The organism is Mesoplasma syrphidae, assembly GCF_002843565.1.
Classification (GTDB): domain Bacteria; phylum Bacillota_I; class Bacilli_A; order Mycoplasmatales; family Mycoplasmataceae; genus Tullyiplasma; species Tullyiplasma syrphidae.
In genome coordinates, this window is the sequence record NZ_CP025257.1 from 288358 (window position 1) to 519043 (window position 230686).

Below are 230686 nucleotides of genomic sequence, written 5' to 3' on the forward strand. Positions count from 1 at the left end.
TTCAGAATTTCAATCAAATACTTCAAAGCTGTTATTAATAAATTTGTCATTTAAAGATACTCAAGTGTTTTTATGAGCTTTCATTGAATATTCTTGACCTGTTTTAGTTATTTGTGAATCTGACGAATTTAGTAGATCTTGCATATATACTGGAACAGCTAAAATATAATCTACATTATTATCAGTATCTGATGAATAACCGTTACCATTATTTGTCAAGACTAGGGGACGGTCGTTGTAAGAACTTTTTGCCAAAGCTGTTTTAGCATCATCTTTAAGAATTAAGTTACCGCTAATACTTGAAACTGATTCACCATCTGGTTTAACAAATCCATTAAACCCTGTTAAGTTAAAGTAAGGATCTAATCCAGCTTTACTATTGTTATTTTTATCCCCAGTTTTTTCCAAAGCTGCTCAAACATCAACAATTGATCTTTCAGTATTTAAAGCTCCATTGTTGTTAATTATTCCTTCCAAAGCTTTTTGAGCGGCCTCTTTGTCGTCTTTTTTATTGTTAACAGAAAAGTTTCAAACCATCATTACTTTTGACTTCATTTTTCTAGCATCTGAATTTCATGTTTGAACAGTTTTTGCTAACTCTGAAGAAGTATCAAAAGTAACCATTTTTCTTGACAAATCTTTTGAAGTCGATGGTGATTTATAAATTCTTCCGTTTATGTATGAAGCAGCTAGTAGGTTATCAAAGTATTTTGGACGAATGCTTGAAGTGAAATAATCTTGGAAACGATATTGCAGAATTTCTGAAGCTGATAGATCTTTTTTGAAAATCTTATTTTCATCTCACTTAACGTCATTCAAATTATCATTTCCACCTATCATTACTGCAAAATTTTTATTATTGCGATCTGACATTAATGCCATTGTTGGAACATTAGTTGCAGTAGCTTGTTTTCCAAACTCGTAAGAGGTTTGTCATCTTTTTCAAGTTCCGGTTCCGTCAGCTTTATCGTTAAATCAAACTGTATAGTTGTTATCGTTTTTATCTTTACCATTTTCAATATCAAGATTAAAAGGATTTAGCTTATATTTTTTTCAAACACTATTGTCAAATGATGCATTGTCGTTACCCTTTGTTAAAGAAGCTGTGTATTCGTTGAATAATTCATTTGAGACAATTCGATTCATAATTTGATCACTTGTTAATTTTGAAGTAGCTTGTAAACCCAATTTTAAGTATAAATCAGTTTGCTGAGAATCAACATACTGTTTACTAATTTCTTCATTAATCATTTTCAATAAAATATCTTTAAAATCTAATGAATCAAAACCTTGGCCTTGAGTTCAACTAAAACCAGAATCGTTTTTTAAACCAGCGATAATTTTGTTATACAATGCAGTTGTGATATCTGGTGTTTCAAAACGCTTAACTTTTGGAGAGCAAGCAACAACTGTTCCAGAAGAAGCCATTATTGTAACAGCTCCCAATATTGAAAGTAATTTTTTCATATTATTCGCCTGCCTTTCTCATAGAATCAACATTTAGTGTTGAATATTGAAATTCAACTTGACGACCCACCTTATTTATTCACATTGCAGCTTTAAGAGTTTTAGATTCAGATTTTTTATATGCATCAAATTTATTTGATGTTAGTAATGCAATTGTTTTTGCATCAGTGTTCAAAATAGTTGCATTGGGTGTAAATTTCAATTGCTCTTTATTAATTTGTGAGTTTTCTAATGCCTTGTAAGCATTTAAAACAGTTTTATTTCATTCTTTCATTCCAGAAGTATAGGCATCAGCTGGCCCTTTATAGTTACTAATTGAAACTTTTGACACAGCTTCTTTAATTTTTAAAGCGGTAGTTGAATCTGGGATATCAAAGTAGCGGCTCAATAAGTCTTCACTCTTTTTGCCATCACCCATAACTTCTGCAAAATAGTCTCACATTCATGAGGCATACCCAGGTAGGGAAGTATCACTGTCAGTTGTTAATGTTTTTGTGACATTATCAAAAATATTAAAATCATAGAATGACCCAACTGCTGTTGATTTGGCATATTCAGTTGCAATTGAACTGTTAACCAAAAACTTTTGATATTTATTTGAAATTGATTGGTTCATATTTGCAATATTTTTAATTCCATATGCTCCATATAGATTATCTTTTAATTCTTGAGAATTTGCTTTTGGTTTTTCAGTTTCGCCATTACCACTTTCATCGTCACTCTCAGAAGACAAATTCTGCTGACCAGTTGTGCTTGTTCCTAATAAAGAACCGTTAACAAGGAATGGTAAAGCTTCTTGTCCTGTGCTGGTTTCAGAAAGAGCAGCTAAATTTTTAAAACTTTCTACTTCTTTTAAATAAGTCGCTTCATTTTCTTTAAAAGTAACTTTTTTTTGATTTTCAACAACGTCTTTATCATTTAATAATTTGTAACCATCAATTCGTGAGAAATGTAATCCTGCACTATCAATAAAAGCAATAATTCCTTGTTCAGAATTTAAAACAACATAGTTTTTATGTTTAATAGGATCTTCGCCATCTTTTGCTTCAACAGGTGCTTCTGCTTCTATATGTTGATTAATTTCTTGTAGCAAGTTATCCAAAAAGCTAATTGCCTTTGTAGCCTCTTTACGACGATTCTGAACTTTTTCACTTTCCCCAGGATTATTTCCAATAATTGCACTTGCAATTGATTTAGCATCTTCAGTTCCAAAAGCATTTTTAATTAAAATTTCAGTAATTTCTTGCTCTGAAAGTTCTTTAGAGTCAATTGTTTTAGTTTCAGGACTTTCACTATTAATAAAATCGTATATAGAATACTTATATTCATTAGTGAAATCTTCAGTACTGCTATCCAATGTTAACAACTTTGTTTTTTTAGCAGCTGTATAGTATTCACTATTTCATTTATTAGCCAAATCTTCAGTTAACGAGCTTTGATCGATAATTCCACGATCATCACTTTTTCCTCGCATGATTGTATCTCAATCTGTCATTCCTGCTTGAGCTAATGTCAAACTTGCACCACTAACTGAATTTGCTTCACCTTCAAGTGGATTTTGTGAGGCTTCAGAAGAAACACTAATATAATTTTGATAAAAATTTACAATTCCAGCTAAACGGTCAATATGTGCTTTAGTTTCATCGCTTGTTCCATCCATCTTATTTGGAATAAAGTTTTTTAATGAAATTGTTTTTGAATCAGCCACTGACCCTTTAAATGGAATTAATATTTCACTTAAAGCTACCGGTTTTTTATTTTGGTAGTAATTATCGACTAAGAACTTTTGTGAATTTTTCATAAAACCAAAAACTCCAGAATCTGTGATTTGTTGTTCAATTCCATTAACTATTTTAGGAACGCTAGTTAGCAATTGAAAGTAATTTTCAGCTTCTTCATTTTTAGTATTTTTAAATTTTTTCTGACCTTCTTCGTATTTAAATTTTTTCAAAGAGCTTAAATTAGCTTTAAAGAATTTTGAATTTCCATTAACAACAAGAGGTCCACTTGCTTCAGATTCATTAAAATTTTCGTCCATATGGTTTAACAAAACTTTAACATTATCAGTTGTTAAAGACTTTGCTTGTTCAGCTGTGATAAATTCAAGTTCTGATAAGTCCAAAGTTGATGTCTTAACTTTATTTTCAAAAGCCGTCTCGTTTTTTATTGCTCCTAAACCTCCAGAAGCATTAACAAGTTGAGATATCAAACTTGCAGCCCCATTATCAGTTTGAATTGCCTCAGTAATTTTTGTAGATAAAGTACTCATTTCAAAAGTTGCAAAAGTCGATGTAAAGTTTGCAAATAATGCTTTAAAGTCAAAGCTTTGTCACTCAACACCATTTTCTCAACTTGATGCAGCATATGAACTATTAAAACCAATAATGCGCTTTAAAGTTGCAAAGGCACTATTATCACTATCAGTAAGAATAAAATTATTTTTAAAAGCCTTTTCTAATGCGTCATTTTTAACATTAGGAAATAAGCCTTTTAAATATTTTCTTAAACCTTTTTCATCGTCTTTATAAGTAACATTTTTTAAAGTTTTATATTTATCATTAGCACGCCCCCAAATTGACACGGAATCATTGCTATTTGGAGTTCCTAAAAGAGTTTTTAGTTTATCTTGAAGCCCCTCATTAATATATAAACTTTTGTTATCATCGGTAAGCAATTTGCCTTCAGCAGCGTCTTGCAAAACCGCAACAGCAAAAAGATTATAAATATTTTTTAAATATTGATTAGAATCGTTAACAAATCCTCCATTATTTTGGTATCATTCTAACAGTTTTTCTGAGTCAATTTTCAAATTTCCATTTTCATCAATAAAAATTGAATTTTCATCTTTTTCCTTTTCTGGACCACAAGCAACAACAAGCACACTGGTTGAGGCAGTGACTGATAATGCTCCTAAAATAGTTAATAGTTTTTTCATATTAAAACACCACTTTACTTTCTACAATATATAAAAAGATTATAAAGTATTTTTAACTAAAAAGTTTAGTTTATTAATAATTGGTTATAATTACTTTATAGGAATATATAACGCTTTTGAGCCACTTATTTTTTAAAGAATGATATTAAATTATCAACAATATAAAATTAATAAAAATAACTAGAAAGGAGAAATGTCTTTTATATGAATAAAATTCGTAAACAATTTCCGATATTAACTCGAGAATCTAAGCTAATCTACTTTGATAATGGAGCTACAACTTTGAAGCCTAAATCAGTGATTGAAGCCGAAGAATATTATCTAAAAACAATTAGTGCAAATCCTCATACAAATGATTATCAAATTGCATATCAAGCTAATGAAATAATTGCTCAAACTCGCCAACAAACTGCAAAATTTATTAATGCTGCTAGCTGTCAAGAAATCGTATTTACAAGTGGAACAACATTTGCAATTAACCAAATTGCTCAGGGAATTAAGAAAATTCTTAAACCCGGTGATGAAATTTTGACCACTAGTCTCGAACACTCAGCTAATCTTTTGCCTTGAATTGTTGTTGCTAAGCAAGTTCAAGCAAAAGTTAAAACTTTAGAATTAAATAGTGACGGAGGAATCAACCTTGAGGCATTGAAGCAAAAGATCACTTTGCAAACAAAAATTGTTACTTTTGCTCATGTTTCAAATACTTTTGGATATGAAAACAATGTTTTAGAAATTTCTAAAGTTATACGTAAAATTAATCCAAATGTCATTATTGTTGTTGATGCAGCCCAATCAGTTGCGCACACTGAAATTGACGTTCAAAAATGAGATATTGATTTTTTAGCATTTTCAGCTCATAAAATGTACGGTCCTTTTGGATTGGGAATCTTATGAGGAAAAATGGCGCTCTTAGATCAACTCGAACCACTGTTATATGGAGGTGGAATGAGTCTAACAATTGATGAAAATTTAGAGGACTATTATCTTGCAACAACACCTGAAAAATTTGAAGGTGGAACACCGAATATTTCAGCAATCTATGCTTTTCAAAAAAGCTTGGACTTTATTGAGAGTATTTCAATAAAAGAAATTAAAAGCTATGAAAAAATGCTAAAGCATTATTTTATTGATCAAGTTAAGCAAGCAAACTTGCAAGCAAAAATTGATTTTTACAATTTGGATAGTCTGTCGCCAATAGTAATTTTAAATGTTAAGGGAATTAATCCTCAAGATATTGCGACTTTTTTAGATTTAAAATATCATATTGCGGCACGTTCAGGCTCACATTGTGCTCGTCGAACTGTTGATTTAATTAATACCAAGGTCTCGTTAAGAATAAGTTTTGCAGTTTACAATACTGTTGAAGAAATTGATGTTCTAATTGAAGCACTTAAACATACTGATGAGTTTTTGGATGTATTATTTTAAACAAAGGAGGAAATATGATTGATATAACAAATGATCAGCTTTTGCGAGACATTATTATGCAACATTTTGTAAATTCTAGAAATAGAGGTTTTGAACAAAAACCTCAAAGTTTTTATCAAGATTTACGCTCTGAAAGTTGTAGCGATGAACTCACTTTAGAAATTTTTAAAACAGATAATGATGGTTTTGAAATTAAATTTGAAGGGAGTGCTTGTGCAATTTCAACTGCTGCAACTGATATTTTAATTTCAATGATTTTTCAAAAATCTGATCTTGAAATTAAGACCCTGTTAGCAACTTATGAAAAAATGATTGAGACTGGTGAAATTACTAATTTAAATTTATTAGGAGAGTTAATAGCTTTTAAAAATATTTTCAAACAAAAAAATCGAAAGACTTGTGCTTTGTTGGGAAGTAAAGGGCTTAAAAGTTTATTTAATTTTTAATAATAAAAAGAATTTCAAAATTAGTGGTTTTTAGGTAATAAAATTTATTATAATAATATTTATGAACTGCCATAACATAAGGAGCTATTTCAAATGACAAATAAACCACAATTAAGAGAGCGCTATTTGAAAGTTCGTTCAATGTTGTCTCAAAAATACTTAGAAGAATGTAATAAAAAGATTACTAGAAAAGTAATATTTTTCATCGAACATTATAAATTAAAGCGTATTGGAATTTTTTTGTCATCTAAAAATGAACCAGAAACTCGTGAAATCATCAAGTGATGTTTTAATAATCAAATTGAGGTTTACGTACCCCGTTGCTTGACTGGAATATTAGAAATGAATTTTCGCTTAATTAAAAATTTTGATACTGATATTGAATATAATCCGGAGTATAAAATTTATGATGGTAGTGCCAATACACCAATTTTAAAAAATTCTAATGACCTGGACGCATTATTTATGCCGTTAGTAACTTATGATAATAAATTGGCTCGAATTGGAAATGGTAAAAGTTTTTATGATATTTGAATTGAAAAAATGAATTATCAAGGTTACAAAATTGGATTAAGTCAGTCAACTCAATTGACAAATACCCCAATTATTACTGAAGAGCATGATTTTAATATGAATTTTGTAATTACTGAAAAAGAAGTTAATGTTGCTATGGTTGAAGAAGCGGAAGAAGAATTTGATTATGATGTGACGCTTTGAAGATTTAATGATGAAACAATTGATAATTAAGGATTAAGAAGTGCACCAAGTAGTGCATTTTTTTTGTTTTGGAATATAATTTATTAATATAAAAGATTTACAGAAAGAAGAAAATAGGGATGATTAAAGTCGATTTACAATACAGTGGGTTAAAAGATCTAAAAACTGAAATTAGTGAAAGCAAAATTATAGAAATTCATAACATGATTCAAAACAAAAGTGGTCGTGGAAATGATTTTCTAGGATGAGTTGAATGACCAGAAACTTTTGACAAAGAAGAATATAATGCAATGAAGCAAGCAGCAAACCAATTACGTTCAAAAATTGACACGTTGGTAGTAATTGGAATCGGGGGATCATATTTGGGAGCTCGTGCAGCTGATGAAATGATTCGTGGATTAAATCACATTGATAAAGTTAAAGTAATTTATGCTGGGCATACAATGAGTTCAACATACGTAGCACAATTAACTAAATATTTAAAAGATAAAAACTTTGGAATTTGTGTTGTTTCTAAATCGGGAACAACAACTGAACCAGGAATTGCTTTTAGAAGGTTAGAAGAACAATTAATTTCTCAAGTGGGGTTGGTAAAAGCAAAGGACTTGATTGTTGCAGTAACTGATGCTAGTCGCGGAGCATTAAAAACTTTAGCAGATCAAAAAGGTTATCAAACGTTTACAATTCCCGACGATATTGGAGGGCGCTTCTCTGTCTTAACACCAGTAGGAATTTTCCCATTGTTAGTAGCCGGAGTTAATACTGATAATATTTTTGCTGGAGCATTGGCAGCTAAAAAAACTTTAAATGCTAATGATTTGTCAAACCCAGCTTATCAATATGCTGCTGCTCGTTATTTAATGAATCAAAAAGGTTATAAAGCTGAAGCACTAGTGACTTATGAGTTACAAATGCAATTACTGAATGAATGATGAAAACAGTTATTTGGTGAATGTGAAGGTAAAGAAGGCAAAGGACTATATCCAACATCAATGGTATTTTCAACTGATTTACATTCATTGGGTCAATGAATTCAAGAAGGTACTCGTAATGTTTTATTTGAGACAGTTATAAAAGTTAAAACTCCTGTTTTAGATGCAAATGTTCCAGTTGATCAAGCCAACTATGATGGATTAAATTATTTAACAAATAAAACTTTCCATGAAATTAATTCAATTGCGATTGAAGGAGTAATTGATGCTCATGTTAATGTTGGTAAAATGCCAAATATCGTTCTGGAATTTGAAAAAATGGATGATGTCCAATTTGGATACTTAGTTTATTTTTTTGAGTTAGCAGTGGCAATGAGTGGATATTTATTAGATATTAATCCATTTGATCAACCTGGAGTTGAAGTTTATAAATATAATATGTTTAAACTATTGGGAAAACCTGGGGTTAAATAGTTTAAGAAAAGAAATGATAAAAAGTGTGAAATTCTTCACGCTTTTTTGTTTTCAAAAACTTTTTTCAAAACTAAAACTTTTTCTTACAAATAATATAGTTTGTTTCTTATTTAAATGTTTTGCTTATTATGAGGATAACAAAAGGGGGCAAGGAATGCGTAAATTTACAATATCAATGCAAGCTGTTTTATTAGGTTCGATTGTTTCAACAAGTGTTGTTAGTTGTATTAAACCAAAATATGCTCATGGACCTGCTGGACAACGAGTGCTATTAGTAACTGATGGAGGAAATTTAAAAGACAAGTCTTTTAATGAAAGTTCTCATAACGCTATTATCAAATATGCCAATGAAATTGACCAATGAAATAATACCAAAGGACTTAGTTATAATGCTGAACCCAACTATGTTGAAGCAACAGATCATAATGCAAGTGCATTTATTTCTGGATATAAAATGGCTTCGTTTAAAGGAGCAGATGCGATGGTTTTAGCAGGATTTATGCATGCTGGAACAATTGAAACTGCCTCTAAGTTGATGAAAGATAAAACAGTAATTTTAGCTGACGGAGTTGCTGATTATTCAAATGGGAAAAATCAAAATGTTATTAGCATTAGTTTTAATTCTGAATTGGCGGGATTTGCAGCTGCTTATGATGCTGCAATTTGGGCTAATCAAAATTTGGATAAAGTAGATCATCATAATAAAGGAGTTATTGCAATCGGAACTTTTGGGGGAATGTCTTCAAAATATTCAGTTGATAACTATTTATGAGGCTTGATGTTAGGAATTGAAGTATTCAATCGCATTCATCAAAGCGATATTGAAGCAAAACTCTATAAAAAAGTTGTCTTAGCAAATAACTATATTAATAATAAGTATGCAGATGTCAAGGACACAAAAGTTATGGGTCCCAATGATTCACGTTGATTTACCCAAAGTTTTGCATTAGGTGGAGCCACACGTTCAGGAATTTTAAATCGGTTAATTGAACACCAAAAAGCTGATGTGATTTTCCCTGTAGCTGGACCTCAAATTTTGGATGTTATGAGTTATAGTAATACCAAATATTTACCATATATCATTGGAGTTGATACAGACCAAGTCAATTCATTTCCTGGTTACAAAAATCGTTTTATTAATAGTGCTGTTAAGCATCTTCCAAATGCTATTAGTGACGAACTAAAACGTAGCCGTTCGTTAAAAACGGCACAAACTAAAACGGGAGCAACTATAAAAGTTAATCAAATTGATATCGATAATTTACAAGACTTTCCAGCTGATGATGGAACAGTTGCCAAGACTCGTGCATCTTGATCAGTTTCTTCTTTTGGAGGTGCCAATTTATCACAAAAAACATATATCAAAATATCTGAAATACCAGATAAGGATGCTAACTATACTCCAATCAAATTATTATCAGAAACAATTAAAGATGAGTTTGCTAGAACAGGAAGTGAGACTTCTCAATATTTAGATGGAAGTACCATTGCTAAAGCTACAGAAGCAATTTTTAAACTTCCAAACTATCAAAAATATATTCATAAAATAACTGAAAACGGCTTTGAATAATAGGAGGGAAAAGCATAATGAAAAAAATTTTGACACTTTTGGGAGCAATCAGTTTAGCCACAACCACTGGACTTGCTGTTGTTGCATGTAATAATCAAAAAGAAAGTTTAAAAGAACGAGAATTAGAAAAAGAAGTTCAAACCCTTAAAGATAAAATTAAAAAACTTGAGTTTGATCTTGAAGCTAATAAAGAACAGTTGGATTCAACTAAGTCTAAACTTAAAGATTTGGTAACAAAGTTGGATGAATTAAAAAATAACCAAAAAGGTGGTTATGGAAAAATTAGCATTGAGGCAAGTGAAGCTAGAAAAAAAGCAATTGCCAATCAGGAATGACAATCTGTGCTTCAACAAGATTATTCGTTAAGTAAAAAATCACAAAAAGCTTTGAATTATTCTCCAACTAAAGATACTTTTAGTATTGCTAAACTAATGAACAATCAAAATGACGTTTCAACTTTAGCACATAAAAATATAATTCAAATAAAAGACCGCTTAGAGTTTACTCCATATGCTGATATTGGGATTGTTGAAGACACGGTCGAATATTTACTTAAAGAAAAAGGACGTCCCGGAGCATATCGACAAATTGCAAAAGACGAATTGCAGAAAAATAATTCTTCAATCATTAATTATAATCATTTAGGGAAAATTGCCACAAACAGTAAAGTGATTACTGAAGCTAGTGAAGTAACATTAGGATTTATGCAAAATGCCTCTGATACTGGTGAGTTAGTACCAATGTGAAATGCAGCTCCAGCAAAAGATAATTTAGGAATTTTAGCAGATCAAGCAAATGAAACTGAATATGCAAAATGGTTTAATGATCGCTACAGAAGTTGAACCAATCAAACTGAAACTGGTAAGTTACAACCAAATAATGTTCGAATTTCATTTGGACCATTTGCTAATGCGTTATGACACAATGCGTGACTTAACAATAAAACTCCAGAGCAATTGGCCAGCGTTTTAGAAAAGATTGCTAAAAAATATAATACTAAAAAATTTGACTTTTATTTTGCTGCACCATACTTATCAAAAAATGGAGATCATGCCTCTTCACAGCGACTATTAGCTGCAGCATTAAAAATTTTAATTGAACGTGACAATAAATTTGATGTTCAACTATCATTGGTTGTTTCAACAAAATGAGGAATTTCAATTAATCCAGGTTTATCTTCATCAAGAGATTTAAAACTTTTAGGGGATGAAGCTTATCCATTGTATAACTTTACAAAATATTTAGGGCTAAATTTTAGACTAAATCTAGTAACTGGTTATTTAACCGAAACTGATTCACTTCAACTTGGTCAAAGATGAGAAGTTGAAATTATGAAAGAAGCAATTCTCGCTTCACGTAAAAATTGAGTTGAAATGCATCAAGCTTTTAATTCAGTTTCAAAAAGTGACTTACCATCCGAAAAAGAAATTTCTCGAAGAATTAAGGTCACACCATGAATTGGCCGAAGAGCTGAAAAAGCAAGCTATAACTTTACTCCTGAAAGTGCAATTGAGTTGCGCGAGTTTGCAGAACAACAAAATTTAGGTGGTATTGGAATGTTTTACATTTCCCGTGATGTTCCAAGCGAATTTCAAAAGAAAGGTAATTCTATTTATAACTTAAGCGATGATAATGCTTTAAATCAAAATATTCGTTCAGGTTCAGGATTTAAACAGTTTACTTATGCAAAGGCCCTAAATGGAACTTTAAAACGTGAGCACTTGGTTCCCGAAGCTCAAACAAAAGCTGAAATTAGGGTAATTGGGGGAATAGATTATCAAGAAGACATTGAAAAAGTTAAAGCTTTAGACAATATTGAAAATGACAGTCATGTAATTGTTAGTGAAGTTGGTGGCGGCATCTCTGATGACAAAAATCCACCCAATTGAGAACCACCAAGTGGCCAAAATACTAGCATGTATAAAACTTGAAAAGATGCTAATCCAAATCGTTCAGAAAAAATAGTTCGCAAAGCTGTTAAAAATAAAAATACCTATTATTCACCATATTTAGATGCTGGTTTATATCAAGGTAATGATATTGTCAAAATTATAGAAGAAGTTCCAGCAATGGATCACTTAACATTAGCGTTTGTTCAGCAGGTTAATCAACATGGAAATAAACTTGAAATGTCAATTGCTGGACAAGCTAAAAATAACGAGGGATATGCATGATGAGAAGAAACACAATTATGAGCAAAAATGCTTAAACCATTAGTTGATAAAAATGCTTTTGAAAATATTAAAGTTGCTTATGGAGGAGCTATAACTGGAGGATTTACTGAAAAAAATCCATGAACTTTAGCTAATAAGCTTCACTCCAATGATTCTGCTAGAGCTCAAGAAGTTTTAACTGAAGCTTTAGTTGGATATCAACAAGAACTTGTTGATATTGTTCAAAAATATAACAATAAAACTGTGCAAATGCCTAAAGCAATTGACTTTGACATTGAAGGGCATGCTCAAAGTTTAGATGCTGATAATCGTTTATTGGCAAAAACGTTAGCCGATATGAAAAAAGCAGATTCTAGTTGAGATTTCTCAATTACGTTACCAGTATTGCCTACAGGATTAACTGTTGTTGGTTACCATGTAATGGATATTTTTATTGAAGAATATCATAAAGCAGGGCTTGCCCAAAAAGACTTACCAATTATTAATTTAATGTTAATGGATTATGGTGATGGATTTTATAGACATGCTAGAGATGTTCGCAAAGTAACTAATTTCCAATTAGCAAAAGAGGCCGTTGAAGCAACTAAAGTTAATCTAGAAAATAGCATTATTAAGCATTTTAAAACAGTTGAATTAAAGAATTTGTATTCTAAATTGGCAGGAACACCAATGATTGGAGTTAATGATACGATTCAAGGAGTATTTACTCTAGAAGATGCCAAAGAAATGTATAATTGAGCTCATGAAATTGAATTAGCATATGTTTCAATTTGATCAATGAATGATGATCGTGGATTTAATTTAGATTCTAAAAAACCAAGTGCCAAAACTTTAACTAGTCATGGTTTGACTTATCTCAAAGAATACGATTTTTCAAAAGCTTTTGCTGGTAATTGAAACAAAATTGGAAAATAACTTACAAAAAATGAGGTAAGCCTCATTTTTTATTATAATCTTGATAAGAGGTGTAGAAATGATTACTAAAGAAACAATAATTTGATTAAGCGAGCAGCAAAAAAAATTAGACAACTATATTGGCCAAAAATGAAATTTACAAAATGATGAAACTATTTTGAAAAAACGAATGGTTGCCTTTTTAGTTGAACTTGGTGAATATGCCAATGAAGAGCGCAGTTTTAAATTTTGATCTCAAAAGCCTGAAGCTGAATTAAATGTTCAACTTGACGAGTATATTGACGGAATTCATTTTTTAATTAGTATTGGAAATCAAATTGGCTATGATTTTAATACTTATCAAAGTACAGATTTTGGAATTGATAATAATATAGATATTTATTTGACTTTAATTAGTATGTTTAGTGAATTTATCAAAACCCGTGATTTTGAAACTTATGAAGATTTATTAAATATTTATTTACAAATTTGTGAAGCCAAAATTTATAGTGAAACAGAGATCATTGAAGCCTATAAATTAAAAAATGCCATTAACTTTAAACGTCAAGACAATAATTATTAATAATTTATTAAATATATTATTTTGAAAAGTAGTTTTAAACTACTTTTTTAATTTTTCGTATTGCCTTAAACTTACTTGAACCTTATATAATTTATTTGTCAACTAAGTTAGAAGTAATTAAGGTTGTCAAAAAACATTCAAATATAAAAAATTTGAATTAAGGAGATCAATGAAAACAAGGATTTTAGGAAATAAATTACAAGTTAATGAAATTGGTTTGGGATGTATGGGACTAAGCATGTCGTTTCCACCATTTCCAACTGAAGATGAGGCAGTTGCTTTTTTAAGAAAGGCATATAAACAAGGTGTAAATTTTTTTGATACAGCTGAAATTTATGGTCCATTTGAAAATGAAAAACTAGTTGGAAAAGCTTTTAAAGATATTCGTTCAGAAGTTATTATTGCTACTAAATTTGGCTTTAAATATGAAGGGAATAAGGCAGTTGGATTAGACAGTTCTCGAGAAAACATTTTACGAGCTCTTGAAGGAAGTTTAAAACGTCTACAAACCAATTATATTGACCTTTTTTATCAACATCGTGTTGATCCACAAGTTCCAATTGAAGAAGTAGCACAAGTAATGAAAGAATTAATAGCGGCTGGTAAAATAAAATATTGAGGACTAAGTGAAGCATCAGCTGCTACAATTCGACGTGCTCATAAAATTTGCCCGGTAACTGTAGTTCAAAGTGAGTACTCAATGTTTTGAAGAGAACCAGAACAAAAAATCTTTCCAACATTAAAAGAATTGCAAATAGGTTTTGTTCCATTTTCACCTCTAGGCAAAGGGTTTCTAACTGGTCATGTCAAACCCGGACAGATATTTGGTGAAGGTGATTTCAGAAATACAATTCCTCGCTTCAATAATCCAGAATATTTAGCAGCGAATATGAAACTTGTAGAATTTGTCAGAGAACTAGCAAACGCCAAGCAAACAACACCTGCAGCAATTGCAATTGGATGAGTTTTGGCTCAAGGAGAATGAATTGTACCAATTCCAGGAACTAAAAAAATTAATCGACTAATTGAAAATATTAGCGCCAGTCAATTAGTTTTTAGTAGTTCAGAAATTGAAATGATTGACCAAAAGTTAAGTGAGATTGAAATTATTGGCTTTCGCTATTCTGAACAAAGCGAAAGCCAAATTGACAAATAAAATTGAGTATTAAATAATTAAAAAACAATTTCACTGCTAAATGTGAAATTTTTTTATATAAAGATATTTGCCTTATTTCTTATTTTTAATAGCTTGCTCATAAAAATCTTTTTTGTAGTTAATAAAAGCTATTTGTTCTTCAAGATCATGTTGTTTTTTTAAAACAACTTTTTCTTGTTTCAAAATCATTGCTTGCCTTGATTCTAAAGTTATCTCTCCCTGATCAACTAATTCAATATATTTTATAATTTCTTTTAAAGGCATATTAGTTTTTTTTAAACAAAGGACTGTTTTAACAAAAATTAGATCGTCTTCAAACATATATCGGTAGTCATTTTCATCTCGCTTAAATTTTGTAATGACTCCTTTTTCATCATAGTAGCGAAGCAAATATTCAGGAATATTAAATTTATTCGCTATTTCTTTTATATAGTATCTTTTAGGCATAAATATTTATTCTCCTTGATTGTCTACCTTTATTATAAAACTTTGTTTTACTACTATATTTTTTATTTAATATTATTAAAAAAAATCTAAGAAAGTTTTTTATAGTCTAAAAGTTGAAAATATAAAGAAATTAGTTGCTTTTTCATTTTAAATTTATCTAACAAGCATTTTTATTGTGGCATTAATTAACTTATCTAATTCATTATCAATTTTTGAGGAAATTGATAATGTCTCAAATAGCTTTTCTAATAATGTCTCGCTTTCAAGGTCATGAATTATTTCGACTTCACTTATTATTTTTTTAAGTCCTTGATCATTTAATCCAACCATTGTTGTTCCTGTTGAAAATAGCTTTTTTTTGTTATAAAAATAATCAGACATAAAAAATGACAAATTTGAAAACTTAAAGTCTGAGTCACTTTTTATTCCTCACATTCCATTTGAAATTATTAAATTTTTATCTGAATTCGAAAATAAAAATTTTCTTTCTCCTAATAATTTGCAAATATATAACGTATTTAATTGTACTTTTAATCTTGCTCTTGAAGGCAATTTGGAATAGTATTCTTGTTTCTTTATTTTGTTGCTGAAATTTCCAATGTCTGCTGTTTGAGAATAAATTCCTTTTTCAATTTTTTCTTCTCTTTGTTGATATATGTTTAGCTTTTTCCCAATTGCTTTTTTTGTTATTAATTTTTGTCCAATTTGTGCAATTAATTTTATTGATGAATTTAAAATTTCTTTATTCTTGGCAATTACAATTTCAATAGGTTCAATAATATCAATTATTTTCTTAACATCATCTTCACAATTTTTAAAAGTATCAATTCTTATACAATTACTGTATTTTAAAAATAAATTTTCAATAGGTTCAATAATATCAATTATTTTTTGCTGTTCTTCTAAGGATGGTAATGAAATGTCTATATGACTAAAATCTGCCCTTTTAAACCTATATACCTTTATACCTGTAGCAAATTTTGCAAAAATATTTTGATTCATTTTTAATCAATAAAAAAGTCATCTATTCAAAACTTTTGTGTTATCTGGAATAATTTTTATTTGCTCTCCGCCTAAGATGCCTTCTTTGTCAGCATTATAAAAAATTACTTTACCCAATTCCTTTACTGTTTCAGAAGTAGAAATTAAGAAAACATCATTTTTAGACATCAGGGAATTAGTTTTTAAAAAAGATTTATCTACAAAAAAAGAAAAATCATTATCTATGATTTCAAGTTTGTATGTTTTTCCGTAATGAAGTGCTAAGTATTCCAAGTTTTTATCGTGAGATAAATCGTTCTTTTTAAAACTGCCGTTTCCACGTTCAGTTTTACAAATCTCATTAAGTTTATAAATAGCCATTAAAAAACCTCCATTTTTTTATTTATAGTAATTTTATCATTTTATTAAAAAGAAAAGATAATAAATTTTGGAGGTATATTATGAAAAAAAATGAGTATTTAAAATTTTTAAAGAAAAATAACTATTCTGCAAACACAATATCTACTTATAAAAGTATTTTAAGTATTTATCAAAACGATTTTGTGAATATAGCGAGAATTAAAAAACATATGTTAAAGTATTTTAGTTCGCCAAATACTGTATGAACACATTACAATGTAATTTGTTCATACATGAAATGAAGCAAGGATAAAAGGTTGGGTAATTTTAAAGAAATGAAACTGCCCAAAATTCCAAAGACATATATGAAAGTTTTTAAAAAAGATTTCTTGATAAAAAAAACAAATATAAATGATGAAGATTCGGAATTGTTAAAACAAAAGAAAATTGTAATCAGATTTTTGTTTGAGACAGGAATAAGAGCTGCAGAACTAAATTCTATATTAGAAATAAATTCTAAAACTATTAAAGTTGTTGGTAAGGGAAATAAAGTAAGAGAAATATTCCATAGAAATGATACAACTAAGCAATTAAAAGAATTTATATATACAACAAAAACATTACGTTTTTGGGTAAAGGAAATATTAGGAGAGAATTTTACTCCACACTCAATTAGAAGATCATATGCTACTCATATGCTACTAGGTGGTGCAAATCCGAAGATGGTAATGATGCAATTAGGGCATGAAAAAATTGAAACAACTTTCAGATATTTAAATTTATCATTAGAAGAAAATTGAAAAATTTACAGTAAGTTTTTATAGACTTACTGTTTTTTAATGGCTATTTATAAACTAGGCGATATATCAATAATACAAAACGGCAGTACACCAAGTACTAAAAATGAAAGTTTATGAAAAAAGGAAATACCCTTTTTAGGTCCTTCAGACATTGAAGCTAATCGCGCTTCACGATATGTAACTAAAAATAAGGCAAAAAGGCCTGGAACCATTTTAATTTCAACAACAGCTACAATTGGGAATATAGGAATACTTGAAGTGGAGTCTTGATTTAATCAACAAATTACATCGATTGAAGCCAACCCTAATTTTGTTAAAGATAAATTTTTATTTTACTATTTTTTAACTCAAAAAAATAAAATAAAAAAAATATCAGATGGGGGATCAGTATTTAGCATAATACATGTAAATACTTTTAGAAATTGAATAATTGATTTATCTTCTTTAGAAGAGCAACAAAAAATAATTGATATTATTGAACCTATTGAAAAAATGAAAAATAAATTTATGACTTTAAATAAAACAGTTTTGGAACTAATAAAAAAAATTGAGTTGTCTGATGAAAAAATAAGAATAATTGATTTTTTTTATGAAGTAAGAGAGAAACCAAAAAATATAAAGCAAATTTCTGCAAAAGTGCTTTCTGAAAATAAAGGTTTAATTTTAAAAGCGGAAAGTCCAAATACATATAAAACAAATACTTTTTATTGCAATGAGGGAACTTTCATTTTTTGTTCAATAAGAACTTATTTACAAAAATGAGGAATTACTCCGTTTGATGCTGATGTTAATGGAACTCTTTTTCAGTTTGAAATCAAAAAAAATTTGACTCCTTTAATAAATTATTTGAAAAATGAAAGTTCATGATCAACATTTAATTTATTATCCAAAGGAACTAAAATGCCTGTTCTTTCCAAAAAAGATTTTTTAAACATTGAAATCAATAAAACTAAATTTGAAATTAAGAAAATTGACTTAATCTTAAAAAATATTAATAAAATAATTATTGATATGGAAAGTTTAATTGAGAAGAGCGTTAGTCTTTTGGTAAAATAAAAAAATAAAAAACACTTAAAATCTATTTAGATTCAAGTGTTTTTTTTATTGCCTCATGAAGTTTTGGTTTTAATTCGTCAAATTCTTTAAGCAAGTCTGATAATTCTAATGATAATTGCATAATATCTTTTTGAGTTTGCTCTTTATCAATCTTTTCCTCTTTAGATTCTACATATCTTCCCGGAACAAATGAAAAGTCATTTTCTACTAAATTTGTAAATTTAATTGTTTTTGCTAATCCTTGTTCGTTAATTTCTTCACCAGCTAAATGTTTATCATACAGGGTTTGAATTATCGAAATATTTTCGTCAGTTAGTTCTCTTAGTTTTTTAGAAATCATATTACCTTCAATATTTGATCCTGAAACCATTAAAATATTTTTATTAACTTTTTTATTATTAAATACTCAAATACAAGCAGGAATTCCAGTCGTATAAAATAATTTATCTGGTAATTCAATAATAGCATCAACTTTGTTTTCTTTAACAAAGTTTTCTCTAATAGCTTTTTCTTCTTTTTGAGATGAAGATAATGAACCATTAGCTAAAACTATAGCCATTTTTCCTTGATTTGAAAGCTTTGAAAGCATATGAGATAACCAAGCATAGTTTGCATTTCCTGAAGGTGGTAAACCTCACTTAAATCTCATATCTTCTTCTAAAGCATCTCTGCCTCAGTTTTTCATATTAAATGGAGGATTTGCCATTACAAAGTCAAATTTTTTATTTTTATGTTGATCATTTGTAAAAGTATCAGCGTTTGTCTGTCCCAAAACACCGTTATCATCGGTATCAAAAAGTGAAAATCCATTTAAGACCAAATTCAATTTTGCCAATTTTCAAGTCACATTATTATACTCTTGCCCATAAACTGTGATATCTTCAATTTTACCTTTATGTTCTTGAATATATCTCTTAGCTTGAACAAGAATCCCACCAGTTCCGCAAGCAGGATCATAAATTGTTCCTTTTAAAGGTTTAATTAAGTTAACCATAAGTTTAACTATTGATGTAGGAGTATAAAATTCTCCTCCTTTTTGTCCTCGATCTTTAAAAAATTTGCCTAAGAAATATTCATAAACTCTTCCAATCATATCTTCATTATCTTCTTCAGATAAATCTTCATCAGAAAATATTTTAATAACATTACCAAGTTTAATTTGATCTAGTCCCTCTCTATTAAAGTTTTTGTTAAAAATTCCTCTTAAAATTTCATTTTGCAATTCTAATTTCATGAATGCTTCATCAAGCTTTTCGCCAATTTTCTCAGTATTTGAAAAGTTCATTAAGTACTCTCACTTAGACTCTTCATGAACAATAAAAGTTTTATAAGAATAATATAATTCATTGGGAGAAAACATCTCAATTTTCATACCCTCGTCTGATATTTTTTGTAATGCAACTTTGTTTCTATCTGATATATATTTAAGTGTTAAAATTCCTAGAATTGTATGCATATATTCTTCTGCTGAAGTATTACCACGTAAAACGTTTGATGCTTCTCATAGTTTACTTTCAATATCTTTAATTTTTTTTGCCATTTTAGTCATCCTTTCTGAATGCGTTTTTGTTCGTTTTTATTGTATTTGTTATTTCTTTTATCAAATTTTCAGATAATGTATATAAACCTTCTGGTGGATATTGATATTTAGTAGTTAGTAGTTTTTTTAATGTTGTTGTTATGTTAGATTGAACCATTGGATTAAACAAGAATTGATCAGTATTATTTTCGCGAATAGCTTCTCAAAGGTCTTGAGCTATAGCTCTCAGTGTTTCAGAGCTTTTGTTATATTGTAAAAACTTGTCATTAGATAGGATATCAAAGAAAACTTGCAATTCAATATTATCAAATTCTAAAGGTTTATCTTTTTCTTCTTTCATTTCTTTTGACAACTTAATCAAAAATTCAATAAATTCTTCAATATCTCTAGAATTTTCCAATTCTAAGATTAGTTCTTTTAATTTTTCAGAAGCCAATTTTGCAAAATATGGCTTAATTTTGGCAATTTCATCAATCTGCATTTGAATGGAATTTGCATATAATTGGGCAGCCACTCTTGGTCTAGACTTAACTAATTTTTCAGCTTCTGATTCTAAAATGTTTGCAACTTTATTAATATCTTTTGTCATAGTTGATTCATCAATTTTGATGCTTGTATCTGCAGTCATAACAGCTTTTCGAATTGCTTCTTTAACGCTCTCAATAGTTCATGTTAATTTTGAATCATTTCCAATTGTAGAACTGGTAATTAATGAATTTATTGTTTCTATGCATTTTGCAATTAATGTTTCTCTTTCAGAAATGTTTGTGTAAGATATTTTGTAAAATCTTTTTGCCTTTCTTGCTAATTTGATAAATTTATTTTTTTCATCAGTATTGAATTTATTAACGTCTAGTAATTTGTCATATGCACCCATAACAAATTGATATTGCTCTTTTAAGTTAAGGTTTGGAAATTTTAAGATATTCTCAATATAATTATTATCAATTATTTCAAAAAGCTCGTTTAACTTTTCTTTTGCTTTCTCTATATCTTCAATTTCAATATCAAGTTTTGTATCAGAACCATTTGCATACTGAATTAAAGCATCAGAAATATATTTTCAAATTCCTATATAATCAACAATTAATCCAGATTCTTTCGTCTTGTTTGTTTTTTTATCTTCAAAAGTTCGGTTAACTCTGGCAATTGCTTGCATTAGATTATGTCACTTAACAATTTTATCCATATACATAACATCAAGATCAGGTACATCAAATCCAGTTAGTCACATGTCTACTACAATTGCTATTTTATATTTTGAGTCAGATTTTCTAAATTCACTTGCAACTTTATTCATGTCACTTTTTGGAACTATTGCGTTTGCCATTTCTTTTGAATCTTTATTAGAATCTGTTGTCATCACTAAAATTGTTTTATCCTTATATTCAGGATATTTTGTAGTTATATTTAAGTAATATTCATATGCAGAGTTTCTACTATTTGCTACAATCATTGCTTTACCATTTAGTATTCTTTTTCTTTTATTTAAATGTTCAATCATTTTGTCCGCTTTAGCTGCAATAATTTTTTTATCCTCAAAAATTATTGACTTATTGACTGCTTTTAATAATGCTTCCATTTTTTGCTCTGATGCTATGTCGTTTGGATCTAAAGTATTTTTATATTCACTTTGAATTTTATCCATTTCTTCTAAATATTTTTTGTCAAGTGTGATATTTGGTTTTCACATTTCATAATAAATTGGAACAGTTGCACCATCTTCAACTGCTTGATTCATAGGATATGTATCAATATAATCTCCGAAAATATTTCTCGTATCTTTTTCGTTACCCATTAAAGGAGTACCGGTAAAACCTGTTATTTTTGCATTTGGGAATGCTTCTCTCATATATCTTGCATAACCAAATTTAATAATAAATTCTTCTTGCTCTCTTGAAAGCTTTCTTTCTCCGTTAATATTATTTTGAGTTCTATGTGCTTCATCAACAAGAATAAAAATATCAGAACGATTAGTCAAAATACCGGTCTGCTCAGCAAATTTCTGAACAGTTGAAAAATAAATACCAAAATGCTTTTTGTCATTTAATTCTTGAATTAAATCATTTCTTGAAGAAATATTTTTAGATTTGTTTCGCAAAAATGTTTCAGCATTTAAAAATCTTTTATATAATTGTTGGTCCAAATCTCTTCTATCAGTAACAAGTAAAATAGTAGAAGTTCCGAATTGCTTTATAATTGCTTTTGTTAAAAATACCATAGTCACAGATTTTCCTGATCCTTGAGTATGCCAAATTATTCCGCCACGATTATCTTTAATATTTTTTAAATGTTCAATAGTTTTATTAACTGCTCTTATTTGATGAGGAGCTGCCAAATATTTAATAGGACTTTGATCATCAGAATAAAATGAGAAATTAAATATTATGTCTATTATATTTTTTTGTGAGAATAACATTTTGATTGGGTTCATTTTATTGCTTATTTCTCATTTGTTTCATCCATAAAAATGTCGAAAACCGGCTGTAGTAGAACCGTACTTGGTTGAAATTCTATTTGATACAAAATTTATTATATTAAAATATCAAAGTTCAGGTTTAAAAAATTTTAATGATTCATTCTGCAAAAATGCCTCATTTAATCCTTCGCTTCCTAATGGTTGTTTTAATTCCAATACAGCTATTGGTAACCCATTTATGAAAAGAACTATATCTGGTATTCTTTTTTTATCGACGCCGTTTGTTATTTCAAATTGTCTAAAATAGCCAAACTTATTTAGATTTGAATCTTCAGAAATTAATTTAATTGTCAAGTTTCTTTCTTCATTTTCATCATATATTTTTATTCCGTCAAATAAAAATTGCATTCCTTTAAAATTCAGTTTTTCAAAAGAGTCAACATTTTTGATAATTTCATAAATGACTTTATCTGCTTTTTGTTCATCTATATTATTTATTCTTTGAATAGAATTTTTTAAAATATCAAAATTAATAACTTCAGAGTAATCTTTTCTTTTAAAATTTTTATATGTAAGTTTTTCTCATCCCAAATTTTGCAATTCTTCTTCTACATTGTCTTCAAAAAGTTTTTCATTAATAATCATTTCATAACCTCTTTTATTTTCATAACTTTTTATTTTTATTATTTTATCATTTACTAACTTGTTAGTTCTTTAAATAATAAAATATTTAAGTAAAATATTTGGTAGTATAATTTAATAAATAAATTTGGAGAAATATGAAAAATATAAAATTGAAACCATTAATGATATCAATCTTTATTTTGCTGACATCATTTTTAGCTACATTTGCTAGTAGTTGTACACCATCATCTTTAAGAGAAGATTTTCCTGCAAATGGAAAAATTATTACTAATGAAAAATTTATAAAAGGTGTTGATGTTTCTTCTTATGCAGAAATTATTGAGCAGAGTACATTAGATAATGGAGAAGTAAAATCTTATAGTAATTTAACAGATGACGAGCAAAAAATTTATTACAATTTTGCTGGTGAAAAAGAAAACTTATTCAAGATACTCGCAGACAATGGCGCTAATTCAATTAGATTAAGAGTTTGAAATGACCCTTATGAAAATGGCCAAACCTATGGTGGAGGACATAACGACATAGATACTAATATTTGGATAGCAAATCAGGCTAAGAAAAATGGAATCAATGATGTCTTATTAAACTTTCATTATTCTGATTTCTGAGCTGATCCAAGTCGACAATGATTACCTAAAAAATGAGTTGACATTACCAATGAAAAAGAATTGGAAAACGGAATTTATCAGTATACTTTAGATAGCTTGATAAAATTTGAAAAAGAAACTGGAATAATACCTTCAAAAGTCCAAATTGGTAATGAAATTACAAACGGAAGTTTTTGAAATTGAAAAAGATCAAATACACAATATAAAAATTATCAGTATACTTCAAGATTATTAAAAAAAGGTCTTGAAGCAGTTGAAGATTTTGCTCTTTCTAAAAAAGCAAAAATTTCTAAATCAATACACATAGATGGAAGCATTACTTTAAAAAGATGAAAACAATTATTGCATATTTATTTAATTGAAGGAGACCTAATTAATTTAGTAGATGGAATAGCTATTACCCATCATCCTGATTGAAATGGTAATAGCAAAACTCTTTATGATGTAATGTCATTAATTAAAAGGGAATATAATTTACCGTCATTTGTTTCAGAAACTGCTGCAGTATCAACATTTGATGAAACAAATTTGGCAGGAGACATTACTACTTCACAACATAATCCAAACTCATATTACAATATCCCTGATGCTGCTACTCAAATGATTTTAATAAATTCTATGATGGAAGCAAGTTCACAAGCATTACCAGATAACGAAACTGGAATTTACTGATGAGAACCAGCTTGAATTTTATCTAATAATTCTGGATGAGCGACTAGAAAAGGAATAATATATTCAGAACCACTTGATGAACAAAAACAAAAAGATTTTAAGACTGGTAATTCATGATGAAATAGTGGAATTTTTACAAATCAAGCAAAGCCATTGCCTGTTTTAAAGGTTATAAAAAATTATGAACGTATTAATCAAAGTAAAGATAATTTGAATTGACATCAAATTACTAATAAAAGCATTTTTAAAAATTTTAATAAAGATCCAGTTTTAGAATTTTCAAAAATAGCAGGTTTCAAAAATAAGCTTGATATTAATGACTGAATTGATGATCATAATTTATTAATATATGATTATTCAACTGAAGCTGATATTTATAAAGCTTTTCTAAAATTAAATCCTAGAATTTTAGAAAAGCATATTACTTATGAAAATATTGTTTGAGATCAAAATAAGGAAGCTGGAAAATTAAAAATTAAAAATGCCAAAACAAATACAGTTTATAAACCTTTCGAATTAAGTATTGATTTTAAAATTTTGGATTATGAAGAAAATACTTATAGAATAACAGAACCAATTGAAATTGGAAGAAATGATACAAATTGACTCTCAAAAATAGTAGAAGCAGTTCCAAATAAAAAAGAGACGATTAAACAAGGAGAGACTGAAATTGATTCATTTATTTATGAGTCAATTAGGCCAGAATTTTACAAAAATGAGTATTATTCGTGAGCTGGAAAAAGTAATAATGCATTAGTTTTTTATGATGATAAAAATGGCGAAAATAGATTTTTAGATACTAAAATTTTAAAGAATAATAATACAAAAATTTTCAAAAATAAAAAAGTTGATTATTCTTATTTAGCGAAAAATTCTCAAGCTTGGCAAAATGTATTATCAATCGGAGAATATGAAATTAGCTTGGTTTTTACAAAGAGAATTGAATTTGAAAATTTTGGATTGGAAAATTGAAAGGAACTTGGTGGGTTTGCAATTAAAGCCAAAGTAAAGGTAATTTAAAAGGTAAACAACTCATTTAGAAACTGAAAAAATTTAGTAATTTTTGATGCTTATTTTTGATAAAATTAAGAAAATACTAGAAAGAAAAAACGTATGGAAAAAATTACATCAGTAGCAAATTCTAAAATTAAAGAGATTTTAAAACTGAAAGACACTAAATATCGTAATCAAAGTCAGCGTTTTATTGTTGAGGGGTTTCATTTAGTTATGGAGGCCCTAAATAAAGGAACAGTTCTTACAATTTTGGGAACTGGACATGGGATTGAAAGCTTAACTAGTAATATTAAAAATGCTGATCAAATTATTGAAATTTCTGATAGCATTGCTCATAAGTTAAGTGATACTGTTAAAACACAAGCAGTTTTCGCTGTTTGTGAAATGCCAAAACCATCGATTGATTTTCAAAATAATATTCTTCTGCTTGATAAAGTACAAGATCCTGGAAATATTGGAACCCTAATTCGTAGTGGGGCTAGCTTTAATTTCAAAACTATTATCACTGCACCTAATTCGGTTAGCTTTTATAATGATAAAGTGCTACGATCAACACAGGGAACATTTTTTGATGTAAATTTGATTAATGATGATTTAATTTCTGTAATTAAACTTTTAAAGACAAACGGGTATACAATTATTGGGACCGAACTTCATAGTAGTTACAAAAAACTGGCAGATTTGGAATGTCAAAAGTATTCTAAAGTTGCTCTATTAATCGGAAATGAAGCACAAGGAATTAGTCAAACACTACTTGACTATATTGATTTAAATGTAGTGATTGAAATGAGAGCCGGAATTGAATCTTTAAATGCTGGGGTTGCTGGGTCTATTATTATGTATCAGCTTTACAATAAAAAATAGGAGAAATTTATGAATACATTTACATTGGTTTTTTTACTAATTATGATAGCATGCATACTTGCGTCACTTGTAACTTTTTTAATATCTCTTTATTTGCGTTTTGTCAAAATTACTGAAACAAGCTTTTCAAAGCAGGTAATTAAACGTAAAAAACATGCTGAACGTCGAATTGGTTGCGAAATTGCTTCAACTATTTTGTTAATTGCAGCAATGTTCATTTTTCTTCCAATTTTTATTTTATTTTTGGATAATGTCAGCTTGGAAAGTTTTATTGGAATCGTGATTACTTGCTTAACATTTGCAATTACTTCAATTATTGCTGTTTTTTTATACTTCACTAAGCTAATTAATCGTGATGAAAAAAAGTATACTTTTGAAGCTTGAAAAAAGCTTGAAATTGATAATCAGTGATATAAAAATTTTTGTGATAATTCCGATGATGAAATTAAAGTAAAGTATTTTAGCAAAAAGATCAAAATGAACAACCGTCGAATACAAGAAATTATTGATTACTTTGAAGAATTTAATAAATAAAAAAATATTTTTAAAAAAATTGAACGCTAGTTTTTTATTTAAAGTCCGAGCTTACAAATTTTGAAGTGTGATTTTTGTCAATATTAAAGCTCGGCGTTTGCAAATATTAATATCATTTTGGAAAAAAACTTGATGCTTCTTAAAAGCATTAAAGTTAACTGAAAAATATGGCATTATTAGAACTATCAAAATTAATATAAATTCCATATTCAAGATACAAAACAACATGTTTATTTGTTTTACCTATAATCAATTAAATATACTTTGCATTAAAATATTTATATTACATATTTATTGTCACGATTTCTTTAAAAAAGAAGCATTCTCATTGAAACAATACAAGCTGCTCTAAAGCCATTTTGCAAATCAATATGAAAAAACATACTGCAAATATGAATAAACTTTAGAAAATAAGTTACCTTTTTTGTGCATTTGCTATGAAAGTTTTTCAATGCATAAATTGTTTCTAACAACTTATAAGTTTTGTGAAAAAATATTTTTTAATGCTTGATAAAAGTTGGAAGTTACAATATAGTTAAGACAATGAACCGCTTTCAATTAAATTTGCGTGCCATATTTAATAGATGAAAGTGATGTTTTTTTGCATAGTAGCAATCTTTTAGAAATTACTTTTGGCTTTAAAAAAACCTTGAACCCTTTTCCGGTTCAAGGTTTTTTTTTTTTTTTTAAACTTTTGTTATTACTTTTGTTATATTTTTATTTTGTGCTTATAAAACAATAAGTAGAAAGGCAAAATAATATGAAAAAATTATTAGTAATATTAGGTGCAATGAGTTTAGCTACAACAGTAAGTATTTCTGCAGTAGCTTGTACTCCTAAAGTAAAAGAAGAGAAAAGAATTATTAGCAAAGATGGTGAGTCAGCGTATGAAATAGCTGTAAAAAAAGGATTTGAAGGAACTGAGGACCAATGACTAGAATCATTAGTTGGTAGAGAAGGCAAAAGTGTATATGATATTGCCAAAGAAAATGGTTTTAAAGGAACACCATCAGATTGATTAAAAACTTTAATTGGTGAAAAAGGTGACAAGGGTGAAAAAGGTGACAAGGGTGATCAAGGAGTAGCTGGAAAAGATGGAACTAATGGTAAAGATGGAGCCAAAGGTGACAAAGGTGAAAAAGGTGACAAAGGTGACAAAGGAGTAGCTGGAAAAGATGGAACTAATGGTAAAGATGGTAAAGACGGAGCCAAAGGTGAAAAAGGTGACAAAGGCGAAAAAGGTGACAAGGGTGACAAAGGAGTTGCTGGAAAAGATGCAAATCTTGAGGATGTTAAAAAACTTTTTGATGAGTTAATAAAAAAACAAGAAGAGGAAGTAAAGTTACTAAAAGAAAAACTTGCAAATTTAGAAAAAGAAAATTCGAAGATTAATAATGAACTTTTAGAGCAACGTAAAGCAAAGTTTAATGCGGCATCAAAAATTTTTAAAGAAAAATTTAATGGCTTAAAATTCCATAGTAAAAAAGATTTTAACGAATTTAGAGACATTATTGATAAACTAATAGAAGAATTTAAAGAAAAATTTATGGGCCTAAACTTTCAAATAAGAGAAGAAAATACAGAATTACCTGGAGAACAAAAACGAATTAGACTTATCTTATGAAAAGATGGGGTATGAGATCAATCGGATTCTATTATTTTAAATTTCGAGCACTAAACACTTTTTAGCAAACTGCATTATAAAAAATAAATGCAAAAAATATGACTAAAAAGTACTTTTTGAAAAATCGAGTAATGACTTTTTTATAAAAAAACATAGCAAGTTTCCAGACAAGAGACAAGCATTAATAGAAACTATTATAGAAAAATTTCTTTAGAGAATTGAGTTGTCATAAATTTTTCATTCGGAAAGCAAAAAATAACCAAAATCATGCTCAGTTTAATATCAAAGCAAAAGATGGTATATAACACTTAAAATATTGAAATGTGATGGTGAGTAGTTAAAATTTCAATAAAAAAAGGAAAAATGTCGCAAGGAGCGACATTTTTCAATATTAATAATTATTTAACATGTAAATCAGTTGCAGGAATTTTTAATTTATCCATATCATTTCGGATACTATTAATTTTTTCTTCGGCATGTTGATAGGCATCACGCCCAGCAAATATGTGAACGGGCAATTGTTCATTTAATTTTGTAATCTTAATAATAAAATCGCAGTATTTGTCTGGATCACCATCTTGATTTTTATCTCACGTTTTCAAGCTATCAAATCATTGATTGCGTTCTCTTTTGTAATCTTCAATCAATTCTGATCCGAATACAAGAGAAGTCGAACTCAAGAAGTTAGTTCTAAAACCGCCTGGCTTAATTGATGAAACAGTAATTCCTAAGGGCTTCAATTCATGAGCTAATGATTCAGTTCATCCATCAGTTGCAAACTTAACAGCCGCATAGGTACTGTTATATGGAACTCCGACATATCCCCAAACTGAACTTGTTGTAAAAATATGTCCTGACTTTTGTGATCGCATTACTGGTAAGACTGCACGAGTAACGTTCATTGTTCCAAATAAATTAACCTCAAAACATTCACGAATTTCAGCATCACTTGATTCTTCAAATGTTCAAAGTTGCCCATAACCAGCATTGTTTAGTAAGATGTCAATTCCTTCAAATTTTTCAACAGCTTTTTCAACAGCATTGTCAATTTCTTTTTGATTTGAAAGATCAACTTTTAAAACCAATAAGTTAGCGTGGTTACCCAATTGACTTATTAGTTTTTCTGGATTACGAGTAGTTGCAGCTACTTGGTATCCTTGTTCTAGTAAGCGTTTGGTAATTCCTAAGCCAAAACCTTGACTAGCTCCTGTAATAAACCATGTTTTATTTTTCATAATTGTACCTCCTTTTAGTACTAAAACTATAATAAAACATTGTAGTTACTATAATGCAAGTGATATTTTCAAAATAATTTAAATAGGCAAGCAAGATACTTGCAAGGCAATAAAACCAAAAATATATTATCACTAAATACTTCAATTGAATTTTACTTTAGAGTGAAAAAAGTAGTAATTATGAGTGTGTTATCAAAAGACACATCAGTTTTACTAATTTGCAAATTTACTGCCTCAGTATTTTCCTAGAAGCACGATTCTTTATACTCAACTGAAATAATTCTATACAGTAGTTATAATAGACTTTACTTAGATCTTATTATAAAATGTATAGCAAATTGACTAGTTATTTTACAAATGATGTTAAATGATTTTTTTAAAAAAAAGGCTTTTTAAAAAAACAAATAATTTGTTTGATATAGTAATGAAGTTGGAGGTTATATGGATAAAGTAGGAATTAAAGAGCTATCAAAACTTTTTAATGTATCTGAACAAACAGTTAGATTTTATGATTCTAAGGGTCTGTTTCCGTTTTTTTATCGCGAATCTAATAATTATCGATTTACATATGAAAAAGATTTGCAATGATTTAGAATGGTTTTTTTGCTAAGAAAATCAGGAATGGAAATTAAAAATATTCAGCGTTACATTAATTTATGTATGGAAGGTGATCAAACTTTGATTGAGAGATTAGAGATTATTCAGAGTCAAAAAATTAGTCTTCAATCTAAAATTGATGATCTTCAAGATGAAATGCGAGTTTTAACTAGCAAAGAGCAACATTATCAAATGGTGATTGAAACTGGAACAGTAGATGATTGAAATCCCGTTAATTTTAAGGAGCTTCTTCAAAAAACTAACTAGCAACAAAAAATACATGCAATGCATACAATTTTATAAAAACGAAATTTTAAAAATGTTGGAGTCATAGTATTTTTTAAGTAATATAAGACGTATTAAGGTTTTTTAAGATTATTTGAATTATACTAAAGTTGCCTACAAGTTAAAAAACTTGTTTGTGCACGAAGGGTAATTTATATATGATTAAATTATTAGTTCTTATTAGCGGAACTGGAGTTATTGCAGCGCCGATAGCACCAATGGTAAGCTTAAATACAATTCAAAAATTAGATAGTACATCAGCAAGTGATACAAGTTTTTCGTTAAACCCACAAGTTCAACTTTTTACTAGAGAAACAATTGCAAAATCTAGCCGTTTTGTTGGAAGCGGAGTTGAGACTTCAACTTCTGTTAAAGATGAACCAACTAGTATTAATCTAAACTGACTCATAGGAAATAAAAGTGTGACTGTAGGAACATATGATGCAATTATTATTATGGATCAAGAAACAATTTCTCAATCTGCTCAAAGTGTTTTATTAACTAGAGTTGATATTGAAAATAACTCTGAAGTAAAGTGAGTCGGATCAATTAAAAATAAAAATGAAGATGGAAAATTAATTTCAGCATTTGACTTAAATTTGAAATTTTACTTTGCTGAAAATGGCAGAGCAATGTTAAGAACTGAGTTAACACACACTGCAGTTGATGCAAAAGATAATTACAATGCATCGACAAAAGAACATGGTATTAATCTTTTCTTTAAAGGAAAAGCAATTAATTTTTTTAAAGAGCAAAATAATAATTCAGTAGATCAAAGCTTTGGAGAGACTATTATTAGAGAGTGAAATATTGATGCTTCAAATAGTCTCGTAGTAGTTGATAAAAGTTTAAAAAGCTCATCAAGAGTTTCAGGACTAAGTGGCACATTGCTAAGTATTCCTAAAAATATTGAAAAAGTTACCCGAGTATCATATGAAGGAAATTTAAAAAGTGCTGTGGTTGCTAATCCAGTCAACTGAAGCATAATTTATAGTTCGTTTAATTTATTTAAAAATGAGACTGCTTCAACTGCTACGCACATGGTTTTTGATAGTGAATTCCGAAGTGCATATAATACACCTGAGTCAGGAGAAGTGTCATCTCTTTTAAAAATGCAACTAATAATTGATTTGGATTATAGTAAAAATTACACAAAATTTACGCCTTTGGCAATTATTGAACTAGATAATAGTAAAACTAATCCTGCAAGTAACTCATGATTAGAGACTACTTATGTTTTTGATAAAGTTAAACTTTGAGTTAATTAAAAATTATTTTTATTTTCTAGTAACAGTCGCTTAATTAAATTTAAGCGACTTTTTTAATTGCCTTCAAGTAACTATAATGTTTTATGATTTTATTGTGTAGTCAAAATTAAGTTTTTGCTATACTTTCATCGCTTTAACTAACTACCAAAATTTCTTATAAAAAAAATAATAAAGGCAGTTGTTAATTTATAATTATAATAAGGATTCATTTCGTATGGGTCTTTTAGGAATAGAGGAATCACTATGTACAAATTCAAGGCAATGATCAACAATAAATTTATTGACACGGCAGCACAATTAGAAATTATTAATCCCGATGGTTTAGAAATTTGTGGTAGCGTTAGCGCATTATCAAAAGAGCAAATTAACCATGCTTTTTTGGCAGCTCGTCAAGCTCAAAAAAAATGAGAAAAAATTAGCTTAGACAAGCGAATTGAATATTTAAATGGCTGAAAAGAATTATTAGTAGCAAACAAAAATGAATTGGCGACAATTATTATGAGTGAGGTTGGGAAAGGCTATAAGGATGCTTTAGTTGAAGTTGAAAGAACAGTTGAATATATGACTGAGACTTTTGCCCAAGCAACAAAGTTAGAACCTTTAAAATTAGATGGTTCCAAATATGGCGCTCCCAATAAACAGGCAACCTTTTCTCGAGTAGCTAAGGGTGTTGGAGTTGCAATTTCGCCATTTAACTACCCCATTAACTTGGCAATTTCAAAAATTGCTCCTGCTTTAGTTATGGGAAATACATTAGTATTTAAACCAGCAACTCAAGGAAGTCTAATTGGGGCTCGTCTTGGTGAACTAGCTGTTGAAGCTGGCATTCCCGAAGGAATTTTTAATGTCGTGACTGGTCGTGGACGTGATATTGGCGATGTTATTGTCACAAATTCTGAAATTGATTTTATTTCATTTACCGGAAGTGTTGGTATTGGAAAACATCTATTAGAAATTGCTTCAAGTAAAGATATTGTTTTAGAACTAGGTGGAAAAGATCCAGCAATCGTTATTGATGCAGATAATTTGGAAAAATATGCTAATGAGATTGTCAGCGGAGCATTTAGCTATTCTGGACAACGTTGTACAGCGATTAAACGAGTACTAACAACTAATGAAATTGCTGACAAGTTAGTGCCATTATTGGTTTCAAAAATTAATACATTGTCTGTCGGAAAACCAATAGATAATGCTGATATCACACCATTAATTGACTTGAAATCGGCGGACTTTGTTTGAGATTTAATTAATGATGCCAAAGCAAAAGGTGCAACCGCATTAACTGGAGATTCACGAATTGCCAACTTAATTACGCCAACTTTAGTTGATAATGTTACTACTGAAATGCGTTTAGCTTGAGAAGAACCTTTTGGTCCAGTTTTACCAATTTTGCGTTTAAATAGTATAGAAGAAATGATTAAAGTTGCTAATGCTTCAAACTTTGGTTTGCAAGCAAGTATTTATGGAACAAATCTTGAACAAGCACTTGAGATTGCTTATCAAATTGAAGCAGGAACTGTTAATATAAATGGAAAATCTCAACGTGGACCAGATCAATTCCCATTTTTGGGAATCAAAGATTCTGGATTTGGAACTCAAGGAATTGGTGAAACCATTTTGTCAGTTACTCGTTATAAAGGAATTGTTATTAACCATTAATTGACAAAAATGTATTTTTTAAAAAAGAATTGATAACCAATAGGTGGTTGCCAATTCTTTTTTTTTTTTTTTTGCATACTAAAAAAAGTTTTTTTAACATATAAGAGAGTTTTAACAAAATGCTCTGAAAGTGAAAGGAAAATATTATTTTATGAAGAAATTAATGACGATGTTAGCAACAATATCACTTGTTGCTACAACAACTACAACTGTAATAAGTTGTAGAACTAAAAGTGATGATGCTATTATTGATTTAAAAAAACAATTAGAAGATCTTAAAAAGCAAAAAGAAGACTTAATTGAGGACCACGATAAAGAACTTAAAGAAAGACAAAAAGACTTAAACAAGTTAAACCAAAAAATTACCTTAAGGGATAAAGAAATTAGTGAATTGAATACTCTAATATTTAATAAGGAAAAACAAATTGTTGATTTTAAAAGAAAAGTTAATGAAATGACAGAAGCAATAGAAGATAAAGAAAAAACATTAAATGAAAAACAGCAAGAATATGAAAATTTGTCACAAAAATATCAGAAAAAAAATGAGGAGCTTAAAAATTTAAATCAGGACTTTGAAACAAAAGAAAAAGAGGTTTCTTTTCATAAGCAAAATATTGAAAAACTTCAAAAACAAATTGAATCTCAAAATATAGCAATACAACAAAAACAAAAAAATATAAATATCTTGATTAGGCAAAATAATTTAAATGAAAGTAGAATAGGAAAACTTTCAAATTTGCTAGAGGAGGCCAAATTAAAAAAACATAATCTGGAAACTGAAATTACTAGTCTCAATGGTAAATTATATAAAAATGCTAATGAAATTGCTAATCTAGAAATACGGGTGCAAAATTTAGAAACTGAAAAACAAAAATTAGCAAAACTATTGGCAGATGCTCAACAAAAAATATCAAATTTTGAAAAGGAATCTCAAAACAAAGTTTGATCAGAGATTGATGATTTGATTTTATCACACAATGCATTAATACAATTTAAGCAAAAAGTTTTGGAATTTGAAACGGAATTGAAAAATAAAAATGTAAGCTTGCAAGAAAAAAACGACCAATTGGAAAACAAACGTATTGAAAATGAAAATTTGCAAAACACAATTACACGTTTAGAGCAAGAAAACCTTAAAATTGAAAAGCAATCTATAGAGATTAAAAATGAATTAAAAAAAGTTAATCAAATTGTTGCTGAAAAAATTGCTGAAATTGCTAACCTAAAAAGTGAAAATGAGCAACTCTCAAAATCAAAATCTGAGATCGAATCTGCTTTAAGAGAATCACGAAATCAAAATTCTCAACTATCAAAGCTGAAGTGTCAATTAGATGAGCAACTAAAACAAATTAACAAAACTTTGCAAGCAAAAAATACAGAAAATGCTATGTTACAAAAAGATAAACAAGCTTTGGAAAAAGAAATCGAAAATCTGAATATTCAATTAGCAAAGGCAATAAATTCCAAAAGAACAATGCAGCAAGAAATTGACACTTTAAGGCAAGAAAAACAGTCATTTGAAAGTCATTATAATTTATTAAAACAAGAATACGAACAAATATCAAAATCTTTTAGATTTAAACAAGTTTTTAAAAAAGAGTTAGAGCCTGCTTTTTGGTCATTGTTAGATACAGAACAATCTGATTTAAAAATTCGACAAAATGCTGATGATTATAATCAAAAGCAGAATAAATATACCGACAAAAACTTTTATGTAATTAATAATAATTATCATTTGAAAAAACAAGATTATTTTTATAATGGTATTAGAGAGTTTTTATTAGAATTTATGACAAATTATGATATAGAAAGAGATCAAAAATACTGAAAAAAATTGACGAAGACTGAGTCAAACATTAAAAAATATGAAAAATTTAGAACAAGCGATAATGTTTACTTAACCGGTTTGGCTAATCCTGATAATTTAAAACTAGTTCAGAATCAAATGCAACTTTGATTAAATGATTTAAAGACAAATTCCAATTATCATCAAAAATATTTTGGCAGAGCAAAATACTGAATAAATTTACTAAATCCAGTCGTAAAAGTTTATCATTTAACTAAAGAGCATAGTAACGTTCGAAATCTAGTCAGTTACAGACTAAAAGATGGAAGAGAATATACCCATTCAAAATCAACAAGGTTTGAAATTTCTCTTCAACCACAAATAAAATCAACCGATTCACCAGAAGATAAACTAATTAAAAAAATAGTATATGGTAACAAAAAATTTTTTGATCTTGCAAGAATTGATTTTACAAATGACTGATATGAAAATGGGATGTACGCTTTTAATGAAGAAGGCCCAACGAGACTCTCATTTGATCCTAAAGATTATAATCGTGGTTTATATGAAGAAGGATACTATAGCAATGGTTACTCAATAAGAATTAGAAAGTTTGAAAAAAAGCTAGATGAGCAAACTAAAAATGATAGATTATCATTATTGGGACAAAAAAGTCAAAAATATGCTAAATGATTTTTTTCTATTAAGTTTAATGAATAATATATGAAGGTTCTAAAACCGCGAAAAGGTTTAAGAACCTTTTTTTTTTTTTTTTTGTATACTCGTGCATATTTTAAGTGTTCCAACTAAAATTATAGATAAGACATAGGAGGTCTGAACATGAAAAAATTATTAACATTATTGGGAGCAGTTGGATTAACTGCAACTGCAAGTAGCGCTGTTGTGGCATGTGGAAACAAAGATAAAAGTGTTGACACAAAAGAATTTGAAGCAGCAGCAAAAATAGAAGCAAATGCTAAATATGCAACAATTAAAGAAGCAGCAGCAGCTATTGAAAAACTTGCTAAGCCCAAAGGTGTTTCTAAGATTACTGTAACAGGTAATGAGGAAACAAAAAAAATTACTATTAAATTTACAGTTGAAAAAGGCTACAAGGCAATCAATGATATGGTTTTAGACTTTAAAGCAGCTGGAGAAGAAAAAACTCCAGTTATTAAAGGAGCTGAAGCAAAATCTGTTGAAGTAGGAAAAGAAGTAACTCTAAATATTACAATTGATAATGCTATTGAAGGAGAAAAATTAACAGTTAAATCTTCAGATGCAACAATTGCTACTGTTGCTGTTAATGATACAAATGTTGTGACAGTTAAAGGACTTAAAGCTGGAAAAGCAACAATTACGCTTTCTTATAAAGGAGCTGCAGATGTTACTTTCGAAGCGACAGTTACTACTGCAGAATAGTAAGAACGATTTAAATTCATTATTTTATAAAAACGAGAAGTACTCTCGTTTTTTTATACGAACAATAAGCTCTTTAAAAATATCAATTTTTGATTTGCAAATTGATAATGGATAATAAAAATCATTTGATACTTAATTGATATGAAGAACATACAATCATTCCTTTTATATAAATAAAATATTCTACTTTTGCCAAATTTTGAAAATCATATTTTGTTAGTCAAAAAAATTTTTGATATTTTTTAAAAAAACTATTCCATTTCCATTTTTGCTATGCTAATATCTAAAAGTCGCCAATTGGCAACACAATGATCTTTGAAAACTAAATAGAACAACAATTGTACAAATCTTGATCAATATCAATTTAATTTGAGTAGACAATATTATATATACAATAAAAAAAGAAACAGTCAGAATCAATTCACATTTTTTCAAATGAGAGTTTGATCCTGGCTCAGGATAAACGCTGGCGGCATGCCTAATACATGCAAGTCGAACGGGGGTGCTTGCACCCCAGTGGCGAACGGGTGAGTAACACGTATCTAATCTACCTTATAGCGGGGGATAGCCTTTGGAAACGAAGGGTAATACCGCATGAGAATTTCATTATCGCATGAGAAGAAATTGAAAGCACCGTTTGGTGCACTATAAGATGAGGATGCGGCGTATTAGCTAGTAGGCGGGGTAAAGGCCCACCTAGGCAATGATACGTAGCCGAACTGAGAGGTTGATCGGCCACATTGGGACTGAGATACGGCCCAGACTCCTACGGGAGGCAGCAGTAGGGAATTTTTCACAATGGACGAAAGTCTGATGAAGCAATGCCGCGTGAGTGATGACGGTCTTCGGATTGTAAAGCTCTGTTGTAAGGGAAGAACACTTAGGAGAGGAAATGCTCTTAAGCTGACGGTACCTTACCAGAAAGCCACGGCTAACTATGTGCCAGCAGCCGCGGTAATACATAGGTGGCAAGCGTTATCCGGATTTATTGGGCGTATAGGGTGCGTAGGCGGATTTGCAAGTTTGAGGTTAAAGCCCGGGGCTCAACCCCGGTTCGCCTTGAAAACTGCAGTTCTAGAATACAAGAGAGGTAAGCGGAATTCCATGTGTAGCGGTGAAATGCGTAGATATATGGAAGAACACCTGTGGCGAAAGCGGCTTACTGGCTTGTTATTGACGCTGAGGCACGAAAGCGTGGGGAGCAAATAGGATTAGATACCCTAGTAGTCCACGCCGTAAACGTTGAGTACTAAGTGTCGGGGGTTATACCTCGGTGCTGCAGCTAACGCATTAAGTACTCCGCCTGAGTAGTATGCTCGCAAGAGTGAAACTCAAAGGAATTGACGGGGACCCGCACAAGTGGTGGAGCATGTGGTTTAATTCGAAGCAACACGAAGAACCTTACCAGGGCTTGACATCCAGTGCAAAGCTACAGAGATGTAGTGGAGGCTAACATTGAGACAGGTGGTGCATGGTTGTCGTCAGTTCGTGCCGTGAGGTGTTGGGTTAAGTCCCGCAACGAACGCAACCCTTGTCGTTAGTTACTAACATTTAGTTGAGGACTTTAACGAGACTGCTAGTGTAAGCTAGAGGAAGGTGGGGATGACGTCAAATCATCATGCCCCTTATGTCCTGGGCTACACACGTGCTACAATGGCAGATACAAAGAGTCGCAATCTCGCGAGGGGGAGCTAATCTCAAAAAGTCTGTCTCAGTTCGGATTGAAGTCTGCAACTCGACTTCATGAAGCCGGAATCACTAGTAATCGCGAATCAGCTATGTCGCGGTGAATACGTTCTCGGGTCTTGTACACACCGCCCGTCACACCACGAGAGTTGGTAATACCAGAAGTAGGTAGCTTAACCGTAAGGAGAGCGCTTCCCAAGGTAGGATTAGCGATTGGGGTGAAGTCGTAACAAGGTATCCGTACGGGAACGTGCGGATGGATCACCTCCTTTCTATGGAGTAAATTTTAAAAAGCAGCGTGAAACTGCTTTGACTGTTTCTGTTCTATTTAGTTTTCAGAGGTTATTAATTTAATCTCTGAAAAGAATTGTTCTTTGAAAACTGAATATTAGATGAAAAAACAATTTTCTTAATTGAATTATATTCAATTATCAAATTTGACATCAGTTATAAAAAAACTAAAATTAATGTTATAAATTGCAAATAGATTTTTTCTAAAAAATAGTAAGAGCATATGGTGAATGCCTTGGAAAATGGAGCCGAAGAAGGACGTGACTACCTGCGAAAAGCATCGGGGAGCTGGAAGTGAGCTTAGATCCGGTGATGTCCGAATGGGGAAACCTAGTACGATTAATCTCGTATTGTCCACAACTGAATACATAGGTTGTGAGATGGGAACCTTGGGAACTGAAACATCTTAGTACCAAGAGGAAAAGAAAATAAATAATGATTCTGTTAGTAGCGGCGAGCGAACGCGGAACAGGCCAAACCAGTCTACGGACTGGGGTTGTAGGACCATAGTTAGAGTTACAAAATTAATGTATAGTAGAAGCGATTGGGAAGTCGCAGCACAGAGGGTGATACTCCCGTATACGAAATGCATTGATCTCGAAATGGATATCCTGAGTACGGCGAAACACGTGAAATTTTGTCGGAATCCGCCGAGACCACTCGGCAAGCCTAAATACTACCATTTTACCGATAGTGAACCAGTACCGTGAGGGAAAGGTGAAAAGTACCCCGAGAGGGGAGTGAAATAGTTCCTGAAACCATATGCTTACAAGAAGATAGAGCCCGTTAATGGGTGATATCGTGCTTTTTGTAGAAAGAGCCGGCGAGTTACTATAACGTGCAAGGTTAACCAGAATATGGGGAGCCGTAGTGAAAGCGAGCCTTAATAGGGCGTTGAGTACGTTGTAGTAGACACGAAACCGGGTGATCTAGCCATGAGCAGGTTGAAGTTAGGGTAAAACCTAATGGAGGACCGAACCTACGTTCGTTGAAAAGACCGAGGATGACTTGTGGCTAGCGGTGAAATTCCAATCGAACCCGGAGATAGCTAGTTCTCCCCGATATATCTTTAAGGATAGCGTCGTAATTAAAACATTGGAGGTAGAGCACTGAATCTATGATGGCTGCACCTAGCGGTACTGAATAGAATTAAACTCCGAATGCCAATGTCCAATTGTACGGCAGTCAGAACATGGGTGATAAGGTCCATGCTCGTGAGGGAAACAGCCCAGATCGTCAGCTAAGGTCCCCAAATGTATACTAAGTGTGTAAGGATGTGAAATTGCACAGACAGCTAGGATGTTGGCTCAGAAGCAGCCATCATTTAAAGAGTGCGTAACAGCTCACTAGTCGAGTGATTTTGCGCCGAAAATGTACCGGGGCTTAAGTATACTACCGAAGCTACGGATTGTACGTAAGTACAGTGGTAGGGGAGCGTTCTAAGGGCGATGAAGTTGGACCGTGAGGACCAGTGGAGCGCTTAGAAGTGATTATGCCGGCATGAGTAACGTTTGAGGGTGAGAATCCCTCATGCTATTTGATCAAGGTTTCCTGGGCAAGGTTCGTCCACCCAGGGTTAGTCAGGACCTAAGGCGAGGCCGATAGGCGTAGTCGATGGACAACAGGTTGATATTCCTGTACCGATTAGTTAGTGATGGAGTGACGGAGAAAGATAGTGTATCCCAGGCGTTGGTTGTCCTGGGCTAAGCGCAAAGGTGGTAGAGTTGGCAAATCCGCTCTATATTCAACATTGAAGCGTGATGGGGAGTGAACGGTTCGCCTAGTAACGAAGTACATGACTCTATGCTTCCAAGAAAAGCTTCTAACTTAATAACTAATCGCCTGTACCTAGAACGAACACACGTGATCAAGGAGAAAATCCTAAGGCAAGCGAGATAACTATAGCTAAGGAACTCTGCAAAATGACTCCGTAACTTCGGAAGAAGGAGTGCTCAACTATGTTGAGCCGCAGTGAAGAGGGAGGGGCAACTGTTTAACAAAAACACAGCTCTCTGCTAAGTCGCAAGACGATGTATAGGGGGTGACACCTGCCCAGTGCCGGAAGGTTAAAAGGAGAAGTCAGCGCAAGCGAAGCTTTGAATTGAAGCCCCGGTGAACGGCGGCCGTAACTATAACGGTCCTAAGGTAGCGAAATTCCTTGTCAGGTAAGTTCTGACCCGCACGAAAGGTGTAATGATCCCTTCGCTGTCTCGGCTATAGACTCGGTGAAATTTTAGTACCGGTGAAGATGCCGGTTACCCGCAACTAGACGGAAAGACCCCGTGGAGCTTTACTATAACTTGATATTGAAATTTGGTGTAACGTGTAGAGGATAGCTGGGAGACATTGAAGCAGTACCGCTAGGGACTGTGGAGTCAACCTTGGAATACCAGCCTCGTTACATTGACTTTCTAACTTGGACCCATTATCTGGGTTGAGGACAGTGTCTGGTGGGTAGTTTGACTGGGGCGGTCGCCTCCTAAAATGTAACGGAGGCGCTCAAAGGTATTCTCAGTATGGTTGGAAATCATACAAAGAGCGCAAAGGTAGAAGAATGCTTAACTGCGAGACTTACAAGTCGAACAGATACGAAAGTAGGACTTAGTGATCCGGCGGTCCCGAGTGGAAGGGCCGTCGCTCAACGGATAAAAGTTACCCCGGGGATAACAGGCTGATCTCCCCCAAGAGTTCACATCGACGGGGAGGTTTGGCACCTCGATGTCGGCTCATCGCATCCTGGAGCTGAAGTCGGTTCCAAGGGTTGGGCTGTTCGCCCATTAAAGCGGTACGCGAGCTGGGTTCAGAACGTCGTGAGACAGTTTGGTCCCTATCTGTTGTGGGCGTAGGAAAATTGAAGAGAGCTGACTCTAGTACGAGAGGACCGAGTTGGACACATCCCTGGTGCTCCAGTTGTCATGCCAATGGCACAGCTGGGTAGCTATATGTGGAAAGGATAATCGCTGAAGGCATCTAAGCGAGAAGCCTCCTTTAAGATGAATTTTCCCATTCGTAAGATGTAAGATCCCATGTAGACCACATGGTTGATAGGATGGATGTGTAAGCGCTGCGAGGCGTTAAGCTAACCATTACTAATAGATCGAGAGAATTTTAGAATAAAATCTATTACTCAACGCACATTTATATAAAAACAATAAATTTTTCAATCTAGTATTCAGTTTTCAAAGAACAATCAAAATTAAGATCTGGTGATAATAGCATAGAGGTCACACCTGTTCCCATACCGAACACAGAAGTTAAGCTCTATTACGGCGACAATATTGCATTCGTGAGAAGATAGCGAGTTGCCAGTTCTAAAAAAGAAACCTTTAATTAGGTTTCTTTTTTTGTCTAATAAGTTTGTGAATCTATAAATGACATTATTTAGAAAAATTATTTCATTAAAGTTTACTTTAATAGTTAAAAAGCATGTTAAATTGTAACTCATTTTTTAAAATAAAAGTATCAAAGGAAACTATTGTATTAACAGGAGATGATTTCAAGCATTATAAAATTTTTAAAACATTTACTTTAATAATAAAGGCTATTTTAATATAGTGTAATAAATTAGTACTTGCTCAAAAGTTAAGTTATACCAATATCTTGACAATACAAACCAAAAAAACTAATTTAATGAAATTAATAATCGCGATACTAGGTGTTGGAGCACTTATAGCACTAACTGGTGTTATCAGCTTCAATTCACTAGATAATGAATAGCAATCAAATAGCAGACAGCTAAAAAACGATAGTAACAAAGAAAAAATGCATTTAGAAGATCGCACTCAATATGAAGATATTTGAATTTCTGGTCAGTATCAAAATTTGGTGTTGTTTTATGATGTAGTTGCAACAAATTCAAATGTAAAACATTTTAGTGTAGAAATAAAAATTACCAAATACCAATTGACCAAAAGTACGCTAAGAGTTTCTTCAAAGGGAAATACTATATTAAGAAATGCACATTATCTTCAAGGAAGACAAACTCATTAGCAAATAACATTGAGGTTAATACTACGGTAAGAAGATACTAAAGCAACCCAACATCTAGCTCAATGGGTCACATATTTTTACAGCATATACTTCTGAGTTACATAATGATAGAATTGGACAACGATGAGCTGGATATAATGGAAGCCTTAGATCATCAATAGAATATTATGAAGATAAGTTTTATCTACTAATGGAATTTATGGCTATATCAGTGGATTTGGAAGCCAAGTTGGAAAATATTCTTATTGTAAATATAGAGCTTATAAAAGTTTACAGCTAAGTCAAAAGATCGTCAAAAAGAATTTTTAACAAGATAGTATTTCAAAAACAGTGCACAGTAGTTAGCTTAATAAAATCATCTACAAAAACATATATTTAAACAAGAAATTTCTTAGATTAGAAGAATTTTGTTGTTTTTTTTTCGTTTTGACTTAAAATAAAGTTATAAGCTTTAAAAGCTGTTCCTATTTTATAGATTTTAAAATTTTTTAAATTAAAGTATGTTGCTACCAAAAAAACGAGGAGAGATATGAAAGTATTACTAGGATTGTTATCTGCATTAACTGTAGGAGAACAAGCAACAACTATGTTGATGTCAACTAATCTAAGTCATAGTACCAAGACCAATGAACAAGATATAATTAAGGATTATGAAATAGTTGATCGTGCGGTTGTATATCTTGGAGCTAAAGTTGAGCAGTCTTTTTTTGACAAAAAAAGCGGTGCTACTTTTTGACGTGGGCTTTTTAGAAAAGAAAAACGTAACCGATTGGCTTACACAAAAATGAAGGCAGATTACTCTGGTTTTGAAACCTACAAAGCAATAGATTCAACTACAAATGAAAATGGTTGAGACGGACCTGGAAACAGAGCAAAAAAAGCTATGGGCATTGACTTAAAAGATCAAACGATTTTTTATGCAGCCAATGATGAAGTTTTTTATTTTAGTGAAAAGGGAATAACAAAATTTGAATGAAATATTCAAAAAAGCAATGAAAATCAGTCAGATGGTTTAGTTGAAGGAATTGCTGGTGGAGTTAATGGTCTTTTGGCAGGATTTGGGGGTCTTTTGACTCCAGCAAAGCCAACTCCAATTGATTCAACTGGAGAAGAAATTATTTTGTTAAAACCAGAACAAGAGACAGTAAAAAATGCTGTTTTTTCTGAGGTTAATAATGCTATTTATTATACAACTGTAAGTAGCATTGAAAATATTTGAAGAATAAATAGGCTTGACTATGAAACTTTGAAATCAACGGTAATTGATTCTGGACCAATGATAGGTGAAAATAATTATCCAGCTTTGGCAACTTCAAATGATTCTGATACAGGATTTGTTTATTCTGTTTTGTCTGGAAATATTTCTTTGATTAATGGGGAAAATATTCAAGTAATTCATCAGTATAGTGATTCTAATCAAGCAATTAAGGTTATTGCTGAAAAAGATGGAATGTGAATTGTCAATGCCAGCAAAAAAAATGGTGTTGTAAATTTAGAAAATACTATTAGCTATTTTGTAGACATTGTTTCTAAAGAAACTAAAAAAGTGGCTGAAACAGGAACGTGAATTGAAGATGTTGTTTGAATTAATGATTTAACAAAATATACAATTTTCAATAATCAAGTAAGGATAAAATCAACAAATAATGCCTCATCAGAATATCTGTATAAGCAAACACCACTTCCATCCACAAATGAATTTAGTGTTAAAACAGTAGAAGGCTATAGTGGAATTTTTGATTATGCAGTGAGTTTTCAAACAGATGAAATGTTTCGACGCAAAGGTGGGATTTTAGGCGGTGGAAAGTGAGACGGAATGTATGTTAACCGTACCATCAGCGATAAATTTCAAGAAGCACTACGATTTACCAATCTTGGAAATCAAGAAGGCCAACTTGAATATTCATTGGGAGAAAAAGACGAAGTTTATGTTTGAGCAGATCCTGAAAAGCATGCAATTAAAATTACGGGCAATTCTTATATTTCCAAAGTTACATTATTAGATGAAGATAGTGAAGAAGAAATTGATGTAGTGTTGGAATACAATGATAATGACAAGTTCTGATCAGTACCGATTGTCAAGCCGGGTTCTGCTAAAGGAACTGATATTTTAATTCAGTTTTATGATGAAGAAAATCCTGAATTTAAAAAAGAAGCTCGCTTAAAATTGAGAGATCGCCAAAATGTCCAAATCGATTTAAGTTTGCCGGAAAACTCAATTGAAAATAACTTGAAAGTCAGTAATGAAACAAAAGAACCTGAAATTTTTGCAGCGATTAGAGAAAAGTTTGGCCTAAATTTGACCAATAATGATATCAATATTTTTTTTGAAAAAGCCACTTACAGCACTCCAGGAAAAATAAAAATTGAAGCAAAACCTGAATCTCATTTAGTAATCAAAAGCCAGGAAATAAAAATTCCAACCTTAGTACTTGACATAGAAACTTTTAGGTTTGAAAATTTAACGTCTTTAACAGACGAAGGCGAAATTCGCAATGCTGTTACTAAGCAATTGAAAGCTGCTACAGATATGAATTTAGATGTCGGCAGCAATTATGATTTAGATTACGAACCCGCAACTCAAACAGAAAACGGATACATTGATATTAAAGCAAAAATGAATTCAACTTTATTTATTAATAGTCAAAGGATAGTTTTATCAGCTAGCGGAGCTATTGATTTGGCAACCTTATTAGTTCATGAGAATATTCAGCTATCAAACGACATAACTAACGAAAAAATTTTGGAAATGATTAACAAGGCCATAAAAAAAGAATTTCCAAACTCAGATGAGATAAGCTTAAGTGATTTGATTATTGAAAAATCTGAAGCAAAAATAGGAGTCAAGGGTTCATTATATATTGCAGCTGATCCTGATACTGCTTTAATCAAAAATTCAGTTACACTAGATATTCCATGACTAAAATTTGACTTAGATAAGCTTTCGGTACAATTTGATAGTAATGAAGCAAACCAAGAAAACTTCTTAAATCAAATTAATGCAATTCAAGGATTAAAAAAAGTTGCTAATAAAGATTTTGATTTTACTATAAATAAAGCGACTATCCAGAGTGAAGGAAAAATTGTGCTGACCGCCAATAAAAATTCAGAATATCTAGTAGGAAAAAAAGTTATTAGTATTCAGAAAATTTATGACTTGTCAACTGCAAATTTGTTTGATGACTTAAAAGTTTTTAAAGAGACTAATGTTGATGACATTGTCGAATATTTAGCTAATAAAAAAGGCTGAGAAAAGGTTTCAGAACTTGATCTTGAAGTTGCAATTTCTAGAGATTCATCTTCAACTGAAGAAGGTATGATGCTAATTAAGGCGTCGTCTAATTCAACAAGAATTCAAAATCAGAAAGAAGTTGCTATTTTGAGAGATCGCCAAGATTTAAATGAGATTATCTTAGAAAAGGATAATTTTATTGGCAATATTACTCCAAATGATGTTGAAAATAAAACTGAAGAACAAGTATTTGAGTTTATCAATAAATTGCTAATTAAAAAATATCCAAATATCAAACTTGATGAAATTTGATTGAAAGGCTATGACGAAAATGAAATTGAAATTGCAGCAAAGCCTGATTCAGAGGTTTACAAAAATTCAGCGACAGTAACATATACCTATAAAAGAGACTTAGAAGTTGAGATTCCCGAAGAAAAAAGAAGTCTGGGAATTAAAGATATCACTCCAACAGTTGCTGCAGTTAGAGAACATTTTGCTGATTTGAATTTTAATTGGGAACAAATAGAAATAGATATGAATACCAAAGAAAAAGAAAAAATTATTATATTAAAGGCTAAAAAAGATGCCAATTTTTATAAGGGAAGTGTGGAAATTAAATACGCCATTCCTGAAGATTTACAAGAAGTTATTAAGGAGAAAAAATTAGGTAAGATTTCTAATTATAAAGAGAGTAATATTAAAGCGAAATTGCAAGAATTAAACCCCAATTTGGATATTGAAGCAGTTAAAATTGAAAATATAAGAAATGAAAATGCTAATTCAAGTTATCAAATTGTTAACAAACACTATATTGCCACTATTGAATCAGCCAACGAAGAAATTTATAAAAATTCGGTTGAGATTACTTTTAATGTTGATGAGGGAGAGGCTGAAGATTTATCAACAGTTATTAAAAACAAAACTATCAGTGTACCTTATGGGAAGACAACAGAGATAGATACAATTAAGAAAGCAATTAAAACACAAAACCCTTATCCAACAATTGACTGAGACCTAATTGAACTTAAATTTAATGACAAAAATCAAGTAATATTACATTCAAAAAATGTCAATTATTATTATGGGGAAGTGGTCATTACAGTTAAAGAATTGGGAAAAAACTTAGCTGAAATTATAACTAAAAGTAAAATTATTGTAGAGCATGGGAAGACTCAAGATAAACAGATTATTAAGCAAATTATTGACAATAAAAATGGTCACATTAATTGAGATGCCGCCGAGATTGAATTTAAAGATGGCAAAGTTTATTTAGTATCAGTAAATCAAGAAGTTTATGTTGGTGAAATTGAAATTATTGTTGGTGAGCTTGGCCCAGAGCTATCAAGCGTGATAAAAAAACAAGAGATCGGAATTTCTTTTGCCAATAGGGGTAATCAAGAATCAATCAAGCAAGCAATTATTGAAGCTAATAAAGAACTTGGAATTAAATGAGCACAAATCAAATTTACTTTTAATTCTGATGGAACAGTGACTTTATCTACGTTGGACCAAGATGTCTATATGGGAGAAATAGTTCTTTCAATTTTTGAAATCAACGAAGAAAAGGAGACTTATACAGTATTGATTATTTCAGTTATTGGGGTAGTAAGTTTTGCAACTTTTATTGCCTTATTATTATTGCTATTAAAAAGAAAAGACAAAAAAGAAGAACAAGATTCTCAAAAATAATTGGTTAAAATGGATGATTGTCAAAGAATAAAAATTGTTAAAATGAAATATATTTTTAATTAGGTAAAAGTACTATTTTTCTTTTATAATAAGTATGTAAAAGAATAGAGGAGAAATATGTACGCTTTTGATTATGAAGATATCCAATTAATTCCCAACAAATGTATTGTCACATCAAGAAGTCAATGTGATACCAGTGTGGAATTGGGAAAATATAAATTTGCTATGCCAGTTGTTCCTGCTAATATGGCGTCAGTTATTAACGAAGAAATTTGTGTGGAGTTGGCAAAGCAAAATTATTTTTATGTTATGCATCGCTTCAATGTTGATGCTGTAAAATTTGTAAAAATGATGCATCAGAAAAATCTGATTGCTTCAATAAGTCTTGGAGTTCAACCAGCTGATTATCAAATAGTTGCTGATTTGGTGGCAATTGAAGAAATACCAGAGTTTATCACAATTGATATTGCTCATGGGCATTCTGAGTCTGTAAAACAATTAATTGAATACATTAGAAAAATGATGGGTGATAGAACCTTTATTATTGCTGGTAATGTTGCAACGCCTCAAGCAGTTCGCGATCTTGAGTACTGAGGAGCTGACGCGACTAAAGTTGGGGTTGGACCTGGTAAAGTATGTATTACAAAATTGAAAACCGGTTTTGGAACTGGTGGATGACAATTAGGAGCAATCAAGTGATGTAGTAAGGCAGCCACTAAGCCTATTATTGCTGATGGTGGATTACGTGTAAATGGCGATATTGCCAAATCAATTCGTTTTGGAGCGACTATTTGTATGATAGGAAGTTTGTTTGCAGCACATGAAGAATCGCCTGGTAAAAATGTTACAGTTGATGGAATAATGTTTAAAGAATATTATGGAAGTGCTAGTGAATATAACAAAGGTGAGAAACGTTATGTTGAAGGTAAAAAAGAGCTAATTAAGGTTCGCGGAAAGTTAACCGAAACTTATAAAGAAATGCATGAAGATTTGCAATCATCAATTTCTTATGCTGGAGGAAGCAAACTAAAGGCAATTAAAAAAGTTGATTATGTGATTTTAAAAACAAGTAACTTTTAAAATTGCTTGTCGCTAATATAGGTATGTATAGGTATGTATTTAAGATTTTTTAAGTAGAATTTTGTAGTATGTAAAACAATTTTAAAATTTGGGGGCTTTAAATAAAAAAAATTTTATTTAAAGTTTTTTATTTTTTGAATAAAATACAAAAAATATTAGTTTTATTAAAGTGCTCGATTTATACTTCCGCTGTTTAGAATTTTGCAAACATTTGTAGAAGTAAATAGTAAGATAGTGCTGATTTAGTCGTTCAAAAAATAAGAAAATTTTAAAACTGATAAGTCAGTAATTGATATTTTGATTAAATATTATTAGAAAATTGTATGTAAAAAAGGTATCTCAAGTTTAAACTAAGTCAAAAATAAAGGCAAATATTGCAAATAGTTGTCAATTCAAAATTCTCAAAAGCCTATTATAAAGAACATTATTAAAAATTAAGTAAAAATATGTTTTTAGATAAATATTAAACTGACATTTAAATTGCGAAAGTTAGCAGTTTTTAAGCATACTACAGGATTAACTAAACCCAAAATTTTTATACTAGATACTTGCTTTAAAGTTTTTTAAATCCACAGAAAATTAAAAAAATAAGACCTTTTTGGTAAAGGGTCTTGTTTTTTTTTTTTTTTTGTAAAATTAACCTCGTAGTTTAATACTATGTAAAAGGAGACCGATTATATGAGAAATAAGAACCTTGACAAAAGTTCTTTGCTATTTCAAAAAAATTCAGTTGTGGCCGTAGATTTTCACAAAAAATTTAAGGATATCGATATTGGACCTTTCTCATTTAATATTGAAAAAGGCAAAGTTACTGCCTTGTTGGGAAGCAGTGGATCTGGTAAAAGCGTGTTTTTGAACTCACTCTTGGGAGCGACATTAAATTATAATGGAGATATTTATATTAATGGAAAAGAAAGAAAATCATCAAGCTCAATTGAAAATAATGCTAATGTTGGGTTTTATTCGCAAATGGATTTTTCATTGTACTCAATTTCAGCTTATGATTTTTTAAAAAATATGTGTAATGTTATGGGACTTGATATGAGAATTGCTGATAGCAAAATTGAATATTGACTAAAGAAATTTGATTTGTGATCTGCAAAAGATAAATCTTTAAATGCTTTTTCATGAGGGATGAAAAATCGTATGAATTTAATTTTGTGTTTCATTAAAGAACCTGAAATTTTAATTTTAGATGAGCCAGGAGCAAATCTTGATTCAAAATGAAGAAACTATGTCTATGAAATTCTTAAAGAGTTTAAGGAAGAGTCAGAATGCACTATTATACTAACAGTTCATAATATTGATGAAGTTTATGATATTATTGAAAACTTTGTTGTTCTTGAAAAAGGAAAATTAGTTTTTTCAGGTACCAAAGAAGAGTTAAATTTGTACAAAAAATTAAAGCTGTCTTTTGAAAATGATATTAGTATTGAAAATGTTGAAAAGCACTTAAACGAGCATAATATTTTAACTTTTGAAACTAATAAAAAAACTAGTAGCATAATTGTTGGTCTAAAGAAAGAACAAACGTTTAATGATGTTCAGGCAGTACTTAACAAGTATAGTACTAAGGCCGAAAATATTATCGCTCAGACAATTAATATTAGTGAGATTCAGAAAGCACTAAAAGACAAAACATTACCGCATATTCCAAAATATCAGCCAATTACTTATGCTGAAAACTTTAAAGATAATGATAAGCAAATATTTATCTATGAAGAGTTTGATGAGATCTTGAACGAGCCTGATAAGACTTATTTTTATTCCTTGGATAAAAAAACAGATTCTAGAGAAACCAAAATACGAAAAACTTCATTTGAATTAGGGGTAGAAATAAATAAAGATATGAATAATGAAATAAGTAAATCGGCAAACGTTGATTGTGACATTTTAAAACGCATCAATGATATTAAAAAGCGACTAAAAATTGTTTAATTAGCAAATAGTAATTTAAGAAAAGGAGAGCAAAAATAATATGAAAAGACTGCTAGCAATTTTAGGTGTCGTGGGGTTAAGCGTGACAACAACTACAACGGTAGTTTCTTGCAATGTCAAAGATAGGTTTACCGAAAAAATTTCCAGCATTGAGAAGAAATTAAAACTGCTTTTGTACTCAAAAACTGAAATAGCCGAGCCATGAGAAAAAGAAAAGTTAGAAAAAGCCATTATTGATCAAAAGATTGATAAAGCTGGAGGAATATCTGTTGATGTTGGTAAACCAATTAGCCCTGGAGCTAATACACAGTTTGAGCAAAAAATAACATTTATTGGAAATGGCAAAAATGAAAACAACTTTACATACTCAGGCAAGATTACAATTGCATACGCGTATGGTGAAAATTTGCCTCCGGGTAAAATTAAGATTACCAAAAATGATGTGGAATCTTCAATTGCAAGTTTGAAAGATTTTTTAGAGGGCACAACTTTTAATAATAAAGAGCTGGTTCAAAAAATTTTTAAGTCCAATAGAAATATGCCGGGCGCACCTACAGAAGGAATAATGTTTGGAGAAGTAATCAATTTAACTATTGAAAATTTTTCACCAGCAAGTAACGGACAAAAAGACTATCAAAAAAATAGAGAAACTGTAAGGTTTAGTTTCGAAGCAAATGTCGGCTTAAAAGATGACGAACAGTATAAATTTGCAAGTGATGTTGACAATGGGTTTAGAAAATTTGAAGGAAAAATGTTAATGCCGATTATCATAAACGAGCAAAAAATAACTGAGCTATCTGCCAAAATAAAACAACAAGCTCAAACATGAATATTTTTAGATATAAATGTTTTTAGAAATGAAATTAAAACTAAAATTGAAAATATTACTTTTGATGATGGCATCTTGTATGACTCACTTTTTGTAAAAAAAATTGAAGGAGATGCTCAAGCAAACAAGTCTTATTGAAATGTCGAGATTGAACTAACTTTAAAGCCAAATGTAAATTTGGGATATGAATTTGGTGGCAATGATATAAGAAAAATAACAATTCCTGTAAGTTTGTTATCACTACGAAATATTGACAATACTACTTTGTCCTGAAAGCTGTTTGAACAAAAGAACGGAAAAATGTTAATTAATCCGCAGTTTATAAATTTTGGAAAAGTAGGTCAAAATTTTCTTGAAGATCAAGGTAATTATTTGATTAAAGAAAAACTAACATCAAAATGAGGAAGAGTTACAGAAAATCCAGTATCTCCAAATGAGGATCCGTGAGAAAACGCCAACAAAGAGAGTACTGGATATAATGCCAAAATGAATTTCGTATCAAAACTATTAAATTCTGGCAATGTGTTAGAAAATCATCTTTTTGTTGAAAAGCATATGAAATATACAACAGCTTTTAATTATGAAAAAGATTTCAATTTGCAAGCCAACGACAAAGCTCTATTTTTTAATGAAAATGATATTAATTTTGAGGCAAATATAAAAGCTAAGTTGGACAAAACAGGTTCACTAAGCGAATTGCAGGAGCAGACAACTATTATTACTAACACAAGTTTGAGTGGTAAAGAATACTATCATATGATTCTGTTATCTAAAAATAAAGATGGAGCATATAAAACATCATCCAAGGTTTTTAGAGTGCGATTAGAAAGCATAAAACTTTAGTACTTTATACCAACTGTAGAAAGGAGGTAGACATCTTGGAACTAATTAATAACAACACGACTAAGGAAATCAAACATAAAAAAAAGCCAAAAAAGCTAATAAAGTATAGCAGAATACCTTTTTTCAAATTGATAAAGTTTAGTTTTAAAAGTATCACAAAGGAGATATTATTTTATGTTCTGAATATTTTAGTTTTAATCTCTTCAATTATCATTGGAATTCTGTTGGCGTATGCCAAGTCCGGAGAATCACAGGTCATTATTTTCAACTTTTATATTTTATTTTTTACTTGCTGTTTAATGTTTGTTTTTATATTAAGGATGATCCAATTCTTTTTCAACAAAAATTTTGAAGATAAAACAACATATATTGTATTAACAAACCAAGTTAATCGAGTGAAGTTCTTTCTAGCACAATATATTCTTGTTCTTCTGATTATAATGGTTAATATTATAGGCAGTTTTTTGACTATTAATTTATTTTACTCAGCTTTTAATTTGTTGAAGTACGATGTTTTTATTTTGAAGATGACAGTCACATATAGTCTGTATACGCTTTTAGCTACATTTCTATTAACCAACTTTGTTATCTTTCTAATTTTTGTTTTCAGTTTGCAAACTACAACAATTATTTGTACGTTATTGTTAGCAGTTTCTTTTGTAGCAAATATTCCAATGTCATTTGTTAAAGCAAATGAAAAAAGTTACAACATTCAATTTGAAAATAATCAATTATTTAAGCTAAATGATATTTATGATGCTTACAATTTAAACAACAATGTCAAAAATGGAAACATAAAATATAAATATTTATCAAAGTATATTTATGATTATTTTTTAAATTCTCAAATGACTCAAGAAAGTTTTAGTAGCAAGCAGACTATTTTGCTCAGAACAGAAATGTGATCAAAATTAGGATTAATAAGAAAAGAGCCAGTAATTGTTAATGAAAGCAATTTGGAATTATTTTCAAAACCATTAAGAGACAAAACAGTTCCAGAAACTTGAAAAAGTGGTGACAAATTTGATATTCAATTAACTTTAAATGAAACATTTATTAGCAATAATGAGCTTGAAACTTTAATTTCAAAAGCGACTTCAGAAAATACCAAGAACATATTAAAAGATTTTAAAAATTTTACAAATGAAATAACCGCTCACTTTAATAATAATGTGCAATTTGAGAAGTATGATTTATTCTATGATTTCTTGTTCATGGAATCTGGAGTTGATAAGAGTTTTTTAAAAAAAATTAATCCTGGCGGTGGTGAAAAAGACAAATATGCATTGAAAGATCAAGACTTAAAAACTCTTTATGAATATGCCCTTATTGGTCGTAACAGTGATGGCTTTAAGTTTTCAAATGCAGATGACTTAGTCAAAAAGCAGCTTGATTTTAAATTAATGTATACAGCAAGAATATTGGAGCAATACTTTATTAAATACTCAAGCAATTATTTAATAATGTCCACAAATTCTATAAAAACATCTTCTGCTGATTGAGACACTTATCAAAATGGACGAAATACAATAGGTATATTATCTTACTTTAATTTATATAGTGGTTTGTGAATGCTATATACTGAAAACTTGGGATTTTATAATCAGGACATTTGATTTTCACCAAATTCAGATTCAAAAATTTACTTAGAAAATCAGAAAAATATGTTTCTTGGTTACAAAGAGTACAAATTGGATTTGAATAATCAGAATCGAATTAAAGAAAATACAACAACAAACTATACTAAATCTTGATACTATACTGCCATACTCATTGGGATAAGCTTACTTGGATTTACTGTCGCTTTAATTAGATTTAAAAAATATGATTTCAAATAAAAGGTTCAGAGGGCAATAAAAATAAAATGAAAAATAGTTGAGAAAATAAAAAGCAAAAACAAAAAGCAAAAGGAAAAACTAAAAAACCTAAAAAGGCTAGTCGTTTTTTCAAAATGTATTAAATATCAACCAACCAAAAGTGAGGAACTATTAATTATGATAACAAAGTTGAAAGAGAATTTTTATATAGAAAAAAATGACAACTTTTTCTGCATTAAAGATTTCAAAAATAACATAGTAAAGATATGTAGTAATTACTTGGATGCAATTATTGAATTAGAAAGTATTTACAACAAATCCATTACAAATAATGACTATAATCTTGAAGAAAAAAAGCAAAATTATTTAAAAGATAATAATACCATTAGTGACAAAAAGTTTGACAAAATAGCAGACCTAATTAATTTAAAAATTAGCAATTTGGAGCACATTTTGAAAACTGAAATAGCACATAGTAATTTAAAAACAAAAAAACCAGGCGATTTGAATACTGAAAATAATAAAATTATAAATTATGTCTCAAGTGAAGATGAAAAATCCTCAAAATACATAGAATCTTTAAGAAAACTTCAAAATAGTTTGAGAGAAAGTAAGTATTTTACTGATAATGAGGATGACAGTTTATTTAAAAAACTATCAGAAGATGATAGTTATACTTTAGAAAATGTAAAAAAGAAAATAGTAGACCAACTTGAATGAGAAATTGATGATGTTAAAAAGCAATGCAAGGAGCTTACTTTAGAAAACTCAATTTGTGACAGCAAAATTAATGACTTACATAATAATTTGGAATCAGTCATTTTAAATTTAAATAAAATTAAAGAAAACTGCTTGGAAAAAGTTTCAAGGGATGAACTTTTTGACAGAGAACAAAAGATTATTGACAGTTTTCAAATAGCTTTAAATAAAGAAATGAAGTCATTTGATTCTGACATTTCAATAATAGAACAGACAATTCAAAGTTTAAAAGAAAGTAACAATCAATTAGTCCAGAAAGATGTTTTTTTTAGCTGTCAAGAAAAACTAAAAGAAGAGATTAATGATCTTGTTGATAGAAACAATCAAGAATCTGTTGAATTATTGAACATGCTAAGAACAGAAATTTTTAAAAATAAAAAAGCAACTGATGAGCTAACTGAAAGTGTCAACAGTTTGATAAGTTACTCAGATTTAGAAAAATTGAAAGACGAAATTTTTAACAAAATCCAAAATCTTGAAGCGACTGCCAAAAGAACAGATTTTAAGTCAGAAATAGAAGATATGAAAAATGTAGTGGCTCAAATAAGCGAAGAAATAAAAAGTAACAACTCAGCAACTACAGATTTTGTTTCACTGGATAAAGTAAACAATATCAAATTGGAAATGTTTAAAGCTTTTCAGGATGAGTTAAAACTTACAAAGTCAAACTATGAAAAAAAACTAATGGAAAATAATAAGAAGTATAAAAAAGACTTTGACTCTTTGAAATTGGAATTTGTTGAATCTTTAGATTTGCTTTTAGCATTAAATGGAAAAGTTAATGACTTAGCTACAGAAGAAAAGTTAAAAGAAATTAAACAAGGAGTAAAAGTCAATCTTGGAAGTCAATAAAAATTATTAGAAAAGTAAGATATGAAGCATTACAGAAAAGGAAAATGAAATGAAAAAATTATTAACAATATTGGGAGCAGTTACTTTAACTGCAACTGCTGGTTTATCAGTTGTTGCTTGTGGAAATAAAGATGACAAAAATGTCAATCCAAATCCTGAGCAAGGAAAAGAAGAAATTAATAAATTAATAAAACAATTTGAAAATGAAGTAATTACAAAGTGAACTTCAGTTGTTTCAGCTCCAATCGCTGATAGCGCAACGCTTTTAGAAAGTGAAGCTAGTAGCAATAACTTAGCTTTCTTTGGAAAAGATAACTTAGAAGATGTTTACAATAAGGCAAAAAGCGAGATTCCTAAAGTACTAGATGAATCCGAAACTCCAACACCAGTTAATTTTTACAAAGTTTTAGATGATAAGCAAAAAGATACTCTAAAAAGAAATATTGAATCATTATTATCACCTGCTTCAAAAGTTAACAATCTAAAAAAATCAATTAGTGCCTCTATTTATCAAATTATCATAGGATCATTGGGGCAAAACTGAATTCAAAATATTGCCTTTGATTATGAAACAGCATTATTAAATTATACCAAAGTTGAAGGAGACAGTTTTCTTTCAAATCTTGAAATTAACTATTCTTCAAAATATTCTTACATGGATGCAGAAGATAGCAAGCAAACTAAAACTATAAAAGGAACTGTATCAATCACAATTTCTGATGACAAAATTATTGTAGAAACAATCAAAAATATTCAAGAAAATTTTGCGGCTAATTTGTTAAAAGCAGGAAATGATTCAGTATGAATTGATAAAAATGATTTAAATATTGATTCTATAGAAACTGTTGGTGGGAAATCTGAAAAATACAAAATCGCTTTGGAAGAGTACTATAAAAAATTAGCTAAAAATATGGTTAAAAATATTGAAAAAGACTATTTTGCAAATAGTGAAAGCAATATCTTGAAAGCCGTAAAAGTTTCTATAAACGATCCTGAAAATGTTGTAAGAAGTAGCTCTAAAAGAAGCGAAATCGGATCTCTTAATATACAAAAAATTAAACTTACAAAATTGATAGGGCCAAAAAAGGGAATAATTGATGCAAATGAAATAAAAAGACAAAAAATGTATTTTGGTGCAGTAAACGAAGATATATCAGTTAAATTGGCTGATGGCGTAATTGCCAAAAATAAGATTTTATTTGAAGATTTGCAAGCTTCATATAAGGAAGCACAAAAAGATTACAAAACCACTTTTGAAGCAGAGTACAAAGAAATTATTAAAAACTCTACTGTTGAAGAATCAGCAAATATTGAAAACTTAATGAGTGCTTCAGTTTCTAATGAACAGGCCGGAATTAAGGGAATTCAGTTTGCTCTAAAAAATGGTTATACGCAAAAACTAAATGATATTAAAGTCAATTTATCTGTAGCTGTTGACAAAACATCAAATACTGAAAATGAAATTGAAACTAACAAAATTTTTGCCGCTTACTATAGTGGCGCTGAGTTGGCCCTAAAAGAGTTTCACAAATTTTATGGTATATCACCAACTGACATTGATGAATTGTCAAATGATGCAAAACTTGAAGAAAAAGGTCTTCTATTTTATATGTCAGGAAAATCAGGGGCTAAGAAAGCAGATGGAACCGACTTTAATATATGGGATTATTGAAAAGGATTGAGCAATGACACAACTTTCCTGAAAAAAAGACCATATAGTGATCAAGTTACTAAAGGATTAAACCTAATTGCTGACAATGATCCTGAAGTAGCAAAAATTAAAAATGAGTATTTTTTAAGTAAGTTGAAGGGAATGGATAGTTTCAATTTTGAATATATTCAAACGGCTCCAACATACTGAAGAAATTTAAAATCTTTTTCAATTGCAAATGTTAATTCTGATATATTGAAAGGATTGCAAACTACAGGTGTTTCTGTTCCAAGCGGAGGTAATTACTATCAAACACTAGAAATGATAATATCAAATGACCTATTTAATGTCACATTGGGTGAAAGCGGTCAAGATGGAGATGTCTTTTTTGATGACGGACACGTAGTTTTTACAATGATTGGAATGAAATAATAGAAATAGCAGTTAAAATTCTAATTAATAAAAAAACCAAAGTAAATTTGGTTTTTTTATTGATTTAGCAAGTTATTAATTACTTTATGAAATTCGTCTCATTCTGCCTTGTTTTTTTGCAACTCAGCAAAACCATCTTTGGTAATTTTATAATATTTTCTTGAAGGTCCATTTTGTGACTCTTCAACGTAATATTCAGCATATTCCTTAATAATCAATTTTTTAAAAATAGCATAAGACGTTGACTCATTTGTTTGAATAACGCCATTTAAAGCTTTGTTTAATTCATATGCGTAATAATTTTTTTTGCTCAAAAAATGTAAGACCAACATTTCTAAAACACCTTTTTTTAATTGTGTATCCATTAAACAACCTCACCTGAGTTATTTGGCTTAAAGTTATAAAAAATTTCATATCTTTCAAAACTTGTTACACCCACAATTGCATTTCATGGCAAATTTGAAGATAAGTAAATTTGATAGTCATTATTATTTGAAGAACTTAAATTAACAACGTCAACTTTTGTATCAAGCGTATATTTTTCTTTAATGTTATAGTGTCTAACTAATTTAATAGACCCATATTCCAAGGTTGAATCAAATTTCTCATTAGTGTTTCGAATCATTGAAGAACTTAATTCATCGTAAATAAGGTGTACAGCAGAAGCATCCTTAATTTCATCAGCAACATTAATTTCAGTTACCTGAGAGTAACGGTAATTATTGTTATAGTTTGAAGCCAAAACGCTATTTTCTGGTGCTAAGTTTATTGCTGCTCCAAAACCTGTAATTATTGCAAAAGTTATTGCAGAAATTAGCATAATTTTGTTAATCATTGATTTTTTGAAAAGCATGGCAAATGGACGCTCATCAGTATAGACAATAAAAATTCCGTTTATTATTACTTTTGTAGACTTTTCAAAAAACTTAGCAATATATCAAAGTGCTATTGTCAGTAAAGGAACTAATCCTAGGATTAGGACAAATAGGCTTATTGCAATTGCAAAGTCATAAGTGACAAAAAAAATTGTTATCATAAATGGAAAACCAATTACTAAAACAAATGCCACAAGATAAAGCGCAGCGCTTATTAATGCCAAAGCGATAGCAAAAATGCTCATAATAAAATTTGGAAATGTAAAAGCTAGCTTTATTCCAACAGATTTTCCCTGCGGTTTTTGAACTTTAACCTTTTCGACCTTAGTTTTTTGAGTTTTGCTTTTTTTCTCATGCTTTGGTTTTGCATTATAATCTATACCAAGTTCTAAGTAGATTTCACGAGCAATGACTTCAGTATTTGAAAGCTGATCCAAAACAATTTGCATGTTTCCTAGCTCATTAAACTCTTCATTAATTTTTTCTTCATATGACTCTATAATATCATTAGCATCATCTTCAGCTAATAGTTTTAGTGCCTTACGCAATTTTTGTAATCATTTCTTTTTTAATTTTATTTCTTTCTTATTCATATTTTATCTCCCTAAGGATAAATATAATATAACTACTATACATTATCAAGTAGATAATTAAATTATTTTTACATTTATGTTTTTAATGCAAAATGGTTTTCAAACCAACAAAAGAATAAGCAACCAATAAAAAAGGAAAAATAATAATTATGAGAGTAGAAAAGAGAAAAATGAAATTAAATTCTATCAGTAAATCCAAAGTTAGAGTTTTTAAATCAAAATGGCTTAAAACTTTTCCATTAGTAATCTTAGCCTTGGCAGATGTTGCTGTATTTGCAATTCCTTCGTATATGGAAAATTTTGTTCCAAATGTTTATAGCTATTTAGGATTGCATGCTTCAGAATATTCACAAGGAAAAGCCCTATATGGGTATCTATCTATACCGTGCTATATTTTGGGTATGTACATTGGGGATAAATTTAAAAGCAAGCATTTGATTGGAGCAGCTTTAGCATTAATTACAATTTTGGCTACATGATATATGATGTTACCCTTCATTAATGCTTGAACGGGCAACAGAATTTTAGTTAAATATCAATTGTATGCGCTTTTCTGTTTTTATAGTTTTGCGAAGAGCGGACTATTTTGAGCTCCGTTATGAAAGTTAGTTAAAAATAATGATACCGCTGATTTAGTAGGAATTGCCAAAGAACAAAAAGTTGGCAAAAATAATGGTATTCAAGGTTCCTTAAATGGACTCTTTGGTTTAATACTAGCAGGGGTTGGAATTTTGCTATTAACTCTAAACGCTAATGAAATTTTACCCAACATTGTAGTCAACAATTATCAGATTAGTTCAGGATTTTTTATCCTTGTTAGTTTGTATTTAGTCTGCCTAGTTTCTGCAACAGTTATGGTTTTTCTATTTATTGAAGAAAAAAAGAGCACCGACAAAAGTTTTTCTTTAAAAGAAATGTTCAAACTTTTAAAGAACTGACAAATTTGAGCTTTGGGAATTTTAGTCCTTGGAGTGTACATGCTACAAATGGGATTAAGCAGCTACATTAACTATTTAGATAATATCTTCTTGGTTGGAGCAGTTGTGGTATCAATTATTGGAATTTTTAGAACCTATGTAATGCGATTTATAATTTCGCCATTTGCAGGTAGAGCAGCTGATAAGAGCCATTCCTACATTTTATGAATGTGTATTGGTTTATTTTTAGGAATTTTGCTAATTTTAATTGCAATCATTTTGCCAGGATTTAAAAATGATTTTCGTCAGTGAGCTTTAGAAGAGCCATATAATTGAAGAGTTATTGCAATAAAAATTGCCGCATGTTTAAACTTAATCATTTTAGGTGCATTAACCTGAGCAGTTGTGACAATTCGCTGATCACCAATTTCAACTGAAATGAAAGTTTCAAATCATCAATACGCAGCAGCTGTCAATATCATTTCAATTATTGCATTCACACCAGATTCATTTTTTCAGCAAGTTAAAGCAAAAATCGAATCCAAGCATTACGAAGTTATTATTAACCCCAATGGAGACTCTATTCATATTGCTAATCAAACGGGAAATCAAATTATTTTAGGTATTGCAGTTGGTATGGGGATTATTGCCCTAATATTTGGAATAGCTCTATATTTGAAATTACATAAAACAAATTATCAAAATCTTAAAGGATATAGCAGAACAAAATAAAATTATGGGCTAATTTTATTTTTATACAATGTCTATTGGAAGCAAATAGGATTTGCCAAAAAAAGTTAAAACAAATTTAAAATTTACTGCGATTTTGAAACTAAATTCAAGTATCTAAAGAAAAGCTATATTATTGGTGGAACATACTTCATAATCGTTATTATCAAATCAGAACTTATAAAATATAAATTAGGTTTTGATGATGTTGAAACAGTGGCTTAAATGTTACTGTTTTATTTTGAGTTTTGAGGTGTAGATAGTTTAAAATATAAAATAGATATATAATGGAGGTTGCTATGAATCAAGAAAAAATGGAGGTTGCTATGAATCAAGAAAAATTCTTTACTAACAAAGATCAACAAAAATTACTTCTAGAAATGCAAAAAGAGATTACTAGTTGTGACGAAGTATATTTAATTTACCCGTTTATTTCTAAAGCAATTTTAAATCGCATTGTTACAAGTTTTGATTACTGTTTAGAGCACCACATTCCAATCAAAATCATATCGACAACCTTTGATGATTTATCTCAGTTTAATAACCTTAAAGAGCTAGTTAAAATAGCTGAAAAATATTCTAACATAGAAATTAAAATTGAAGACAACCTAGAAAAACATAGTGAAAGAATTCATATTAAGGCATCGATTTTTAAACGCAAAAATGGCAACCACAGTGCGATTATTGGGTCATCAAATTTAACCTACAATGGAATGATTGCAGGACGAGAATGAAATGTCAAAATTTTTTCAAAAAACCCCAAAGATTCCAATGATATCGTTAATCAAATGATTTGTGAGTTTGACAGTTTGTGAGAAGAAAATTTTGTGGACTTTAAAAACTTGCAGGAACGTGATTTTTTATTGCAAAGAGTTAAAGAAAATCAAATGTCCAAAATTCAGATAGATAATATAGAAGATAGTAAGTTTCTTTCTATGCGTCGATATTTATTCAAGTTTCAGAAAGAAATTATTAATAAATTATCCTATCGTCGATTTCAAAATAAGAATAAGCATTTAATTGTTATGGCGACCGGAACTGGAAAAACAACAGTAGCTGCTTTTGATTTTAAGCGTCTTCAGGAAAATCAAACAAAAGAACTAAGGCTATTATTTATAGCTCATCAAAAAGAAATTATTGATCAAGCAATTGTTACATATCGTCAAGTTTTAAATGATTTGAACTTTGGAAAAGTCTTGTATGACGGAGCCTTCATTGATGAGAAGCCAAAGCATTTATTTACTACAATTCAATCACTGTCAAATCGACTGGACTTTTTCAACCCCGATGATTTTGACGTAATTGTTTTTGATGAAGCACATCATTTGGCTGCTAATAGTTTTGATAAAGTATTTAACTATTTTAAACCTCAAGAAGTTTTGGGGTTAACTGCCACTCCAGAGCGTGAAGATTTACAAGACATTAGTAAATACTTTGATAATGAATTTGCTTATGAACTTCGTTTGTGAGAAGCAATTAACCAAAAGTTGTTATGTCCATTTGATTATTATTGTATTGATGACACAACAACGAATTTGCAAGGTGTTGATTTGACTTCTGATCGAGCGATTTTTCAAAAAATTAACACTGATTCACGAAATAAACTATTATTTGATGTGATTGAAAAGTATTTGGGAATTTATGCTCGTCCCACTTGCCTAATTTTTTGTGCCACTGTTGAGCATGCTAAAATAATTGCAAATTATTTGAAAGCTAAAAATTTGCGTGCTGAGTATTTAACTTCAGAAAACAATAAAGAGCGTATGCGTATTTTACATGAATTTAAAAACGGTCGAATTAACTATTTATGTGTAGTTAACATTTTTAATGAAGGAATTGATGTTCCTGAAATTAATACAATTATTTTGCTCCGACCAACTAGTTCAAAAACAGTTTACCTACAGCAGTTGGGTCGTGGATTAAGAAAGACAACTTTAAAAAATCGCTTAGAAGTTTATGACTTAATTGCCAATATAGATAGTAAATATGATTTAACTGTAGGAATTAAGAATTTATTTGAACAAGGAATGAAAGTCACTGATTTTACAAATGGAAAGAATTTTTTGCCCTACGATTGTACGATTCGCTTAGAAAAGCAAACCGAGCAACTAATTTTGGAAAGTTTGAAAAAGTGATATCACAATAAAAATCAATTGCAATTAGATGTCATTAAATATTACAAACAACACAAAAATCAAGCCTTATTGCAAATGATTAAAGAATATGAGTTGTCAATTTATGATTTCTACAACAAACTAGATGAATTATTTTTAAAAGTGGCTTGCCAAGGCAAAAGTCGTTTGCTGCATCAAAATGATACAAGACGTAATAAAAATATCATTAAGCAGTTTATCTTTTTGAACAATTATCAGATCATTAATTATTTCTACTTGCGCTTAACAAATAAATTATCTGATAGCGAAATTGATTTGGATTATGATAATTTATTGATGACGTGTTTTTTATATGAGGTTACGAGTCTGGATAAATTTCTTGCAATTTATCCCAACTATTTGGAAATACCTGATTTAGTTACAAATTTTATTAATAGTCATCAAATAATTGTTGAAGAAATTCTAATGATTCTAGAATATAAAATGGAAAATGAAAATTTGATTTTTGAAACTACTAGACATAAGTTGTTAAATATGAAATCAACTTACACAGTTAAGCAAGCCTTAGCTGCAATTGGAAGAACAAACTTTTTGTGATATCGTCAGGAGCTAAAAATCATCACCTTTCAAGCGGGATATTTAACATTTGATTTGTCAAAACAAATTATTTTAGCTGATGAAGATGGCAATGGATATGGAAAAATGACTCGATATGATTCTGGGAGTCAAAAGTTTTATTGATCATTGCCAGAAAAAATGACAGTTGCGCATAAAATTGTACAAGATTTTAAAACGACATCAATTGTAAAATATTTGTTCATTCATAATAAACAAAATTATCATCATTCAAAGTTATTTTTAAAATTATATGACTTTGTTGGAGAAGGAAATTATATTCAAATGCACCAAGAAAATGCATTAACTGTCGAATTTCAGATTATAGACTCTAATTATAAGTAGACTTTAGAGTTTGGGATAATAATTAATCAGAGTTCAATTTTTAAAATAGGTTTTATAAACTCGCAAAAGTGGTTAAAATTATTATAATGGGAAATGGAGGTTCCAAGTATGAAACAAATTATCAAAAGTTATATGAAGACATTTTTTAAAAACTGAGTTTCAACAATTGGAACTTTAATTTTTATTATTATTTTGGCAACAATGATTATTGGATTGTTATCAACACCTTTGCAAATGAATTCTAGGATTAAAGAAATTGAAAAACATACAACACAATATAATTCAAAAATGGTAGCAGCCAATTATAGTGAAAAGTTTGTTTTGGAATATATTTTAAATCCTCAAAATGATTACAAAAAAACTGGCAATACTGATGAAACAGTGATTAACAGTCCTAAAATTGATTTAAGCAATTATCAGGAATATACTTACCCCTTTTTAACAGGTGATAACGGCCAAGCAATTTCGATTCGATCAGGAATCATTTCAAAATTTGGAATTGAAATGATTAATTCTATGGTCAATGACTTGTTGAATATCGATGAATCATCAGATAGTTTTAGTTCTTTTGAGAATGTCAAATTATCAAAAGAAAAGCAAGAACTTATTAAGTTATACATTACAAATTACGCTCAAAATTTTCTTTACAGTTTTGAATCCAAAGAACTAAATCGATGAAGTCCTTTTAAAATTAATTTAAAGTATGACAAAGACGGTAGCAATATTGAAAAAAACTTATTTGAAAATCAAAAATATAAAGATTATTTGAAGTTTTTTTCAAGTGCATTCATAGAATACTCAGTTAGAGAATTTGCAGATATTGGTATAAAAGTTGATGGTAACAATTTTTTTGAAAGCTTAATCAAGATTATTAAAGAAATAAACGCTAATGATCAACAAACAGACGAATATTTAAGAAATCAATTTAATGGTACTTTGTACCAACAAATTGGAACTTATATTTCATCGATTCCTGAACGAAAACATGACTTTACTAAATTGAGAAATGAAATTTATCAAATATTAATTAGCAAAAATAATGAGGCTTCAATAGTTGAAAATTTAAAAAATAAAGTAAAAGAAGTCATTACCAAGGAATATCAAGAATTAATGAATGGGACTGAATTTAAAGATCCCTCAAAGGAAAATGAATTTTTGGAAAATAAAAATATTTCGATTCCATTTGTTACAACTTTAGCAATTAATCCTAGTTTTAAAAATGAATTGAAAAATTATAGTTATTCTTTTGATCAATATGTGGCAGAAAAGGTAATTTTCAATAAAAGAAATCGTTTGGCTCATGATGGTAATAATAACTTTAAATTTATGTTAGAAAAAGAAGATGTTTTTTCAATCGTTAAGAAAAACTCAACTTCAGTTGGCTCATCATTTTCGATCAACATTGGGTCAAATATTTTAAATGGAAAAATTAATCAAGTGTATATTCAAGAGGGTCATCAACCACAAAAATGAAATCCCCAAGATTATCTAACTAAAGTTCCAGAGATTGTTATTTCCGAAACTTATGCCAAAGCTAATAATATTCAAATTGGAGATATTTTAAGTGAAACTCTTAATTTTTCATCTTCTAGTTTGGATAGTTCTGAATATGATAAGGAAAAGGCTTTTTATAATTCTGCTATAAAGTTTCGTGTCGTTGGATTTGGAATTAAGCATGATGATATTACACCAGGAAGAAGCTATAGTTCAGCGGTTCAAGAATTTAAAAATTACACATATGGATATATTGATAGTAATTTTTTAGCAATCTTAAAAAACAACTTGCGATCAAACGTTTCTTATGAAGGCATCAATACTGGAACAAAAATTCGTATCAAAAACTTAACAAAAAGTGATGACACACCCCAGACTTTGTTTAGTAGTGATCCAGCTAACTACAAGACTTTAATTTTTGACACACAAAAAAATCCCAAAATCTTTGAGAAATATAAAGATAGTTGAGAATATAATAGGCTAAATTTGATTAAAATTCAGATTTTAATTTATGAGTTGATGGGAGTAGCAGTTTTAGTATTGGCGTTTATTTTTATTAACTTTTTAATTAAAAAAGAAATGAATGAAACTCGCAAGCAACTAGGAGTTTTTAAATCATTTGGTTACAAGGTCACTGAGCTGTCATGAATTTTTGCACTTAAAACCCTCATAATTATTTTCTCGGGATTACTAATTGGATACTTTTGCTCGATTCCACTGCAAATGTTCTCTGCTTCAACAAGTGTTAAATCAGTGATGTTTATATTTTCGCAAGTATATATTTCGCTACCATTTGCTGCACTAATTTTTGTTGCAATTCCGTTAGTATTTTTATCAATATCTTACGGAATAACAATTTTATATATTAAAGAGCCAGCATTAAAATTGATTAATGAAAAAAGTAAAATATCTCGTTCCGCTTCAAAAACGACTTGAGTTGTTCGTAGATTGAATGCGAATAATGCAATGTTTGGTTACCGCTTACGTAGGGCATTTGTAAGAACATCTTTAAGTAAATTTGTTGTAATTCAAACTTTATTTGCCTTGACATCATTTGTATATGCATTAATGTTTGGTGCTCAAACTATTTTTGCTCAAATGTCTCAAGAAGGCTTCGCCAATTATAATGATAAGTTAGATCATAAGTATACTTATAAAAATGTTTCGGATTTTGCTTTATCACCAATTGATAGAAAATTTTCATTGCCAACTGGAGTCGAACCAAATAAATGGGCAAGTCAATTAAATAATTATCGAGACATTTCAGATTTTAGTTCCTATAATCAATATTTAAATGCTCAAGATGACCAAAGCAATTCGCGTTATGGAATTAGACTATTAGTAGATTCAATTTCTAATAGTGTAACTTCATATGAAAATGAAAAATGAACTGGAATAAATAGTATTATGCCTTTGTATGTTAGTGCATTGTTAATGCGTGATAAAATTAATGATTTTGATATAAGTTTAATTTTTAAAGATGAGCAGTTTTCAAAAAATATTACGGATGTTCGCAAATGATTTTTGTTTAGTTTATTAACTTATAAGGTAGTTGGAATTGAAGAAGATAATGTATCATATTATGAATTAATTAATAAAATTAAAAATAATGATCAGGTTGATACAACCATTGAAGACTTGGAAAAAATACCAAATATTAAAATTGATTTCACAAAGATTAATAAAAAAAGTGATGAATTACTTAAGACTCTTATTGGAATGAAAGCAATTTATGCTTCACAAACTGCCGATCAAAAAAATAGCAATTTGTATAATTCTTTATTTCTATCAGATCTTTCAAAAATTGTTTCAATGATTTATGCGATGCAGTACTCTCAAAATATTTTAATTCAAAGTATTAATGCAAGTGGAAAGGAAAAAGTAACTTTTAAAGAGTTCACTGAGGCCTGAACACAATTGTCTAAAAATAGTGTATTGAAAAACTATGATCCTAAAAATGACAAATATTGAGGACTAATTAATAATCCTTTAATTGATTCTAAGAAACCTGGAACTATTACAGGTTTAAACTCACAGAATTTGAAGCAAATAAGTAACACTTTTGGCAGTCAGTTTAACAGCTCAATAGGAATTGATTTAGAAGGAATTGCTCCAGGTTTGAAATCGCTAATTATGAGTTCAATGATGGGAAGCAAAAGTAATAGTATTGATAAAGAAAAAGTTGTAACTTTTAATCAATTCTTGTTTAATAAAAAAACAGATCTTTTAATAAAAAATATTAGTGTTCTTAATGTTAATCCAGATAAAACCGACAACTTGCAATTAAGTTTAGTCGATTTTAAAGAAAATGCTTATGGAAATATTTATAGTGCCTACAATTTTACAGGAGTTACTCAACAACAAATTGATCAGACAACAGAAATTAATGATGATGGATCATTGAATGTAATTATTCCATATTCAGTAGCTCGAGCTGACAATCTAAAAGTTGGTTCAAAATTCCAAATTAAAACTAAAGATAAAAAGTATGCTCAAATTGATTTAAAAGTTGTAGGTATTAACAGATCTGAAACATTTAATATTGACACCAGTTGGAATTTATTTGTTGACTATCGCACATTTGCAAAAGCATATTTTAGCGATAAATTATATGATTTAATGTTTAATCAGAAAAAGGAACACTTAATTTTTTCAAGTCTATTTTCACAAGAAAAAATGCTGGAAGGAAATATCGACATTTTCAATATTCCTAAATCGCTAAACTCCTTAAAATTTACAGGAAATGCATTAGCCTTAGAATTAAATGAAGACACTTCAATATTTTATTCGTTATCTTTAGGAATTGGTAAACCATTACAAATGCTTTCGCAATATACAAACTTAAAGGCCTCAACTGAAATTTATGCTCTAACTAATCCAAACCCGGTATCTTTAACTAAAGGATATAAGGCCCAACCAATTAACTTACTGCGACAGGGAGTGACAATTCTTGCTTCAAAAGTTTCGCAATTGTTGTATATATTTATTGGATTGCAAACAATTTTGTTGATTATAATTTTGGTGATTATTATGAACATAATTGTTGAAGAAGCAGCAGTTATAATTTTGACATTGAGAGCAACTGGTTATAAGTCAGGGCAAATTAATTGAATCATTATGGGAAGTTATATTATTTGAGCATTTGTTTCATTTGTAATTGCGTTTACGTTATCAACAATTTTATGGCAAGTTATTACATATATAGCCGCTTACAAATGGCAAATATATATTAGTCTTGGATTTGACTGAAGGGCACTGATCGTAACATTTTTAGTTAGTTCAATGATTTTAGCAGTTGGATGATATACATCAAGTCGTCAAGTAAATCGCAAGCCACTAAATCAAATTACAAATATGGATTAAAAAAACACTTAAAGGTGTTTTTTTATTTACTATTATTTTGTATTATATTTTTAGTGTTAAATAGTCAAAGGAGCAAATATGAAAAATAGAGCGCAAGTTTTTTGCTTATTATGAATAGCTGTTATTCCGCTGGGAGTAGTTTTACTAGACTTATTTTTATCAATTGTTGAACAAAACAATGACTCTGTGTCAAATAACTTTGATATTTCCTTAATTAATCAAGTTATTTATTTATCCGTTTGAAATGCGATAATTAGTTCAATATGAGGAATTTGCAATTTAATCAAAATTAGCAAACCACAAGCCTACCAATTTTTAGGATCACGAGAAACATTTACATTAATCACCACTTTAAATATTTTTGTGTTTTTAGTTTATGCAACTAATTTCATAGTTGCCCCTGATACTATTCCAGGCTTTAAAAGTTGATATCAAATTTTGAAATCAGTTTTGGAACACTTTGTTACTCCACCGTTGGTAGTACTGTTGTATTTCATGACAGTTGAAAAACGTTATTCTTCAAGGCAATATGCAAAGCGTGGAGGATGAAATGCAATGATAATTCCAGGTGCCTATATAGTTTTCATTATGATTAGAGCCGCATTTTTATATAGTTTTAGTGAAGACCCATTTACACCATTTCCATATGCAATCGCTGATCCTTGAAAAGTTCCGTTATGACTTTCTGCTGGAGCCATACTGGGAGCATTATTCGCAAATTATGGAATTGCAACATTTTTAAATTGCATGAGCAATCGTATTCACTACTATCGCTATTTGAAGCCATGTCAAAAAGTAAAAAGCAAGAAAGCTTTGTAGCTTTTTGCTTTTTATTTATGCATATTTTGATAAAATTATTTAAATAGATTGTTAGGTGATGCTATGGATGAGTATTTTAGAGTCCAAGAAAATTTTAATTTGACTTCTGTAGCTAAGCAAAATTGCACAAAATTTGAAGGCTATCAAATCAATTGATGTTTCGAGGGGTTTCCCAAGTTAATATCAAAGCCAAGCTTTTTAACCTATTTACAGACAAGTTTTGATTACCAGTTTAGTAGCTTGATGATTGATGCAATTGAGCAAGAAATTGATAAAATACGTTTTTTGTTTAATCAAGTAGATGAAGCGACAAAAAGATATTTGAATGAGCTAGGAGATGTCGCAATTATTACCCGTAATTATAGTCGATTTTTGTTAAATGCCTATAGTGATCTTAAAAATTTTGTTAATGAGACTTTAATTAATTGAGTGTTTTATAATGCTTTGCATGAAGATTGAAAAGAAAAAACCATGAGATATGATACGGAAATTTTTTATCAAGCTCGTTTTAAAAAACTAGAGCTTGATTTTCAAAATAACTTAAAAAAGACATTGAAAGCAATTTACAAATTAATACCAAATGATCAAACAATTAAACTTATGATAGCAACTTATGAAGCTGATATGAAACAAAAAGAACTTTGCATTGTGAAATTACGTTCGCAAGCAAAATTAAACAAATAAAATGAAAAAGGAAAAAGGGAATATAAAAATGATTAATAAATTAACGATAATTTTAAATGAATTTAATGATCAATTAAATTCAGCAAAGGGTTTAGAAGAATTAGAAGAAGTTAAAAAGCAATTTTCTGGAAAAGACTCACCCTTAAATGATATTTTGAAAGGTATGCGTGAAGCATCAGTTGAAGAGCGCCAGGAAATAGGAAAGTTGGCAAATCAAGTTCGTGTTGAGATTACCAATAAATTAAATTTGCGTTTTGAGGATTTTAATCGCGCAGTTTTAAATGAAAAGTTAAAAGCTGAACAAATTGATGTTTCTTTACCAGGAACTAATCTTGATTTTGGTACAAAACATCCTTTAAATTTAGTTATTGAAGAGATTAGTGACATATTCACTGAAATTGGATTTGAAATGGTTGATGGAACTGAAGTTGAATTAGATTTATTTAATTTTCAAAATTTAAATTTGCCAATTGGACATCCAGCTCGCGATATGCAAGATACTTTTTATATTAATGATGAGGTAGTTATGCGTACTCATTGTACTAATGAAACTGCAAGAATGTTTACTCAGATTTCAAAAACAAACAGCAAAAGCAAGAATTTGGCAGCCATTTCGTATGGAAATGTTTATCGACGCGATGATGATGATGCCACTCATTCGCATCAGTTTATGCAGGTTGATGGGTTTGCTCTTGGAGAAAAAATTTCTTTTGCAAACTTAAAATGAGTTTTGAAATATATGTGTCAAAGATTGTTTAATGAAAGTGTCAATATTCGCTTAAGACCATCATTTTTTCCTTTTACAGAACCAAGCGTTGAAGTTGATGTTTCATGTTTTAAGTGTGATGGAAAAGGTTGTGCTTTGTGCAAACAATCAGGATGAATTGAGATCTTGGGTTCAGGAATGATAAATGATCAAGTTATGGAATTAAATGGTTTGGACCCAAAAACACAGTCAGCTTTGGCATTTGGAATTGGAATTGAAAGAATTGCAATGCTGAAATTTGGAATTAATAATATTAGAAACTTTTATGAGAACAATACTAAATTTTTAGATCAGTTCAAATTTTATGGAGAATAGGGAGAAAATATATGATTATTACAAGAAAATGATTAGAGCAGCATCTAAACTTAAATAATATCAGCAATGATCAAATTTCATTAGCCTTAAATTCTCTTGGATTTGAAGTTGAAGAAACATGTGATTTTGCTAATTTAAATGAGGAATTGGTAATTGGATATGTTGTTGAATCAATTCCAATTGAAGGTACACATTTACGTTTCAATAAAGTCAATATTGGAGCTCAAAAATTGTTAGAAATTGTTTGCGGGGCTGCAAACGTAAATTCAGGTCAATTTGTAATTGTTGCCAAAGTAGGAACAAAAATTGCGAATGGAATGAGATTAGACGAACGTGAAATTCGCGGATATAAATCACAAGGAATGATTTGTGCTTTAAATGAAATTGGTTTGTCAAATAATGTATTGACAGAATTAGAAGCTGATTCAATTTATGTGATTAACTCAGCAAAAGATTTAACATCTAAATTAGGTAAGTCAATTAGTGAAATTAATTTTGATGATTATATTTGAGATATGGATTTAACTTTGAATCGCAGTGATGCTTTAGCAGCGACACAGTTATTAAAAGAAATTTCTAACTATTTTAAAATTTCATATGACAAAAATAATTTCAAATCTATTGTAAATAAAACAAATGCTTTTGAAGTAAATATAGAAATTGCCAAAGAGATAGAAGAAAACGTTCGTACTGTTGCTTATGCAACTATTGAAATCACTAATAATGATTTTAGATTAGAAGCCAAAGATGATTTGTGATTAAAATTTTCTCATTCAAAAGCGACTGACAATAATTTTGAGCAATTAGCAAACAAAGCAGCACTTGAATCAGGACAACCAGTTATTTTATTAGACGCTAATAAAATTGAAAAGAATTTAAAACTGGAAAGTATTAGTGTTGATAATAAGAGTGCTATTGCTTTAACATCAAATAATAAACTTGTTAATATAATTGGTAAAAAAACAGAACTTGAGTTTGCAATTAATCAGCAAACAACTCAGGTAATAGCCGTTTTTTTAAATTTTAATCCAGTAACAATGCGTAAGCAGCAAAAAGATTTAAACTTGTCAAACATTGATCTACAGCGCTACATTAAACCACTAAATCCAAATTTATTCGGCTTTGCATATGAAGTTTTATTAAGTAATTTATCAGCTTATGGTTTGGTAAAAAAAGCTAGTGAAGTTAAATCAATTAAACAAGCTTATATAAATCGCGTAATTTACGAATTGCCGTTATCAAAAATCACCGATTTGTTGGGAATTAATATCTCAATTAAAGAAATCAAAGAGCTTTTCAAATATTTGGATTTTGAAGTAACAGGAGAGGCCAAAAACTTGGTCTTTAAAATTGACCCAAATAGAACTGATTTGTATGGCCAAAATGATATTTGTGAAGAAGTTGCTCGTCTATATGGTTATGATAATATTTTAGAACAGCCATTAAACGTTGTTGCTCGTAAAAATACCAAAAATATTAGTCACAAATTACAAGTTAAGATTGGAGATTATTTAATAGGTCAGGGGTTTAATAACACTAAAACTTATTCACTAATTGCTAGTGAAAAAGTTGAAAAGTGAAATTTATTTGATATAAAAAATCCCGTTAAATTAATGAGTCCATTGTCAAAACTGCATGAAACATATCGAACAAACTTAATTTCATCATTAATCGATGTAGCAATTTATAATTCGTCAGTTGGCAATAAAAATTTAAAGTTATGGGAAGTAGCAGATTTATATGCGCATGATAATTTCCGTGAACGCCATTTAGCATTCTTAGTTTCAGGAACTGTATTGGATGACAAGATTACTAAAACCAAAGTTGAGGCTAATTATTTTTATGTTAAGGGAATAACTGAAGCAATTTTAAGATTGTATCGAATTGATTTAAGCAAAGTATCATTTACAGTTTGTGAGTCTGTTATTGATGAACTACATCCATACGTTAATGCAGAAATTAAGTATGAAAATCAATTACTAGGATTTATTTTTGAACTAAATCCCAAATTTGAAAACATTAAAAAACTTAACAAAACTTTTGGAATTGAGTTAAACATTAATGCTTTGGAGCACGTTTCTCAAAAACAATATGTGTCTCAAGAATTTTCTAAGTATCAACAATCATCAAGAGATATATCATTAGTTGTTAGCCATGAACAACAATATCAAGACTTAATTAAAAAGTTGACAGATAATGTAGATTATTTGATAGCTACAAATTTAATTGATGAATATCAAGATCATGAACTTGCAGCAGCTCAAACTAAGTCAATTGCTATTTCGTTTATATTCAATGCTTTTGATCATCAATTAACTGAAGCTGAAATTAACGACCAGTGAGCTGTGGTCTTGAATAATGCTAATAGTTTAAACGCAAAAGTAAGATAATGTATTTAGCAGAATTACTAAGCAAGCAACATCAAGAACTGACTGCAAAAATTGATAGTCCAGAAAAAATAGTCTCAGCCAATATTTTAATTAAGCAATTTTTGGAAATTGATTATGATATTGATGTAGATTATTTTGAAGATATCCAAACTGTTAAGGTAATTGGAGTTATAAACTTTAGACTGTTGGCAATTGATGCTCGTGATGGTCAGGAATTTGAATATAGCGATGGGATTGATTGGAATGATGAATATACTTTTAATGCCGAATTAAATGATCAGGCCAATTTAATCTTAGGTGAAGAGTTTAGTTTACAGGACTATATTATTGAACAAATAAATATTAATATTCCTGTTAACTTGTCAAAAAACAATGATATAATTTTAAAGGCTGGTTCTGGATGGGAGTTGTTAACACAACAACAATTCGATGAGTCGGAAAATGACAATCCAGATCCTAGATGAGAAAAATTGTCAGAATATAAAAAATAAGGGGAGGTGTCATTACATGGCTGTACCATTTAGAAAAACTAGTAAGGCTGCTAAAAATAAAAGAAGATCTCACTTAGCTTTAGCAGCAGCATCAATTGTTTCATGTGGAAACTGTGGTGCTATGATTAAACCACACCGCGTATGTAGAGAATGTGGTTTCTATAAAGGAAAAGAAGCAAAATCAATTGAAGCTTAATTTTCATACAGAATAATAAAAGGAACAAGGCGACGCCTTGTTTTTTTTTTTTTTTGTTAAAAAAATACTTTTTTGTGTTAATAAACCATTTTTGATTAATTTTTGTGTAATAATATAGACATGTGGGAGAAAGTGGGGCGAAATGTCATGTTATTGGGAACTTATGAACATAATTTAGATGACAAGCTTCGTCTTACTATTCCATCTAAACTTAGAAACAAATTGGGAAATACAGTTTATGTTTCTAAGGGTTTTGAGGGCAGTTTGGAATTACGAAGTATTGAAGAATTTACTATTTGGTCTCAACAAGTATTGTCGTATCCAAATATGAATTCTGAAGCGCGTATGTTAAGCAGAACAATTTTTGCTAATTCAGCTGAAGTTGAAATTGATTCATCAGGGAGAATTAAAATTCCTGCAAACTTATTGCAATTGGCAAATATATCAAAAGATGTTTATATTTTAGGTTTGGGAACTAAGGCAGAAATATGAGATCGTACTGAGTTTGATTCATATGAAAATGAAAATGCGAATAAAATGGAAGCAATTGCTGACAATCTAGGAAGCGTGGCTTAGTTATGGAACAACATATTCCAGTGTTACTTTTTGAATCAGTTGATATGTTGAATATTAAACCAAACGGAATTTATGTTGATTGTACTCTTGGTCGCGGAGGCCATTCTAGTGAAATTTTGAAACGCTTGACCACTGGGAAACTTTATTCAATTGATCAAGATCCAACAGCAATTAAAGAAGGTAAAGCAAAGCTATCAAATATTTCTAATAACTTTCACATTCTTGAAGGCAACTTTTTAAATATAGCTGCGCTTCTATCAATTAAGGGAATTTTCAAAGTTGATGGTATATTATATGATTTAGGTGCTAGTTCGCCACAGTTTGATGTTCCTGAGCGGGGATTTAGTTATCGTTTTGACGGACCATTAGATATGCGCATGGATACAATTAATAATTCACTTACAGCAGCCAAAGTTGTCAATGAGTATAGCGAAGAAGAACTCAAAAAAATTTTGTGAAATTATGGCGATGAAAAATTTGCTCCAAGTATTGCTAGAAATATTTGTAACTCTCGGCCAATTGACACGACTTTTAAATTAGTCGAAATAATTAAAAAATCGATGCCTCAAAAAGAGTTAAAAAAGCCTAAGCATCCAGCAAAAAAAACATTTCAGGCATTAAGAATTTATGTAAACAATGAGATTGAAGTTTTAAAAGATTCTTTGAGACAAGGCTTGGAACTACTAAATCGGCAAGGAAGGATTTCAGTTATTACATTTCATTCCTTAGAAGAAAAAATTGTGAAAGAAATTTTTAAAGAAGTAACTTTTTCGAAACAAGATCAGGTTTTAGCTTCTTTGCCAATTGAAATTCAATCGAATTCAAAATTTAAGCTTGTTATTAAAAAACCGATTAAAGCTTCAAATGATGAGCTTAATCAAAATCGTCGTTCTCATAGCGCTAAATTATGAGTAATTGAAAAAAAATAAAATGGATAGGAGTGATATCATGATTAACAAATTTAATATTGATGTTTATGCAACATTGGAAATCAGAAATGATGGAATGATTTTTTCAGTATTTAAATACATTGGAAATAACCCGATACTTCTTTTCACAAGAAAATCAATTGCACCTGCCGTCTTGAGTAGTAATTGATTAGATAAAGAAGAGCATGTCAAGGACACAGCAAAGACAGCAAAAGAATTTAGTAAAATGATTTCTGAGTTTGAAAATTCTTATGATGGCTTAAAAATTGATAATGTTATTTTGATAGCTCCCAATAAAAATATCAAATATACAGAAAAGCCATTTACAAGCAATTTCGTATCAGAGAGCAATCCGCATGGAATTATTGTTACAAAAAAAGTTATTAAAAAAATTATTAGCGATTTAAAGATAAAATCAAAAGTCGAAAACTGTGAAATTTTTAGTGAAGAAATTATTGAAATTCAGGCTGATAACAAATGTACAACTCTTGAAAGAATTGCCAATATTCAAACTGAGAAATTAACTGTAAGAATTAAGTTTGTTCATATTTCTGAACAAATGCTAAATTCTCACAGAATGGTGATTACCAAAGCAGGAAAAGAAGTTCTGAAAGTTAACGGAGTTAATACGAGAATTAGTTCACTCTACAATGCTGTTGCCGATCAATACAATAAAAAACAACGTGTTTTGGTTATTGATTGAAAAGAGAGTCAAATTGAAGCAGGAGTTTTTGAAGGTCGCAAGTTAGTTTGCTTGAAAACTTTTGTTGATGGAACTGATAAAATCATTAGTATGATTTCTAAAAAACTTCGTGTAAGTAAAGAAATTGCCAAAAAGTATTTAATGCACAATCTTGATTTTGGATCAAATAATAATGATCAAAGTGTTGTATATCAAAACTGAAATTCAACAAACAAGGCATTAGATAAAATGACCGGATTGCAAATTAAAGATGCAGTTGCAACAATTTTTGATAGTTTTTATGGGCCCATTAAAAGAAATATGAGCAAGAATTTTACTCAAGGAGAATTAATTACTCATAACTTTGGAACCATCACTGAGATTCCTGGAGTGGAAACTATTCTTCGAGGAGGTTCAAAATTTGCAAATGATTATGTATATGGAAAAAGAATTTTTGGTGCCAATAATAATCATGAAATGGTCAGTGCAATTGGAGCAGTCAACTACGCAAAAATCATGAATTCTCGTCGTAAAGAACGTCAAGATAAAATTGTCACATCTATTTACAGTGGGATTAACATTCAACAAAGTAGAGATCAGGAAACAGAAAATCGAGCATTTGGGAATTTTGTTCCAAAGAAAAGTCGATTTAATGCCAATCAGCCACTATTTTTAAAAGATAATGGAATCTTAATTGATGAAAAAAAATTTAAAAGCTAAGAAAAGTTAAAGGAGCGATTTATTATGGAAAATAATTTTACACAAAAGGCAGTCATTAAAGTAATTGGGGTTGGTGGAGCAGGTAATAATGCTGTTAATAGAATGATCGATGAAGATGTTAAAGGAGTCGAATTTATTGTTGCCAATACAGATGCTCAAGTATTACTTAGCTCTAGTGCAGAAAATAAAATTATTCTAGGAGAGAAAACATCAAAAGGTTTAGGAGCAGGAGCAAACCCAGAAATTGGAAAGCAGGCAGCTTTAGAATCAGAAACTGAAATCAAAAAAGCTTTAGCAGGAGCAGATCTTATTTTTGTTGCCGCTGGAATGGGTGGAGGAACAGGAACTGGAGCAGCCCCAATTGTTGCTAAAATTGCTGCTGAATCAGGCGCTCTTGTTATTGGAATTGTTACCAAACCATTCCGTTTTGAAGGTCGTCACCGTTTAAAATATTCTGAGCAAGGATTAATTGAACTTAAAAAATATGTTGATTCGGTTATTGTTATTTCTAATGATAAGTTACTACTATCAGGAGGAATTCCAATCGAAGAATCATTTAAAGAAGCTGACTCAATTTTAAAAGAGGGAGTCAAAACAATTACTGATTTAATTGCAACACCTGCTGTTATTAATTTAGATTTTGCTGATGTTAAGACTGTTATGTCTAAAAAAGGAAATGCATTATTTGGGCGTGGAGCAGCTGGTGGAGAACGCAGTGCTGAAACTGCTGCTAAGCGTGCAATTTCATCTAGCTTGTTGGATACAAAAATCACTGGAGCTAAAGATATTATAATCAATATTATGGGGGGGCCTAACACTTCACTAAATGATGCTTATGATGTAGTGGACATTATTACAGATGCTACTGAAAACGAAGATGTAAATATTGTTTTTGGAATCTCAGTTAACCAGCATTTGGGACAAGAAGATGATATTGTTGTAAGCGTCATTGCGACAGGATTTAGTGAGAAATCAAATGAAGAAATTTCAGGTGAGCGTCCCGCTCGTCAAATCCGTCCAGGAGATCGTGATCCACTAGATAAAATTCTTAAAACAGAAGTTGACGTAAACATTAACAAAGCTCGTCCAAGTCAAAATGCTGAAGATCCATTAAAAGCTGAAGATATTTTTAACAATGACGACTTTCCAACATTCTTAAAATAATATGAGTATTTTCAAAAATTTAAAAGTCAAGCCGCCAAAACTTGAAGATCATTCAACTAGCATAATTGATGAGTACAAAGAAGAATTTAGTCAGCAGCTAGTTGAATTCGATAGCGGTTTAAAAGAATTTGAAGACGTCACTATTGAACAAGGAAAGTCAGAAGCATTATTGTTTGATGTCAAGAAAAAAACTCATGTTTTTGCACCAAAAAAGTACCGCGAAATCAAAACCATGATTGATGAGTTAATTCAAAACAAAGTAATTTTAATTGATTTTTATAATCTTCAACCAGATGAGAAGCGTCGAGTTAAAGACTTTCTTAGTGGAGTTACTTATGCTTTGGATGGTGAATACCGCAAAATTGAAAATGAAGTTTTTAAATTTATAATTTCTAAATAACTCTCAATCGTTGAGAGTTTTTATTTTGCCAACATAATGTCAATCTTATCTTAGTGTTATAATAACAATATTGTAAAGGAGTAATTATGGGATATTCAAACTTAGCTAGAGCATTAATTTCAATGTGAAACTCACATTTTTCTAAAACAATTTTTGAGCGTCAAGATGGCACAAACTTGAAACTAAATATAATTAAGATGTTTGATCTTTCACCAATTACACGTAACTCTAATAAGAAATTAGGAATTTTACAATATAAAACTCCTAATGTTAGCTTTATGGTTCCTTCAAAGGATGGAACTAAAATTGCTGGAAGTATTTGATTAAATGATCGACCATCAAACAAATGAATTATTGGAGTTCATGGATTTAATTCTGATCGTTTTAGCGTACTTTATTTAACCTGACATTATCGAGAACTAGGATATAATGTATTAACATTTGATTTTCGTAATCACGGTGGCAGTGAAGTTGATGTTGTTACCTGGGGATTCAAAGAGAAGTGAGATTTGATAGCAATTATTAATTGATTAATATCTAGCTATCAAGTTGATGAAATGGGACTAGTTGGTACAAGTATGGGGGCTTTCACAATTAATCATTTAGCATTGTCTGAACCTGAATTAATAAAGCAGGCAAATATTCGCTGAGCAATTGCAGATTCAGCATACATGTCAGTTCCAGAATTATTAGAACGAATGATTAATAACAATGCTCCGAAAATGTTTGAAGGATATGCTCGAGAAGTTTTAAAAGATATGATGGCAATTTATCGTGAAGAGTATGGAGTAAATTTAGAACATTTAGCGTTTTTAGATTTGATAAAACCAGATACAGAATATATTCCAATCTTGTACTTTCATAATCGCCGTGACCGTATTACTGATCATTTAGATAGTTTTAGAATGAGCGATTTGAAAAATAATTTGGAGGACTCAAATCGCAATGAAGTCGTTATTTATGATAAAGGATATCATCACACGAAATCAATTATTGAATTTGGGGAAAATTATCGAGAGATATCATTAAAGTTTGTTAAAAAAAATCAGGTGCCAGGAAAAAAGTCAAAATAAATTATTTTAAATTATTTAAAAATAACATATAATTTATTTATACAAATCGAAATAGACACGGTCGTAATAGGATGTTATTAAGAGAGCTAGTGGTTGGTGTAAACTAGTTAACTAAGATTATGATTATCACTATTTTTTAACAGAAAAGAAAAAAGCAATTTGAGTAGAATTCTGCGGTGGTCCCGTTAAAACCTAAAGATGATAAACAGAAGTTTATTAATTAGGATGGTACCGCGGTTAATCGCTCCTTTTTATAGGGGCGATTTTATTTTATAGGAGAAATATTATGGCAAATAAATATAAAGATACACTATTAATCGGACAAACAAGTTTTGATATGCGTGCAGGACTAAAAGACAAAGAACCGGTTTTTGAAAAGTTTTGAGAAGAAAATCATATTTACCAACAAAAGCTAGCATTAAATCAGCAAAAACCATTGTTTATGTTGCATGATGGCCCACCATATGCAAATGGAGATTTGCATATTGGTCATGCTTTAAATAAAACATTAAAAGATATGATAATTCGTTGAAAAAATTCTTATGGATATCAGGCACCATTTATTATGGGATGAGATACTCATGGCTTGCCAATTGAAACAGCTGTTACAAAAACTGGTGTTGATCGTAAAACAATGGACCCAGTAGCATTTCGTAAGCTGTGTGAAAAATATGCTTTAGAGCAAGTCGATAAACAAGCGTTGCAATTTAAACGTTTAGGAATGTTTACCGATTATAATACTAAATATGTAACTTTGGACCATGATTTTGAAATTTCTGAATTGCGCTTATTTCAAAAAATGTATGAAAAGGGACTGATCTATAAAGCTTTAAAACCAATTTATTGATCACCTTCAAGTGAATCAGCTTTAGCAGAATCTGAAATTGAATATGCAGATATTAAATCGCCAACGATTTTTGTTGCTTGTGAAATTACAACTGGAAACAGTCATGTAGAATCAGGTGTTAATTTAGTAATTTGAACAACAACGCCTTGAACAATTCCTTCAAATCAACTAATTGCTGTTGGTCAGACAATGAATTATGTAATAGTTCAACCAGCAAATGAAAGTCGTCAGTTTATAATTGCCGAACAATTAGTTAATTCCGTTAGCGAAGCAATTGGCTGAGAAAGTATTAATATAATAAAACATCTTAAAGGTATAGAACTTTTAGGTTTGGAATATGCTCACCCATTGTATTCATCAAAAAAATCGCAAGTTGTTCATGGAGACCATGTAACAGCTGAAGCAGGAACAGGATTAGTTCATACTGCTGGAGGTTTTGGAGAAGACGATTATGTTATTGTTAAAAAACATGGTTTAGAACCATTTGCTCCAATTGATAATCAAGGAAAATTCACTGAAGAAATTGCTCAATATGATCCATCGTTAGTTGGGAAATTCTATGATGACACAAATAAAGAAATTGGTCAGCGATTGGCAGAAACTAAAAATTTATTGAAATTAAAATTTATTTCACATTCATACCCACATGATTGAAGAACTAAAAAGCCAGTAATTTACCGTTGTACTTTACAATGATTTGTAGGATTAGAAAACGCTAAGGCTGAGATTCTTCATAATGTTGATCAAATAACAACAAATCCGAAATGAGCAAAGCAACGTTTGTATCAAGTTTTAGATGACCGTACTGATTGAACAATTTCACGTCAGCGTTTGTGAGGAGTTCCAATTATTGGATTTTATAATAGCCACGATGAACTTATTTTGAACAGTGAGATTTTGGAATTTGCAATTAGCAAAATTGCAGAATTAGGAACTAATTCATGATTTGAGTTGCCAACTGATGTATTCTTACCAGAGCAATGAAAAAATCAAAACTTACGCAAAGAAAAAGACATTTTGGATGTTTGATTTGATTCAGGTTCAAGTGCAATTGCTCTTCAACAAAGATTTGCACAATACAAGCTACCATATGATATTTATCTTGAAGGTAACGATCAATATCGTGGATGATTTAATGCTTCAATGATTAATTCGACAGTTTATGGTGGGGTTGCTCCGTATAAAAAACTAGTTTCACATGGAATGACAACAGATGAAAAAGGTAACAAAATGTCAAAATCATTGGGTAATGGAATTGATCCAATAAACTTTGCCAATGATTTGGGAGCTGACATTCTACGTTTGTGAGTAGCTTCAACTGATTATACTGATGATCAAAAAATTGGACCAGAGATTATTAAGCAAGTTTCTGAGACTTATCGTAAATTTAGAAATACAATGCGCTTTATTTTAGCGAATTTGGCTGATTTTGATAGTCAAGAACACTATCAAAATGATTTAGCAGAAGTTGACAAATTTGCATTGCATAACTTAACAGAATTTAAGACTAAAATTGTTGAAGCATATGAAAACCTACAATATAACATTGTTTACAATGCGACTATTAATTATGTTACTAAAGATTTGTCAGCATTTTATTTGGATTTCATTAAAGATATTTTGTATGTTGAAGCACAGGATTCGTTAAGACGTCGTCAAGTTCAAACTGTTTTGTTTGAGCAATTATGAGTACTAATTGATACTTTAAGACCAATTTTAGTTCACACAGTTGAAGAAGTTTATCAATCATTGTCAATTGGCAATAAAGCGGCGTCAGTTCATTTATTGGATGTCCGCAAACAAGAGTTTGAACAGTCATCAGAATTTGTTAAAAAATGAGCAAGTGTTATGGAATTAAGAGATGATATTAACAAGGCTTTGGAAGTAGCGCGAGAAAATAAAATTATTAATAAAGCTTTCGAAGCAACAATTGAAGTCGAATTAAAACCACAATATGCAGATTTGGCAAAAGTTGAAAATTTGGCGCAGATTTTTATTGTTAGCCAGCTTAATTTTGTTAAGAAGACTGAAAATTTTGTTGAACAAAATTTAGCATTTACAAATGTCAAATTGCGTGATGGTGTTAAATGTGAACGCTGCTGAGGAATTTTTGATGAGCTAATCAATCAAGAAATTTGTCAACGTTGCTATGAAGTGGTAAATCAAAAATAATCAAAAGGAGATTATATGTGATTAGAGTTAAGTCAAAATTTAAAAAATCGTGATTATCAATGAAAATTTAAATTAGCAATATGTTCACCAATTTTTGTTATTTTAGTTGCCTTGGATTGAATATCAAAAGCAATCGTTGTTGCCAAAATGGAGCAGGATGGCTCTCCAATTACCATTATTAAAAATTTTCTTGATTTTAAATTTATTATTAACATGGGTTCTGCTGGTGGAGCCAATGCTGACAAACTAGCATTAACTATCACATTAGCAACAATATCAGCAATTGTATTAATTATTGCTTTTATTTTCTTGACAGATCGTAAAGTTTTGATAGGGATTACCATTATACTATCTGGAGCTATTGGAAATTTAGTCGCAAGAGCTTGAGCACCACCAAATCTAATGGGTCAATATGGAGGAGTTGTTGATTTTATTAGTGTCGCTTCATGATTGCAACTTCCATGAGCCAAAAATGCAATTTTCAATTTGGCAGACATTTGAGTCAACATTGGTGTTATTTGATTCATTATAGCGATTATTATTGAAGGTACCAAGCAATTGAAAGTTTATATGAAAGCCAAAAAGAATAGTCAATCAGAAAAGGAAACAGGGGTTTAGAATGGAAAAACAAATTAAAATTATTGCCAAAGCTAAAAGCAATCGCTTAGATAAGTATTTAGCAGAGGCATTAAAAGAAGAGCATGATCTTTCAAGAGCTTTTATTCAAAAGCTTATTAAAGATCAAAATATTCAAATTAATGGTATTTTTGCTGAATCTCAAAAAGTTAATATTGCTGAAAATGATGTAATCACAATTACTATTCCCGCACCAAAATCAACTGAAGTTATTGCTGAAAAAATTGACTTTGAAATTATTTATCAGGATCAAGACATTTTAGTAATTAATAAACCAAATAATATTGTAGTTCATCCAGGAGCTGGCAATACAAGTGGAACTTTAGTTAATGGGTTGTTAGAGGCTATTGATGATTTGTCTTCAATTGGGGGTGTTGAACGTCCTGGTATTGTTCACCGTTTAGATCGCCAAACTACCGGATTATTAATTGTTGCCAAAAATGATAAGGCTCATAAAGTAATGTCACAAATGTTAGTTGATCATGAAGTATATAAAGAGTATCAAGCTTTGGTATGAGGTGTGATTTCTGAAAATAAGGGAATTATTGATGCACCAATTGGCCGTCATCAAAATGACCGTAAAAAAATGATGGTGACAAACAAAAATGCAAAGCACGCCAAAACAAACTTTGAAGTTATTGAACGTTTTGATAATGCAAGTCTCGTTCGCTGTTCAATTGAGACTGGACGAACTCATCAAATCAGAGTTCACTTCAATTTTATTAAACATCCAATCATGGGCGATCCGATGTATGGACGCTTAACAGATAAGGATACTAACTGAGGACAATATTTGCATGCATATAAATTAGTATTTAATCATCCGATTACAAATGAAAGAATGGAGTTTATAGCTGACCTTCCGAAGGAATTTAGTGATAAAATTAAAGAATTAAAGGGGGAAGCATAATATGGATTTTACTTACAGTGAAATTAAAACAAGTTTAGTTAAATTTTTAACTAAAGTTGAAAAGTATAAGGCCATTAATTCAAAAGTTACGGATGGATTAGTTTTTTTAATTCATAAAAATCATGAATATGGAATGATTGTTATCAGTGAACATGACTTTGATTTGAAGGCAAATTCTGAAGCAATGACAATTAGTAAAAAAGCCAAGATAAATGATCGTCATAAAATCAAAATGTTGAAAATAATTATTAATAATGAGACACCAGAAGTTGTTAAATTTGCTGATGAAGTTAAAGTAGTAACTAATCAAAAAAATGTTAAAGAAATTTTACTGGAGTTTTTTCCAAATATTGGCTTAGTCGAATTTACCAAATCTAAAAATGGAACTGTTGTTGAACCAATTGTTGAAGATGAAAAAGCAAATCAGGAAACTTTAAGCAAATTCGTTGCTGCTCTTAAAACTAATAGGGTAACGACTAGTTGAGCTATTTTATTTTTATTTGTAGTTACGCCAATAGTGTTGTCCTTAATAGCAATATTTACAGCGTCAAGTAGCGAAGCTGTTGAGCTAAATCAATATTCAAAGACTGTTACTTTAATTTTTGGTGGAACAACATACTCATTGACAATTCTTGGTGGGCAGTGATGAAGAATTTTTACCTATGGTCTAGCGCCACATTCTTCTAATATTATTTTAATTATGCTGTTCATTTTCTTTATCGGGTCAACGATATTTTTGACAACAAAGATTACCGAAACACGTATGGGTTCATACCGAATGATTGCAGCTTTTGTTCCTGCTTACATCTTGACTGGATTTTTGGCATCAACAACTTTACCTGCAACTATTACTGGTGGAATGCTACCAATCTTATCGATTATTTGCGGAATGTTACTAATGAATACATCAGGTGATCGTACAATTACTGCTAAATTTTCAAAATTAAAATCAGTTTGACCATTGGTCTTAATTATAATTTTTTCTTTTGTAATGGGAGATGCTCAGGACTTTTTAGTTAATGGGGTTGCAATTGTATTAGGATCTGCTTTTTCAGGATTGGTTAAACCAAAAGATAAATATAATTGAACTCATGGAGTTATGGTAGCAATTATTGTGGGTATTTTTGTCACTAGTTTAGTATTTTTATTAGTAGATAGCTATATTCCCGCAATGGATATGAGAGTCGCAATAACATTAAAATATTATGCTAACCACAATATATTTGGTGGAATTGATGGCAATAATGCAATTTCCCAACGTATTGGTTGAAGAAGCATTTTATATTATGATGCTAAAAATATTATTCAAATAGGAAGAAAACCATTTTAGGAGGTAATGTAAGATGTCTAACAAAAGAACAGATTACTTATCATGAAAGCCTTATTTTATGACTGTTGCCAAAGCGAGTGCAATGCGAAGTAAAGATCCTTCAACTCAAGTTGGCGCCGTTATTGTTAATAAACTAAACCAAATTATTTCAACAGGTTATAACGGATTTCCTCGAGGGATTAATGATGATGAATTTCCATGAATAAATTCTGGTGAGGATTGAGGAAATTTAAAGTATCCGTATGTTGCTCATGCGGAGCTAAATGCAATTGTGAGTGCGAGAACAGATTTAACTGGATGTGATGTTTATGTGACATTGTTTCCTTGTAATGAATGTACAAAAATTATTATTCAAGCCGGAATTAATCGAATTTATTTTATTGATGACAAATATCATAATGAGAAGGAATTTATTGCTTCTCGAAAAATGTTGGATGCTGCAAAAATTTCTTATGATCAGCTTCCAAACTTGGAAATAACAATTAAAGTAAAACAAAAATAATCTGCTAGAGTATTACTAAAATAGTAAGTAGAAAAGACAAACTTTTAAAATTTTCTTTTAACTTTAAAGAAAACTGTTAAATAACCTTTTTCGAAGCATATAATTAGATTCATGATAATAGTGAATTAAAGTCATATTGGAAGTGAAGTTTTTATTATGAACAGAAAGTTATTTCTTATCTAAAAAGAAATATTAATATTAGATTTTAAATAATTAAGAGTTGAGGCAGAGGATTTCTTAACATGCGAAAATATTTTATATTAGATTTTATATTAGTCATTAATTAAATGAATTTTGTTATATGAGAAATATGCTTTTGATAGTTTGAGTGGTGTAAAAGTCTATGAAAACAAGCGTATTAATGAATAGAAAAAAGTTAAAAAATTAAAGCAAAACTCAAATATCAATTTAAATAAATAGTAGAATATATAAATGCTGAAATTGATAAAAGAACTACTGAACCAAATATTAAAGAATATAATTTAATAAATTATGGAGAAAGAATATTATGTTTAAAAAGTTAAATTTTGAAAGTATTGAAGATTTGATTAAAACATTCAAGAGGAACAAAAATATTATTGGAATTATTCAGTGCGGAAGTAGAAACTATCTAAATGAAAATATTAATGAAATTGGTGACTATGATTTAACAGTAATTATAGATCAAAATATAAGTAATAATATAATGGGTTTACATTTTTTTATTAAAAAAATACCTGTTGATTGTATGATTAAAACTATTGATCAATTCTATAAACCAATTACTAATGTTTTTGATTTGATGCATTTAGACGGCGTTATTATTCATGATACTAATAATGAAGTCCAAAAAGCTTTAAATTACTTTATAGAGCATAGTAATCATAATCGCTTATTTGATAATAAATTAGTTATTAATAAATATCGTTATAAATTTACTCACATAAAATATAAACTATTAAAACGGTTAAATAAAAATGATTTAACAATTAAATATTTGTTCAATGTCGGTTTTATTACATTTGTTGAATTTTATATGATTACAAGAAAAATTCAGCCAGGCAAATTTAAACTTGCATTTGAAATGATGCAAACAAATGAAAGTGAATTATTCACTCTTGTTAAGAGATACCAAAATACTAATGATGAACAAGTAATGTATGAATTAATTGAAAAAATTTTTTCATACATGTTAAAGTTTTGTAACGGTTTTTGAAAAGAAGATGAAATTTTATTTAGAAAAAATATCGATTCTAATTTAGAAGATGAAAACAAATTGTTAGAATTTTTATTTGATAAATAAGTATTTTTATTTAAGTTTAGAATATAATCCTTAATTAAAAAATATATAAGGACTGCTTTATTAAAATATTAAAGTTTAGCAAATTTAAATTTTTTTAATCCGAACTAGAATTTGTTTTCCATTTAATATTAATGATTTAGACAATACGCAATTAAAATTATTAGTATATTTAAATTTGAGTGAAGTTAAGCAAAATGCGTCGAAAAATATAAAGAAAAGATCATAAAGAAATGAATGTCTATAAAATTTAAAACTTAAAAAGCATAGATTAATAGGTCTATGCTTTTTAAGTTTTTTTTTTTTTTTTTGAATAGCTTTTATATTTGATGTCCCTGTAGTTTCGTAATCCTTTTTATTTTATCTTAGAAATTTTTACAAATGTATATCTTTTAATTATTTAATAATAGTTCAAAGTGATAAGATTATTTTGTATAAGAAATTGAATAAGAATATTGATATCAAAAGCTACTAAAACTATAAAAGATATTTATAAACTATAGGAGTTATAATGAAAAAAAAACACTATTTGTATAATTTAACAATTATTACTAAAACAATTTGAAATTATAAGACTATTAAAAGTAAGGCAAAAATTAATTTTGAAAAATATAAAACTTTTTGCTACAACTATCCCCGCAATGGTAAATGAATTAATGAAGATGGAACCGTAATTTTTTCAAATAATTTACAGTATCATTTTGATGATTTAAAAAGCAAATATATGATGGTAAAAACTTTTGAAAATAATGATCTGGAAACTTTGGAATTGGCAACTGCCAAAGGACCAATTAGTGCGTTAGTTGCAAAAAACTCTAAGTCAAATAAGTGAGTCATTGGTCTTCATGGCTGAACAGAAGACAAATATTTAGCTTTGCGATTAGTGTTTCATTATTATCAACAAGGCTATAATATTTTGACATTTGATGCCTTTGCTCATGGTTTAACATATGGAGATAAAACAGATATTGGAATGTCTTCAGTTGAAATTATTGACTGTTTAATTGAGCATTTGCAAAAAACATATAGCCCTCAATCAATTGGATTAATTGGCAATAGTATGGGAGCATCAACAAGCGTTTTATATAGTCAAATAGGTAAATATAAAAATAAGATTAATTGAGTCGTTGCTGATTGCGGATTTAGTTCACTTAAACAGCAATATCGATATTTTATTGAAAATAACTTTTTTCATAATTGTTGATGAATCGAGGGGTACCAGTTTACAAAAAAATTTAGTAAGGAAACCAAAACTAATCAAAACAAATACAATCTAACAAAGGGAATGAAAAGGTGCTCTGAAGTTCCAATTTTATTTATTCATGGTCAAAAGGATACTTTTGTTCCATGATGAATGAGTCAAGAAATGTATGACAAAAAACGATTATATGAGACTAATATTCAAAGCGAAATTTGAACTCCGCCTGATGCAAATCACGTCGCAGTAATTGCAAAACACTATGAATTATATAAGACTAAAACTTTAGAATTTGGTAACAAATGGGAGAAAAATAATGAGATTAAGTAAAAAGTATGGTTTTTGAACTGTATTGGCATCAACATTAACTGCAATAGTTGGATCAAGTATTATTATTTCGTTCAATATGGTATTTAGTTTAGCTAATCAAAACCCAATTTTAATGATTCTAGCATGAGTATTGGGAGCTATGATTGTAATACCAGAGGCAATGATAATGATTGAACCTTCAATTGCCTATCAGGAAAGTGGAGGAGCTTATGCCTGAATTAAAAAGTGCAACTGAAAAATTTTAGCATTTTGATTTGGCTGAGTTTTAGTATTATTCGTTTCAGCAACTTCATTGGCAGGTTCTTGTTCAGCAATGGCGGGAATTGTTGGTGAAATATCTGGGATTAAAAATATTTACTTTACAAAGTTTTTAGCAATCGCTATTTTAATAGTTATGGGGGCAATTCAAATTTTGATTCGTAACAGTTCAAAGTACACGCAATTTATTTTTTTAGTGGCTAAGGCTTTACCAATTCTTTTAGTGTTTATTTTAGCATTGATATTTGGATCAAAAGATGGGTTATTAAGTAATGAAAATATCAATAATGATTTGGGAAAAGCTTATGTTTCAGCAGCGCTATTAATTCCGGCAATTACATACACTGGATTTGCTTATTCAGGTCATGAGTTTCCAACATACATAACAGCTGAAATCGAAAACCCTAAAAAAACTGTTCCGCTAACAATTATTGGAGCTGTTTTAATTGTATTAGTAATTTATGTGGCCTATGGAATTGCGTTATTGTCACTAGCAAAAACAGCGGGTGACTTACCAATGAATGGTACTTCATTGGGTGCTTTAAATATTCCAGATTGGGCAAAATTAACCTTTAACATTATGGCTATTTTCTTATTCGTTGGATCAATCAATGCCTTCTTAATGTTTCAATCGCGTTTAATTCATAAGCTTGCTGAATCTGGTGATGCACATGCAGTTTTTGGAAGAATTTACTCAAAATCTAATCAACCATATATGGCAATTATTTTATTAAGCACAATTGCAATCTTTTATATTATTTTCAACGATGTTACACAGATTATTTCATCATTTGCCTTAGCAACTACGGTTTTAAAACTCTTGTTAGATGCTTCTGTAATTAAATTACGCTATTCTGATAAAAAATATGTTCGTATTTATAATAATGTAACTTTTTGAATTTTTATGAGCTTAAGTATTATAACTGCGATAATAACTTTAGTAGGTTCAATTTATTTAATGGTAATTTATCCATTAAATCAATGAGAACAGTATAAAACAGTTTTCTCAGCAATTTGAAGACCATTACTAATGATTTTGGTTGCAGCAGGAGTTTTTGTTTTAGGATTTTTAAAAGTTCGCTATGAAAATAAGCGTCAACTAAAAAACTCTACAAAAGTGGCTGAAGTTGAAGAAAACAATTAATAAAGACAAGACCTTAGTTGATGCTAAGGTTTTTATTTTAATCGCCAAAACATTTAACATTAGCTCATACTTTAGATAGGTAAATGATAAAATAATATCAGGTGAAAATATGATAAAAAAAATTGGAATTGATATTGTTGAAAATTCGCGCATTAAATTAACACAGGTTTTTTTGGAAAAATTTTTGTCAGCTAAAGAGTTGCTAATAATTGAGTCATTTGAAAATGAGCAACGAAAACTGGAATTTGCAGCTGGTCGGTGAGCAGTTAAAGAGGCAATTATTAAGACTTTAGATATTTGAATCTCACCAACTTTAATTGACATTGGGTATCATAATAAGAGACCAGTAATTTTAACACCAGGAATGGAAGCAATTCATGTTTCAATATCACATGAAACAAACTATGCAGTAGGAATGGCGGTGAGAGAAGATGATTAAATTAATTTGAGCTCAAACCTGTGATGGAGTCATTGGCAAAGAAAACAAGCTTCCTTGATCGATTAAAAGTGAAATGGATTACTTTCGTAAAACGACTTTAAACCAAGCAGTATTAATGGGTTCAGCTACATTTGTTGGTATGGGTTCAAAAGCACTAAAAAATCGCTTAAATTATGTTTTGACACGTGAGCCCAGTCGTTTTGAAAAAAATGCTAATGAAAATTTGGTGTTTATAAAAGATCCACAAATACTAATTGATAAGTACTTACATAATCCTGATCAAGATCTGTATGTAATCGGTGGAGCACAAGTGTTTCAAATATTTTTTGATAATTGTGATGAATTATTACGTAGTATTATTAAAAAACCATATTTAGGGGATGTATATATGCCTCAATTCAATTACAATAAGTTTAGTAAGGTAAGGCAAAATGATTATGAGGAATTTACCGTAGAAATATATAAGAGGGTACAAAATGGCAAAACAAGCTATTAAAGAGAATAATTTAGAAGTTAAAGATTTAGAAGTGGAAACAGCAACAATTGTTGAAACAAACTCAGAACTTAAAGAAGAAGCAAAATTAATGAAACCATCAAACGAATCAAACAGCACTACAGCTGTTATTGATGATGAAGCTGGTAAACCAAAAGAGAAAGCAAATTTTAGTAAAGCTAAAATGTTATTTATGTGATGACCACTATGACGTATTTCACGTAAGTCAAAAAAAATAGTTAAAAAAAATCGTAATGACCCAAACACATATTCTGAAGAGTACCGTTATCAATGAGTTAAAAAGGCCGTCAATAAGGTTTTATTTACGCTGAATGTTGATATTAAGATTGAAGGAATTGAAAATTGATTAGATCGTGGGGTTATTTTAGCCCCTAATCATCAATCAAATATTGATCCGGCGATTTTAATCGCTATTAATGACTTTAGTCGTCAACAACCATTAGCATTTATTGCCAAAGAAGAATTGTGAGATGATAAAAATTATGGAGCATTTGTTCGTTTAATTGATTGTGTTCCATTAGATCGTAGAAGTCCTCGCTCAGCACTTACAGCTTTTAAAGAAGCAAAAGATTTGGTAGTCGATTACAAACGTTCTTTAGTAATTTTTCCGGAAGGAACTCGTAGTGGAACTCAAGAAATTGGTGAATTTCATGCTGCAGCCTTAAAAGTTGCCCAAATGGCAAACGCGCCAGTTGTGCCAGTCACAATAATCAATTCGCATCAAGTATTTGCTGAAAAGCGCCCTAAACGTGTAGAAATTAAAGTTGTTTTTGGTAAACCAATTATGCCAGCTAAACATATTTCTTTAAAAACAGAGGATTTAACAAAAAACGTTCGTAAGGAAGTTGTTGCCAATATGCAAAAATGAGAACATGAGCCAATGCGTTATGAACTTAAAAAACTTTCTAAAAAAGATATCAAAGCCTTAGAAAAAGATATTAAACAAAAAGAAGAAAGTCAAAAAAATAAAAAGAAGAAATCTTTTAAAGATCTTTTCAAAATCGTTGATTAAAATCAGCGATTTTTTATTTTTTCTATAAAATTAGTCTTGAAATACTATCAAAAATAAATGATAATTAATGAGTAATTGGTTTTTCCAAATTATGTAAAAAAAGGTTGACAAAAGACATTAATCTAATGTAAAATTATTTATGTCCTTGCTTTCAAGGAAACAGTAAATATATGCTGACTTAGCTCAGCTGGTAGAGCAATTGACTAGTAATCAATAGGTCGAAGGTTCAAGTCCTTTAGTCAGCACCATTATAAATATGGAAGGGTAGCGAAGAGGCTAAACGCGGGTGGCTGTAACCCACTTCCTTTCGGTTCGGGGGTTCGAATCCCTCCCCTTCCACCATTTTTTTATTGGGCTATAGCCAAGCGGTAAGGCAAAGGACTTTGACTCCTTCATGCGCCGGTTCGAATCCTGCTAGCCCAACCACTTATTTTCGACTCGTTAGCTCAGCCGGTAGAGCAACTGGCTTTTAACCAGTGGGTCCGGGGTTCGAATCCCCGACGAGTCACCATTTTTTATTAGGATTTTTATCCCCAAGTGGCGGAACAGGTAGACGCATTGGACTTAAAATCCAACGGGCTTTATATCCCGTGCCGGTTCAAGTCCGGCCTTGGGGACCATTTGAATTTTGAGTAACCTCTGGGTTATTTTTTTTGCGTCACTTCGCATTTTAGCAATTTATTATTAACTTAAATGTAATTAAGTCAAAGATGTATTATAATTTATAAAATTATGAGATGAGGCAAATCATGAAAAAACTAACCTGTTTAAAGTTATTTATTTTTTTGTCATATATATTTTTTTCATCTTCAATTGTGGCAAATATCTTCTTTAAAATAATTTTGCTAGATCAGAAAACTGAAATTATTTTAATTTGATTCTATATTCAGTTTAATGTGATATTTTTGCTTATCCAACTTAAGGAAATATATAAAAATGCCCGCACGGCTTTTTTGAGTATTTCAACTTACAATCTAAAAGCTAATCTTAAAGTTGAAAGTCTTTGTAATATTTACACAATTTCAATTCCTTCCTTTTTATTGTTGCAATGACAAACGACTCTTTTGATTAAGGAGGGAGAAGCAGAAATAATACAAAGACTTTTATTTTTAGAAACATTTGCAATTGCTTTTTCAATAATGACTGTAATTGCTTTAGTAATTGGATTATTTGTATTTCTTTCAATTAAGCGAGTTGTCAAATGAAGAGTTATGACAGTTTTGAAAAGTCTAATTGGAATTCAACTAAAAACCAAAGAAGTTAGCGAGATATCTTTGTTTATCTTATTGAATTTATTAGCAGCCCAAATTAGGACTACAAAATTGAATTGACATCAGCAGCACGTTGTTTTACCTTTATTAGCTGATGAAAGTTTACTAAAACGGATTTGTAAAAAAAAATGAAACGGGAGTTTTGACTTTATAGCTATTCATTTTTTTATAGTTAAAGAAGGAGAATAATATGTATGAAGCATAAAACACCGATTATTAAGATTAATAATCTTTCAAAAATTTATCCTAATGGATATGGAATTTTTAATATTGATCTTTGTGTTAATCAAGGAGAGGTATTTGGATATTTAGGTCCTAATGGAGCTGGAAAATCTACAACTATTAGAACAATTATGGGTTACATCAAACCTGATCAAGGGAGCTGCGAAGTTTTTGACTACAGTAGCTGAAAAGATGCTGCCACAATTCAAAGTCAAGTAGGCTATTTGCCAGGAGAAATTGCCTTTCCTGAATTCATGACAGGAACTGAATTTATTAAGTTGGTTTATAACTTAAGAAATCAAACAAATTGAAATGAAGTTGAGGAACTAATCAAATATTGAGAATTTGACCCAAATAAAAAAATCAAAAAAATGTCTAAGGGTATGAAGCAAAAAGTGGGTCTAATTATTGCCTTCATGCACCATCCACAGCTGATCATTTTGGATGAACCAACATCAGGATTGGACCCATTAATGCAGCAAAAGTTCATAAATTTAGTTAATCAGCGTAAGTCGCAAAAAACGACATTTTTAATGAGTTCACATATTTTTGAAGAAATTGAAAAAACTTGTGATAATGTGGCAATTATTAAAAGTGGTAAAATAGTATCTAGCTTTGATCTAGAAAAATTGCGACAAGAAAATGAACGCTATTACACTGTTGTATTTAAAAGTAATGATGTCTTAAAAAAATACAAAGTTTTGAAGCAAGAATTGAATAGTGTTACTTATAGTGTCTTACCAGGCCAAGTTCCCGAATTTGTTAAAGATTTAAATAACTATGAAATAGAAATGATTTCTGAGAATCCCTTTTCTTTAGAAAAATATTTCATGAATTTTTACAAAGAGGAAGGAGAACAACATGCTTAATAAATACATTATCAAAAATACACTTAAAGGAACATGACTAATTTGAAGTGTATTGACTTTAATATCAGCTATTTTAATGTCGATATTTTTCTTTTTAGTTGATGGCGAGCAAGTGTCAATTGTTTTGGGGAAGATGTATTTTGCTTCAATTGGAATTGAAATTCCAATTATTTTTACAGCAATTGTGGGGAACAAAATTGTGGCTAGAGAAATTGAGAAAGGTTATATGCATACTATTTGTCAACACCTTTATCAAGAACTAAAATACTAACTTCAAAAGCATTTGTGTTTGCTTTATTAATTGTTGTAAGTGGAATTGTTTATTTAGTTGTTGGATATGGTCTAATTGGAATAACCAATGCTAGTTTAAGCTATGTAGACTGAACCCTGTGAATGCTTAATTTAACTTTACTATCAACTGTCTTTGCTGGAATTGCATGAGTCTTTTCATGCTTGTTTAATAAAACGGGTTGATCAATTGTTTGTGGAGCAGGAATTCCGGCAATGTTTTTTATCTTCACAACTTTGTCAATGATTGAAACTTTGCATATCGAGTTTTTAAAATACTTTTCAGTAATAAGTTTATTTGATCCAACAAACATTAAAGGATCTCAAGTTACAACATGACTGTTTCAAGATCTTGGATTGTTTGCAATGACAATTGGATTATTTGTAGGCGGAATTTATATTTTTAAAAATAAGGATTTACCGTTATAAAAAATATAAAAAAACTCACATTATGTGAGTTTTTTTACTAATCAACTAATTATTAAAACTGTTTAAATAATTTTCGCTTAAATTATATTGATATGGGCGAGGCTTTGTTTTTTTGTCTTTATCAAAGTTCGAACTTCCTTCATCTCAAGTTGTAAATATGTCTTTTCCAGTTTGCATACCATAAAGAGTTGGAGAATCTTTATGAATCAAATGATCTTCAATATTAGAATTTAGTTCTTCAGTGATAGCAGATAATAATCTCTGCAAAGCATTTTTTCTTTTTTCCTTACCTTCCTTGGGTAAAATAGTATCATCAATTGCCTTAGATTCACCTTGGTTAAATTCATAGAATAACTCAAAACCATTTACAAATCCAGTAATAACACCATTTCTGACTGTTAAAAAAACTGGTCCTTTCACATTTGTTAATGTCAATAAAATTTTATTAACATTTTCAGTAATTGCTTTTGATTCACTGGTACTATTAGAAGAAAAAAGTGATCGCGCAATATTTTCCTCGATTACGTCATTAACAATTTTTTTCATACTTTTACTTGTTCAAAGATCGCTCATTTCATCTAAGATGATTGATTTAAATGATACCTTACCATCAAGTTTTTGCTTATCAACAACATATTTTTGATCTTCATTGATTGCAGTGCGACTTCAATAAGCACTTTTTTTCTTAGGTTTTTCTTTTTTAACTGATGCTGTTCCTCAGTCGGTAGCAGAGTCATCGTTAGTATTTTTAGTTTCTCCAGAAGCAACTTTGATGTCTCAACCCAGCTCTTCATTACTTTGACTTAAATTTTTTAGTCCAGTATTAAAATCATGTCCTTTAGGATCTAAAAATTCTTCAACAGCTGCCTGAAACGAAAGTGAACTAGCGTTGTCTTTTGAACCAATGTAAATTACAGCTGATGTGCCTTTCTTTGTAACTTCTGCGGTGTTACCTTTATATTGAACTTTTGTTTCATTAATTCAACTTGTGAAGTTATTATAATCAGTTCAGTTAGTACATGATACGACAGCTAAACTAGCGGTTGCCGTTAAACTGATTGCTCCTAGCAATGATAATAGTTTTTTCATAAATCCTCCTAAAATGACGAATACAAATAATCTATATAATTTTACTATAAAAGCTTTAATAAAAAATGACATAATTACATTTTTAAATTGGAATTCTGTCATTAAGTAAGCTCTCTACAAAAAAGAGTGAATGCCATGTTCATAAAAAGAATATTTTAATAAAATATATTCGGAAATTTTATCGAACAAAAACTAGTTTTTATTGTATAATTGTTTAGGAATTGATATTATTTAAAGGCAGGCAAACTTTTCTAAAGAATGCTTATAGCAAAATATTTTAAAATAATATGATGAATTTAGAGAGGTGAATGTTAATATGCGCGAAAAATATATTTTACGTTGTACTGCATGTAAAAATGAAAATTACATTGGAAGAAACGATAAGAAAAAAGAAAAAATTGAAGCTTCAAAATACTGCTCAAACTGCAACAAACACGAAATTCATAAACAAAAAAAATAGTCTTTTCAAAAGACTATTTTTTATTTTATAATATAAATAACAAAATAAATAACAAAATTTTAAAGGAGATTAGTTGTAATGACAAAATATGAAAAAATTATTAAGTTATTAGATAGTAAACAAACTGACGCAGTTATCTTGTACGCCCCTGAAAATCGTTATTGATACTCACGTTTTCATTCATCAATGGGATATTTAATTGTTACTCGCAAAGGCTCATACTTATTTTTAGATGGTCGCTATATTACAGCTGCCAAAAACAAAAAAGATTTGCAAAATGTTGATCACATTATTCATTTTGGAAAAAATGTTTGAGCAGAAATGTTAAAAATTTTAGAGCAAGACCAGGTAAGTACTTTGGGATTTGAATCTGACTGAGTAATGTATAAACAGTACTTGGGATTTAAAAATAATTTTGCAAATCAAACATTAGTACCAATTGATTGTTCATCTCTAAGAATGGAGAAGGAACTTTGAGAAATCACTCAAATTAAAACGGCTTGCGATATCACAAATACTGTTTTCCAAGAGGTTTTGCAGTTTGTTAAGCCTGGAATGACAGAGTTAGAATTAGCCCGTTTTGTTAGTGATCGCTTCTTTGCTAACGGAGCAGACAAATTAAGCTTTGACACAATTGTAGCAAGTGGAGTTAATGGCAGCATGCCACATGCCGTTCCTACTGACAAAAAATTGGCAATCGGAGAATTGGTAACTTTAGACATGGGATGTTTTTATAATGGATATTGTTCAGATCAAACTCGTACATTTGGAATTGGAGAAATCACAGATCCGAAGTTATTAGATATTTACAAAACAGTTTATGAAGCTCAAAGTTTGGGGATTAGTTTAGTTAAAGCAAAACAAAATGCCGGTGATATTCACCGTGAAGTTGCCAATTTTATTGCTCAAGCGGGTTATGAAGGATATTTTGATCATGGATTAGGACATGGTATCGGAGTAGAAATTCATGAAGAGCCTTATGAAAATGGCGTTTCGCAAACAATTTTGGAAGCTAACATGACAATTACCGTAGAACCAGGAATTTATATTCCAGGGGTTGGAGGAGTTAGAATTGAAGATGATCTTTTAGTCACATCTGATGGATATGAAATGTTAACAACATCACCACGTGAATTGATTATTGTTAAGTAATTTAATTAGAAAACTATAATTTCAGAAAGAATTACCAAATTTGTATAAATATCATATGCAAGTGGTTTTTCAGCACCAATAAAAAAATAAAACCGGAACTTTTTCGGTTTTTTCTATTTTGAATTCCTTTATAATATTAAAAGACAAAAGTTCTGGGCTTATATTTTTTAGAATGTCAAAATAAGCTCTAAAAATGTTAAAATTAATTTAAATATTTTACATGCAGGAGGAAAAAATGAACTCAACATCTAAAAAAACAGTTCAAGAATCTAGTTTAACTCCTAAAAAAGCAAAAACTAATCTTCAAGTTCGTCTTATATCAGCAGTTTTTTTAGTTATTTTAATGATTATTTATTTGCTTCTTCCGATTTTGCATACCGAAATTAATCGTAAGCAAGGAGAAAGCAGTTTATTAGCAAATATTTTTGGATATTTGTCTTTATTATCAACTTGCTGTTTGATTGGTGCAAGTATTTATGAGTTTAATAGAGCAGTCGGAATTAAAAAATGAGGAGTTCAATTACTATTTATAATTACCGCTTTGTTTTTATTTTTTTGGCCCTTTGGCCAAATGGAATTCTTAAATGATTTATTTTATTATAATCGGCTTAATCAAAATCTTTTAAACATAATGCGTAGTCCTGTAATTTGTACTTTAGTGTTGCTTTTAGTTTTTATAATATTATGAGTTGTTGGATGAAAAACTGAAAAACGACCAGCCAAAGATCCTACGCAACTTAAACGAGGAACTTACAAACAAGGATTATTAATTTTTGCAATAACTTTAATTATTGTATTTGCGATGAAGGGTTTTACAACTATTTCTTTATCGGTTATTTATATTGAACCAACTACGACTACTGTATTTGATTTAGAACCAGTTAACAAAATATATCAAAACAATGTTATTCAACTAACCGACAATACCCCAACGTATTCTTTTACTGCCATAATTTGAATTTGGTGCACAATTATTTTTACTGATACTTTTGCATACTTAGGAGGCTCAAAATTTGGTAAGCATAAGTTGTCACCAAGAATAAGTCCAAATAAATCATGAGAAGGAGCAATTATTGGGACTGCTGCTGCTACTTTAATTGGAATAACGTTTTCAGTTTCACTGTTGTTTATTGAAGATACTCAAAAATTTGCGCCATTATTTGGAGTGTTATATACCCTTATTAATGCAGAAACCGCATGAATACCTGTGTTAATATTTATTTTTATGACAGTTGCTATCTCAATAACTGGGCAATTAGGTGATCTCTTGTTTAGTGCAATTAAACGTAATTTGGGAATTAAAGATTATTCTAATTTAATTCCTGGTCATGGAGGAATACTTGATAGACTCGATTCATTTTATTTAGTATTTTTTATGATTTATATTTTGACTTTGCTGACATGAATTAATGTTAACTAAAAATTAAGGAGAGCATATGAGTACAGGATTAATTATTATTGCTTTTTTTGTAGGAATTATCGCAGTTTTATTTTTGATTATGCTTCATGAGCTTGGCCATTTTGTTGTAGCAAAGTTATCAAAAGCTTATGTTTATGAGCTGTCTTTGGGATTTGGACCACGACTATTTACCAAAAAGGGTAAAGAAACTTGATACTCAATTCGACTAATTCCAATTGGTGGTTTTGTTTCAATTGCCTCTGATGCTGCTGAGCCACCATTGGGTCGAGAAGAAGAAGCAATGCAAATTCCTGATAGTCGAAAAATTGATTATATTGCTCGTTGAAAAAAAGCCTTATTCATTATTGCAGGTCCGTTAATGAACTTTATTATTGCAATGTTTTTAATTACTACAATTTTTATGGCCAATGGATATAAAACAAATGATATGAATTTTTATGGACAAAAATTTTCTGACAATAGCATTGCTTATAAAGTTATTAACAATAAACTTAGTGAAGAAGGAAAAGGATTTAGTCCTGATGCACAACAGTATGCAATAACGGGATGAGAATTTAGATTTGAAAATGAGCAAGAATCTTTTAAACATTATCGAGATTATAAAGTAAATGATTTAGGACCTACTTATAAAGAAATTGTGTATCCATTGATTGAGGAGTTAAAAAATAAGGCGTTCAATAATCCTGAGAATTTTGAGCGTTTTCAACTAAAGTTCTCATTTGTTGAAATTGAGCGCTATTCGGGAAAAGTTCAAAAAGTTTATAGTCTCGATAACAGTGAATTTTATAAACTTGATAAAGACGAGGATCAAGAAATTATTAGTGCTTGAAAACAGCAAAATAAAATTAGTATGGGTGTTGCTGCTCCTACAAGATATTTCAAATCAGTTGGAAGTGCTTATGGTTATGGATGAAAAGAAACATTTGATCAGTCAATTGCATTGCTAAAAGGCTTAGGTATGTTATTTACTGGTAATATTCAGGCCTTATCAGGACCATTGGGAATGGCTAATCAAACAGCGACAGTAATGGATTCACCAACAACATTTTTCTTATATGTGGCTGGGATTTCAGCAAACTTATTTATGCTAAATATGATTCCAATTCCTCCACTTGACGGGTATCGCTTTTTAGAAAATGGTGTAGAAGCTGTTACTAAAAAGCCATTAAATAAAAAGTTTAAACTAGTGGTCTATTCAATTGGAGCGTTATTATTTGCTGGATTATTTATTATTATCACTTTAAAAGACATACTAATCGGTTAGAAAGGAACTCTACTTATGAATAAAGCAATTAAAAATATCTTTGACAAATTGTCAATTAACTTTGATGACCTTGACCTAAGCTATTTTGAAAATGCCGACTTAGTTGAACAAATTAAGATTTCTAAATTAAAAGGAAAAGCCTATGTTCATATAAGTATAAATAATTTTTTACCAATTCGCATTATTGAGCAAATAAATTACGCTTTCAAAAAAAATGATTATGTCCCAATGAAACTAATTTTGGATGTCAAGCATCAGCAAATTGAAAAAGAAATTGTTTGAGAATATTTGGAATGAATTAAAAACAGCAAGGCTCAAGAAAAGGGAGGTTGCTGAAATTTTGTTGACCGCGAAGGCTATACTTTTGACATTGATAATCAAACAATTATCTTTAAACTTGAATCCTTATCACAAAAAGCTGAATTTGAAGTATTAACAAAATATTGTGATGCCAAATTAAAGCAATGTGGATTTAAAAACTTAAATTTTAGCATTGAAGTTGATCAAAGTAATGAAGAAGAGTATTGGAAAAAACATGAAAAGAACTATCAGCTAATTGTTGAAAAGAAGGCTCAGTTTGAGCAGTCAATTAGAACTAATATTGAAACAAACCGACAAGTTTATCAAACTAATAATAGAGTGTTTAAAAAAAACTTTGTCAAATTAGATGAACCTACTTATAAATCAATTGCTGATATTGATAATGATGCTCAAAATGTAGTTATTCATGGAATGGTAATGACCAAAGAAATTAGAGTCTCTCGAGCTGGAAGAAAAATTTATATTTTGGGAATTACTGATCACAAATCTTCAATCAAGGCAACTTACTTTGGAAAAGATGAAAGTGATTGTTTATTTGATAGTCTAACTGATGAAGAAGCAGCTGCTGATAATGCCAAAGAAATGAAAGCATTGCGAATTGAAAAAGGCGATTGAGTTGCTTTGAAGGGAAAAACAAGTTATTCTCAATATGATCAAGAGCAAGTCTTTTATATTGATAATTTTTGCAAAATTGAAAAAAATGTTGAAGTTCGTAAAGATTTGGCAAAAAACAAGCGTGTAGAATTACACATTCACTCTAAAATGTCAGCTATGGATGGTATTTCTGATTTTAAAGATTACGCTAATCTAGCAAATCAATGAGGATGGAATGCTTTGGCACTAACTGATCATAATAATGTTCAATCATTTCCAGATGCCTATGCAGCTATTAAATCTATTAATAAGAAGCGTGATTCTAATAATCAAATGAAAATGATTTATGGTCTAGAAATGACAATGCTACCAAATGATCTTTGATACGTCAAAAATCCCAAGAATCAAAGTTTACGTGAGACAAAATTGGTAGTTTACGACTTGGAAACAACTGGACTATCTCCAGAGTTTGATGAAATTATTGAGTTTGGAGCAGTTGTCTATAACTACAAAACTGGAGAACGTAAACAAATAGATATCTTAATTAAACCAGAACAAAAACTTAAACAGTTTACAAAAGATTTGACACATATAACTGATGAAATGCTTGAAGATAAACCGCCTATTGCTGAAGCTTTTAAGCAAATTTATGAAATTATCGATGGTGCAATTTTAGTCGCTCATAATGCAAACTTCGATTTCAACTTTTTAAATAGCTATGCTCAAAAATTGGGATATCCCGAGCTAACAAATACGGTAATTGATACCTTAACAATTGCACGAGCAATGTATCCAGGGTTAAAAAATCACCGTCTAGGAACTGTGGCCAAAAAAAATGGAATTCTTTATGATGAAAAAGTGGCTCACCGTGGAGACTATGATGCTGATGTTTTAACAGATATTTATGAACATATGTGAGCTAACATGCGTAAAATAATGGATATAAATCTTGATTCTGATTGAGCAAAAATTCATCCGCAAAATGATAAAGAAAATATGAATTATATTAAAACGCGAGGTTTTCATACTACTGTTTTAGTTAAAAATCAGGCGGGATTAAAAAAATTGTACAAGCTTGTTTCTAAATCACATACTGATAATTTTTTTGGAGGGCCAAAAATTTTTAAAAACATACTTATTGAAGCTCGCAATGAGGGAAATCTTTTATTAGGGACTTCTTGTGTTAATGGAGAAATTTTTGAAATGGCTCGAACTAATACATTGTCTGAACTTGAGAAGCGAATTCAAGATTATGATTATGTAGAATTACAACCATTAAGTGTTTATAAAAATCTTTTACAAAATGATTCTTTAAATGAAGAAGAACTTAAGCGAACTATCAAAATAATTATTGCGGCAGCTTTAAAATATCACAAAATTATTGTTGCTACAAGTGATGCACATTATGTAAATCCTGAATTGAAACAAATTCGTGAAGTGTACATTAATGCTAAAGGTTTAGGTGGAACACGTCATCCCTTATTTGATTACAAGGGTCGTGTGAAGGACAACCCAGATCAACATTTACGTACTACTGATGAAATGCTAAAAGAGTTTGCTTGACTAGAAGATCAGGAATTAATTAATAAAATTGTTATTGAAAATAGTAATTTAATTTCTAGTATGGTAGAACCCAACATTGAAGCAGTAAAAGAAGGTCTGTATACACCATCAATTGAAAATGTTAACGAAAAATTGCGAGCAAAGTGCTATGAAACAGCGCATGAATTATATGGTTCAGATCTTCCTGAAATCGTTGAGGCTCGCTTAGAAAAAGAGTTGAATTCAATTACCAAATATGGTTTTTCAGTAGTTTATTGAATTTCACATTTGCTTGTTAAAAAATCATTAGATGATGGTTATTTAGTTGGTTCGCGAGGATCAGTTGGTTCATCATTTGTAGCGACAATGTCAAAAATTACTGAAGTAAATCCACTGAAAGCGCACTATCGCTGCGAAACTTGTCAATATTCCGATTTTAATACTCCAGCAGAGGTTAAGTGTGGTTATGATTTACGACCAGCTCAATGTCCTAAATGTAAATCAAGTTTAGTTGGCGATGGACATGATATTCCGTTTGAAACTTTTTTAGGATTTGAAGGAGACAAGGTTCCCGATATTGACTTAAACTTTTCAGGTGAATATCAACCAGTTGCTCATAATTTTACTAAAGAAATGTTTGGAGAAAATAATGTATTTCGTGCTGGAACAATTTCAACAGTTGCCGAAAAGACGGCTTTTGGTTATGTTAAAGCATATTATGAAGAAAAATTTGGATATGAAAATCAACCTCGTAAAGTTGAGATTGAGCGTCTAGCCAGTTTAGCTGAAGGTGTTAAACGTACGACAGGTCAACACCCTGGAGGAATTATTATTTTACCCTCTGAATATGAAATTGAAGACTTTACACCAATCAATTATCCAGCTGATGATACATCATCAAGTTGAAAAACAACACACTTTGATTTCCATTCAATTCATGACAATTTATTAAAGATGGACATATTGGGGCATGTTGACCCGACCGCTTTAAGAATTCTAAGAGACATTACGGGAGTTGATCCAATGACAATTCCAACAAACGATAAGCAAGTTTATTCGTTATTTTCAGGATTGAGTTCTCTAAAAATTCAACCTGATCAAATTAATGGTGAAACAACTGGAGCAATTGGGATTCCGGAGTTTGGAACTCAATTCGTTAGAGGAATGCTTAAAGAAACAAGTCCAAAAACTTTCGCAGATTTGGTTCAAATTTCAGGATTATCACATGGAACCGATGTATGATTAGGAAACGCTCGAGACTTAATTAAAGAAAATAAGGCCAACATTTCAACGGTCATTGGATGTCGGGATGATATTATGGTGTACTTAATGTCAATGGGATTGGATTCATCAATGGCATTTACGATTATGGAATCTGTTCGTAAAGGTAAGGGTCTTAAAAAACCGTGAATTGATGCAATGAAAGCCTGCAATGTTCCAGACTGATATATTGAATCATGTTTGAAAATTAAATATATGTTTCCCAAAGCACATGCGACTGCTTATGTTTTGATGGCATATCGAATTGCTTGATACAAAATTCATTATCCAGCCGAATATTATGCCACTTTCTTATCTACCAGAGCAGATGCATTTGATTTGAAAGTTTCTCTTGGAGGTTATGAAGCTGTTAACAATCGTTTAAAAGAATTAGAGGCACGATCAGCAGGATCTTATGGTGATAAACTTACTAAAAAAGATGAAGATTTAATGGTAGTTTATGAAATAATGCTAGAAATGTTTTCTCGTGGAATTAAGTTTGGAAATATTGATTTTAAAGTTTCACAAGCTTCAAGATTTGTTGTTGTTGAGAATCCGCAAACTAAGGAAAAAACAATTATTCCGCCATTTAATATTATTGACTCACTAGGAATTACAGTGGCTGAATCAATTGTTAAAGCTCGAGAAATATCAGCGATTGCATCAGTAGCTGATTTGAAAAATCGAACTCAAGTAACTCAGACACAATTAAAAATCTTTGATGAATTGCGAATTACTGATTCATTATCAAGTGATGAACAATTAACATTTGAATTTTAAAACTTAGCTTGCTAAGTTTTTTTATTTATACAGTTGTAGTTTTCTAACAAAGGGAGTATTATTTAAAATAACAATTTAATATAAAAAACTTGTATAAGCCAACATAATGGGTTGGTGTCTCTACGTCGTACCAATACGAATCTATAAGACTTAGCACTCGTGGAGAAGTTTTTTGCATACTTTTTGCAACATTCTGACGAGTTTTTTATTTAATAAAAAGGAGAAATATGCAACAAACACAAATCATTATTTTGGATTATGGAAGTCAATATACGCAATTATTGGCTCGCAGAATTAGAGAACAAAATGTCTTAGCAGAGGTAGTTGACTTTAATTTGACTAAAGCTGATTTATTAAAATACCCCAACTTAAAAGGAATCATTTTATCAGGGGGGCCAGCCAGTGTTTATGAAGAAAATGCATATATGGTTGACAAAGAAATTTTAGAGGCTGGATATCCAGTTTTGGGAGTTTGCTATGGACTACAACTAATTACACATTTATTTGGAGGAACTGTTGAAGCTGCTACTAAACAAGAGTTTGGAAAGGCACAGTTAGTTATTGATGATCTATCAAATATTTTATTTGACAATGTTCCTAATTCAAAAAATGTTTGAATGAGTCATGCTGATCATTTAACAACCATTCCTAATGATTTTTATCAAATTGCGCATTCTGATAATTCAATTGCAGCAATTAAGCATAAAAATCAAAATATTTATGGAATTCAGTTTCATGCAGAAGTAACTCATTCTGAATTTGGAGCAGAAATACTTAATAATTTTATTTTTAAAATTGCTAAAGCCAAAAAGGACTGATATATGTCAACCTTTATTGAAAAAGCAATTGCTCAGATTAAGGAAAAAATTGGTAATGACAAAGTAATTTTGGGTTTGAGTGGAGGAGTTGATTCATCAGTTGCCGCTACTTTAGTATCAAAAGCAATTGGAAAACAGCTAACATGTATTTTTGTAGATACAGGATTACTTCGCAAAAATGAAGCTCTACAAGTAATGGATACTTACGCTAAAAATTTTGATATGAATATAAAAATGGTTGATGCAAGCGAGTTATTTTACAAAAATCTTCGTGGAATTAGCGAGCCTGAAACAAAGCGCAAGATGATTGGAAAATTATTCATTGATGTGTTTACCGAAGAGGCACGCAAGATGAGTCGAGATGCCAAATGATTAGCGCAGGGTACAATTTATCCTGATGTCATTGAATCTTCAAAAGAAGGGCATAGTTCAAAAACAATTAAGTCACATCATAATGTTGGGGGATTACCTGAAGATTTAGGATTCGAGTTATTGGAACCAATTCGTGATTTGTTTAAAGATGAAGTTCGTAAGGTTGGTCGTGAACTGGGAATTCCTGATAAAATGATTGATCGTCACCCATTTCCCGGGCCAGGATTGGGAATTCGTGTAATTGGTGAAGTTACAAAAGAGAAATGTGATATTTTGCGTGAAGTCGATGACATTTTTATATCAGCTCTTCACGAAGCAGACTTATATACTAAAGTCCAACAAGCTCATGTTGTTTTACTTCCTGTTAAAACAGTAGGAGTCATGGGCGATAATCGTACATACGAATTTGTGGCAGCTTTGAGAAGCGTTGATACGGTTGACTTTATGACAGCAACTGCTAGTCATCTACCATGAGACTTTATTGATAAAGTAGTTAATAAAATTATTAATGAAGTTAAACATGTTAATCGCATTGTTTATGATGTAACTTCAAAACCTCCAGGAACAATAGAATGGGAATAAATATGGGAAAAAACAATAGCTTAAATAATAAATTAGTAGATCATGGAATTACTTTTGATGATGTTTTAGTAGTTCCCAGCTACAGCGATGTATTGCCAAATGAAGTTTGTTTGAAAACTCGTTTAACAAATAACATTAGTTTAAATATTCCATTTGTGTCAGCGGCTATGGATACTGTCACTGAACATCGATTGGCAATTGCCTTGGCCCAACTCGGTGGAGTTGGAGTGATTCACAAAAACCTGAGTATTGAAAACCAGGCTAAAGAAGTAAAAGTTGTCAAAAATTTTAAATTTGAAGTTGAAGAAGGCATGAATCCAGCTTATGACACTCAAAAACGCTTACTAGTCGGAGCTGCTGTTTCAACAGGTTTGGATACGCTAGAAAGAGTCCAAAAATTAATTGCCGTTGGAGTCGACTTTATTGTTGTTGATTCGGCCCATGGTCATTCTCAAGGAATTTTAAAGACTGTTAAATCTCTTCGTAAAAAATATCCTGAATTAGAAATTATTGCAGGAAATATTGCAACAACAGCTGGAGCCAAGGCTTTAGTTGAAGCTGGGGCAAATGCTGTTAAAGTTGGAATTGGACCAGGAAGTATTTGTACAACAAGAGTTGTTGCTGGAGTTGGTGTACCTCAGATTAGCGCAATTGCCAATACTTATGAATATTGCCAAACGCATAATATTCCCTTTATTGCAGATGGAGGAATTAAGTATTCTGGTGATATTGTAAAAGCGCTAGGGGCTGGTGCGAATACTGTCATGCTTGGTTCAATGTTTGCAGGAACTGAAGAGTCACCTGGTGATGTTATTCATATTGATGGTAATTCATATAAGACATATGTGGGAATGGGCAGTTTGGCTGCAATGAGTCGTGGATCAAGTGATCGTTATTTTCAAAAAGGAGCTAAAAAGTTAGTTCCAGAAGGTATTGAATCAATGGTTAATTATAAAGGCCCATTAGCTGAAATTGTTTTTCAAATGCTCGGGGGATTGCGTTCAGGAATGGGATATACTGGAAGTCATACAATTGAAGAGTTAAGAACAAACACAAAGTTTGTTCAAATTACCAATGCAGGCTTAGTTGAATCTCATCCTCATGATGTAAAAATGATTCAAGCAGCACCAAACTACAATAAATAGGGTAAAATATATAATATCGAATTAACCAGCCAACGGTTCGATATTTTTTTAACAAAAGGAGAGATATGAATCAAACTGTCAAACAATTAATGGAAGAACGTCGTAGCGCTCGTCGCTTCCAAACAGACTATGAAATTGCTGATGATGATTTAGATCAAATCATTGAAGCTATTCGTATGTCACCAGCTAGTTATGGAGCTTTAAATACTCGAGTAGTCGTTATGAAAAAAGGGCCATTTAAAGACAGTTTGAATAAAATTTTTTATAATCAAGATAATTTTACTCAAGCATCAGCATATATTATTTTTGTAAATGACAAGGCAAAGATAATTTGTGATGAAACAATGCCATATACAACAAGTCTAATTTTTAAAGATGACTTAGCAAAACGTGAAGCATTTTTGAAAAATTTCTATAATGTATGAAATACTCGTTTTGGTAGTCCCCAAACAATTGGCTTAGCCGAAGAATGAAGTATGAAACAATCATATATTGCTTTGGGAGTTGGAATTGTAGCAGCTGCCAGCTTAAATATTGATTCCTGCCCGCATGAAGGACTAGATAAATTAGCTTTAGAAAATGTTTTGCAGCAGCATGGTTTGATTACTAAAAATCAACAAGTAGCTGTTGGATTAGCTTTGGGCAAAATCGATGAGACAATTGCAAATTCACGAGTAAAGGAAAAAATTCGTATGCCAATTGCAAATTTTCGAATTGATGTAATATAATATATAAAATGAAATGGAGAAATTATGAATAATCAACAACAAAATTCCAATAACTATGGATATCCTCAACAACCAAGCACCCGCAAATCTTTGTATTTAATAGCGTATATTTTTAACCTTATTTGTACAGTTATATTAGGAATTTTAATTATTCCACTATTATGATGTATTCCAGCAACAATTGCTAGTAAGCGTGCATACAACGAATGTGATACACCACAAGAAGTATCTCATATTGGATTAGGGGTTGTTTCGTTATTGTTAGTAAGTGGGATTGGTGGAGTTTTCATCCTTGTAGCTTCAGCAACAAAACCTGAGCCAGTAATCGTATATCAACAAAATCAAAGTTCTGATTTTAACTCACCAAATGATGCAAATTCTAATGGACGTTAAAAATATGAAATAATGCATTAAGCATTAATTGAAAACTTAATTAAATTATTATTTGGTTTACCATTTTTGGCGTTTAAGATGTTTTTATAACTTGGAATAAACGTATTTTAAAACTGTAACATAGTACTATTTTTAGCTAATTTTGAAACACTGTTATCAGTGACAACACCAATATTTCACTCTTTGTTTTGAATTTTTACACTGCTAATATTATTTTAAAAAAAGCCTTTTCATTATTGAAATGGCTTTTTTCTTGAGGTGATAAGATCACTGATAGATTTTCTTTAGTAATTATAAAAAAACCCTCTTTGCATACCTATTTCAATGATGAGTTGTCTTTTATCATTTTTGTATACAAGGAGAATTATATTAATTTCAAAACTTTCAAATAGTTATTTTATCTTTTAATTATCATTTTAATATGAGCTATACCATCATCGTCAAAAACTTCAGAATTTTCTATAAATCCAAATTTTTTATAAAAATTTAAAAGTCGATATTGAGCACTTATTTTAATATCTTTTTTAGGCGCATTTTTATTAAGCCAAATAATAACATTTTTTAATAATTCTTTACCTATTTCTTGACCTCTAAACTTTTGTGGTGTTAAAACTCTTCCAAACGTTATTGAGTTATCATCAAGATCAAAAATTCTTAAATATGCAGCTAATTCACCATTTTCAGTTTTTATCATCATGTGTGTTGCGATCAAATCATTATCATCAATGTCACATGCTAATCATTCTTGTTCTACTACAAAAACTTTACTTCGATTTTTAAATATTTCTCATATTTCTTTATTTGCTAGTTCATTAAATTTTTTAAATTCAATTTTCATAATGACTCCTTTTTTTATTATTAATAGAATAACAAAAAAAACAGCATTTGCAGTTTTATTAAATAATTTCGCATGAATTACAAGACCTATCGTCGCTGAAATTGAAAAGGTAATGCTGTGCTTTTCATTAACTGCTTAAAGCTTAACGCTATCTATTTCATCATCAACATTAGTTATTTTTTACCAATCTTTAAGCCTTTTTATTATTGAATTTAGCAATTCGTTTTTCTTTTTTTAACACAAAAATTACTTAAACAATGGAATTAACTCTTTTTTACTTATTCATAAAGTTAAACTTTATTTGACTTCTTTAAAATGCTTCTTGCCCTAATCTTTTTTATAGTCATCAACTCATTTTTTACTTCTTGCGTAATTGTTTTAAAAGCCTTATTAAATTTAAAAAAATGTTTGTATCTTTTATTAATAAGTGTTAATATTTAAATATAAGATTGATAGATTTTAAGCAAGCCGAAAGGCTTGCTTTCTTATTGACCTTATGAGAGGAGAACTTAGTGAAAAATTTTTCAAACATAAAAACGACAATTATTGAAATGGCAAATGTCATTTTAAAAGAACATCATTTAAGAGTTTATGAAGTTAATAACTTTGTTGATTTTGAAAGTGATATTTTACAAATCTTAGTTGAAGATCTAAATCAACCGAATAAGCCATTAGATTTTGATGCGCTAACTGCAGTCAACGAAAAGCTGTCAATTGCAATGGATGAATTTGATTCTATTAAGGAACCTTACATGTTAGAAATTGCTAGTGCAGGAATTGAAAAATCAATTCGAGATTTTGAAGAAATGATAAAGGCTGTTGGTCAATATATTTATGTAGAACTACAAGCAAGTATTAAAAATTTATCAACATTTGAAGGAATACTAGTAGACTTTAATAATCAGACTGAAGAATTTAAAATTGAATTCTTTGTTAAAGGTCAAAAGAAAAAAGCGTTATTTAAATGAGAAGATATAAAAACTGTTAGATATGCAGTTAAATTTTAGGGGGATAGCATGGTAAATGGTGCAGAATTATTAGAGGCAATTAGCTTAATTGCTGAAGAAAAAGGTATTGATAAAAATACAATATTTGAAGGAATTGTTGAAGGATTTCAAAAAGCTTTTGAACGTTTCTTTGATACAGATGCGATTATTCAAGTTGAGATCGAAGAGTCAACTGGGGCAATTAAAATGTTCCAAGAATTGGAAGTTTTAAATACAGTTGAAGATGATTGATTAGAAATCACTCCAGCTGATGCTAAAAAAGAATTTGGTCAAGAATTTTCAGAGCACGATTTAATTAGACGTCCAATTGAATTTAACGAAGACTTTTCAAGACTAGCAGTATTTCAAGTTCGTCAAATTGTTCAACAAAAAATAAAAGGTGCAGAACGTGCAAAAGTTTATGCCAAGTTTATTGATAAACAAGGTGAAATTATTAAAGGTAAGATTACTGGAATGAATGAGCAAGGGACATCATATTTAGTTGATATTGACGGAACTGTTGCTTCATTATGAAATCAAAAAACTATCAATGGTGAAAAGTTTGAAGTTAACGAATATGTAACTTTATATATTGATGAAGTTGCTAAAGACAATAAGTTTTCACAAGTGATGGTTTCGCGTACAGCGCCAAACTTTTTAGCAAAATTATTGGAACAAGAAGTTCCAGAAATAAGTGAAGGAATCGTTGAAATAAAAGCAGTTTCTCGTGAAGCTGGAAAACGTGCTAAAGTAGCAGTATATTCACATGACGAATTTGTAGATCCAATTGGAGCTGTAGTTGGTTCTCATGGGGCACGTATTAACAATGTTTCATCTGAACTTCGTGGAGAAAAAATCGATGTTGTTAAATGAGATTCATTAGTTGAAAACTTTATTATGAACGCAATGGCACCAGTTCGTGTTATTTCAGTTAGTGTTGATGAAGAAAATGGTGAATGTGATGTAATTGTTCCTAATGAACAATTATCATTGGCTATTGGTAAATCTGGAATTGCTGCACGTTTAGTAGCTAACCTGCTAAAAATTCGTGTCAATATTTATTCATATGCAAATGCATTAGAAGATAAGGTCGAAATTTTGTGAAACGGAAATATTTCAGAAGCTGAATTATCAAATCCAGAGTTTTTAGCAAACATTAATAAACGTCGTGAAAAAACTGCTGGTAATCCAAGAGTATCAAAACCAAGAGCAAGTCAAAAACCAGTTTTTGATGTTGATGCATTGGCAGCCTTGCAAGATGAAATTAAGTTAGAAAATGAAATTGAAGAATTGGAGTTTGCAACAATTCCTGAGCCAATAAAAGTTCAAAACGAAGCAGTAGATGAAGAGTTAGCAGAAGATCATAATTTGGACGAAATTGCTGCAAAATTAAAGGAATTTGAAAATGTAATTGAGGAAACTGAAGAAACTGATTTTGATGAAGAAGAAATTGCTGACTACGATAAGTACTACGATTAATTAAGATGAAATATCAAAATCTAATCTTAAGAAAAGATATTGCTTCAAAACAAATGTTGCCAAAAAAAGACTTAATTCGCATTGTTAAAAATAAAGAAGGTAAAATATTTATAGATTTAACTTATAAAGCAGAGGGCCGTGGAGTTTACGTTAAAGGTGATCTAGAATCATTTAAGATAGTCAAAAAACTTAATTTATTGTCTCGAGGCTTAAAAGTACGAATTGATCAAAACATTTATATGGAATTAGAAAAGGTTATCAATGGATAAACAAAAATTATTAAATGCCATTGGAATGGCCTATGGGTCACGAAACGTTATTTATGGGGCAAAATTATTAGACTTCATCAAAGGGAAAAAAGTGACATTTGTCATTATTGGATCAAATATGGGTCCAAGTCAAAAGAAGAAAATAACTGACAAATGCAAGTTTAACGAAGTTGAATATTGAGATGATATTTTGACAGTTGAAGAACTTGCTCAAGCGTGTGGAAGAACCACTATTGTCGCTGTAGGATTTAAAGAACAAAATTTTGTTAAGTTGCTTAAATCTACAATTAAACAGTAAAAGAAAGGGGAAAATTTACATGGCTATAAATAAAAACAACAAAAACAATAACAGAAATACTAATTCGGCTGCTGCCAAGGCAAAAGCAAAAGAGCATACAAAACATATTAAACAACAACTTAAAGAAGAGGTTGCAACAGGTTTAATCGATGGAGTGTTTGTTTATACAGGACCTTTATCAGTTACTGAATTTGCTTCAAAAGTTGGAAAGTCAACAGCTGATATTTTGAAATTCTTTTTTAATCAAGGATTAATGATGAACCAAAATATGATGTTGAGTGAAGAACAAATGGGGGAATTGGCTCTAGAATTTGGATTTGACTTTAAAAAAGAAGAGTCGCTAACAAAGGAAAATATTTTTGAACAATTGCAAGTAGCAGATAAACCTGAAGATTTGGTTGACCGAGCTCCAATTGTTACAATTATGGGGCACGTTGACCATGGTAAAACAACATTGCTAGATTCAATGCGTAATGCTGATGTTGCTGCATCTGAAGCTGGAGGAATTACTCAGGCAATTGGAGCTTACCAAGTTGTTCATAGTTCTGGTAAAAAAATTACTTTTATTGACACTCCAGGACATGAGGCTTTTACTGAAATGCGAAGCCGTGGTGCTAATGCCACTGATATTGTAATTTTAATTGTGGCAGCTGATGATGGGGTGATGCCTCAAACAGAAGAAGCCATTGATCATGCTAAAATGGCCGAAGTTCCAATTATTGTTTTTGTCAATAAGTGTGATAAGCCAGGAGCAGATCCAGAAAAAGTTAAAGTTGAATTAATGAACTATGGATTAGTAGCTGAAGAATATGGAGGAGACATTCCGTTTATTTTGGGATCGGCTAAAGAAAAGCAAGGTTTGGAAGAATTACAAGAAACAATTTTATTTATTTCTGAAATTAAAGATTACCGTGCCAACCCTAACAAATTTGCTTCAGGAGTTGTTCTTGAAGCACATCTAGATAAGTCAAGAGGACCAGTTGCTTCAATTCTTGTTCAATCAGGAACTTTGGAAATGCGTGATATGGTTGTTGCAGGGGGAGCTTTTGGAGCTATTAAAAATATGGAAAATGAAAACCATAAAAAAGTTCTTAAAGCTGAACCATCTCGCCCAGTAGTAATTTTTGGACTTAATTCAGTTCCAAATGCTGGAGATAAATTCATCGTAATGAATGATGAAAAAATGGCCCGTCAAATAGCTGAAGCACAAATTGATAAAAAGCGTGCAGCCGAACAACAATCAAAGCAGGCCTTTACATTAGATCAAATTAAAAATCACATTGATCAAGGTGAATTGAAAAACATTAACGTAATTATCAAAGCTGATACTCAAGGATCGGTTGAGGCCCTAAAGGGATCATTAGCAAAAATTGATATTGCTGGTGTTAAGTTAAATGTTATTCGTGGATCAGTTGGGGCTATTTCTAATTCTGATATTACTTTAGCGATGGCATCATCAGCAATTGTTTATGGATTTAATGTTCGTCCAGATGCTTCAGTTCGTCGTAAAGCTGAAGAAGACGGAGTTGATATTCGTTTGCATAATATTATTTATAAAGTAATTGAAGAATTAGAAGATGCTGCCAAAGGCATGCTTGATCCAATTATTGAAGAAGTTGTTTTAGGGCAAGCTGAAGTTCGTGCTCTATTTAGACACACAGATATTGGAGTTATTGCCGGATTCCATGTTGTAGATGGAATGATTCCTCGTAATGCTCGTATTCGTATCCTACGTGATGGAATAGTTGCTTATACAGGAGAAATATCTTCTTTAAAACATCAAAAAGAAGATATTAAGGAAGCAAAAATTGGTTCTGAAGGTGGACTAACAATTAAAAACTTTAATGATATTAAAGAAGGCGACATAATTGAAGCCTACAAAGAAGAAATTAAAAAAAGTGTTTAAGCAATTTGGCTTAAATAAAATCTAAGGTATAATACTTTATAAGTACGGAGGTATATTAAATGACAACAACAAAAAATACGAGATTCGGAATTAAAGAAATTATGGCCATTGTTTTTGGGACTATTTTCTTTATTGCTGTAATCGTTGGACTTTACGGAATCAAATTTAACTTTGATGGTATTAGTTATACACTAGCAACATTATCAAATTTAGGGGGTGCTCGTGCTTGATGAGCATCAGCTGCTTACTATCTTGGAATCTTTGGATTATTACTAGTTTGCTTATTTGCAGTTTTTGAAATCTTAGGATTATTACTATCACTAGTATTTAAGAAAAATAAATTCGTTAAATTGAATTTGAGAATTGCTAACTTTACTGGAGGAGCATCATTTGTATTGATACTAATGTATTTAATATTTTTAATGGTTGGAGCTATTATAAATATTGGTTCTGGGAATGTTGCTAACTTTGCAATTGCTTGAGTAATCACATTTGTAATTACTGCATTACCTTGTGCTTTTGTAACTTTGGCAAATGAAAAAATGCTGAGAGCTTCAAAAGATCGTGTATCAAAAACTAAAACAACTACAAAATAACCGTAAGGTTATTTTTTTTGACTTTGTGTGAACTGCTAATGTAGTAGAAAAACAGAGTACGCAAATATAATTGAATAAATATCAAATGAGAAAAATACATTGATTCAAGTTCATTATTAAAAATCTCAAAGTTTGCGAAGAACCTCTATTTAAGCGAAAAACTTAAAGATAGATAGTGAAGTTTAGTATTTTGATAGTAAGTGTTAGAATTTAAATAAAAGAGGAGGATTGAAAAAATGGCAAAAGATGTTAAAAATGTGTATGAAATTCAAGATATGAGCAAATTAGGAATAAGTGAAATTAGTGATTTGATGGACAGCGGAAAAACACTTTTAATCTCATTACGTAAAGGTATTCATGTTGAGAAATCTTTAGAGAATAAATACTCTGAGTTTTTAAAAGCAAATATAGAATTGAAAGAAGAAAAAGCAAATTGTGGAATTTGCGGCTGCGGTGAAATTGCAGACATTTTGGTTTATGCTTGAAGATAAAAAGCTTTGACATTTTATCGTTTTCAATTAAAGTATTGACTAAACAATTTGTATTTATACTGTAAAGACAAAAATTTTTTAGCTTTCAGTACTTTATATAAACTAGTCAGAAATGTTATAATTAAGTTAAGAAGAGGTATCGATTATGGCAAATCAAAAAGTTCAAGCAAGAAAAGAATCATTAATTTTGAGAGAATTGACATTAATTTTAAATCGTGAAATGGATAATGAAATTTTAAAAGCCGTATCAATTTCTGAAGTTAGATTAACAAATGATTCTGAAATGGCGAAAATATATTATACATTTTTGGCATTTAATTCTGAAATTGATCAAGAAAGCGTAGCTGAACAATTGGAACTTAATCATAAAAAAATTCGTATGAATTTAGCAAGAAAAATTCAAGTTCGCGCAGTTCCTGAATTGCAATTTATTTATGATACATCGTTAGATAATGCGAATAAAATTGAAAAAATTTTAAAAGATTTGAAATAGTAAATAATAAAAGTTCAAGCATAGTCTTGATTTTTTTGTAGAAAGAGTATGTGAGCATGATAAATAAATCGGGAGTTATTATTGTTAATAAGCCATCAGGAATTACTACTAATGGAGTCATTCAAAAAGTTAAGCGTAGCTTAGGAATTAAAAAAGTTGGGCATGCGGGAACATTGGATCCGTTGGCAACAGGAGTAGTTATTTGTTTAGTTAATAATGGAACTAAAGTTAGCGATTATTTATTAAATGCAGATAAAGCATATATTGTAACTATGAAACTATTTGTAGCAACAGATACTTATGATAGTGATGGAAAAATTTTACATACTCAGGTGCCATTTGAAATTAGTCAATCTCAAATTGAAGCAGTTGTTGCCAAATATGACGGTTTAAATTATGATCAAACACCCCCAATTTATTCAGCAATTAAAGTTCAAGGTAAGAAATTATATGAATATGCTCTTGATAATCGGGAGGTCGAAATTCAAAAACGAAATATTACGATTCAAAGTTTAAAATTACTTGGTTATGACCAAATAAAACAAGAAATTACTTTAGAAGTTAAATGTTCAAAGGGAACTTATGTTCGTAGTTTAGTTGTTGACTTTGCCAATGATTTGCAAACAATTGCGCATGTTACAGCTTTGCAACGCACCAAATCAGGATCATTTACAATTGATGCAGCAATAAATATGCATGATATTAGTGAAAAGGATATTATTGATTTGCACACTGTATTACAAAATGAACAGCATTCAATTGTAAAAACTGATAATCTTAAGGACGTCATGTTAGGTAAAAAAATTGTCCTTAACACTTCTGATAATCTTGTTTTTATCGAAGACGAACATCATAATATCTTGGCATGCTATGAACGTGACCAAAATAATGTCTTTAAATGCCGCCGTGGTGGACTAAATAACTAAGGAAATTTATGGAACTAATTAAGATTGAAATTGATAATTTAAAAGTGATTGCAAAAAAAATTGCCAAATTCAAACGACCATTTGTTGCAACAATTGGGAATTTTGATGGAATGCATCTATATCATCAAAAAGTATTAGCAAAAGCTAAGGAATGAAGCCAATATTATGACCTTCCCATGGTTGTTATCAGCTTTAGCCAAAATATTTATGACTATTTAAATTATGAAGAGAATCGTATTACATCAACAAAACAAAAAGCAGAATATATTGAAAAAGTTTATGAATCTGAATTATTTATAGAAGTCCTGACTAATGATGAATTAGTTAATACTCCAAAAGAAACGTTTCTCAATATTTTAAAAGAGACTTTCAATATTGTTAGAGTTGTTGAAGGAGCTGATTTTAGGTTTGGAGCTCAAGGTAAAGGAACAGTTATAGATTTGCAAGCTGTTTTTGGATTAGAAAATGTTTGAGTTGAGCCAAGAGCAAATGAAATTTCATCTACAAAGATTCGCAAATTATTGAAAAATGGCGATAAGCAAGCAGCTAATGATCTTCTAGGGATAAAAGTAAAATAACTAATGTATTTAAAAGTTTATTATGTTATTATTTTATAGGTGATTGTTTACCAAAGTTTCTATCTTTCCCGAGATGTTACTTTGATAAAACGCTAATAATCAAAATAAAAGGGAGAAACCACAATGGTATCAAAAGAAAGAAAATTAGAATTAATTAAAGAATTTGGTGGATCAGAAAAAAATACAGGTCTGGCTGAAGTTCAAGTAGCTATCTTAACTGAAGATATTGCAAATATGACTGAGCACTTAAAAGTACATAAAAAAGATGTTCCGACAAGAAGAACATTGTTAAAAAAAGTTGCTCAAAGAAGACATTTATTAGACTTTTTGGCTAGAAATGATGTAAATCGTTATAAAGCAATTATTGAAAAATTGGGATTAAGAAAATAATCAAAATTTTGTAAAAAAGGAAAAAATATCTTGACACTCATATAAAAATTATTTATTATATAAGAGTGTTAAACATGCAGGTGTAGTTTAATGGTAGAACTTCAGCCTTCCAAGCTGACTGTGAGGGTTCGATTCCCTTCACCTGCTCCATTATGAAATAGTTTAGAGCTCTTAGGAGTTCTTTTTTTATTATCATATTTAGTAAAATAATTTACTATTTTGTAAAATAATAACCAAAATAAACTAAAAATTTTTGACAAAAATATTAAATGATCAATGAACTATAATTAGAATAAATTGAATTGAGGGACTAGAATGAAATCATACTTTAGAATACTCGGCAATTTCCGAAAAAAGTTGCGCTCGAATAAATATCTTGATGGCTTTGAATCTACAAACCAAAGTGTTTTATTAAAACAACAAGTTGATAAAAGTAATGCAATCGATGATTCGCAAGCATTTGGATTGTTGAGTAACTTTTATACAATTGGTGACAGTTTGAGCGATGTTAATGGTCTGACTTCAGTTTTTAGCGCTTCTTTGCGAAAACAAATTAATGTAAGTTACCCAAGTGTTAATAATTCTTACACAAATGGCGATAATGCAGCGCTACTAGTTGCTAAACATTTTAAAGTTGAAAACTTTACGGCTGGATTTGATTATCAAACAGCGAACAATCATTTTGTTAAGCATGGGAAAAATTATGCAATTGCAGGAGCAACAGCTGCAGAAATTTCTTCGGGATTTGGTTTAATGCTTAACAATTTCAAAATTAAAGATCAGGCAGTTTCGCTTCTTAAGCAACATAAAATTAGTTTTAATGATTTACTTTTTATTGAAATTGGGGGTAATGACTTATTTCAAATCGTTGATCTTCCAATTAGCAAGCAACGAAATAAGATTAGTGAAGCAGTAGCTAATATTCAGTCAACACTGCTGTTGTTACTAAACAATGGTTTAAAAAAAATTATATTGGCAAATGCTCCAGATATTAGCCGCCTACCCAAATATCTAAATACGCCTTTAGCCAAAACAACAAAAAGATTAAGTAGAGAATTTAATCGAAAACTTCAAAAAATGTTTGTTAAAGTTAATACTCAATATTGTCATACTATGTATTTTTATGATCTTCAAAAAAAGTTTAAGTGCATGCTAAAAAAATTTGATGGTGACACTTCACAAGCTCCTACAACAATTAAAAGAGATTTTAGGGCTGTAATTAAGCGATGCACAGTTGAAATTGAATTTAACAATAATATTAAACCAGAACAACTAGATAACTACTTCTTTTTTGATGAAGCGCATCCAACAAAATGAGCGCATTTTGAAGTGGCCCAAGATCTCATTAAAATTGCTGAAAAAATGACTAAAAAATAGTTTTCCAAAATAAAATATGTATCAAAATGGTACATATTTTATTTTAAGCATATATAATATTTAAAGTATTTGAAGTATTAGTCTCATTTTGAGAGTATAAAAAGAAGGTATGATATATGAAAAAAATAGGGAAAAGAATATCAATTGTCTTGGCAGCAATCGGGATGGGAACGACTGCTATTATTTCTGTGGGATTGGTAACTCCAGGAATGGGACTTGAGTCATATAAATTTATTAACAGTGTCAAAAAACAGATTAACACTAATTTTGCTAAAAACAAATTTGTTATTGATGGTTCAAGTTTGGTATATGAAATGATTGTTAACTCAGCAATTAAAAGTAGTTATAAAGCTGATGCATTGTCATCAACTAACTGATACAGTGCAAAAGAATCAAATTCGAAGCGAATTGATGAATACAACAAGTTTATTGATAACTGATTTGATGCTCGATGAGGTGAAACTATTAAAAATAAGCAAGACATTGATTTAAATGATGTTTCAATGGATTTAATTAAATTTGATAAGGCATTTGCAACTGAATTTCATAGTTATGGATATGTCAATCCAGGATTTACATGAATTTTTAAAAAAGGTGTTGCAAAAGACATGTTAAGTTTTAATTTAAAAAACACTGAAATGTATCAAGAAGCTTTAGAAAAACAAACTACTATTGAGCAAAACTTTTATGATTCGAAAGTTAAGCATACTGGGCCAGGACTTAATGGAATTGATGTAACAAGTTCATTAGGAAGTTATATTGTCAATAACAAAGTTTGATTTATTAATATTCAACGTGCAAATGTTGATTATGCTTTAAATGATCCAATTGCTAAAGCAGCAGGGGTTTTCAAAGACAAAACATTAACTTCTGCTGACTTGCCGAGTTTAATTACGGCTGATGATTTATATCAACCTAATTTTACAAGCGGAATTATTGTTACAGCCATTGGAACATGAATGTTATTGGTTATTACACCAATTGTTTTAACTAGTGGAACAATTGTAATTGTGACTGTAAATGTTAAAAGTAAAAAGGGTGGGCAATAATTTTATGAAGCGATTTTTAGCTATTATTGGAACAATTATTTTAGCCTTATCACCAATTGCTGTAGTTTCTGCTTGCACAGTTCCCCAAAAAAAGAATATTGACTTTGATCGCTTGGTTGGACTAGATATTGATAAGTCAAAGGCAATTGATGATTCAAATAACACTGGGCTTTTTACTAATTTTTATACAATAGGGGATAGTTTAAGCGATGTTAATGGATTGACATCAGCGCTGAGTATGGCTCTTGGAACAACAATTAAGTTTAGTGAACCAAGTTTTAACAGTTCGTTCACTAATGGAAATACGGCTGCTGCAAATTTAGCTGCAAAACTTGGAATTGAAAAATTTGAATCAGGATTTGATTACAAAATAGGACAAGCATCTTTAAGTAAGTTTGGTAAAAACTATGCGATTGGAGGAGCCACAGCTGCAAAAGCTAGTGGACCTATGGGAGCGATTGTAAATTATTTTAAAATTCAAGACCAAGCAGAAGCAATTATCAAGCAGCACAAAGTTAAATCAACTGATTTGGTTCTTTTAGAAATTGGGGGAAATGATTTGTTTGGAATGATGGGAACAAGCGATGCTAATAAAGCTGTAAAAATGGCTGAAGCAATGGAAAATATTAAAAATGCAATGTTGACATTGCTAAATAATGGAATTACTAACATTGTTGTTATGAATGCTCCTGATATTAGTCGCATTCCCACATATAACAGTCAAAATGACAAAATTAAGCAAGAAGCAAAGGCTTTAAGTTATGAATTTAATGCTCGTTTTAACACTGTTTTTGAAGAAGTCAATAAAAACTATGGAAACTCAATGCAAATGTATGACTTAATGAAAAGTTTTAATGAAATGTTAAAGGAATATGAAAAAGAAAATAAAGATTTTGAAAAACCAGCAACAACTACAAAATTTGATTTAAATAAAATTTTAGAAACTGGCGTTATTCCAGTTGAATATAATGAAGGTATCTCAGAAAAAACAATTGACAACTACTTTTTTTATGACGCAGTTCATCCAACCAAATGAGCACACGAAAAAGTCGCTAATGACTTAGAACAGCTTGTTATGAAATGAGGTGCTAAATAATGAAAAAATTATTATGCATTTTGGGAGCATTTACAATTGTAGCTAGTTCAGGGGCAACCATTGTTAGTTGTGGATCAATTCCCAATGATATTGCTTATTCAGAAACAACTAATAATGAGAATAATTTAAAATTAGCTACAACTGAAATTGCCAAAACTTTAATTTTGAATGACCAAACTGGAATTGATGCAAATTATATGTTTGAAAACTTTACTTCAGCGCAACGTTTAAGCAATATTGAAGGATTTGATTTAACTGAACCTACTATGACAGAATATACTCGCTTAAACGAATGAGCAAAGCTTTATTTTAGCGTCTCAAATGTATTTGATAAGCAATCAATTGTAACAAATGCTAATTTAGCAGTTCGCAAGCAAGTAATCTCTAATAGCAAAGGAATTCTTGAAACAATTTCTGGATTAGGAGATGCTATCAAATTGTTAACAAAGGGCAACACTTTAGAAGCTATTGTAGGAATTCTTACTAATTCGGTAATTCTGCAAGCCTTTATTTCAACTGATTTGGCAGACTTTATTAAAACATTGTCATTACCAATTGATACTATTGAAGAATTGGCTTATGCATTTGATGATTTAAACTATGAAAATTATTCTTATCAGGAAGTTTTAAATGCAAGCTCAATTGAACTAAGCAATGGACTGCGTAATATTTTAGGTTTTGATAATATAACTGAAGTGACAGTCAACAATGATGTTGCTAATTTTAATCAAGCAGCAGTCAATATAGCAAAAATATTAGGAATGTTAATGAATGGAAAATCTGAAGTCAAAGTTAACATGTTTAATAGTGTTCGTGGTTTAGCACAAATAATTCGTTTTGGTCGTGGTATGTTAGCATATATAGTTCAGTTTGATCAATATCGCGATTATACAGCGCAAAAAGGTGATTATTTATTTTCTGATAAAGAAAATAATAATACCATTGTTGATAAAGTTTTGAAGAGACAATTTGTTAAGGAAGACAATTATATTGATTTTAAAAAACTTGTTGTCAATATAAGCAGTATTTTCACAGTAGATGATGAGGGTTATAACTTTCAAAAGTTAATGGCAATGCTTTTTGCTAAAACACCAAAATATCTTGCTACTTCGAGATTAGGTTTAGCGCCACTATTTAATGAAGTTTTAAAGTCATATGTAGAGGCAAATATACCTAATGGGAAAATATTAGGAGCTTTTATCCCAACTCTAACAGGAAGTTTATTTGATGCTTTGGCAAATCGAGGATCACTTGATAGCTTAGTTTTGGCGCTTACACTAGCAACAGTTACTTCTCCACCGGAATTGAAAGAGAAAATGAAGCAAGTGACAAAGGCATTGAGGGCTTCAAAATTAAACAAGAATCTTTATAGTGAACTTTATTCAGGAAACTTGCTAGAAGAACTTGGTCCAATTCTGGCACCATTAGATATTAGCTTACCGATGATTTCAGAATTTAACATTAAGACTTTGCTATCGAGACCAACAATTGATAATGAATCTATTTCAGGAATCTTAAATAAAATTTGTAAAGAATTAGATCTTAACATTAATGTTGTTAATCAAGAGAGCAAATACTCAGAACAACCCCTAAAGCTAAATAAAATAAGTAATGTGATTTACTCGTTAACAAAAAAAGTTACTTGAGAAGAGCAAAAAAATAATCAAATCAAGATTGTTACTACTTCAGTTTTGGAAAAAGCCTTAAAAAATCCATACCAAATGTTTGAAGTATTGGGATATAACAAAATAACTAAAAAGTTTGATGATGGTAGTCCTTTAGCTGCAATCAAAGATATGTTAGGCGATGGTGTAGCCATTGCAGAACTATTACAAATCTTAAAAGTGTTTAGTCATGGAGTAGATACTAGTGTCAATCAAGAAATTGAGGCCATTATTCAAACCCAACTTATGGATCCAACAAAATGAACAATTACCTCTTATAATAAAAAACAAAGTGGTAAAATTATAAAAGAATTGTCTGTAAGCATTAATTACCAAAGCGATCAATATCAGTTAAAAATTGTGCGCCAAAAAACAGGGTATTTTAAAGTAGATACATTCACAAAACTAAGTAAATAGAAAGAATGAACAGACAATGAAAATAGCAATATTAACAGATTCATCATATGACGGAAAAATTGATGAATACAAAGATTTGTATCTGGTACCTTTAATTATAAACACTGAAGATGGGCGTGATATTCTTGATGACAATAATTTGGCTAAAGAAGAGTTTTATCAATTATTAGATAGTCAACCACTAAAAACATCTCAAGCCACTCCGGGACAATTAATGCAAGTCTGGGATGAATTATTAGTAAATTACGATCAAATAATTTATTTACCAATTTCAAAAGGACTATCGGGCCAATTTGCAAACGCCCGTATGATGAGTGAAACTGAAGAGGCATATAAAGGTAAAGTTTTTGTTTGCGATGGCAATAATGTTTCAATCATTACCCAAAAGACTGTTAAGCAAATAGCTTTTTGAATTGCTGAAAATAAAACTGGATTTGAGATTTTAGAACTAGTGAAAGAGCTTTCAAGTAAATTTACAACGTTTATTATTCCCAAGAATCTTGAAACACTAAAGCGTGGTGGGCGAATAACTCCGACTGCTGCTGCGCTTGCAAAAATGCTAAAAATTATTCCAATATTAAGATACGATGGAACAATTGATAAAGAAGATACTGCAAGAACATTTAAAAGAGCTATCAAGGAATCATTAAAATTAATCAAAAAAGAGTGTCATGGTACAAAATTTATTGATGTTGCGTATTCACGCTTTTCATCCGAAGATTTTGAAATGATTCTGAAAATTATTAATGATGAGGGTTTTAAAATTGGTACTATCTCAGAATTAACTAATGTAATTATTGCTCATACGGGTCGAGAAACAGTCGCCTTATGTGGATGAAAAAACACAATTAAATAAAGTCAAAAATAAGTTGCGAAACTTATTTTTTAACTTTTAAAAGGGCTTTTTCCTAAAATAAAATAGATAATTGTATAATAAGATAAATAAAGGAGACAAACTATGGACGAAGAACAAACAAAGATCGATTCTTACTGACAACAAATGCGTCAATTTTCATCATCAAGAACTAATTTTTGAATTAGTTTACTGTCAGAACTTTGTTTAACAATCATTCCATTTATTGCTTTATGATTAGTTGTTGGTCCTGATTTTAGGGCTTACAGTTTTAATGTTTATATTTCGAAATTACATAGCAACTTCGGAATTTTAATAGCAATCATAATAGGCTATTTTGTTTATGCTCTTTTATTTAATACAATATTATTTTTTGTTCGTCTTCAAAAAGCTGATTCATTTACATATACATGCGGATTAGCAATTGTGGGTGCATCAATAATTTTAAATGGCGCATGGATGATTAATTGAGAAGTTGCCAAGCAAACTGAAATGCTAAAAATTTTTATAAGATTTTTATTAGCTGTGGTATTAGGAATTATTGGTGTAATTTTTGGAGTCTTATTAACTAATTTAGCTCGTAACTGAGCATACAAAATTGAAGAAGAGGATCGGGAAATCTTGTCAGCTTATCGCCAAGGTTTGCCAGTTCCTTCAAAGCATCACCTTCGTGTTGTTCGAGCTGAAAAACTAGCGCAAAAGCACGAAGCAGATCGCCAGGAACTTGAACTGTTTAAGGAACAATTAAATACTCGTCTTCTTGAAAGCTATGAGGATAAGAAGGCTAATGAAAAGGCCGCCATTATTAGAGCAAAGTTGGATAAAAAAGAGTCCAAAAAACGAAAACAAAAAATATCTTAAGGAGAGAAAATGCATCAAAAAACTAAGACCGAAGTTCGTAAGTTTTATTACGACTTTACGAAAAAGTATTTTGTAACAAGTAAGCCACTGCTAATATTATTTATTTCTGATATGATGCTATTTGCAGCAGTTTGCGTTTCATTTTTTACAAAATTGGCTTTACCAGATATGAATGAGACAGCCGAGAGCGTCTTAAACTATTTAATTATTATAAGTTCATTTTATATTTTGTTAAAATTTACGATAACTAACTTTATGTATGATTCAATGTATTTTAAAAAGATTTGCATTTATCAAGAAAATTTGGAATTAAAAGCAATGGAAGTCAAAACCCAACGTGTTATTAATTACATGCCTTTTCAATTTGTTGTTTTAATGATTTCATTAAACATTATTGTTGTGGTCATATTAAACTTTGAAGTAGAATTAATTTTTAATAGTGCAACAATCGTTAAAGTGTTAGTAACAACACTAAGTACCTTATTATTAATTCCATCATTTTCTACATCATTAAACAAAATTTCAACAATCAAAAGTAGTGTAAATAATAATTACAAGTTGCTAATTCGTGATCAATTTTATGCAAATAAAGATTTTATTAAAAATCACGAAGTTATTAATAACTATGAATTTATTGAATTTACTGATTTATCAGTTGTTTCTAAAAAGGGATTGTTTTTAATAACTGATGTAAAAGACGCAAAATGCAAAAAAGTTTTATTGGACCATAATTTGATGGTACTTGATACTTATAAAGAAATTTGAGATAAATATACTGATTTTTTAGAATACATCAGTCAAGAAAAATCTAAAGGACGTGATCGTCGTTTGGCATTTCTAATTCAAAGAGTCTTTGATTCAGTATTTATTGACATGTTAGATATTTAATAAGAAAAATAAAATTAGCATTTAAATGCTAATTTTTTTAATTTATCCTGAGCAATTTCTTTAAAAATTTCTTGCTTCGTTGATTGATACATATAACTTGCTCAATAGCTTCATAAATAATTTTGATAGGTAATAAAATCAAACAGCTTTTGCAAATCTATTGCTGACAAATTCAATAGCTTCAAAAATTTGGGTCATTGATCTGGATCTAACGATTCGCTCATGAAACTCGCATAATCAAATAGTCAATGATTTAGACTAGCAAATTCAAAATCAATTAGAACCCAACGGTTGGATATCTTTAAAAAGTTTCCGCGAACCAAATCATTGTGAGAAACAACTAGTCCAGAACCGTCATCTCAATCATCAATAATTCGAACAATTTTTTGATCATATTGACTTAAATCAAAAATCGGAACAACTTTAGTTTTAAACTTATTCAAAATTACTTGAGGATTGAAGGGTTTCAGAGTCAAATCTAAATGGTGAAACTTTTTAATCAAACGAATTACTGCCTTCATTTTACTAGTACAAATTTCTTGATCATGAAGTGTAAAAGTATTTGGGTAGTATTTGGTGTATGATGTAAATAAATTACTTTCATCAAATTCTCATTTAACTGGAACCAACAGTCAGTCAAATTTCGAATCCTTAAGTTGTTCATAAAAGGTCTGTTCATTTTCACGATCAAGAAAATAATCGACAATTTGATTAGATTTTTTGCCAATTAAGTCATTTTTAAGAAACAAAGTATTAGTTAATCCTTGAAATTGTTTATTTTCCATTCTGAAACCTCTAAAATATATACTATATAATTTAATTTTACACTAAAGGAGCCATCTTAATGACAGAACCAATTTTATGAATAGCAACTGCAAATCCTTCTAAAGTATTAGAATTTAAAATTTTATTTCCCGAGTATGAAATTAAAACATTGTTAGATATTCCTGAATATGAAGATATTATTGAGGATGGGGCAACTTTTCAAGAAAATGCGATGATAAAGGCAAAAGATTTAGCATTACATGTTAAGGGAATTGCTATTGGTGATGATAGTGGATTAAGTGTTGATTGCTTAGATGGATTTCCTGGAATTCATTCTAAACGATGAGCCGAACCATTAACTGATTTTATTGAAATTTCTCAAGCTTTATTACTTCGTATGCAAGAATACCAAGATATGAAATTACGAACAGCTAGAATGAGTACAGCAATTGCTTTTTATGATGCAATTAGTCAAGTTGAAAAAGTTATTTACTGTGAGGTTAATGGAAGAATTGCTAAAGAGATTTTGGGAGAAAAAGATAAGGGCTTTGGTTATGATCATATTTTTATTCCTGATCCCTTTACTTTAACTTATGCGCAAATGGGTCTAACAACTAAAAATAAAAATTCCTCACGTCAAAAAGCTGTAGATGAATTTAAAGAGTTTATTAAGAATTATAAAGGAGAGTAATATGAACAAAAGAAAATTACATATCGTTTTATATGAAACAGAAATTGCTCAAAACGTCGGAGCGATTATGCGTACATGTGTAGCTACTGCTGCTAAACTTCATATCATCGAACCATTGGGTTTTCCTTTTGACGAGCGTCATTTATCACGTCCAAGTGCCAATGAATTTAAGTATGTAGATATGGTACGTTATGATGATTGAGCACATTTTCAAGAAGCCAATCCTAATGCAACTCTATTTTGCTTATCACGTTATGGCAAACAACCAATCTCAGATTATGATTTTACAGAAATTAATGATGATGTTTTTATTATGTTTGGTAAGGAATCAACAGGAATTCCCAAACAAATTTTAGTAGACAATTTTACAACAACCTTTAGAATCCCAATGGTTCCTGAAGCACGTAGCATCAATATTTCTAATTGTGTAGGAATTACAGCCTATGAAGTTCTTCGTCAATGAGGTTACCCAAACTTATCAAAAGTTGAAGTTCAAAAAGGCGAAAATTATATTACTGATGGTAACTGAAAGGGGATCGAAGATTAAAATATTTGGGACTGAGCTGCCATACTAAAGTAAAGGGTCTAAAAATTAAGCTGTATAAAGTCTGTAAGTTAAGTAAAAATAATAGACAAGAAATATGAGAAAAGAGGTAAAATATCCATGGCTAAGAAACGTATTGCCTTATTTGGAGGTTCATTTGATCCGATTCATACTGATCATGTCAATATAGCCAAAGCATGTCATGAGCAATTAGGTTTTGAAGAAGTTTGATTAGTTCCCGCTTATTTAAATCCCTTTAAAAAAAAGCAAAACAGTATTATCAAAGACCGGCTTTCAATGCTTAAAATTATTGAATCTCAAAATTCATTTATTCGCATTAATGAATATGAGATACGTAACCAACGAGCGACTTCAACTTTTGAAACTGTTAGTTACATTTTAGAGCATTATCCGGAGAACGATTTTGCCTTTATTATGGGAAGCGATCAACTAGATAATTTTGAAAAATGAAATGAGTTTGATAAACTTATTAAATTAGTTCCTTTTAAAGTTTTCAAACGTCAGTCTGCTATCAATCAAATCATCGTAGACAAATATAATTTGGAAGTTTTTGAGTTTAATAACAATTTTTTATCTTCAACAAAGATTCGTAATTTAATAGATTTGGATAAACAAATTCCCGAGATAAATGACTACATTAATTATAATCTTTTGTATCTTCATGAACGTTTAGAAAATCAAATGGATCAGGAGCGCTATTTGCATTGCTTAAATGTCGGAACAATGGCAAAAGAATTAGCACTCGTATGAGGAGAAAGCGAGCAAAAAGCTTTCATTGCAGGAACACTACATGACGTAACTAAACGCTGAGATGAGCAAAAATCTCATTGATATTTAGAACATTACATGCCGGGATTATTATTAGAACCAAAGCAAGTTTGGCATTCTTTTACCGGTTATTTACACTTACAAAAAGATTGGTTAATTAAGGATACCGAAATTTTACAAGCCGTTTTTAATCACACTGTTGGAAGTCCTGATATGACTCGTCTAGATATGATTATTTTCTGTGCTGATAAAATATCAGTTGAGCGTAACTATCCTAATGTCGAGTATTTTAGAAATTTATGCTTTGAAAATTTAGAGCAGGGGTTTAAAGAATTACTGCAAATGCAATACGATCGCTCAATTGCTGATCATGGAGTTGAAAACATTGGTAAAATGTTAATCAACACAGTTAAATACTGAATAGAAAATGAGGAAAATTAGAATGATTTTATTAATTGGGGCAATGAAAGAAGAGCTTCATCAGTTGGTAACAGATATCAAGGCTACTGCCGTTAAAGACTCAATAGTTTCTGAATTTTTAACTCCAGATAGTAAGGTTTTAGTTGCCTATACTGGAATTGGACTTGTGAATGCTGCAACAACCTTATCATACTTATTAACTAAGTACAAAGGTCAAATTAGTCAAATTGTTAATGTGGGAACAGCTGGGTGCTTAGATAGACATCAACTAAAACGGGGAGACTTGGTTATTGTCGACAATGCTTATTTATCAACAGCTGATTCAACCGGATTTGGTTATGTGCATGGGCAATTACCAGGAATGCCACCACATTATACAACCGATAGTGAAATTCGTGCAAGGTTAATGGCTTGTGTACAAGCAAATAATTATATGATTGCCAATACTGCTTCAAGTGATATATTTTTTGAGTCACAAACTAAAATTAACGAATACACATCAAAACTTCCAGCCAAAATTGCAATAGCAGAAATGGAGTGCGCAGCCTTAATGCAAACAGCGCATATCTTTAACATTCCGATTGGAGCTTTAAAAATTGTTTCTGATGTAATTGGAAATGATGAATCTAATGAAGAACAATTTGATCAGTTTTTACCTAAAGCTGCTTTAGAGTTAAGTCAGATAATTCAAATGTATCTTAAATAAAAAAAACTTTTTACTTTAATTAAAGTGAAAAGTTTTTTATTTATTTAATTTTTTTACATTTAGTCAGCTAACAATAAAGGTTACCAAATATAAGAAAAGTAGTAAACCAAAAATTCCTAGTGGGTATCATCAAATAATGTTTGCAAAAAAGACATACGAACTGGTGTTTGAAATTGCAGCAATAAACACATAAATACTATAAATTCCTAGTCCTAATCCTGCAGTAAATATTAATATAATTCAAGAATTATATAATCTGAAAATTTGTTTAATAATGTACAAATTTGAATATCCCAAAATCTTCATTGTCTTAATAAACTGATGATTATCTTCAATAATTAGGGTCGTTGCTAGTAATAATATAATTAAGGTAATCATTAGTAAAATTGTAATAAAAATGTAAATTATCAAATTTAGTTTGATAGCTAAATCCTCAATAATATTTTTTGTTAAATTAACAGGACTTAAAGTGCTGATACTTGGAGTCGAGAAGCCTTCGTAATACTTATCCTTATTAATAATTGGCTCACACTCTTGCCCATTTTCATTACCTTCGCATCCTGGTGGAGTAATCATTTCGTATGATCCTCTTGTCCCAAATTCACTAAAATCTCCGTAGCGTTGAGTAGTTGATAATCCAATAACTAGATCATCAAGTTCTGGGTTACTAGATAGTTTGTAATTAAAGACTGGGTAAAGGTTATTGTAAAACTTATTTAAATTGTCTCAGGCCAAATTTGAGTTTGCTTGGAGAATATTTTGAAATTCAGAATATGATGGTGAACTCTGTAAAAAAGTTTTCAAGTCGTTGTCATTAAAATTTTCAAACGTATATAAATCATTGACATATGCTCACTCTGGAACGAAAAAGTTTTCAAAGTTAAACTTTTGAATCCTGTCATATTCCATAACCTTATTTGCATTACTATTTGCAATTCATGCTTGCGGTTTTCCATAACTGTTTTCAATTCCCACCACTTTAAAAGGTTTCTCAACCCTAATCGGATCTGTTCCAATTCGAAGCTCATTATTTGTAACTTGCTTATGAATTGGTGGTTGTTTAGAAGCGCCTAAGGCGCCATTATTGGTAATCGCTAAGGATTCACTTCCAAAATTTGCAGAAGTGAAATTCTCAGGAATTCCCAAAAAAGTATCAGAGAAATTGCGAGCTTCTGAAGAATTTTTAGGACTAGAATAGTAGCTTCGGCTCGATTGAGTTCTAAAATCCTTATATGGATTTTTAGTTCAACCCATTTGAACGTCATCTAAACTAATTGGTTGATATTGATTATCAATTAAAGTTTCAAGCTTAGCATTAATTACTTCTAAGTCTATCAACTCATTAGTTTTCAAGTCTAGTTTTTTTGCCAACGCTTGATTAATGACAATATCATAGGTGTTAGTTGCTGTATTAAAAAGGTTTTGATTCAAAAGTTGATTTTTTTTGTCCAAAAGAGTTGTTAACTGAGAATCATAATCAATTCCATAAACATCAAATTCTAAATTATCATACTTAGCTTTAAAAGTTGTTCCCAATTCATCAGTTGTTTGATTGTAAGGAACAATACTGTTGCTAATTGCAAAAGTCGTTTCTTTTTCCAAAGCATTAATAATTTTTTGCTGAATATAGTAGGGGGTATTTGTATAAGTTAGCATTAAAATTGATGTCCCCAAGCGTCATTCAAAAATTGAGGCAAATCAAAGTGTTAGATTATTATTTAAACGCTTTATATCTTCTTCTGCTCATGATTTTAAAGAAACCGATTTTAATGTTTTAATATTAACCAATTGCTTATCCAAATAAAAGTCAAAATCAGGTTGTTTATTTGAGCTTATTTGATAGTTTTTATTATAGTCTTTATCCATTTTTCAAAAATTTTGATATGTATTATTTTTAATGGCAATAGCATTTTTAAGCACTTTATTCATTTGATTATTATCAAGCATGTTATTTTTAACAAGCTTTTTATTGTAAGTTAACGGTAATGCATCCGAGTATTTTTTATAAAAATTTAACATTAAATCACAATATGCTAATAAACTGTTTTTAGTAGGAGTTTCTTTTTTAAATTGTGCAAGATCATTTTCCAAAGTTGCAAAGTCATTTCATTGTGAATAAATATTTTTCATTGTTTGACCAGCACCAATCATACCAATTCCAAAGCTATCATCAATTTCAGCATTATCCAATTCCAATAAAAAACTTGTTGACAAGTTTTTTCAGTTAATTCAGCTAAATTCTGCCCAAGCAGTATTATGTTTTTTGGCAATATCGTAAGAATAATAGTCAGTATGAATATTGTTATTTAAAATATCGTTAGTGACTTTTTTTCAGTTGATTTCTTTTGAGTCATCATTAAGTAATGGATAGGCTGTGCTGACAATATCTTTGCTTCTTGATCCAATGTATTGCTCGACCAGTTTATTATTAAAATCAAAACCTCATTCGGAATCACTAAAATAGGGGTTATAGGTCTTTAAAAAGCTTAGGGGATTATTGGAAACAGGAGAAGTATACATAACTTTATTTTTGTAATTAATATTGGCAAAAATATTCTGATAATTATTTTTAATTTGCTGAGGAATAATTAATACCGAAGAAGTCAAAGTAGCACATAGTAGCATTGCCATTGCAACTCCCAAAATTTTTGAAAATGATGAAATAAATAAAGCTGCACGAAGTTTGTTATCAAATTTATTAATAACAAATCACTGCTTATATTTAATTGCAACTCAAGAAATTTTAGAGTTTTTAACACCAAAATTTAAAACAGTCAAGGGCCTATTGAAGTTGTGGTAACAAATTACTGATGTAATAAGCAAAAAAGTTCCTATTACTACAATTAGGCTTAATAGTTCAAAGTATCACAAGCTATTCGCTGTTGTAAACTCAAAATTAAAAATGTTGGTAAATAAATTAATAAAATGATTTTGAAAACCGATAAATATACCGACTCCAGTGCCATAGCCAAATAAGCAAGCAAAAATAATTAATGCTAAATAGTTAAATATAATTTTATCATTTTTATAACCCATTGATTTTAAGTAGCCAATTTCAGCTAACTCATTTTCAAGTTCTTTTTTTGATACTAAATAAAAAATAAATATTGTAATTGAAAAAATTACAGTCACTAACAATCCACTCATGAGATTGAAAAGACTTAAAATTTTACTGACGTTATTAATTCGAGCATAGTTACGATAAGATTTATCATTATTACTATAAAAATACTCTTGGTTATTGAATAAACCTCCAAGTTGCTTGTATTGACCATTTAAAGACTTTACATCCAAAGTTTGCTTGGGATTGGTTGCTTTAAGTGAATAGTATGTCTGACGGTCAAATTCTGAAGTTAAAGAAACCAATGCAGTATTGGAGTTGAAAATCTTCATTGTTCGCAATTGAGAAATACCATTTTGATAATTAATTTGAAATTGATAGTTACTAAATCCCAAAGTTCGAGCATCAACATAAACCAAAGCTTCTTCTTTAGCTTTAGGATACATCGATAGTTTGCTAAATAGAGGGTAAGCAAAATCAACAGAAGAACCGAATCCAATAACCTTATATCAATTTAATCCATAGTATTTGCTGTTTTCTAATAGTTCCTCAAGAGAAGAAACTGCAGTAATATCTTTATTAACAGCTGGATTTTCATTTACCATTAAGCTAGTTCCATATTCATCAGGTTGCAAACGGATGATTGATCCAATTTTAATATTATTAGCTTTAGCAAAAGTTGGATTAAAAATTACTTCACGCTTGGCACTTTCATAATTACTAGAAAAATTACTTCCTTCTGCAAGAACAAGTTTATCAATTTGAGCTTCTGGCACTGAATCAAATTTTGCAATAACTTTTAATTTTAGAGCAGTCTGCTGATTAGTAATATTATTAATTGTCCATTCTTCAGTTTTAGATCATTCAAAGGCATTTTTTATTGCTAATTGGTTTAATACATATTGCTGATACAGTTCCTGGCTTTCAGGTAGTTTATCATCTTGATCCTTTGTGGGATTGGCCAAGCGAGTATTGGAATCAACATCCATTACCACTTGTCTCAAATTACTGGAAATTTTAATTTCATTATAAGCAGTACCAACCTTTAAGTTAACAGCAAAGGTTCCAAAAACTCCTATAAAGAATAACGAAATTAAAAATCCCAATGCCCCAATTTGAATAAGTTTTTTCTTAGATTTTCTGACCGAATTCTTAAAAAATAGTCAACGCATAGTTCTCCTGACAACGCTTTCAAAATTACATACTTTTTGTAGTGATTTTAATACTATATCATGTTAACACTAGGAAATGGAATTTCTACTAAATATTACAAATTTTGTGACATTAAAATATTTTAAATAAAACTCAATAACGATTTTCATTAAGATAGAAAGTGTTAAAATAATTTTAAATGTAAAAAAGGAGGGCTTATGAAAATTGCAATTTTTGGAACAGTTGGAGCTGGAAAAACAACATTAATTGATAAATTAAAATCTAAGCTTCCTAAAGACTATCAAGTATTTTGAGAACCATTGTCAGATAATCCTTACTTTGAAGATTCTTATTCTCCAAATCAAATTATATCTCGAGCAGCAGCATATAAAATGGAATTATTAATGCTTGCAAATCGCATGAAGCAGTTTCTAGATTCTAAGCAATATCAAAATGTTATTTATGATCGGGGGATCATGGATACAATTATTTTTGCTCATTGCAATTATGAAGCAGGAAATATTGATGAACGTGATTGAAAAGTCTATCGTGAGTATTTTGAAATATCAGTGCTGCCATCAATTTTTAAAGGTCCAAATCAGGAAGGTTATGATTTAGTAGTGTACTTAAAGGTTAGTCCTGAAACTTCAATTCGTCGTATTCATACTCGAGCAATTGAGCGTGAATTAGCAGTTGATAATGTGTTTTGAACAAAACTAACTGAAATGTATGACCGCTGATATTTACATCTAAAAGATGCATTTCCTTTTATGGTAATTGATGGAAATTTAGAAGATCCAGAAATTTATGCCAATCAGGTAATTGCACATGTTAAGCAAATTAATAGTTTGGGAAATAAGTAATTATCCCAAGCTTTTTTATATCTAAAACTTATGATTATACCTATTTTCATTGTTATAAAGATTTAATAAACTCAAAACTATAAGGAGAGAAATTGTGAAAAAGAAGGTTAATTATAATCAACATGCTCAAAGCTTTTTAGTAGCAATTGGCGGACAATCAAATATTACAAATTACGTACATTGTTTCACTAGAATGCGCTACGAAGTAATTGACAAGACATTAGTTGATATTGAAACAATTAAGCAAAATCCGATTGCCAAAGGGATCAACTGAAATGGTGATCAGTTGCAAATCATTCTTGGATCGGGTGTTGTTGAAGAAGTTTATAAAGAAACTCAAAACTTATTAGCGATTCCAAACTCAGCAGGTTCAGGAAGTTTTGAGCTAAAAGAAAAAATTGCTCAAAAGCGAAAACGCGGACTTGGGCCAGTATTTACAGCTTTAGGAGACATTTTCTTACCGATTATTCCGGCATTAGTATCTGCGGGATTATTGATGGGATTTAAAGCACTATTTGTTCAACTTAAAATTATTGAAGTAGGAACAACATTTGAGCAAATTTTAAATATTTTGACATCAACAGCGTTTGCCTTTTTAGCAGCCTTGGTTTGTTGGTCAACAGTTAAGCGCTTTGGAGGAACTCCAGTTATTGGAATTATTATTGGAATTATGTTCGTCTCACCAATTTTGCCAGATAAAAATGCTGTCGCAACCTGAGATTATTATCAAATATTTATTAAGGGTTATCCAACAATAGAAGCGGCTAAAGAAGCTTGAACTGCTTCAGGACTAGCAATTCCTGTTGAAGTTTTAGCATGAAAAATTGGTTTTATAACAATTGTTGGGTGACAAGGATCTGTTTTACCACCAATTGCATTGGGAATTTTAGCAGCGGTATTGGAAAAAAATTTAAAAAAAGTTGTTCCAAAATCGCTAAATATGATTATTACCCCATTCATAACAATCACAGTTACATTTGTAATGGGACTATTTGTATTTGGACCTTTATTGCAAGTTGTTGAAAAGGGTATTTTAATTGGAGCCACAAGCTTTTTAAAAATCCCGTACGGTTTTGGAACTGCATTATTAGCAGGAACATTACAAGCAATTGTTATTACAGGTGCTCACCAATTACTACAAGGATTGGAAATGCAAATGGTAATTGAAGGGCAAATTACTGGCAACGGTTCAATTATGAATGCTGTTTGAACAGCTTCAATTGTAAGTCAAGGTGGGGCTGCGTTTGCTGTTGCATTTTTAACTAAAAACAAAGTTGATAGCAAATTACATTTATCAGCTGGTTTAACATCATTATTTGGAATCACTGAACCTGTAATTTTTGGAACCAATTTGCCAAGAGTAAAGCCATTTTTGTATGGTTTAGTTGGAGGAGCAGCTGGAGGCTTCATTGCAGGAATCTTTAATGTTACATGTCCAGGGATGGGAGTAACAGTTATTCCAGGGTTATTATTATATTCTGGTCAACCATCACATTTAATTGGTATTTTGGGAGTTAATATTGTGGGATTCGGAACTGCATTTTTACTAACACTATTTCTATTTTCAAACAACATTAATATTAAGAATAAGTTCAACCAAAACTTTAAAAAAATTGGTTTGAAAACTCGCTTCAAAAATAAAGTGCTAGTAAGTCAATACAAGCAATTTATTAAGCAAAATCATGCTGAAATGAATGCTAATAGCAAAGTGATCAATGAATATCAAAAACAAACTGCAATTTTAGCAAATTGGAAACTTGATAAAGAAGAATTGCTTGATAAGCTAGAAATTAAACAAAGTAAGAATAACGAAACTGCTAAATTGGAAACTTTAATTCATAACAAAAAAAGCATGATCGATGAACAAATTTTGTTAATTGAAGCAATCAAGCAAAAATACGACAATATTTTAGTAAAACAACAAGAAATTGTTGATGATTACAAATTGTTAATGAACAAGAATGGTATAACTGATCTAAATTTGAGCGCTTTGAGTGTTCTTATTGAATATAAATAAAACACACAGACATTCTAACTATTTGTTATTTTAGATAAAGCGAAACCTAAATTAAACAAAGATAACAACCCAAATTTTAAAAAAACAAAACAATTTTCTATTTTAGAATTGGCTTTTGTTTTTTTCTTTTGCATATCTTGTAATAGGCAAGTGCAAAAGTGTAAACAAATGACTTGAAAAACAAATAGGCGAACAGTTTTCCAGTTTTCCTATTTTAAGTTGTTTTTTACAATCACACTTATTATAATAATTTAAATATTATAAAGTTTGACGAAAGGGGATAAATGTATATTATGACCAATATGGAAAAAATTTTCAAAGACAGCAATTTTAGACTTTCAAGGTTGGAATTTATAAGAATGCTATTTTTGAAGATTATTAAGGACTTGATAATTACTAGTTTGGTAATGATAGCTGCTACAGTTTTTGTCATTTTAATTGAATTAGTTATTTTGAAGAAAAGTAAAAGTTCATTGATATCTTATCGAATAACAGAAGTTATAAGTTTAATAATAATTATTTATACTTTTCTAAGACTAATATTGACTATTAAGTCACTTTGAATTATTTCTAAATGTAATAGGCAAACTAATAAATGAGAAGCAATATCAAAAAGTGAAAAAATTTGAGTATATTTAAAAATCATTGAAATATCTAGAAACTATTTTTCAAGAAAAACTTATGAAAGTTGAAAAAAGCAGAATCAGGTGATGACATCAGAACTGAGTCAAAATTCATTGCCACATGCAGAATATTACAGTTGTTGCAAGCTAAATAAAAGATCTCTTCTATCAAGAATTATATTGAGGATATATTTTTGATTTTGATGATTTTTTGATGAATATTTTCTAATATTGCTAACAATTATTGGAGCCATCATTTTTTTCTTTCCAAATCTTGTTAGCTATTTTAATTCATTATTAAATATTGGTAGAATCGAAGATACCCCTGAAGTTGAAAAAAACTATAAAGAAATTATTTCGAAGTTTTTGCCAGAATAGCATGCCAATAACTTAGTTGTCTTGAGTAAAAATAAAAAAATAGCTATTATGAAAGTTTCTTATACTTACTGATATTTACTAAAAGTCAAAAATCACATCTGCTCCTTGCCAATATTATACTTTCAAAAATATTTTTAGATTGTAAATATAAGTAGATTTGGAGTTGTAAGTAGGACCAATTAGTAGAAAAATAAGAAATAAATAAGCTAAAGTTTTTGAATCTTTGTTTTGATATACAATTATATAAATAGAAAAATAAAAGAGAGGTTATTAAAATGAGTAAAGTAAGAGCACAAGACAATTTTTTTGAATATGTGAATAAAGAATGAATGGATAATACCAAATTACCTGATGGTTATGCATCATGAGGAAGTTTTGAGGAGCTAGGGAAAAAAGCTGATGATGACATCAAAAAAATTATTCATGACTTATTAAGTCAAAAAACTTTAATATCACAAGAAAATCAATTTTTAGTTAACTTGTATAAAAACTATTTAAATGATGAAGCCAGAAATAAAGCTGGAATCGCACCGCTTCAACCAATTTTAGAAACAATTGATAAATTAAAGTCAAAAGCTGATTTAACAAAATTATTTATTGAGTTAAGTGAAAAATGAGATGTTAGTTTTTTTCATAGTAAATCTGTTGATGCTGATTTTGAAGATAGTACAACTAGAGCACTGATGATTGATTCTATGGGATTAGGAATGTCAGATCGTGATTTTTATGATCCAACTCATCCTCGTCATGACCAAATTAAGGCTGCATACAAAGTTTATCTGGATAGTTTAGTTCAAGAAAGTCAAGTTGGTTTATCAACAACAAATATTTTTGAACTAGTTTATAATTTTGAAAAAGAGATTGCTCAATCAATGTTGAAAAATGAGGAGTTAAGAGATCCTAAAGCAATTTATAATTTGTTTACTGCTGAAAAAATTACATCATCATTTGGATTTATTGATTGAACTGAATACCTAACAGCTACTGGATATATTAAAGCTTCAAAAATTATTGTTAGTGAACCTAAGTTTTTTGCAAAATTAACTGAGATGCTTGCTGAAATTAATCTTGAAGATTTGAAAGACTTTATGAAGATTCGTGTTATTTCAGGATATTCAGGATTATTGACAACAAATTTATATGAAATCAAATTTGCTTATCGTTCAGTATTTAGTGGAGTAACTACTAAAAAACCAGCCGAAGATCGTGCCACAAATTTTGTTAATGATTTGATTGGAGAGTTACTGTCTCAAGAGTATGTCAAAAGACATTTTTCACCATCTGCAAAAAAACAAGTTTTGACAATGGTTGATGATTTAATCAAAGTTTATAAAAATCGTATAAACGACTTAGATTGAATGTCAAAAGAGACTAAAATTAAAGCATTGGAAAAAGCAGATTCATTTAAGGTAAAAATTGGATACCCAGATAAATGAGATGATTTTAGTGATCTGAAAATTGATCTTTATGAAAATGGCGGAAGCTTATTTGAAAATACACTAAGTATTCAAAAACATTACTTAAACAAGGAATTAGCAAATATTGCTAATCCAGTTGATAAGGATAAGTGATATATGTATGCTCAAACTGTCAATGCATATTATAATCCAACATCAAATGAAATATGTTTCCCTGCAGCTATCCTACAAAAACCATTTTATAGTGAAGAACAAGAACATGCTAAAAATCTTGGAGGAATTGGGGCTGTAATTGGGCATGAAGTTAGCCACGGGTTTGATGATGAGGGAAGTAAGTTCGATAAGGATGGAAACTTAAAAGATTGATGAACAAAGGCAGACTATGAACAGTACAAAAATCGCACAGATAAAATTGTTGAGCAATATAATGCTTATGAATTTAATGGAACACATGTCAATGGACAATTAACCTTGGGAGAAAACATTGGAGATTTAAGTGGAGTTGCTGCAGCTTTAGATATATGTAAAAATCAAGCTCCAAATGATTTAGAATTATTCTTTGAAAATTTTGCAAAAGTCTTTTGTCGTATTTCAACTCCAGAATTGCGTAATACTCGTTTATTAACAGACCCCCATTCACCAGAAGAAGTTCGTGTAAACGGTGTATTTGTAAATATCGATGAGTTTCATGAACTTTATAAAACCAAATCAGGAGACAAAATGTATAAACCCAAAAAAGACCGAATTAAGGTTTGATAATAAGCACAAGAGTCTTATGAAAATTTTTGTATCTATATGATGTTAATCGCAACAAAATAAGTAAAAAACATATTAGAGGGAGAAAGGTTATTGAAACCATTGCCGCTTGGTTGTAAGAGTAGCTATTATTAATGAGTGTACTAAATGTTAATTCAAAAACTTACTTTTTCACAGCAGGGTTGACTGTTAAATATTGAAAAGATGTTGAAGAAGTAAAATAAAATTAGGCTGTTGATATAATTTGAAACATTAGCATTTAATTTAGTATTTGGAATTGTTTTTGTTAACTTTTTTCTACTTTATTTATCAATGAAAATTGCATTTGCAATATTTCGTAAGTTAATAAGAATACATGCCAATCAAATTTCTTTACAAGCTATTTAAAGTTATTCAAGACAATTGATTAGCAATATATTTTTTAAACACTATAGTTATTTTATATGCTATAAAATATTTTAATAAGAGAAGAGAACATGTTAAACACATGTTCTTTTTTTATAAAATCATATTTTAAAATCTTGTGCTTAATGAGACTTTTTCCTTGAAAGAAGGGAGATACTAATATTACATTATTTGAATTTGGTGTTGATGCTAATGAGAAAAAATAATTTCTTTTCACTATAAAATACATCACCAGCATTTATTGGATTTTGAATATTATTCATAACCGCTACTGTAATATTTTTTTATGATAAATTATTATACAATTGCTGTCAGTAATGATTTAGAAGTAAAAGATAGACTTATTAAATCATTTGAAATTTTTTGATTATTCATTAAAGACCATTTAACTACTGCTACAATGGTCAATGATGATGATGCATGTTTAAAAAATTGAAAAGAGCAAATGATTAACAAATTTGTATCAATTGCAATTGGTGTTTCAATATTTTTAGTTTCTAGTATTTTATTAAGGAATTAATTACAGAAGAAATTAACACAGAATAAAACTATTAAGCAATTATAACTTATGAAATACATATGTAGATCTTGATAGCCAATAATATTAATACCTCATGATACAACTGGAGTTGTCACTGTTAAGTTCAATAAAAAGCAAAGTTCTACAGCAGCTAATTCTTTTACCAAAGAAAATGGTTTTAAAGCTACTATAAAATTTGATTCAGCAGGTATTAAAAAAATAATGATACTGCAAATAAAAAGTTTATATTAACAATAATTACTTCTTTAGTTTCTTCTAACAATACAGTTATTGATAAGCAAGATTCCTTAGGTGATGTTAAATTAACCCTAATAAATTAATGACCAACTTAAAAAATCCTCTCATTTTGATATTAATTTTAAAAAAATATAGCTTTTTAATTTTTTTTGTACTTAATGTGATTAAATGAACGTGTGTAAATAGAGCCTTATTGACGAGACAAGGAATTAAACAAATGAAAAAATTATTACTAACTTTAAGTTCTTTGGGGCTTATTTCAAGCGGTGTTTCAGCAATCATCGCAGCTGCACCTTTAACCAAAAGCAATACTAGAAATAATGCTGATGATACTAAAATAGAGCCTCAAGAGGATTTGATAAATTCTCTTGAAATTATTAGAAAAAATACTGAATATATAATTGAAGCAAAAAATGAAAGTCAGAAAGGCAATTATTTTGTACAAGAGATGATACAGCCAAATGACATATCCGTGATAAATTTAGAATCATCGGTAAGTAATAAATTAAAAAGAATGTATGTAGATTCAAGTAAAGATAATCAGATTCCTGGATATGATAAAAATTATGATAAAACCCAAAGCAAAGCTAAAAATAATCAATGATACTCAAACGAAATTCACATGGTAGATATAAATGTTCTTGATTATGCCACATCTAAACAATCATTTTTAAAAAATATCAATTACATCGAAATTAATTCAAATATTTTTTACAATTTTTGAGCTTCTGGATTTGGATGAGAATCAAGCGGAGGCAAAAGTCCTTCATCAGTCAATATGACCCATAGGTTTTCTTTAACTGGAGATGATAAATATAATACAATTGTGAGTGCTACTGATACTTTGCATAAAGGAAGAGAAAGCATTCAGATTCAAATTAAAGAAGAATGAAATGATAATATTCTTAGTTTTAAAATAAAACTACTAGGTAAGGTTTGGTGAAAATGAGGAAGTGTTTATAATCATGCAGCTATTGTAGGGATGCAAAATGAAACTTTAAAACTTTATAAATCAGATGAATTTGAAAACGAAGAACTTAAGCATTATAGTACAATTATGCCTGGAACTTTTACTCAAAGGTCCTCTATAAATGGAGCTATTACTGATGTGGCAACACCGGCGTTAAAGCTTATTGAAGCAGATCTTTATGAAAAATATGACAAATGAAAAGCTGATGACATAATGATTCTTAATTTAGCGGGAGTTTTTATGGGAGATTTAATTGCGCCGCCTGGATGAAAAGGATATGCCATGTTATCAATGCCAAATTTATATGATATAGCCAAACTTATAACAGACAATATTAAAAAGGGATATCCTGTTAATTCTTTTTCAGTTGATCTTGTAAGTAAGAATAATGGAATAAAAATGTGAGGGGAGCTTTACTTTGTCATTAATGGAAAACAAATATTCATAACAAAATCAAATGAAATTCGCTACATTCCGGGTGCAATGTATCTCTATACAGGTGCTTATGAGGCATCCGTACTTATAAGCACTACAAGTAATTAAAAATATAAACTTCTAAGGAGACTCTATGAAAAAAATATTAACTATTATGTCCGCTTTTGGAATAGCCACAACGCTGTCAACAACAGTAGTTGGATGTGGTCCCAAAAAAAATGTACTGCCTGAAATTGAATTTGAAGAAATCAATTTGAATGCAATAGATTTTTTTAAAGAGAGAAAAGAACTAGGAGAACAAATAGATTCTGAAGCAGCAGTTACAAAAGTTAGACAACTTATTTTAGAATGACAATCGCTACCTGAAAATTCTGACATGCGAATTAAAATGATTGATTCAGTAGATATCAAAGTAGACGAAGACAAAAAAGAAGTCAAAATTTCTGCAAAGCCAAATCAATTGCAATATACAAATTTTTGTATATTTACTTATACGTTAAAAGCAAGTTTTTAAGAACTAAAGAGATAATGGAAAAGAAACTTTGGCCATTTTGTTTTGCTTTTTCAAAAATTTAATAAGGAGAAAAAAGCTATGATAGAACTTAAAGGTGTATCAAAAACATTCAAAACTGGATTTGGAATCAAAGATATTTCTTTTACTATCAAAAAGGGAGAGATTGTCGGTTTTCTTGGTGATAATGGCGCTGGAAAAACAACGATAATAAAATTGATATTTAATGAATACGCAAAAGATTCCGGAGTTGTTTTGATTAATAATAGGCAAAATACTAAAAGAAGATCGCTAAGAAAAATTGCCTTTTTTCCTGATCAAAATAATTTTCCCTTGCATTATAAAATTAAAGATTTTATGATTTATTCAGCCAAATTAAAAAAAATTTCAAAAGAAAACATTAAAAAAAATGGCAAAATCCTTTTTGAAGCTTTGAATCTTGTTGAATATGAAAATTCACGGTTTAATGAATTATCAGCGGGATTGCAAAAAAGAGCCTTATTGTTATCAATCTTAATTACTGATCCAGAAATAATTGTCTTAGATGAACCTACAGCAAACTTGGATGTCAAATCCAGAATTGATTTTCTAGATCTTTTGCAAAAACTTGCAAAGTTTTATAATAAAACAATATTTATAACAAGTCATAATATTGATGAGCTTAACTTAATTGTAAATAAAATTATAATAATTGAGCAAGGAAAAATTATATACGAAAATAAATTTGATTATAAAAAAGAAGATCTACGAAGCGTTTATTCCAAAGTAATTGGTAAGAAAATAAGTACAATTGATTATTGCAAAATGAACAATATCTTTAAGAATAATAAAGATAAGGAGGAACTATATGAAAAAGATTAGCTTTAACAAGCAAACTTATAAAGAATTTTTTGAGTTTTCCATTTCTACCAGAATTGCTTTTGATATTTTAAAATCAAAAGTCTGAATAGCAACTACAACGTTTTTCATTTTGCTGTTTGCAGGCGTAAATGTATGCTTTAGTTTTATTTTAAATACCCCAAGTCTAAATAGAACAATCATTCAATTTGTACCAATAATCATTATGATGATTTATATCAGCTATTTTAATATTTATTCGATGGCCAAATATTTCTCTAAAGAAATTAAAAATGGAATAGTTAATCTTGAAATAAGAAGTGGGACAAGTAAATCAAGGCTATTTTGGGAGCGTGTTCTAGTTAATAAAATATTTTCAGTAATACTAATACTAATTTATGTAATAATCTTTTTTTTGATTTACATTAGTTCAAAAAAAGAATTCAATAAAGTAGTTGCTTTAAATTACACGGCAGGACTCTTTTTTACCATTATTTTTGATCTAATAATTTTTTCAATTCTTTTAATTTTCATAACTGTTCAATCTGGAGCTTTAATGGGTGCTTTAGGAACATTTATATTAATTTTCTTTGCCTCAATTCCATTAATCGCATTATTTGTTCAAAAACAAGAGATTATTTCAGACTTTGGAGTTAGAAATTACAAATTGGCTGTTGCTAATGAAACAAATAAGCTTAGCCAAAAATTTGGCAAAAATTCAATTATTGAGCAATCAATAGCTGATATGAGAATTTTAAGAAATAATAAATTTCAGTATTTTGATGAATTTGGGAATAAATTTGAATTTGAGGATGCACCAGAAACATTGCCAATTTATGGATTTAATTTAAATAAATATAATGCTAAATTCCCAACTTATGAAAACTTTTACAGATTCGAAGAGAGCTATTTGTATGATTTGATGTATTCAGGATTGGGTTCTGAAGTTGAAAATTTACCATTATTTGCTTATTTGCAAAAAGACAATAACTTTGTTGGCAAAAAATTTTATGTAAAAGTATCAGAAGAAACTAAGCAGACAAGTATTTTTAAACTTTTCAAAAAAATGACAAATAAAATTGTTTACACTGATGAAGAACTTTTTAATATGTACTCTGAAAAAGCCATTTCAAACTCAATATTTTATCAGCATTCTAACTATTTAAAGCAGGAAGCAAGCCTCGCCAACAAACTTCAAGGAGAGTTTGAATATAAAAAAGTTTTAAAGAAAATTTATAAATCTGCAAATCATCAAGAGAAGGAAATATTAAAATTAATTGACAGTGTTGTTAAAACTTGCTACTTAATTTATAACCCAGAACTTTTGACAAATAATGGCAGAAATAATGACGTTTTTTCTTTCAGAGAATATCCAAACGGAATTAAAGATTGAACTTGATCCAAATATTTAAAAATTACTCCAGGACAAAGAACAATCCAAAAAGTATTTTTTCAAATTTTAGAAATAACAACATATGTTTCAGGACAAAATATAAATGAAACTGAAAAACCAATCACAGCTACTGAAGCTATGAAGCAAGTTCGCAAACAGAACTCAAACCCTTATAATTTTTTTATCAAGCAAGTTAATTATATTAATAATCCTATATACAATCTAGCATTTGACCATGAAGTTTTTTCAAGTAGCACTTCAAGACTTCCAATGCAAATTTATGATGTCAAAGGTTTAAAAACCGTTAATGAAGAAAAGACTACATTCGCAAAATTTGATGGAGCATGAGCTAATGGTAGAAACTATGAAGAAATTATTAGTTTAGGGTTTAGTTTAAATATTAACTTAATAGTTTTTTTAGAGATTCTTGGATCAGCTTCTGTGTTATTACTAGGATTTGGAATTTTTTATAAAAAAATTGTAAAATAACTTTTATATTTCTAAAAGTATTAATAACGAAATCAAAAATGTAACTAAAAATACCTTATATTTTTTTTACTATAAACATTAATAAAATATAAAAAACAACCGATGAAGGATCATTGGTTGTTTTAACATAAACTTATTATTGACAAATTTTTTCAAATGCAAAGTTTAGTATATATTGATAGTAATTTGGAACGAGATTGTTGTATTGTAAATAGCATTGACACGATAAGTAACTTTCAGAAATATCTTGATGATGGATATTAAGTATCTTGGGAATTTTTTCAATTTTTAAATTTACACTAGCATCAATATAAAACAACATTGAAAAAAATGAAACTATTCTTAAGTCTTTGTTATTAATTCTTCAGCGTGATTCTTTTAAATATCTTTTGTAGCCTTTTAGAACTTTAATCCTTATATCTTCGTCAATTTTAAAATCTTTTTTACTATAAAGATTTCATTCGCTTACTAGGGTATTAAATTCTTTTTCCAATAGTAGTTTTTGTTTTTTAAAAATTAATCCATTAAATTCTCATAATATTAATATAGTATTGATAACAAAGCATATGCAAGAAAAACTTAAACTAAAAATATATTCAATTTGATGTTCTTGATTAAGTATTGTTAAAGAAAGCCAAATTGTTCCTCCAAAAATGCTTAAAGCAATTATTATTGAAATATAAAAATTAAGGGAGTCAATTTTTTTTGAAAAAATAAACATTTTCTTATCTACAAAACTGATATATGAGAAACCTTTTGAATAGCGACACTTGATATTTTTTCTTAAGACATTTTCCATTTTATTTGAAAAAAGTCAAATTAAAAAGTATAAAGAATTTAGTATTATTAAAATCAAAAAGTAAATTAACATTTTATAAAACCTAAAATCTATTTTATTTTCTTTAAAAATTTAACAAGATAAATAAAAATGCCAAAATTTATTAGATCAAATGCAATCAAAATTCATATAATCTTTTAAAATAAATTACCGATATTTTTTAGATTCCAGATTTATTTTTTTCAACTTTTAGTCCTATATAAAATATTACAAAAAATGTGATAAAAGGTAATGTGCTTAAACTAGTCAACAACAATATTGTTTTAAAAGTTAGTAATTTTTTTGCCTGCTTAACTATTAATAAAGTATTACTAATAAAAAGTAGTCAAGAACTAATTAAAAAAATAGTTACAGTTATTTTGCTATTTGAATCTGCTTTAAAACTAATAATAGTAAATAATAAAAATAATATAAAACCTATAGATAAAAGTAATGAAGCTATTGCTGAATAAGCAAACTTTTTTTCATTTACATCACTTTTGTATAAAACAAATTCTTTATATTCAATTTGCGTCATTAATAAAAATGGCACTCCCAAAAATATAACTAATGTGATAATTTCGAAAATTTGCATTGAATACCTACTTACCTACTTTTTACTATATAAATATAATAACTTCTATTTATTAAAATTATAATGAATACAAAACTTATATATGTTTATAAAAATTAAAAGGTTTATAAGATTATATAAGTGTAATACGGTTACAAAAAAACGTCGTTTAAACTTAAAATTAAGAATTGACGAAATTAGCATGAGGAATAATGATAATCATTTTATCAATAAGCAAACCAGTTTTAACAAGTGCAATTGCTAGTGTTGCAGTATTGAGAGCTGTATGAATATCAAAGGCGCAATTTGTATATGATCAAAACAAATTTAAAATATAGATGATACTGTAGTTGTAGATTTTTTTGTTTATTAACTCCAATCTTAAATTGTTATCTAGAATAGAAAGACAATAATAACTATGTAAAGCTTTATATTTTATTTAATAGATCTTTAAAAAACTATAAATTTTGTATTTTTTGAATAGAACTTGATAAAATATATAGGTGATATTAATCACACTTAGAGAGATCTAAAAGTTGGATATAATGCATTGTCGTTTTAAAAAGTTAAGACGCAATAATCTTCATAACAACTTTAAAATCAATTAACTAAAGAAACGGAGATATTACTATGAGTGATATAATTTTAATTTGTCCACATTGTCAAAAAAACATAACAAAAATGGATTTAGAAAACAGTGAACATAGTTGAGCTAATGTTGAAAAATTTTTAGATCAAGAAAAAGCTTTGATGTTTAAAAAAATTGAAAGTCAAGTTAAAGAAGCATTAACTCTTGAATTTGAAAAAGCAAAACAATTAGAAGTTTTGCAAACACGAAAAGAGTTAGAACAAGAAATTGCTATTTATAAAAATGCGATTGAAAAAAATCGTGCTGATTTTAATAATACTGTTAGTAGTGCTAAACAAGAATATGATTTGAAACTAGCAAATTTATTAAATCAGAAGCAAAGTGAAATTAATGATTATAAATCAAGACTAATGCAACTTGAAGAACAACAAGAATTATTAATTAAAAATGAAATAGCCCAAAATGATAAAAAATATAATGACACTATTAATACGTTAAAAGTTAAAATTTTAGAAATGGAAAAATCACAGGAAAACTTGATCTTAAAAAAACGTTCTGAATTTCAAGAAGAAATTAAACCAACAATTGAGGCTTTAAAAGAGCAGTTAATGAGAAAAGAAATTTCTTTAGCAAATACTCAAGCTGAATTTCAATTAAAATTAGCCAATTTTGAAAATGAAACTCAAAAAAAATATCAACAACAAATTGAAGAGTTAAAAATTGCTAATGCTCAAAATAAGATTTTACAATCAAAACGTAAAGGTGAGAACTTTGAACATGAAGTTGAAGGAGAATTACGTAAGGCGTTTGGAATGTTTGATTCAATAACTAAAATCAATAATGTTACAGCTGATAAAAAAGCAGATTATTTACAAGTTATTAAAAATAGTCAAGGTATTGAAATAGGTAAAATAGTTTATGAAGTAAAAAATGCGGAATGAAAAAATTCTTGAGAAGGAAAATTAGCAACTGATGTTGCTAATAATAAAACTAAATATGGTATTTTAGTAGCTACTAGTTTTAATGAAGAATATAATGGTATTCCATTTATAAGAAGCGAGAAATTCCCAAATATTTGAATAACTGATAGTGAAAGTTTTATTTTTGTCGGTCAAATCGTTCGTAAACTAATTGAAGTCGAAAATGATTATTTGTCAAAAACTCAATTATTAACTCAAGATACTAATAATGAACTTGTTAAAGAATACGAAACTAAGAAAGCTAAATTAGAAGAATACTGAACAGTTGAATTTCCTAAAACTTATAAAATTATTGAAACAGAATTGAAAGCGATCGATTCTGTTAAAAATTCTTTAGAAAACAATTCAGCTAAATTAGCAAAAGCTTCAACAAGATTAAGTATTCAATTTAAAGACAAAATTATTAAAGGATTATCAAAAATTTTGGGGACATTAGTGGTTGAAGAAAATAATTTTTAAAAAAGATATAAAGGAGTAAAATGATAAAACAAATCGAGATTAATGATATAGCTTCATACAAAGAATTAGCATTTTTAGAATGTAAAAAAATTAATTTTATATATGGCGGAAATGGTACAGGAAAAAGCACAATATCAAATTTACTGAATGAATACCCAAATTCAACTTTTAATTTTAAAATTAATTGCGATAAAAAAGTGAATGAAAAAATACTAGTTTTTGATAAAAATTTTGTCAAAAGTAATTTTTTGAAATCAAATGAAATAAAAGGTATTTTTACATTGGGGGAAGCGAATGTCGAAATTCAAAAAAGGATAGAAGAACTTTCTAAAGAAAAAGAATTTCATAATTCTAAAATGGAATCTTTTTTATTCTCTGAAGCAGAAATTGAAAATAATATGGAAAAAGAGGAACAAAAGATTATTAAAATAGCATGAGAATATTATAAAAAGTGATCATCAAATTTTCAAATTTTTTTTAAGGGAGCAAGAAAATCTAAAAGTGATTATTTTTTTAATTTTTTTAATTCAAACTATGTAAAATATAAAGATATGAATTCAAAAATAAGTGATTTTTTGTTATTAAAAAAAGAATATCAGAAGTTTTATATTGATAATTTTATAGTAGAGAAAATTTCAAAAATTCAATTAATTAAAAAAATTGATCTTAGCGAATCAGAAAGTGCTGTACTATTTGAAAAAGTTGAGGGAAACAAAAATTGCAAAATTTCAAGAACAATAGATAATTTAAATAATAGTGAGTGAGTAAAAGAGGGAATAACTTTTTTAGAAAAAACAAAGGAATGTTGTCCTTTTTGTCAACAAAATATCAATAGCGATTTATTAAAAGAAATTGCTAATTATTTTGATGAAAAATATGACAATAAAATTATTTTTATAAATAATTTATTTAAAAAATATAACGATGATTCTATTAATATATTGAAAGAATTTGAAATTGCCATCAAGCTGGAAAAGGAATTTTTTGGAACAACTGAAGTTTTAGCACTAGAAAGTAAAATTAGAAATGGCTTTTTTAATAATTTAAATAAATTTGAAAAAAAACTTCGATTTCCATCTAATTCTATAATTTTAACAAATCTTAATAATTTTATTGAAGAATATAATAATAAGATAGTAAGCATAAATGAAAAAATAGAAGAAAATAATGCAAAAATTGAAAACCTGGAAGAATATATGGAAGATATAAAAAGTAGTTTTTTTATATTGTTTTTTAAAGAGCAAGATTCTTTTATTAAAGAATGAGAACAACAAAAAATAAGAGATGAAAAAGGCAAAAAAAATTTGATTGAAAAGAAAGAAAAATTAAATTCTAAAATTAAAGAAATTGAAGAAGAGATTAAAAGTTTGGAAAATAAAATAACAAGTATTGTACCAGTCATTGAAAAAATAAATAGCAATCTTGATACATTTAATTTTAAAAATTTTTTTATAAAAGAAAACAGTGAAAAAAGAGGTACTCTAAAAATTGTAAGAATGGATGGAACGGATGTCAATGATACACTAAGCGAAGGTGAATTTAATTTTATTGCATTTTTGTACTATTATTTTTTAGTTTATGGTAGTCAAGAAAAAAGAGGAATAAATGTACCTAAAATAATTGTAATTGATGATCCAATATCAAGTTTAGATAATAATATTTTGTTCGTTGTTAGCATTTTGGTAAACGATATATTGCAAAATTGTATTAAAAATAAAAAAGAAATTAAACAAGTATTTATTTTTACACATAATCTTTATTTTTACAAAGAAGTTATTTCAATTGTGAATATTTTAAAATATAAAGATGTTAGCTATTCAGTAATTAAAAAACAATCTGGCATTAGCAAAATTTATACAACAGAAAATAATTCTATATTTAGTTCTTATGAAATGTTATGAAATGAACTAAGACAAGAAAATATTTCTTCAATGACTGCAATGAATATTATGAGAAGAATAATTGAACACTACTTTAAAATCATAGGCAATTATAATATACGAAATGAGATTATAGATAAGTTTGAAGGAGAAGAAAAGCTGGCACTTAATTCTTTTTTTAAGTTCATGAATGATGGTTCTCATTCTATCACAGATGATTTTGAATGAGTGTCAGATGATTTGACACTTGAAAATAGTTTAAAGTTATTTGAAAAAGTTTTTGAATTAACAAAACAAAAGTCACACTACGATATGATGACTCGAAATTGAAAATAGATTTTATAATAATCATAATTTTATTATTGAATGTTTTACATAAAAAAGATACTATTTTATTAAAAATAAGACGGAGAATAAATGAGAGTAGCAATTTTTGGAACAACTGGAGCTGGAAAAACAACACTAATTACAAAATTACAGCAGAAATTGCCCCAAGATTACAAAATCTTTTGAGAGACATCTTTAGAATGTCCATATTTTAAAGAAGCTTATGATGAAGAAAATATTGATCAACAAGCAATGAATTATAAGTTAGATTTGTGAATGTTAACAGATCGTATGAAATCATTTGCAAAAAATAAAAATGAAAAGAATGTTATTTATGATCGAAGTGTGTTAGATTCAATGATTTTCGCTGATGCTGATCATAAATTTCAACGCATTAATGATACTGATTACAAAGTTTTTAAAGACTATTTTCAATCATGTATTTTACCAGACCTTTTTAGAGATGATAATAAGAATTCAGGATTTGATTTGGTAGTGTATTTAAAAGTTGATGCAGAAGTAGCTATTCAAAGAATTCTTGGAAGAGGACGTGAATCAGAAGTCGATACTGAATATGATTTTTGAAGAACTTTGACTGAAATTTATGATAAATGATTTCATAAATATAAAATGATGGCACCATTTATGGTAATTGATGGTAATTCAACTGATCCAGATTCATATGCTGAAGAAGTCATTATTCAAATAAAAAATATTGAAAAACTAAAGTGCAAAGAAAAACAATAAAAATAAAGAAATGAGTTCTTAACTCATTTTTTCATTTTAAAAAGTAAAATAATATCAAAGGAGTGTTTATGGAAAAAAGTTTATCAAATGATTTAGTAACTGAAATTATGATTTTTAACAAACCACTCTACGAAAAAAAATGAGTTGAATATCAAAACAAACTTAGAAACGATAAGGTTTTACAACAAATTGCTAATAATGTGGTTTTAGATCAACCTTGTATAAAAATCGAGAATTATATGTATACAGAGTATTTGACAACATATACTGGAAGCTCGTTTTATAATACACTGAGCTATATTAAGACTATTTGCAGTATTCAAGTCTTTGATAACGCTAAAATTGAGCTTGTAGGGATTAATTCTCGTTTACAGACAATCATTAATAATGGTTTTGCTATTTTGGAAGATTCTAAATCTAATTTAGAAGTTGATAGTTCATTTGAAGATTTTTTAAACGATATTCAAGTTGAACTTTATCAAGAATTTTTAGTTAGTTTAAAAAATCAATTGGGTAACAAAATCATTCCAAGTATTTTAAAAACGTATTTAAATTCATTTGTATTAGAAGACGAATTAATTTTAAAAAAACATCAACTAGTAGTTGAGAAAGCTTTTAAAATTATTAGTTCTAAAACAGAAATTAAAACTCAAGAACTGTTAAAAAGAATTTATGGAAAATATTCATTAAAAAATTATTTTAACCAGGAGACTAACTTTAATAAGAAAAAACGTTTTGATGACTTTCTAAATGACAATGTTCTTTTTAATTTTAATTTTGAGGATCAAGAAATTGCTTTAAAAACTTTGGGATTGTCTATTCATGCAACTAAAAGTGATATTAAAAAAGCTTATCGAGAATTGGCAATTAAATATCATCCAGATAATAATCATTCTGATCAAGCTGAAATTGAAATGAAACGAATTAATATTGCTTATAATTTGCTTAAACAAAATATAAACGAAAAATAGATAATATTAATGCGAAGAATAGAAGAATGTAAATTTATATTTGTAGTTTTTGGAATATCTTTTTACTTGCAAAGTAGTATTTTTTAAAGATCTTTAGTGTTAAGTCAACAACCGTTTCTATGTCTAATATTTTATCTTGCAAATGGAGACAAAACTTGTTAGTTTTGTCTCCATTTTTTTTTTTTTTTTGATTAGGCTCCTAAGATTTTCATTAATGAGAATATATTTTGTTTTTGAATAGGTTTTCTATTCAAAAACAAAATTAGTATTTAATTAATTCTAACCTACTAATAAATATAATTAGTATGCATTGAAAGAAAAAATGGGTACTAAAATGGATATCATAATTTGATTTTTCACTGGCATATGAGTAATTTGACCAATATCACTTTTATATGGTATTGAACACAAAAAAATCAATAATTTAGAAATTAAAGTTCGTAGAAAAGTATTTTGACATATCATATTTGTCAATGTTTTTTCTTGAATTTCAATGATAAGCTTTACACTCTTATTTTTATTAATTTTTAAAGCAAAAAAAATTGATACTATTCTAACCGTTTCTTTTTATATTTTTTTAGTCGTGCTTAATTTAACAATCTTGATGAGTAACACAATTTTATGTTATAAACAGACTTCTTTTTCTATAAAAAAGCGTATAACTTTTATAATTATCAGTATTATCCCTATTGTTGGAATAATACCGATCTTTTGGTTATATAAAAATAAATGTGAGTAAAAATATTTCTATTAAAGCTAATTGGAGGTTCAGATGCTAATATTACAATCTATATTAGGAATTATTTTTGTTATGGGTCCGTTATATTTAATATTTGAAATTGATTACTCAGCTGCAAGCGATAAGGAATCTTCTAATTATAAAGAAACTTATGTTTGATTTGTTACTGTTAATTTAATTCTCTTATTGGGAATAACATTTTATTTAATTATTTATATTGTTTTTCTAGGCATAAAAACTGAAGATCACTTACTAAACACAATAATTTTTTCTACAATGATGATTGTTTTGTGAAGTATTTATCTTGCCAATAACTTAAAAATTTACAAAGTAACTAAAAATTTAGTGAATTTTAAAAAAATTTTATAGTAATAATTTTATTACCAGTCTTAAATATAATAGCAATTATATGTTTATTTTTTGTTTGCTTAAAGAGCTAAAATTTAGTAAACTTAATCACTTGTTTTTAAACTTATTTTGAGACTATATAGTTTACAATAAATTTATAATATTAAATTTAAATGACTAACTATAATAATAGTCAAGAAAAGGAATCTATGAAACAATATTTAAATTTACTTCAGGATGTTTTAGAACATGGTGAAGTTCGTCAAGATCGAACTGGAACTGGAACACTATCAAAATTTGGAATGCAAGCTCGTTATGATCTACGTCAGGGCTTTCCAGTAGTAACTACTAAAAAAGTATTTTTTAAAGCGATTGTTCATGAAATTTTGTGATTTATATCAGGAGATACTAACATTAAATATCTTGTTGATAATGGTGTTAATATTTGAAATGAGTGACCGTATGCAAACTATCAAAAATCTGATTCATTTAAAGGAGAAACATTAGAAGAATTTATTGAAAAAATCAAAAGTGATGCTACTTTTGCCCTTCGTTATGGAGATCTTGGACCTGTTTATGGAAAACAATGACGAAACTTTAATGGAATTGATCAATTTAACAAATTACTTTCACAATTAAAAAATAATCCCAATTCACGTCGCCATATAGTTTCTGCTTGAAATCCAGTTGAAGTCGAAGATATGTTATTGCCACCATGTCATTCATTATTTCAATTATATGTCAGCGAAGAAGGTTTTTTAGATCTACAACTTTATCAACGCAGTGGTGATTTATTTTTAGGAATTCCTTTTAATATTGCTAGTTATGCGTTATTACTAGAATTAATTGCTAAAGAATGTGATTTAAAGCCTCGATATTTTATTCATACAATTGGAGATGCTCATATTTATTTAAATCACGTTGAGCAAGTCAAACTACAACTTTCTCGTGAACCAAAACCTTTGAGTAAAATAAATATTAAAAATAAATCTATTTATGAAATTAAATTTGAAGATATTGTATTAGAAAACTATCAATCATGACCGGGAATAAAAGGAAAAGTCGCTGTTTAGAAAGCCTAAATAAGTAGTTTTGATATGTTAGAATAAAGATATCAAGATTAAGGCGGTAACTTTATGGCTAAAGATATTAACAATACAGTAGATTTTTTAGATTTAAGAAACTTGGATGGTAAAAAAGTTGATAGACTTTTAAGCGAGGGCAAAACATTAGTATTTGCATACAGAAAAGGCTGAATGGTTAAGGGTTGAATTAAAAAAAGTTACAACCGTTGAATTAAAGCAAATATCGAAGTTAAACAAGAGTTAGATAATTGTGGAATTTGTTACTGCAAGAAACCTGCAAATGTTTTGGTTTATGTTTGAAGGGAATAAAAAGGTGGTTACAAATATGTATACAAGCTGCAGTTATGTTTCTGTCTTAAATTTTTAAGAACAAACAAGCATGAATATTATTTATTAATATAAATGAAACGTAAAGCAAGAGTAAAGGAAAAAATGAAATACTGATTTGAAAAAAATTTAATTATAAATGGAAAAATGACTATGAATATTATAAATTTTTATTTTGTTGATGCTGCTTTAGTTAAATATGAAATCTATTTTTATGATAAAAAAAATAAAAATATTAGTAAAGATGATATTTTTTTCTCTATAGATGAAACAATTTTAAATTTAAGTCTTTTTTTAAGTTTTTTTTATATACCTCATAATAATTTTTGTTTTTCTGAATATTATGATTTAAGTAGTGAAGATTCTTTTTTGCTAAGTTTAAAAAATTATAAAAAAGACTTATTAATTATTAATAAACAGCAAAAAAAAGCGGGAAATTTTTCCGAATTAGAAATGGCTTTTCTTTGTGCGTTATATATTGAAAATGAAAGAACTCAAAATTTTCCTAATAAGGAATTATTAATAGATTTTTTATGTAAAATAGCAAAATATGTAGGAACAAAACGAAAACTTAGATCTTATATAAATAAACTTTCTAATATTTTGGCATATGATATTTTAAGAAAGAATATTGTTAGTTCTGGAATGAAATCGGATAAAAAAGTGCAGATAACAAAAAAACAGTATTTAGAATTTCTAAATAAATATAATATAAATGATTTAACAAATAAACCTGTTTGAGTTGAAAAAGATATTTATTATTCGCGAGAAGGAATTTATTATTTATATATACTTTTTGATAATGATTTAAATAAAATCACAAATTATATAAATAATGAATTAATGTATAAAGAAGAGTATAATAATGATTTAACGAAGCAAGCGGGAAATGAGTTATATTTTTCAGAAAAAATAAGTTGTCATTCTGCTCTTTCAAAACCTGAAATTTTTAATTTTGACAAAATGGTTTTTTCACGTGTTTTTTTTACAAGAATAAGGAATAAAACAATTGTTAATGAATATTTGAAAAACAATAAAATATGTGAGTTTTGTTTAAAAACTGAAACTTTTATTAAAGAAAAAGATCAAATGTATTTTGAGGTTCATCATTTTATACCTTGTAATATAAAGATTCAAAATCAATATAAGAATAATTTAGATAACTTTGCTAATTTGCTTTCCTTATGTCCAGAATGTCACCGAAAGATTCATTTTTCTATTAAAGAAGTTAGAGAAGAAATGATTAAAAAACTTTATTATGAAAAGTTTAATAAAAATCAAACTTTTAAAAAATATTTTTTTGAAGAAAATATAGAAAAGATTATTAGAAATTATTCTGAAACTTTTAATTTAGAATAATATGTTAAAAAATAAAAATTTGATAAAATAATAAAATGAAAGAGAAAAACATGGATAAAATAATTAAAAAGAAATTAAAGTTTATTGATTTATTTTCGGGAATTGGTGGTTTTCACTTAGCAGCTGAAAATTTTTCATTTAATTCGAATGAAATAGAATTAAAATGTATTTTAGCATCCGAAATTGATCCTTTTGCTAAAATAGTTTATTCTAAAAATTATAATTGAGATATTGCTGAAATTAAAAATATTAGGGAAATAAATGAAAATGACATCGAAAATTTTAATATCCTTTTTGGTGGTTTTCCATGCCAAGCATTTTCAAATGCTGGTAAAAAACAAGGATTTAAAGATCAAGTTAAGGGAACTCTTTTTTTTGATATTGTGAGAATAATCGATGCAAAAAAACCTGATTTTTTTTTATTAGAAAATGTGAAACATTTAGTTAAACATGATTTTGGAAAAACTTTTGAAACTATAAATAAGACCATAAATGAAATGGGATATTTAACTACTTCTAGACCTTTAATATTGAACTCAGTAAATTTTGGTTCATTACAAAAAAGAGAACGTGTTTATATTGTAGGTGTTAAAAAAGGTAATAATGCGCAAGAAAAAATTGATCAAATTGCAAATGATTTAAAAAATATAAATTTAAAGAGGGATTCAATTGAAGACTTTTTTCTAAAATCTGGAAAGCCAAATGAAAATTTATATCTGGATAATAAAAGAGACATAAAAATTTTAGTTGCGCTAAAAGCTTGAGAAGAATTTATACAAAACGTTAAGTTTCCTGCTAATAAAACTTTGCCTGTTATTTGATTAGATTCCTTTAATGTTTCTATTAAAGACAGAGTAAACTATACTAAAAATTTTTCGGAATGAAGAAGAAAATATTACACTGATATGTGAGATATATATGATAATAATAAAACTTTTATTGATATTTGAATGAGAAAACACAAAACTAAAAATTGAGCAAAACGAGAAAGAAAGTTTGAGTGACAAGCTGGTAAAGATGCTCCAAGAACGTTAACAGAGACTTTTATACAACTTAGACAATCAGGAATAAGATGTAGAAAAAAAGAATATTTTCCAACCCTCGTAGCAATGGTGCAAATGCCTTTATTTTTTGATAAAAATATTGACAAGTGAAGATATCTTTCATCAAAAGAAGCAGCGTTACTTCAGGATTTTAATTTTTCTAATCCCAATAAAAAATTTTTAAAATTTGATGATATTATAAATAATGAAAATAAAAATGTTGAGCATATATCAAACAAGCAATTTGGAAATGCGGTCAATGTGAAAGTAATTGAAAAAATAATTGAAAGAATATTAGAAGATTTTAAACTATAGTAAATTATGAATATAGAAAAGGCGAATTATATCAATGAAACCTGTACAAATTATACTAATTGCTGGAGGTTCTGCTTCAGGAAAAACAACTGTTGCAAAAAGAATTGCGAATGTAATATTGAAAGACAAATCTGTGACTTATTTATCAATGGATAATTATTATAAAAATTTTCCAGAAATGACTTTGCAAGAAAGAAAAAAAATGAATTTTGATCATCCAAATATTATGGATATAGACCTAATGGTGAAGCAACTAGTCGAACTTAAAAAACGTCAGGCAATAGAAGTTCCAAAGTACGATTTCACTACATCTTTGAGAATGAAAGAGACATTTCGTGTAGAACCAGCAGATGTTATTATTATTGATGGAATATTCACTTTACATATTGATAAAATTAGAAAATTTGGAGATATTAAATTATTTATAAAAACTCCGGATGATGTTCGATTTATTAGAAGATTAACAAGAGATATAGAAGAGCGTGGCTTTACAACAGACCAAGTTATTAATCAGTATCTTGAAACGGTTAAACCAATGCATGATTTTTTTGTGGGACCAAGTATTGATTTCGCTGACGTTATTATTCCTTATCAGGAGGGAAACGAAGTTGCAATTGATTTAGTAGCTACAAAAGTTGCAAGTTGAGTTGATTAAAAAAGGTTAGTTTTTAAAACAGACCTTTTTTTTGTTGTAAAATATTTATATATAAAGGAACCTATTATGATAAAAGAAAAAGTCTACAAAGTTATTTGAAATAATGAAGAAATTGAAGTAAATAATGCAAAATTTAAAATAATGCAACTAGTGTCTGATAATTTTGTTGCATCTATTAAAACAAATATAAAAGAAAAAATTGATGAAGATTTTGTTGTGACTGACAATTACAATAATCTATTAGGATTTAATAAGTATAAAAATAATTCCTTACTTTTTATTTTTCTTCCCTTAAAAAATAGCGGAACAAAAGAAAATACGAAAAAGCGATTTCAAATTTCCATCAAAAATAAGGAAATATCACAAGATTATTCAAAAATATTTATTATTGGGTATTTAAAAATTTGTGATAAAGAAGAAAAGTTTAAATATTTATTCTTTATTAGTGAAGATATAAAAAATTTTTATACTAGTTATATTAATAAAAAAACATTCAAAGAAACATTGCAACAAAGTTACAGTTCTTACTGAATTAATGACTGAGAAAAAATAAAGGAAGTTGCGTTTAGTAAAGAAAAGTTACTAATAAGTTACGGACTTAACATATCAAATAGAAAAAATAAAAATGCAAATTTTTTTGTAAGAAAATATTTTATATCTAAGGATTTTGATATTTTATTTGAAACTTTTTTTGAAAAAGAATTTAGAAATGCAACTGAGACAGCACTTGTTAATTTGATAGATGACGATGATTTTTTAAATGAATTAAAAAGTAATAAAGATGATTTTAATTATGAATTTGAACAACCGGTTAAGTTTAATTTTAATGATGCACAGAATTTTGTTACAATATGTAAATTAAAAAGAAATAAGAGTTTAGCAAACTTTTATTTGATAAAAAATCAAAAATGTGAGCTGTGCAATATTAAAAAGACTTTTAAAAAAGATAATACGCTTATTGAATATTTTGAAGTTCATCATTTTATTCCCTATAATAAGAAGGTTCAAAAGTATTATGAAAATACTCTTGATCATTATTACAATTTGGTTTCTTTGTGTCCTAAATGTCACAGAGAAATTCATATGTCAAATGAGGAAAATAGAAAAAAACTTATTAGTAGAATTTATAGGGTAAAAGTAAATAGTACATTTCAAAAATATTATCCTGAAACAAACTTGGATATGATTTTGAAAAATTATAAAGAGACTTTAAAAGATAATTAAACTAACTAAGAAATAATAGAAATGGAATTACAATGGAAAAAAAAGAAATAGATATAAGTCCTAAAACTTCGATTTATAAAGCATTTAAAAGAATGTCTTATCAACTTGAGACCGCTATTGCCGAATTTATAGATAACTCTACCAGTTCTTATTTTGATCATAAAGATGAGTTAGAAAATATTTATAAACTTAAAAATCAAACATACAAACTTAAAATATATGTTCTTTATGGTAATATGGGAAAACCTGAAGATTCTTTTTTACAAATAAAAGACAATGCATATGGAATGAATTTTGATGATTTTCAAAGAGCAATAAGATTAAATGATATTCCAAAAGATAGAAGCGGAAGAAATGAATTTGGAATGGGTTTAAAAACGGCAGGAGTTTGATTTGCTAATGAACTAAGAATAACGTCTTCTTCTTTAACAAGCAATGAGCAATATAAAATAGTTTTGAATGTTGATGATTTAGAACGAGAAGAAGCTAATACTTTAAGGGTTGAAACAAAAGAGGTTTCTGAATTAAATCATGGAACAACTATTTTCCTTAAAAATATGTCAAACGTTCCCAAAAGCAAAATTCAAAAACAAAATCTGATTGATTTGTTATCAAGCATATATAGAAACGATTTGGAGACCGGCAGTATTGAAATAATTCTTGCGGAGTATAAAAAAAGCGATGGATGCTGATACGATTTTAATGGAAACAAATACGGGAAAACTTCAGATGCGTATATAAACATTCCTTCTATTCAATGGGAAAATAAAAAAATATACGTTATCAAGGAGGGAGAGAAAAATAACCCGCAAAATGCTGATTATGAAGTAAAGACTACGTTTGATGATTATATAGATTTTGAAGGAACAAAATATAAAGTTTTTGGATGAATTGGAGCATTGGAAATATCATCAAGAAAATGAAACGGTTTTGCCCTTTTGCGTAGAGGCAGAGTAATAACTGGTGGAAAACCTTATAGTGGATATAAAGTTAAGGAAATTAGTGGGCAGTCGGGTTCTTTTGAGGATATTAGAATTATAGGGGAAATTAATATGGATAATTTTCCGGTAAACCAAGCTAAAGACGGTTTTTCATGAAATAATGGTCTTGAGGATGCTTTTATAGATTTTTTGATTAACAAAACGGATGCCAGAAAAATTAAAAAAATAGCTCATGAAATAAGAAAAAAAGAACCAGTGAATATTGAAATTTTTAAAGATAAAAAATATAAAAAGGACGTAAACAAAGAAATCAAAGAAAGTTTCAAAAATTCAATAAATACAGAAACAGAAATAACTATTAATGACATTGAACTAGATTCTTATCAAAAAAGTAATGATATTTTAGAGCACATTGAAATTGTTTTTGAAGATTATTTAACTGGAGAAGTGACAAATATTAATTATTTAATATCAAATAAAAAAGAACCCACAAATTGAATTGATATTTTGATAAATAATGATGATAAGTATTCTTTTATTTTGTATATAGATCATGAATTTATTAAACCATTTTCTTCTGATCAACATTTTTTAAAATTTATTAAGCAGTTTGTGTCTGCATATGCTACATCTATGATTTTTGCAATAAAAAATGATTTAGGAATAGAATCAATTAATTTGCAAATGAATAAGTTTTTGAAGGGATATAAATAGTATGAGCAACAATAATATATTTGAAACTAATTTTATAAATGTTTACAGTAAAGAACCGTTTTTATCTAAAAGTAAAGCTGAAATGATGATAAAAAATAGTAAAGATACTTTAAAAGAAATGATGGGAGAAGATCAAAAACCAAATAATAAAACGGGACTTTTAGTTGGAAAAGTTCAATCTGGTAAAACTGCAAATTTTTTAGCTTTAATATCAACCTCATTTGATAATGGTTATGACATTGCACTTGTTTTTGCTGGAAAAGAAAATAAATTGTATAATCAAAATTGTGATCGAATTTCTGAATTATTTAGCAAGCAAGATATTCTAAAAAGAGATCTGAAACCACTTGTAAAAGTTATTAAAAATGATAAAGAAAATGATGACGTTCTTAAATGAATAAATAATGGAACTAAAATTGTTATTATCGCTATGAAAGAAAATGTTAGTTTCGATCGAATACAAACATTATTGAAAAAGAACGAAAATTTGGTAAATAAAAAGTTTTTAATAATTGATGATGAAGGAGACCAAGGAACTTTAAATGCCAATGCTTTTTATGAAAATAAAAATGCAACTAAATGAAATAGTGAAATAAGTCATATAAGAGAATTAATTAGAAATTATTCTTTTATAACTGTGACAGCGACTCCTTATGCAAATCTTTTTATTGATGAAAAAGATATATTTTTACCTAAGTTTATTAAAAGAATAATACCAGATGAAAATTACACTGGATTAGATGCTTTTCACAGTGAAGAAAGTAATAATATTATAATTATTCCTGAGAAAGATATGATTTTGGGAAAAGAACATGATGTAAGGTTTAATCAAAATCTATCTATAAGAAAAGCAGTTTCAACATTTCTAATTTCTGCAGCTCTTAAGTGTATTGATTTAAAAATAAATGCATCAGAAATGTTGATTCATAATTCAGAAAAAAAAATAGTTCACGAAAATATTAAATCTAACATTCAAAATATTATTCAATTGCAAATGGATTATTCTAAAAAAAGATCTGACTCAATTGAATTTAAAAAAGGATATATGAACTTTATAAATTTGGGTTTTGAAAAAGTACTAAATAGAAAAGCAAATATTAGCAATAAACTAGATAAAGAACTTATTAAACTTGTTACAGAATCTTTACCAGGGATAGAAATATCAATTATTAATCAAAACTATAAAAAAAATTCTCAAATACATGATGACCCTTTGACCATATATATAGGTGCTGCAATGATAGAAAGAGGAGTGACATTTAAAAATTTGACAACTGTTTACATGTCTAGGGAAGCCAAACAGGCAAATGTTGATACGCTGCTTCAAAGAGGAAGATGATTTGGTTATAGAAGACAAACAATTGAATATATTAAAATATTCTTATCAGACAAGTTAAAAAGTCGTTTTGAAATTTTGAGGCAACTGGAAGAAGAAATGTGAGATGAACTCGGAAGACTTGAAAATGGTGAATATGGTTCAATTGAAGAATGAATTAAAAATATACATTTCAGATTAGGCGATAGAAAACTGCAAATGAATTTAACAAGAAAAGGAGTTTCTCCAAAAATGTCTAAAGGATACTTGAAATCATGATTTTCACAAACTAAGGTTAAATTAAGGAGCAACGAGTTCGAAAAAAATATGCTTCAAAAACTAAAAAAAGAAGCCATACCGTTAAAGTTTGGAAATATTAAGCATGGTTTGAAGGAGTTTAATAATATAAGCGAATTTGAGTTATATATGGGAGAAAGCTTTGAATCTTTTTTAGACAAAGTTAATATAGATAAAAGTCTATGAAATGCTTATGCCAAAAATGCAATTAATACAAATGTAAATTTAATACTGATGCGTCCAGATTTGGATGAAAAAGCGTACAGAACAGTGTTTGAAGAAAACCAAGAAATAAATTTATTTGCTGCTGGAAGTGCGGAATATAGTTTCTCGACTATGGATATTGAAAGCAAAAATTTTTATTTTGGTGATAGAAAGATAGATCTTTATCAAATAAATGCAAATAAAATAACTATACTAGTATATTCATTAGAAATTAAATTTGTTAATAAAAACTCTAATTTAATTGCCTCTTGAAAAAACGAAGTTTGTTACGCAGTTCACTTTCCAAAAACAAATCATATATATGCTTATAAAAAAACATAATAATGTGGAAAAGTGGAAAACTTTTTCACATTTTATTTATTTACATTTATAATTTATAAATAGACAAAGTTTAAGACTTTGATATTTTGTTATGAAAAGGAGACTAATATGGCAAATACTAAAAATAGCTATGATGAAAGTGCCATTCAGGTTCTTGAAGGTTTAGAAGCAGTTCGAAAACGTCCAGGAATGTACATTGGTTCAACAGATGGACGTGGTTTACATCACTTGGTTTGAGAAATTGTTGATAACTCAATTGATGAGGCATTAGCTGGATATGCTACAGAAATTAATGTTGTACTTGAAAAGAACGGATCAGTAACTGTTTCAGATAATGGCCGTGGAGTTCCAATTGGAATGCATGCGACTGGTAAACCTACTCCTGAGGTGATTTTTTCTGTGCTTCATGCTGGAGGAAAATTTGGTGGAAGTGGATATAAAACATCTGGAGGACTTCACGGAGTTGGGTCCTCAGTTGTTAATGCTTTATCTAAAAAATTCAAAGTTACTATCCATCGTGATAAACAAATAAATGAAATTGAATTTAAAGATGGAGGAAAGTTAGCAAAACCACTTGTGCAAACTGGAAATACTTATAAAACTGGAACAACAGTTAATTTTTTACCCGATGATTCAATTTTTACTACAACTAAATTTAGTTTTACAACAATTGCTGAACGTTTGAAAGAATCAGCTCTTTTAAATTCTGGATTGCAAATTACTTTAAAAGATGAAACAACTGATAAGCACGTTGAATATAACTATGAAAATGGTTTGCAAGAGTTTGTTCGTGAATTAGGAGAAGACTTTAAAAAAATTACTGATCCTGTGACTGTTAAAGGAGATGTTCGTCGTATTGAAGCTGAAATTTGTTTACAGTATACTGAAGATTACAATGAAACCGTTTTAGGATTCGCAAATAATGTTAAAACAAGTGATGGTGGAACTCACATTACTGGATTTAAAGCAGGTTTGGCACGAGCAATTAACGATTATGCTAAAAATACTAAAATTTTAAAAGAAAAAGAAGCTCGTTTAGATTCAAATGATCTTCGTGAAGGATTAATTGCTATTGTAACTGTTAAAATTCCTGAAGACTTAATTGAATATGAAGGTCAAACTAAAGGAAAATTAGGAACTCCCGATGCTAAAGCAGCAGTTGAGCAAATTACTTACAACTTTTTTAACTTTTGATTAACTGAAAATAAAGTTCCTGCAACTAAAATTGTAGAAAAAGCACTGTTAGCTCGTCGTGCTCGTGAAGAAGCTCGAAAAGCTCGTCAAGCAATTCGTGATACTAAAGGAAAAAAACAAGGGCGTTCAATGCTTGGTAAATTAACTCCTGCTCAAGGCCGTAAAAAGGCTATTAACGAGTTATATCTTGTCGAAGGAGATTCAGCTGGGGGAAGCGCTAAATCTGGAAGAGATCGTACCTTTCAAGCGATTCTACCATTACGTGGAAAAGTTATTAACTCTGAGAAAGCCAAAATTGCTGATCTAATGAAAAATGAAGAAATTAATACGATCATTACAGCTATTGGAGCTGGTATTGGATCTGATTTTGAAATTGCTGATATTAACTACGGAAAAGTTATCATCATGACGGATGCTGATACTGATGGAGCTCATATTCAAACATTATTATTAACATTCTTCTTTAGATATATGAAAGATTTAATTGTTAATAAACATATTTTTATTGCGTTACCACCATTATATAAATTAACTTTTTCAGATCATTCATTTATATACTTATGAGACGAAGACGAATTAGCAGAATATTCACGAAATTCAAAAAAGAAATTTGAAATTCAACGTTATAAAGGATTAGGAGAAATGAATGCTGACCAATTGTGAGAAACAACAATGGATCCTGACAAACGAAAATTAATTTTAGTAACAATTGATGATGCGTTAGCAGCTGAAAAAGCTTTTAGAACTTTAATGGGTGATGATGCTGAAAAACGTAAAGAGTGAATTCAAGATAACGTTAAGTTTACTTTAGAAGATAAAGCAGCGGATATTATCATTGAAGCTGAACCAACTGTGAAAATAGAAGAATAGGAGAGTACCAAATGGCTAAAAAAACAATTGACAACAGTAATGTTGAAAATGAAAAAGGAATAGTCGTTTACCCATTAGAAGATCTAATGGGTGATCGTTTTGGACGTTATGCCAAATATATTATTCAAGAACGTGCTCTTCCTGATGTTCGTGATGGTTTAAAACCTGTTCAACGTCGAATCTTATACGCAATGGGAGATTTAAACTTAACCTCTGATAAAGCATATAAAAAATCTGCTCGTATTGTTGGAGAAGTTATTGGTAAGTATCACCCTCATGGTGATACTTCAATTTATGATGCAATGGTAAGAATGAGTCAAACTTGAAAATTGGGAATGCCTTTAATTGATATGCAAGGAAACAATGGATCAATTGATGGAGATAGCGCTGCTGCGATGCGTTATACTGAAACTCGTTTGGCAAAAATTTCAAATTTAATGTTAGAAGATTTGGAAAAGAATACCGTAATGTTTGCTCCAAACTTTGATGATTCAGAAAAAGAACCAACAGTTCTGCCAAGTTACTTTCCAAATATCTTAACAAATGGAGCTACTGGAATTGCTGCAGGATATGCTACAAATATGCCTCCCCATAACTTAGGAGAAATAATTGATGCAACAATTCGTTTAATTAAAACTCCTAACACTCGTCTTGATTCAATTTTAGAAATTGTTAAAGGACCTGATTTTCCAACTGGAGGAGTTGTTCAAGGTCGTGAAGGAGTTCGCGATGCTTTTGCAACTGGTAAAGGAAAAGTAATTATTAATTCAAAATGACACGAAGAAAATGGAAATATCATTATTGATGAAATTCCCTATGAAGTTGTCAAACAAGATCTTGTTCGTAAAATCGGAGAAGTAATTGATAATAATCCTGGTTTAGGAATTCAAGAGATTCGTGATGAAACTGATAGAACTGGATTACGAATTGCTATTGACTTAAGCGATAAAGCAAACGTTGAAACTGTTCGTAAGTTTTTATTTAAAAATACTCCATTATCAATTTCATTTAATTACAACAATGTTGTAATTGTTGACAAACAACCTCAACAATTAGGAATTATTGAAATTATCAAAGCATATATTGTTCACTATAAAGAAGTGTTTACTCGTCGTACTCAATTTGATGTTAATAAAGCTAAAACTCGTTTAGAATTGGTTTTAGGATTAATTAAAGCAATGTCAATTTTAGATCAAATTATTGTTGCTATTAGAGCTTCAACTAACCGTAGTGATGCGATTAGTAATTTAGTTGATCAATTTGATTTTTCTCAACCTCAAGCAACTGCGATTGTTGATATGCGTTTACACCGTTTAACTTCAACAGATATTGTTAAACTTCATGAAGAAAAAGCTTCACTAGAAACTTTAATTAAACATTTAGATGAAATTTTAAATAGCGAAGAAGTTCTAGATACTGAAATTATTTCGCGTTTAAAAGAAGTTAAGAAAAACTTTGCCATTCCTCGTCGTAGTGAAATGACTGATATTGTAGAAAGCCTTGAAGTTGAATTTAAAGATACTTTAGTTGAAAAAGAATTTACTTTATGAGTTTCTAAAGATGGATATTTGAAAGCTGTTGATAATGCGATTGTTGCTAAAAATGATTTAGCAACTTTTGGTCGTAAGCCAAATGACTTATGAATAACATCAACAAAAGTATCTAACTTAGAACATTTATTATTAATTTCTAATGTTGGAACATACTATTCAATTCCGTTATATAAATTACCAATGAGTAAATGAAAAGATATGGGTGTGCATATTAATACTGTTGCTACAATGGATGGAAATGAAGAAATTGTTTCTGCGTTTGTTATTAAAAACTTTGAACAAGCAACCCAACAAATTTTATTGACAACAAAATTGGGAATGATCAAAAGAACTCCAATTGTTGATTTGGAAACAAAAATCTTTACTAGAGCATTTAAATGTATGAAATTAAGTGATAATGATCAAATTGTTTCAGCTTCACTTGTAACATCAAAAACTCGTACATGTGCAATTATAACTCGTAATGGATTTGGGGTTCGTTATCACATTGAAGATATCCCAGTTCAAGGAACTAACTCCAAAGGGGTTAAAGCATCAAATCTTAAAGATGATGTGATTGTTTCAGGAAAACCTTTAGAAAATGATGATGCAATTATGTTTATTACTGATAAAGATAGTATGAAAAAAGTTGCTCAAGCTGAAGTTCCAATTTATATTCGTCCAAAACGTGGAGCAAGATTATTCCCTGAACGTAAACGTGGCGTTGAGTATATTTCATATGGATTTAGTGTGAATGCAACTGATACAATCAAAATTCTTGATCAAAATGATGAGTACAACCAAATTAGTGTGGCAAAAGCAAAATTCTTGGATTTAGCTTCAACAACAGCTGATACTGGAATTGATCAAATCGTTGCTGCCAATTTAGAAAAAGCCTATCAAGTTACAAATGGTGATCTACCACCTGAATCTACAAATAATTCAAATGAAGGTGAAGAATATGTTTCTAAAGCTGAAATTAGAGCTAAACATGATGCAAATAAAGGTAAAGTAACTGATAAGGTAGTTGTAACTAAAACTATTAAAGAACAAGGCAAAGAAAAAGCTGCTGAAATTAAAGGAACTGATTTATCAGATTTGTTGGGTGATATTTCATCAATTTTAGGAAATGTAACAACTCCGAAAACAACTAAAACTAAAAAACCAAAAACGGAAGACATAGATAAAATACAGTTAAATTTTGATGATTTATTTGATGAATAAAAATAAATATTTTTATTCATAGTTTAAAGTAATAGACCAGATACGAATACTAAAATGAATGTTACAAATTATGCGGTTAAACCTTACCAAACAAGTAAAGCAACATTTGGAGGAAGTGGAGTTGTGCATCACGCCAATAATTCAAACCTAAGTTTTAATACTTTTGGAAGTTCATCATCTGTATCTCATTTAGGATGTTCTACAATTCACAACAAAAAATTAATGTGAATAGCAATTTTATCGGCAATCAACATATATTGGGAAGTATTTTACTTACACCTGGCTTAATTTGAACAATAAATGCTGCTAACTTTGTATCGACGGGAAATTTTGCTAACATTTTTATTGAAAAGAACAATTAAACTTTAAAAACAAAATAATAATTAAAAATAGAAATATTAAAATATCCGACAAAATATTTGATAAAATAAAAAATTATTATGAATGGTAATTAAAATTTGATTTTTTTATTACTATAATATATTTTATATTCAAAAAATTACAAAAGGGAATAGGTATGGAAAGTAAAACATTAATAAAAGAATTCAAAACTAGATTATTATCAACAAATAGACGTGGAAGCATTTATTATAATAGTTTTATAAAAAGATCAAGTACGATTAATTTATTTAAATTTCAAAAATTCAAAATTCTTGTTGATGAAAAAACTCTTAAAAACTCTATAGATGAAAATATAATAAAAATAGATTTTAGACTTGTAACATCAGAACCAAATTCTAAAGAGTTTGCTAAAATAAATAGTTATGTAAAAGAATTAAAAACAATTATTTCAAAAAATAAATTATTAATTTCTGAACGAAATCAAGATTGCTTTTTTATTGGTAAATATTTTATTGAAGGTATGCTTTCAAAAAATGATAAAGATTATTTTAGAGCTCCTTTATTTTTACAAAAAATAATAGTTGAAAAAGAAAATCTTAAAGAGTTTTCTTTAAAAATAGAAAATGAAGTAATCTTTAACAATGCTTTAATGAATTTATTGGCTCAAAAAAACTCAATTAAATGAAATTTTTATGAATATAACTCTGAGGATTTTAAAAGCAAGGAACTTTCTGAAAAAAATATTGCAAAATTACTTAATCAAGCAGGGATCAAGTTAATTAATGAATACAATGAAATAAGCAAAATATTTAATAATGAATATGAGGATATTAGTTCTTCTTCTAAAAATGAAGAGGTATCAAAATTTTTAAATTCTAAAAAGGTAGGCTTGTATGCTTATCCTATTCCAATTACAGCAATTGGCTTATATGACTTAGCAGCAAGTAATATTTTAGCGGCTTATGAAATAATTGAAAATGACATTGATTTTTTTGAAAAACTTGCAGCAGAAGAATATGATTCATTGATTAAAGCTAAAGAAGTAACCGAAAAAGATATTAAGACTATTTCTGTTTTGGATTATTCTCAAAAATCTGCGGTACTAAATTCCTTAAAAGAGTCTAGTTTTATTTTTGGACCTCCTGGAACTGGGAAATCGCAAACAATAGTTAACTTAATCGCAAATATTTTATATAAAGATAACAAGGCTCTTTTCATTACTGAAAAGAAAGTAGCATCTACAGTAGTGTACGATAAGCTAAAAAAATTAAACGAATTTACTCTTATGCTTCACAATAACGAAAAAGCAAAAGATGTACATCAAAAAGTAGCAAATTTATACTACAAAATTCAAAGACTTATACAAAATGATGAATATTTAGAAGTTGACTTTGACGATTATGATGAACAAATTATCGATATTTTTAATAATGTTAAAAAATATAAAAATCTAATGAATACTGATGAAGGAAAAAAATATATTAGGTTTTTGAGAGATATTTCTCAAGATACAAACAATAACTCTGTTAAGTACGAAAATAATTTGTTTTTTGAAATAGAAACTGATTTAAATGTTATTACTAAAAGTAGTTTTTGAAAAGATTTAAAAAACATAGAAAATTTATTCAATGTATCTTATTCTTATAAAAATTTTTGAAATTCTATTATAACTCAAAATACTAGTATGCCAAAATTTATTTTCAATAAAAAAGGTTATAATAAAATTAGTACAAAAGTATCATTATTTAAAATTAAAAAATATAAACTATTTTTAAATTCAAGCGAATTTAAAGAATATGAACAAAAGATAAAAGCCTTTTCATATAAACATGAAATTGAAAATATACACAAATTAATGAAGTTAATTGAAATTCTTTTAGAAAGCAACTTAAAATTAAATGACTTAACAATTAAACAAATTTTTGTTAATTATTTCGAGAAAAAAAATAGCGATGATTTGAATTTTTTTGATTCTAATTGAAATCATAGGCTGCAAACACTATTTAAAAATAAGGCTAAATCTGATTTGAATGGAATTTATAATCAACATATTAATAATATTGTTAAGACTATTAAAACCAAAGAATATAATGATATTGAAACAAATACTAACAGAAGTATGGCGGCCTTATTCAATAAGATGGGAAGAAATATTGAAAGTGTCAAAAATCATATTCGGCTTACAACATGATTTAAAAATTACTATCCAATAATTGAGACGATGTTTCCAATTATTATTGCTTCTCCAGAATCAATTTCTAATCATAGATTATTGCCAATTGATAAAGAAGAGTTTGATTATTGTATATTTGATGAAGCTTCTCAAATATTCACTGAAAAATGCTTACCTGCAATGTATAGAGCAAAAAAATATATAATTTCGGGAGATGACAAACAATTAGCACCTTCTAGTTTTTTTCAATCCCGAACAAATATAGAAAATGAAACAAGTGAAGATATTACAAATTTTGAAGAGGATATTGTAAACTTTTCAAATCAAACAAGTCTAATTGATTTTGCTAAAGGTAAATATCGTAAATTTATGTTGAGTTTTCATTATCGAAGTAGATTTGAAGAATTGATTCAATTTTCAAATCATAAATATTATGAAGGAAATTTAAATGTTGTTAGCGATCCAACATTTGAAAAAAAACCTATTGAGGTAATTAACGTAAGCGGAGAAAGAATAAATCGTTTAAATGCTGTAGAAGCTGATGAAGTAATAAAACTAGTAAAAAACATTGTCAAAAACAACAGTGAAAAAAGTATTGGTATAATTACTTTTAATTCCGAACAACAAAAACTCATTGAAGATAAAATAGAAATATTAGCTAGTCAAAATGTAGATATCTATAATAGTTATAAGTTGAAAGAAAATGGTGAAAATTTATTTATTAAAAATATTGAAAACGTTCAAGGGGATGAAAGGGATATAATAGTTTTTTCTGTTGGTTTTGCAAGAGACGAAAATGGAAGTTTCCGAAATCACTTTGGGCCTATCAATACTGAAGGTGGAGAACGTAGATTAAATGTCGCAATTACGCGTGCAAAAGAAAAAATGTATGTTATTAAATCAATTAATTCTGATTTAATTAATGCAAATCCAGACTCAACTGGAGCAGTTCATTTTAAACAATTTTTGGAGTATTGTGAAAAATTGCAAAAACCGGAAGGATTTTATTCTGATGAGGTTCAAATATTGTTAAAAAATCAAACTAGTGTTGCTAAAAGTGATACTGATCAACTTGAATTTGATTCTCATTTTGAAGAAGAAGTTTATGATGCAGTTAACAAAATATTACCACCAGAATTATCTCTTAAAACACAGATAGAATGTTCAGGATTTAAAATTGACCAGGCTATTTACGATGAAAGATTTAACAAATATATATTGGCCATAGAATGTGATGGATGGGCTTTTCATTCTTCTGAATATCAAAGACAAAGAGATATAGAACGTCAAATATTTTTGGAAAATAGAGGATGAAAATTTAAACGAATATTATCTACACAGTGATGAAACAAAAATTCATATATTAAAGAAAGTTTTTTAGATTCTATTAAGGAAGAAATTATGGAATATTTGAAAAGTACTAATTAAAAGGATAGAGGGAGAAAAAAATGCCAAGTTGAGCTATATTATTAACTACTGTAATAGTCATATTTAGTTTTATTATCATTTGTATTTCTGCTAGTTCTTATACAAAAGAAAAGCAATATTTTTATTCTAAAACTGAGAATATAATATCTGATAATATTATTTTATTGAAAGGCGAAGAACACATTTGAAATAATGAATCTATTTTAAATGACCTAAAAATAGAAATTCAAAATTCAATACGGGATAATCGAAGAGGCGAATTTAAAATAAAACCTTCTGTAACTAACAATGGACCGATAAAAATGAAAGAGTTAAAAAAAATAGTGGCTGCTGCTTTGGAAAAAGATCTTAATATGAATTTTACGAGCATTGCTAATTATAAAACAAAGACTCACTCTACTAATACTTTAAGTAATACAAAACCTTTATCTAATAACTTGTCTAACTCTAGAAGTGAAACCTCATCTCTACCGAATATTTCAAAACGAAATGGAAATAAGAGTCGAGTAATTAAATAATTACAGAGTAAAAAATATTAAAATAAAATTGAAAAATACCATTTCAAATGGTATTTTTCAATTTTAATATTTAATCTATTACTTATTTCTTAATTATCAAAGTTTATCATAATTGGTCTACTTAATAATATTTTTCAATAAATATATTTGTCATTAATATTATGAATTTTAGTTTATCAAATGTTTTCAGAAGTCTAACAATTACGAAAAAGTAAAGTCATAACAAATTTTAAAATCAAAAAGTTTGTTTAAATTACATTTAAAATAACCAAATCTAACTAAATTATTATTTTAATTTTTAACTATTATTTAGGAATTAATATTTTAACTATAGTTATTGACTCTTATTTGTTAAAATATAACAAAGCAGGTATTTATGGATGAACTAAAAACACTACGCGGATATATCTTTAAAACTTTATATTCAAATGCTGATGGATGAGGAATCGCTATTTTTAGCAGCGAAGAAAATCGCAAATTACAAATAAAAATTAAAGGTAATATTGGGTTAATGCGCAATAAAGTTCTTTATGAGATTAAAGGAAAGTTTGAAAGTCATGTTAAGTTTGGAAAAACTTTTGCTGTTGAATCATATAAAATTGGGGAAACAAACTCTTTAGAACAAACCATTAAATATTTATCATCACCATTGTTTCCTGGAGTTGGAAAAAGAGCAGCTGAAACTATTTGCGAGTACTACAAAATTAATGTTATTCGTAAAATTAAGGAAAACTATGATGAGTTATTTCAAATTCCAGGTTTGGATTCAAAACAAGCATATATTATTCGTCAACAAATGATCGCAATTCAAGACAGTGAGCGTTTAACTGAAATCTTTTTTGAAAATGATTTAAAAATTGATATTTTAAATCAAATGAAAAAACATACTGATTCTGATGAAGAAATTGAATCAATTTTCAAGAATCATTTTTATGCTTTTGCAACTCGTCGTCGTTTGCGTAGTTTTGAAGATGTTGATAAGATTGCACTGCATTTTGGTCAAGAAGAATTTGGTCGTGAGCGAATTGCTTATTGAGCACAAAAATTAGCAACTGATATTTTAATGCAAACTGGAGATACTTATACTGATAAGACAGCTTTATTTACAAAGATTTTTAAAACTTTAAATATTGAAGATGAATCTACTGTAATTCAAGGAATCTTATATGCTAAAGAACACGATCTTTTAATTTTAACAGAACAACGTATTTATACTTATGAGAGCTATAATGATGAACAAATTATTGCAAAGAAATTGATTGAAATTAATGAAACTCAAAAACTAGTTTCTGAAGAACGTTTAGAATTACTAATTGATGAAGTCGAAAAAAGTATTGCACGTAGTTCTAAAGATGATAGCTTTAAATACGATGAAGAACAACGTCAAGCATTAAGAATGTTTGCTCATAATAAATTATTTATTTTAACTGGAGGACCTGGAACTGGGAAAACAACTGTAATTCGTGGAATGGTGAAGCTTTTTAATATGCTTTATAATGAGCCAAGTATTGCTATTGCGGCGCCAACTGGTCGAGCAGCTTCAAGAATTAGAGAAAGTTCATGAGAACTACCAGCAACAACCCTACACCGTTTATTATGTGCAAATTCCAATGATGACTTTGATATTGATGCTAATAACCCATTACATCATAATTTGATTATTGTTGATGAATGTTCAATGATTGAAAATCGTTTATTTTCACAATTTATTCAGTCAATTGGAAGCGCTAAAAAAATTGTTTTAGTCGGGGACGTAAACCAATTAGCATCAGTTGGATTTGGAAATATGTTTGAAGATATTATTCAAGTCCAAAAATTTCCAGTAATGATCTTAAAAAGCATCCATCGTCAAAAAGGCGGTAATGGAATTATTGATTTGGCATATACCATTCAAGAAAGCAATTTAGATTACCTTGATTTTTCAAATTTAACTAATGTTAATTGCCGCTTTACTGAAGATGCTGATACTGGCTTAGAACAAGTTAAAACTATTTTTAGTTCTGAAAAAATAGAACTTGAACAATCACCACTAAATTTACAAATTATTGCACCAGTTTATGCTGGTAAATTGGGAATTGAAAATTTAAATAATGTTATTCAAGCTGAATATAATGACAATATTTTAGATCAAAGTAAAGTATATGATCGTGGGCGTTTTCGTTATACTTTAAAAGATAAAATTATGTTTTTAAAAAATGATTCACAATTAGATCTTGCCAATGGAGACATTGGAATTATCGAAACAATTAATTTTAAAGGCGATAAATTTGAAAATGCCTTTGTAGACTTTTCAAACAGCCAAGCAGTTTTAGAATCAAGTAATTTTAATGACGTATCATTATCTTATGCATGTAGTGTTCATAAAACTCAAGGTAGTGAATATAAGAAAGTTATTTTAACGATTGAAAATGGTAAAACTGCGTTTTTCCTTAATAAGAAAATTTTATATACAGCTGTTACTCGAGCAAAAGACGAATTGTTTATTGTTGGAAGCAAAAGTTTATTTTTAAAAGCAGCAAAACGCTTACCGCCTCAACGAAAAACTACTTTAAAACAAGTGATTTTGAGAAATTCTAATTAAGGATTATAATTATTAAATAAAATACATTAAGAAGGTAATTAATATGATTATTAAAAACGCAAAAATTGTTTTAGAAGATAAGATTATTGAAAATGGCTATCTTATAGTCGAAAATAAAAAGATTGCAGCTATTGAAGAAGGTACAACAGTTAAAGAAGGAATTGATGTTGAAGGTAAATGAGTTTTGCCCGGTTTTATTGATTGTCATGTTCATGGGGGATATGGTGTTGATTTTGAAACAGGAGACGAAAATCGCTTTGAAACCTTTGCCATTAATGTTGCTAAAGAAGGAATTACGAAATATTTGCAAGCTTCAGTTACTAATAGTCAAACCAATAATGAAAAATATTATCAGGAGTTTGGGACTTTTATGAGTACAAAAAATCAGGTTGGTGCTAAATGTTTAGGCGCACACATGGAAGGACCTTTTATATCACCAGACCGTAAAGGGGCTCATGAAGTAACATTATTAATTAAACCAAACATTGAAATTACTCAAAAACTAATTGATCTATCAAATAATAATTTGAAAATGGTTACATATGCTGGAGAACTTCAAGATGGCAGTTATACTAGTTTCTTAATAGAAAATCAAATTGTTCCTTCAATTGGACATTCAAATATGGAAGCATATGAATTTGAAAAAGATTATAATTTAGGAGCTCGTCATATTACTCATTTATTTAATGCCATGAGTGGAGTTGATCAACGCCGACCAGGATTAGCAACAGCTGCCTTAAATCATCATGATGTATTAGTTGAAGTTATATCAGATGGAATTCATATTCATCCTGATACTTTAAAAATGATTTATGATCATAAAGGACCTGATAACATCTGTATTATAACTGATGCTATGAATGCCAAAGGATTACCTGATGGTGAATATAGATTGGGAGAATTAAAAGTTATTAAACAAAATATGACAGTTGCTTTAAAAGAAACTGGAGTTTTAGCCGGAGCTGGGGCAACTTTTGATCATAATGTTCGAACTTATCAGCAAGTATGTCAAATCCCAATGACACAACTAATTAAAATGACATCAATTAACATTGCCAAACAGTTAGGAATTTTTGAATCAACAGGAAGTTTGACTCTTAACAAATTAGCAGATATTGTTGTTTTGGATGAAAATTTAAATGTCGCAATGACAATTATTGAAGGAAGCGTAGGATATAAGAACTAATGAATGTTAAAACATATACATTTGTAAAATACATTGCAACAATTGCATCAATTTTGGTGTTAACAGCCCCTCTAATTGTCTTTGTGCAACTATGAAGAACGATTTTTAATCAACAAGCAACGGTAATAACTGCAAGTGTTATTTTACTAGTTATTGGAATTACTGCTTTAACAATATATATTTTTCTTCGTAATATTCTAAAAAATAAATCTGAGTATATTTATAAACAAAGAGACAAAATCAAGTTATGAATTTCATTTGCCTCATATTGCTTGAGTGCTTTATTAGCAACAATTTTAGTAATTGTTGAATTAACAGTAACTGCAAATTCAGGAATGATTACATTTTATGTAATTTATCCATTAGTCTTTATAACAATGATTAGTGGAGCAATTTTTGAGTCATTATCTAGAATTAATGAACAAATCTTTTTATATCAAAAAGAATACTTGGAATCTCAAGAAATTAAGAAATCTAAAATTAGAAAAATTATTAGTCAGCAAAGTGACGCTGAAAAATTGTTATCTAAAACAGAAATGAAACAAGAAAAAAAATTGAAAATTGATGAAGAAAACGATTTTAAAAAAGTTGGTTCTAAGAATCCTTTTCTAGATGAAGAGTTAAACAAAAAACTTAAAGAACAAGAAGAACTTGATCAATGATTAAAAAAAGATATTACAAATTAATACTTTTTAGATAAAATAAAATTGTTAATATATATGGTTTTAAATTTTATGTATAGGCATCTTAAACTTAGAAAACGGTTTTAGGGGCAAGTATATAATGTTTATAGGCCATATATATTTTCTTTTTCAAAATAATTGAAAAATATAAACTGTTTTTTCATTCAATGTACTTAAAGAATAACTTATTTATAGTTAATAATATGAAAGTATAAAAAAGCATGATTATAATAGAAAATTTAAAATACAGTATTAATCCTAAAATAAGTAATTTAGAATTGGACATTCAAAGTTTAAAAATTGATGATGGTGATGTTGTAGCATTTTTAGGTGAAAATGGATCTGGAAAAACAACTTTAATTGATATTATCATTGGAAACTTAAGACCACAAAAGGGGCAAATAAATTTTATTGGAGAAGAACCAATAATTTCTGCTGTTTTTCAAGATAGTTTTTTTGATGAAATAGCTATTGAAGAAACACTTTTATTTTTTAAAAGAATAAATAATAGTGAAATAAACATTACAGATCTCTTATTTGATTTTGAATTATTGGAATCTAGATTTAAGCTTTTTAGTGAATTAAGTTTTAGCCAAAAGCAACGATTTAGATTTATTGTTGCGCTAATTAAGCCATTTTCAATTTTAATTTTAGATGAAGTTATGACAGGAATTGATTTAGTATGAAAATCTAGAATCAGAAACGTAATTTCGGAAATCATTAAAATGAATAAAACTGTTATTATTATTTCTCATGAAATAGAAGATGTAGCAAGCTTTTGTAACAAAGTCGTTTATTTTGAAAAAGGAAAAATTAAGCAAAATTTTAAATTGACAGGTTCTTTTGAAAGTAAAAAAAATATTTTATTTGAAAAGATAAATTATTTAAAGGAAATTATTAAGGAGAAAGAATTTTAATGAGACAAATTATTTTAATATTTTATAGAAATTTTAAAATTTCTATTAGTTCTTTGACAAAAGCAACTACTACAATTATTTTTTTTGGAATACTTATACCGTTAATGACGATTGCACCAATTTCTCAAATATTTGGTACTGGAAATATATCAAATAATCTTTTTGTTAATAATGGTATTCTTATAAAAGTATCGATAATTAGTGGTTTACTAATTTATATCGCAAAAAAGATGCGCAAAGATTTTAAAAATGGATTTTTAAAGAACTTATTCGTTAATAACATTACAAAACAGCAATATTTTTTTGGAAACATAATTTACTGAACAATTTTTATTCTTATTTCCTCAATTATATCCTTAGCTTTTTTTATAATTCTATGTAATACAGGAAATATTAAAATAAATGAAACCCTTTATACAAAAGCCTTATTTTATTTATCCTATTTTTTTGCAATTCCAATATTTTCATTTTAATTGCTTGCTTTAATCATCTGACTTAGTTTCAGAGTTGGCAAAAATTCCTTGCCACAACAGTATACAATATTGTTTTTTATATTTATTTTTTGAGTATGATTTTGATTTTACAGCATATTTCCACAATTAAAATCAATTAGCTATATTTTAATGCTCATTCCAACTTTAAATTTCTTTTTTTCAATACCTCAAAATTTAAGTTTCTTTTCTATACATCATTGATGAATATATATAGTCAACATATTTTATTTGCTTATAGTACTTTTCATTATATTTTTTTATAAGACAGATAATTGACTAAAAATTAATGAAAAGTACTCTAAAAAAGGGTTTTAAAATACTAAAAAATAAATTTGACTATTAGCTTAATCAAAAGTATGAAATAGATTTAAAAATTAAAATACGAATGCAATGTAGGAATAACAAATAGTAAGTATTAATTAAAATTAGCAAAATGAGTATCTTAGCTATTATTTGTCCTTTAATATTCTAAAACTAAATCCAAAATTAAATAACAAATATATTAAAGACACGGAAATAATTATTTCCGTGTCTTTAAACTTTTTGACTTACAAGAAATATTAAGCAAACATAATAATGATTTATTATTTTTCCAACTAATATCATTAACTAACATTACTGAACTTGTATTTAAAAATTTAGTATATTTTTTCATTCACATGCAAAATATTTTAAATAAAATGAAAATATCACTTTTTAAATTGATATAATTTTTTTATGAAAAACTTGACAAGCGATTTTAAAACTAATGGTAAATCTAATAAAAAACTAATCATTAAGAATGATTATATTTATAAAGAAAAAAATGAAAGATTTTTAGATTTTGTTTTTTTAACAAATATATTGCTAGAAAAAAAATTTAAATATGTTTTAGAAGTTGAAAACTATGATGAGAATTATTACAAATACAAATTTATTAATGGTCTTTCATTTGAAAAAGTGGAAACAATTGATATTAAAATCATTTTAAAAATTGTCAAAATTGTCAAAGCAATGCATGAAATAAAATTTGAAAATGATAAAGTCATTATTCATAAAGACTTGAGTCCATTAAATGTAATATTTGATAATAATTTCGATCCTATTATGATAATTGATTGAGATTCTTGTTGTCTTGGCAATAAATATTATGATATTGCTTATATTTGTTGACTTTGAGTTAATTTTGGAAGTGAAGAAAAAAATCATCTGTTATATATAGACTATATAATTAAGATTTGCAATTTTCTTTCATACAAGTTGGAAGATGTTAAAAAACTAAAACGCGAAATTTTGTTATTAATACGCACCTATAAAAAGACGATTAAAAAAGAAAATGCTTTTTTAATTAAATGAGCGAGTTACACACAAACTTGAGTTTATAGAAAGTGAAAATATGTTGAAACTGAATTTGAATAATAAATTAGCACAAACAAAAGAATTGTTTGTCACTCAAAAAAATGATTGAAAAAACTTTTTTTGAATATTTTTATATATATTATTGCCTAGTATATGATTATTGATTAGAACTTTAGTAATTACAAAATATATGAATGCGAGTATTGATACATATGCTCAGTGAGAATACTTGAATATTATGCTTGAAGTAGTACAAGAAACTGTAGTTTTTCCATTGTACTGATGATTTGGAAAAATTAATAAAAAAGACAAAAGTCAGCTTAAAAAAGTTAAAGATGTCTATTTATTAGTTTTTATAGTTTATGCTTTATTAATTTTTATCTTTTCTTTTTTTGTTGCAGACATTGTTAAAGTTATTAATCCTGAAAAAGACGTTCAGGAAAAAGCATTTTTTGTACTACAACTATGATCCAAAGTACCAAATATATTATTGGGAATTTCAATTATAGTATTATTGAACATGAAAGCATATAAAAAACTAGGATTTTTAGTTGTTGGAAAAGTATTTTTATTAGTTATTTTTGATTTGCTTTTTGCAAATGCTAATGTTTTTACAAATAATTATATAGGTTTGGGAACAAGTTCATTAGTTGGAGCAATTTTGTTGCTGATAATTTCAATGCTATTTGTTGCAGATGAATTTGGATTTAGAGAATTTTGAATTTCAAATAGAATGATATTTAGTTTTAAAAACAGTAGTTTTAACAGAACTTTTTTTTCTAACTTATTAGCGAGTTTCTTATTCTCTTGCACAAGTAATATTTTTTATTTAATCATGATGGCTAAAAATATGAATTTGGCAAATGGTTCAGCAGCATATTGACTGTCAAATCAAGTTATATGAAGTTGAATATTATTGTTGCCCAACGTTTTGGGTTATATTAACAAATCAATTATTTCAACAATACAGCAAAAAAATCAAAAGCAGGAAATCATAATTATCATTCAATTTCAGGTTTTATCATTTTTGGCAATTGCAATAAGCATGTTAATTTTTATTCCTTTATATAAGCCGTTCACATATTTTTTATCAAACTCTAATTTGAGTTTATCTAATCAAAGTTGAGCAATTTTTTCAAAGGTAATATGTTTTTATATATTTTATGCACTTTCTCAATCTATATCAGCATACTTTAATGCAAAAGGAGCAAATTGAATTTTATTCATTCAAACTATTCTAACTAATATTATTGCTTACTTACCTTTTATTGCGCTAAATTTTATTAACAAAATTGATTTGCATGATGTAAACGTTTTGGCAATTATGTTTGGAATAACTTTATTTGTATCTTTTATTGTTAATCTATTTTTATTAATAATATATTTAGCTATTAATCGTAATAAAAATCTATGCATAACTGATTAGGTAATGAAACACTATTCTTTTGTTCTTAAATTCAATATTTGTTTTTTTATTTATAACATATCTTTGCTAAAAGGATTAATAATTATCATAAGAGTTGCAAATAATATTTGGAACTTGCCAGGGAGTTATATTTATATGCCAGTATATTAAAAATAGATCGTGAATAAAAAATATTTTTAGAATTGATAAAAACTATTGATTAGGAGTATTAAATGACACTTAGCAAAGAAATTTTTAATTTAATTTTACTTGAAGTTAAAAGCAAACAGGCAGGTTCACAGTTATTAAGCGAACAGGCATATGCTAAAAAGTACTATACAACAAGACAAACAATTAGGGGCGCTCTCAAAGCTTTAGAAAGTCAAAATATTATTTATTCAGTGAAAGGAAAAGGCTATTTTGTAAATTCAAAAATTCTTTGAAAACGTTTAATACCTTTTAGCATTAAACATCAGTCTACAACATCTCAAATATTAAAAAAAGATATTGAACTTGACAAATATTTTGTTGGCAATTTTTTAACTTGCAAAAATGATTTTAAATCGCTTATCAAGCTGCGCTATATTAAAAATAATATACACAAATATTCTATTGTCTGGATTAATACAAAAATTGTTGGCACATTAGATTATCAAGAAATTAAAAATAGCGTTTTAGTTTTTTTAGAGAAACGACAAGTTTTAGCTAAGAGCTATACAAAAATAATTTTATTAAAAGCAAATGATATTGACTCAAAAATTTTGGGTATTAAACCAATTGAATATGTTCCTTGTCGATATTCGGTGCTAATAAATGATTATAATGAAGTAATTCAATGTTCTATTGAAAAATATGTACCAGATCAATTTGATCTAAATAGTAAAGAAGTGTTTTAAACACTTTTTTTGTTTTTCAAACTTGTATATACAAGAATATGATCCATTTTATAAGATGTAGAATTTTTTTGATATTAAATATCGGAAAGGAAAAACATGAAGAAAACGCAAACAAATCACATTGGTTTTTTTAAGACCAAAAGTCAAAAACTAAGTGCAGTTTTTAAAAAAGGCAAAAACTCCAAAGTGCATGAGTTTTTGTCTAAATTTGCAAAAGCTATTTTAACAATGATTGCTGTTTTACCAGCTGCTGGTCTTTTAATTACTTTAGGAAAAATTATTGGACCTTTAGGTTTGGGGCAAATCGAAAAAACTTCGGCAGTTTTTTTAAAAATAGGTGAAATTATTGAAACTATTGGATGAATACCATTCACTCACATGGGCTTACTATTTGCGATTGCAATTGGTGGTTCTTGATCTAAAAATCAAGCTGGAGGAGCCTTTGCTGGTGGCCTTGCCTATTTTGTTTTATTAGCAGTCGGTTCAACTATCTTTATAACAAAAACAGAAATTGATTCATCTGGTAAGCAAATTGCCTTGTTTATGAACTATATTATGTGCGGTAAGTGAATGCCAATTGATGATTTCTTTATTAATCAATCTGGAGTTAAAGCATTACGTTTTGACGCTTTAGGTGGAATTATTATGGGTTTCATTGGTGCTTCAATCTTTAACAAATTTTATACTTTTAATAAACTACCAAACAGTCTGGCATTTTTTAATGGACCTAGATTTGTTCCATTTATGGTATTTATAATAGTATTACCAATTTCATGTGTCTTGACAGTTTTATGACCGGCAGTTCAAGTGGGAATTAATCAAATTGGTAAGCAAATTGCAACAAATAATAAACTACCTTTTGCAATGCCATTTTTATATGGCCTTTTAGAAAGATTATTACTACCATTTGGATTGCATCATATGATTACAATTCCAATGAATTATACTTCTTTTGGAGGAAACCTTGACTATTTATCAGCAGATCAATTTGCTGAGACTTTAAAAAATTCAGGCTTTGGTAATAAAGTATCAGCAGGGCAAGTTGCCGAATTTTTTAGAACATATTCAGGCAAGGTATCAGATTTATCAGCAGAAGGACAAGAAAAAATGTACTTTACATGAATAACTGCATTGGGACACGTCAAAGGAAACTGAGAACAGTTTGCCAAAATACATCAAATTGATTTAAGTACTCAAGATATGTACAACATTGTGCTTGACTCTTTTGAACCTGTTCGTTTTAAGGCGGGTCAAATGATTACTTCAACTGGAAGCTTGGTCGGAGCTGGTTTTGGAATGCTATATGCTATTCCAAAGTCACATCGTGATCGCAATAAATCGATTTATGTTTCAGGTGCATTGGCTTGTGCTTTAACAGGAGTAACTGAGCCAATTGAATTTATCTTTATATTCACAGCTCCTTTTTTATATGTAATACATGCTTTTTTAACAGGAATTGCATTTGGATTAGTTGATTTTATTCCAATGCGAATTCATGCTTTTGGGGGTATCGAAACAATTATTAAGTACTTTGGGATTACAGGACCTACATCACTGCCATCAGCTGGATTTAGAGCTAACTTATGATTTGATGGATTGTGATTTTCATTAACAAGTATTATTTTTGGTGGTCTATATTTTGTCATATTTAAATACATCACTAAAATATTTAAACCTTCAGTTCCTGGTTTTGAGTCAAATTCGGCAACAAATAATGCACCAAGCAATCAGCCAAAAAAAGTTTTTAAAGACGAAAATGTCATTGACAAGATTATTGTTTTATTGGGTGGGGTTTATAATATTTTGGAAGTCGATGCTTGCATGTCTAGATTAAGAGTTATTGTCAAGAATCCAGATAGGGTTGCTTCACAAGAAGAATTTAAAAACGAAACTGGAGCAGTCGCAATTGTTCAAAAGAACAATTCATATCAAGTTATTTATGGCGGAAAAAGTGATTTATACAAGCATAAAATTTTAGCAAAAATAGATTTGGAGAGGCACAGTAATGAGTTGAACACGAAATCTTAAACCAGAAATGATGAACCATAGTTTTCCAATAAAACAAAGAATTTTTGATCACAATTATGAATATTGTGTCGCCAAACATGTATCAGATCTTTGAGAAAAAAATCAGGTATTGCACATTGAAGTGACATTATCGAATTTCCAAAAGGCGACTTTAGAGGTAAGTCTACTTGATATTGGAGTTATTAATATTAAATATAGTTCGAAAAAAAGACCGCCAACATTTAATGAGTATTTGAATAGCAAAGTTCAGAAAGTGCCATTGAACTATCAGATTTATGATGACAAAATTAAAATCTACACTCCACAAAGTGAAACTTTAATAGTGACCAAAAATCCCTTTAAAATTACTTTATTGGATAAAAAAAATCAACCCAAATTTCAAACAAATGATCGTAGTGGTTATGAGTTTTTAGCTGATCATATAAATCCTGGACTAGGGTTTAAGATTCAAGAAGCCAACTATCGTCAACCCTTTATGTCATTTTGAATAGAAAATGACGAAAAATTATACGGCCTTGGTGAAAAATTTCGTCCTTTAGTTAAAAACGGTGTAGAGAGTGTTATTTATAATACTGACAATTCAGTTGTGGCAAATCATGACTTAGCATATAATGGCTTGCCATTACTATACTCAACAAAAAATTGAGGTGTATTATTAAACACTGGTAACAAAACAACTTTCGAGATAGGTTCTCCAACAACTGATGCTTTATCTTTTTTAACAGATGATGAGTATTTAGATCTCTATTTTTTTACTGGTGATAATATTAAGGAAATGATTTATCAATATACTGAGTTAACGGGAAAAATTAAGGCAATTCCAGACAGTGCCTATGGAATCTGATTAAATCGTTTATACTTTCATAATTATAATGAATTGGCCAAAGAAATTGCAAATGCGCGCCAATGTAGTTTTCCGGTAGACGTTATTACTTTAGATCCTAAATGATTAAAAAATCGTTTTACTAAAAGTTGTAATTTCGAGTATAATACTGATGCTTTTGGAAATTTCAACTTAATGTTTACAAAAGTTAAAGATAAAAATTTAAAAATGTGTTTTTGAATTAATCCTTATATTCAAAACGATAACTCTGACAATTGAAAGTTTTTATTAAAAAATAATTTCCTAGTAAAAACAACTTCCAACCAGTTTGCTCATCCTTGAACAGGAACTGAAACATATCAAGAAAACAACCATTTAATTGATTTTACTAATCCGCAAGCCTTTCAATGATATAAAGAAGAACTAAAAAAATTGTTTAAATTAGGATTACGTTATCTTAAACCTGATTATGGAGATGGTTTGCCAGAAGATGCTTTAATGTATAATGGCTTTACAGGAAAAGAATTTCGGCAATATTACGCTTATTTATATGCTAAATGTTGTTTTGAGGCAAGTGAAGAATACTTTGGAATAGGTAACACAATGATATTATGTCGTCCGGGATATATTGGAACTCAAAAATTTCCTGGAAAATGATCTGGAGATAGCATTAGCAATTTTCGAGAACTTAAAAATCATTTAAATGCTGGCTTATCTTTAGGATTGGCAGGAGAAATAATTTGAGGAACTGATATTGGTGGCTTTAAAAAAACAAATGACTTTACAGATGACCTATTCATTCGTTGAATTCAAATTGGAATGTTAACTCCTTTTAGTCGTTATCATAGTATTGGAAAAAATGAACCATGATATTTTTCAAATCAGGTTTTAGATATTGCAATAAAAACTGCAAAATTAAAAAAACAACTGCTACCACATTATAAAATTTTTGAAGCCTTGGCAGCAAAAACTGGCGTACCAATTATGCGACCTTTGGTATTGGAAAATCAAAATGATGCAATTGCACAAAAAATTGATGACCAATTTTATTTGGGTGATACCATTATGGTTGCTCCAATTTTAACGGCCAATACAACTTCTCGTCAAGTATACTTCCCAAAAGGAATATGAAGAAATTTTTTTGATAAAAGCGAATTTTATTTTGGAGAGCGAGTTTACAATATTGAATGTCCTCTTACAGAAACTTTAATTTTTGTAAAAGACGGAAGTATAGTTGTAACTCTTGAAAGTGGGGATTATAAGTTTGATGATTTGAATTTGCAGACATTAGTAATTAAAAAGTTTGGCGAAATCAGAGATTTAGTTTATAAATTTAAATTAAATTCTGAAGAGCAACAAATAATTTTTAAAAATAATAATATTTCAGTATTGACTAATTTAAAATTTAAGATTATTTAATTTTACTTCAAAGCTCTGTTTCAATGTAAAAAATATGTATTTATTTATTATTCTGGTTTTCGATTTAGCATAAGATTTTTTATTCGCAATATAATTGCTTTAAATGGGTTAATAATTATCATGGGGGTTCCAAATAAAATTTGGAACTTGCCAGGGAGGTATATTTATATGCCAGTAATTAAAAATAAATTAAGCATAGATGCTGAAATTGAAAGTTTATCTAAGTTAGATTACTCTTTACTAGATAAACCAATGTCAATTGCTCAACAAGGTATTGTTGAGGGGTTTGCAGTATCTATTGATATGTTAAATCAAAAACTAACTAAACATCTACTTTTAGGAATTGCTGCTGGAATTTTCGTAGCATTAGCTTACATAGGTTGCTTTTATGGTGCTTATCAAGTACCGAATGCATCAGTTCGTAAGATAATCTTTGCGGCAATCTTTCCAGCAGCAATTATTTTTATTGTTTTTATTGGAGGTGGTTTTTTAACTGCTTACATGTTCTCAACTATTCCAATGTTAAAAAAGAATTTGGGAATAAAACCTTATCTTATTGGATTAGGGGGAATTTATTTGGGTAATTTTTTAGGTCAATTCATTTTTATGCTTTTATGATTTGCGGCTGGGGCAATGAATGATCAAAAACTCTCACAATTCATATTTGAATTCGCTTTAGGAAAAATGGATGGAACTGGAGCCGAATTAATTTCAATGATGGGTAAAAACATCGATAAGTTATCATCTTCAACATTATTGAAAACTTTTACATATTGCTTTTTTTCAGCTGTAATTTGTAACTTTTTAGTTCAACAAAGTGTTCCAGTTTCAAGATCAACTAAAGACAAACTTGCCTTAATTATTTTGCTAAGTATTATAATTTTTATGTTTGTGATTTCAGGATTACAGCATAGTGTCGCTAACTTATTTCTAATGATTTGATTGTTAATGGCTAATTGATGAGAAATTGAGGTTGTCATCATTAATAACTTGCAAACATTTGAGAACGTCAAAATAAACTCACAATTAGCATGATACTTTTTCGGATTAAATATTATTCCAGCGATTTTGGGAAACTTTGTAGGGGGAATTAGTATGGGAGGGTTGTTGTACTGAATTAACAAGGAAAAAGTTGATTTGAAATTAGCTCAATTGCGATTACAGGATCTTCAAAAAAGTTAATAAAATAACTAATAAATGCTCTCATAATGAAAGTAAAAGAATTGTTATGTTAAAATTATTTTGTAAAAAGTAACGTGCATAAATCATAATATATCAAATATAAATTTTTTAATTTAAAAAATACTTAAGTTAAAAAATTAAAAATATGGAGAAAAAATTATGAAAAAAATACTTACAATACTTGGAACTATAAGTTTAACAGCAACGTCTTCTGCTTCAGTAGTTAGTTATGCTCCGAAGCTAAAAAATGATAATTTATTGGGTTTTAAAAGTGGTGTTTCAAAAAATTCATGTTCTTTGAATGGTGAACATTTAAGCACTTGTAGTGCAAAAGATGTTTCAAAATTTACTAATAATCGAACTACTTACAATTCTGTTGGAACAACTTATATTGATGAGTGGGTGGTTAACGCTCATTATGACATGTGAAAAAATCGAGGTAATGGATTATATACGTATGCCAATATTTATAAATTATTAGAGGGAACAATTCCTGGCTTCAAAAATGAAACAAATTCATTAATGAAACAAACTATTACTAAGACATTTATGTCTCAAACACTAGAATATGCAAACAAAGAAATTTCTGGAATTTACATTGAGGTTCAAATAAATGTATTTGGAAATTATGTAGAAAACATTAAGTTTGGAATCTTTGATTCGTGAAAAAGATTTCCTACAGATTCAATTGAATCAACAATTAATGGTCCATGAGGAGAAACAATCTATTGAAATGGAAATGTCAATGATACTGGGAGACGTTCTTCAGTGGGAATACCAAAATACCAAAGATATGAAAATGATATCAATAAACTAAAAAGAGATTTTCCGTTTTTTGCTTTACCTGATGCAACTGCTAGGTATAAATCAGGTATGGGAGATGAAATGTTAATACAATGAGGTAATGATATTTTTTCATCAACTGCAATCCAAAATAGTCCAACATTTTTTAAACATGAAGAATTTAATGTTGGTGGTTGAAACATGATCAGACTTAAAATAGATTACAAAATAAGCTATACAACAGATATGATACAGTTAGCTGTAGATTATGATATATTAGCAGTGATGCCAAAAAATACGAGATACGGTGTAGAAATAAAATATGGTGATTATTTTATTATGTTTGATAACAAAGGTCTCAATGAGATAAATAACAATTATGATGATTTGATTAAAGAGGTAAATAGCAGACAACTACCACCAGCTGGCGGAAGCAAAGCAATTTCAACTGCAAATTTTAACACAGGTGCACATAATCCGTATATAGGAATCAAATTTAATCATGCCATGATGCATATGATTGCTTCATCACTTTGTGCGGTAAATCTTTCAATAAGAGATATGTTTGATAATGTTTTCACAATGCTCTTTTCTCAGTACATTGGTGCATCTGAAAGTGAAAGACATTTAATTTTAGATTTGGCTGTGGGAAATATTCAATCAAATTATCCAGGTAGTGGTGTTCAGGGGTTTATTGATGACTATATTTCACGACCTGAATTATCGGGATCAAATTTTGGAGTTTACATAACTTCAAGAAGATTTGAAACAGGAAATCTTTACTTAATTGACCCATGAAATAGTCTATAATTTTTATACCTTTAAAAAGAAAAAAATGGTAAATAAATAATGAATTCTGCATTGTCTTGATGCAGAATTTTTTTAAAATATAAATCTAATCTACAAAATAGACATCACCAGAACAAGCTTCAGTACTTTTTTTGCTCTCACCTAAAATAAAAAAATAATACTTCATTTTTGCTCTAAAAAATGTGGATGTCCAAATTTTAAGAGATAAAAACTAAAGGGCATAGTGATATAATCATATAGAATTATAATTTAAGGAGAGAAAAATATGAAAAAGACATCAAATAAAGTTGTTTTAATTGGAGCTGGAGCTGTTGGAACATCATTTATGTATTCAGCAATCAACCAAGGAATTGCATCAGACTATGTATTAATCGATGCTTTCCCTCAAGCAGCCCAAGGAAATGCGCTTGACTTAGCTGATACAATGGCTGTTTTACCAGTGCCATTTACATCAATTAAAGCTGGAGATTACTCTGATTGTGGAGACGCAGATGTAATCGTTATAACTGCTGGACGTCCACAAAAAGAAGGGGAAACTAGATTAGAAATGGTTGCTGGAAATGCTGTAATCATGAAATCAATTGCCGAAGAAGTTAAAAAATCAGGATTTAAAGGAATTACGGTTATAGCTTCAAATCCAGTTGACGTTTTAACATTGGTATACCAAGAAGTTACAGGATTTGATCAACACAAAGTTATCGGATCAGGAACTACTTTAGATTCAGCTCGTTTAAGAAGATTATTAGCTGATAAATTGAATGTTGGAGCAGAATCAGTTGATGCTTTCTTAGCTGGAGAACATGGAGATTCATCAGTTGCTGTTTGATCACATGCCTCAGTTATGGGACAACCAATCAGCAAATATATAGCTGATGGAACAATTACTCAAGCCGATTTAGATCAAATTAGAGAAGAAGCTGTTCATATGGCTTACAAAATTATTGAATTAAAACGTGCTACATTTTACGGAATTGGAGTATGTTTAGCAAAAATTGTTAAAGCAGTTTTAAGAAATGAGCGTACAACTTTAATGGTTGGAGCCAAATTAAATGGTGAGTATGGAAATAAGGACTTATTTACTGGAGTTCCTGCAATAATAGGTCAAAATGGTTGAGAAGCAATTATTGAATGAAATTTAACAGAAAATGAACAAAACTTGTTTAACCAATCATGTGCTACATTATCAACAACAATTGCTAAAGCTAGAGAAGCAATTAAATAGGATTATTAATTAAAAAATATTAAAAAAGGTGCTTTTAGCACTTTTTTTATTGATTTTGAAAATTGTTATTTTTGAATAGGTTATAATTATTACAAATTATTAAGAAGAGGTTGTTATGAAAATAAAGATCAGAGATCATATGGACACAAAAATGCTGAACAAAATTCAAGATTATGTTGTTAATCTTAATTTGGATGCCGATTCTGTAATGTCAATTATGGCTAAGGAGTTTTATCATTTTGATGATGCGACACTTTTAGAAGCTAAGAAATTTGTAATGTATTTGATATGGTTACATGATAATAATAAAAGTTTGAAAGATGCTTTTGATAACTTTGTTGAGCGTTTGGAGCTACTAGAACGCCAAAAAGAACGTGAACATGCTCGTGCACAAAGAGGGCGACCAGACTTTGAAAAACAGCGTCTACAAATTGAAGAGCGTCGTCGTGAGCAGCAACGAATTGATCGTTATGCAACATTGGCTCGCCAGCAACGTGAACGTGAAGAAGCTAAAAAACTGGAAAATGATGCTAATAATTTGACTGATATAGAAATTACTAGAAGTGAAGAAAAAGATGAAACTTTTGTGGTTCAAGCTGATAAAACGGTAGAATATATTAAGCTTTTAGCTGAGGAAGTTGATTATGAAAAAACTTTAGATTTTAGCGCTCGTAAAGAAATTTTTGATCAAGCACTTAAAAATGTTGACAATACTCAATCAATAATTAATGAAACTAGATTAGAAACAATTATTGATGAGATTACTATAAATAACGATTATGGTGTTGATGATGATGAAAATCATTTAACTTTAGACGAAGTTTTAAACTCAACTTTTGGAGAAGATTTGGATCAAACTTTGGACAATAGTACTCACAGTTTAGATGCCGAATTAGTTTTTAATCAACATGAAGATACTCGAACAATGGGAATTGATGATTTAGATTTGGAATCAATTAACTTTGAAGAGGTAGAAGACTTAAAAACATTTATCAGTAAAAATTATACAAATTCCACAATTAGCAGTACTGATTACGTGTTATCAAATAATGAAAATTTAAGTCGCGTAACTCCTGCTGAAATTGCTAAAACAATTAATGATATTTTTAAAGATGAAAATCATGTTGACGAAAAGACATTGACTAATTATCTTGATCAAGACTACGATAGTGAAGAAGAGCTTACAAGAACGATTATTGAAGCTTTGGATGACGAAGAAATTCTAAACACTTTAATTGCTGATAATGATGATACATTAATAAAATTTGAAGATATTACAGAAGCAAATACTCAGGAAGCAATTGAATTTCTGGCAAACTTTGAAAATAAGTATGGAACAATTCCTTTAGAGGACAATACAATTTTAGAAGATGAAATTGAAGAAGAAACAATGGGAATTTTTAACAGTCTTTATAAAGAAAAATAAAATTAGCTACTTGCAAAACCTTAATTTAAAAAAATGATGTTTTTTATTAGAAATCTTGTAAATAAATTTGCAAATTTGTCTTAAATTAGGGTATTATTATATTGAATTGGAGTTGAATACATATGGCAAGTGTTATCGTACACGAAGGAGAACCAATTGAAAAAGCGTTAAAACGTTTTCAAAAGGTAGCATCAGTTAATAAAGCTGAAGCAAGAAAACGTGAATACCACTTAAGTAAAAAAGAAAAACGAATTTACAAACAAAAGCAAAACCGTAAATTTAAATAATTTTACTAAGATTCACGACTGTTAAATGAACCATTAATAAAGGGTTCATTTTTTTATTTTCTTCTAATACTTATTGGGAGGTGTTATGAGAAATTATATAATTGGCACAGTTAAGATAGTTCAATATAACCAGGTTACAATCGAAGTTAATTCTTATGGAGAAAACTTTTTCATTCTTGAAAAAGAAAGGCCATTTTTGATTATCAACACTGAAATTAAATTATATACTGCAACATATAAAACTGAGTTTGAGGATCTAGAATTTGGGTTTGTAAACTATGAAATTTATGGTTTATTTAAAAATCTTATCAAGATTAAAACTGTCGGCTATAAGACAGCTCTTCAGCTTTTAGAAACATATGAAGTATTAGATCTTTTGGATATTATCCAAAATGGAGATCTTGATAAAATTATGATAATTAAAGGCATCGGAAATTTTACGGCCAAGTTAATCATCGAAATTCTGCAGAAACAGTATTTTAATTTTAAATTAACTAATAAAAAGGAGAAGTTATTAGTTTCATTACAAAAATTAGGATTCAAATCTAAAGAAATATACCAAGTTTTGCGAAAATTAGATGATTCATTAACTTTTGAAAAAATGGTAGAAAAGGCTGTTTTAAATATTGGTCAACAATAATTTTAGACCCAACTCTTGAAACGAGTTTTTGGGACAATCTCAAATTATATCAAATTTAAAAATATATGTTGAATCTGCGAGGCAACAAAATAAGACTCTGGATCATTTGTTGATACACGGTTCTAGTGGAATGGGAAAAACATCTCTGGCGTTCCTAATTTCAAAAGTTATGAAATCAAAATTACATATTTTAAATGGACCAAGTATTCAAAAGCCAAGTGATCTAATTGCTGTTTTAAGTGCTCTTAAACCAAGCGACATTTTGTTTATTGACGAAGTGCATGCGATATCTAAAGAAATCCTAGAAATTTTATACCCTGTTTTAGAAGATAATAAAATGAACCTTGTCATTGGAAAAGATTATAATTCTAAAATTATAAATGTATCGTTACCTGAATTTACAATTATTTGTGCAACAACTGAAATCTATAAATTATCATATCCATTGTTGAACCGGTTTCCTATTCACTTTCAAATTATGGATTATTCGTTATCAGAAATGTCTCAAATTATCAAAAATGCATCTAATCGCATCGACTTACAGTTAAGCACATCCAGCTGTGAATTTATTGCTAGTTATTGTCGAAATACTCCAAGAATCGCAATTAATTTAGTTAATCGAATAAAAGACTACATAATAACTAAGCATGTTAATTGTACAAATATTGTCAGTTTAAAAACTATTTTTAAACAAATGGGCATATACAGCCAAGGGTTAACCAACAATGATGTCGAATATTTGAAAATTCTGAAAGAGCATAAAACATTAGGAATTGAATCATTGGCTCAAATATTAGATGCGCCAATTGCGACAATTATTCAAAATATTGAGCCAGTACTAATAAGAGAGCAATTTGTTTTACGAACTTTAAGAGGACGTATGATTACAGACAAAGGTTTAAAGTACTTAAGTGAAATTTTTAATAAAGAAGCTGCTAATTAATTAGCAGCTTCTTCAATTTTTTCATAAATTTTCTTACACATTGATACTAAAACTACCAAACTATTAACAGTGTTAGTTATTGATACATATTTTTCAACATCTTGCTTGAAATTTGAATCTTTTAAAGATTCCAAACCCCCCGTTAAATTACCAAAATCACCTAAAAAATTTGGCTCTTTAAATTCTGTAAAATATTCTTTAATGGTCTCAGCAGCGTGCATTTTAATATCTCAGCCTTTGGCTGTTTGAATTGTTGTAAAATTTGGAGATACTTTTTCAGCATCATTAGGGTTATTAGTTAAAAAGACTCTTAACTGCTCTAAATCTTCTGTTAGTAAGCTGCTCAACAGGTAATTAACATCTTCAAGATCAAGTGTTGCTAAATTTTCTTGATCTCCCAGTTTGGGAATAATTGATTGAATTTTTTCAATCTGCTGAGCTTGAATTTTAAATTCTGAACCAAATTGAAGCTTTAAGATTGATTTAGTCATTCCATTAGTACCTGCACCTTGACTCATTATTCCTGCTAAAAAGTTTGCACCATCGGAAAATAGTTTTGATGAGTCAACACTATTTAATTTTAAATACGTCAATAACTCATCAGTGTCGCGAATTACTCCAAGATCACTATTAATTTCTCCTAAAAATAAATCAATATCAACTTCACTAGGAATAAAAGTCGATAACATAGGATTGGTATTTGTCAAAGCAGCATTAGCAAAATCTCGCTTAATCGCCAAACCCTTTTCAAATAGCTTTGCAGCTGTTATTTCGATTATCTGACTATTAATAAATTCTTTAAAATTCATAAAAATTCCTTTTCTAACGGTTTTTTGTTGATTAGCCGCTTTTATTTATATAATTATATTATATCAATTGAATATATTTAAATAAATAAAACCTTATTTTGATACTATTATATAAAGAAAAGTCGGGATGATTAATGAAGTATAAGGCAATTAAAAAACAAGAAGATCGATATTACATTAATGAATATCAATTTTTTTATGTCGATAAAGAAGAAATGAAGGCAAGAATGAGTGAAATTCAATTTCCAGCAATTGTTATGGATACAGAATTTTTTAACCGCTCTCATGAATCTTATGACTATGATGAAAAAGCTTTTCCACGTCTTTATGATGAAGAACAAAAAGATTTGGTTTATGTTTTACAATATTCGTTTGCCAAAAACTTTAAAGAAATTCACAATCGACAAAATTCTAAGGCAATTAAATCAATGACAATTAAGCGTAGTTTTAAAGACTCCGAATACAGCTTTGAAGCCCAATATGATTCAACAGTTAAAAGTTTTATAAATATGTGCATTAATAAAAATATTAAGACATTGGTTTTTGCAGGTAAAGAAAATGATGCTCGAATTTTAAAATCATGAATTAATAAAAATAAAGCATTACTAAATAACAAGCGTAGTGATCTTTTTGTTATAAATCATAAAACTAAAGAATACGATGTTAACGCTTTTGATATTTACAATGTTTTAAGTCAAAATATGTCATTTTCAAATTTTGATAAACAGGGATCACAATTTTATGAGCCAAAAAATTTGAAACCTGGCAAAAAAGGTGAGAATACTTTAGCTTTACCAAGCCTAAAAAAGTTTTTTGATTATATGCAAACTATTTATCCAAATAATCAATTTGAAGAGGAAGAAGATATTTACAATTTATGTGTCAGCGCTTTAAGATTTTTTTCTTATAAAGAATCAAATTTTAAAGACTACTTAAAGTGAAACAAGGATGTTAAAAGGGCAAAAACTCACTGTTATAACGATGTTCTAAAGCTTTTATATTTGATTGATTTCTTATATGTTTTCATGTTTTATGATGATTCAGAGAATAAGTATATTAAAAAATAGAGGGAGTACTAGACGATGAAAAAATGTATTGGATGTGGAATTTGCTTACAAACAACAATATCAAATAAGCCAGGATTTACTAACAAACTCGAAAATGATTATTGCTTGAGATGCTTTAGAATTAAAAACTATAATGACCTAATTGATCAAGAACTTGATCAAGAAACTTTTATAGCTAATATCAAAAATATTGTTCATAATGATAAGGATCCAATTTTTTATTATATTTTGGATATCTTTGACTTAGAAGGCACTAGAATGTTGGAAATTGAAAATTTAATTGCCAACAAAACAGTAGTAATTGTGATTAATAAAATCGATTTAATTCCTAAATCAGTTAAGCTATCGAAAATAAGAAAGTATGTAACTAAAATGTTTGCAAGTTCAAAATTGGCAAATGCAAAAATTATTTTAACTGCTAGTGATAATCAAAAACTAATTTTGCCATTTTTGAATATTGTTCTGAAATCCTTTCAAAATCAGTACTTTATTGGAGCTTCAAATGTGGGGAAATCTTCATTAATTAATGCTTTAATGAAAGCTAACAATTTAGTTCCCAAAATTTTGGAATCTAGGTACTTCAATACTACATTAGAATTAATTGATATTAATCTAGATTCAGGCGTAAAAATTATTGATACTCCTGGAATTGCTCGCAATAATTCAATTGCTCATATCATGAATCAAAAAGATTGACAATATTGCTATTTTAAAAAAGAGCTTCGTCAGTATACCTTTCAATTAAATTCTGAGCAGGCCATGTTTTTTTCAGGTTTAGCATGATTTACTTTTATAAGCGAAACTAAAATTAGGCAAAATTTCCATATCTATGTTAATAAAGAAATTTTGTTGCACAGAACAAAGCAAAACAATGCTGCAAATTATTTTACAAAGAATAAGGAATTGTTAATTACACCAACTGTTATTGACGAGGGCCAGGAATACCATTTTAAATTTGAAAAAAGTGACATCGGAAAAGAGTTTGATATATCAATTTCAGGATTGGGTTGAATTAACTTTATTGTTCAATCTGAGCAAGAAATCACTTTTATTATTCCTTTAAAGAATCAAAAAACTTTAATATCTTTGAGAGAACCTATTATTTAATGAGTTCTTTTATTTTATTTGAAATAGATGGTAGTTTAAAAGTGCTAAATATTTTATAATTAATGTAAGAAATTTAAACGGAAAGAGTGTGTTTATGAGAAAAATTTTGGGAATTGATTTAGGTGGAACAAGTGCTAAAGTTGGAATTGTTAATCAATTTGGGGAACTTGAAACATCATTTATTGTTAAAAATGACAAGAGCAATTTGCTAGAAAATTTAGCTAAGAAAACAATCAACAAAATTGAACAATTGGGATACAACTATGATATAGATATTGAAAGAATTGGATTTGCTTGTCCAGGGTTTATTAATCACGAAGAAGGAATTGTTATTTTATCGGGAAATTTAAATCTGCAAAATTTTGATATTAAAACAGCAATTAAGAGTTTATTCAAAAAACAGGAAGTTTATATTTTAAATGATGTTAATGCTGCAGCTTTAGGAGAATATTGAACTGGTTCTGCATCACGTTATTCATCAGGAATTTTTTATTGATTGGGAACCGGAATTGGTGGGGCTATTGTTAGCGAAAATAAATTATTGTCTGGGGAACATGGCTTTGCTGGAGAATTTGGCCATGGTGGAAAGATGCAAACCTTATTTAAATGTAACTGCGGTTTAAATTATTGTATTGAAAGAACTTGTTCAGCTGTTTCTTTTGGAAAAACATTTACAAAATTGGTTGCCGATAATAACTTAACAAGTATTGCAAAATTGTTTAAAAATCCAAATGACATTACAATGGAAGAAATATCAAAAGTATACAAGGAAAATAATAAACCTCAAGAAATTAGAGTTTTGATTGAAGAAATTTATCGACCATTGTTCAATCATATGGCAATTATGATTCAAGCTTTAGATCCTGCCCTTGTTGTCATCGGAGGTGGTGGTTCTGGAATGGGAACGGATTTATTGGAAATTATTGAGGAAAATGTTAAACCATTAATCGTGAAAATTATTAGGGATCAAATTACTTTTGATTTGGCGTCATTAGAAAATTGTTCGGGAATTATTGGAGCAGCTTATTATGCAATTAATAACTGAGACTACTAATGAGAAATAATATTGAGATGCTATCTTTTCAAGAATTAATCTTGGAAATTAACCGTTTGGTTGCAATTAAAAAAACTCGTGCTTTATCAGTTGAAGAAGAAGAAATGCGTAGTTTGTTGCGTACACGTTATATTGAACTTTATAAACGTAATTTAGAGCATCAACTTCAATCAATTAAAGTTGTTAATGAAAATGGCGAAGATATCACACCAAAAAAAATAAAAGATCTAAAAAAACAAGGAGATACTAATGAAAAATAATATTGGAAATGACAATTTAAATGCATTAAGAATATTGGGAGTTGAAGCTGTTAATAAAGCCAATTCAGGGCACCCAGGGATTGTTTTGGGAGCTGCTCCAATGGTATTTACTTTATTTACTAAAATTATGAAGCAGAATCCACAAAATCCTAAATGATTTGACCGTGATCGCTTCGTTTTGTCAGCTGGACACGGAAGTGCTTTATTATATTCAGCGTTACATTTATCGGGATACGATTTATCAATTAAAGATTTAAAAAAGTTTCGCCAATGAGGAAGTTTAACTCCAGGACATCCAGAATCAATAATTACAACTGGTGTTGAAGTTACAACTGGACCTTTGGGACAAGGAATTGGAATGGGTGTTGGAATGGCTTTAGCTGAAGCATTTTTGGCAAATAAGTTTAACAAACCTGGATATGATATTATTAATCATTTTACTTATGTTTTATGTGGTGATGGAGATTTGCAAGAAGGAGTTGCTCAAGAAGCAATCTCATTTGCTGGCAAAAATCAGCTAAATAAATTAATTTTGTTGCATGATTCAAATGATATTCAACTAGACGATGAAGTTGCAAAAGCTCAGGCCGAAAACTTAAAACTAAGATTTAGGTCAGCTAATTGAAATACTCTTCGAGTAGAAAACGGAGAAGATTTGAAATCTTTGGAAAAAGCGCTTAAGAAAGCTAAGAGTTCTTCAAAACCAACTTACATTGAAGTTAAAACTATAATTGGTTTAGGAGCACCAAAGGCTGCCACTAGTTCAGTTCATGGAGCACCTTTAGGAAAAGATCTTGAAACAGTTAAAAATTACTTTAGCTGATCACACAAAGACTTTGAAGTTCCACAAACTGTTATGGATTTTTGAAAAGAAAATGTCTGAACTCGCGGTCTTGAAATTAATAATTCGTGGGATGAACTTTATAAAAGCTATGCAAAGCAGTATCCAACTGAATTTGCAGAACTAGAAAAAGCTTTAAATCGAAATTGAACCTTTGATGAAGCTAAAATAATGAGTCAAATTCCATTAAAACCTCAAGCAACGAGAATTAGCTCTGGAACTATTTTTAATACATTGGTACAATCTAATTCTACAATGTTAGGTGGAAGCGCTGATTTAGCATCATCAACAAAAATTAAAGGTCCAGATGGAAATTACGAACCTTCATTTAAGCAAGGGCGTAATATAATGTATGGTGTTAGAGAATTTGGTATGGGAGTTATCAATAACGGAATGACTGCACATGGAGGAATTTTAGCATATGCCAGTGGTTTTTTTGTCTTTGCTGATTATTTAAAACCAGCAATGCGATTAGCATCAATTATGAAATTGCAGCAGTTATATATTTTTACTCATGATTCAGTAGCTGTTGGAGAAGATGGGCCAACACATCAACCAATTGAGCAATTGGCAATGTTACGTTCAATTCCAAATCATACTTTAATTCGCCCAGCTGACTACTCAGAAACAGCTGCAGCTTATAAAATAGCTTTAGAAATAACAGATGGACCAACAACATTAGCATTGACCCGTCAAGACTTGCGTGAATTACCACATAAAAATGTTTTTGAAAATGTTAAAAAAGGTGCATATATTATTGCAGATGAAAAAGATGCTACAATAACATTAATAGCCTCTGGTTCTGAGGTTGGATTAGCAATTGATGTTAAAGATTCCTTATTGAAAAATAATATAAAGGCAAAAGTTGTTTCAATGCCGTCAACATCATTATTTGATAAACAATCATCTAAATATAAAGATTCTATTATAGATCAAAAGACTTTAAGAGTCTCAATTGAAATGGGAACTACTTGAGGTTGACATAAATATATTGGTGATTCTGGTCTAGCATTTGGAATTGATTCATTTGGGGAATCTGCGCCTGGGGAAGTTGTTATTGAAAAATTTGGGTTTAAAGTAGATAATATTACTAACCAAATATTAAAACATTTACAAAAAAAATAAGGAGAGAAAAATGAATATATTATTGGCAACTAGCTTTTCAGCTGGAGGATTAGCAGGAATGCTAATCGGAGTTATTTTAGGAGCATTATTAGTTGGAGGAATTATTGGATTTTTTATTACAAGAATTGTTGTTAAAAAACAATTAAAAGAAAATCCACCTATTAACGAAAAGCAAATTAGAGCTATGTACATGAGTATGGGAAGAAAACCATCTGAAGCAGACATTAAAAAAACAATGAACGCAATGAAGCGTGGAAAATAAAATTGTTTGGGCAATAAAAAGAGATTCATGTAAATGATTCTCTTTTTATTTATAATTATATTTATATTATTGCAAATGAAAGAAGGTAACAAGTAATGAAGATCTTAATTGTCCTAACTAATGTTTCACAATATGGTAATAGTTCTCAAGCAACTGGTCTATGATTGAGTGAAGTAACTGACTTTATAAAAGGATTTCAAAACTCCGAATTTGACATTGAATATGCTAGTCCAAAAGGAGGCGTAGTGCCTTTAGATCCTCGCAGCCTTAAAATAGCTGACAGAGATTCATTAGATTTATTAAGTAAAGATACTAATTTTACAAGAGCTTTGAAAAATTCTATGCCTATTAAAGAGGCTATTATGAATAAATATGATTTGATTTATTTTGCTGGTGGACATGGAGCTATGTGAGATTTTTATAACAACATTGAAATTGAAAAGCTAGTTATAAATAACTATCAGCAAGGAGGGTACATTGCTAGTATATGTCATGGAATAGCTGCATTATTATCAATCAAACATGATAGCAGTGAATACTTAATTAGTAATAAACGTATTACCGGCTTTACTGATACTGAAGAACTTTTAAGTAGTAAAAAATTTAAAGTTCCATTTTCAAATGAAAGAGTTGCTAAATTTAATGGAGCAATATTTGTTAAGAAGCGTTTTTTTAAATCTAACGTTGTTGTAGATGGCCAATTAATTACTGGGCAAAATTTTAAATCGGTACTTGCTTTGGCAAAAATATCTAAGAAACTTATGACGAACAAGTAATCGATATTTTATATATAAAAAGGAGTACTTAAGTACTCCATATAAAATATCTAGCAATCGTTAATATTAATTCTTTTTAGCCTTTGTTTCTTTTTTTTGCTTACGGATAAGCTCACGTTCTATTTTTAGTTTATGCTTTTCTTCATTTGTTAACTTTGGAAAGGTAATCGGCTCGGTCTTATTTTTGATACGTTTAATATTTGGAAAATGTCTTCATCCTAAAATTAAGAAACCAATTAGTATACACATTTGCATTTCCAAAATTGAGGATGCATACTCATGAGGTGTTAACGTATGCATTCAATTAAATTCTGTTAAAATATATCCATTAGATCAAGCGAGATTAAATTCTGTTCAAGAATTTCAATTAATTAAATAACTATTCACTCCATAAGTATGAGGAATTCAAATAATAACCCCAATTGTTAAAGCAGCAATGATTGACGAAACTGAAACTTTTTTGAAAATGAAAATTGTTGTTCATCATATAAATAAAAATAATAATAAATATGCATAATTCACAACCAGCAATAATCCCAAAAAACAAGAAACTGCTTTTCCACCTTTAAAATTATAATAAACCGGATAACAATGTCCGATTAGGGCAAAGATACAAGGAATAAAATAACTTGTTTGAGAAAAGAGCGAGCTATTAATAAAAGATAATCCTACAGCTACAAAACCTACAACAACAACCTTAATACCATCTAGAAAAACTACAGCAATTCCTCATTTCTTTCCTAATAGTCTAGCAGTATTAGTTGCTCCCGCGTTTCCAGATCCAGTTGTTCTAACGTCAACGCCGTAGCGTCATCTAACAATAATTACGGAAAAAGAGATAGCCCCAATCAAGTATCCAATAATACATGCAATTATAGTGCCTAAGTAATACATATGTTCTTCCTTTCAAGTTCTTATAAAATTATAAGATAAATAATATAAAATATAAAGTAAGGTGGAAGCAAAATGACTTATAATATCTTGGAAAAAATAGATTTGGAAGAAATAGCTCTTAAAATATTTCAAAGTGAAATTAAAATATTGGATGAATTAATTTTAAAAACCAATGATTCTGCCTTGGATAAAGTTTATCAGCAGCTTAAAAATTTATATGAGGTAACTTCTATTGAAGCAATTATTAGTAACTTGGCAGTTATTTTTAATGACCTTTCTAGTTTGAAAATATATGATCTTGCAATAATTTTTCAGCAATTTATTCAGCGATATTTATATTTTGGGGAAACAATTAATAATTTCAAAAGCTATTGAGAAGAAAATAAATTAAATTTTAATGATATCCAGATTTGTAATGTTTTTTGAGAAACTTTTGCCCCATTTTTTAATGGACAAATAAATTTTTATACGCAACGTTATTTAAATCTTATTAATACAAGTGATACATTAACTTGTTCTTCAGAACTTAGCTCAATTTTAAATCAGTTTTGCAATAGCATTATTCAAAATCAAGATATCACTCAGAAGATTCACTATACAGAAGAATTTTGCAACTATTTAAGCGATTTTAAAAATATAATTATGAAAATTAATATCGATCAAGTTACAGAAGCAAAAGAGCAATTTTTAAATAACACAATGGAAATGAAAGTCGCTACACAATCAATTACAATATTTATAGAAAAAGTTGTTGAAAAAATCAATAACGAACAGGGAGAATAACTATGACAAATCCAAATTTACTAACAAGCGAAGAACTAATTAAAAACAATGAAATGTTAACTCAAGAGCTTCAAGGTTTCAATAAAATTTTAAGAAACCTTGAGAAACAAATTCGTGGTAAGTACTGATTATGATTTTTATTGCCAATACTGGGATGATTTATCTACATTGCAATTATCAACAAACGCCGTACAACTCCTGAAATTGCTCAAAGTTTGATGGAAATCAAGACTGCTCAAACAAAAAATCAATTGCAAATAATGCTTAATAATCGTGAGTTGGAAAAACGCCAAGAAACGGAAAATATTTAATAGTTACAATTTGTGTCTTATTTTGATTGACATTATTTTTGCTTTGAGAGATTATATCCTTATAAGAAAAATAAGGAGATTTTATTTATGCAAAAAGATGTCATCGAAATTCCATTTTCGTTTAAACTTTATTTTATTATTGTGAATGGAATTAAATATGTTAACAAAAAAAATAGATTGCCAGCAAATATGGATAAAATGTATTTTACTGTATTGTTATTAATTTTTTTCAAACCGAAAATCAATCAACGTCAAATTTCTTTGAATTTAGAAATTGACAAAACAACAATGAGTCGAATAATTGCTAAATTGGAAGAATTCAATTTTATTACCAAGACTCAAGATCCAACAAATCGTCGTAGTACAAATCTTCAAGTAACCAAAAAAGGGTATGCTTGAGCAACAGATTTAAATGATTATGTATATGAATACCGCAACAAGTTATTAGAAGGCGCTGACCCAGAAAAAATTAAAATTACGCAAGAGTTAATTAGCCATGCACTAAAAAATTCTGCAAATCTAGATAGCGACGAATATTTTAAATTTTAAAAATTTGAAATTTATAAAGAGCTAATATTTTATGTCTAAAAAAAATGACAAAAAATTCGTTAAGCGCAACGAAACAATTGACGGATGATTTAAAGGTTTGGGTCAGGCAATTAAAATTGAAATTGAGTCAAGAATTTTTATGTCTTGAAAACGAATTATTAAATTTATTGGAATTGCAGTTGTTCCAATAATTTATGGGATTACTTGTGTTTTAGCTTTTTGAAATCCAATTGAAGGAATAGGGAAAGCTCCAATTGCAATTATGAACATGGATCATAATATTATTTTGGTTAGTGCATTTGAAGAAGATAAGGCTTTGAGTCCAGAATCTTCAAGTGGTTATCGTTTAAAAATGGGGGCTTTAAATTATCGCAACGCTCAAGCAACAATTGGATCTCAAGGAGAGTCAATTGAAGACTTGCATAAAGTTGTTTATAACTTGGAAAATGGAAAAGATTTTGATGGTAATTCCAAACCAGCTGGAATTGATTTAGTTTTAAATAATGGATTAAAAATTAAAACTGGGGATAATAAAAATATTAAATACGAAGTAACCAGTAGCTGAGAAATTATTAAATCAAAATTATTGCCAAAAACAGATAACAATATTAGAGATCAAGATTATCTTTTTTCCTCTTCTAAGATTGCTGATAAGATGGCTTTGACAAATATTAAGTACATTGATAGTAATCAAGAAATTGAGAAGCAATGAAAAGGGACAAAATATTATGCTCAACTAAAACTTAAAAAAGATTATCTTGCAAACTTAATTGGTTATGCGGGTGCTCTACTATATCAAGCTGCAGCAACAGATGATGAAGTTGCTACTAACTTGAACAAATCTTTAACTGAGTGAGTTGCTGAAATGAAGAATAATCAAATTGACATATGAACTACTTTTGAGCGTAACTTTATTTTTGGTTATTATATGAGTACGTTTAATTCCTTTGCAGAAGGGATGATTATTAAAACAATACCAGCAGTGTTAACTTCATTTGTAGGAACAAATATTATGAATAGTCTTTCAATAACAGGAGATATTTTGAACCTGGCACTTGCTGATGCTGGAAATACCACTCTAAATAACGAGTTTGATAGTCACCAAAAATATGTAGTAATGAGTGTTCCTAATTTACCAGATTTGGGAACACCTGACAAGCGTCGAATTTTTGAAAAATATACTATTTTTGGAGATGTTGATGAAAATGGGGCTTTGGCAAGCACGGCGAAGGGTGGAAAATTAATTCAATTCATTAATGAAATCACTGATTTAGGTAAATGATTGTTGGATAATACTAAGGTTTTGGATGCCTTAGGAATTATTACAGGAAATTCAGAGTTTCAGCAATTTATTAAGACTTTGATTATCAATATTATAGATGCAGGAATTAAAGAAGACGCTCCGCATCTTAATCAAGTTTTGTACAATGCCCTAATTGGACAAACAGACAAAACAGATAATACAGTTTTGTCAGTAGTCATTAAAAAAATTGCAGTATTATTTGGACTTGGCGACAATCTTAAAAAGATTGAAGCATTTTTAAATAATTTGGGAACTTTTGACACTACTTTACTAGAACCAATTATGACTCAAAAACAATTTATTCAAAATGCTGATGCTAGTGTAGCTAAAAACTCGAATTATTTGTTGGGCGCTACACGAGTTGAAGAATTACCAACTAAACTAAAAATCTTCTTCAATGACAAACTTTTGGGTGGATTTTCACCTGATGAAATTATCAAAGTAGATATTCAAGGAGAAAATAATGGCCTATACGGAATTGGGCTAGGAATATTTTTCTTAGTTATTGGATTATGAGTTGGAGTCTTGATGCAAACATTTATTTTTGATAGAGGAAAACGAGTTGCTAAGGCAACTGCCATTCAATGATATTTGTCAAAAACCGTCTTAATGATGTTGACAGTTTTTGTACAAGCAACACTTCAAATTTGGCTAGCATATGCAGTGGGATGAAACATGCTCGGTCTAGCGACAATGTGCTACATTTGGTTATGATTTATTGCATCAGGATTTCTATTTGTAATTATTATTCAATCTTTATGATTCATTGTTAAAGATGAATCAATTGGAAAATTTCTGGCTGTAATTGTAATGGTACTGTCACTAGCAGCTGGAGGTGGAACTTTTCCAGCTTTTGCTCAATTTAAATTCTTTCACTATGTAAGTTATTTTGTACCCTTTACTTATGTAATAAGAGGCTTTACAGCGATAACCTTTGGAACTTCATTAGCAACTACAACAACACTTGCAACTCAAATGTATATTTTAAAAAACTTTGCCGTCTTTTTTATCTATATTTTGATTTTTTTGAGTTTAGGTTTAACTGTCGGCGCAAGAAATCGCTTAAAGGATATGAATTATGGATCGCACCGTGGTATAAAAGTGTTTATGGCTATGAAAGAATTGGGACGTGATACTTCAAAATTTGCTACTTTTAAAACTCGAAGAAATAGTCAAAAGCCAAAGTACAGTTTTCACTGAAAAACTTTGTCAAAATCTTTTGATCAAGAGTTGTATATGAAATGTCGAGAACTATTTCCATTTGAAGGAGAATTTAAATGACACAAGAGCAAAACTTATGACTTTGTGCAGAAGCCAAATTATTCAGATGAAGACCAGATTTCTAGAAATGAATAATATTTAGATATATTAAAAAAGAAACTTTTAAAAGTTTCTTTTTATTTTATAATTAAGATATTGAAATAAGAGGATTACATGAGAAATATATATTACAGTGAACTAACAAAAATGCTTTATAATATGGACCCATCAATTGCAATAATTGGTGACTTTGGAAATTGAACTAAGAACGAGTCAAATTTATTGTTGGAAGCTAAAAAAAGATTTGCGAATGAAAATTTAAGTATGATAGTTGATTCAGACAATTATAATATTGCTAATATTATTTCAAACAACATTTTAAAAGCTAAATGCCAAGAGCAGAAACTTACGTATGTCGAATATTACAAAGCAGTTTTTGAACGTAACTGAAGCAATTTTAAACAGGATTTAAATATTAAAAAGGTAATTACATTTGATAATTATTCTGAATTGTCAAATTTAGTAAAGGCTTTTGGAAAAGAAAATGTCATTACTATTAATTGAAATGAAAATCAAGATCAATGTCTGCTAGAAATTTTAAACGCATTAGGAACGGCGAATTTAGATAAATACTTTAATCTAACAGGGCACAATTTTATTTTCAAAGGTCACGTCGAACATGGAAATCATTACGGTCGAGAACTTGGTTTTCCAACAGCGAATCTTTTAACTAATAAGATGTTAAAGGCTAAATATGGAGTTTATTTAGTAAAAGTTACTTTACCCAATGAAGATTTTACTCATTGAGGAATTGCCTCTTTTTGAATTAACAATCAAGGTGTCGAAGTTTTTGAAACCCACATTTTAAATTTTGATCAAGATATCTATGGTTGAGGAATCCAAATTGAGCTAATAAAATATTTACGTGATAATCAAAAAGTTAGTTCAGTTAAAGAACTAAAAGAAATAATCAACAATGATAAAATAGAGGCATTAAAATTAATTGCCTAGGAGGCTTTATGAAAAAATATCCAATTCTTGGTTCACATGTTTCAGCATCAGAAAAAAATAACTATTTAATTGGGGCTGTGACTGAAAGTGTTAATAATGACGCAAACACTTTCATGATTTATACGGGCCCACCTCAAAATGCTAATCGCAAACCAATAGAGAATTTTAAAATAGCAGAAATGCATGAATTATTGAAAAAGTATAATCTTGATATTAATGATTTAGTGGTTCATGCTCCATATTTAATTAATATATCTAATCCTGTTAATGAGGCAACTTGAAATTTTGGGATTCAATTGCTAATTCGTGAAATTGAAAGATGCGAAGCAATTGGAATTAATATTTTAGTATTGCATCCTGGCGCATATACTAAAGGAGAACCAACTCAGGCATTAGAGAAACTAATTGAGGGTTTGAACCTTGTTAGTGAATATCAAAATAATGTTAGAATAGCGATTGAAACAATGAGCGGCAAAGGAACTGAAGTCGGAACTGATTTGCAACAAATTGCTTATGTAATATCCAAATTAAACAATCCTGAAAAAGTTGGAGTTTGCTTAGATACCTGTCATATGAATGATGCTGGATATGATTTAAGTACTTGATCTGCTATCAAAGAAACAATCACTAAAACAGTAGGTTCTGATAAGATTTTGGTATTTCATTTAAATGATTCAAAAAATCCTATTGGAGCTCATAAAGATCGCCATGAAAATATTGGTTATGGAACAATTGGGTTTGAAATACTAAATGAGATTTTATGAGATACTGATTATCAAGAAATTCCAAAAATTTTGGAAACACCATATGTTCGAGACGTTTCACCATATAAAGCAGAAATTAGCGATTTGAGAAATAAAACTTTTACAGATCCCTTTAAAAGTCTGAAATAGGAATTGCTTATAAGTCTGGGAAATGAGATAATAATAAGGATGAAAAGGAGAGCTTTAAAATGGAAGAATTAAAAATTAGTTTAACTACTAGAAGAAAACTTTTAGTTCAAATGTATTATAGATATTTGCTGGCCAGCTCTTCTTTAGAATATATTAAGCAAGATATTTTAGATGAAACTCAAGCGCAACTAGACGAGAAAACGGCTCTGATTGCTAATGATATTAATGAAAAACTAGAAGAACTTATTATAATTGTTGAAGAACATTTATCAATTGACTGAAAATGAGAAAGGCTACCAGCTTTAATTGGAGCAATTTTTGTAATTGGCTCTTATGAAATAAAATATACTGATACTCCAAAGCCAGTGACAATTAATGAGATGGTTAAACTCACAAAGGAATTGGAGCCAGATTTTGACTATAAATTTATAAACGCTGTTTTAGATAAAATTAGAAAAATATAGCTTATGAAAATGAGATTGGATCACTATTTAGTTGATAATGGTTTGGCTGAAAATCGCAGCAAAGCTAAACTATATATTTCCGGACAAAAGAAAGTTTATGTTAACAATAAACTTATTAATAAAGCCGGCTTTTCTGTTTCTCAAGAAGATATTATAAAAGTAGTGGATATTGAAAAGGAATTTGTTTCACGAGCCGGGCTAAAACTTTATAAAGCAATCAAAGTTTGAAACATCAATTTGGATAACAAAATTTGTCTAGATATTGGAGCTTCAACGGGTGGATTTACTCAATGTTGCTTAGAAAATAATGCTCGAAAAGTTTTTGCTGTTGATGTTGGAATAGATCAATTGCATTCAACTTTAAAAAATGATCATCGAGTTATAAGCATGGAGAAGTATAATTTTCGCAATGCTAAGAAAAATGATTTTGGCAATAATATTGACTTTTTTTCTTGTGATGTAAGTTTTATTTCAGTTATTAAAATTTTAGAGGCACTTACAGATATTCTAGAAGAAAATGCCCAAGGAGTAATTCTTATTAAGCCACAATTTGAGTCTGAGGTTTTTGAAATAAAAAATGGAAAAGCTAATTCAAAAGAACTTCATGTTAAAGCAATTTTAAAAATAGTCACTTTCGCAAATGGCTTGGGTTTTGATTTAACTGATTTGGACTTCTCTCCAATAACTGGTAACAAAAAGCAAAATATTGAATATTTGGCTTTTTTAACTAAAAAATCTGGTTCGGCAAAAATATGAGCTATCGATGAAATTGAAGCTATCGTTAATTGCGCCTGAAAGGCTCTATCTTAAGGAGGAAATTAGTTATGAGTATGAATAATCATAAAATTATTTTTCACCTTGATATGGATGCTTTTTTTGCAAATTGTATGCAATCACGTTATCCAGAATTAAAGGGTAAGCCCGTTGTTATTTCTCGAGATGATCGTCGTAGCATTATTACGGCAGCTTCTTATGAAGCACGCAAATATGGAGTCAAAAGTGCTATGCCAATTTTTGAGGCAAAAAAATTATGTATTGATTTAATTATTATGGAACCTGATTATGCATTGTTTTCTGAAATCTCTCGAAAAATCTGAGAATTAATTGATAAGCATTTTACACCAAAATTAGAAATTGCATCAATTGATGAATGCTATATTGATGTCACAAGTAGCTGGCAAAAATTTGGCTCACCCAAAAAAATGGCTGAAAAAATTCAAGAAACAATTTATAAAGAATTGAAGCTTACATGTTCAATTGGCATTAGCTTTACAAAATTTTTGGCCAAAATGAGTTCTGATATGAATAAGCCTAATGGTATTACGATGTTAAGTCCACAACTCTTTAATCAAAAAATATGGCGACTACCAATTGGTCAAATGTATGGTGTAGGAAAACGAACAGCTGAACTAATGACCGCCAATGGGATTTTGTTAATTCATGATTTGGCAAAAGCTGAAAATAACTTTCTAATTGAAAAATTTGGAGACTATGCAATTAAGTTGAAATTAAATGCTTTGGGACAGGGAAGTGATTTAGTAAAAATAGATAACAACATTTTAAAATCAATATCAAATGAAATAACTTTGGATATTTTTACAAATGATATCAACGAGCTAGAAGATAAAATCTTTCATATTGCGGCTAATGTTTCTTCAAGAGCAGTTAAGCGCCGAATGAAGGCAAGAACAGTGTCAATTATTATTCGGTATGAGGAAATTCGCAATAAGGGGCAGGTATTTGATAAATTGGATCATATTAAAACGAAACGTCGTCAAGAGTCAATTCCTGAATATAGCAATGATTTGGAAATAATTTATTCAACAGCAAAATTTTTATTTAATGAAATGTACGATTCTTCGAAGCGAATTTCATTAATTGGTGTCGGACTTAGTAATCTGGTTTTAGAAAATTCGATACCTCAGCAATTAAGTCTTTGAAGTGAAAATGCAAATTTAAAAGCTTTTAAGGATTCTTCAAAGTTGATAAGCGAGATTAATGAAAAGCTCGGATTTAATTCTTTAACTTCAGGAAAAGAATTTCAAAAAGTGAATCAGTCGCAAATTGATAATGGAAAATTTTTAAAGAACTATGATTCTCATATTCTTAATAAAGAATTGCGAAAAATCAAAAAGGGCAAATAATAGAAAAAATAGTTCACTTAATCGTGAACTATTTTTTCTATTATTTGATCAATCTTTAAAAAAGTTGCTCTTGATTTGCGATTTTTTATTTTAAAATTATAGGCAAACTTTTTTAACTTTTGTTGCTTTAAGATTTTGACTGTTTGATACCAGCCTTTTTTATCTCTTGAATAAATTCTTAAACAGTTTATTAAAGGATTTCCAACTGTAACTTTTATATAAATATCAATTTGGGAAATACTTAAGAGTGGTAAAATTGCTCCATCAATGACAATATCACTGTTATACAATGCGATTTTCTGAATAATAGCTTCTTTCAATCGCGGCCAAATAATTTTGTTAATGAGCTCAGTATTACTTGCCGATTTTGCCAGCTCTTGTCTTAATTTAGCACGATTTAAAACATTACCATCAAAGCAATGTGGGAAAGCTTTTCGTAGTTTTTCCTTAATTTCTTTTTCTTCTACTATCTCTTTGGCAAGTTCGTCTACATCAATAAGGTCAAAATCATATTTGCTACGAATATATTTAGCAATAGTTGTTTTACCAGAGCCAATTTTTCCATACAACCCTATAATCATTTTATAGTCCCCTACTCATTATACTCAATTGCTTTTCAGCAGAAATTTTTGTTGCAGTAATAATTAAATTGCTTCTGCGATCAATAATAAAATATATTTGTGTATTTGAAGCTGATATATAAATTTCGTTTCCAGCTTCAAAACTTCTTGTCGAATTTTCAATATGTTTAATAACAGCTTCCTTCACTTCATAATCAGGTGCCATTTTAAGATTTAGACGTTCACGACATCTTTGCAATCCATGATCAGAAAAAACATAGTTATGCTTATAGTAAAAACTCACTCTAAGACCCTCCTGCTTGTATATAAAATAATTATATTATACAAACAGGCTAAACCAATGATTTACTAAAAATTTCTTTCAGTTCCCCAACAATTTTGCTTAAAATTGTTTATAACTTATTTCGGGAAATATTATATCTTTCACAAATGGTTTTCTTAGTTATTCCATTAACATAATCATTAAATATTTTTCGAAACCGTTCATCATGATATTTTACAAAGTACTTATCTAGAATGTCCTGATATCCTAAACCAACTGACCAATCAGATTCACAAAAATTTTCATAGTCATGATCTGTTTGCTCATGCAACGAATAAGCTTGGTTGACGATTCTAAATTTATTATTAGAATATTTGATACAAACATCCATAGTTTTTCAATATACAGCATCAATAATATAAGATATAAATTTTTTACGCTTACTTTTTATTTTGTAATCCTTGATTGCCAACTCAAAGACTTCTCAAGCGGTGCTTTGCAAATCCTCTTTTTCAATTGGCAAACAACTAAACTTTTTAAATGCCTTATCAATTGCGTAGTTTATAGGCTTTTTTAAAATACCAAAAAGATGTAGTTTTTCTTTCTCCGTTAATCTAGTCAAACCCTTGTGACAATAATATTCAACAGCTTGCGCATAATTAGAATTTTCCATAAAAATTCTCCTTTCAAAAAGTATTAGAATTTTTTTGAAATTTTGTTCTTATGTTTATTCTTATGTTTCTTTATTTTGTTTCAAGTTCCTTAACTCACCCAAAAGTTCTTGTTACTGCAGAAGTTCAACCCTGAATTAAATTTTTTGCCTCTTCTTTTTTAATTTGTGGTTTTCAACTCATATCAACAGCATAATTTTGTTTTATTTCTTCAACATCTTTTCAATATTTAACTGCCAACCCTGCCATATAGGCAGCTCCCATTGCAGTTGTTTCAATGTTAGTCGGCTTAATTACTTCTCCTTGAGAAATATTTGCTTGGAACTGCATTAAGAATTTATTTCTACAAGCTCCTCCATCAACTTTAATATGCAAGAATGGTTTTTTGATATCTTTTGACATTGCACTAATTACGTCATTTGCCTGATAAGCAATTGCCTCTAAAGTAGCACGAACAATGTGCTCACGTTTAGTTCCTCTGTCTAAACCAAAAATAGCTCCTCGTGAATATGAATCTCAATATGGTGATCCCAATCCTGTAAATGATGGAACTACATATACACGACGATCATCAGAAACTTGACCAGCATATCATTCGGTTTCAGTCGCATTATAAACCAAACGCAAATTATCTCTTAATCATTGAATGGCAGCTCCAGCAATCATTACCGAACCTTCTAATGCATAAGTAATTTCACCGTTATAAGCAGCAGCAATAGTAGTTAATAAACCATGCTCAGAAAATATTTTGCTTGCTCCGGTATTCATCAAAATAAAAGCTCCAGTCCCGTAAGTAATTTTTGCTTCTCCTTGTTTTGTGCATAGTTGGCCAAATAAGGCTGATTGTTGGTCTCCAATTGAGGAAGCAATTTTAATACGTGTATTATCTGCTTTTGATATTAAACCTGCAAATGTTTCTCCATAAACTTCACTACATGATTTAATTTCTGGGAGAATATTTTTAGGAATATTAAACAATTGTAATAATTCCTCATCTCAGTCATTAGTATGGATATTATAAAGTAAAGTACGCTGAGCATTCGTATGGTCAGTTATAAATTTTTCCCCGCCAGTTAAGCGATAAATTAATCATGTATTGATTGTTCCAAATTTTAATTTTCCCTCTTCTGCTAGTTGTCTCGCTCCCTGAACGTTATCCAAAATTCATTGAACTTTTGTCGCTGAAAAGTATGGATTAATGATTAATCCTGTTTTATTACGAACCATATCAACTTGTTCTTGTGTCATTTGCTCACAAAGTTTTGCTGTTCGTTGGTCTTGTCAAACAATCGCATTATAAATTGGTAAACCAGTTTCACTGTTCCATAAGACCACAGTTTCACGTTGATTGGTGATTCCGATTGCCTCAATTTGATTTCCCTTAATTTTTGATTTATTCAAAACTGATACTAGCGTAGTACGTTGAGTATTTCAAATTTCAACAGCATCATGTTCTACTCAGCCTTCTTTTGGAAAATACTGCGTAAATTCACTTTGTTCAACTGCAATAATATCTCCTTGTTTGTTTGTAATTAAACTTCTTGCACTAGTTGTCCCCTCATCAAGAGTCAAAATATATTTTTCCATAGTTCTCCTTTATAAATTAGTTTTCAATTGGATTTCAATTTAACTTATTAGTCAGTTTAATTTTTGTTTTAATCATTTCAATGACGTAGTCAGCAAGTGCTGGGGCTGAAGAAATTCCTGGACTTTTAATTCCAGCGACATTGATGAAGTGATCATTTTGGCTTGAAAAATTGATATAAAAATCATCATTTTCTTTTCAAATTGCTCTTGATCCTGAAAAGTGATAACAAGTGTGCTCCATTTTTAATCCAGGAACAATACGAGTTCCAATTTCACCAATTTCGTTATATTTATTAGTTGTAATTAGTCTTGTTTCGTCGCGAGAAATTCCCTCCTCGGCAGTTGGTCCAACTAATGTACGACCATCTAGCATTGGTGCCACTAAGACACCTTTTCCATAAACAGTAGGTACCATAAATAGAACTGAATTTATTTGAGGCTGACTGAAACGCTCCAAAACACGATATTCTCCTCTTCGACGCTTTAATGTAAAATCTGTCGCCCCCGTAAATTTGGCAATTTCGTCTCCTCAGTGACCAGCACAATTAATAATTATTTTTGCTTTAATAACATCTCCATCAGAATTTCTTACTTTCATAAAATCTTTACTCTGAGTATCAATAGATGCCACTTTTCAATTTAATTTTAATTCCACATTGTTTTTGATTGCATTGCTGAGCAACTTTTTAGATAATGCTACAGGATCAATTAAAACTGATGAATTACAAAGTAGTGCCCCCACTACATCAGTACTAATATTAGGCTCTCTTTTTTGAACTTCTTCAAAGTTTAAAATTTTCATTTCATGAGCTTGTAATCCATTTGACAAACCTCGGTTGTACAAAACTTCAAGTTCTCCTTTTTCATATTCGTTAAAAGCCAATACTAATGAGTCAATTCGCTTATAAGGAAAATTTAATTGCTTAAATCATTCTTCGTAGCGAATTTTTCCAAGCACATTTAATTTGGCATTTAGTGTTCCTATTTTTGCGTCAAATCCACCATGAATTAATCCTGAATTGCCTGTTGTAGTTTCGTCAGCAACAACTGGATTTTTTTCTAAAATTACTACATTAGTATGATACTTTCCTAATTCCCGAGCAATTGAAGCTCCCATTATTCCTGCTCCGATAATGCAAATATCATAATTTATTTCTTTTCTAATCATATTTTCTCTTTCTGCTGTTTTATATTGCTAATCAAATTAGCCCTGATACGATTGCTGCTGAAAGTGGTGCAGCCACTGGAATTCATGCATACTCTCAGTCACTTTTTCCCTTACCTCTGGTTGGCATTAAAGCGTGAACAATTCTTGGCCCCAAATCACGAGCGGGATTAATTGCATAACCAGTAGTTCCCCCTAAAGATAGACCAATTGAAATTACAACAATACCAACAATTACAGGACCAAGTCCTCCAATAATGTTTCCATTTAAAGCACTAAATCTTGGAATTGCTAAAATGGCAAAAATCAAAATAAATGTACCAACAAATTCCATTCCAAAATTTGCGGCAATAGATTTTGTTGTAGCTCCAGTTGAATGCATTCCCAAAACATTTGCAGTTGCAAATTCTTCTTTTGATCCCAAGGTCATTTGAATATGTTTATAGTATAATAAATCTACAATAATTTGTCCTAATGCAGCTCCAATAAATTGAATCACTAGAACTCCAAAAAATAATCCAACTTGTGCTCCAGTTGAAGAGTCAACAAAGCCTCAAGTTCCTTTTCAATCTGCAATTGAAGCTCCAAGCATAACAGCAGGATTTAATCATCCTTTACCGCCTAAAAAAGCAGACGAAATTAAGGCAGCAACTGTTACAGCAAATCCTCATCCAAAACAAATAGATAATCATCCAGCATTGTTTCCTTTTGTACCTTTTAATACAATATTAGCAACAATTCCATTTCCCAAAACTATTAATAATGCTGTTCCAAATAACTCCGTTAACAGCAAAGTACTTGTTTGTGTCATATTTTTTATTCCTTTTCTATTCTACTCTTTAATTTAATCTTTTTAAAATATTTTTGCAAGTTAATTTCCGAAAATATTTTTGAAATTGGAAAAAATTCCATAAGCAAAATACTTTGCATCAAAAAAAGTGGAGTATTACTCCACTAAACTTTTCAAAATATAAGCTAAATTTTTAACTTTCGTTCTCATCTTTTTCAAATAATGAAGGATCCATTTCATATTTTTGACCCTGCATTGCAGCCATTACAGCTTTTTGATATTCATTATTTGCACGCATAATTTTTTCTCTATCTGGTCTTGGATTAATTACTAATAACCCAATTCCATATACAACAGTTATAACAATAAATACTAACGCAACAATTGCCATTGAAGTAACAGTCGCAAATTTAGATCCATTTAATTCTGTTAGTTTTGATCAAAATAGATTAAATTCTTCGGGACTAACCTTGTTTTCTAAAGCTGTTCCATTCAGATTTTTTCACATATTTTCAAAAAATGATCATCACAATGATTTAAAGTTACCAACTGATACATAACGGTATATTGTAAAAATGACAATTCCATATACAACAACTAAAAATACAACTGTAAATGTTCCTACACGGTATTTGGTTCTTGCAGGCTGAACTGTTTTTCCATTAACACGCACTTTTTTATTAATATCTAATCATAAATACAAAGGCGGTAGAATATACAAGACATATGACAACCAATTCATCGTCTGATTTGATACACTTAATGGCAAGCTTCCAATTGAAACAAGCTGATAACTTGTTCTTCCTGGCAATTGATAATACAGTTTTCCTGATTCTGTTAACCCTCCAAAAATTTTGTCAATCTCAGTATTACTCATTTCTGCTTTAAATGAAACTACAAGAGACATTGTAATGATTAATAAAACCGCTGCTATTGATGAAATAATTGCCAAAATCATTTTCATTATTGGCATATATTTATTTTTTCGATCAAAAGCATAAAAATAGGGATTTTGCATTGGATGAATTGGTAAACCAGAAGCTGGTCCCCCAAAAGGTCCTTGACCAAATTGCTGTTGATTAAACCCTTGATTTGAATTTGATCCAATTCCGCCTCCAAAAGTAATATTTTCAGGATTAACTTTTTCTACTTCAGGTTGAACTGACTCCTCTTTAAGATTTTCAGCTTTATCAAAATTTTCAACTTGTTCTTTTGACAATTTGGCATTTAAAAGTACTACTTCTTGACTAAGATTACCAGTTTGATCCAAAAGATCCTTATGATCAACTTCATATGTTTTACCTACATAAGAAATAAATTCAGAATATTGAGCATAAATTGAATCAATCTCAGCATTTTCAACTTTTTCTAAACGAATTTTTTCAGCAGTTAACTTAACAATTGCTTTTCCAAAAACAGTTGATCATTGAATTTCTTGATAGTCCTGCTCAAAGTCTTTTTCTAATGTTAGCAAGCTATTTACTTGTTTTAAAAAATTATTTCTAAATTCCACATTTTTAATCAAGAAGTATTTCAACCTCTCATTTTTAATAATGTTATTTAGTAAAAAAATAATACTCTCATATACTTTATTAGATTTCATAAATCTTATACCTCTTGTCTCATATTTTTTACAAACTCATATTCTGGTAAAACTGAAACTTCAAATTTTCCATTGAGAATACTTTTGTGAATTTTATATAACACTTCTATTTTATCATTTAATTGACTAATTTTACTACTATTATTTGATATCGCCAATTTTATCCGATAAGGATGTGCATTTAAAATAGTTGCAATTTCACTACTTGATTTGCGGGTCATTCTTAAAATTTTGACATCACGAATAAAACTTACATTTGCTCCAATTAGTCCAATTAGTCCAAACAAGTCATCATTTAATAATAAATATTGCTTATATAGTTTTAAAAAGCCATCAATGTCATTTTTTATGAAGCAGTTTGAGATTTCAAAAATATCATTTTCCAAATATCTTGTTAAGTTATTCTTAATAACTTCGCAAGTTAGCGGTTGCGACAAATTCACCAGTTTATTCAATTCATTGTTAATAACTTGCATATCATTTGGCAGATTTTGATAGATATAGGTTGCAAGTTTTCGATCCAAATTGACATTTGCTTTTGCAAAAAAAGTCGTAATATATTTAATAATTGTTTGCTCACTCATTAATTCTAACTTTTCAACTTGCATCAACTGATTAATAGTCTTAGCAATTTTTAATTTTTTTGAAAACTTATCACTATTTAAAGTAAAAATCAAAATAGTTTCAGGATTAGCGTTTTTCAACATTGCTTCTAACTTTTCAAGATTGAAACTTTTGTGCAACGTGACCTTCTCCTCATTAACAAATCAACAATCCCTAACTAAAACGATTTTTTTATTTTCGAATAATGAAAATGTATTGATGCTATCTCAAATTTGATTAAAATCATCTTCAATTAGTGAAAATTTTAAGACTTCATATTCATCATTTTTATTGATAGTTTTAATTAACTTATTTGTAGCTTTAGTTAATAAAAAATAGTCCAAAGAATATATAAAGTTCATTTGACAGCACCACCTTCTTACTAGTAATTTTACTACTAATATTTTGCTTTTAATCTATCATAATAAATCTTTTTTTGCTATACTTTATATTGTATTGAAAAGTTATAAAAATAAAAGGAGTTGAAAATATGGCAAACATCAAATCACAAAAAAAACGTGTTTTAACTAACGAAAAATCTCGTTCAGCAAATAAAGCTTTTAAATCAGAAATTAAAACTGCAATTAAAAAAGTTTCTATTGCTAAAGCTGAAAATGCAGATAACGTAAATGAATTAATTACTCATGCAGTTAGTTTAATTGATAAAGGGGTTAAAAAAGGAATCCTAAAAATGAACAAAGCTGCAAGAGAAAAATCTCGTTTAATGAGTGCTTAATTTCAATTAATCAATTATTAAAATAATACGAAAACACCGATTTTGGTGTTTTTTTATTTTACAGAACTTTAACTAATCCTGAACTAAAGTTGATGCGAACATTTTTAAAACCTTCAGTTATATAATAAACTATATTAAGTGATTTAAAGGTGTTCAAGGTTTGTTGATCAGGGAATTTTAGTCTTTGATAATACATTCCACTAATTAACCCCATTCTAGGATTTAATAATTTAATAAAATCATAATTTGATGACGTCTTCGAACCATGATGAGCAACTTGAAGAATATCTAAACGGCGAAGTCTTAAATAGTTTAAAAATTCAGAGTTAGTCATTAAATAATTTTCTGTTACTCTTTCAATGTCACCAGTGAACAAAAGTCTGGTATTGGCAAAATCAACAATGATAACTAACGACTTATTATTTTCGCTTTTTGCTAAAGAATTATTGAAAATTTTAATTGTCAAATTTTTGATAATTAGTTCGTCAAAATTACCAATTCGATAGTAAACATTTTTTACATAGAATTTCATTTGTAAATTTTCAAGAGCATTAAAATGATCTTCATGATTATGTGAAATAAAAATGGCATCAATTTTATTGATTCCTAAATATTTTAAATACTGAGATGGTAATTGTTTGCTAAAACCTTTACCAACCCCGCAATCAAATAAAACTGTTAAATTCTTATATTTATTAAAATAAATAAACGAATTTCCATTTCCGACATTTAACATTTCTAAATGGTGACTTGGCTTCATTAGTCAAATAATTAAGTAAATGCTTCCAACCAATATTAATCAAAGTAATTGATATTTTCAATTTCATTGAAAACTACATCATAATATCAAAATCATATAAATCAAAAAAACACCAAAAAAATCTTGATATCCTATATTTATTGAATAACTTAGTCATCCAACAATTTTAAATAAATGGTTTAATCAAAGTTCTAATCCATTTAGTCAAACGGGATTTGCCCCAAATATAAAAGTAGTTGTCACAATAACATTTATTAGAAGTAAAAATGGGGCTAATATAAAGTCTCATACAGGCGATAATAAATTAATCTGAAAGTCATAATAAATTTTTAAAGGAATTAATAGTAATCCAATCAAACTTATTTTAACTCTTTGTCTTTTGAGTAGCTTCAAAAATAAGTAACATATTGTGAAATATCAAAAACCATTACTTCCTACATAACTTGGAAATAATAAGCAAGGAACTCAAAAACTAGCAAAATTGGACCAAGGTTTTAATTTCTTATAATTTTTAAATGTTGCTTTAAGCAAAAACCGCATTAAAACTCATGAATAATTTAGAAAAAATCATCAGATTCATAAAAGACTAAATAAAACTTTTAGTATATTTTGATGATTATTAATATTGGGAATTTTGGTTATCAATATTCATAATCCTCAAATACTCAAGCTATTAAAATTTAATAAATGGCTAAGATTTAAATTCTGAATCAGGCTTTGAAAATTTTGACTTTTATCCTTGATATTAAATAAAAATAAGTGAATAAGTTCATGATCTGCAAAATTAAAAATTGTTTGATAAAAATAGTATCGTAGATAGTGCCAATTTTGATTAGTGATTTCGATTTCTTTAATCTGCTTAAACACTCGCTGATGATTTAAATATGTTTGAAATTGAAAAGTGAAGTAATGATTTTTGGATAATATTTCTACGTTACCATTAATTCTTACTCGTTGGTCTAAAATAAGATTTAAATGATAATTTGAGACATAATAATTTTGGTAATTGACTTTAATAATTGCATAACTAGGTTTCGCTTCAATGACAGTACCCTCTTGATTTGTAATTGATACAATATCTTTTGAATTTTGATTCAAATAAACTCATAATAGAATTGCAGCTGCAATAATTATATTTATTAAGAGCGTTCGCTTTCAATGACGTTTATTAAGAAAAATGCTACCTGCAGTGCAAAGAATAGCAAGGCTTGAAATTCAATAATTTTGACTTTTTATCATCAAATTTAAAAATAGCAGAGTCCCTAGAATCAGATAGTTTTCTAAGTTTGAAATTACTAAACGATATTTACAAGTATTTTTTAATGTAAATCCAATTTCAATTATTTCACCCCAAAAGAATTAGAAAAAAAGCAAAGCTATCAACTTTGCTTACTTTAGCGTTTTAAGTTTAACTTCAATTGCTTTTAATTGCTCTTTATAAGCTTGATATTTATTTTTCTCATCTTGAATCTTATCTTTGCTTGCTCTATTAATAAAATTCTCATTTTCTAACATTTTTTCTGATCTTGAAATTTCATTTACTAACATTGCTTGTCGATCAATAAGTTCTTGAATTAATTCATCTTTATTAATAAAACTTTCATTTGCAATCTCCAAGAAATATTCTTCAATTGCAATTGCAGTTAAATCTTCACTGGCAATTTTCTGAACAATTTCGGTATTTACAATTCCTTTAAGAAGATGATTAATTTCAGTGTTGAAAGCTTTAAATAATTCCCTATTATGGCTGTTTAAATTGGTTAATTTAAATTGTAATGGTAAGTTATTTTTAAGATTATTTTTACTTCTAAATTCGCGAACAACGGTAATTATATTAACAACTTGATTGATATAATCTGTATTAAATTCAAATTTATCAATTTTTCATTCCTCTTCAGTGATTGAACTTTTTAGGTTCAAATTTAAATAAATTTCTTCTGTCATAAACGGCGCAAAAGGATGTAACATAATTAAAATATTTTTCAAAACATAAAATAATGTTTGTTGGGTTGAATTATAAATAACAGAATCATTGGAATTTAAATTAATTTTTGCAAATTCAATATATCATGAACAATATTTAGTTCATACGAATTCATAAATTAATTTCCCAGCAATTGCAAACTCATATTTTTCAATTAACACTCGTACTTGTTGTTCGACCTTACTTAGTTCATTCAAAATTCATTTATCTGTAGCTGAAAGATGACTTATAAAGTTCATATCAGGAATAAAATTTTCATCTAAAGTCATTAATACATAACGAGAAGCATTTCATAATTTATTCATAAAGTTTCATGCACTGCGAACTTTTTCTGTTGAGTATTTAATATCTTGTCCTGGAGTTGAATTGGTTAACAAGAAAAATCTTAAGCTATCAACTCCATATTCAGCAATTATTTCCATTGGATCAATTCCATTTCCCAATGATTTTGACATTTTACGGCCTTGCTCATCACGAACCAAACCATGAATCAAAACATCATTAAATGGTTTTGAACCAGTAAACTCTTCTGTTTGAAAAATCATTCTAGCAACCCAAAAGAAAATAATGTCATACCCGGTAACTAATACATTAACCGGGAAATACGCTTGATAGTATTTTGAATCAATTCCTTCGCCACGCATTAGCGTTGCAAACGGCCATAGTCCTGAAGAAAATCAAGTGTCCAAAACATCTTCATCTTGAACTCAATTTTCTAAATCAGTTGGCTCTTTATCCCCAACATAAAGTTCATTAGTTTTTTTATTATATCAAGCTGGAATACGATGCCCTCATCATAATTGACGAGAGATACATCAATCATGAGCATTTTCCATTCATTTTTCTAAAACGCTAGCAAAACGCTCTGGAAAAAATTTAACCGCTTCATCACTATTTTGCAATTGTAAAATCATTGCAGCAAACTTTTCCATTTTCACAAATCATTGATCTGATAAATATGGTTCAACTATTGCATTTGAACGTTCTGAAAATCCTACTTGATGAGTAATTTCGTCGGCTTTAATAAAAGTATTTGCTTCAGACGTCATCTTAATAATTTTTTCACGTGCAACAAAGCGATCTAATCCTTGATAGTTTTCCCCACCAAGTTCGTTAATTGTTCCGTCTTCATTCATACATAGTGGCTTAGCCAAATCATGACGTTCACCAATCTCAAAATCATTAGGATCATGTGCTGGAGTACATTTCATAACTCCTGTTCCAAAATCAACTTCAACATATTCATCAGCAATTACTGGAATAACATCACCGTTAACTGGATTGATAACTTTCTTGCCAATATATTGAATATAGCGCTCATCTGTTGGATTAACTACAACACACTGATCAGCAAACATTGTTTCTGGTCGAGTTGTAGCAACTTCAAGATAAGCATCAGAATCTACTAGTTTATATTTAAAATAGTACATTGATCCAGTAATTTCTGAATAAATTACTTCAACATTTGAAATAGCTGTTTTTTGTTGAGGGTCTCAGTTAACAATTCGTTTTCCACGATATATCAATCCCTTATTATAAAAATCAATAAAAATTTGTTTTACTAATTCATTAACATCGTCATCTAAAGTAAATTTTTCAACACTATAATCTAAAGCCAAACCTAATTTAGCTCATTGTTGACGAATAATTGCTGCATACTCTGCTTTTCAAGTTCATGCCTCTTCTAAAAATTTTTCACGTCCTAAATCAAAACGATTAATTCCTTGTTCACGAAGTTTTGCTTCAACTTTTACTTGTGTACTAATTCCTGAATGATCCATTCCTGGAACAAATAACACATCAAATCCAACTAACTTTTTAAAGCGAATTATAGCATCTTGTAAACTTCCATCTCATGCATGACCAATATGAAGTTTACCAGTAACATTTGGAGGTGGTAAAATAATTGAAAATTTTGGCTTTTTAGAATTCGGATTAGCTGCAAAACGATTATCGGCAATTCATTGTTCATATTTTCCGTTTTCAACTTCATTTGGATTATATTTTGGTGCTAATTCTTTTCTAATTTTCATATTTTTTCCTCACGTTCAATACTATAATTTTACAATAGATTTTAGTTTGAACAAAGATTTTTAGTAAATATCTTCGATGTTATTATCACAAGTAAGTATCATATAATTTTTGATATTAGGTTTTTCATTATTATTAAAAATAAATCTAAATTAGTTTATTGTCGTTATAAAAAATTTTACGCATATAAACAAAATTATTAATTAATATACTCGGTAGTACTTCTATTGAATCTTTCTTATTATTATGAAGTATGTCTAAATTTTGATAATAATCAATTCTATTAATAATAGCTCCATAAATTCTAAGATAATTTAAAAAAATCTTAAATTCTTTATCTAAAGCATTTTTATTATTGACATTTTTTTGAAGTTTTTTTTGAAAACGCTTTTGATTAAATTGTATGGGTCCATTATGAACTGAAACTTTTTTATTCTCATACAACACAAAATTATCATAAAAATTTATATTCTCATAATCATTAAGCATCATTACATAATATTTAACAGCTTCCTTTTTTGAAAAGAATGTTTTATGTTTGATTTTATTTTTAAATTTACATTGTAAATATACTATTGATAGTACGGATAGTAAATAAATTATCGTTATTAATAATATATAAATTCAAAATTCTTGATAACCAATGGGTATTAAAAAGCAAAATACAATATATAAAGTAGTATTTAGTATAGCAGTTATGTAATACCAACATAAAAGTTTGAGTTTATCACTTTTTAAAAGCAATGGAAAAGACTTAGTATCAATTTCTTTACCAAATCATAAAATAACAAATTTTGTTTTAAAACGTCAACTTAAACTAGTAACTAAGTACGGAATGAGTGTTAATTCTAATGCCGCTGAAAAACTTAAAACTAAATACAAATATAAACCAAATTCCATATTTTCTCCTTATAAATTACTCTAAGATTTATTGTCGCAATAATTTATTACATTAAATTTAAACTATTATTATTAATAAAAATTAATTACCTGATTTGAATTAAAAACTGTCATTTGTAAATTTATTTTGACTTCTCCTCTACTTTATCATTTAAAAAAGAAAATCAAAAAACAAAAAAAGATTTGAAAATTGAAATGGTGCTAATGATTAAGTTTAATAAAAAAACAAGCTATAAAGCTTGTTTGTTATTTTTAGGTTCTATTATAATTTGTTTTTTACAAACATAACTATTTTTTAATTTGCTTATTTTTTTTGGCTTGTGCAATTTCTTCTTTGCGATCCGCTTCTAACATTTTTAACACTAATTCACGATTTGTTTGTCATGATTTTGGAGCTAAGTGATAAGAATAAAACACAATTGCATCAGTTAATAAAATTCCTAACGGAGCAATTAAAGCCATTCCAAATGACGCAAAAATTAATCATATATTTTGAGCATTTCATCCTTGCAACATTCGTCCATCAATTTCTTTTGTTCCATAATGAACTAATCCAAAAATATTATCATTAATTCCTGGAATGAATGTAACGATCATTCCTAGTCCTAATGCAATTAATGAAGCATATACTAATGGCATTGAAATCGTTCAATTAACTTTACGGTTTGCCTGTCAGTTTGATAACTTAATTAAATGTGCAAATAGCAACGGTGATGAAACTGTAGTAATAAACATTGCAGTTCGACCAAATGAAATAAATTGAATTTTATCTGTTAATGTTAAATTTGATGTTGTTTTGAAAAAAGTATATCAAGAACTTTCGTCAATTGCTCCTCAAACTTTTATATCTACAGCTTCCATTCCTACAAAGAAAGCGAGAATTGATGCTGCTCCTGAAAATAAACCAATTTTTACAATTGGAAGAAGTGATCCTTTAAGCAACCCATTTTTTCCAAATTTTGGTGGTAATAACATTAAGGTATCATCTAATGGACCCATTCCAATCGCAATTGCTAAACATGATTCAACAATTAAGTTAATAAACAAAATATTTGTGGCTTCTAGTGGTGAAACATGCAGAATCATTGAAATAACAAAAATTGAAACAACGTTTGCTAAGTTGAATCCCATTAATAAAACAATTGCTCGTTTTATTTTTTGATAAACGTTACGTCCTTCATTAACACCTTTCATAATTGTGGCAAAGTTATCATCAGTTAAAATAACGTCTGCTGCTTGTTTAGCAACATCTGTTCCAGTAATTCCCATTGCTACTCCAATATCAGCTTTGCTTAAACTTGGAGCATCATTAACTCCATCTCCTGTCATTGAAACAATGTTACCTTTTTTTTGCAATGCATTTACAATACGAACTTTATGATCAGGGTTAACTCTGGCAAAAACTTTAATGTTATCGATTACTCGAAGCAATTCTTCTTCACTGTAGCGCTCTAAAGCTTCTGAAGACATAACTTCATATGGTGTATAAGCTAAGTCTAAATCACGAGCAATAGCCAAAGCTGTAATCGCATGATCACCTGTAATCATTACTACACGAATTCCTGCAGCGTGTGCTTCTTCAATTGCTTGAACAGCTTCGATTCTAACCGGGTCAATCATTGCGACTGCTCCTACAAAAATTAAATTCGCTTCATAATTAGCTTTAGTTTGATTAATATCGTCACTATAAGCAAATGCTAAAACTCTCAAAGCATCATCACTTAAAGTAGTTGCTGACTTTAAAATTTCATGACGATGTTCGTCCGTCAAATTAATAATTTGATCATTTAAAATAATTCGTGAACAAACTTTTAATAACTGATCAATTGCTCCTTTAGTAAAAGTCACTTGTTTGCTATCAATTTCATTAACTGTAGTCATTAGTTTACGTTCACTATCAAATGGTATTTCATCTGTTCTCAATCATAGTTCACGAGACTTTTGCTCATCAATTCCCATTAATTCAGCATAGTCAACTAGCGCCAATTCAGTTGGATCTCCAATTCGTTCTGTACCTTCAGTTACTGAATCATTTGGCAATACTAAGCTTTTTAAAAATAGCTCTTTTTGTAAGGAACTTGGCAATTTAACATAATCTTTTTGAGTAATAATTTTATTATTAACAATAACCTTTTGTACAGTCATTTTATTTTGAGTAAGTGTTCCAGTTTTATCTGTACAAATAACGTTTACTGAACCCAAAGTTTCTACAGATGCCAACTTTTTAACAATTACATTTTCTTTAGCCATACGTTTTGTTGAAAACGATAATGTGATAGAAACAACAGCTGCTAACGATTCAGGAATTACTCCAATTGCTAACGTAATTGCCACCATTAAGTAATTTGCTCAAGCATTACGATCACCTGTAAATAACATTGCTGCAAAAATTGTCACTCCCACAAAAGCAGCAGCACATGAAATTCAGTAACTAAATGAAGTTAATTTTTTTTCTAATGGTGTATGCTCATCTTCATTGCTATTAACTGCTGCTGCAATTTTACCAATTTCACTGTTAATTGCCGTTGCAATAACAACACCAATTCCTCTTCCCGCTGTTGTAAATGTTGACATAAAGGCAATATTTTTTTTCTCTGCTAAAATAACAGTCGGTGAAATTTTATTGGCATGCTTATCCACTGGAACTGATTCTCCAGTTAAAATTGATTCATCAATCATAAAATCGGAAGCTTTAATAATTCGTAATTCAGCTGGAACATATTTACCAGCTTCTAAAACAACAATATCTCCAACAACCAAATCTGCTGCATCAATTTCTTTTTGTTGTCCATCACGAATTACAACACTTCGTGGTTTTGATAAAGCTTTCAGCGCATCTACAGATTTTCGCGCTTTAACCGTTTGAACTGTTTCTAAAATAGCATCGATAATAACAATCGCAATGATTACTATAAAATCAATAAAATCATGAAAACTCATATGTCCTGTTTTATTAGCAACTATTGGAGCAACAACCGAAATTATTGCTGCAATGATCAAAATAATTTGTAATGGCTCAATAAATGCTAATAAGAAAGTTCTATATCATGGAGTAACTCTGGCAACTGGTAGCTCGTTTTTCCCATCACTTAAAAGTTTTTTATCAACTTGTTCTTGGGTTAGACCTTTTTTAAAATCAGTTTGCAAATCTTTTTCAATGTCTGCTAACTTTTTCGATTCATAATTTTCCATTTATTATTTTTCCTTTATAATTTAATTTTCTATAATTTTAACAAATTCTATTCATGCATCTTGAATATTTGTCTTATTTAAATTCGAAACCTTTAAAAATGCATCATTTTCATAAAATTTTAATGTTTCTTTAATCATTTTTTCATTTCTAGCAATTTCATTGCGTTTCAATTTATCCAATTTGGTTCCAATCATTAATACTGGAATTTCACATTGTTTTAAAAAATCATACATTGCCTTATCATCATTTGTTGGTTGGTGACGAAGATCAACTAGCATACAGACTCCTTTAAGATTATCGCGATTCATTAGATAATCTTCCATCATTTCTCCAAACTTTATTTTCATTTTAATATTAATTTTGGCATATCCATATCCTGGTGCATCAACGATACGAAAATATCCCTTATTAATATCAAAAAAGTTTAGTAGTCGAGTTTTGCCTGGTGTATTAGCAACTTTAGCTAACTTATTTTGATTTGCAATTGAGTTAATAAAGCTTGACTTACCTACATTACTACGCCCAACAAAGCAAATTTCTGGAATTTCATCTTCAATTCAACCGCTTCTGTCTGCTGCTGATTTTATAAATACCGCTTGTTTAATCATTTTAAATTTCCCCTATTCAAATGCTGTTTTAATTTCTAATGTTTTCAAAAAGTCTTTCAATTCTCAATGATATCGTAGTTTCATTTGCATCACTAAATTACTGTTTTCATCCATATAATTAATAAAAATTTTACGACGTTTCAAGTCATTTGTCACTCCAATAATACTTTCATAGCTAATAACATCATTTAAAAATGCTAACTTATGATTTTTGGCAATTACAAGTGCAGATTCTGCAAGTTTGAGCCCTCAAACAAGAAAAATAAAAGCTGCAATTACATATCCCAAGAATAAGGTTATTCCAATTCCATAAACTATTGAAGTCATATCACTTTTAACAACAAAATATAAACCGAAAGTAACAATGGCTAAAACAAATAAAATTGGCATAACTAAATATATTCAAGCATTAATAAAAAATAAAATGCGTTTGTTTTCATAAACAGCAACTTTTTGAGATTTAAATTTTTTCAGCTTATTAAGTTTTTTAATAACATCAACAATTAAATAAATCATTAGTAAAAAAATAATGATTGATAGAATCGTCAAGGTTGGTAATAGAATAAGTGTTTTAGATGCTAACATTGTTATCTCCTTGTTGCATTTTTTTAATTTGATTAATGATTAAGGTTATTTCAGGACTACTTGAAATAATTTTGTATAAGCATTTTTGTGTATGAATTATATATCCGGGAAAATAATTACCATTGTCGTAAATAATTGCAATATATGCTTTTACAATA

Annotated in this window: 182 protein-coding genes, 6 tRNA genes, 3 rRNA genes and 1 riboswitch (2 of these 192 running past the window's edge); of the genes, 159 read left to right on the top strand and 32 right to left on the bottom strand. The window is 29.2% G+C overall.

What is annotated here, in order from left to right; genetic code table 4:
• A protein-coding gene (locus CXP39_RS01255; protein ID WP_027048623.1) for a lipoprotein crosses the window boundary here: on the bottom strand, window positions 1-1467 show its 5' portion. The gene continues 495 nt to the left of window position 1, outside the view; the window shows 1467 of its 1962 coding nt (coding positions 1-1467); the start codon lies at window positions 1465-1467; its stop codon lies off the left edge, out of view.
• A 1-nt stretch (window position 1468) separates the two neighbouring features.
• Entirely contained in the window at window positions 1469-4402 is a 2934-nt protein-coding gene (locus CXP39_RS01260; RefSeq protein WP_027048624.1) for a lipoprotein, read from the bottom strand.
• 204 nt (window positions 4403-4606) lie between these two features.
• Between CXP39_RS01260 and CXP39_RS01265 the strand changes: the two genes are divergently transcribed.
• The 8 genes from CXP39_RS01265 to CXP39_RS01300 all read left to right on the top strand — a co-directional run bounded on the left by CXP39_RS01265 (window position 4607) and on the right by CXP39_RS01300 (window position 14779).
• Window positions 4607-5833 carry an aminotransferase class V-fold PLP-dependent enzyme gene (locus CXP39_RS01265; RefSeq protein WP_027048625.1) on the top strand — a complete coding sequence of 409 codons (1227 nt, stop codon included), beginning with the start codon at window positions 4607-4609 and terminating at the stop codon, window positions 5831-5833.
• Window positions 5834-5847: 14 nt separating this feature from the next.
• Window positions 5848-6279, top strand: coding sequence for an iron-sulfur cluster scaffold-like protein (locus CXP39_RS01270; protein ID WP_027048626.1), 432 nt, complete (start codon window positions 5848-5850; stop codon window positions 6277-6279).
• Window positions 6280-6372: 93 nt separating this feature from the next.
• The gene (locus tag CXP39_RS01275) at window positions 6373-7026 is read left to right on the top strand and encodes a 5-formyltetrahydrofolate cyclo-ligase (protein WP_051591908.1); all 654 of its coding nucleotides are present in this window, start codon (window positions 6373-6375) and stop codon (window positions 7024-7026) included.
• Between the two features lie 89 nt (window positions 7027-7115).
• On the top strand, window positions 7116-8402 hold the full coding sequence (locus CXP39_RS01280) for a glucose-6-phosphate isomerase (protein ID WP_027048627.1): 1287 nt from the start codon (window positions 7116-7118) through the stop codon (window positions 8400-8402).
• 154 nt (window positions 8403-8556) lie between these two features.
• Window positions 8557-9972 carry a BMP family ABC transporter substrate-binding protein gene (locus tag CXP39_RS01285; protein WP_027048628.1) on the top strand — a complete coding sequence of 472 codons (1416 nt, stop codon included), beginning with the start codon at window positions 8557-8559 and terminating at the stop codon, window positions 9970-9972.
• A gap of 17 nt (window positions 9973-9989) precedes the next feature.
• The gene (locus CXP39_RS01290; protein WP_027048629.1) at window positions 9990-13061 is read left to right on the top strand and encodes a lipoprotein; all 3072 of its coding nucleotides are present in this window, start codon (window positions 9990-9992) and stop codon (window positions 13059-13061) included.
• 58 nt (window positions 13062-13119) lie between these two features.
• A complete protein-coding gene (locus CXP39_RS01295) occupies window positions 13120-13623 on the top strand; it encodes a dUTP diphosphatase (RefSeq protein WP_027048630.1) in 504 nt (167 codons plus the stop codon).
• Window positions 13624-13792: 169 nt separating this feature from the next.
• Window positions 13793-14779, top strand: coding sequence for an aldo/keto reductase (locus tag CXP39_RS01300; protein ID WP_027048631.1), 987 nt, complete (start codon window positions 13793-13795; stop codon window positions 14777-14779).
• A gap of 72 nt (window positions 14780-14851) precedes the next feature.
• Here the strand turns inward: CXP39_RS01300 and CXP39_RS01305 are convergent, their stop codons facing one another.
• Together CXP39_RS01305 and CXP39_RS01310 are read right to left on the bottom strand one after the other, a co-directional pair.
• Window positions 14852-15226 (bottom strand): MerR family transcriptional regulator, encoded by a 375-nt coding sequence (locus CXP39_RS01305; protein WP_051591909.1) that lies wholly within the window; start codon window positions 15224-15226, stop codon window positions 14852-14854.
• A gap of 153 nt (window positions 15227-15379) precedes the next feature.
• Window positions 15380-16588, bottom strand: coding sequence for a restriction endonuclease subunit S (locus CXP39_RS01310; RefSeq protein WP_101305118.1), 1209 nt, complete (start codon window positions 16586-16588; stop codon window positions 15380-15382).
• Window positions 16589-16668: 80 nt separating this feature from the next.
• Here CXP39_RS01310 and CXP39_RS01315 point away from each other — a divergent pair, with 80 nt between their 5' ends.
• Entirely contained in the window at window positions 16669-17391 is a 723-nt protein-coding gene (locus CXP39_RS01315) for a tyrosine-type recombinase/integrase (protein WP_101305119.1), read from the top strand.
• Between the two features lie 15 nt (window positions 17392-17406).
• Window positions 17407-18423 (top strand): restriction endonuclease subunit S, encoded by a 1017-nt coding sequence (locus CXP39_RS01320; RefSeq protein WP_101305120.1) that lies wholly within the window; start codon window positions 17407-17409, stop codon window positions 18421-18423.
• A 22-nt stretch (window positions 18424-18445) separates the two neighbouring features.
• Here the strand turns inward: CXP39_RS01320 and CXP39_RS01325 are convergent, their stop codons facing one another.
• A complete protein-coding gene (locus CXP39_RS01325) occupies window positions 18446-19963 on the bottom strand; it encodes a type I restriction-modification system subunit M (protein ID WP_027048634.1) in 1518 nt (505 codons plus the stop codon).
• A 1-nt stretch (window position 19964) separates the two neighbouring features.
• Window positions 19965-23027, bottom strand: a complete 3063-nt coding sequence (locus CXP39_RS01330; protein ID WP_027048635.1) for a type I restriction endonuclease subunit R — start codon at window positions 23025-23027, stop codon at window positions 19965-19967.
• A gap of 134 nt (window positions 23028-23161) precedes the next feature.
• Between CXP39_RS01330 and CXP39_RS01335 the strand changes: the two genes are divergently transcribed.
• From CXP39_RS01335 to CXP39_RS01350, 4 genes are all read left to right on the top strand, one after another.
• Window positions 23162-25327: a glycosyl hydrolase 53 family protein gene (locus tag CXP39_RS01335; RefSeq protein ID WP_027048636.1), complete on the top strand. Its 2166-nt coding sequence runs from the start codon at window positions 23162-23164 to the stop codon at window positions 25325-25327.
• A 93-nt stretch (window positions 25328-25420) separates the two neighbouring features.
• Window positions 25421-26185, top strand: coding sequence for a TrmH family RNA methyltransferase (locus CXP39_RS01340; protein WP_027048637.1), 765 nt, complete (start codon window positions 25421-25423; stop codon window positions 26183-26185).
• A gap of 9 nt (window positions 26186-26194) precedes the next feature.
• The gene (locus CXP39_RS01345; RefSeq protein WP_027048638.1) at window positions 26195-26719 is read left to right on the top strand and encodes a hypothetical protein; all 525 of its coding nucleotides are present in this window, start codon (window positions 26195-26197) and stop codon (window positions 26717-26719) included.
• A gap of 760 nt (window positions 26720-27479) precedes the next feature.
• Window positions 27480-28397 carry a lipoprotein gene (locus CXP39_RS01350; protein WP_101305121.1) on the top strand — a complete coding sequence of 306 codons (918 nt, stop codon included), beginning with the start codon at window positions 27480-27482 and terminating at the stop codon, window positions 28395-28397.
• Window positions 28398-28741: 344 nt separating this feature from the next.
• Here CXP39_RS01350 and CXP39_RS01355 read toward each other — a convergent pair whose 3' ends face one another.
• Window positions 28742-29578, bottom strand: a complete 837-nt coding sequence (locus CXP39_RS01355) for an SDR family oxidoreductase (protein ID WP_036256623.1) — start codon at window positions 29576-29578, stop codon at window positions 28742-28744.
• Between the two features lie 441 nt (window positions 29579-30019).
• Here CXP39_RS01355 and CXP39_RS01360 point away from each other — a divergent pair, with 441 nt between their 5' ends.
• From CXP39_RS01360 to CXP39_RS01435, 16 genes are all read left to right on the top strand, one after another.
• Entirely contained in the window at window positions 30020-30442 is a 423-nt protein-coding gene (locus tag CXP39_RS01360) for a MerR family transcriptional regulator (protein ID WP_051591905.1), read from the top strand.
• Window positions 30443-30618: 176 nt separating this feature from the next.
• The gene (locus tag CXP39_RS01365) at window positions 30619-31728 is read left to right on the top strand and encodes a hypothetical protein (protein ID WP_027048616.1); all 1110 of its coding nucleotides are present in this window, start codon (window positions 30619-30621) and stop codon (window positions 31726-31728) included.
• A gap of 243 nt (window positions 31729-31971) precedes the next feature.
• Window positions 31972-33387, top strand: coding sequence for an NADP-dependent glyceraldehyde-3-phosphate dehydrogenase (locus CXP39_RS01370; protein ID WP_027048617.1), 1416 nt, complete (start codon window positions 31972-31974; stop codon window positions 33385-33387).
• A gap of 151 nt (window positions 33388-33538) precedes the next feature.
• Window positions 33539-35893, top strand: coding sequence for a lipoprotein (locus CXP39_RS01375; protein WP_101305122.1), 2355 nt, complete (start codon window positions 33539-33541; stop codon window positions 35891-35893).
• A gap of 120 nt (window positions 35894-36013) precedes the next feature.
• Entirely contained in the window at window positions 36014-36595 is a 582-nt protein-coding gene (locus CXP39_RS01380; protein ID WP_036256628.1) for a lipoprotein, read from the top strand.
• Window positions 36596-37026: 431 nt separating this feature from the next.
• Window positions 37027-38553, top strand: a 16S ribosomal RNA gene (locus CXP39_RS01385).
• A gap of 222 nt (window positions 38554-38775) precedes the next feature.
• Window positions 38776-41686, top strand: a 23S ribosomal RNA gene (locus CXP39_RS01390).
• A gap of 88 nt (window positions 41687-41774) precedes the next feature.
• Window positions 41775-41883 (top strand): 5S ribosomal RNA (gene rrf / locus CXP39_RS01395).
• The 16S, 23S and 5S rRNA genes sit together here, the layout of an rRNA operon.
• 451 nt (window positions 41884-42334) lie before the next feature.
• Window positions 42335-42562, top strand: coding sequence for a hypothetical protein (locus CXP39_RS01400; RefSeq protein WP_027048188.1), 228 nt, complete (start codon window positions 42335-42337; stop codon window positions 42560-42562).
• Between the two features lie 529 nt (window positions 42563-43091).
• Entirely contained in the window at window positions 43092-47483 is a 4392-nt protein-coding gene (locus CXP39_RS01405) for a hypothetical protein (RefSeq protein WP_027048187.1), read from the top strand.
• 117 nt (window positions 47484-47600) lie between these two features.
• Entirely contained in the window at window positions 47601-48563 is a 963-nt protein-coding gene (locus CXP39_RS01410) for a GMP reductase (protein ID WP_027048186.1), read from the top strand.
• A gap of 678 nt (window positions 48564-49241) precedes the next feature.
• Window positions 49242-50501: an ATP-binding cassette domain-containing protein gene (locus CXP39_RS01415; protein ID WP_084497562.1), complete on the top strand. Its 1260-nt coding sequence runs from the start codon at window positions 49242-49244 to the stop codon at window positions 50499-50501.
• Between the two features lie 40 nt (window positions 50502-50541).
• A complete protein-coding gene (locus CXP39_RS01420) occupies window positions 50542-52173 on the top strand; it encodes a lipoprotein (protein ID WP_027048185.1) in 1632 nt (543 codons plus the stop codon).
• Between the two features lie 464 nt (window positions 52174-52637).
• Window positions 52638-54011: an ABC transporter permease gene (locus tag CXP39_RS04015; RefSeq protein WP_245856639.1), complete on the top strand. Its 1374-nt coding sequence runs from the start codon at window positions 52638-52640 to the stop codon at window positions 54009-54011.
• Between the two features lie 156 nt (window positions 54012-54167).
• Entirely contained in the window at window positions 54168-55601 is a 1434-nt protein-coding gene (locus CXP39_RS01430; RefSeq protein ID WP_027048183.1) for a hypothetical protein, read from the top strand.
• Between the two features lie 49 nt (window positions 55602-55650).
• Entirely contained in the window at window positions 55651-57684 is a 2034-nt protein-coding gene (locus tag CXP39_RS01435) for a lipoprotein (protein WP_027048182.1), read from the top strand.
• Window positions 57685-57740: 56 nt separating this feature from the next.
• On the opposite strand, the gene CXP39_RS01440 is transcribed toward CXP39_RS01435, so the two are convergent.
• Entirely contained in the window at window positions 57741-58049 is a 309-nt protein-coding gene (locus tag CXP39_RS01440) for a PadR family transcriptional regulator (protein WP_027048181.1), read from the bottom strand.
• On the bottom strand, window positions 58049-59152 hold the full coding sequence (locus CXP39_RS01445; RefSeq protein ID WP_027048180.1) for an HAAS signaling domain-containing protein: 1104 nt from the start codon (window positions 59150-59152) through the stop codon (window positions 58049-58051). The genes CXP39_RS01440 and CXP39_RS01445 overlap by 1 nt, the downstream gene beginning before the upstream one ends.
• A 170-nt stretch (window positions 59153-59322) precedes the next feature.
• On the opposite strand from CXP39_RS01445, the gene CXP39_RS01450 reads away from it, so the two are divergent.
• The 35 genes from CXP39_RS01450 to CXP39_RS01620 all read left to right on the top strand — a co-directional run bounded on the left by CXP39_RS01450 (window position 59323) and on the right by CXP39_RS01620 (window position 95584).
• A complete protein-coding gene (locus CXP39_RS01450) occupies window positions 59323-60801 on the top strand; it encodes an MFS transporter (RefSeq protein WP_051591865.1) in 1479 nt (492 codons plus the stop codon).
• A gap of 296 nt (window positions 60802-61097) precedes the next feature.
• On the top strand, window positions 61098-63872 hold the full coding sequence (locus CXP39_RS01455; RefSeq protein WP_245856641.1) for a DEAD/DEAH box helicase family protein: 2775 nt from the start codon (window positions 61098-61100) through the stop codon (window positions 63870-63872).
• Between the two features lie 108 nt (window positions 63873-63980).
• A complete protein-coding gene (locus tag CXP39_RS01460; RefSeq protein WP_027048177.1) occupies window positions 63981-68729 on the top strand; it encodes an ABC transporter permease in 4749 nt (1582 codons plus the stop codon).
• 78 nt (window positions 68730-68807) lie between these two features.
• Entirely contained in the window at window positions 68808-69548 is a 741-nt protein-coding gene (locus CXP39_RS01465) for a hypothetical protein (protein ID WP_027048176.1), read from the top strand.
• Between the two features lie 63 nt (window positions 69549-69611).
• Window positions 69612-70232: a hypothetical protein gene (locus tag CXP39_RS01470; RefSeq protein WP_027048175.1), complete on the top strand. Its 621-nt coding sequence runs from the start codon at window positions 69612-69614 to the stop codon at window positions 70230-70232.
• Window positions 70233-70260: 28 nt separating this feature from the next.
• Window positions 70261-71313, top strand: coding sequence for a phenylalanine--tRNA ligase subunit alpha (locus CXP39_RS01475; RefSeq protein WP_027048174.1), 1053 nt, complete (start codon window positions 70261-70263; stop codon window positions 71311-71313).
• An 11-nt stretch (window positions 71314-71324) separates the two neighbouring features.
• Window positions 71325-73703 carry a phenylalanine--tRNA ligase subunit beta gene (pheT, locus tag CXP39_RS01480; protein WP_027048173.1) on the top strand — a complete coding sequence of 793 codons (2379 nt, stop codon included), beginning with the start codon at window positions 71325-71327 and terminating at the stop codon, window positions 73701-73703.
• A complete protein-coding gene (locus CXP39_RS01485) occupies window positions 73703-74194 on the top strand; it encodes a DUF177 domain-containing protein (protein ID WP_036256270.1) in 492 nt (163 codons plus the stop codon). The genes pheT and CXP39_RS01485 overlap by 1 nt, the downstream gene beginning before the upstream one ends.
• A 16-nt stretch (window positions 74195-74210) precedes the next feature.
• On the top strand, window positions 74211-74390 hold the full coding sequence (gene rpmF / locus CXP39_RS01490) for a 50S ribosomal protein L32 (RefSeq protein WP_027048171.1): 180 nt from the start codon (window positions 74211-74213) through the stop codon (window positions 74388-74390).
• Between the two features lie 132 nt (window positions 74391-74522).
• Window positions 74523-74966, top strand: coding sequence for a division/cell wall cluster transcriptional repressor MraZ (gene mraZ, locus CXP39_RS01495; RefSeq protein WP_211246772.1), 444 nt, complete (start codon window positions 74523-74525; stop codon window positions 74964-74966).
• A 2-nt stretch (window positions 74967-74968) separates the two neighbouring features.
• Window positions 74969-75895: a 16S rRNA (cytosine(1402)-N(4))-methyltransferase RsmH gene (gene rsmH / locus CXP39_RS01500; protein ID WP_027048169.1), complete on the top strand. Its 927-nt coding sequence runs from the start codon at window positions 74969-74971 to the stop codon at window positions 75893-75895.
• A gap of 19 nt (window positions 75896-75914) precedes the next feature.
• Window positions 75915-77297 carry a hypothetical protein gene (locus CXP39_RS01505; protein WP_027048168.1) on the top strand — a complete coding sequence of 461 codons (1383 nt, stop codon included), beginning with the start codon at window positions 75915-75917 and terminating at the stop codon, window positions 77295-77297.
• Between the two features lie 24 nt (window positions 77298-77321).
• Entirely contained in the window at window positions 77322-78461 is a 1140-nt protein-coding gene (gene ftsZ, locus CXP39_RS01510; RefSeq protein WP_027048167.1) for a cell division protein FtsZ, read from the top strand.
• 1 nt (window position 78462) lies between these two features.
• Window positions 78463-78861: a cell division protein SepF gene (gene sepF, locus CXP39_RS01515; protein ID WP_051591864.1), complete on the top strand. Its 399-nt coding sequence runs from the start codon at window positions 78463-78465 to the stop codon at window positions 78859-78861.
• Window positions 78862-78947: 86 nt separating this feature from the next.
• On the top strand, window positions 78948-79934 hold the full coding sequence (locus tag CXP39_RS01520) for an alpha/beta hydrolase (RefSeq protein ID WP_036256266.1): 987 nt from the start codon (window positions 78948-78950) through the stop codon (window positions 79932-79934).
• Window positions 79935-80220: 286 nt separating this feature from the next.
• Window positions 80221-82953, top strand: a complete 2733-nt coding sequence (gene ileS, locus CXP39_RS01525) for an isoleucine--tRNA ligase (RefSeq protein WP_027048165.1) — start codon at window positions 80221-80223, stop codon at window positions 82951-82953.
• A 15-nt stretch (window positions 82954-82968) separates the two neighbouring features.
• Window positions 82969-83571: a signal peptidase II gene (locus CXP39_RS01530; protein ID WP_027048164.1), complete on the top strand. Its 603-nt coding sequence runs from the start codon at window positions 82969-82971 to the stop codon at window positions 83569-83571.
• Window position 83572: 1 nt separating this feature from the next.
• Window positions 83573-84499 (top strand): RluA family pseudouridine synthase, encoded by a 927-nt coding sequence (locus tag CXP39_RS01535; protein ID WP_027048163.1) that lies wholly within the window; start codon window positions 83573-83575, stop codon window positions 84497-84499.
• A 1-nt stretch (window position 84500) separates the two neighbouring features.
• A complete protein-coding gene (locus CXP39_RS01540; protein ID WP_027048162.1) occupies window positions 84501-85829 on the top strand; it encodes a rhomboid family protein in 1329 nt (442 codons plus the stop codon).
• A 58-nt stretch (window positions 85830-85887) separates the two neighbouring features.
• On the top strand, window positions 85888-86331 hold the full coding sequence (locus CXP39_RS01545; protein ID WP_084497566.1) for a deoxycytidylate deaminase: 444 nt from the start codon (window positions 85888-85890) through the stop codon (window positions 86329-86331).
• 508 nt (window positions 86332-86839) lie between these two features.
• Window positions 86840-87613 (top strand): hypothetical protein, encoded by a 774-nt coding sequence (locus CXP39_RS03995; RefSeq protein ID WP_027048160.1) that lies wholly within the window; start codon window positions 86840-86842, stop codon window positions 87611-87613.
• A gap of 508 nt (window positions 87614-88121) precedes the next feature.
• On the top strand, window positions 88122-89138 hold the full coding sequence (locus tag CXP39_RS01555; RefSeq protein WP_051591863.1) for an alpha/beta hydrolase: 1017 nt from the start codon (window positions 88122-88124) through the stop codon (window positions 89136-89138).
• Window positions 89125-90540 (top strand): amino acid permease, encoded by a 1416-nt coding sequence (locus tag CXP39_RS01560; protein WP_027048159.1) that lies wholly within the window; start codon window positions 89125-89127, stop codon window positions 90538-90540. The genes CXP39_RS01555 and CXP39_RS01560 overlap by 14 nt, the downstream gene beginning before the upstream one ends.
• Before the next feature lie 109 nt (window positions 90541-90649).
• A complete protein-coding gene (locus CXP39_RS01565) occupies window positions 90650-90979 on the top strand; it encodes a holo-ACP synthase (RefSeq protein ID WP_027048158.1) in 330 nt (109 codons plus the stop codon).
• A complete protein-coding gene (locus CXP39_RS01570) occupies window positions 90972-91475 on the top strand; it encodes a dihydrofolate reductase (protein ID WP_027048157.1) in 504 nt (167 codons plus the stop codon). Before CXP39_RS01565 ends, CXP39_RS01570 begins: the two co-directional genes overlap by 8 nt.
• On the top strand, window positions 91456-92505 hold the full coding sequence (locus CXP39_RS01575) for a lysophospholipid acyltransferase family protein (protein WP_084497558.1): 1050 nt from the start codon (window positions 91456-91458) through the stop codon (window positions 92503-92505). Before CXP39_RS01570 ends, CXP39_RS01575 begins: the two co-directional genes overlap by 20 nt.
• A 172-nt stretch (window positions 92506-92677) precedes the next feature.
• Window positions 92678-92753, top strand: a tRNA-Thr gene (locus CXP39_RS01580).
• A gap of 10 nt (window positions 92754-92763) precedes the next feature.
• A tRNA-Tyr gene (locus CXP39_RS01585) sits at window positions 92764-92847 on the top strand.
• Window positions 92848-92856: 9 nt separating this feature from the next.
• Window positions 92857-92931 (top strand) — tRNA-Gln (locus CXP39_RS01590).
• 9 nt (window positions 92932-92940) lie between these two features.
• Window positions 92941-93016: transfer RNA gene (locus CXP39_RS01595), tRNA-Lys, on the top strand.
• Window positions 93017-93036: 20 nt separating this feature from the next.
• Window positions 93037-93125 (top strand) — tRNA-Leu (locus CXP39_RS01600).
• Window positions 93126-93254: 129 nt separating this feature from the next.
• The gene (locus CXP39_RS01605; protein WP_027048155.1) at window positions 93255-93965 is read left to right on the top strand and encodes a hypothetical protein; all 711 of its coding nucleotides are present in this window, start codon (window positions 93255-93257) and stop codon (window positions 93963-93965) included.
• A 5-nt stretch (window positions 93966-93970) separates the two neighbouring features.
• Window positions 93971-94867: an ABC transporter ATP-binding protein gene (locus CXP39_RS01610; RefSeq protein ID WP_027048154.1), complete on the top strand. Its 897-nt coding sequence runs from the start codon at window positions 93971-93973 to the stop codon at window positions 94865-94867.
• Entirely contained in the window at window positions 94860-95138 is a 279-nt protein-coding gene (locus CXP39_RS01615) for a hypothetical protein (RefSeq protein WP_027048153.1), read from the top strand. The genes CXP39_RS01610 and CXP39_RS01615 overlap by 8 nt, the downstream gene beginning before the upstream one ends.
• Before the next feature lie 14 nt (window positions 95139-95152).
• Window positions 95153-95584, top strand: coding sequence for a hypothetical protein (locus CXP39_RS01620; RefSeq protein ID WP_101305123.1), 432 nt, complete (start codon window positions 95153-95155; stop codon window positions 95582-95584).
• Between the two features lie 45 nt (window positions 95585-95629).
• Here the strand turns inward: CXP39_RS01620 and CXP39_RS01625 are convergent, their stop codons facing one another.
• On the bottom strand, window positions 95630-96673 hold the full coding sequence (locus CXP39_RS01625) for a lipoprotein (RefSeq protein ID WP_027048151.1): 1044 nt from the start codon (window positions 96671-96673) through the stop codon (window positions 95630-95632).
• Between the two features lie 316 nt (window positions 96674-96989).
• Here CXP39_RS01625 and rpmG point away from each other — a divergent pair, with 316 nt between their 5' ends.
• The 9 genes from rpmG (at window position 96990) to CXP39_RS01670 (ending at window position 109504) form a co-directional block, all read left to right on the top strand.
• On the top strand, window positions 96990-97133 hold the full coding sequence (gene rpmG, locus CXP39_RS01630; RefSeq protein ID WP_027048150.1) for a 50S ribosomal protein L33: 144 nt from the start codon (window positions 96990-96992) through the stop codon (window positions 97131-97133).
• A gap of 78 nt (window positions 97134-97211) precedes the next feature.
• On the top strand, window positions 97212-98285 hold the full coding sequence (locus CXP39_RS01635) for a M24 family metallopeptidase (protein ID WP_027048149.1): 1074 nt from the start codon (window positions 97212-97214) through the stop codon (window positions 98283-98285).
• 235 nt (window positions 98286-98520) lie between these two features.
• Window positions 98521-99705, top strand: coding sequence for a phosphatidate cytidylyltransferase (locus tag CXP39_RS01640; protein ID WP_051591862.1), 1185 nt, complete (start codon window positions 98521-98523; stop codon window positions 99703-99705).
• A 16-nt stretch (window positions 99706-99721) separates the two neighbouring features.
• Entirely contained in the window at window positions 99722-100969 is a 1248-nt protein-coding gene (locus CXP39_RS01645) for a M50 family metallopeptidase (RefSeq protein WP_027048148.1), read from the top strand.
• Window positions 100970-100984: 15 nt separating this feature from the next.
• Complete coding sequence (locus CXP39_RS01650; protein ID WP_027048147.1) at window positions 100985-105466, top strand: PolC-type DNA polymerase III; 4482 nt, start codon at window positions 100985-100987, stop codon at window positions 105464-105466.
• A gap of 69 nt (window positions 105467-105535) precedes the next feature.
• Window positions 105536-105630: riboswitch (purine riboswitch) on the top strand.
• A 63-nt stretch (window positions 105631-105693) separates the two neighbouring features.
• Window positions 105694-107238 carry a glutamine-hydrolyzing GMP synthase gene (guaA, locus tag CXP39_RS01655; protein ID WP_027048146.1) on the top strand — a complete coding sequence of 515 codons (1545 nt, stop codon included), beginning with the start codon at window positions 105694-105696 and terminating at the stop codon, window positions 107236-107238.
• 2 nt (window positions 107239-107240) lie between these two features.
• Window positions 107241-108383: an IMP dehydrogenase gene (gene guaB, locus CXP39_RS01660; RefSeq protein WP_036256259.1), complete on the top strand. Its 1143-nt coding sequence runs from the start codon at window positions 107241-107243 to the stop codon at window positions 108381-108383.
• Between the two features lie 65 nt (window positions 108384-108448).
• A complete protein-coding gene (locus CXP39_RS01665) occupies window positions 108449-109111 on the top strand; it encodes a nitroreductase family protein (protein WP_027048144.1) in 663 nt (220 codons plus the stop codon).
• A 24-nt stretch (window positions 109112-109135) separates the two neighbouring features.
• On the top strand, window positions 109136-109504 hold the full coding sequence (locus tag CXP39_RS01670) for a hypothetical protein (protein ID WP_027048143.1): 369 nt from the start codon (window positions 109136-109138) through the stop codon (window positions 109502-109504).
• A 397-nt stretch (window positions 109505-109901) separates the two neighbouring features.
• Here the strand turns inward: CXP39_RS01670 and CXP39_RS01675 are convergent, their stop codons facing one another.
• A complete protein-coding gene (locus CXP39_RS01675; RefSeq protein ID WP_027048142.1) occupies window positions 109902-110342 on the bottom strand; it encodes a GNAT family N-acetyltransferase in 441 nt (146 codons plus the stop codon).
• 512 nt (window positions 110343-110854) lie between these two features.
• On the opposite strand from CXP39_RS01675, the gene rimP reads away from it, so the two are divergent.
• From rimP to CXP39_RS01770, 19 genes are all read left to right on the top strand, one after another.
• Complete coding sequence (gene rimP, locus CXP39_RS01680; RefSeq protein WP_027048141.1) at window positions 110855-111349, top strand: ribosome maturation factor RimP; 495 nt, start codon at window positions 110855-110857, stop codon at window positions 111347-111349.
• A gap of 9 nt (window positions 111350-111358) precedes the next feature.
• On the top strand, window positions 111359-112807 hold the full coding sequence (gene nusA / locus CXP39_RS01685; protein ID WP_027048140.1) for a transcription termination factor NusA: 1449 nt from the start codon (window positions 111359-111361) through the stop codon (window positions 112805-112807).
• 5 nt (window positions 112808-112812) lie between these two features.
• On the top strand, window positions 112813-113076 hold the full coding sequence (gene rnpM, locus CXP39_RS01690; protein ID WP_027048139.1) for an RNase P modulator RnpM: 264 nt from the start codon (window positions 112813-112815) through the stop codon (window positions 113074-113076).
• Window positions 113069-113374 (top strand): L7Ae/L30e/S12e/Gadd45 family ribosomal protein, encoded by a 306-nt coding sequence (locus CXP39_RS01695; RefSeq protein ID WP_027048138.1) that lies wholly within the window; start codon window positions 113069-113071, stop codon window positions 113372-113374. The genes rnpM and CXP39_RS01695 overlap by 8 nt, the downstream gene beginning before the upstream one ends.
• A gap of 19 nt (window positions 113375-113393) precedes the next feature.
• Window positions 113394-115280 carry a translation initiation factor IF-2 gene (infB, locus tag CXP39_RS01700; protein WP_051591861.1) on the top strand — a complete coding sequence of 629 codons (1887 nt, stop codon included), beginning with the start codon at window positions 113394-113396 and terminating at the stop codon, window positions 115278-115280.
• A gap of 59 nt (window positions 115281-115339) precedes the next feature.
• Window positions 115340-115876, top strand: coding sequence for a hypothetical protein (locus tag CXP39_RS01705; protein ID WP_027048137.1), 537 nt, complete (start codon window positions 115340-115342; stop codon window positions 115874-115876).
• A gap of 236 nt (window positions 115877-116112) precedes the next feature.
• Window positions 116113-116367: a hypothetical protein gene (locus CXP39_RS01710; protein ID WP_027048136.1), complete on the top strand. Its 255-nt coding sequence runs from the start codon at window positions 116113-116115 to the stop codon at window positions 116365-116367.
• 145 nt (window positions 116368-116512) lie between these two features.
• Window positions 116513-116860 carry a 30S ribosome-binding factor RbfA gene (gene rbfA, locus CXP39_RS01715; protein ID WP_027048135.1) on the top strand — a complete coding sequence of 116 codons (348 nt, stop codon included), beginning with the start codon at window positions 116513-116515 and terminating at the stop codon, window positions 116858-116860.
• Window positions 116861-116916: 56 nt separating this feature from the next.
• Complete coding sequence (gene truB, locus CXP39_RS01720; protein WP_245856643.1) at window positions 116917-117786, top strand: tRNA pseudouridine(55) synthase TruB; 870 nt, start codon at window positions 116917-116919, stop codon at window positions 117784-117786.
• Between the two features lie 8 nt (window positions 117787-117794).
• Window positions 117795-118364: a nucleotidyl transferase family protein gene (locus CXP39_RS01725; protein ID WP_051591860.1), complete on the top strand. Its 570-nt coding sequence runs from the start codon at window positions 117795-117797 to the stop codon at window positions 118362-118364.
• A 123-nt stretch (window positions 118365-118487) separates the two neighbouring features.
• Complete coding sequence (gene rpsO, locus CXP39_RS01730; RefSeq protein WP_027048133.1) at window positions 118488-118754, top strand: 30S ribosomal protein S15; 267 nt, start codon at window positions 118488-118490, stop codon at window positions 118752-118754.
• 76 nt (window positions 118755-118830) lie between these two features.
• Window positions 118831-118904, top strand: a tRNA-Gly gene (locus CXP39_RS01735).
• Between the two features lie 165 nt (window positions 118905-119069).
• Window positions 119070-120131 (top strand): SGNH/GDSL hydrolase family protein, encoded by a 1062-nt coding sequence (locus tag CXP39_RS01740; RefSeq protein ID WP_027048132.1) that lies wholly within the window; start codon window positions 119070-119072, stop codon window positions 120129-120131.
• Between the two features lie 116 nt (window positions 120132-120247).
• On the top strand, window positions 120248-121180 hold the full coding sequence (locus CXP39_RS01745; RefSeq protein WP_027048131.1) for a hypothetical protein: 933 nt from the start codon (window positions 120248-120250) through the stop codon (window positions 121178-121180).
• A gap of 4 nt (window positions 121181-121184) precedes the next feature.
• On the top strand, window positions 121185-122276 hold the full coding sequence (locus tag CXP39_RS01750; protein WP_027048130.1) for an SGNH/GDSL hydrolase family protein: 1092 nt from the start codon (window positions 121185-121187) through the stop codon (window positions 122274-122276).
• Window positions 122276-124357, top strand: coding sequence for an MOLPALP family lipoprotein (locus CXP39_RS01755; protein WP_027048129.1), 2082 nt, complete (start codon window positions 122276-122278; stop codon window positions 124355-124357). Before CXP39_RS01750 ends, CXP39_RS01755 begins: the two co-directional genes overlap by 1 nt.
• Window positions 124358-124373: 16 nt before the next feature.
• Window positions 124374-125213, top strand: coding sequence for a DegV family protein (locus tag CXP39_RS01760; RefSeq protein WP_027048128.1), 840 nt, complete (start codon window positions 124374-124376; stop codon window positions 125211-125213).
• A 102-nt stretch (window positions 125214-125315) separates the two neighbouring features.
• On the top strand, window positions 125316-126071 hold the full coding sequence (locus tag CXP39_RS01765; protein WP_027048127.1) for a DxFTY motif-containing membrane protein: 756 nt from the start codon (window positions 125316-125318) through the stop codon (window positions 126069-126071).
• 9 nt (window positions 126072-126080) lie between these two features.
• Window positions 126081-126959, top strand: coding sequence for a hypothetical protein (locus CXP39_RS01770; RefSeq protein ID WP_027048126.1), 879 nt, complete (start codon window positions 126081-126083; stop codon window positions 126957-126959).
• 14 nt (window positions 126960-126973) lie between these two features.
• Here the strand turns inward: CXP39_RS01770 and CXP39_RS01775 are convergent, their stop codons facing one another.
• Complete coding sequence (locus CXP39_RS01775; RefSeq protein ID WP_027048125.1) at window positions 126974-127744, bottom strand: phosphotransferase family protein; 771 nt, start codon at window positions 127742-127744, stop codon at window positions 126974-126976.
• Between the two features lie 59 nt (window positions 127745-127803).
• On the opposite strand from CXP39_RS01775, the gene CXP39_RS01780 reads away from it, so the two are divergent.
• The 4 genes from CXP39_RS01780 (at window position 127804) to mtnN (ending at window position 130874) form a co-directional block, all read left to right on the top strand.
• Window positions 127804-128415 (top strand): non-canonical purine NTP pyrophosphatase, encoded by a 612-nt coding sequence (locus tag CXP39_RS01780; protein ID WP_027048124.1) that lies wholly within the window; start codon window positions 127804-127806, stop codon window positions 128413-128415.
• Between the two features lies 1 nt (window position 128416).
• Entirely contained in the window at window positions 128417-128962 is a 546-nt protein-coding gene (locus CXP39_RS01785; RefSeq protein ID WP_027048123.1) for a tRNA (cytidine(34)-2'-O)-methyltransferase, read from the top strand.
• A 117-nt stretch (window positions 128963-129079) separates the two neighbouring features.
• Entirely contained in the window at window positions 129080-130189 is a 1110-nt protein-coding gene (locus CXP39_RS01790) for a nicotinate-nucleotide adenylyltransferase (protein WP_036256252.1), read from the top strand.
• Window position 130190: 1 nt separating this feature from the next.
• Window positions 130191-130874, top strand: coding sequence for a 5'-methylthioadenosine/S-adenosylhomocysteine nucleosidase (gene mtnN / locus CXP39_RS01795; protein ID WP_051591859.1), 684 nt, complete (start codon window positions 130191-130193; stop codon window positions 130872-130874).
• A 36-nt stretch (window positions 130875-130910) separates the two neighbouring features.
• Here the strand turns inward: mtnN and CXP39_RS01800 are convergent, their stop codons facing one another.
• Entirely contained in the window at window positions 130911-135107 is a 4197-nt protein-coding gene (locus tag CXP39_RS01800; RefSeq protein WP_027048120.1) for an FtsX-like permease family protein, read from the bottom strand.
• 198 nt (window positions 135108-135305) lie between these two features.
• Here CXP39_RS01800 and CXP39_RS01805 point away from each other — a divergent pair, with 198 nt between their 5' ends.
• The 9 genes from CXP39_RS01805 (at window position 135306) to CXP39_RS01845 (ending at window position 146960) form a co-directional block, all read left to right on the top strand.
• A complete protein-coding gene (locus CXP39_RS01805) occupies window positions 135306-135950 on the top strand; it encodes a deoxynucleoside kinase (RefSeq protein WP_027048119.1) in 645 nt (214 codons plus the stop codon).
• A gap of 94 nt (window positions 135951-136044) precedes the next feature.
• Complete coding sequence (locus tag CXP39_RS01810; RefSeq protein ID WP_051591858.1) at window positions 136045-137967, top strand: PTS transporter subunit EIIC; 1923 nt, start codon at window positions 136045-136047, stop codon at window positions 137965-137967.
• Window positions 137968-138251: 284 nt separating this feature from the next.
• Window positions 138252-138968, top strand: coding sequence for a hypothetical protein (locus tag CXP39_RS01815; RefSeq protein ID WP_027048118.1), 717 nt, complete (start codon window positions 138252-138254; stop codon window positions 138966-138968).
• A gap of 275 nt (window positions 138969-139243) precedes the next feature.
• Window positions 139244-141145: a M13 family metallopeptidase gene (locus tag CXP39_RS01820; RefSeq protein ID WP_027048117.1), complete on the top strand. Its 1902-nt coding sequence runs from the start codon at window positions 139244-139246 to the stop codon at window positions 141143-141145.
• Between the two features lie 688 nt (window positions 141146-141833).
• Window positions 141834-142067 carry a hypothetical protein gene (locus tag CXP39_RS01825; protein ID WP_027048116.1) on the top strand — a complete coding sequence of 78 codons (234 nt, stop codon included), beginning with the start codon at window positions 141834-141836 and terminating at the stop codon, window positions 142065-142067.
• 475 nt (window positions 142068-142542) lie between these two features.
• Window positions 142543-143838 carry a hypothetical protein gene (locus tag CXP39_RS01830; protein WP_027048115.1) on the top strand — a complete coding sequence of 432 codons (1296 nt, stop codon included), beginning with the start codon at window positions 142543-142545 and terminating at the stop codon, window positions 143836-143838.
• A 25-nt stretch (window positions 143839-143863) separates the two neighbouring features.
• The gene (locus CXP39_RS01835; protein ID WP_027048114.1) at window positions 143864-144244 is read left to right on the top strand and encodes a hypothetical protein; all 381 of its coding nucleotides are present in this window, start codon (window positions 143864-143866) and stop codon (window positions 144242-144244) included.
• Window positions 144245-144322: 78 nt separating this feature from the next.
• Window positions 144323-145102 carry an ABC transporter ATP-binding protein gene (locus tag CXP39_RS01840; protein WP_027048113.1) on the top strand — a complete coding sequence of 260 codons (780 nt, stop codon included), beginning with the start codon at window positions 144323-144325 and terminating at the stop codon, window positions 145100-145102.
• Window positions 145089-146960 carry a hypothetical protein gene (locus CXP39_RS01845; RefSeq protein ID WP_027048112.1) on the top strand — a complete coding sequence of 624 codons (1872 nt, stop codon included), beginning with the start codon at window positions 145089-145091 and terminating at the stop codon, window positions 146958-146960. Before CXP39_RS01840 ends, CXP39_RS01845 begins: the two co-directional genes overlap by 14 nt.
• Before the next feature lie 136 nt (window positions 146961-147096).
• Here the strand turns inward: CXP39_RS01845 and CXP39_RS01850 are convergent, their stop codons facing one another.
• Window positions 147097-147759 (bottom strand): hypothetical protein, encoded by a 663-nt coding sequence (locus CXP39_RS01850; protein WP_157055049.1) that lies wholly within the window; start codon window positions 147757-147759, stop codon window positions 147097-147099.
• A gap of 199 nt (window positions 147760-147958) precedes the next feature.
• Window positions 147959-148372, bottom strand: coding sequence for a hypothetical protein (locus CXP39_RS01855; protein ID WP_027048110.1), 414 nt, complete (start codon window positions 148370-148372; stop codon window positions 147959-147961).
• 191 nt (window positions 148373-148563) lie between these two features.
• On the opposite strand from CXP39_RS01855, the gene CXP39_RS04080 reads away from it, so the two are divergent.
• The 36 genes from CXP39_RS04080 (at window position 148564) to ruvB (ending at window position 195556) form a co-directional block, all read left to right on the top strand.
• Window positions 148564-148689 carry a hypothetical protein gene (locus CXP39_RS04080; RefSeq protein ID WP_281253170.1) on the top strand — a complete coding sequence of 42 codons (126 nt, stop codon included), beginning with the start codon at window positions 148564-148566 and terminating at the stop codon, window positions 148687-148689.
• Window positions 148690-148981: 292 nt separating this feature from the next.
• Entirely contained in the window at window positions 148982-150379 is a 1398-nt protein-coding gene (locus tag CXP39_RS01860) for a DUF2130 domain-containing protein (RefSeq protein WP_027048109.1), read from the top strand.
• Window positions 150380-150399: 20 nt separating this feature from the next.
• Window positions 150400-152595 (top strand): AAA family ATPase, encoded by a 2196-nt coding sequence (locus tag CXP39_RS01865; RefSeq protein ID WP_027048108.1) that lies wholly within the window; start codon window positions 150400-150402, stop codon window positions 152593-152595.
• A gap of 81 nt (window positions 152596-152676) precedes the next feature.
• Entirely contained in the window at window positions 152677-153333 is a 657-nt protein-coding gene (locus CXP39_RS01870) for a deoxynucleoside kinase (RefSeq protein WP_027048107.1), read from the top strand.
• Between the two features lie 68 nt (window positions 153334-153401).
• Window positions 153402-154304 (top strand): J domain-containing protein, encoded by a 903-nt coding sequence (locus CXP39_RS01875; RefSeq protein WP_027048106.1) that lies wholly within the window; start codon window positions 153402-153404, stop codon window positions 154302-154304.
• Between the two features lie 772 nt (window positions 154305-155076).
• Complete coding sequence (locus tag CXP39_RS01880; RefSeq protein WP_027048105.1) at window positions 155077-155412, top strand: hypothetical protein; 336 nt, start codon at window positions 155077-155079, stop codon at window positions 155410-155412.
• A gap of 188 nt (window positions 155413-155600) precedes the next feature.
• Window positions 155601-156464, top strand: a complete 864-nt coding sequence (locus CXP39_RS01885; protein WP_027048104.1) for a thymidylate synthase — start codon at window positions 155601-155603, stop codon at window positions 156462-156464.
• 63 nt (window positions 156465-156527) lie between these two features.
• Window positions 156528-156785: a hypothetical protein gene (locus CXP39_RS01890; protein WP_027048103.1), complete on the top strand. Its 258-nt coding sequence runs from the start codon at window positions 156528-156530 to the stop codon at window positions 156783-156785.
• 171 nt (window positions 156786-156956) lie between these two features.
• A complete protein-coding gene (locus CXP39_RS01895) occupies window positions 156957-158162 on the top strand; it encodes an HNH endonuclease signature motif containing protein (RefSeq protein ID WP_157823747.1) in 1206 nt (401 codons plus the stop codon).
• Window positions 158163-158212: 50 nt separating this feature from the next.
• The gene (locus CXP39_RS01900; RefSeq protein WP_051591856.1) at window positions 158213-159520 is read left to right on the top strand and encodes a DNA cytosine methyltransferase; all 1308 of its coding nucleotides are present in this window, start codon (window positions 158213-158215) and stop codon (window positions 159518-159520) included.
• A gap of 34 nt (window positions 159521-159554) precedes the next feature.
• Window positions 159555-160175: a uridine kinase gene (gene udk, locus CXP39_RS01905; protein WP_036256247.1), complete on the top strand. Its 621-nt coding sequence runs from the start codon at window positions 159555-159557 to the stop codon at window positions 160173-160175.
• 66 nt (window positions 160176-160241) lie between these two features.
• Complete coding sequence (locus tag CXP39_RS01910; protein ID WP_027048101.1) at window positions 160242-161399, top strand: HNH endonuclease signature motif containing protein; 1158 nt, start codon at window positions 160242-160244, stop codon at window positions 161397-161399.
• 32 nt (window positions 161400-161431) lie between these two features.
• Complete coding sequence (locus CXP39_RS01915; RefSeq protein WP_027048100.1) at window positions 161432-163054, top strand: ATP-binding protein; 1623 nt, start codon at window positions 161432-161434, stop codon at window positions 163052-163054.
• A 1-nt stretch (window position 163055) separates the two neighbouring features.
• On the top strand, window positions 163056-165212 hold the full coding sequence (locus CXP39_RS01920; RefSeq protein WP_027048099.1) for a Z1 domain-containing protein: 2157 nt from the start codon (window positions 163056-163058) through the stop codon (window positions 165210-165212).
• 108 nt (window positions 165213-165320) lie between these two features.
• On the top strand, window positions 165321-167276 hold the full coding sequence (gene parE, locus CXP39_RS01925; protein WP_027048098.1) for a DNA topoisomerase IV subunit B: 1956 nt from the start codon (window positions 165321-165323) through the stop codon (window positions 167274-167276).
• 11 nt (window positions 167277-167287) lie between these two features.
• Window positions 167288-170032 (top strand): DNA topoisomerase IV subunit A, encoded by a 2745-nt coding sequence (gene parC, locus CXP39_RS01930; RefSeq protein ID WP_051591855.1) that lies wholly within the window; start codon window positions 167288-167290, stop codon window positions 170030-170032.
• 54 nt (window positions 170033-170086) lie between these two features.
• Entirely contained in the window at window positions 170087-170320 is a 234-nt protein-coding gene (locus tag CXP39_RS03965) for a hypothetical protein (RefSeq protein ID WP_157055047.1), read from the top strand.
• A gap of 229 nt (window positions 170321-170549) precedes the next feature.
• A complete protein-coding gene (locus CXP39_RS01935) occupies window positions 170550-173975 on the top strand; it encodes an AAA domain-containing protein (protein ID WP_027048096.1) in 3426 nt (1141 codons plus the stop codon).
• 20 nt (window positions 173976-173995) lie between these two features.
• Window positions 173996-174493: a hypothetical protein gene (locus CXP39_RS01940; RefSeq protein ID WP_027048095.1), complete on the top strand. Its 498-nt coding sequence runs from the start codon at window positions 173996-173998 to the stop codon at window positions 174491-174493.
• 376 nt (window positions 174494-174869) lie between these two features.
• A complete protein-coding gene (gene recD2, locus CXP39_RS01945; RefSeq protein WP_027048094.1) occupies window positions 174870-177074 on the top strand; it encodes an SF1B family DNA helicase RecD2 in 2205 nt (734 codons plus the stop codon).
• A 43-nt stretch (window positions 177075-177117) separates the two neighbouring features.
• Window positions 177118-178260, top strand: coding sequence for an N-acetylglucosamine-6-phosphate deacetylase (nagA, locus tag CXP39_RS01950; RefSeq protein ID WP_027048093.1), 1143 nt, complete (start codon window positions 177118-177120; stop codon window positions 178258-178260).
• Entirely contained in the window at window positions 178260-178946 is a 687-nt protein-coding gene (locus tag CXP39_RS01955) for an MFS transporter (RefSeq protein WP_051591854.1), read from the top strand. Before nagA ends, CXP39_RS01955 begins: the two co-directional genes overlap by 1 nt.
• 218 nt (window positions 178947-179164) lie before the next feature.
• Window positions 179165-179860 carry an ATP-binding cassette domain-containing protein gene (locus CXP39_RS01960; RefSeq protein WP_027048092.1) on the top strand — a complete coding sequence of 232 codons (696 nt, stop codon included), beginning with the start codon at window positions 179165-179167 and terminating at the stop codon, window positions 179858-179860.
• Window positions 179860-180333, top strand: a complete 474-nt coding sequence (locus tag CXP39_RS01965) for a hypothetical protein (protein ID WP_027048091.1) — start codon at window positions 179860-179862, stop codon at window positions 180331-180333. Before CXP39_RS01960 ends, CXP39_RS01965 begins: the two co-directional genes overlap by 1 nt.
• Before the next feature lie 738 nt (window positions 180334-181071).
• Window positions 181072-181752: a phosphotransferase gene (locus CXP39_RS01970; protein WP_027048090.1), complete on the top strand. Its 681-nt coding sequence runs from the start codon at window positions 181072-181074 to the stop codon at window positions 181750-181752.
• On the top strand, window positions 181730-183118 hold the full coding sequence (locus CXP39_RS01975; RefSeq protein ID WP_027048089.1) for a hypothetical protein: 1389 nt from the start codon (window positions 181730-181732) through the stop codon (window positions 183116-183118). Before CXP39_RS01970 ends, CXP39_RS01975 begins: the two co-directional genes overlap by 23 nt.
• Before the next feature lie 212 nt (window positions 183119-183330).
• The gene (locus CXP39_RS01980) at window positions 183331-183993 is read left to right on the top strand and encodes a UTRA domain-containing protein (RefSeq protein WP_027048088.1); all 663 of its coding nucleotides are present in this window, start codon (window positions 183331-183333) and stop codon (window positions 183991-183993) included.
• A gap of 96 nt (window positions 183994-184089) precedes the next feature.
• Window positions 184090-186021 (top strand): PTS transporter subunit EIIC, encoded by a 1932-nt coding sequence (locus CXP39_RS01985; protein ID WP_036256242.1) that lies wholly within the window; start codon window positions 184090-184092, stop codon window positions 186019-186021.
• Entirely contained in the window at window positions 185999-188263 is a 2265-nt protein-coding gene (locus CXP39_RS01990; RefSeq protein ID WP_027048087.1) for a TIM-barrel domain-containing protein, read from the top strand. The genes CXP39_RS01985 and CXP39_RS01990 overlap by 23 nt, the downstream gene beginning before the upstream one ends.
• Before the next feature lie 168 nt (window positions 188264-188431).
• On the top strand, window positions 188432-189445 hold the full coding sequence (locus CXP39_RS01995) for a formate/nitrite transporter family protein (protein ID WP_027048086.1): 1014 nt from the start codon (window positions 188432-188434) through the stop codon (window positions 189443-189445).
• Between the two features lie 159 nt (window positions 189446-189604).
• Window positions 189605-191038, top strand: a complete 1434-nt coding sequence (locus tag CXP39_RS02000; RefSeq protein ID WP_027048085.1) for a lipoprotein — start codon at window positions 189605-189607, stop codon at window positions 191036-191038.
• A 265-nt stretch (window positions 191039-191303) separates the two neighbouring features.
• Window positions 191304-192260: an L-lactate dehydrogenase gene (locus CXP39_RS02005; protein ID WP_027048084.1), complete on the top strand. Its 957-nt coding sequence runs from the start codon at window positions 191304-191306 to the stop codon at window positions 192258-192260.
• Between the two features lie 115 nt (window positions 192261-192375).
• Entirely contained in the window at window positions 192376-193686 is a 1311-nt protein-coding gene (locus CXP39_RS02010) for a hypothetical protein (protein WP_027048083.1), read from the top strand.
• Window positions 193687-193808: 122 nt separating this feature from the next.
• Entirely contained in the window at window positions 193809-193973 is a 165-nt protein-coding gene (gene rpsU, locus CXP39_RS02015; RefSeq protein ID WP_027048082.1) for a 30S ribosomal protein S21, read from the top strand.
• A gap of 85 nt (window positions 193974-194058) precedes the next feature.
• Window positions 194059-194613: a Holliday junction branch migration protein RuvA gene (gene ruvA, locus CXP39_RS02020; RefSeq protein ID WP_027048081.1), complete on the top strand. Its 555-nt coding sequence runs from the start codon at window positions 194059-194061 to the stop codon at window positions 194611-194613.
• A complete protein-coding gene (gene ruvB / locus CXP39_RS02025; RefSeq protein WP_036256237.1) occupies window positions 194600-195556 on the top strand; it encodes a Holliday junction branch migration DNA helicase RuvB in 957 nt (318 codons plus the stop codon). Before ruvA ends, ruvB begins: the two co-directional genes overlap by 14 nt.
• Here ruvB and CXP39_RS02030 read toward each other — a convergent pair.
• Window positions 195553-196365 (bottom strand): hypothetical protein, encoded by an 813-nt coding sequence (locus tag CXP39_RS02030; RefSeq protein ID WP_027048079.1) that lies wholly within the window; start codon window positions 196363-196365, stop codon window positions 195553-195555. The two genes, ruvB and CXP39_RS02030, sit on opposite strands and share 4 nt — an antisense overlap.
• A gap of 134 nt (window positions 196366-196499) precedes the next feature.
• Here CXP39_RS02030 and CXP39_RS02035 point away from each other — a divergent pair, with 134 nt between their 5' ends.
• The 7 genes from CXP39_RS02035 to CXP39_RS02065 all read left to right on the top strand — a co-directional run bounded on the left by CXP39_RS02035 (window position 196500) and on the right by CXP39_RS02065 (window position 202857).
• Window positions 196500-197432, top strand: a complete 933-nt coding sequence (locus tag CXP39_RS02035; protein ID WP_027048078.1) for a hypothetical protein — start codon at window positions 196500-196502, stop codon at window positions 197430-197432.
• Between the two features lie 15 nt (window positions 197433-197447).
• The gene (gene yqeH / locus CXP39_RS02040) at window positions 197448-198539 is read left to right on the top strand and encodes a ribosome biogenesis GTPase YqeH (protein WP_027048077.1); all 1092 of its coding nucleotides are present in this window, start codon (window positions 197448-197450) and stop codon (window positions 198537-198539) included.
• Window positions 198540-198633: 94 nt separating this feature from the next.
• Complete coding sequence (locus CXP39_RS02045; protein ID WP_027048076.1) at window positions 198634-199593, top strand: ROK family protein; 960 nt, start codon at window positions 198634-198636, stop codon at window positions 199591-199593.
• Window positions 199593-199853 carry a DUF896 domain-containing protein gene (locus CXP39_RS02050; protein WP_051591853.1) on the top strand — a complete coding sequence of 87 codons (261 nt, stop codon included), beginning with the start codon at window positions 199593-199595 and terminating at the stop codon, window positions 199851-199853. The genes CXP39_RS02045 and CXP39_RS02050 overlap by 1 nt, the downstream gene beginning before the upstream one ends.
• On the top strand, window positions 199843-201819 hold the full coding sequence (tkt, locus tag CXP39_RS02055; protein ID WP_027048074.1) for a transketolase: 1977 nt from the start codon (window positions 199843-199845) through the stop codon (window positions 201817-201819). The genes CXP39_RS02050 and tkt overlap by 11 nt, the downstream gene beginning before the upstream one ends.
• Before the next feature lie 16 nt (window positions 201820-201835).
• A complete protein-coding gene (locus CXP39_RS02060) occupies window positions 201836-202081 on the top strand; it encodes a YneF family protein (RefSeq protein ID WP_027048073.1) in 246 nt (81 codons plus the stop codon).
• Window positions 202082-202176: 95 nt separating this feature from the next.
• The gene (locus tag CXP39_RS02065; protein ID WP_027048072.1) at window positions 202177-202857 is read left to right on the top strand and encodes a type 1 glutamine amidotransferase domain-containing protein; all 681 of its coding nucleotides are present in this window, start codon (window positions 202177-202179) and stop codon (window positions 202855-202857) included.
• 66 nt (window positions 202858-202923) lie between these two features.
• Here CXP39_RS02065 and plsY read toward each other — a convergent pair whose 3' ends face one another.
• Window positions 202924-203751 carry a glycerol-3-phosphate 1-O-acyltransferase PlsY gene (gene plsY, locus CXP39_RS02070; RefSeq protein WP_084497544.1) on the bottom strand — a complete coding sequence of 276 codons (828 nt, stop codon included), beginning with the start codon at window positions 203749-203751 and terminating at the stop codon, window positions 202924-202926.
• Window positions 203752-203823: 72 nt separating this feature from the next.
• On the opposite strand from plsY, the gene CXP39_RS02075 reads away from it, so the two are divergent.
• From CXP39_RS02075 to dinB, 9 genes are all read left to right on the top strand, one after another.
• Window positions 203824-204534 (top strand): hypothetical protein, encoded by a 711-nt coding sequence (locus tag CXP39_RS02075; protein WP_027048071.1) that lies wholly within the window; start codon window positions 203824-203826, stop codon window positions 204532-204534.
• Between the two features lie 2 nt (window positions 204535-204536).
• Window positions 204537-204845 carry a hypothetical protein gene (locus tag CXP39_RS02080; protein WP_027048070.1) on the top strand — a complete coding sequence of 103 codons (309 nt, stop codon included), beginning with the start codon at window positions 204537-204539 and terminating at the stop codon, window positions 204843-204845.
• A gap of 87 nt (window positions 204846-204932) precedes the next feature.
• The gene (locus tag CXP39_RS02085) at window positions 204933-205394 is read left to right on the top strand and encodes a MarR family winged helix-turn-helix transcriptional regulator (RefSeq protein WP_027048069.1); all 462 of its coding nucleotides are present in this window, start codon (window positions 204933-204935) and stop codon (window positions 205392-205394) included.
• Window positions 205395-205425: 31 nt separating this feature from the next.
• Window positions 205426-208053 (top strand): ABC transporter permease, encoded by a 2628-nt coding sequence (locus CXP39_RS02090; RefSeq protein WP_027048068.1) that lies wholly within the window; start codon window positions 205426-205428, stop codon window positions 208051-208053.
• 78 nt (window positions 208054-208131) lie between these two features.
• Window positions 208132-208968 carry a riboflavin kinase gene (locus CXP39_RS02095; RefSeq protein ID WP_051591851.1) on the top strand — a complete coding sequence of 279 codons (837 nt, stop codon included), beginning with the start codon at window positions 208132-208134 and terminating at the stop codon, window positions 208966-208968.
• An 8-nt stretch (window positions 208969-208976) separates the two neighbouring features.
• Window positions 208977-209861: a deoxyribonuclease IV gene (locus CXP39_RS02100; RefSeq protein WP_027048067.1), complete on the top strand. Its 885-nt coding sequence runs from the start codon at window positions 208977-208979 to the stop codon at window positions 209859-209861.
• Between the two features lie 59 nt (window positions 209862-209920).
• The gene (nusB, locus tag CXP39_RS02105; protein ID WP_036256228.1) at window positions 209921-210325 is read left to right on the top strand and encodes a transcription antitermination factor NusB; all 405 of its coding nucleotides are present in this window, start codon (window positions 209921-209923) and stop codon (window positions 210323-210325) included.
• A 3-nt stretch (window positions 210326-210328) separates the two neighbouring features.
• Window positions 210329-211135, top strand: a complete 807-nt coding sequence (locus CXP39_RS02110) for a TlyA family RNA methyltransferase (protein WP_027048065.1) — start codon at window positions 210329-210331, stop codon at window positions 211133-211135.
• A gap of 14 nt (window positions 211136-211149) precedes the next feature.
• On the top strand, window positions 211150-212469 hold the full coding sequence (gene dinB / locus CXP39_RS02115; protein WP_051591850.1) for a DNA polymerase IV: 1320 nt from the start codon (window positions 211150-211152) through the stop codon (window positions 212467-212469).
• A gap of 17 nt (window positions 212470-212486) precedes the next feature.
• Here the strand turns inward: dinB and coaE are convergent, their stop codons facing one another.
• The 8 genes from coaE to holA all read right to left on the bottom strand — a co-directional run bounded on the left by coaE (window position 212487) and on the right by holA (window position 220093).
• Entirely contained in the window at window positions 212487-213050 is a 564-nt protein-coding gene (coaE, locus tag CXP39_RS02120) for a dephospho-CoA kinase (protein ID WP_027048064.1), read from the bottom strand.
• Window position 213051: 1 nt separating this feature from the next.
• Window positions 213052-213333, bottom strand: a complete 282-nt coding sequence (locus CXP39_RS02125; protein ID WP_027048063.1) for a hypothetical protein — start codon at window positions 213331-213333, stop codon at window positions 213052-213054.
• Window positions 213334-213442: 109 nt separating this feature from the next.
• Window positions 213443-213985 carry a hypothetical protein gene (locus CXP39_RS02130; RefSeq protein WP_027048062.1) on the bottom strand — a complete coding sequence of 181 codons (543 nt, stop codon included), beginning with the start codon at window positions 213983-213985 and terminating at the stop codon, window positions 213443-213445.
• Window positions 213986-214055: 70 nt separating this feature from the next.
• The gene (glpK, locus tag CXP39_RS02135; RefSeq protein ID WP_027048061.1) at window positions 214056-215570 is read right to left on the bottom strand and encodes a glycerol kinase GlpK; all 1515 of its coding nucleotides are present in this window, start codon (window positions 215568-215570) and stop codon (window positions 214056-214058) included.
• 16 nt (window positions 215571-215586) lie between these two features.
• Window positions 215587-216738 (bottom strand): type 2 glycerol-3-phosphate oxidase, encoded by a 1152-nt coding sequence (gene glpO, locus CXP39_RS02140; protein WP_027048060.1) that lies wholly within the window; start codon window positions 216736-216738, stop codon window positions 215587-215589.
• A gap of 19 nt (window positions 216739-216757) precedes the next feature.
• Complete coding sequence (locus CXP39_RS02145) at window positions 216758-217546, bottom strand: MIP/aquaporin family protein (RefSeq protein WP_027048059.1); 789 nt, start codon at window positions 217544-217546, stop codon at window positions 216758-216760.
• Window positions 217547-217718: 172 nt separating this feature from the next.
• Entirely contained in the window at window positions 217719-219128 is a 1410-nt protein-coding gene (locus CXP39_RS02150; protein WP_027048058.1) for a hypothetical protein, read from the bottom strand.
• A gap of 5 nt (window positions 219129-219133) precedes the next feature.
• Window positions 219134-220093, bottom strand: a complete 960-nt coding sequence (gene holA / locus CXP39_RS02155; RefSeq protein ID WP_027048057.1) for a DNA polymerase III subunit delta — start codon at window positions 220091-220093, stop codon at window positions 219134-219136.
• Between the two features lie 128 nt (window positions 220094-220221).
• Between holA and rpsT the strand changes: the two genes are divergently transcribed.
• The gene (gene rpsT, locus CXP39_RS02160) at window positions 220222-220467 is read left to right on the top strand and encodes a 30S ribosomal protein S20 (RefSeq protein WP_027048056.1); all 246 of its coding nucleotides are present in this window, start codon (window positions 220222-220224) and stop codon (window positions 220465-220467) included.
• Between the two features lie 58 nt (window positions 220468-220525).
• Here rpsT and CXP39_RS02165 read toward each other — a convergent pair whose 3' ends face one another.
• The 7 genes from CXP39_RS02165 to CXP39_RS02195 form a co-directional block, all read right to left on the bottom strand.
• Window positions 220526-222325: an MBL fold metallo-hydrolase gene (locus CXP39_RS02165; protein ID WP_157823748.1), complete on the bottom strand. Its 1800-nt coding sequence runs from the start codon at window positions 222323-222325 to the stop codon at window positions 220526-220528.
• A gap of 291 nt (window positions 222326-222616) precedes the next feature.
• On the bottom strand, window positions 222617-225238 hold the full coding sequence (locus CXP39_RS02170) for a valine--tRNA ligase (protein WP_027048054.1): 2622 nt from the start codon (window positions 225236-225238) through the stop codon (window positions 222617-222619).
• Between the two features lie 151 nt (window positions 225239-225389).
• Window positions 225390-226142: a hypothetical protein gene (locus CXP39_RS02175; protein WP_027048053.1), complete on the bottom strand. Its 753-nt coding sequence runs from the start codon at window positions 226140-226142 to the stop codon at window positions 225390-225392.
• A 288-nt stretch (window positions 226143-226430) separates the two neighbouring features.
• Window positions 226431-229334 carry a cation-translocating P-type ATPase gene (locus tag CXP39_RS02180; RefSeq protein ID WP_027048052.1) on the bottom strand — a complete coding sequence of 968 codons (2904 nt, stop codon included), beginning with the start codon at window positions 229332-229334 and terminating at the stop codon, window positions 226431-226433.
• Between the two features lie 21 nt (window positions 229335-229355).
• Window positions 229356-229943 (bottom strand): ribosome biogenesis GTP-binding protein YihA/YsxC, encoded by a 588-nt coding sequence (gene yihA, locus CXP39_RS02185; RefSeq protein ID WP_027048051.1) that lies wholly within the window; start codon window positions 229941-229943, stop codon window positions 229356-229358.
• 12 nt (window positions 229944-229955) lie between these two features.
• Window positions 229956-230528, bottom strand: coding sequence for a hypothetical protein (locus CXP39_RS02190; protein WP_027048050.1), 573 nt, complete (start codon window positions 230526-230528; stop codon window positions 229956-229958).
• Window positions 230515-230686, bottom strand: the 3' portion of a protein-coding gene (locus CXP39_RS02195; protein WP_027048049.1) for a hypothetical protein. 485 nt of this gene lie beyond the right edge of the window; the window shows 172 of its 657 coding nt (coding positions 486-657); its start codon lies off the right edge, out of view; it ends in the stop codon at window positions 230515-230517. Before CXP39_RS02195 ends, CXP39_RS02190 begins: the two co-directional genes overlap by 14 nt.